Genomic DNA, 229,397 nt, shown 5'->3' on the forward strand with positions numbered 1-229,397 from the left:
GCAGGCCTTCCTTGCGTGCGGTGAGGCTCCAGTTGACCACACGATCGATGCCACCGGCCAGGTCGACACGCGGCGGAAAAATGATCCAGATGAGGATCTGCATCGCGCGCTTGAACGAACTCATCGGTGACTGCAGCAACGCGGCGCCCACCGTGCCGCCAATCACGATCAGCGCCGCCGGGCCGTTGGCCAGGGCGCCCAGGTGACCGCCTTCGAGGTAGTTGCCGCCAATAATGGCGACAAACGCCAGGATGATGCCGATCAGGCTCAATACATCCATCAGAGGCAGGCCTCCACCAGATGCCTGCCGATGTCGTCCAGGCTGTAGACGGCGTCGGCCAGGTCAGCCTTGACGATGGCCATGGGCATGCCATAGATCACGCAGCTGGCTTCGTCCTGGGCCCAGATCGCACTGCCGCCCTGCTTGAGCAGGCGCGCGCCTTCACGGCCGTCGGCGCCCATGCCGGTGAGCACCACCGCCAGAACTTTGTCGCCGTAGGACTTGGCCGCCGAACCGAAGGTGATGTCCACGCACGGCTTGTAGTTGAGGCGCTCATCGCCCGGCAGGATTTTGATCGCGCCACGGCCGTCGACCATCATCTGCTTGCCGCCCGGGGCCAGCAACGCCAGGCCAGGACGCAGGATGTCGCCATCCTCGGCTTCCTTGACGCTGATGCGGCACAGCTTGTCCAGGCGCTCGGCGAAGGCCTTGGTGAACGCGGCGGGCATATGCTGGATCAACACGATCGGCGCCGGGAAGTTGGCCGGCAATTGGGTCAACACGCGCTGCAAGGCGACCGGGCCGCCGGTGGAGGTGCCGATGGCGACCAGCTTATAGGCCTTGCGCTTGGGCGCAGGCGAATGGGCAGCCGCCGGTGCCGACGTCCGCACCGGCGGCGCGGCAGGCCGTGCAACCGGCGCAGGTGCCGGGCGGCCAAACGTGGAACCGGCAGGCGCCGCCGGCGCAGCAACCGGTGCCGGCGCAGGGGCTGGCGCGCTGAACAGGCTGCGGCGGTTGCTGCGGGAAATACTGTGGACTTTCTCGCACAGCAGTTGCTTGACCTTCTCGGGGTTGCGCGAGATGTCTTCGAAATTCTTCGGCAGGAAGTCCACCGCCCCCGCATCCAGCGCGTCGAGGGTCACTCGGGCGCCTTCGTGGGTCAGCGAGGAGAACATCAATACCGGGGTCGGGCAGCGTTGCATGATGTGCCGGACTGCCGTGATGCCATCCATCATCGGCATCTCGTAGTCCATGGTGATCACGTCCGGCTTCAACGCAATGGCTTGATCAATCGCCTCTTTGCCGTTGGTGGCCGTGCCGACCACCTGGATGCTTGGATCGGCGGAAAGAATTTCCGAGACGCGGCGGCGGAAGAAACCCGAATCGTCCACCACCAGGACCTTGACTGCCATAAACACTCCGTTAGGTGGGGCGGGCAATACCGCCCTGCCCCACCAGAATCAAATACGCCGAGCGGCGTAACGCTTGAGCATGCTCGGAACATCGAGAATCAGCGCGATCCGACCGTCACCGGTGATGGTCGCGCCCGACATGCCCGGGGTTCCCTGCAGCATTTTGCCCAAAGGCTTGATGACCACTTCTTCCTGGCCAACCAGTTGATCGACGACAAAGCCGATACGCTGGGTGCCCACGGAGAGGATCACCACATGGCCTTCGCGCTGCTCTTCATGGGCGGCCGATGCAACCAGCCAGCGCTTGAGGTAGAACAGGGGCAACGCCTTGTCCCGCACGATCACCACTTCCTGGCCGTCGACCACGTTGGTGCGCGACAGGTCGAGGTGGAAGATCTCGTTGACGTTGACCAGCGGGAAGGCGAACGCCTGGTTGCCCAGCATCACCATCAGGGTCGGCATGATCGCCAGGGTCAACGGCACCTTGATGACGATCTTGGAGCCCTGGCCCTTGGTCGAGTAGATGTTGATCGAGCCGTTGAGCTGGCTGATCTTGGTCTTCACCACGTCCATGCCCACGCCACGGCCCGACACGTCGGAAATCTCGGTCTTGGTCGAGAAGCCGGGGGCGAAGATCAGGTTGTAGCACTCGGTGTCGGTCAGGCGGTCGGCGGCGTCCTTGTCCATCACGCCACGCTTGACCGCGATATTGCGCAGGATGGTCGGGTCCATGCCCTTGCCGTCATCGGTGATCGACAGCAGGATGTGGTCGCCTTCCTGCTCCGCCGCCAGGATCACCTTGCCGCCACGGGACTTGCCCGAGGCTTCGCGTTCTTCCGGGGTTTCGACACCGTGGTCGACAGCGTTGCGCACCAAGTGGACCAGCGGGTCGGCCAGGGCCTCGACAAGGTTCTTGTCGAGGTCGGTTTCTTCACCCACCAGTTCCAGATTGATCTCTTTCTTCAGCTGGCGCGCGAGGTCGCGGACCAGGCGCGGGAAGCGGCCGAAGACTTTCTTGATCGGCTGCATGCGCGTTTTCATCACGGCGGTCTGCAGGTCGGCGGTGACCACGTCGAGGTTCGACACGGCCTTCTGCATGGCTTCATCGCCACTGCTCAAGCCCAGGCGCACCAGGCGGTTACGCACCAGTACCAGCTCGCCGACCATGTTCATGATGTCGTCCAGCCGTGCGGTATCGACCCGCACGGTGGTTTCGGCTTCACTGGCCGGTTTTTCCGCGACCGGTGCCGCAGCGGCACGCGCTGGCGCCGGGGCAGCAGCCGGCGCAGGCGCAGGCTTGGCGGCGGGCGCGGCGGCTTTGGCGGCAACCGGTGCCGCCGTGGCTGCAGCAGCGGCCGGGGCGACTTCGGTGAACTTGCCCTTGCCGTGCAGATCGTCCAGCAGTGCTTCGAACTCGTGATCGGAGATCAACCCATCGTCCGCAGGCTTGGCGCCTGCAGCGGGTGCTGCCGGGGCCGCGGCCGTAGCGGCGACTGCCGGCAAGGCATCGGCCGCGAAGGTGCCCTTGCCATGCAACTGGTCGAGCAACGCTTCGAATTCATCGTCAGTGATGTCGGTGCTGGCAGAAGCGGCGGGCACCTCCGCAGCACCGGCGGCGGCACCGGCAGGCGCCACGGCGTCGGCAGCGAACTGGCCCTTGCCGTGCAATTGATCGAGCAGGGACTCGAACTCAGCGTCGGTAATGTCCTCGCTGGTCGGCGCGGCAGCCGGGGCAGCCGGGGCAACCGCAGCCGGCGCTTCGGCTTCGGCCTTGACGGCACTGAGGGAACTGAGCAGTTGCTCGAACTCGCTGTCCGTCACATCCGCTTCAGGCTCCGCCACTGGTTCCGGTACGGCTTCGACCACCGGCGCTGCCGTGGTGTCGGCCGGCTCGGCATAGCGCGCCAGGGCGGCCAGCAGTTCCGGAGTGGCTGCGGTGATCGGGGCACGCTCGCGCACTTCGCTGAACATGCCGTTGACCGCATCCAGTGCTTCGAGAATCACGTCCATCAACTCCGAATCAACGTGACGCTCACCCTTGCGCAGGATGTCGAACACGTTCTCGGCGATGTGGCAGCACTCCACCAGCTCATGGAGCTGGAGGAAGCCGGCGCCCCCTTTTACAGTATGAAAACCGCGAAAAATTGCATTGAGCAGGTTCGCATCATCCGGGCGGCTTTCCAGCTCGACCAGTTGTTCGGACAGTTGCTCTAAAATTTCGCCGGCCTCTACAAGGAAATCCTGAAGGATCTCTTCATCGGCGCCGAAGCTCATGTGGGTGCTCCTTAGAAGCCTAAACTGGATAACAGGTCATCTACGTCATCCTGACCTGACACAACGTCTTCACGTTTATCGGCATGAATCTGCGGACCTTCACCCTTGGCGAGATGTTTTTGTGGATCTTTTTCAGAGAGGATCGCTTCGCGGTCATGTTCGATGCCGGCAAAACGGTCGACCTGGCCGGCCATGAGTACCAATTTGAGCAGGTTGCTTTCCACTTCGGTGACCAACTGGGTCACACGCTTGATCACCTGACCGGTCAGGTCCTGGTAATCCTGGGCGAGCAGAATGTCATTGAGGTTGCTGGAAACCATGCGGTTTTCCTGCTCGCTGCGTGACAAAAACCCTTCGACCCGACGGGCCAGCTCACGAAACTCTTCCGCACCGACTTCACGGCGCATGAAGCGGCCCCAGTCAACGCTCAGGGCGTGGGCTTCCGTGGCCATGCCGTTGACCAGGGGCGTGGCGTTTTCCACCAGGTCCATGGTGCGGTTGGCCGCCGCCTCGGTCAGCCTGACCACATAGGACAGGCGTTCGGTGGCGTCGGTGATCTGCGAAATCTCTTCGGCCTGGGGCATGTGCGGGTCAATCTGGAAATTGACGATCGCGCTGTGCAGCTCGCGTGTGAGCTTGCCCACTTCCTGGTACAGGCCTCGGTCACGGGTCTGGTTGAGCTCATGGATCAACTGCACCGCATCGCCGAACTGGCCTTTTTCAAGGCTGTCAACCAACTGGTGAGCATGCTTTTTCAGGGTCGACTCAAAGTCTCCCTGTGACGTTTCTTTATGCTCCATAGCTCCCCCGCGATGGCATCAGCCGTGGATGCGTTCGAAGATCTTTTCGATCTTCTCTTTCAAGGCCTGTGCAGTGAATGGTTTGACCACGTAACCGTTGACCCCGGCCTGGGCGGCTTCGATGATCTGTTCACGCTTGGCTTCGGCGGTCACCATCAACACGGGAAGGCTGCGCAATTTTTCGTCGGCACGCACGTGGCGCAACAAGTCGATACCGGTCATCCCCGGCATGTTCCAGTCCGTTACCAGAAAGTCGATGCTCCCGCTGTTGAGGATCGGAATCGCCGTCAGGCCGTCATCCGCCTCGACCGTGTTTGTGAACCCAAGGTCACGCAACAGGTTTTTTATGATCCGCCGCATCGTTGAGAAGTCATCAACGATGAGGATTTTCATGTTCTTGTCCAATTCGACCTCCAAGCAGTCTTAAACGCGCCCAGCACCTGGACGCGCCATTTCAATCAACAGGCATTACACAAAAAGGACTGCCAAGGGCACCACGGCCCGAGCCCGCGAAGGCCTATCACCTTCGCGGTATCGCTTTGCAATGCTCCCCACACTGCCTGTCAGCGCGCTCGCCACTCTCCCAGACGCCCCCGCAAGCGGGCCGCGCACTGGCTATGCAACTGGCTGACACGGGATTCGCTGACCCCCAGGACCTCACCGATTTCCTTGAGGTTCAGCTCTTCGTCGTAGTACAGCGCCAATACCAACCGCTCACGCTCCGGCAAGTTGGCAATGGCGTCCGCCAACGCACCCTGGAAACGCTCATCTTCCAGGTCACGGGACGGCTCCATATGCGCGCTCGCGCCGTCCTCGTGCAGCCCTTCGTGTTCGCCGTCCTGCAACAGGTCGTCGAAACTGAACAGGCGGCTGCCCAAGGTATCGTTCAAAATCCCGTAATAATCGTCGAGACTCAATTGGAGTTCGGCCGCAACTTCGTGATCTTTAGCGTCGCGACCGGTTTTTGCTTCAATTGCACGAATTGCGTCACTGACCATGCGTGTATTGCGGTGCACCGAACGCGGCGCCCAGTCACCCTTGCGCACTTCGTCGAGCATCGCGCCACGGATGCGGATCCCCGCATACGTCTCGAAGCTCGCGCCCTTGCTCGCGTCGTACTTGGTCGACACTTCGAGCAGGCCGATCATGCCCGCCTGGATCAGGTCTTCGACCTGGACGCTGGCGGGCAGGCGTGCCAGCAGGTGATAGGCGATGCGCTTGACCAGTGGCGCATAGCGCTCGATCAACTCGCCCTGGCTGTCACGGGCAGATTTCTTGTAAGCGTTATAGCCGTTCGCTGTCATAGCACCGGTCCTGCACTCGTCTGATGCACCAATCGCTCGACGAAAAACTCCAGATGCCCCCGAGGGTTGGCAGGCAACGGCCAGGTATCGACCTTCTGGGCAATAGCCTTGAACGCCAATGCGCACTTGGAACGAGGGAATGCTTCGTAGACTGCACGCTGCTTTTGCACAGCCTTGCGCACACACTCGTCGTAGGGAACTGCACCGACGTATTGTAAGGCGACATCGAGAAAGCGATCCGTGACCTTGGTCAACTTGGCGAACAGGTTGCGGCCTTCCTGCGGGCTCTGGGCCATGTTGGCCAGGACGCGGAAGCGGTTCATGCCGTAGTCACGGTTAAGCAGTTTGATCAGGGCGTAGGCGTCGGTGATCGAGGTGGGTTCATCGCAGACCACCAGCAAGACTTCCTGCGCCGCGCGCACGAAGCTGACCACGGACTCGCCGATCCCGGCGGCGGTGTCGATCACCAGCACGTCGAGGTTGTCGCCGATGTCACTGAATGCCTGGATCAGGCCGGCATGCTGCGCCGGGCTCAGGTGCACCATGCTCTGGGTACCGGAGGCGGCCGGCACGATGCGGATCCCGCCAGGGCCCTGGAGCAGCACGTCGCGCAGCTCACAGCGCCCCTCGATCACATCGGCCAGGGTATGTTTGGGCGTCAGTCCCAGCAGAACGTCGACGTTCGCCAGCCCCAGGTCAGCATCCAGCAGCATGACGCGACGGCCAAGCTCTGCCAGGGCCAGGGACAAATTCACTGACACGTTAGTTTTCCCGACGCCACCTTTGCCGCCGGTCACCGCGATCACCTGTACGGGATGCATGCTGCCCATTTTATTTCTTTACCTTGTCTTGCTTAGACGCAGGCTACATGGCTTGGCCGCGTGAGTCGCTTGCAGACCATCGATGTAGGTACATTTCACGGTGTTCATCGCACCTCAACCCACCCGTTTTGCAGGCTTGTGGTAAAGGTCGGCGAACATATCGGCCATCGCTTCCTCGCTAGGCTCTTCTTGCATTTGCACGCTGACGGCGCGGCTGACCAGTTGATGACGGCGCGGCAGATGCAAATCATCCGGGATCCGCGGCCCGTCGGTCAGGTAGGCAACCGGTAGTTCATGGCTGATAGCCAGGCTCAACACTTCGCCCAGGCTGGCGGTTTCATCCAGTTTAGTCAGGATGCAGCCGGCCAGACCGCAACGCTTGTAGCTATGGTACGCAGCGGTAAGAACCTGTTTCTGGCTGGTGGTTGCAAGCACCAGGTAATTTTTCGACTTGATGCCACGCCCCGCCAGGCTTTCCAGTTGCAGGCGCAACGCCGGATCGCTGGCCTGCAGGCCGGCGGTGTCGATCAGCACCACGCGCTTGCGCAGCAATGGATCGAGCGCGTTGGCCAGGGACTGGCCCGGGTCGACGTGGGTGACCGGTACATTGAGGATACGGCCCAGGGTCTTGAGCTGTTCCTGGGCGCCGATGCGATAGCTGTCCATGCTCACCAGCGCGATGTTGTTCGCGCCGTACTTGAGCACATAGCGCGCCGCCAGCTTGGCCAGCGTGGTGGTCTTGCCCATGCCGGCAGGGCCGACCATGGCGATCACACCGCCCTCTTCCAGGGGTTCGATTTCCGGGGTGGCGATCATCCGCGCCAGGTGGGCCAGCAACATGCGCCAGGCCTGGCGAGGCTCTTCGATTTCGGTGGTCAGGGCCAGCAGGTCGCGGGACAACGGGCCGGACAGGCCGATGCGTTGCAGGCGGCGCCACAGGTTGGCCTGGTGCGGTTTGCTGCCTTGCAGTTGGGTCCAGGCCAGCGAACCCAGTTGCACTTCCAGCAATTCGCGCAGGCCGTTGAGTTCAAAACGCATCGAGTCGAAGACGCGCTGGTCGACTGCGGCGGCCGGGGCTGGCGCGGCAGGACGCGGCGGTTCGATGAATGTTGGCTCAACCAGCGGCTCGGCGGCGGTCAGCGGCAGGCCGGCGAACAACTGGCGATTGGTGGAGGCATCGCTGTCGCCACGCATGCTCAGCTCAGCCTGGGCCGAGACGATGCGCGAAGCGGTCTTGCGCAGCTCGTCTTCGAGTTCCATGTTCGGCACACGCGGCGCCAATGCCGAGGGGGTGTAGTCCAGGGCAGCCGTCAGCTCGACACCGCCGGCAATACGACGATTACCGATAATCGCGGCATCGGCGCCCAGCTCATCGCGGACCAGTTTCATGGCCTGACGCATATCGGCGGCGAAAAAACGCTTAACTTGCATAACCCACTACCCTCAGCCGTTGGGCCCTACTGTCGCGACGATAGTCACTTGCTTGTTGTCAGGAATTTCCTGATAAGCCAAAACGTGCAAATTCGGTACTGCCAGACGTCCAAACCGCGACAACATCGCCCGGACCGGACCCGCCACCAGCAGAATCACCGGTTGGCCCTGCATTTCCTGGCGCTGTGCGGCGTCGATCAACGAACGCTGCAGTTTCTCAGCCATGCTTGGCTCCAGCAGAACGCCCTCTTCCTGGCCTTGTCCTGCCTTCTGAATACTATTGAGCAATATCTGTTCCAACCTTGGCTCCAAGGTGATCACAGGCAGCTCGGAGTCAAGCCCTACAATGCTTTGCACGATTGCGCGGGACAATCCGACACGCACCGCCGCCACCAGCGCGGCGGTATCTTGACTCTTGGCGGCATTGTTGGCGATAGCCTCGGCAATGCTGCGAATGTCGCGTACCGGCACCTGTTCGGCCAGCAGCGCCTGCAGCACCTTGAGCAGTTGCGACAACGACAGCACGCCCGGCACCAGCTCTTCTGCCAGTTTTGGCGAGGCCTTGCCCAGCAAGCCCATCAATTGCTGGACTTCTTCGTGGCCGATCAGCTCGTGGGAGTGCTTGTACAGGATCTGGTTGAGGTGGGTGGCGACCACGGTGCTGGCGTCCACCACGGTGTAGCCCAGGGACTGCGCCTGGCTGCGCTGGCTGATTTCGATCCACACCGCCTCCAGGCCAAAAGCCGGATCTTTGGCGGTAATGCCGTTGAGGCTGCCGAATACCTGGCCGGGGTTGATTGCCAGCTCGCGGTCCGGGTAGATCTCGGCTTCAGCCAGAATCACGCCCATCAGGGTCAGGCGGTAGGCACTCGGGGCCAGGTCGAGGTTGTCGCGGATATGCACGGTGGGCATCAGGAAGCCCAGGTCCTGGGACAGCTTCTTGCGCACGCCCTTGATCCGCGCGAGCAACTGGCCGCCCTGGTTGCGGTCCACCAGCGGAATCAAGCGGTAGCCGACTTCCAGGCCGATCATGTCGATCGGGGTCACGTCGTCCCAGCCCAACTCCTTGGTTTCCTGGGCGCGGGCCGGGGACGGCAGCAGTTCCTGCTGGCGGGCGATCTCTTGCTGAGCCTGGACCTTGACCGCATTCTGCTTTTTCCAGAACAGGTAGGCAGCGCCGCCGGCCAGGGCCGCCATGCTCAGGAACGACACATGGGGCATGCCCGGCACGATCCCCATGATCGCCATGATGCCGGCCGCCACAGCCAGGGCCTTGGGCGAGGCAAACATCTGGCGGCTGATCTGCTTGCCCATGTCTTCGGAGCCCGAAGCACGGGTCACCATGATGGCGGCAGCTGTAGATAACAACAGTGATGGCAATTGCGCCACTAAACCGTCACCGATGGTCAGCAGGGCGTACACCTTGCCCGCATCGCCGAAGGTCATGCCGTGCTGGAAGATCCCGACCGCCATGCCGCCGATCAGGTTGATGAACAGGATCAGCAGGCCGGCGATGGCGTCACCGCGCACGAATTTGCTGGCACCGTCCATGGAACCGTAGAACTCGGCTTCCTGGGCGACTTCCAAGCGACGGGTCTTGGCCTGGTTCTGGTCGATCAGGCCGGCGTTGAGGTCGGCGTCGATAGCCATCTGCTTGCCGGGCATGGCGTCGAGGGTAAAGCGTGCGCTCACCTCGGAAATCCGTCCGGCGCCCTTGGTCACCACCACGAAGTTGATGATCATGAGGATCGCGAACACCACGATACCGACCACGTAGTTACCGCCGATCACCACCTCACCGAAGGCCTGGATCACCTTACCGGCAGCGGCGTGGCCGTCCTGGCCGTGGAGCATGACCACACGGGTGGACGCCACGTTCAGCGCCAGGCGCAACAGGGTTGCCACCAGCAGGATCGTCGGGAACACCGCGAAATCCAGCGGCCGCAAGGCGTAGACGCACACCAGCAGGACGACGACGGACAGGGCGATGTTGAAGGTGAAGAACACGTCCAGCAGGAACGGCGGCATCGGCAACATCATCATTGCCAGCATGACCAGCAACAACAACGGCACACCCAGATTGCCCCGCGAGAGGTCAGTCAGGGTGCCACGGGCCGTGCTGAACATTTGAGAGCGATCCACCACCGATATTCCTCGTTTCCTTGAAGCAAACTTTTGACGCCGGGAGGCGTCCTGGAGGCGGTATTGCAAGAAGCCTTCCAACTTTGCTTTTGAGGAGGTGGATCGCTGCAGGCGCCCGAGTTCTATCGGATGTAAACACTCCAACGGTGAGAGAAAGGCTGCTCCCGTCCCACCGTTGGATCCGTTTGCATTTACTGCACGGGACCTTTCTATAACGGTCTCACATTGGCCGCCTGCGGCCCTTTTTGACCCGGAGTCACTTCGTATTCGACTTTTTGCTTTTCATCCAGGCTTTTGAAGCCCGCGCTGTCTATAGCGGAGTAATGGACGAATACATCCGCACTGCCGTCGTCGGGAGAAATAAACCCAAACCCCTTCTCCGCGTTAAACCACTTCACCGTGCCCGTTGCCATTGCCGTTCTCCCTAGATTTCACTCAAGAACCTGCGCCGGTGTCACAAGATAAGCCTGACCCTTGATGCATACACGCCATCGGGTCGATGGATCATCTGAAGCTCGACCTTCAAACCCACTGAAAGCCGAACCCCTTGCGAACCGAGCGAATCCACCAACACCACCTCTGCGCGATCATCCAGCACAATCCCCCCCTTGCGGGACTTCGGGTCATAAGATTTGATCGTTCCCGTCACCACAGCCATCACCACTCCCTGCATCTATTAACAGCGTGCGCGCAGTACCTGATGGTATGGAACCGCGAGAATGGCAGGTTGGCTACTGTCAAACTTGACAGGTAGGCAAGGAGTGACGACGAATGGCAGGCCACTCGCCTGCCTCGGCTTTTACGTCGTTACTCGCTGGAGAAGCACACCCACAGGTCGCCGTTGGACTTCTGGGTTTCCATGCGATGAATGAAGGGTTTGAAAATAGAAATACTGTGATCCAACGTCCAGCCTTGCGCGTCATACACGTCAATCCGTCCGTGCTCTTCATAGGACCCGGTGTATACCCACTTCCCGTCCGGACTCACGGCCAATGACCGCACAGACAAACGCTGATTCTCCTTCTCTCTGCCGGTCTTCGTGTCGATGACACTGATAATGTCACCGCCGTATGCATACAGCCGCTGGCCATTGGCACTCAAGGTCAGCCCCCAGGCCGGGTGCTTGGATATTTTTTCGACGCGCTCACTGACAGGATCGAACCTATAGACCCCAGCCCCTTCGCCCAGCACGCCAAGACAAGCCACATAGACATGGCCGTCGTGCGGATTGCCCACGGTGTCGAACGTGATGGCCCCAACCGGTATTTTCTTGATCACTTCCTGCGACGCCCTGTCGACAATGATCAGCGAAGCTTCAGCGTTCCCAGGGCCACCCCACGCACCAACATAAATCTGGCCGCCATCGCGACCAAGCACCAGCCCCGTGGCGTATTCCTCAATGACAGCGCCTGGCAATAGCTCTTTTTCCTGCACATCAACGATGAACAAATGGCTATACAGCCAATTGCATGCATATAGAAACCGCCCGTCGGGGCTGAACCCTCCCAGCTTTTCAATGAAGACGGGATAGTTATCGACGAGGCTGATTGTCTGAAGATCGATCTTCGCAATGCCATTGACCCATTCGGCATGCAGATACCGGCCATCCGGACTGAACAGAAAACTGCCAATATTGCTCTCGATCATATGAACCACTTCGGCGGCCGCCGTGAGGGTGGCAATGCAGGGTTCGACCCTGATATCGATGTTCACATAGACACGTTCATCGTTCTTCTTCACGGGCACCCCCAAGTACAACAGGCGCTGGGCATGCACGCGGACGATGGCTTGGCGGGTGGCCTGACGCAGGCCCGAGCGACCTTGCTTGACCTGATAGCTCAACACATGCCGGCCATGGGTGAGCCGTTCGGCCGCTACCGAAAACTTGATCCCGGCCTGCAGCGGGTCACCTTCGAGCTTATGGCTGGCAATCACCTCGCCGTCCAATATCAGCTCAACAGCACTGTCGGCTTGGCCAAAGGTCTCACGCACATGCACATCGAGACCTTTGTTCGGATAAAAGCCGTGCTGGGCAGCCTGCTTGTCGACCGCATTGCCGGGACGTCGCCGCTGGCCAGGAAGGTTGATCGCAAGGAGAGGAAGGGGTTTGGTTGAGGAGCCGCTCATGGGGGGAAATCCCTCTGCATGGATGGGAATCCCATGTAACGCTCAGAAGTGCCAGCTCACAACTGTCAAACTTGACAGGTAGGCGGCATTTACCGACAGACTGAAACACCGCAAGCACGACAACCCTGCCTCAGGAATCGCGACGCAACTCCGGCGGGATCGGCAGATCCTTGAGCGGATCCGGGCGCTTGCCCTTGCCCGCGCGGTATTGGCGAATCTGATAGACATACGCCAACACCTGGGCCACGGCCAGGTACAACCCCGCCGGGATTTCCTGGTCAAGGTCGGTGGAGTAGAAGATCGACCGCGCCAGCTCCGGCGACTCCAGCAGCAGGATGTCGTGGGCCACGGCGATTTCGCGGATTTTCAACGCGGTAAAGTCGCTGCCCTTGGCCAGCAGCATCGGTGCGCCGCCCTTCTCCGGGTCGTACTTGAGGGCCACGGCGTAGTGGGTCGGGTTGGTGATGACCACGTCGGCGTCGGGCACCGAGGCCATCATCTTGCGCTGGGACATTTCCCGCTGCAGCTGGCGGATGCGCTGCTTGACCTCGGGGCGGCCTTCCTGGTCCTTGTGCTCGTCGCGCACTTCCTGCTTGGTCATCAGCAGTTTCTTGTGGCTTTCCCACAACTGGATCGGCGCATCCACCGCCGCGATGATGATCAGTCCGGCGGCCATCCACAGCGCACTCCAGCCCACCACCTGCACGCTGTGGATGATCGCCGACTCCAGGGGTTCATGGGCGATGCGCAGCAAGTCGTCGATGTCGGACGACAACACCATCAGCGCCACGAACAGAATCAGGATGAACTTGGCCAGGGCCTTGAGCAGCTCCACCAGGGCCTTGGCGGAAAACATGCGCTTGAGACCGGCCGCAGGGTTCATGCGGCTGAACTTGGGCGCCATGCTGCCGGCGGCGAACAGCCAGCCGCCGAGGGCGACCGGGCCGATCAGCGCGGCCAGCAGCAGGGTGATCAGGATCGGCTGCACCGCCAATATCGCGATCTTGCCCGAGTGCAGCAGGTATTGACCCATGGAGCCAGGGTTGAGCAGCACATCGCGGGGCAAGGTGAAGTTGTGCTTCATCAGCTCCATCAAGTCCAGCGCCAGGCCACCGCCATAGATCAGCAAGGCACCGGCTCCGGCCATCATGGTCGCAACGGTATTGAGTTCCTTGGAACGGGCAATCTCGCCCTTTTCCCTGGAGTCCTTTTTACGTTTCTCCGTGGGGTCTTCTGTCTTGTCCTGACCACTCTCGCTCTCGGCCATGGCTCAGCGCGCCCGTGCCAGATCACGTAGGAACTGCAAGGCGTCGGTCGCCAGCGGTTGATACTGATTGAGAATGTCAGCCAGGCCGACCCAGAAAATCCCCATGCCCAGCACCAGGGTCAAGGGGAAACCAATGGAGAAAATGTTCAGCTGTGGTGCCGCGCGGGTCATGACGCCAAACGCGATGTTGACCACCAGCAGCGCGGTGATCGCCGGCAATACCAGCAACAGCGAGGCGCCAAGCACCCAGCCGAGGCGCCCGACCACTTCCCAGAAGTGATTGACCACCAGCCCGGAGCCCACCGGTAAGGTGGTAAAGCTTTCGGTCAACACCTCGAACGCCACCAGGTGACCGTTCATGGCCAGGAACAGCAGGGTCACCAGCATGGTCAGGAATTGCCCGATCACCGCCGCCGACACGCCGTTGGTAGGGTCGACCATGGAGGCGAAGCCCATCCCCATCTGGATCGAGATGATTTGCCCGGCAATCACAAACGCCTGGAAGAACAGTTGCAGGGAAAAACCCAGCATGGCGCCGATCAGAATCTGTTCGGCGATCAGCATCAGGGCGCTGAGGTCCAGGGCATTCACCGGCGGCATGGGCGGCAAGCCCGGCACCAGCACCACGGTAATAGCCACGGCGAAATACAGGCGCACCCGGCGTGGAACCAGGGTCGTGCCGAACACCGGCATGGCCATCAGCATGGCCGTCACCCGGAACAACGGCAGGATGAACGAGGCCACCCACGTGCTGATCTGGGTGTCGGTCAATGCCAGCAAGGACTGCATCGGGTCAGCCGATCAACTGCGGAATACTGCCGTACAGCTGCAGGATGTATTCCATGAAGGTTTGCACCAGCCACGGGCCGGCGACAATCAGGGTGATCAGCATCACCAGCAGGCGCGGCAGGAAACTCAAGGTCTGTTCGTTGATCTGGGTCGCGGCCTGGAACATCGCCACCAGCAGGCCCACCAACAGGCTCGGCACCACCAGCACGGCAACCATCACGGTGGTCAGCCACAGTGCTTCACGGAACAGGTCGACGGCGACTTCTGGGGTCATGCTGCTTCACCTAACACATCACACCCCTCCGAAACTGCCGGCCAACGTGCCGATAATCAGCGCCCAGCCGTCCACCAGCACAAACAGCATGATCTTGAACGGCAATGAAATAATCAGCGGCGACAGCATCATCATCCCCATGGCCATCAGCACGCTCGCCACCACCAGGTCGATGATCAGGAACGGGATAAAGATCATGAAGCCGATCTGGAACGCGGTCTTCAGTTCCGAGGTGACGAACGCCGGCACCAGGATGGTCAGCGGCGCCTGGTCCGGAGTCGCGATGTCGGTACGCTTGGACAGGCGCATGAACAACTCAAGGTCGCTGGAACGGGTCTGCGACAGCATGAAATCCTTGATCGGGCCCTGGGCCTTGTCGATCGCATCCTGGGCAGTCATTTTTTCGGCCAGGTACGGCTGCAGGGCTTGCTGGTTCACCTTGTCGAACACCGGCGCCATGATGAACATCGTCAAGAACAACGCCATGCCGGTGAGGATCTGGTTCGACGGCGTCTGCTGCAGGCCCAGGGCCTGACGCAGGATCGAGAACACAATGATGATCCGCGTAAAGCTGGTCATCAGCATGACAAACGCCGGGATAAAGCTCAGCGCGGTCATGATCAGCAGGATCTGCAGGCTGACCGAATACTCCTGGGCCCCCGCCGCGTTGGTACCCAGCGTAATCGCCGGGATCGACAACGGGTCGGCGGCCAGCGCCAATGGCGTGGCCAGCAACAGCATGAGCGTCAATAAAACGCGCATTACTTCTTATCCTTCTGATCCTTGCCCAGCAATTCCATCAGGCGCTGGGCGAATTCTGGCGTGGCGGGCTGGGATTGGGTGGTTGGCACCGGGGTCTTGAGCACATGCAGCGGCGTGATTCGGCCGGGGGTAATGCCCAGCAGGATCTGTTCCTCGCCCACTTGCACCAGCACCAGCCGGTCACGCGGGCCGAGGGCGCGCGAGCCGATCATTTCGATGACCTGGGCATTGCCCGGGCCGATGCTCTGCACGCGCCGCATCAGCCAGGCCAACACGAAGATCAAGCCGACCACCAGCAACAGGCCCAGCACCAACTGCGTCAGTTGCCCGCCAACGCTGCCGCCGACGGGCGCAGCGGCAACCTGGGCTACCGGCTCCGCCGCCCACACCGCCAATGGCAGCGCGGCGAACAGTCCCACCATCAGCCGTTTCATATCAGCGCAACTTCTTGATGCGTTCGCTTGGGCTGATCACGTCGGTCAGGCGGATGCCGAACTTTTCGTTGACCACCACCACTTCGCCGTGGGCGATCAGGGTGCCGTTGACCAACACGTCCAGCGGCTCACCGGCCAGGCGATCCAGCTCGATCACCGAGCCCTGGTTGAGTTGCAGCAGGTTACGGATGTTGATGTCGGTGCTGCCCACTTCCATGGAGATCGACACCGGGATGTCGAGGATCACGTCCAGGTTCGGCCCATCGAGGGTCACCGGGTCGTTGTTCTTCGGCACGCTGCCGAACTCTTCCATGGGCAGGCGATTACCCGCTGGTGCTGTGGCGGCATCAGCGGCCAGCAGTGCGTCGATATCGTCCTGGCCGACATCGCCGGTTTCTTCCAGGGCCGCAGCCCACTCGTCAGCCAGGGCCTGGTCTTCGGCGGAAGTGTTTTCGTGTTCGGTAGCCATTACATGTCCTCGGCGGAGCAAACATTCATAAATAGGGATCAGCGACGGTTGATCGGCTCAACCACTTGCAAAGCGAGGTTGCCCTTGTGGGACCCCAGCTTGACCTTGAACGACGGCACGCCGTTGGCGCGCATGATCATTTCGTCCGGCAATTCGACCGGGATAATGTCCCCCGGCTGCATGTGCAAAATATCCCGCAGGCGCAACTGGCGCCGGGCCACGGTGGCGCTCAGCGGCACGTCGACATCCAGCAGGTCTTCGCGCAGGGCCTTGACCCAGCGTTCGTCCTGGTCGTCCAGGTCGGACTGGAAGCCGGCGTCGAGCATTTCGCGCACCGGCTCGATCATCGAGTACGGCATGGTCACGTGCAGGTCGCCGCCGCCGCCATCGAGCTCGATGTGGAACGTGGACACCACAATGGCCTCGCTCGGCCCGACGATGTTGGCCATGGCCGGGTTCACTTCCGAGTTGATGTACTCGAAATTGACTTCCATGATCGCCTGCCAGGCTTCCTTCAAGTCAATGAAGGCCTGCTCCAGCACCATGCGCACCACGCGCAATTCGGTAGGGGTGAATTCACGGCCTTCGATCTTGGCGTGACGGCCGTCACCGCCGAAGAAGTTGTCCACCAGCTTGAACACCAGCTTGGCGTCGAGGATGAACAGCGCGGTACCGCGCAATGGCTTGATCTTGACCAGGTTGAGGCTGGTGGGCACGTACAGCGAGTGCACGTACTCGCCGAACTTCATCACTTGCACGCCGCCCACCGCCACGTCCGCCGAGCGGCGCAGCATGTTGAACATGCTGATCCGGGTGTAACGGGCGAAACGTTCGTTGATCATCTCAAGGGTCGGCATGCGTCCACGGACGATGCGATCCTGGCTGGTCAGGTCATAACTTTTGACGCTGCCGGGCTCGGCAGCCATTTCAGTCTGTACCAGACCGTCGTCGACGCCATGCAACAGCGCGTCGATTTCATCCTGGGACAGTAGGTCCTGCACGGCCATGGGGTGATCCTACTGCAATACGAAATTAGTGAAGAGCGCCTGCTCGATCACGACTTTGCCGAGCTCCTTCTGGGCCACTTCCTGCACGCTGGCAGTGACCTTCTGGCGCAGCATTTCCTGGCCCACCGGGGTGGCCAGGGTGTCGAAACTCTGCCCGGAGAACAGCATCACCAGGTTGTTGCGGATCACCGGCATATGCACCTTGAGGGCATCCAGGTCCGACTGGTTACGCGCCAGCAAAGTGATGCTCACCTGCAGGTAGCGTTGACGACCGTTCTGGTTGAAGTTGGCGACAAAGGCCGGAAGCATCGGCTCGAAGATTGCCGGTTGCTTGGCGTTAGTGGCGGTTTCGGCGGCAGGTGCCGGCTTGCTGGCACTGCTGTGCATGATGTACCAGGTGCCGCCCACCGAGGCGCCGATGGCCAGGAGCAGGCCCACGACAATCATCAGGATAAGCTTGAGCTTGCCTTTGCCTGCGGGTGCGGGTGCTTTTGCTGCGTCGTCGCTCTTCGCCATGCCAATAATCCGTCACTATTCGGGGATTCATAGATCTACGGAAAGGCAAGAGCAAGTGTTATGCCAGAGTTGTCTGGCTGAACGCAGACAAAGGAATGCCACAAAAAATGTGGAAGGGGGGGGGGCTGTGGTGGGGGGCTTGTTCACCGACAATGGGACTGCTGCGCAGTCCAGCGCGGGGCAAGCCCGCTCACCACAGCAAGCCCGCTCACCACAGCAAGCCCGCTCACCACAGCAACCCCACTCACCACAGCAAGCCAGCTCACCACAGCAAGCCTACCCACCACAGCAAGTCCGCTCCCACATTTTGTCCTATGCCAGACTCACATCAGGCGTAGTAGTCGACGGCGCTGGAGCCGATCACCGTCGAAGTCACGGGCGCCACGGCTTCGGCCACTTCAATGTGGCTGCCGCTGTCGCCGCTGTCGCCACTCCGCCCACTGCGACTAACGCCCCCCGTCTGCGCCTGCTGTTGCTGCTGCTCCTGGCCACGGGACTGGTCGGACACGTTCACATCCACCTGGCCCATGCCCTGCTGGGCGAACATCTCGCGCAAGCGACCGGACTGGCTTTCCAGGGCTTCACGCACCACCGGGTGGGCGCTCATGAAGTTGACCTGGGCCTGCTGGTCGGCGGTCATGTTGACCTTGATGTCCAGGCGCCCGAGTTCGGCCGGTTGCAACTGGATCTCCGCCGACTTGAGGTTGGCGCTGGAGAGGTACATCACACGGTTGACGATCTCGTCGGTCCAGCCGCTCTGGTGCATGGCCAGCGGCGCATTCGTCACCGGCGGCAAGGCATTCGCGGTTTTCGGCGTGGCCGCCTGGGTCAATGCGGCCAGGCGGTTGGCGAAGTCATCGACGCGGGTGTCGCTGCTGGCCTCTTTCAAGTCCTTGAGGCCGCCTTCGATCAAGCCGCTGAAGGCCTTGTCGCCACCCTGGTCCGTACTGTCCTTGGTGGCTTGCTGGTCGACCATGGTGGCCAGGCCGGCGGCAAAGTTCTGCGCGGCGGTTGGCTGGTCCTGGGTGGTCGTCGGGGCGGTTTTGGCCGGTGCCTGGCTGCTGGCCGACACGTGCCCGCCCTGCTCCATTGCCAGGCGTACGGCCGGCATGGCGTCCAGGGGATCGGCCTCAGGGTCGAAGGCCGGCGTGGCGTCCTCGGTCGCTGCGATTGGCGCCGCAACCACGGGTGCGGCCTTGTCATCCTTGGCAGCGGCTGCGGGGACCGGGGTTTCCACCGGCACCGGCACCACCACCGGGGTGACCGTCGCAATCAATGCCGGGTCGACCACCGGGTCCACGGGAGGCTGCTGCGCCAGGGCCGGATCCACAGGTGCAGCGTCATCCTTGCCGGCAGTGTCGTCGGACGATGCCGCAGGCTTGGCAGGCAAGGTATTGCCGCTATCGGCAACCGCTGGCGTGGCGGCGGCAGGTTTGTCGTTGCCCGCCGCAGGCTTGGCGCTGGCATCGACAGGCTTGTCCCGCGTGGGCTTGGCCGAGTTGTCATCAGCCTTGACCGTGGGTTTGGAACCCTGGCTGGCGAACACCTGAGCGAAGCCTGGGCCCTTGTCCCGTGGGTCCGCAGCCACTGCCGGTGGATTGACGGCAGGCGCTTGAGGCTTGGCCGCAGGGGCAGCCTGGAGAAGCGAATTCGGGGCGACTGGCATAGGTAAAGGTCTCCACTGCATGGGGATCGGGGATGCAGTATCAGGAGGTAGAGCAAGAGTCGGGCCAGGTTTTCACACGGATGGAATCAAATCTGGAACCGCTGCCGCTCCGACTCATACATCGGCTTCACCAAGGCAAACTCATGATCGATCTGGTCCACCAGCGCCCCCAGGTCCGCCGCGGCCTCAGCGGACTCCGCCTCCAAGCGCTGGCACAGGTGCGCCAACCGCACTGCGCCGAGGTTGCCACTGCTGCCCTTGAAGCTATGGGCGATACGCCCCAGTGCCTTGGCGTCGTCCCGCGCCTTGCGCAGCGCTTCGACGCGTTTCTGGGAGTCATCGAGGAAGGTATCGAGCAACTTGGGATACTCGCCTTCCATGACCTCCTGCAAACCCGACAGCACGTCCGGGTCCATATGAATCTCAGCCACTTGCTCGCTCCTTGATCAAGAATCGGCGGATTATGCCAGAGCCCCCCAGCAAAACTCTACGCAGACACTGCGTCCGCCGTCGGACCAGCGCACCTGGCTGCTGAGTTGACGCACCAGGCTCAGGCCTCGACCTGACAGGCCATCGATGTCCAGCGGCCGGGCCAGCACCTGCTCCACGTCGAACCCTGGCCCACTGTCTTCAAGGCGCAGGGTCATCTTGCCGCCCGCCTCGGTGGGCACCACCTGCACATGCACGCGCACATAGCCACTGCTCAACTGCGCCAGGCGGTCATTGCGCTGGCGATAATACTCGGCAAAGCCCTGGGCATCGCGCTTGAGCCGCGAGTCCAGGCCCAGCACGCCATGTTCCAGCGCATTGGAATACAACTCGGCCATGACGCTGTAGAGCGCCCCGCTCTGCTCGCGCAGCCCCTGGATCTCCAGCAGCAGTTGCAGCAGGTAGGGCAAGGGGTTGTAACGTTTGAGGGTCTCGGCCCGAAATTCGAAACTCACCGACCAATCGAGCGGGCATGTCTGGCCGCTGTCGGCATACAGCAGCCCGGTCGCACGCAGCGGCTGCCCGGGTTGCAGGATGATTTCCACCAGACTGACATCGTCCCGCGCCTCCCCGCGAAAAGCCGCCAGGGCGCGCTCGATGTCGTCGAAGAGCCGGTCGGGCTCACGGTTGGCGGCAAACACCTGCTGCAAACGCTCGACGCCAAACAGCTGGTCATTGGCGTCGGCGGTGTCCAGCACACCATCGGAGAGCAGGAACACGCGGTCACCCAGCGCCATGGGCCAGACCTCGGTGCGATCATCAAACGCCTCAGCCGACAGCACCCCCAACGGCAAATGCCGCGGCTGCAGCGGCGTGCGCCTGCCGCTGGCGACTTCATGCACATAGCCTTCGGGCATGCCGCCGTTCCACACCTCCACCACCCGCCGCTGCGTGCTCAGGCACAGCAGGGTGGCGCAGCAGAACATGTCCACCGGCAGGATGCGCTTGAGCTTGGCATTCATCTCCCGCAGGATCTGCGCCAGGCCGTAGCCCTTGGCAGTCATGCCGTAGAACACTTCCGCCAGGGGCATGGCGCCCACCGCCGCCGGCAGGCCATGGCCGGTGAAATCGCCAAGCAGCACGTGCATGTCGCCCGACGGCGTATACGCCGCCAGCAGCAGGTCGCCGTTGAACAGCGCATAGGGCGATTGCAGGTAGCGGATATTCGGCGCCGCGTTAATGCAGCCGGAATGGGCGACTTTATCGAACACCGCCTTGGCCACCCGCTGCTCATGCAGCAAGTGGTCATGGTGCCTGGCGATCTGGTCGCGCTGCTGCAGCATCGTCGCCTGCAGCCGGCGCAGGCGGTCCATGGCGTTGATCTTGGCCGCCAGGATCAACTGGTTATAGGGCTTGGGCAGGAAATCATCGCCGCCGGCATCCAGGCACTCGGCCAGGGCGGCACTCTCGCGCAGGGACGTGAGGAAGATGATCGGCACCAGCTCCTCCCCCGCCAACTGCTTGATCCACCGCGCGGCGGTCAGGCCATCCATCACGGGCATGATCGCGTCCATCAACACCAGTTGCGGACGCTCGCGCGCGAATAGCTCAACGGCCTCCTCGCCATTGGTTGCAGTGAGCACCTGGTGCCCCTGGCGTCGCACAATGGTCGACAGCAACAGCAGGTCGGCGGCACTGTCTTCGGCGATCAGGATCGTCAGCGGCTCAACCGCGGGGGCCAGGGCGCTCAATTGATGTCGAACAATTTGTCGAAGTTGGAGATGGCGAGGATCTTGCGCACATCGGAGTTGGTGTTGATCACCTGGACCTCCGACTCCTCGCCGCCGGCATGGTCCCTCAACAGCAGGAGCATGCCCAGGGCCGAACTGTCCATGTAAGTGGTTTCCTTCAGGTCGACCACATACGACTCAGGCACCTTGTAGAAACGCTCGTAAGCCTCACGAAACGCCTGGTGGCTGCTGAAATCGAACCGACCCTTGATTGCGATCGTCAACTTCTTCCCGTCCAGGGATACTTCTGACTCAATTGACATGCGACTGCTTCCTTGTCATAGGCATAGACACAAGGTGTAGCAGGCGAATGGGATACCAGCAACACAGCAGATCAAATGTGGCAGGCGGGCAACCGTCAGTATTGTGATTGGCGCGGCAGGCGCTGGGACAATTCGTCGAGCAATTTCTGCTCGCGCTTGTCTTCCAATGCCCGCGCTTCGTCGATGTAGCGCTGCACCAGTTTGCGCAGGCCCTCGACGCGGGCGAAGGCTTGCTGCCAGCTCTCGCGGGCCTTGTCGAGGTTGTTCTGGTGCCAGGCCAGGCTTTGGCGCTGCTGGCCGACGGCCGTCTCGAGCTGATTGAGAAAGCCCTGGTAACCCATCAGCCATTGCCCCGACACACCTTGGGTGCCGCGTTCGATCCATTGCTGCTGGTACTCGCCACGAAAACGCTCCAGGTCGCCCAGCTTGCTTTCCGCCAAGCGCACCTGGCCCTGGAAATACCCCAGGCGCTGGACCGCGGTTTTCTCGGCCTTTTCGGCCATGTCGACCACCGGGGCCAGGCGCGCAGCGCGGCTGTTGGCCATGGCTTAGCCGCCCGGCGCAGGAGCGAAGATCGAACCCAGGTGCGCTTCGCTTTCACCCATGCTGATCTTGTCGTTGAGGCCCTGGCGCAAGTAGGTCACCAACTGCGGTTGCAGGGCGATCGCCAGGTCGGTGTCGCGGTCGCCGCCGGCCACGTAGGCACCGACGCTGATCAAGTCGCGGCTCTGTTGATAACGCGACCACAGCTGCTTGAACTGCTGCGCGCGGGCCATATGCTCCGGCGTGACCACCGCCGGCATGACCCGGCTGATGGACGCTTCGATGTCGATGGCCGGGTAGTGCCCCTCCTCCGCCAGACGCCGCGACAGCACGATGTGGCCGTCGAGCACACCCCGCGCCGAGTCGGCGATGGGATCCTGCTGGTCATCGCCTTCGGACAATACGGTGTAGAACGCGGTGATCGAGCCGCCACCGGCCTCGGCATTACCGGCGCGCTCCACCAGTTTGGGCAGCTTGGCGAACACCGACGGCGGATAGCCCTTGGTGGCCGGGGGCTCGCCGATGGCCAGGGCGATTTCCCGCTGGGCCTGGGCGAAACGGGTGAGCGAGTCCATCAGCAACAGGACGTTCTTGCCCTTGTCGCGAAAATATTCGGCGATGCGTGTGCAGTACATGGCCGCGCGCAGACGCATCAGCGGTGCATCGTCCGCCGGCGACGCAACGACGACCGAACGCTTGAGGCCTTCTTCGCCGAGGCTGTGTTCGATGAACTCCTTCACCTCGCGGCCCCGCTCGCCGATCAGGCCCACCACGATGATGTCGGCCTCGGTAAAGCGCGTCATCATGCCGAGCAACACCGACTTACCCACCCCCGTACCCGCGAACAGGCCCAGACGCTGGCCGCGGCCGACCGTCAATAAACCGTTGATGCTGCGAATCCCCACGTCCAGCGGCACACTGATGGGGTTGCGGTTGAGCGGGTTGATGGTGGGGCCGTCCATCGGCACCCAGTCTTCGGCTTTCATGCCGCCCTTGCCGTCCAGTGCGCGACCGGCGCCGTCCAGCACCCGGCCGAGCATGCTCATGCCCATGGGCAGGCGGCCGGTGTCGGCCAGGGGCACCACACGGGCGCCGGGGGCGATGCCGGCCAGGCTGCCGACGGGCATGAGGAAAATCTTGTTGCCGGAAAAACCCATCACTTCGGCTTCGACCTGCACCGGATGGTAGCTGTCGTCGTTGATCACCATGCAGCGGCTGCCCATGGCGGCCCGCAGGCCCTCGGCTTCGAGGGTCAGGCCGACCATGCGCAACAGGCGCCCTTCGAGGATTGGCTGGCCGGGCAATTCGGTGGCCTCGGCATAGCCGCCCAGGCGCTTGGCGAAGCTGGTGCGATCAAGGCGCATCGGGGGCGTCCAGGTCCACGCTCAGGTCCGGTTCGGCCGGGTTCAGCGCCTGCTCGTGTTGTTGATCAAGCAGCTTGGCCATGATCTGGCTGATGCGGGTTTCCACCGTGGCATCGATGCGGCTGTGCTCGGTCTCGACCCGGCAACCGCCGGGCTGCAGCGCCGCATCTTCGACGATGCGCCAGGTTTCTTCATGGCGCTCGCGCATCGCTTTGACCTGTTCGAAGTCCTGCGGGTTGATGTACAGCCGCACATTGCCGACGCCCAGGGGCAGCAACTTGAGGGCTTCGCGCATCACGCTTTCGATCTGGCTGGAATCCAGCACCAGTTCGCGCTGGATCACCTGGCGGGTGATGTGCTGTACCAGGCCGACCATGGATTTTTCGATCTGCGAATCCTGCTCGGCGATGGGCGCGAACAGGTTGCCCATCAGGCGCTCCAGGCTGGCCAGCTTGACGCTCAGCGCCGCCTCGGCCTCCTGGCGCACCTTGAGGGTAGTGCTGCGAAAACCGTCTTTCTCGCCAGCGGCGAAGCCTTCGTTGTAGGCCTCCTGACGGATGCTTTCCAACTCTTCCAGGGTCAGTGGCTGGACTTCCTCCAGCGGCACTTCTTCCATTTCCACCGGCGGCTCTTCGACCGGTTCCGGCTCGGGCTCGGGCACATGCGGATCGAAGCTGGGCAACGACCAGATGTCGAACCCACCGACGTCCCGTGCGCGAATCAGATCGCTGGGCGCCTCATCTTTGTTCGACATGGGGAGCGCCTTAGATCATTTCTTCGCCGCCCTTCCCACCGAGAACGATTTCTCCGGCTTCGGCCATACGGCGGGCAATGGTGAGGATTTCTTTCTGCGCGGTTTCCACGTCGCTGACGCGCACCGGACCCTTGGCTTCCAGGTCGTCGCGCAACAGCTCGGAGGCACGCTTGGACATGTTCTTGAAGATCTTCTCCTTGACGCCTTCGTCCGAGCCCTTGAGGGCCAGTACCAGCACGTCGGAGGACACTTCGCGCAGCAACGCCTGGATGCCACGGTCGTCGACATCGGAGAGGTTGTTGAACACGAACATGAGGTCTTCGATCTGGCCGGACAGGGTGTCGTCGATCTCGCGGATCGAGTCCATCAACTGGCCTTCGACCGAGCTGTCGAGGAAGTTCATGATGTCGGCCGCGCGCTTGATACCACCCAGGGTGGTGCGCGAGGCGTTCGAGTTGCCCGAGAACTGTTTCTCGAGAATCGTGTTGAGTTCCTTCAGGGCCGCCGGCTGCACGGTGTTCAGCGACGACACGCGCAGGATGATGTCCAGGCGCACCTTATGGTCGAAGTGGCCGAGGACTTCACCGGCCTGGTCCGGGTCGAGGTAGGCCACCACGATTGCCTGGATCTGCGGGTGCTCGTAGCGGATCACGTCGGCGACCGCGCGCGGTTCCATCCACTTGAGGCTGTCCAGGCCACTGGTGTTGCCGCCCAGCAGGATGCGGTCGATCAGGCCGTTGGCCTTGTCTTCGCCCAGGGCCGAGGTGAGCATCTTGCGGATGTAGCTGTCGGAGCCGACGCCCAGGCTGGTCTGGTCGCCGACGATCTCGACGAACTCGCTCATCACCTGTTCGACTTGCTCGCGGTGCACATTGCGCATTTGCGCCATGGCCACGCCCACCCGCTGGACCTCTTTGGGGCCCATGTGGCGCAGCACTTGGGCGGCGTCGGTTTCCCCCAGGGACAGCAGCAGGACTGCGGCTTTGTCGACCCGGGAGAGCTTGGCAACAGCGGCTCGATCACTCATCTGCGTTAATCCACTCTTTCACGACCTGGGCCACACGGCCCGGGTCTTCTGCTACCAGACTTTTGATTGCGTTCAACTGCGCGTCATAGCCTTCGCTCGGGCTCGGCAACAGGATGCTTTGCGGGCCGCCGAGGCTGACGCGGTCGTTGGCCAGTTCGCCGTCCAGGCCGCCCATGCCACCCAACTCGACATCGCTGCCACCGAAGGCCGCCAGTTGTTTCTTGCCGTTGCCGGTGATGTTGTTGAGCACCGGGCGCAGCACGCCGAACACCAGCACCAGGATGAACAACACACCCAGCACTTGCTTGACGATGTCCCAGAACCACGGCTGGGTGTAGAACGCCGCTTCGGCGATCACTTCGCCACGCTCGGCGGAGAACGGCATGTTGATCACGCTGACGCTGTCACCCCGACTGGCGTCAAAACCAACGGCGTCCTGCACCAGGCGTGTGAAGCGCGCCAATTCGTCGGCGCTCCACGGTGCACGCGTTACAGCACCGTCAGCGGCGTTGACCTTGACCTGGTCATCCACCACCACCGACACCGACAGGCGATTGACGCGACCCTGCTGCTGCTTGGTGTGGCTGATGGAACGGTCGAGTTCGAAGTTCTTGGTGGACTGGTTACGCTTGTCCGCCGGGTACGGCGCGAGCATCGGCTGGCCGGTGGCCGGGTCCATGATCTGCTGGCCGTTGGCATCCAACAATGGCTGGCCAGGCTGGATGGCGCCCGCGGTGGCTGCGGCGCCACCGGTGGTTTGCGGCGCCGAAGCCGGGGCCGGCGGCTGGTTGCTCAGGGCACCGGGCACACCTTGCGGACCATTGCTGGCGGTACGTTGTTCGCTGGTCGATTGCTCACTGCGCAGGGCCGGCTGGTCCGGGTTGAACTGCTCGGAGGTCGACTCGACGGCGCTGAAGTCCACGTCGGCAGACACTTCCGCCTTGTAGCGGTCATTGCCCAGCACCGGTTGCAGGATGTTGTGCACACGCTGGGTGAGCATGCTTTCCATGCGGCGGCTGTAGTCGAACTGCTTGCCGGCCTGGGTCAGCGCGGAGTTTTCGGCCATGTCGGAGAGCAGGTTGCCCTTCTGGTCGACCACGGTGATCTGCGACTTGCTCAGTTCGGGAACGCTGGTGGCCACCAGGTTGATGATCGCCATGACCTGGCCAGGCTCCAGGGAGCGGCCGGAAAACAGTTCGACCAATACCGACGCACTTGGCTTGCGCTCATCGCGCACAAACACCGAGCTTTTCGGAATCGCCAGGTGCACGCGGGCACCCTTGACGTTGTTCAGGCTGGAAATGGTGCGCGCCAGCTCGCCTTCAAGGCCACGACGGTAGCGGGTGGCTTCCATGAACTGGCTGGTCCCCAGGCCCTGGTCCTTGTCGAGGATCTCGAAACCGATATTGCTGTCGGACGGGGTCACGCCGGCGGCAGCCAGCTTCATGCGCGCACGGGCCACATCGTCGGCCTTGACCAGCAGGGCGCCGGAGTTGGGCTCCACGGTGTAGGCAATGTCGGCGGCGGCGAGGGTTTCCATGATCTGCTTGGAATCCATGCCCGCCAGGCTGCCGTACAACGGCCGGTAATCGGGTTGCTGCGACCACAACACCACGGCGAAACCAATCGCCACGCTGGCAGCCAGGCCGACCATCAGGCCCACCTGACGCAGCATGGTCATTTCCGAGAGGTTTTCCAGGAACGACAGGCCAAACAGCGGCGGCTTGCCGTCTGTCTTGGCGGGTACGTTGTCGGAGACTGCTTCTGCCATGACTTAAATCTCGCCCTTAAACCGGCATCTGCATGATGTCTTGATAGGCCTGAACCAGCTTGTTACGCACTTGGGTCAGGGCCTGGAAGGAAACGCTGGCCTTTTGCGAGGCGACCATCACATCGGTGAGGTCCACGCCGCTTTTGCCGATCTCGAACGCATTGGCCAACTGGCTGGAAGCTTGCTGGGTATCACTGACTTTGTTGATGGCCTGGCCGAGCATGTCGGCGAAGCTGCTTTGGCCCAATTCCGGCGCTGGCGCGACGGATTTCGGTTGAGCCATGGCATCCATCTGCATGGCGCGCATATCCAACATCAACCGATTGAACTCAATACCCTGGCTCATGACCTTCTCTCTCCAACCTGCAATTTTTTGACACTACGCAGCGATTACTAGGGGAGGTAGCAACAAGGGTGCCAGATCCGCATCAGCTCGTAAGAAAAGGCGACAAACATTGTCGACCTTCTTACCGGTTACGTGGCGAATAGATACGCTTCCACATCCATTCCGGCGTCACGCATCTGCGCCAGCTTGTAGCGCAGGGTGCGCGGGCTGATGCCCAGGCGCTCGGCGGCCTCTTTGCGCCGACCGCGCTCGGCGCGCAGGGTGTCGATGATCATCTGGAATTCGCGGCGACGCAGGTCGTCGCCCAGGGCACCGGCAGACTCAGCCTCTGCAACCACCGGCGCGGGCGCCAACGAGGGCAATGGCGCCGCACCAGTGCCCATGGCCAGGCAGAAATCCTGGGGCTGGATCAGGCCGCCCTGCTGCAGGATCAGCGCGCGCTGGATGGCGTTATCCAATTCCCGCACGTTGCCGGGCCATGGATAACTGATCAGGCAGGCCTGGGCTTGCGCCGACAGCCGCGCCTGGGCGTGCTTCATTTTTTTGACGTGGTTGTTCAGCAGGCGCTCGGCCAGCGGAATGATATCTGCCGGGCGTTCACGCAGCGGGCGCCAGGCCAGGGGGAACACCGAAAGCCGATAGAACAGGTCTTCCCGGAAGCGCCCCGCCGCCACTTCGCCGGCGAGGTCACGATTGGTGGTGGCGACCACACGGATGTCCAACTGGATCGGCTTGCGCGCACCCACCCGCTCCACTTCGCGCTCTTGCAGCACCCGCAGCAACTTGGCTTGCAGGCCCAGGGGCATTTCCGAGATCTCATCCAGCAAAATCGTGCCGCCATCGGCCTGTTCGAACTTGCCCGCCTGGGCCGCGATGGCCCCGGTGAACGAACCTTTTTCATGACCGAACAGGGTGGCTTCAAGCATGTTGTCGGGGATCGCCGCGCAGTTGATGGCGATAAACGGTTGCTGGGCGCGGGTCGACTGCTGGTGGATATAACGCGCCAGCACCTCTTTACCGGTGCCGGACTCGCCGGAGATCAGCACGGTGGAGTCACTGCGCGCCACACGGGCTGCCAACTCGAGCAATTGTGCACTGGCCGGCTCGAAGGCGATCGGGCCCTCGCCTTCGTTGGCCGGGATTACCCCCAGGGCGTGACGGGCCACCAGTTCGATCAGGGCTTTAGGCTCGAAGGGCTTGACCAGATAATCCGCCGCGCCCTGGCGCATCGCGTCCACGGCACGCTCCACCGCACCGTGGGCGGTCATCAGCAGCACCGGCAGTTGCGGCTGGCGCGCACGCAGCAGTCCGAGCAACTGGTGGCCATCCATGCCGGGCATGTTCACGTCGCTGACCACCAGGCTGAAGGCTTCCTGCTCCACCGCGTCCAAGGCGTCCTCGGCAGAACCGACCGCCCGATAGTCATGGCCCGCCAACAACAGCGTGTCAGCCAATGCTTCACGCAGGGCGCGATCGTCTTCCACCAACAGAACCTTGATAGCCATATCCTTACTCCGCGCTTGCCGCGCATGAAAACAGCGGCAAGGTCATCAATGCACAGGTGCCACGCCCAACGCGGGAATGCAGCTGCAATTCTCCCTGATGGGCACGCGCCACCGCCTTGACCACGGTCAGGCCCAGGCCCGTACCGTTGGCCTTGGTGGTGAAAAAGGGTTCACCCAGGCGCTTGAGCACCACCGGGTCGATGCCGCTGCCGCTGTCGCTGATGCACAGGCGCAGGGTTTGTCCGCGGTTGTACAGGTGCACCTTGAGCCGCGCGCCGGGGCCGCTGGCCTGGGTGGCGTTTTCGATCAGGTTGAGCAGCGAGCCCACCAGGGTGTCGCGGTTGCAGAGCAGCTCGCCGAGGTGACTGTCGCACTGCCAGCGCACGTGCACGTCCTGGATATGGGCAGCGGCCGCCGCTTGCAGGGCCTGCATCAGCTGGGCCGGCGTCACGCGGTCGGTCAGCGGCAATTCGCCGCGGGCAAACACCAGCATGTCGCGGACCTGGTGCTCCAATTCATGCAGGCGCTCCTTCAGGCGCCCGGCAAAGCGCTGGTGCGTGGCGGCGGGCAATTGCTCATCAGTCAAATGACTGGCGTAGATCAACGCAGCCGACAACGGCGTACGGATCTGATGCGCCAACGAAGCGACCATCCGCCCCAACGAGGACAAACGCTCATGGCGCGCCAACTGGTCTTGCAGATGACGGGTTTCAGTCAGGTCGTTAAGCAGCACCAACTGGCCCGGCTCCGCATCCAGGGAACGGGTGGCGATGGACAGGCGGCGCCCGTCCTTCAGGGAGATTTCGTGGCCATCGTCCTCACGCGGCGCAAAGCAGCGGGTGATGACATGGCGCCACAGCTCGCCCTCCAGCGGCAGACCGAGCATGTCGCAGGCCGCCGGGTTGGCTTCACGCACGCGGCCTTCTTCATCGATGACGATCACGCCACCGGGCAACAGCGACAACAGGTTTTGCAGACGATTGGCCAGGCGCTCTTTCTCGGCCAACTCTTCCATGCGCTGGGCGCTGACCACGGCCAGTTCGCCTTTCAGCTCGGAGACCCGGGCTTCCAGCAGGCTGTAGGAGTCGGTCAGCTGGCTCGACATCTGGCTGAACTGCGAGAACGCCTGTTCAAGACCCTGGCGGGTCGGCGGCTCGACAGGCGGAACCAGCCCCTGGATGGCAGGGGCCGAAGATAGTTGGGCGGCGTGGGGCATGATGCTCTCTCGCTTGGCTGACCGTCAGTTAAACGGAACGTTGCGAGGGCTGTAGCAATAGTTGTGCCGAAAAAAAACCGCTGAAATATCAGCGGCTTGGAAAACAGGCGTCAATCATCTGCCTGTTCATCACCTTCTTTGCGGCTCATTCCGTACTTGCGCATCTTCTCCACCAGGGTGGTTCGACGGATGCGCAGGCGCTCGGCGGCACGGGCGACGATGCCGTTGGCGTCGTCCAGGGCCTGCTGGATCAACCCCTGCTCGAGGTTGCCGAGGTAGTCTTTCAAGTCCAGGCCTTCGGGCGGCAGCATGGCGGTGGAGCCGAAGTCCGGGGTGTGGCCGTTGATGGCAACCCGTTCTTCCATGTCGCTGCGCAGGCTGTCGACCAGTTGCTCGTCTTCGTCGTCGACGTAGCGGAATTTCTTCGGCAGCTCGACCACGCCGATCACACCGTAGGGATGCATGATCGCCATGCGCTCCACCAGGTTGGCCAGCTCCCGGACGTTGCCCGGCCAGCCATGGCGGCACAGGGACATGATCGCGGCCGAGTTGAAGCGGATCGAACCGCGCTTTTCGTGCTCCATGCGCGAGATCAGTTCGTTCATCAGCAGCGGGATATCTTCCACGCGCTCACGCAGCGGGGCCATCTCGATCGGGAATACGTTGAGGCGGTAGTACAGGTCTTCGCGGAAGCTGCCGACCTCGATCATGCTTTCGAGGTTCTTGTGGGTCGCGGCGATGATGCGCACGTCGACGCTCTGGGTCTTGTTACTGCCCACGCGCTCGAAGGTGCGCTCCTGCAAGACGCGCAGCAGCTTGACCTGCATCGGCAACGGCATGTCGCCGATTTCGTCGAGGAACAGGGTGCCGCCGTTGGCCAGCTCGAAACGCCCGGCGCGGCTGGTGATCGCCCCGGTAAAGGCGCCCTTCTCGTGGCCGAACAGTTCGCTTTCGAGCAGCTCTGCCGGGATCGCGCCGCAGTTGACCGGCACAAAAGGCCCGTCGCGGCGCTTGGAGTGGTAGTGCAGGTTGCGCGCGACCACTTCCTTGCCGGTGCCCGACTCGCCGAGGATCAGCACGCTGGCGTCGGTATCGGCCACCTGCTGCATCATCTGGCGCACGTGCTGGATGGCACGGCTGGTGCCGACCAGACTGCGGAACAGGTTGGGTTCGCGGTGGCGACCGCGCTCGCGGGCCTGGTCGTACATCTCGCGATAGACCTGGGCACGGTGCAGGGAATCGAGCAGTTTGCTGTAGCTGGGGGGCATTTCCAGGGTGGAAAGCACACGACGGCGCTGGTCTTCGGGCAGGTCGACAGAAGAAATATCGCCTATTAGCAACACCGGAAGGAACTCATCCCAGGTTGACAGTGTCTTTAACAAGCCCAAAACAGCGCCAGGAGCGTTTACCGTCCCGATCAGCACACAGATGACTTCACGGCTCGATGACAACGAGCTGACTACCTGCTGCCAGTCATGGCTGCCGCAGGGCAGATTTTCTTCGCCAAGAAAATTCAAAATCACCGCTAAATCGCGGCGGCGGACGCTATCGTCATCGATCAGCAGAATTTTGGTTTCACGCCACATGCAATAGCAACTTCCCTAGTAAAACGCTCTGCCCAGTGTAGGGGCAATCGAGACGGCCGTAAGACTTCTTACTTTATAGACGTCTGAAATCTGAAAACAGCACTAGTTAAGTCAAAAAAGCTGGCACGGTCAAATTTATGACGCGCCGTTCGGATTAACTGCGCCTGTTCAGCCGAACAAATGGTAAACCTTTGACGCGTTCTTCGCTTGGTTGATCTGCGACATCTCTTCAAAAATCGCCTGGCGCTCGCCCGTCGTCACCTCAAGCAACTGCTGGTATACCGCCAACAGGCTCTCAAGCTTTTCACGCAACGCATCCTCATCCACCGGCGCTTCGCTGAGCACCTCGTCGATCACGTTGCGACAGCCCATGTCCAGCTCGCCAATGGCGTCCCAGTTACGGTCTGCCAGCGCGCCGATCAGCGCTTCACGGGTTTCATCAATGCGTTGCAATGCTTGGCTCATGACGTATTCCTCAAGGCCCTCAGGCCCTTCTCTGCTGCGCCTTACTCGGTTGCAGCCTGTGGCACAGCGATGGCATCCCAGCCTTCTTTCACGGTAATCAGCAAACGGGCGACTTCGTCGATCATGTCGGCATCGTTATGCAGGTTCGCTTCCATCAGACGGTTGGTCATGTACGCATACAGACTTTCCAACTGCTGGACGTAAGCCGGGTTGTCACTCTTTTCAGCATTCAGGCCGTCGCGCAGGCCAATCACGATATCGATGGCCTTGCCCAGCATCAGGCCCTTCTGGGCGATGTCGCCACGCGCCAGCGCCCCCTTGGCCTGGGCCATACGGTCCAGCCCGCCTTCCATCAGCATCTGCACCAGGCGATGTGGGCTGGCTTCGGAGATCTGAGCATGGGAATTGACCTTCTGGTATTGGCGAAGGGCTCTCATGGGATTCATGTTTCTACCTCGTGACAGGCGACAGCGAAAAGGATTCTAGTAACCAATATGTCGACTGACCCGCAAAAAGCTTTAGGGCCAGTCGTACCCCGATAAAAAAAGCCAGGCAGTTTGCCTGGCCTTTTTGCATCAGCAGGGGATCAAGAATTGGTTTTGACGTTGTTCAACGCATTGAGTGTGGTCATGACACTGGTGCTTTGCTGACGCAATTGGGCGACCAGGGTGTCCATGGCGTTGTATTTGGCCGACAGGCTGCTGGTGAGCAGGGTCATGCGCTCGTCGAGCGTGGCTTGATCCTTGGTCAGATCCTTCAACGTGTTCGACAAGGAGGTAGAGCGCGTCGCCAGGATCCCGGTGCTTGCCTTGGCAAAGTCATCCGTGGCGCTTTTCATCCGCGCCAGCATGCCGTCTTTGCCACTGAACATACTGTTGATGTCGGCCCCGTTGGTTTTAACCGCCGCGTCCCACTTTTTGTCATCAATCGCCAGCAGACCAGTGGTCGAACTGGTGGTCACGCCGAACTGAGCCAGGGACTTGAAGGCCCCGTTGCCCGACAGCGCGTTGAACTCATTGCGGATCGTGCTCTGCAACGAACGCATGGTCGAGTCACCCGTCAACGCTGCCGCAGTGGTGCTGCCGTCCAGGTTCGTGGTGACCTTGGTTTCGGCGTTCATCGCTGTGATCAGGGCGTTGTAGGTGTCAATGAACCCCTTGACCCCGGACTTGAGCGCGGTGTTGTTGGTGCTGACGGTGATGAGCGTGGCGTTCTTTTCACCCTCACTGCCCGTTTTGTAAGTCGACGTAGCTACCAGCTTGATATCCACGCCACTAAGAGCACCAGTGATGGTGTTGGACTTGGACACAGACGCAACCCCATCAATGCTGTATTGCGCATCCTTGGGAGGATCAACGACCGTGGCGCCCACATCCAGCCCCGAGGTGCCAGACAGCGTGAGGTCCGAGCCCGTCCCCATATTGGTAGAGGTCAGGATCAATCGAGAACCGTTGGAATCGGTCTGGATGTTGGCACTCAGCCCCGACGTGCCAAACTGCGTATTGATCGAGTCACGTACCTGCTGCAGGGTCGCGCCGGCTGGAACGCTGAGGTCGTAAGCCTTGCCGGACTGACTGATGGTCAACGTGGTCGGCTTATCCGTCGCGTTGACAACCGTCGAAGTGCCACCGCTGAAGATCTTGCTCGACAGCTTGGACGCCTGGGCCAACTGGTCGACGATCAACCGGAAGCTGCCGTTCGAGGCCGTATTGCTGGCCGTCATGGTCGCGGTCTTTTCATCCGACGACGAACCGCTCAAACCGGTGAAGCTGCTGTCCTTGGACATGGTGTCCAGGGCGTTACGAAACGCATCCAGCGCTGCCTGAACCTTGCCGATCGAAGACAGCGTGGTGGTCGCTTTCGCGGACGCGGTATTGATCTGCGTCTGCTTGGGCACCTTTTCGGCGTTAACCAAGGATGTCACGATCGCTTGCGTATCGATATTCGAACCGATACCACTTACCGTTGAACCCGCCATCATCTATCTCCTGTTCGGTGGCTGCCGTTATCTTGACTTATTACGCCTCAAGCCACGACAGCAACAAGTTTCATGCCAGCTCAGACTTTGTCGTCAAACAACAGGTTGCTTGCGCTGGAAAGGTTCTGTGCCAGCTTCAATGCCGTTTCCGACGGGATCTGGCGAATCACTTCACCACTGTCGGTGGCGATGACCTTGACCACCACACGGTGGGTGGAGTCATCAATGGAAAAGTCCAGTTTGCGCTGGGCCGCTTGTACGAATTCGCGAATATCAGTGACTGCTTTTTCCAGGTCGGCACGCTCAGGCTCTTTGCCTGTGGCCGGTGTTTCCTGGACTTTGGTGACGCTTTTGTCAGTTGCTGCTATCGGTGCAGGCGCGCTTTTAGGTGCAACCGGCGGATAAGACTGGTTCAGCTTTACACTCATGTCCATGTCCAATCTCCTCTAAACCGAAAAAACGGAAGGGCACGTAGACGCGCCCTTCCGTTAGTTACCAAGCGCTGGAATTACTGAAGCAGCTTCAGTACAGCGGATGGCAGCTGGTTAGCCTGCGACAGGATCGCGGTGGAGGCCGATTGCAGGGTTTGTTGCTTGGTCAGTTCGGCGGTTTCGGAAGCGAAGTCGACGTCCTGAACGGTGGAACGTGCAGCGGTGGAGTTCTTCTGAATGTTCTGCAGGTTGTCTGCAGTGGTAGTCAGACGGTTCTGAGTAGCACCCAGGCCCGAACGAACGCCGTCAATGGTGCCGATGGCCTTGTCGATAACAGCCAGCGCGTTTTGAGCGTTGGTAGCATCGGTCACGTCGGTGTTAGAGATAGTGGTCTTGGTCGACGAAACGGTAGCAGCCGAGAACAAGTCCGATACACCAGTACCAGCGTCGCTCAGGGAGTAGCCTTTAGCCGAATCCAGGGAAACCTGACCGGTCACAACGATTGCAGCAGCACCCAGAGCAGCCGGGGTGGCGAATGCGCCAGCGCCGTCTTTAGCGCCAACCAGGATGTTGGTCTGGGCGTTGGCATCAGCACCCGAGAACGACAGGTTTTCGCCGGAGTCCGACTTAACCGACAGGGTTTTGTTGGATTCGTCGTAGTTAACGCTGATGCCCAGTTTGGCAGCGTTCGATTTCAGCTGGTCAGCCAGGCCGGCCAGGTCCTTCACGCCGACGAAATCAACAGCATTACCGCTACCTACAGCCAGTTTGAAGTTCGACGGAGTGGCAGCGCCTACTTCCAGTTTGACTTCAGTGCTGGCGGTAGCGGTCAGGCCACCGATCGAACCGTTCAGGCCCGCAGCGATGTCTTTAGCCGAAGCGCCTGCAGCGTAAGTTACGGTTTTGGTCTGACCGTTGCCGGTAACAGTGATGTCGCCGCCAGCCAGGCCAGTTGCGCTAGGCACGATGGCCTTGGTTTTGATCTGCTGCGAACCAATGTTGTTGGCTGCAACGTTTTCCAGGCTCAGGTTGATGGTTTCGTTAGCGTTAGCGCCAACCTGGATGGCTTTGGTACCGTACGAACCGTCCAGCAGCTTCTGGCCACCGAAAGTAGTGGTTTGCGAGATACGGGTCAGTTCCGAAGTCAGGGCCTGGTATTCGTCGTTGTTCGACTTACGGTCGTCAGCGCTGAGGGAGCCAGTCGCGGAAGACAGAGCCAGGGTACGCATTTTTTGCAGGATGTCGGTCGAAGCCTGCATCGCGCCTTCAGCGGTCTGAGCGATGGAGATACCGTCGTTCACGTTTTTTACTGCTTGGCCCAGGCCGTTGATTTGGCTGGTCAGGCGGTTAGCGATCTGCAGGCCGGCTGCGTCGTCTTTAGCGCTGTTGATACGCAGGCCGGAAGACAGGCGCTGCATGGAGGTGGCCAGGGCGCCGCCGGCTTTGTTCAGGTTGCCCTGAGTAGTGATCGAAGCAATGTTGGTGTTTACTGTTAAAGCCATGACGAAATCCTCGTTGGATGGATACTGCGGCTTCCGGCCCTGGCAACCGCCGGGTGTGGCCTGAGAACCTACGTAATAGTTATCGTCGTGGTAGCCGGTTGCTTGAGGATTTTTTTTGATTTTTTTAATGGCGCCGTGCCACCCCTTGTAATTCAAGGGCTTACGACGGCCAAAAACCCATATTTCATTGGGTTTTCTGGCGCCAAATAAAAAACGCCGATGCTCTTTCGAGCATCGGCGTTTGCTTTTACGCAGAAAGCAGTCTATCGAAGCGTCACGGACGATAGAGAATCGCCGATCCCCACGACAGGCCCACACCAAAACCGCTGATTGCCACGCGCTTCCAGGTGGCGTCCATCACATGCTTTTCCAGCAGCAACGGAATGCTCGACGACACGGTGTTGCCGGTCTCGACCATGTCCTTGATGAACTTCTCCACCGGCGCGTCTTCGAAACGCCGGGCCACGGCGTCGACAATCGCCGCACTGCCCTGGTGAATGCAGAACGCATCGATGTCATCGGCCGCAAGGTCCGACTCGTCGAGCAGCTCGTGCAAATGCGCCGGCACCTTGAGCAAGGCGAAGTTGAACACCTGGCGGCCATTCATGAAGAACACGCCATCGCTGACCTTGAGATGCGGTGCGCCGGAACCGTCGGTACCGAACTTGGACTTGCCCAGCAACCACGGCGCGTCTTCGCCCATCCAGGTGGCGGTGGCGGCATCGCCGAACAGCATGGTGGTGTTGCGGTCTTCCGGGTCGACGATCTTCGAATACGGGTCGGCGGTGACCAACAGGCCGTTTTTCAGGCCGGTGGCTTCCATGAAGCCCTTCATCGCGTAGATGCCGTAGACGTAGCCGGAGCAGCCCAGGGAAATATCAAACGCCGCCACGTGGGTGGGCAGGCCGAGTTTGTCCTGGACGATCGCGGCCGTGTGGGGCAAACCCTCTTCATCGCCGTTCTGGGTGACGACGATCAGGGCATCGATGGACTCGCGCTTCAAATCCGGGTTGTTGGCAAACAAAGCGTTGACCGCCTCGACACACAGGTCGGAGGTTTCCTGCGCGGCTTCCTTGCGCGGCAGGAACGCCGAACCGATCTTGCCGATGATGAATTCTTCATCCTTGGCGAACTTGGCACCCTGGGCGTAGTTATCGATCCCGTCTGCCGGCACGTAACTGGCGATGCTTTTTATGCCAATCATTGTGGCTTCCCAATACTAAATAGCTGGAGAACACCCCAGACGTGGCCTGGAGTGCTGACAATAAAGGGGATAACCCCATAAAAATCTCGCTGAAAGCCGCCCCGCAAGGACCCTGTGACGACTTATCCTTTTCACACGATACAGTGAAGATGCGCTTTATGACTCACAGGTCACTCAATTGTGTGTGCTTTGTGCAAAACCTTCAAACAATTAAGTCCCAGAAACGGCAGCGGCCCGCCCTGTTTCCAGAGCGGGCCGCTTGACTTGACGCCACTTACATCTTGTTGAACAGGCTCAACTGCGAGACTTTCACGAAAGCCAGCTGCGAGGCCTCCAGCATGGTTTGCTGCAGGGTCAGGTTGATCGCTGCCTCGCCCATGTCAATGTTGGCCAGGTCACTCATCGTGGTCTTGTTGGCCAGGCCGACACTGGTGTTTTCACTGGACTGCACCGTGAGTGCATTCTGTCGCGCACCGATGGAGCCACGCACGTTGTCCACCTGGTCGGCCGAGTTGGTCAGGTTACTGACCGCGGCGTTCAGGGCGTCCTGAAGCTTGACCCGCGCACCGGGAATACCATCCGCCGGCTGTTCCAGGGCCTGGCGCAGCTGGCTCAGGGTGTCGAGGGCATTCTGGGTTTTCTGGGTGGTGTTGCCGACCGAAAACTGATCGCCGGTGTTCGGCGTACCGCTCAACTCGAAGGTGACACCCGCGGCGGTGATCGTGTCCTTGGCTGGCGGCGTACCGCTGACGATCACGCCATTATCGACAATCGGCTTGCTGTCGGGGGTATACGGCTGGGCATACACCTTATAAGCAGTCGGGTCGACATCGTCGAACTTGATCAGTACGCCGCTGTTGGGAAACGTACTGGAGTAGTCGGCTGCACTGCTGACGCGGGCATTGGTCAGTTGCGCCGCCGAAGTGTTGCTTGCGGTGCGAGAGACATTGAACGCGTCCGGCTTGGCGGCCAGGGTGAACTCACGCCCTGCGACCAACGCATCGGCATCCGGCCCGGTGGCCACGCCGGTGAGGTCCGCGGTGATATCGAATTTGACCCCGCGTACATTGATACTGGCACTGCCTTCCTTGGTGGAGTCGAACGTACCATTACCTGGAAGCTGCGAAGTAATGTCGTTGTTGTCCTTGTCGGTCACAACGTACTGCGTGCTACTGGTAAAGGTCACCTTATAGGGCTGGCCGTCGGCAAACTGCTTGGTGTAATCGATGCCCGACGTTACCAGGCCTGCCGAGATCGCGACCTTGTGGTCATCCACCGTTGCGGGCGTCGTGTAGGTGGCTTGGGTGCGGCTGGTGTTGACCGCGCCTTCCAGGATGGTCTTGCCCGTATCGCTGGTGCGCACCTTCAGCGTCTCGGAAACCTGCAGGCTCAGCTCGTTTTCGTCGCCTTGATAGCTATAAGTACCATCATTGTTGCGCGAATACGGCGGCGTATCGGTCTTGGAACCGGAGAACAGATAGTTGCCCGCCGCATCCTTGCTGTTAAGCAAACCCAACAGCTGGTTTTCAAGCGCGCCCACCTCGACCGAGATGGACTTGCGGTCAGCATCACTGGTCACGCCACCCGCACGCAGCGCCAACTGGCTGCCGGCCTGGATCGTTGTATTGATCGCCTCCAGCACGCTTTCTTCGTTCGTCAGGGTATTTTGAATGCTGGTGATATTGCCGCTGTACTGGGCCAGCATGTCTTTTTGCTGTTGCAGCATCAGCAAGCGCTGGGCGGCAACCGGATCATCCGAAGCGGTCTGTACACGCACGCCGGAGCTCGCCTGTTCCTGGGCCTTCACAACGCTGGAATAGTTGTTCTGATACTTGACGGCACTGGTGTCGTAATACTGCTGTGTAGAAATGCGCATCGTCCCAGACTCCCTTAAAGACTATTGATCAGCGTGCTGAAGGTTTCTTGCGCAGCCTTGATGATCTGCGACGACGCCGTGTAGTACTGCTGGAACTTGATCATGTCGCCCGCCTCTTCATCCAGGTTCACCTGGGATACGGAATTGCGCGCGTTCTTGTTGGCGGCCAGCAGCGCACCGGTAGCGGTGTTGTCAGTGCCGGCCGAAGCGGCCTTGGCGCCGACGGTGGAGACCAGCTTGCTGTTGGCGCCCACCAGGCTGGTGCCGCCGCTGCCATCGGCCGCCAGGCCCACGGTTGCCTTGGTCTGCAGGTCGAGCAGTGCCTGGGCGTTGCGATTGTCGGACTTGCCGGTGGCATTGAACGAGAACGAGGTGCCGTCGCCGTTGGCCGGCGAACCGCCCACCGTGGTGTCGAAACTGAAGCTCTTGGCTGGCGACACCAAGGCACCGCTGGCATCACGCATCGGCACGCTGATGCTGATCTTATTGGCCTGTCCCGGAATGATGGTGCCGGAACCGATGGGATCGCCCTGGGCGTTACTCAGCGTATAAGGCTGGGTGCCATCGGCCGCCGGTTTACCGAAAACCATCTTCACCGGCATCGAGTATTCGATGCCGGTACGCAGTTGTGCCGTATCGGCACCACCCTGTATGTCCAGGGGCACGGTGAGCGTCGGCGGCGTGAAGGTGCCGGTGCCCTGGTTGGTCTTGCTGGCCTCGCCCTGCAACGGCGCGGCAAAGGCAATCTTGCTGGGGTCGCTGAGGACCGTGCCGATTTCCTTGGCGCCGTTGGCGGTGGGGCTGACCTTGAAGCTGTCACCGGCCTGCACCGTACCGCTCTTGACCGCCAGGGTGAACCCATCGATGACCGGAGGCGGCGTGGCACTGAGGTCATAGGTGCCCATGGCCTTGCCGTCGGAACGCAGTACCGTTATCTTGTTGAGGTCGGTGCCGTCGTTGAAGCTGACCTTGTAATCGAAGTTGGTCAGCTGAGTGGTGTCCTTGATCGTCACGCCCAGGGCGCCGTCGCCCAGGTTGCCTTGGGCAGCCAGGCTACGCAGGGCAACCGAGGCTGCGTTATTGATGTCGGTGAACATCGAGGCGCCGAACTCGCCATTGAGGTCCAGGCCCTGGCCCAACTGGCTGTTGACCGTATCGGCGGTGGCAATCGCGATGCGCCCCAGGTCATTGATCGCAGGAATCAACGCGTCGCTGCGATAGCGCAACAGGCCGCCGATGCTGCCGCCGCTGATCACGTTGCCCAGATCCATCGTCGTACCGCCGGCCGCATTGAGCTGGATCGTGTACTGGCTGGTGTCGCTCTTGCTCGGTACGGCGGAAATGGTATTGGACTTATCACCCAGCACCAGGGATTGGCCGCTACCGGTGCTGACGCTGAACACACCGTTCTTCTCAGTGGCGGTCACACCGATCAGCTCATTGAGCGAACGCACGGCTTCGGCGCGGGAGTCCAGCAGGTTGGCCGGGGTGGTGTTCGAAGAACCCTGCACCTGGGCGATCTGCTTGTTGAGAGAGGCAATCGACGAAGTCAGTTGGTTGACCTGATCGCTCATCGAGGACAACTGGCTGTTAATGGTCTCTTTCTGCTGGCTCAACTGGCTGGAAATGGAGTTGAACCGGTTGCTCAGCGTCTGGGCGTTCGTGAGCAGGATCTGGCGGGCCGAGGTATCGTTGGGGTTCGCCGAGGCGGTCTGCACAGCAGCGAAGAACGAACTGAGTACCGCCGACATGCCGGTGGTCTTGTCCGACAGGGTCTTGTCGACGGCACTGACTTGATCCAGGTAAGCCTTGGCATCGCTGTTGAGCGAGGTGCTGTTCTGGTAGGCGGTGTCCAGGTATTCGTTGTACACCCGGCGCACGTCGGCCAGGGTGGTACCGCTGCCGATGAACACGCCGCCATACTGGTTCGACGCATTTGCGCTCTGGGTGGTCTGCTGACGCGAATAACCCGCGGTATTGGCGTTGGCGATGTTGTTACTCAAGACCGACAACGATCCTTGAGCGGCGTTAAGCCCCGACATCCCGATATTGAGCAAACTCATGGTTCAGACCTTATAAATGAGTGGTCGCGCCCGCGGCAGCGTAATTCTGGTAACTGTTCATGGTTTTTGCGATCTGCGAAATCTTGCTGGCGTAGGCCGGGTCCGTGGCGTACCCGGCTTTTTGCAACTCGCGTACAAACTGTTCGGGGTTATCGGCCGATTTCACCACTTCTTTATAGCGATCATTGCTTTGCAGCAATGTCACGAGGTCATGGAAGCTGTCCTGGTAAGAATCGTAGGACCGGAACTGCGCCGTTTCCTTGACCATCGCCCCATCACGAAACTCGCTGGTGATTGCACGGGCCTGGCCGCCCTGCCAGCTCTGGCCGGCCTTGATGCCGAACAGGTTGTGGCTGCTGCTGCCATCTTCGGCGCGCATCACCGACTTGCCCCAACCGGTTTCCAGGGCGGCCTGGGCCACCAGGTACTTCGGATCGACGCCGATACGCGCGGCCGCCGCCTTGGCCATCGGCAACATGGTCGCGACAAACTCATCCTGGGAGCTGAACGCCTTCTTCACCGGTGCCAATGGCGGCTGGGCCACGGCGCGGCCGTAGACCTGCATGCGCCCGCTCGGCACGGCAAACGTGCGCGCGGTGCTGTTGACCACATTGTCGGCGGCCGCGCTGTTACGCAGCGGCGCCGCCTGGGCAACGGTGGTGGTGTCGGTGCTCGGCACGATACCGGCGAGCAGGCGATCGGTCAGCTTGCTCGGCAAGGCGATACGGCGCTGGTTCATCAGTGCGATGTCGTTGCTGTGGGCCGCTGCAGCGCCCGCCTGGGGCTCCGCCACGCGATAGGCCCACAGTGGACGCTGGCCATTGGAACGCCCCAGTGGGCCCTCGGCCTGGGTGCCGGCGGCAATTTGCGTCGGCACATCGACTTTCTTGACCGCCTCGGCCGCCGCCGGGCCCTGCAAGGTGGCCGCCTGGGCGTCCACCGGCTTGTTCTTCTGCATCTGGCGCATCAGCACATCGGCCAGGCCGATGCCGCCGCCTTCGCGGGACATGGAAACCGCCAGTTGCTGGTCGTACATTTCCTGGTACTGCTTGGCGGCCGGGGTGTTCATCGGGTTGTCCTTGCCCAGGGCCTCGGTGGCCGAGCGCATGGACTTGAGCATCTCGCTCAAGAACAGCGACTCGAATTCCTGCGCCACCTTGCGCATGTTGCCTTCGCTGTTCTTGTCGCCGACCTTCAGTTGGTTCAGGCGATTCAAGTCGGAATACGAACCCGAATCCGCCGTGCTGGTCAGGCCGCTGTTACGCATGTCCATGGCCATGGCCTTAAATCACGATCAGGTCGGCTTGCAACGCGCCGGCCTGCTTCAACGCTTCGAGGATCGCCATCAAGTCGCCTGGCGCTGCGCCCACCTGGTTCACCGCACGTACAATCTCATCCAGGGTCGTGCCCGGGCCGAACTTGAACATTGGCTTGGCTTCTTGCTGGGCATTCACTCGCGAGCGTGGCACCACCGCCGTCTGGCCATTGGACAACGGCCCAGGCTGGCTGACGATCGGGTCTTCGGTGATGGTCACGGTCAGGCTGCCGTGGGTCACCGCCGCCGGCGAGACCTTGACGTTCTGGCCGATCACGATGGTACCGGTACGCGAATTGATGATGACCTTGGCCACCGCCTGGCCCGGATCGACCTCCAGGTTTTCCAGGATCGACAGGTAGTCCACGCGCTGGCTGGGGTCCAGCGGCGCGGTGACGCGGATCGAGCCGCCGTCGATGGCCTGGGCCACGCCAGGGCCGAGCATGTCGTTGATCTTGTCGACTACACGCTTGGCGGTGGTGAAGTCCGAACGGTTGAGGTTCAAGGTCAGGCTGTTGCCCTGGTTGAAACCGCTCGGCACCGTACGTTCAACCGTAGCGCCACCCGGGATACGCCCGGCCGACGGCACGTTGACGGTGATCTTCGAACCGTCGCGACCTTCAGCATCAAACCCGCCCACCACCAGGTTGCCCTGGGCGATGGCGTAGACGTTGCCGTCGATACCTTTCAGCGGGGTCATCAGCAGGGTGCCGCCCCGCAGGCTTTTGGAGTTACCGATGGACGACACGGTGATGTCGACCACCTGGCCCGGCTTGGAAAACGCCGGCAAGTCGGCACTGATCGACACCGCCGCGACGTTCTTCAACTGCACGTTGCCCGAACCCGCCGGCACCTTGATGCCGAACTGCGACAGCATGTTGTTGAAGGTCTGCAGGGTGAACGGGGTCTGGGTGGTCTGGTCGCCCGTACCGTTGAGCCCCACCACTAGGCCGTAGCCGATCAACTGGTTGGAACGCACGCCAGAGATGCTGGCGATGTCTTTCAGGCGTTCGGCCTGGGCGACTGCGCTCAGACTCAGCAGGAGTGCCGCCGCCATCAGCTGTTTGAGTTTCAAAGTGGCCACCTAGAAAGGGAACAGCGGGCTAAGGAAGAAACGGTCGAACCAGCCCGGCTGACTCGCATCAGCGAACGAACCCGTACCCGAGTAGGTAATGCGTGCATCGGCAATGCGCGTCGAGGGCACAGTGTTGTCAGTCGCAATGTCATCGGCCCGCACCATCCCGGCAATACGCACCAACTCATCACCGGTATTGAGGGTCATCCACTTTTCACCGCGTACGGCGATGATGCCGTTGGGCAACACATCCGCGACGGTCACGGTGATCGAGCCGGTGAGGCTATTGCCCTGCCCTGCGGCGCTCTTGCCGTTGGTGGCACGGTTGCCGCTGTACCCTGCGTTGAGGCTCAAGTCGCCGCTGCCCAGCGGGTTATTGGTATTCGGTACGGCACCAAACAACGAGCTCAGCCCAATGCTGTTGGTGCTGGTCTTGTCCACCTGGGAGTTGGCGTTCTTGCTGGCCGTCGTTCTCTCGTTCAGGGTGATGGTGATGATGTCACCCACGCGGAACGCCTTGCGGTCGCTGTACAGGTTCTGTTCGAAACCGGCCTGGTAGATCGAGCCATTGTTGGCCGCCGCCGGCAACGGCGTGCGCGGCAACACCGGCGCGTAGTACGGGTCATTGGGTTTTGGCGTCGGGGCGACACAGCCCGCGAGCACGGCAATCCCACTCAATGCCAGAACGGAAACATAGCGATTCATGACCCTTACCTCACGGTGTTGCAGGCGCTCTCAGGAGCACCCCATAGACTTGATTACAGATTCTGCGTTACGAACGAAAGCATCTGGTCGGCGGTGGAAATCACCTTGGAGTTCATCTCGTAGGCGCGTTGAGTGGTGATCATGTTGACCATCTCTTCAACGGTGCTGACGTTGGAGGTTTCCAGGGTGCTTTGCAGCGTGGTGCCGAAACCGTTCAGGCCAGGGGTGCCGATTTGCGGCGCGCCGCTGGAAGCGGTTTCCAGGAACAGGTTGTTACCCATCGCCTGCAGGCCGGCCGGGTTGATGAAGTCGGCGGTTTGCAGGTTGCCGATCACTTGCGACGCCGGGTTACCGGCCACGGTGATCGACACGGTGCCGTCGTTGCCGACGGTGAAGGTCTGGGCGTTGTTCGGCACGACGATAGCCGGTTCCAGGGCGAAACCGTTGGCCGTCACGATCTGGCCATTGGAGTCCAGGTGGAAGGTACCGTCACGGGTGTAGGACGTGGTCCCATCCGGCTGCAGGATCTGGAAGAAACCTTTACCGTTGATGGCCATGTCCAGCGGCTGCCCGGTCTGCTGCAGGTTACCGGCGTTGAAGTTCTTCTGGGTGCCGACGATCTTCACACCGGTACCCAGTTGCAGACCCGACGGCAATTCGCTGTCCTGGGTCGACTGGGCGCCTGGCTGGCGCTTGATCTGATAGAGCAAGTCCTGGAACTCGGCGCGATCGCGTTTGAAACCCGTGGTCGACACGTTGGCCAAGTTGTTGGAAATGGTGGTCAGGTTGGTGTCCTGGGCGGACAGGCCTGTTTTGGCAACCCATAGAGCCGGAAGCATGCTGTTCTCCTTCGTGCGCCTGTTTGTTGGCGCTGCGCTGCAAAAATTGGTGGTCGGTCAATAACGGGGCTATCAGCTCATCGCCATTACGCGGGTCATGGCCTGGTCGTCTTCCTTGGCGCTGTTCATCATCTTGATGTGCAACTCGAACTGCTTGGAAAGCGCCAGGACCGCGGTCATTTCTTCCACGGCGTTGACGTTGCTCGCCTGCAGGAAACCCGAGGTCAGCGTGACGTTCGCATCGGCGACGGCCGGCTGGCCATCCTTGGTATGGATGGTGCCATCCAGGCCTTTATTCATATTCTTGAAATCGGGCTGGACCAGCTTGATGCGGTCCACTTCAGCCATCACCCGCGGGCCTTCGCCCATGGCGCGGATGCTGATAGTGCCGTCGGCGCCCACTTCGACTTTCTGCTGCGGCGGTACGGCGATCGGGCCACCGTTGCCCATGATCGGCATGCCGTTGCCGGCGCGCAGCACACCCAGCGCATCGACGTTCATGCTGGCACTGCGCACGTAGGCTTCACCGCCATCGGGGGTTTGCACCGCCATCCAGCCATTGCCGTTCACCGCCACATCCAGGTCGCGACCGGTCTCGATCATGGCGCCAGGGCTGAAGTCGGTCGCGGGACGTTCGGTCATGGCAAACGCACGCGCCGGAAAGCTGTCACCGAACACCGGCATCGAACGCGCCTGTTCCAGGTCGCGTTGGAAACCGTTGGTGGAAATGTTCGCCAAGTTGTTGGCATGGGCCTTCTGCGCCAGTGCATTCTGGCTGGCGCCGGTCATTGCCACATAAAGGTACTTGTCCACGCTCTTTCCTCTTTCTGACGCAGGCTTGCCGCCCACCGCTGTACTGATGAGGCTTAAGCAATTTGCGAACCAACTTTTAAAAACAGGGGAAAGTCCAGGCGGGCTGGGGTTTTCGGGCAGGCAGCAGGATTTGAAGGACTGGAGATAGTCGAAAAAACGGCGGACTTATGCCGCTTACGGCAAGTACCCGTCTTACGGGTGACAGAGAACCAATGCGGGGGGCGCAGTTGGTTATTTGTCCGCCTTGAGGATTTCGTAATCGCGCAACTTATTGGAGATGGTGGTGTGCGACACCCCCAGGCGTTTCCCCAACTGCCGGCTGCTGGGATGCTCGGCATACAGGCTCTCCAGCACCGCCTTCTCGAAGCGCCCGACGATCGCCTCCAAGCCGCCCTCCAGGGAAAAGTCGCCAAGGGGTTGGCGCACGCCGTAGTCCGGCAGGCGGATGTGTTCGACCTTGACCGTCCCGCCGTCACACAGCGATACCGCCTGGAACAGCACGTTTTCCAGCTGCCGCACATTCCCCGGCCAGTGGTAGTGGCTGAGCTTGTCCATGGCGGCAGGCGCCAGCCTGGGCAACGGGCAGCCGATCTGCCGGCTGGCCTGGTCGAGAAAGTGCTCGACCAGGGGCGCAAGGCCGTCGAGGCATTCGCGCAGGGGCGGGATATGCAAGGACAGCACGTTGAGGCGGTGATAGAGGTCCTGGCGGAATTCGCCACGGGCGCAGAGTTCGGAGAGGTCCACCTGGGTGGCGCAGATCACCCGTACATCCAGGTACACCTCTTCGTCACTGCCCACGCGCCGAAAACAGCCGTCCTGCAGGAAGCGCAGCAATTTCACCTGCAAGCGCGCGCTCATTTCCCCAACGCCATCGAGAAATAACGTACCGCCGGCCGTCAGCTCCAGCAGCCCGAGCTTGCCTTCGGCCCGCGCGCCTTCAAACGCGCCGGGACCGTAGCCGAACAATTCGGTCTCGGCCATCGACTCGGGCAACCCGGCGCAGTTCAGCGCCATCAACGGCGATTGCCCGCGCGGGCTGGCCAGGTGGCACGCGCGCGCCAACAACTCTTTGCCGGTGCCGGTTTCGCCTTCTATTAATAGAGGCGCATCCAACGGCGCCATGCGCCGGGCTTCACGCACCACGGCGGCCATGACCTTGGAGCTTTGGAAAATACTGTCGAAACCGCGCAGCTCCTGTTTGCGCACATTGTAGATACGCTCGCCCACGCGGTCGGCACGGTGCAGGGTCAACACGGCACCGGCCATGGCTTCGCTGTCGTCATGCTCGGAGGATTGCAGCGGTGCGATATCCGCCAGGAACACGTCACCCTTGACCTTGACCCGCAGGCCATTGATCCGCGATTTACTCGCGCGCACCAGTTCCGGCAAGTCGAAATCCTCGGCATAGCGCGACAGCGGAATGCCCGGCACCTCGTCCACCCGCACCCCGAGCAACTGCGCGGCCGCACGGTTGGCGGCGACGATGGAGCCGCCCATGTCGATGGACAGCACCGGAAACTCCAGGGCACCGAGCAGCGCATTGAGCTCCATATGCCGACGCTCACTGGGCATCAGCCCTACCCTTTTGACGCCAAACACCCCGGCAATCGCCTCGAACTGCGGGCGCAGCGCCTGGAATTGCATGTTCACCAGGTTCGGGCAGAACAGGTAAATGGCGTTGCCATGCTCGCCGCCCACCTCACCCTTGGCGACGTTGACGCCGTACTCCACCACCAGGTTGAGGATGTCCCGCAGGATGCCGATGCGGTTCTGGCAGTGCACTTTGATACGCATGAAAAGGCTCGAAAAGTGGGTAGGCGCCGCGTCTTTTTGTCGCTGGGCGCAGATAGTCGTCAAGATTATGTGACAGCCTGGGGGCTTTTCCCAGCCCAATACGCCAACCAGTCGCACTTCCGTAACGAATATTTTACGAAAACCAGTAATTTTTCCTACACAGCCGATGCTGAAGCCGATGGAATCTTGCCCCGCACGGCGTATCAATAGGCTCATCCCAGGACATAACAAGAACGAATGCCTAGCAGGAGAGCCGTATGAAGCAGACGCACTACGTGGCCCGCGAGCCCGATGCGCAAGGTTTTATCCACTACCCGGCGGAAGAGCACGCGGTGTGGAACACCCTGATCACCCGCCAATTGAAAGTGATCGAGGGCCGCGCGTGCCAGGAATACCTGGACGGCATCGACAAGCTCGGCCTGCCCCTGGATCGCATCCCGCAACTGGGTGAAATCAACCAGGTGCTGGCCTCGACCACCGGCTGGCAAGTCGCCCGCGTGCCGGCGCTGATCCCCTTCCAGACCTTCTTCGAATTGCTCTCCAACAAGCAGTTTCCGGTGGCGACCTTTATTCGTACCCGCGAAGAACTGGACTACCTGCAAGAGCCGGATATTTTCCACGAGATCTTTGGCCATTGCCCGCTGCTGACCAACCCCTGGTTCGCCGAGTTCACCCACACCTACGGCAAGCTCGGCCTCGCGGCCAGCAAGGAGCAACGGGTATACCTGGCGCGCCTGTACTGGATGACCATCGAGTTCGGCCTGGTGGACACCCCCGACGGTCGGCGTATCTACGGTGGCGGGATTTTGTCGTCGCCCAAGGAAAGTGTTTACTGCCTGTCCGACCAGCCTGAACATCAAGCCTTCGACCCGCTGGAAGCGATGCGCACGCCGTATCGCATCGACATCCTGCAACCGCTGTATTTCGTGCTGCCCAACCTCAAGCGCCTGTTCGAAGTGGCGCAGGAAGACATCATGGGCATGGTCGAGCGCGGCATGCAGCTTGGGTTGCATGCGCCGAAATTCCCGCCAAAACCCAAGGCCGCGTGAACCGTGGCTTTTAAGGCCAGGTGAGTCTGTTCCCCGGCCCCGCGTTGCTTTAGGGTGACGCCACTGACGACCGTTTTTAAACACTCGAATTCAGGACACCATCACATGACCACCTTGAACCAAGCCCACTGCGAAGCCTGCCGCGCCGATGCCCCGCAAGTCAGCGATGAAGAACTGCCGGTGCTGCTCAAGCAGATCCCCGACTGGAACATCGAAGTGCGCGATGGCGTGATGCAGCTGGAAAAGGTTTTCCTGTTCAAGAACTTCAAGTTCGCCCTGGCCTTTACCAACGCCATGGGTGAAATCTCCGAAGCCGAAGGCCATCACCCAGGCCTGCTCACCGAATGGGGCAAGGTCACCGTGACCTGGTGGAGCCACTCCATCAAGGGCCTGCACCGCAACGACTTCATCATGGCCGCGCGCACCGACGAAGTGGCCAAGGACGCCGAGGGCCGCAAGTAATGCATTTCGATGCCATAGGCCGGGTACCCGGCGACCCGATCCTCGGCTTGATGGACCTGTATGCCCAGGACGCCAACCCGAACAAGTTCGACCTTGGCGTGGGCGTCTATAAGGACGACCAGGGCCTGACGCCGATTCCCGCTTCGGTAAAGCGCGCCGAGCAGCGCCTGGTCGACACCCAGGCCACCAAGACCTATATCGGCGGCCACGGCGATGCAGCGTTCGGCAGCCTGATCAGCGAACTGGTGCTGGGCGCCGACTCCGCCCTGCTGCGCGAACACCGTGCCGGCGCCACTCAAACCCCAGGCGGCACCGGCGCCCTGCGCCTGAGCGCCGACTTTATCGCCCACAACCTGCCCGGCCGTGGCGTGTGGTTGAGCGACCCGACCTGGCCGATCCACGAAACCATCTTTGCCAAGGCCGGGCTCAAGGTCAGCCATTACCCCTACGTGGGCGCGGACAACCGCCTGGATGTGGCGGCGATGCTGGCAACCCTCTCCACCGTGCCCAAGGGCGACGTGGTCTTGCTGCACGCCTGCTGCCATAACCCGACCGGCTTCGACCTGTCCCAGGATGACTGGCGCCAGGTGCTGCACATCGTGCGCGAGCGCCAGTTGCTGCCGCTGATCGACTTCGCCTACCAGGGCTTTGGCGACGGCCTGGAGCAGGACGCCTGGGCGGTGCGCTTGTTGGCGGCTGAACTGCCGGAAGTATTGATCACCAGTTCGTGCTCGAAGAACTTCGGCCTGTACCGCGACCGGGTCGGCGCGCTGATCGTGTGTGCGGCGGATGCCGAGAAGCTGATGGATGTACGCAGCCAGCTGGCAAACACTGCGCGCAACCTGTGGTCGACGCCGCCGGACCATGGTGCGGCGGTGGTCGCGACCATCCTGGGGGATGCCGAGCTGAAAAAGCAGTGGAGCGAGGAAGTCGAAGCCATGCGTGCGCGAATCGCGCAGTTGCGTTCCGGACTGGTGGAGGCGTTGGCGCCCCATGGTCTATCGGAACGGTTTGCGCACATTGGGGCGCAACGCGGGATGTTTTCCTACACCGGTTTGAGTGCCGAACAGGTCAAGCAACTGCGCGAGAAGCACAGCGTGTATATGGTCAGTTCGGGACGGGCCAACGTGGCGGGGATCGATGCGACACGCCTGACGCTCCTGGCAGAAGCCATCGCCGACGTCTCCCACTGACGAAACCGGGACTGAAAATGTGGGAGGGGGCTTGCTCCCTCCCACATTTTGACCGAGCACACCCCTCAGCTGGCGACCATCTCGGCTTTCAGCAGCGCTTCTTTCGCCTGGGCATCCGCCAAGCGATACAACTCGATGCTCCCATCCCAGTGCTCGATCAACGCCGTGCACGACTCCACCCAATCCCCGCAGTTGAGGTAATCCACCTCGCCCACCTTGCGAATCTCCGCATGGTGGATATGCCCGCACACCACGCCATGCAACTCGCGCCGGGTCACTTCGTGGGCGATGGCTTCTTCAAAATCGCTGATAAAGCTCACGGCGGTTTTGACCTTGTGTTTCAGGTACGCCGACAAAGACCAGTAGCCATAGCCGTAGCGGGCGCGCCAGTGGTTCAACCAGCGGTTCAAGGTGAGGGTGAACTCGTAGGCCGAGTCGCCCAGGAACGCCAGCCAACGGTGGTAGCGGGTGATCACATCGAACTGGTCGCCGTGGATCACCAGCAGATGGCGACCGTCGGCCGTCACGTGCACCGCCTCATCCACCAACTGGATATTGCCCAGGATCAGCTTGGAGTAGCGGCGCAGGAACTCGTCGTGGTTGCCGGTCACGTAGATCACCTCGGTCCCGCGCTTGGCCATGGTCAGCAGGCGACGGATCACGTTGGTGTGGGCCTGGGGCCAATACATGCCGCCGCGCATTTTCCAGCCGTCGATGATATCGCCCACCAGGTAGACCTTATCGGCGTGGTAGCCCTTGAGGAACTGCGACAGGTGTTCGGCCTGGCAATCCCGGGTGCCCAGGTGCACGTCGGAAATCCACAGGGTACGAACCCGCTGCTTGCGGCTGGGCTTGGTGAACTCGGCACTGGTCATGGGCATCCCTCGACGCTGTTTTCGCGAGCTTGCACCCTGGCGATTAATAGCCCATGACAGTCGTGCGTCAGTCCGATGACAGCGCCCGCCGGCCGCGAAGCGTTGTAGACTGGCGCCCTGCCGCCCAGGAGACCGCGATGAGACCGTCGCTCACGCTACGCCACTACCTCGAAGCGCCCATCGCCCACAGCCATGACCATGCACAGTTGGTGTTCGGCCTGTCCGGCCACCTGGACCTGGAAGTCGACGGCCGTGGCAGCCAGGTGCGCGAAAGCAGCGTGATGGTGCTGCCCTTCTCCGCCCACCACGCCTGTGGCAGTCGCGATGGCAGCCGTTGCCTGGTGCTGGATGTGCCCACGGAGCATTGGCTCCTGCAATCCCTGGGCGAACACGCCGACGCCAGCCGCCGCCTGCTCGATCAACCGGCACGCCTGGCCCTGGATCCCCGGCAACACCAACTGGTGCAATGGCTGGCGCACGGCCCTGTGGATGATCCACTGATCGTCCAACAGGGTGCGGTGCTGTTGCTGGCCAGCCTCAATCATCCGCAGGCCCCGCAGGTGCCGGGCCGCCGCCTGCCGTATGCGGCATTCAATGCGCATATCGAGCGACACGTCGCCCATCCGTTGCAGGTCGCCGACCTGGCGCGTATCGCCGGCCTGTCGGTGGCGCGCCTGCATGCGCGCTTCATCGCCGAATGCGGGCAGACGCCCATGGATTACATCCGCAGCCGGCGCCTGCAACTGGCCCTGAACCTGCTACGCGAGACGCCGCTGCCCATCGGTGAAATCGCCGAGCGGGTGGGCTACACCTCACAAAGTGCCTTTGCCGCCGCTATGCTGCGTGAATTCGGCGCCTCTCCCGGCGCGTTGCGGCGCGCCCCATAGGGCGAGCCTTGCGCTAAAAATCGCGAGTCCCACGACAGACGCACACACCTGCACCCTCTAGACTGCGAACCTGTCACTCCCGTTGGTTCAAGGATCGCAATGACTCCCCGCTCAGCCCTCGGCGCCCTGCATATCGGCGCATTGATGTTTGGCCTCACCGGCGTATTCGGCAAGCTGGCGGCCGCCTCCCCGGCCATCATCGTCTTCGGTCGTGCCGCATTTGCCGTGATTGCCCTGGCAGTGTTTGCGCGCTTCGCCAGCAACGCCCCCTGGAAAACCCTGGCGCCGCAGGACTGGCGTCGCCTGCTGGTCAGCGGCGTGTTGCTGGCGGCGCATTGGGTGACGTTCTTCATTGCCGTCAAGGTCGCCGGCGTGGCCGTCGCCACGCTGGGGTTCACCGCATTCCCGGCGTTTACCGTGATCCTCGAAGGGCTGATCTTCCGCGAGCGTATTCGCGCCAATGAGATCGTGCTGGTGGCCCTGGTCACCGTTGGCCTGGTGCTGGTGACGCCGGACTTCAATCTCGCCAGCGAAGCCACGGGCGGCCTGCTTTGGGGAATTGTCTCGGGCTTGCTGTTCTCATTGTTGTCGCTGAACAACCGCGCCAGCTCCGGACGGATTCCCGCCGTGCAGGCAGCGCTGTGCCAGAACGTGGTGGTCGCGGTGTGCCTGCTGCCCGTGGCCGCGCCGGGGCTGGCGGACGTTCGCGCGCTGGACTGGTTGTGGATCGGCCTGCTTGGGGTGTTCTGCACCGGCCTGGCCCACAGCCTGTTTGTCGCCAGCCTCGCGGTGATCAAGGCACGCACCGCCTCGGTGGTGTTCGCCATGGAGCCGGTCTATGGCATCACGGTAGCCTGGCTGCTGTTTGCCGAAACCCCGACCCTGCGCATGTTGCTGGGCGGCGCGTTGATCATCGTCGCCATCGTGCTTTCCGGGCTGATGGGCAGCGCCAGCCAGGCCAAGCAGCCCGCTGCAACGGCCTGATCTATACTTTAAACATCCGCAACAGTCAGCCGTCGTTCAACGGATACAGACTCCTCGACGACAGCCATGGTGTTTTCTGCAGTTGCTGCACGCGAGTGGTCACTCCATCAACGCGATGCAGGGGTTTCATCATGGAAATGTTCATCAGCTTGTTGGTTCAGATCATCAGCGGTGCCGTCGGTGGCAATTTGGCCGGCATGACCAAACAAAGCCTGGGCACCGGGCTCAATACCATGCTGGGGGGTGTCGGCGGGCTCGTGCTGGGCCAGGTCGTAGCCGCGCTGACCGGCACATCGGGCGGCGAGGCGCTGGATGTGGCAGCAGTCGGCAGCAATATCGTCGGCGGCGGCGTGGGCGGCCTGGTGCTGACCTGGGTCGTGGGCTTCATCAAAAGCAAGATGGCCGCCAAATAGCGGCGCACTGAGGGGTCACCGCCCTGATGTAGCGGTGACCTTCATTGCGTACGGTCGTTGTGGCCCAGGTCGCGGTGTGGGTCGATCTGGTCGCGCACCCGTTGCTTGAGCACCTTGGCTTCAGGGAAGCCACCATCCGCCTTGCGCTCCCAGATCTGCACACCGTCGCAGGTGATCCGAAACGCACCGCCGGTGGCCGGCTCCAGCGCCACCCGGCCGAGGTCATCGGCAAACGTACTCAACAACTCCTGCGCCAGCCACGCGGCGCGCAGCAGCCACTGGCACTGGGTGCAATAGGTGATGACAATCTCGGGTTTGCTCAACGACATAATTTGAGAGGCTCCTGGCGTAACGGGCTCGGTGGATCGGATGGCTATAATACCGGCCTTTATCGCCCAGCCTCGAGATTCATGATGCGCCGCCTGTTGTCCTGCCTGTTCCTGTGCCTGCTCCCGCTTCTTGCCGACGCCGTTGAGACGCCCCGCCCCAAAATCGGCCTGGTGCTGTCCGGCGGTGCCGCCCGAGGCCTGGCCCATATCGGCGTGCTCAAGGCCCTGGAGGAACAGGGTATTCATATCGACGCGATTGCCGGCACCAGCATGGGCGCGGTGATTGGCGGGCTGTATGCGTCGGGCTACAAGATCGATGAGCTGGAAAAACTGGCCCTGGGCATCGACTGGCAACAGGCGCTGTCCGACGCACCGCCACGGGAAGACGTGCCGTTTCGACGCAAGCAGGATGACCGGGATTTCCTGGTCAAGCAGAAACTCAGCTTCCGCGATGACGGCAGCCTCGGCCTGCCCCTTGGCGTGATCCAGGGCCAGAACCTGGCGCTGTTGCTGGAAAGCATGTTCGCCCATACCAGCAACACGCGTAATTTCGACAAGCTGCCGATCCCCTTTCGCGCCGTGGCCACCGACATCACCACCGGCGAGAAAGTGGTATTCAGCAAGGGCCACCTGCCCCAGGTGATCCGCGCCAGCATGTCGATCCCGGCCGTGTTCGCGCCGGTGGAGCTGGATGGCCGCCTGCTGGTGGATGGCGGCATGACCGATAACATCCCACTGGATGTGGCGCGTGAGATGGGCGTGGACATCGCCATCGTGGTCGACATCGGCACCCCGCTGCGTTCACGCAAGCAACTGGCGACGGTGGTGGACGTGCTCAACCAGTCCATAACCCTGATGACCCGGCGCAACTCCGAAGAACAACTCAAGGCCCTGCAGCCCAAGGACGTCCTGATCCAGCCGCCGCTGGCCGCCTATGGCGTGACGGATTTCGGCCGCGCCAAGGACATGATCGATGCCGGCTACCGCGCCACCCGCGCCCTCGACGTTCGCCTGGCCCATTTGCGCCCCGCCGAGCCGATCGACCCGCAACTGGTGGCCGCGCGCACCCCGGGCGAACGCACCCCGGTGATCACCGCGATCAAGGTGGAGAACGACTCGAAGGTCAGCGACGACGTGATCCGCTACTACATCCGCCAACCGTTGGGCCAACCGCTGGAACTTGGCCGCCTGCAGACCGACATGGGCACCCTGTATGGCCTGGATTACTTCGAGCAGGTGCAATACCGCGTGGTGAAAAAGGGCCAGGACAACACCCTGGTGATCAGCGCGCGCGGCAAACGCAGCGGCACCGACTACCTGCGCCTGGGCCTGAACCTGTCGGACGATATGCGCGGCGACAGCGCCTTCAACCTCGGCGCCAGCTACCGCATGAACGGCATCAATCGCCTGGGCGCCGAGTGGCTGACGCGGGTGCAGATCGGTGATCGGCAGGAGCTTTACAGCGAGTTCTACCAGCCGATGGATACCGGTTCGCGCTACTTTGTCGCGCCGTATATCAGCGCCCAGGCACAGAACGTCGAGCTGATCCTGGACAACGACCCCATCTCCGAATACCGCCTGGAACGCTACGGTTTCGGCCTCAACGTGGGGCGGCAGATCGGCAACAGCGGCGAGATCCGCTTCGGTGTCGGCGAGGCCTGGGGCAAGGCGGATGTGCGCATCGGCGACCGCGACCTGCCAAGTGTGAGCTTCAGCGAAGGCTTCTATGAACTGAAGTATTCCTTCGACTCCCTGGATAACGTGTACTTCCCCCACAGCGGCGAGGACATTGGCCTGGCGTTTCGCGAATTCGAACCGGGGCTGGGCTCGGACCAGCGCTATCGACAATGGGAGTTCAAGCTGGACAAGGCCATGAGCCACGGTCCGGACACGCTGGTGCTGGGCGGGCGCTACGGGCGCACCCTGGATGATTCGGACGTGGTGATTTCCAGCTTCCTGCTGGGCGGTGCGCGGCAGTTATCGGGCTTCCGCCAGGATGCGATTTCCGGGCAGAACATCAGCTTGATGCGCGCGGTGTACTACCGCCGGCTGACACCGCGCTCCTATCTGCCGCTGGATTTCCCGCTGTACCTGGGCGCGTCCCTGGAACGGGGCCGGGCGTGGAACAACGACAATGAGTTCGACAGCGGCTATATCAACGCCGCGAGTATTTTCCTCGGGTTTGATACGCCGCTGGGGCCGCTGAATTTCAGCTATGGGTTCAACGATGATAATCAGAAGGCGGTGTACCTGAACCTCGGGCAAACCTTCTAACCCTTGCTACAGGGCTCGGATCAGGATTTTTCCAGGTTTGCCAGGATGTGCCCATGCACCCGCATGCAGACACGCATATCTTCTTCGTCAATGCCCACAAACAGCTCGTGACGCAATGCCGTGGCGATCGTCTCGATCTGCTCGATCAACGGCTTGGCGGTGTCACACAGCAGGATGCGCTTGGCGCGACGGTCCTCCACCACGGCTTGGCGTTGCACCAGGCCCTGGCCTTCGAGGCTGTCGAGCAACCGGGCCAGGGTCGGCCCTTCTACGCCGACGCTTTGCGCCAACTCACGCTGGGTGGGGGCCTCTTCAAAACGGGCCAGGTGCAGCAGCACCAGCCAGCGCGCCTGGGACAGGCCCAACCCGGCCAAACGGCGGTCGAGCTCGGCGCGCCAACCTCGGGACATTTGCGCCAGCTGCATGCCAAAACGGTGTTGATCGGTTAACGGCATAAAAAACTCATGGTTTAGACTGAAAATAAAGTATGGCTAATTATTAGTCAGCTAAGCATGAGCCATGTCACTAGGCAAGAGTTGCTATGTACTGATTCGTTACATTGTCGTAATTGGCACACTAAATTTCGAATTCAGACTGCAAAGCGGCCCGCACGCAGTACAAAACCCCTTCAGGAACACGCCCGGTAAACAGCGGTGCAATCTCCGCAACCGGTGGCAATTCGCCTTCTCCGTCCAGGAATGCATCCTGGATTTCGCCGAGCAAATCTTCCGGCAAATCAAGGGCCTGCTCCAATGACAACTGCTGCTTGCCGATGGCTTCGGCCAGCAAGGTATAGACGTTTTTCTCCGTGCATTGCAGCTGGCCGGCGATCTGGATCGGGGTCATGCCGGCGCGGGCCAGGCTGATCAGCTCATGGCGAATATCGGCGATTTCCTTCGGCGCTTCGGCCTGGCCACCGAGCACTTCGAGGAACGCCTGGCCGTAGCGCTCCAGCTTGCGCGCACCGACGCCGCTGACCCGCGCCATTTCGGCCATGGTGGTGGGCTGCTCGCGCAGCATTTCCAGCAAGGTGGAGTCGGGGAAAATAACGTACGGCGGCACGCTGTGTTCCTGGGCCAGTTTGCGTCGCAGGGTACGCAGGGCTTCCCACTGTTCGCGCTCCTCGCCTCGTACAAGCTGGCTGGCCTGGCTGGTGCTGGTCTTGGCGGTGGTTTGCGGCTTGAGGTCGCGGCGCAGCTCCAGGCTCACCTCGCCCTTGAGCAGCGGCCGGCAGCTGTCGTTCAGGCGCAGGCCGCCGTACCCTTCGATATCGATGTCCACCAGGCCACGCGCGACCATCTGCCGGAACAGCGAACGCCACTCGCCTTCGGCACGGGCCTTGCCGACGCCGTAGACCGAGAGTTTCTCATGGCCGAAGCTGCGCACTTTTTCGTTGTCCTTGCCCAGCAATACATCCACCAGATGACCGACGCCATAACGCTGGCCGGTGCGGTAGATCGTCGACAGTGCCTGGCGCGCGGGCTCGGTGGCGTCCCAGGTCTGCACCCCATCGATGCAGTTATCGCAGTGACCGCACGGTTGCGGCATGTCCTCGTCGAAGTAGGCCAGCAAGGTCTGGCGGCGGCAGCGGGTCTCTTCACACAACGAGAGCATCGCGTCGAGCTTGTGCTGCTCCAGGCGCTTGTGGCGCTCATCGCCTTCGGAGTTCTGCAGCATCTGCTTGAGCATCACCACATCCTGCAGGCCGTAGACCATCCAGGCATCCGCCGGCAGGCCATCACGGCCGGCACGCCCGGTCTCCTGGTAATAGGCCTCGAGGGACTTGGGCAGGTCCATATGGGCGACGAAGCGCACGTTGGATTTGTCGATGCCCATGCCGAACGCGATGGTGGCCACCATGATCAGGCCTTCCTCGTTGAGGAAGCGCTTCTGGTGGGCAGCGCGCGTTTCGTTGGGCAGGCCGGCGTGGTACGGCAGCGCCGGGTAACCCTGTTCGCAGAGGAACGCGGCCACTTCATCGACCTTCTTGCGCGACAGGCAATAGACAATGCCCGCATCGCTGCGCCGCTCGGAGAGAAACGCCAGCAACTGCTTGCGCGGCTGCTCCTTGGGCACGATGCGGTAGAAAATATTCGGCCGGTCGAAGCTCGACAGGAAACGCTCAGCGTTCTGCAGGTGCAGACGCTCGACGATTTCTTCACGGGTGCGCTTGTCGGCCGTGGCGGTCAGGGCGATACGCGGAACGTCCGGGAACAGCTCCGCCAGTTGACCGAGCTGCAAATATTCGCGGCGGAAATCATGCCCCCATTGCGATACGCAGTGGGCTTCGTCGATGGCGAACAGGGCAATTTCCAGGCTCTGCAAAAACGCCAGCATGCGCGGCTGCACCAGGCGCTCAGGTGCCAGGTAAAGCATCTTCACTTCACCGCGCTTGATCCGCGCGGCCAGGTCGCGTTGCTGCTCGGCACTGAGGGTGGAGTTCAAGGCGGCGGCGGCAACGCCGAGTTCTTCCAGGGTCGCAACCTGGTCGTCCATCAACGCGATCAGGGGCGACACCACCACTGCCAGCCCGTTGCGCAACAACGCCGGCACCTGGAAGCACAACGACTTGCCACCACCGGTAGGCATCAGGACCAGGGCATCACCGCCCTTGGCCACGCGCTCAATGATCGCACCCTGGCGGCCACGAAAACTGTCGTAGCCGAAGATGTCCTTGAGGACGCGTTGAGCCTGATCGAGCATGTATAACTCCAACAAAATAGTGCCGAAATCCCTCTGTACAGGCTGGTCGAAAAAATGCGGGCTCACGGAAAATAATCCGTAAGCGAAGTTTTCTCGACCTGGCGCTTGGCCTGCAAGGGCATCACAAAACGCGGCAGTATACCCGAGCGTCATCCGGCAAAGGGTGCCGCTGACGAATTGCAGCCCGTCTCTAAAACCTGGCAAATATGCATGCCGACTGGCTTGGGCGCGCAAGAAAGCCTAGAATTCAGCATCGTTTATTCCCAAGGTAGTCCTTCAATGTCCTTCGCTGAGCAACTAACCCGCCTGCAAGCCTTCCTCGACGCCGATGAGCTGCATGACGAGGCGCTGGACTACGTGGCCGCCCACGGCTACCTGACCGCCCTGTCGATCTGCTCCGAGGTCGTTCCCGACCGTGAATGGATCGACGCACTGTTCGCCGAAGAGCCGCACTACGCCGACGCCGCCCAGCGCGAAGAAATCGAATCCACCCTGCTGGCCCTCAAGGCCCACATCTCTCGCCAACTGGCCTCCGATGAAGAGTTCGAGTTGCCGTGCGAGCTGGACCTGGGCGAGGAGCCGGACGACTCCGACCTGCGCGGCTGGTGCATCGGCTTCATGGAAGGTGTGTTCCTGCGTGAAGCCGCCTGGTTCGAAACCGCCGAGGAAGAAGTCAGTGAAATGCTCTTGCCGATCATGGTCGGTTCGGGGCTGTTCGAGGAAGAAGCTGAATTTTCCGACATCGCCGCCGACGCCAACCTGATGGACGACATGATCGTACAGATCCCGGAAGCCCTGACCGCCCTGTACCTGCTGTGCAATGCGCCTGACGAAAAACCGGCGATCCTCAAGCCACGCCACCACTGAGTCGCTTGCCCGTGACACCCATGGGCAATCGCTCTCTGCTCCTGCGCTACGTGCTGCTGGCCATCGGCTGGCTGAGCGTAGCGTTGGGAGTAATCGGTATTTTCCTGCCGGTATTGCCGACCACCCCCTTCCTCCTGCTCGCCGCCGCCTGCTTCGCTCGCAGCTCCCCGCGCTTCTACCAGTGGCTGGTGGAACACCCGCGCCTGGGCCCCTGGATTCGTGACTACCTGGACGGCAACGGCATCCCGCTCAAGGGCAAGGTCTACGCCATCGGCCTGATGTGGCTGAGTATCGGTTTTTCCTGCTACCTGGTGCCGTTGCCATGGGCACGTGGCTTCATGCTGACCAGCGCCGTGCTGGTGACAATCTACATCCTGCGCCAGAAAACCTTGCCACCGCGCTGAGCGCCCCCTGCGACATTAGATCCCACACGACCTTGGTCGACACTGACTAACCCCAGGCATCATGCGAGACTGTCCAACCGGGCCTGGAATGCCTGGGTGTTCTCATGCTCGGAGTTACCATGACGCTGTCCAGCGGGCTGATCGCCGCCGTTGCCCTGGCCTATATGGCCATTATGTTTGCCATCGCCTTCTACGGTGACCGCCGCCGTGCGCCGCTGCCGCCGCGCATGCGTGCCTGGGTCTATAGCCTGTCGCTGGCCGTCTACTGCACCAGCTGGACCTTCTTCGGCGCCGTAGGCCAGGCCGCCGAACAACTGTGGGCGTTCTTACCGATCTACCTGGGACCGGTGCTGTTGCTGGTGTTGGCACCCTGGGTCCTGCAGAAGATGATCCTGATCAGCAAGCAGGAAAACATCACCTCCATCGCCGACTTCATCGCCGCACGCTATGGCAAATCCCAGTCCCTGGCGGTGGTGGTCGCGCTGATCTGCCTGGTGGGCGTGCTGCCTTATATCGCCCTGCAACTCAAAGGCATCGTGCTGGGGGTCAACCTGCTGATTGGCGCAGGTGCCGACACCACCGGCACCCGCGCGCAAGACACCGCCTTGATCGTGTCCCTGGTGCTGGCGTTGTTCACCATTGTGTTCGGTACCCGCAACCTCGACGCCACCGAACACCACCGCGGCATGGTGCTGGCGATTGCGTTTGAATCGTTGGTGAAGCTGTTCGCCTTTCTCGCGGTCGGGGCGTTCGTGACCTACGGCCTGTACGACGGTTTCGGCGACCTGTTCAGCCAGGCGATGCTCGCGCCACGCCTGGAGGAATACTGGAAGGAAACCATCAACTGGCCGTCGATGGTGGTGCAGACCGGCGTCGCCATGATGGCGATCATCTGCTTGCCCCGGCAGTTCCATGTGACGGTCGTCGAGAACATCGACCCCCAGGATCTGCGCCTGGCCAAGTGGGTGTTTCCGGCCTACCTGATCCTCGCCGCGCTGTTTGTCGTGCCGATCGCCTTGGGCGGCAAAATGATGCTGCCCGGCTCGGTGCTGCCGGATTCCTACGTGATCAGCCTGCCCATGGCCGAAGCCCATCCGGCCCTCGCCGTGCTGGCGTTTATCGGCGGTGCGTCGGCGGCCACCGGCATGGTGATCGTGGCGAGCATCGCCTTGTCGACCATGGTCTCCAACGACATGCTGCTGCCCTGGCTGCTGCGCCGCTCCAGCGCCGAGCGACCGTTCGAAGTGTTCCGCCACTGGATGCTGTCGGTGCGCCGGGTCAGCATCGTGATCATCCTGCTGCTGGCGTATGTCAGCTACCGCCTGCTGGGCTCCACCGCGAGCCTGGCGACCATCGGCCAGATCGCGTTTGCCGCGGTGACTCAACTGGCCCCGGCCATGCTTGGCGCACTGTATTGGAAGCAAGCCAACCGACGCGGTGTATTTGCGGGGCTGGCGGCGGGTACGTTCCTGTGGTTCTACACCTTGGTCCTGCCGGTTACCGCGAAAAGCCTGGGTTGGTCCCTCGCCATTTTCCCGGGGCTGACGTGGATGCATTCGCACCCGCTCGGTTTGTCCGTCACCTCCCTGACCTTGGGCACCGTGTTCTCCCTGGCGGGTAACTTCACGCTGTTCGTATGGGTATCGATGCTGTCGCGCACGCGCGTGTCGGAACACTGGCAAGCCGGGCGTTTTATCGGCCAGGAAATCAGCCCGCGCGCCAACGCTCGCTCGATGCTGTCGGTACAGATCAGCGACCTGCTCAGCCTGGCTGCGCGGTTTGTCGGCGAAGAACGGGCCCAGCAGAGTTTTATCCGCTTCGCCTATCGCCAGGGCAAAGGCTTTAACCCCAACCAGAATGCCGACAACGACTGGATCGCCCACACCGAGCGATTGCTGGCCGGTGTGCTCGGCGCATCCTCGACCCGGGCCGTGGTGAAAGCGGCGATCGAAGGGCGGGAAATGCAGCTCGAGGACGTCGTACGTATCGCCGACGAAGCCTCGGAAGTGCTGCAATTCAATCGCGCCTTGCTGCAGGGCGCCATCGAGAACATCACCCAGGGCATCAGTGTGGTGGACCAGTCCCTCAAGCTGGTGGCCTGGAACCGGCGTTACCTGGAGTTGTTCAATTACCCGGACGGGCTGATCAGCGTAGGCCGACCGATTGCCGACATCATCCGCTACAACGCCGAGCGCGGCCTGTGCGGACCGGGCGAAGCCGAGGTCCACGTGGCACGCCGCCTGCACTGGATGCGCCAGGGCCGCGCGCATACCTCAGAGCGGCTGTTCCCGAATGGGCGGGTGATCGAGCTGATCGGCAACCCGATGCCCGGCGGCGGCTTCGTCATGAGCTTCACCGACATTACCGCGTTCCGCGAGGCCGAGCAGGCACTTACCGAGGCCAACGAAGGCCTCGAGCAACGGGTGACTGAGCGCACCCACGAACTGTCGCAGCTCAATGTGGCGCTCACCGATGCCAAGGGCGTTGCCGAGTCCGCCAGCCAGTCAAAGACCCGCTTCCTCGCGGCCGTCAGCCATGACCTGATGCAACCGCTGAACGCCGCCCGGCTGTTCTCCGCCGCCCTTTCCCACCAGAACGACGGCCTGTCCAGCGAAGCCCGGCAACTGGTACAGCACCTGGACAGCTCGCTGCGTTCGGCCGAAGACCTGATCAGCGACCTGCTGGATATCTCGCGCCTGGAAAACGGCAAGATCAACCCGCAGCGCCAGCCCTTTGTGCTCAACGAACTGTTCGACACCCTCGGCGCGGAATTCAAGGCCCTGGCCCAGGAACAAGGCCTGCGTTTTCGCCTGCGCGGCAGCCGCTTGCGCGTGGACAGTGACATCAAGTTGCTGCGGCGGATCCTGCAGAATTTCCTGACTAACGCTTTCCGGTATGCCGACGGCCCGGTGCTGCTGGGCGTACGTCGGCGCAAGGGCGAGCTGTGCCTGGAAGTCTGGGACCGAGGCCCTGGCATCCCGTTGGATAAACAGAAGGTGATCTTCGAAGAGTTCAAGCGCCTGGACAGCCACCAGACCCGCGCCGAGAAAGGCCTGGGCCTGGGCCTGGCGATTGCCGACGGCCTGTGCCGGGTGCTGGGCCATCGCTTGAGCGTACGCTCCTGGCCGGGCAAGGGCAGCGTGTTCAGCGTGCGTGTGCCGCTGGCACGCAACCAGGCCAGCCCGCAGGCCAAGCCTGCCCAGGAGAACGGCCTGCCGTTAAGCGGCGCGCAAGTGCTCTGCGTGGATAACGAAGAGAGCATCCTGATCGGTATGCGCAGCCTGCTGACACGCTGGGGCTGTGAAGTGTGGACCGCCACCGACCAGGCGCAATGTGCGGCGCTGCTGGAGCAAGGCGTACGCCCGCAACTGGCGCTGGTGGATTACCACCTCGACCACGGCGAGACCGGCACCGAGCTCATGGGCTGGCTGCGGGCGCAAATGGCGGAGCCGATTCCCGGCGTGGTCATCAGTGCCGACGGCCGCCCGGAGATGGTGGCAGAGGTGCACGCGGCAGGGTTGGATTACCTCGCCAAACCGGTGAAACCCGCCGCGCTGCGGGCGTTGCTGAGTCGACACTTACCGCTATAAACCGGATGTACTCAGGGGCTTGCCCGCTTCCACCTTTCGGATTGTGTTTATTCGGGAAGGTGCGCCACGCCGTCGGCGTCGGTCATCGCCCGCTCCAGCAAATCCGCCGGCAGGCTTTTGCTGGCACGCGCACCGAGCAACTTTAATTGCTCGGTGCGACTGACCAGGTTTCCGCGCCCATCTGTCAGCTTGTTCCGCGCCGCGCTGTAAGCCTTGTCCAATTGCTGTAGACGATTGCCCACTTCGTCCAGGTCCTGGATAAACAGCACGAACTTGTCGTACAGCCACCCGGCGCGTTCGGCGATTTCGCGGGCGTTCTGGCTTTGACGCTCTTGCTTCCAGAGACTGTCGATCACCCGCAGGGTGGCGAGCAGCGTCGTTGGGCTGACGATCACGATATGCCGGTCGAAGGCCTCTTGGAACAGATTCGGTTCGGCCTGCAAGGCCGCGGAAAAAGCGGCTTCGATCGGTACGAACAACAACACGAAATCCAGGCTGTGCAGGCCTTCCAGGCGTTTGTAATCCTTGCCGGCCAAGCCTTTGACGTGATTGCGCAGCGACAGTACGTGCTGCTTCAAGGCTGCCTGGCCGATCACCTCGTCATCGGCCGCGACATACTGCTGGTACGCGGTGAGGCTGACCTTGGAATCCACCACCACCTGCTTGTCGCCGGGCAGCATGATCAGCACATCCGGTTGGAAGCGCTCACCGTCCGGGCCCTTCAAGCTGACCTGGGTCTGGTACTCGCGGCCCTTCTCCAGGCCGGCGTGTTCCAGCACGCGTTCGAGGATCAACTCACCCCAGTTGCCCTGGGTTTTCTGGCCCTTGAGGGCGCGGGTCAGGTTGGTGGCTTCGTCTGACAGACGCAGGTTCAGCTGCTGCAGGCGTTCAAGCTCCTTGGCCAGGGAAAAGCGCTCGCGAGCCTCGTTCTGATAGCTCTCTTCCACGCGTTTTTCGAAGGACTGGATGCGTTCCTTCAAGGGATCGAGCAACTGGCCAAGGCGCTCCTGGCTGGTCTCGGCAAAGCGCTGCTCACGCTCATCGAAGATCTTGCCGGCCAGCTCAGCGAATTGCGCACGCAACTCGTCCCGCGAGCCCTGCAGGTCGGCGAGGCGCTGCTGATGGCTTTCCTGCTGCTCGCGCAGTTCGGCGCGCAAGGCGGCCGACAATGCGTCGAGGCGGCGTAATTCGGTTTCCTTGGCGCTGCGGTCAAGGTTCCAGGCGTGGGCGGCGTCGCGGGCGTTGTCGCGGTCGATCTGCAACAGCTCGACCTCGCGGCGCACTGCAGCCAGGTCCGCTTGCTTGGCGGCGTTGGCCTGGCTCAGATCGCTGATTTCATCACGACTGGCATCCAGTTGAGCGGCGAGGCCCTCCTGGGCCAGTTGCGCAGTGGCCAGGCGCTCTTCGAGCAGTTCCCAACCGGTGGTCCGCGCGGTCAACCGCCGCTGAATCTGCCAGCACACCGCCAATAAAGGCACTGCGGCGCCAGCCAGGCCCAGGGCAACACTGGTCCAGTCAAAAACCATAGCCATTTCTGCCATCACCGAAAAGGAGCAAGGTTAACCAAGCGTAGAGCGTGAGGACAGCTCAGTCTTCGACCTGACCCAGTTCCCGTTGGGCACGGCGGTCACCGGCACGGGCGGCCAGGCGCAGCAGATCGTGGCCGATGCGGCGGTCGCGGGCGTTGCCGCACTCGCGGCACATCAATTGGCCCAGACGGCTTTGCGCAGCCACTACGCCCTCACGGGCCGGCTGCTTGAGCAAGCGCCCGGCGAAGTGTTTGACGTTGGTGCTATGCCCCAGGCGTGGGCTGTCGAGCAACCACAGGGCGACTTTCAAGGAAAAACGCTTGGGTGCGGTAACAGTCTGGGGGGTGTCGGTAACAGAAGGTGATACTGAGCGAAACTTCATAAAGCACTGTGGGACAGAACGGAAGGCGCGCCACTCTACTCTTTTTTTCGCACAGGTAAAGCTGAAAAAACCCGGCACGCCCGTTCTAGAGCAAGCGCTCGGGACAATCCACAGAAGCTGTGGATAACTCAGTGGACAACCAGCCTTTAACTCGCGCAAAGGCCCATGGAACGGGGCCCGCAGTCAAACTGACGATTTTTTCACCAATAAAAAAAAGCCAGATTTTTCATTGACTTAAATTTCCATTGCAGGCAAATGGCAGCCCTGTCCAGCGATTGACAGCCTGGTTACACACGCCGCAACTAATGTGCACAAGTACCGACCCGATGGTTATATCCCCGGCTTTTTTTGAAGCGATAGCCCTCAAAAATGTTACCGCCGAGGCAAAACAGGGACTTTTCAAATCTTTGCCAGCTCGCCACACTGCCCGACGGACAACACAACGCTGAGTGGGCCGATGAAAGGAATGCTGTTATTCGCCGTGTTGTTACTCGCCATCTGCGCCATTTCATTAGGGATCAATGTCGCGCTGCCATCCCCGGATGGGGCGTTGTTTGCCATCGCCATCCTGCTATCGGCCGCGTTCACCGCCGTGAGCTTGTGCATCGAGCTGGGTGAAGGGCGTATCGACGACATGGGCGATGTGATGAAGATGGTCGAGACCGGCCAATCCTTGCGCCTGACCCTGGCCGCCTATGGGTTGGGTTGTTCCCTGGCCGCCGCCGTCACGGTGCTGGTGTATCGCGGCCTGCTGGGCGGCTGATTGAAGTTTTTTGATTAACGCGCTTCCATTGCCTGTTTCAATCCGTTACTATCCGCAGCGTTAGTACCAAGCTGAAAGTCAATTCTGGTCGAACAACTCCCCTGAACAACACGGGATCGACCACCTCGATGGTTTCCAGGTATCACTTGCGACGACACTGCCTTTGAACAAGCAAAGGGTGCCGCGAAGTTTTCATACTCTGACCGAACCAACCTGCAAATTGATCAGGATCTTCACCCCGGGCCCAGAACCTTTGCCCTTGTTGTGTTGCCTGCCCTCCTAAGTACCTACCTGCCAGCCCAAGCGCGCCTAACTTAATCAGCGCTTCAAACTGGCTGCTTTGTTCCAGTCGGGTTCTTCGTTTGATCAATGGTGATCAACGTTACTGGAACGTTTTAACGTTGCACGGTTCTTATCCGTGTCATTTGTAGGAACACCAATAATATGTCCGCTATCCACACTCAGGATGCCATTCGCACCCTCACCAACGCTTTTGCCCCAATGAACTGCCTGATCATGGCCGCTCGCAAAGGCTGCTTCAGCTTCACCCTGGTCAACGAACATGGCATCGCCCGTCACAGCGAACGCCTGTACCCCGATCAATACTCCAGCGCTGAACCGCTGCAGGCCGTGATCGAGCGTACCCGTCAGGCACTGGTTGCCTGATCGACCCGAGTCGCTGAAACACAAAAAACCCTGTTTAAAACACAGGGTTTTTTATTGCCCGTCATTCTTGCCTCGAGTATTTGCACTAAGTTCAAATCGATATAAACGTTATAACTGGTTGAAGAAGATGTTTTAAAAACAGTCCTTTACCTCATGAATATGACACTACACTTCAACTCAAGCGGCATGATCCGCTTCCGACGAGCCTGAGAGCCGATCCACTGCTGCCAAGCCCCCTTTCTCAGGGCTCGTCGACCCTTTTCACGGATTGAGGCATGTATGGGTATCGCAGCCAGTGAATTGTGTCGTTATGTGATCCGGCCGACGCTGACGTACCTCGGCCAGCAGAGCCCCACGGCTGAGTCACTGCTGCTGGGTATCGCCGCCAGCCAGTCGGAATTGGGTTCTGCCCTGCATGATCGACGCGGCCACGGCCTGTACAGCATCACCGAACCTCGCCATCGCGCCTTGTGGGATAACTACCTGGCGCTCGACCCCGAGCGTGCCAGCCTGGTACGCGGGCTCGCCAGCCAACACGCCTTTCTCAGTGCGCCCCAACTGGAGCTCACCGTAAACCTGCGTTATGCCACGGCCATCGCCTGGCTCCTGGTCGAACAACACAGCCCCGCCCTGCCACCAGCCGGTGATGTTTTAGCCATGGCGCGTATCTGGAAAGAAATATTTCATCCTCAAGGAAGGCTGCGGGATTTCGCCCAGGCCTGGCAAACCTGTGTTTCGCCCTTGAATCACGCGACCTGCTGACCGGGCAATTTGCAAGATTCGGCAAAAAAGCCGAATTTTGGTCGGATTGTCCTACAAAACCGCTCTATCTCCTGCATTACAGCCTATAGCGCGATGTTAATTTTATTGATACTTTCCGCTGCGGTGATCACCACGGAGTTCTAATAATGAAAAAAGTAATGCTCAAGACCACACTTAGCCTCGCCGTTGCCATGGCATCCTCCCAACTGTTCGCAAGCGGTTTCGCACTGAACGAACAGAGTGTCAGCGGGATGGGTACGGGTTTCGCAGGCCGCTCTTCTTCTGCCGATGATGCAAGCACTGTCTACGGTAACCCTGCCGGTATGTCGCGCCTGAATGGCCAGCAAATCACCGGCGGTGTTGCGGCTATCGATGCCTCTACCGACATCAGCAATACCGGTGGCAACTCTCGCGGCTCCAACAAAGGTGACATGGTTCCGTTCACCGCGGTGCCATTCGGTTTCTACACCAATAAACTCAACGATCAGTGGGCCGTCGGCTTCGGTGTATACGCACCGTTCGGCCTGGTGACCGACTATGAAAACGGCTTCCAGGGCCGTGGTTTCGGCAGCAAGAGCGAAGTGAAGGTCATGACCTTCCAGCCCACTGTCAGCTACGCGTTCAACGACCGTGTATCCATCGGTTTCGGCCCGACCATCAACCGGATTTCCGGTGTGCTCGAGTCGGACAGGACCCTCAGCCCGCTTGCTTCCGATACCAACGTCAAAATCAAGGGTGACGATACCGCCCTGGGTTTCAACGTCGGCGTATTGGTCCAGGCCACCGACACCACTCGCGTGGGCCTGACCTACCACTCGAAGGTCAAATACAAGCTGGAAGGCCACACCACCGTCAGCGGCCCAGCGGCCACTCAGCCGTTCCTGCGTAACAACCGTTACGACGCCTCGCTGAAAATCGACACCCCAGAGTCCTACGACCTGTCGGTCACCCAAGACCTGACCGACGCTTGGAAACTCTATGGCGGTGCAACCTGGACGCGTTGGAGTCGCCTGAAAGAGATCACCGTCAACAACGAAGGCGTAACGGCTGCCGGCGGCGTACTGGCGCCAAGCCAACTCGGTTCCATCACCGAAGAACAAAACTGGCATGACACCTGGGCCTACGCCGTGGGTACCTCGTATCAGTTGACCAAGCAAGTCGTGCTGCGTACCGGCCTGACCTTCGACCAATCCCCGGCCAACAACACCGATCGTTCGCCGCGCATCCCGACGGGCGACCGTACGATCTTCAGCGTGGGCCTGGGCTACAAAGTCATGGATAACATGACCGTCGACCTGGCGTATTCGTACCTGAAAGAAGAAGACGTCAAGATCAACCAGACGGCTAACGCCCCGTCGACAGCCAGTTACCGCGCCAAATACGAAAACAGTGCCAACGGTTTCGGCCTGGGCATGACCTACACCTTCTGATCCGGATGGGTGTAAAAAAGCCCCGCTCTCCCGCAAGGGAGGCGGGGCTTTTCAGTGCCCGATAATCAGGGTTTGGACGCTATGGCCTGCTCCACCGCCTTGATCAGGTCGGGACTGTCCGGCTTGGTCAGGCTGGAGAAATCGGCAATCACCTTGCCCTGGCGGTCGACCACGTACTTGTAGAAATTCCACTTCGGCGCATTGCTCTGCTGCGCCAATACCTTGAACAGGTGCACCGCGTCCGGACCCTTGACCTTCTGCGGCTCGGTCATGGTGAAGGTCACGCCGTAGTTCACGTAGCAGACCTTGGCGGTTTCTTCGCCGGTCTTGGCTTCCTGCTTGAAGTCATCGGATGGCACGCCGATCACCTCCAACCCTTCATCCTTGTAGCGCTGATACAACGCTTCGAGGCCTTTGAATTGCGGCGCGAACCCGCAAAAGCTCGCCGTGTTGACGATCACCAGGGGCTTGCCGGCAAAACGTTGGCACAGGTCGATGGATTCCTTGGCGCGCAACTTGGGCAGTTGCCCCTCCAGCAACGGCGGGCAATCGGCAGCCAACGCCACACCGCCAAAAGCAGCCATCAGCACAGGTACAGCCAGCCAGCGCATCTGCATGTCGAAAAGTCCTTTAAAAAGTTCAGACACCGAACTTAACAGATCGACATACCCAGTTGCATCAACGCCAGGCCACCGCGCTGCCAGCCCCACCAGGCCAGGGCCAGCAACAGCGCGGTCGCGGCTGCCCCGCCGAACCAATACCAGGTCGAACTCATGCCGCCTCCATCTGCGCCTGCAATCGCGCCACCGGCCGCTCACGCACCGGCCAATTCAGGGCTGCGGCGAGCACGCTCAACAGGATCGCCACTTGCCAGATCAGATCGTAGTTACCGGTTCGATCATAGACCACTCCGCCCAACCAGCCGCCAAGGAACGAGCCAAGCTGGTGGAAAAGGAACACGATCCCACCGAGCATGGACAGGTTTCGCACTCCGAACAACGTGGCGACCGTGCCGTTGGTCAGCGGCACCGTGGACAGCCACAAAAAGCCCATGGTCATGCCGAACAGGTAGGCCGTGACTTCGGTCACCGGTGCCCACAGGAACAGGATGATCACCACCGCGCGCAGCAGGTACAACCCGGTCAACAGGCGCGGCTTGGACATGCGCCCGCCAAGCCAGCCGGCGGTATAGGTGCCGAAGATATTGAACAACCCGATCAACGCCAACACCGTGGTACCGACCGTGGCCGGCAAGTGCTGGTCCACCAGGTAGGCCGGCAGGTGCACACCAATAAACACCACCTGGAAACCGCAGACGAAAAAGCCGAAGGCCAGCAGCCAGAACCCGGAGTGGGAGCAGGCTTCCTTCAAGGCTTCACCCAGGGTCTGCTGGCCGGCCATGACCGACAGCGGGCGGTCCTTGAGCATGCTCACCAGCGGCAGGATCAGCGCCACCATCAAGCCCAGCGCCAGCAAGGCGGCCGACCAGCCCAGCCAACTGATCAAGCCCAACGTGCCCGGCACCATGGCGAACTGGCCAAACGAACCGGCGGCGCTGGCAATGCCCATGGCCATGCTGCGCTTTTCCGGCGCCACGGCGCGGCCGACCACACCCAGAATCACCGAAAACGATGTACCCGACAGGCCAATCCCGATCAGCAGGCCGGCACTCAAGGACAATGACCACGCCGAATCCGACAGGCCCATCAACACCAGGCCTGCGGCGTACAACACCCCGCCGACAAACACCGCCCTGGTGGCGCCGAACCGGTCGGCCAGGGCACCGGTAAACGGCTGCGCCAGGCCCCAGATCAGGTTCTGCAAGGCGATGGCAAAGGCAAAGGTCTCACGGCCCCAGCCGAATTCGCTGCTCATCGGCGCCAGGAACAGGCCGAACCCGTGCCGCACGCCCAAGGACAACGCCAGGATCAGCGCACTCCCCACAAGGATCCAACCACTGGTGCGCCACATCGACGTCATTTCTTATTCTCCGTTCGCGGGTATATACCCGCTTGTATTCGAACAAACCCGCGTTCAGGCGAGTTCATCCAGCAAGGCCAACAGGGTTTCGCGTTTTTCCGCGCCGAGTTGATCGATCAATTTCTGTTGCGCCGCCTCCCAGGCGGGTAACGCTGCCGCCAGGCGCTCTTCACCGGCGGCTGTCAACAGCACCAGGCGGTTGCGCAGGTCATCGCCCTCTACCATCCGCACCAGGCCCTCACCTTCCAACACCCGCAGGTTGCGCCCCAAGGTGCTGCGATCCAGGCCCATGGCGTCGGCCAGGCTGGAAATGCTCGGTTGATCGAGGCGCTGCAGGTTGCACAGCAAGGAATACTGGGCGACGTTGATCCCGAAGCCGTCGAGGGCGCCGTCGTAGTGCCTGCTGACGCCACGGGCGGCACGTCGCAGGTTGGTGCATAAACATTGGGAGGCAAGCATGGAACGTGTATATACCCGCGATTAAGGAAATGCAAGAAAGTGTTACAACGCCAAACCGACCAGAACAGCCACTTCCAACAGCTCCAGCAGCGCGCCAGCGGTATCGCCTGTGGTGCCGCCGAGGCGATTGACCATCAGTTGGCGCAGGCCGATAAAACACACGGCCGCGAGCAGCACGGCGAGCCCCCCGCTGAAACCACCGATCAGGATGCAGGCCAGGCCACTGAGGATCAGCACCTGTTGCCCGACGACGCGCGGTAGATGATCCGACAACGCCTGGCCCAAGCCACCCGCTCGCACATAACGGGTGGTGAGAAACAACCCCAGCATCGACGCCCGGCCGATCAACGGCGCGAGAATCAACGCCACACCGTTGCGCTGTTCGATCAAGGCCACCAGTGCGGTGAACTTGAGCAGCAACACCAGGCCCAGGGTGACCACGGCAATCGGTCCGCTGCGCGGGTCTTTCATGATGCTGAGGGTGCGCTCGCGGTCGCCGAAGCCACCCAGCCAGGCGTCGGCGCTGTCCGCCAGGCCATCGAGATGCAGGCCGCCACTGAGCAACACCCAGGCCGTCAGCAGCAGCGCGGCGTGCAACAACAGCGGTGATCCGGTCAACAGCGTATTGAGGCCCCACAGCAGCACGCCGAACAGCAACCCGACCACGGGATAAAACAGCAACGAGCGCCCCAGTTCCTGCGGCTGCGGCATACCCGGCAGGCGAATCGGCAAACTGCTCAGGAACTGCACGGCGATCCAGAACGGCAGCATGCTCAGATTCCTTCCTTCAACACGCCATCGGCGCCGACCTGCAGGTTGAACAACCCACCATGAGCGACTTCGACATTCAGCAACTGCTCACGGGGCAGCCCCCGAGCCTGGGCCAACAGCAAACGCATTACCCCGCCGTGACTGATCAACAGCACACGCTCACCGGCATACGCCTTATGCAGGCGCAGGACGGCGCCCAAAACCCGCTGGGAAAACGCGCTGACCGGTTCGCCCTGGGGCGGCGTGAAGCTATAGGGATCGGCCCAGAACCGGCCCAGGCCTTCGGCGTCGGTCTCCATCAGCGCCGCCGCACTCTGCCCTTCCCAGGCACCGAAGTGCAGTTCCTGCAGGTCCTTTTCCAGGCTCACCGGCACATTCAACCGCGCGCCCAGTTCCTCCGCGAACCGCGCGCAGCGTTGCAGCGGCGAGCTGATCAGCCGATCCCAGGGCCCCTGCGCCAGCACGGCGGCGCGCATCTGTTCCCAGCCCTTGGCGGTCAATGCATCGTCAAGGCTGCCGCGCAGGCCGCCACCCAGTTCGGTTTCGCCATGGCGCAACAGGTCCAGGTGCAAAGTCATGCCGGACGATCTGCCACGGCCGCTTCGGCAAACGTCGCCATCTGCCCGTGCAGCGCACACGCCAGGCGCAGCAACGGTACCGCCAACGCCGCGCCACTGCCCTCGCCCAGGCGCAGGCCGAGTTCCAGCAACGGTTGTGCATCGAGGCTCTGCAAGACATGGCGATGGCCAGGCTCGGCACCGCGATGGCCGAACAGCAGCCAGTCGCGGCACGCCGGGTTCAAGCGCGTGGCGACCAGCGCCGCGACGGTGCAGATAAACCCATCCACCAACACCACGATGCCTTCCTGGGCACAGGCCAGGTAAGCCCCCACCAAGGCAGCGATTTCAAAGCCGCCGAGATTGCACAGGGTGTGCAGCGCATCCCCACGCTGCGCGGCATGCAGCGCCAGCGCGCGCTCGATCACCGCCACCTTGTGACTGACGCCTTGGGCATTCAATCCGGTGCCCGGGCCCGTCAGCTCGGCAACCTGGCAATCGAGCAAGGCGCAGGCCAGCGCACTGGCGGCGGTGGTGTTGCCGATGCCCATCTCACCGCCGACAAACAACTGCGCACCGCTTTCACGGGCGCGCAGCACACTGTCGCGACCCGCCTGCAATGCCAATCGGCCCTGGGCGCCGGTCATTGCCGGGCCCTTGACGAAATTGGCGGTGCCCGCGCCGATATTCAGGTGACGGACGCCGGGCAGGTTCAGCGAAGGGGTCACCGTACCGAGGTCGACCACTTCCAACTGCGCATCCAGTTGCCGCGCCAATACACTGATGGCCGCGCCACCGGTGACAAAGTTATGCAGCATCTGCCCGGTCACTTCCTGGGGAAACGCCGATACACCCTCGGCAACCACACCATGGTCACCGGCAAAGATGGCAATCCACAGCTGATCTACCGACGGCTTGACCTGGCCCTGCAAGCCGGCCAATTGCACGGCCAGCGCTTCCAGCTGGCCCAGGGAACCGGCCGGCTTGGTCAATTGCTGCTGGCGCGCCAGGGCTTGTTCGTACGCCGAGGCGTCAATGGCCTTACAAGGGTTGAGCCACCAGGTGTCAGTCATAACGCAGTACCTTTCAACGTCAGGGGCAGGCCGGCAACCGTCAGGACAACACGCTGACATCGCTCGGCCAAGGCTTGATGCAGCCAACCGGCTTCATCCACATAGCGGCGAGTCAATTCGCCCAGCGGCACGACACCCAGACCGGTCTCGTTGCTGACAAAAATAATTTCACCCGGCAGCACGGCCAGGCTTTCCAGCAATTGATCGCGCTCGAACGCCAGGCGCTGCGCGTCTTCGAGCATCAGCAGGTTGGTCAACCACAGAGTCAGGCAATCCACCAGCAGGCAACGACCGGGCGCGGCGTTTTCGCGTAGCACACGCGCCAGCTCGACAGGTTCTTCGATCAAACCCCAGTGATCAGGGCGACGCTCGCGATGCAAGGCAACGCGGGCATTCATCTCGCCGTCAAGCGGTTGGCTGGTGGCGATATAGATGACGGGCAAAGCGCTGTCGCTGGCGAGCTTTTCGGCCAGGCGGCTTTTACCGGAACGGGCGCCGCCTAAAATCAGTTGAAGCATGAGACCCCCCCTACCCACCCACCCATCCACGATGCGCAGCGAGTCGTTTTTGATCTGGCTTTTGATCTGAGGTCGCCCCGTAAACCACGCTGGCCGAACGCAGGCTTGAATCCGTGGGTAACCCGGCAGGACGCCGGGTTAGCCGCACCGGGCCAGGGATGGCCCATTGCGGCGGCCCACGGATTCAAGCCGGAGTGAGGGCACACCGAGCCCAAGCGAGGTGCCGAGTGGTGGGGCGAAGGCCTTTTGCTTACTTTTGGGCCTTTCCAAAAGTGAGCCGCTGTAAGAGCGGAACCATAAGTGGCCGTTACCGCAGGAATGGATATGTACTCGGTATACCCGAACAATTCAGCACCTGATACACCGCTATCGGGGGCAAGTCGAATCGTCGCACCGCTCCTCCCACATTTGAACCGTGTGTACACCCTTAAACCCCACACAGTTTGCGCAACAAATCGGTATCCAAGTGGTTCTCCACCAGATCCGCCAGGCGCTCGATATCGCGCTCGCGCAGGGCGTGATAATCCACCTCCTGCACATCCTGCAACCCGGCCCAACGCAGCAACGCACCGCAGGCCGCCGGGGTCTCGAACACGCCATGCAGATACGTGCCGAGAATCTGCCCGTCAGCACTGTGCGCGCCGTCACGGCGACCGTCCTCCAGCAGCACGGCGGCGTTCTCCAGGGCAACGCCGCATGTCACGCCGGCATGGATCTCATAGCCACTGACCTCGGCGTCCTCCAGCAACAAACGCCCGCGTACATTACGCAACTGTTTCTCGGCTTCCAGGGTGGTACTGAACGCCAGCAGCCCCAAGCCGTCGCTGGAACCGGCCGGCCCTTCCAGGCCCAATGGGTCGTGCACCTGCTCACCGAGCATCTGCAAACCGCCGCAAATCCCCAGCACCTTGCCGCCGTAGCGCAAGTGACGCGCCACGGCGGTGTCCCAGCCATGGGCACGCAGGTACGCGAGGTCGCTGCGCACGCTTTTCGAGCCCGGCAGGATGACCAGGTCGGCGGCCGGAATCGGCTGGCCCGGCCCGATGAACTGCAAATCCACTTGGGGATGCAGGCGCAGCGGATCGAAATCCGTGTGGTTGCTGATGCGCGGCAACACCGGCACCACCACCTTGAGCACCTGCGCCGCCTTGTCGATCTGACGTTGGTCGATGCCGTCCTCGGCTTCCAGGTGCAGGTCCATCACGTAGGGCAATACGCCGACCACCGGTTTGCCGGTGCGTGCCTCCAACCAGTCCAGGCCCGGTTGCAGCAGTGCGATGTCGCCGCGAAAGCGGTTGATGATGAAGCCCTTGACCCGCGCCTGTTCGCTGGGAGAGAGCAATTCCAGGGTGCCGACCAGATGGGCGAACACCCCGCCGCGATTGATGTCGGCAATCAGCAGCACCGGGCAGTCGACGGCCTCGGCGAAGCCCATGTTGGCGATGTCATTGGCGCGCAGGTTGATCTCCGCCGGGGAGCCTGCGCCTTCCACCATCACCACCGGGTAGGCTTCGCTCAACCGTGCGTGGGAAGCCAGCACCGCCTGCATCGCGATGGCTTTGTAATCGTGATAGGCCACCGCGTTCATGCTGGTCACGGCGCGGCCATGGATGATCACCTGGGAGCCGGTGTCGCTGTTGGGCTTGAGCAGCACCGGGTTCATGTCGGTGTGGGGCGCCAGGTTGGCCGCCTGGGCCTGCACCGCCTGGGCGCGGCCGATCTCGCCGCCTTCGGCTGTCACGGCGCTGTTGAGCGCCATGTTCTGCGGCTTGAACGGCACCACGGCAATGCCCTGGCGTACCAGCCAGCGGCACAACGCAGTCACCAGGGTACTTTTACCGGCATCGGAGGTGGTGCCTTGCACCATCAGCGTCGTCATGAGGCGTCCTTGTAGGCCGCCAGCGCTTCGTCAAGGCGCAGCCAGTCGGCCTCGGTGTCGGGCAGGCCAAACCGTACGCTGCTGTTGTGCACAAACAGGCGCAGCAAGATGCCGCGCTGGGCCATGAATTCGTGCATGCGTTCGGCGTGCGGGGTGATCAGCCATTGGAACAACGCGCAGCCGCCCTGGGGTTGAAAGCCACGGCGTTCGAGCAGTTCAAACAAACGCTGGCCGGCCTCGATGCAGCGTGCCCGCTGCCGCGCATGGCCGGCGGTATCGCGCAGGCACACTTGGCCCAGCACCCGCGTCGGCCCGCTGACGGCCCAGGGCCCGACCTGTTCGGCCAGCAACTTGAGCAGCCTGCGCTCGGCCAGCACAAAGCCCAGGCGCACCCCGGCCAGGCCGAAAAACTTGCCGAACGAACGCAGCACAATCAGGCCGACCTGATGGGCCTGGCTCGCCAGGCTCAACTGCGGGGTGACATCCATGAACGCTTCGTCCACCACCAGCCAGCCGCCGCGCTGGGCCAGCCTTGTGTGCCAATCCAGCAGGCGTTGCGGGGCCAGGCTCAGTCCGGTGGGGTTATTGGGATTGACCACCACCAGCACGTCGAGGACGTCGAGGAAGAAGTCGACTTCCTGCTCCTGCACTTCACGCACCACGTAGCCGGCACGCCGCCAGGCCTCGGCATGTTCGGCGTAGCACGGCGACAGCACGCCGACCTTGCCGGCACGGCGCAGGCGCGGCAGCAACTGAATCGCCGCCTGGGAGCCGGGCACCGGCAGGACATGCGCGGCGCCGTAATACTCGCTGGCCGCCTGTTCCAGGCCGTCGTCCGATTCCGGCAAGCGCGCCCAGGCCCGCAGCGGAATCTCCGGGATCGGCCATGGCCAGGGTGCGAGGCCGCTGGACAGGTCCAGCCAATCGGCCTCGGCAATCCCGTACTGAATCGCTGCCTTGCGCAGCCGGCCACCGTGCTCAAGCATAAAATTGCCCCCCCACGCAGAGAATCAGCAACCACAACCATACGCCGCGCTGCACCAGTTGCCAGCCGCGGTCGATAGAGTCGGCATCCGCCGCCGGACCTTCGCCCAGTGGCGGACGCTGGTGCACCTGGCCGTGGTAAATCGCGGCACCGCCCAGCTCAACGCCCAACGCGCCCGCGCCGGATGCCATCACCGGCCCGGCATTGGGGCTGTCCCAGGTCGGCCCCTGGGTGCGCCAGCATTTGAGGGCCAGGCGGGTTTTGCCCAGCACGGCGTAGGTCAAGGCCACCAGGCGTGCAGGCACATAGTTGAGTACATCGTCGATCTTGGCCGCGGCCCAACCGAAACGCTCGAAGCGTTCGTTGCGATAGCCCCACATGGCGTCGAGCGTATTGCTCAGGCGGTAGAGCACCACGCCCGGCACGCCGGCGACGACAAACCAGAACAGCGCGGCAAACACCGCATCGCTGCCGTTTTCCAGCACCGATTCGGTGGCGGCACGGGCGACTTCGGTACGGTCCAGTTCACTGGTCTGGCGGCTGACCAGGTAGCTCACCCGTGTGCGGGCCGCGTCGAGGTCATCGCTGCGCAGGGCCTGGGCCACCGGGATCACATGCTCGCCGAGGCTGCGCATGCCGAGGGCGCAGTACAACGCGAGGATCTCCAGGACCCAGCCGATATACGGCGCCCACGACAACGCGGTGGCCAGCAGGGTCAACGGCACCACGGCGATAACCCATGCGGTCACGCCATGGCTGCGCCAGCCCCGGCCACCGCTGTTGAAACGCTGCTCGATGCGCCCGGCAAAATTGCCGAACGCCACCAGCGGATGCCAGCGCCTGGGCTCGCCCAGCAGCGCATCCAGCGCCACTGCTGCGACACACAGCAAGGCCACAGTCATTGACTCACTCCCCACGCGTTTTCATACACCATGTCACTCAACGGCCGAGGCTCGGTCCAGCCTTCGAGCTGCAACATCGGTGCCGGGTAAAACTCCGTCACCGGCCCCAGGCACAAGACCGCCAGGGGTTTTGCGCCAGGCGGCAGGCCCAGCAGGTCGGCCAGGGCCTGGGGGTCGAACAGCGAGACCCAGCCCATGCCCAACCCCTCGACCCGCGCCGCCAGCCACAGGTTCTGGATCGCACAGGACAGCGACGCCAGGTCCATCTCCGGCAAGGTGCGCCGCCCGAAGATGTGGCGCTCGCGATCATCCATCAACGCCGCCACCAGCACTTCGGCGCAGTCGTGGATGCCTTCGACCTTGAGCTTCATGAACGCATCGGAGCGCTCGCCCAACGCCTCGGCGGTGCGCACGCGTTCTTCTTCCACCAACTGTTGAATCCGGCTGCGCAATGCGCGGTCGCTGATGCGGATAAACCGCCAAGGCTGCATCAGGCCGACACTGGGGGCCTGGTGCGCGGCCTGGAGCAGGCGATGCAGCAATTCGGGCGCGACACTGCCGCCGCTGAAGTGGCGCATGTCGCGGCGTTCGGCGATGGCGCGGTAGACGGCGTCGCGGTCGGCCTGGGGGAAAGCGTTGTCGGTCATGGCCCTATCGGGGGCAAGCCCCCTCCCACAGTGGATGGGGTTTCAGCTCGGTCCGGGGCAAACAACGCGGCTACCGCCGTCGGATTCGACGGGAAATAAAAGTGCACGTAAGAGGCCGTCATCCGCCCCTGCCGGAACACCGCTTCGGCACCGCGCCCACCGTTCGGGCTCAGGCCACGGGCAATCGGCTGGCACTCGGTGCTGGTCAGGGAATGGTGGTACGTGTGCCCGCGCAGCACGCCTTCCGGCAATTCGACGCTTTGCAGGGCCAGGGCCGCGAGTTTCTTTTGCATCACCGCATCGCCTTGCAGCAGGCCGACCAGTTCGGCGCGGGTGCCGTCGACATCGGTGAGCGAATCCAGCAGGTAGAGCATGCCGCCACACTCGGCGAGCAAGGGTTTTCCGGCGGCATGGTGGTTACGAATGGCGTCAAGCATCGGCGTGTTTTGCGACAGAGCCTGGTGGTGCAATTCCGGGTAACCGCCGGGCAAGTACAGGCTGTCAGCCTCGGGCAGTTGGCAATCATGGATCGGCGAGAAAAACGTCAGTTCGGCCCCCATCGCCCGCAGCAGGTCGAGGCTGGCGCCATAGGTGAAGGCGAAGGCTTCGTCACGGGCCACCGCAATGCGCACACCGGCCAGCAACGGCTCGGCCTCGATCACTTCCGGCGCGGCGAAGGTCACCGGTGGCGGCAATGCGACTTCGCAGCTGCTGCCCAGGGCCTGGGCGGCGGCGTCCAGGCGCATGTCGAGGTCATTCAGCTCGCTGGCCTGCACCAGGCCCAAATGGCGGCTGGGCAGTTCGATCCCGGTTTCGCGGGACAGGGCGCCATACCAGCGCAAGCCTTCGGTGAGGCTGCCTTCCAGCAACTGCGCATGGCGCAGGGTACCGACGCGGTTGGCCAGTACCCCGGCAAACGGCAGGTCCGGCTGATAACGCGCCAGGCCCAGGGCCAGGGCGCCAAAGGTCTGGGCCATGGCGGTGCCGTCGATCACACCGAGCACCGGCACGCCGAAATGCCGCGCCAGGTCGGCGCTGGACGGTGTGCCATCGAACAGGCCCATCACGCCTTCAATCAGGATCAGGTCGGCCTCACCCGCCGCTTCCCACAGCAGCCGACGACTTTCCTGCTCGCCCACCATCCACATGTCCAATTGATACACCGGCGCACCGCTGGCGCGCTCGTGGATCATCGGGTCCAGGAAATCCGGGCCGCATTTGAACACGCGTACCCTGCGCCCCAGGTTGCGGTGCAAACGGGCCAGCGCGGCGGTGACGGTGGTTTTGCCCTGGCCGGACGCCGGTGCGGCGATCAGGACGGCCGGGCAATGACGGGGCTGATTCAAAGTTCGACGCCCTTCTGTGCCTTGATCCCGGCCTGGAACGCGTGCTTGAGCATGCCCATTTCAGTGACGGTGTCGCCCATTTCGATCAGTTCAGGCTTGGCGCCACGGCCGGTGACGACCACGTGCTGCATCGGCGGACGCGCTTGCAGGTCGCTGAGGACCTGGTCCAAGTCGAGGTAACCATGCTTGAGGGCGATGTTCAGCTCATCCAGCACCACCAGGCCGATGGTGGGGTCTTGCAGCAGCTCACGGGACACGGCCCAGGCGGCTTCGGCGGCGGCGATATCGCGCTGGCGGTCCTGGGTCTCCCAGGTGAAGCCTTCGCCCATCACGTGGAAACGCACTTGCTCGGGGAAGCGGCGGAAGAACAACTCCTCACCGGTGCTGTTGCGCCCCTTGATGAACTGCACCACACCGCACTGCATGCCGTGGCCCATGGCGCGCGCGAGCATGCCGAATGCCGAGCTGCTCTTGCCTTTGCCGTTGCCGGTCAGCACCAGCAGCAAGCCGCACTCATTGGGGGAATTGGCGATGCGCTCGTCGATCACGGCTTTTTTGCGCAGCATGCGCGCCAGGTGGCGTTCGTCGCGGTCGGGGGTATCGGTCATGGCAGCTCTCCATTGGGGCTGGACAAAAACGGCAGGCAGGAAAAAACAGACAGCCAAGCATCGCCCACCGTGATGCTGTTGGATGATCCAGGCCGGTCTCCGGGCTCATGAGTGGTGCGCTGGCTCATCGACAGAGCGAACACGCCGACGGCGCGCCTTCCCATATCGCGGGCGATACAGTGGCAAAAGGCACCGTCTTGACTCATTTACCGTTGCGGGGGCAGCGCCGGAATCGCGGCAGCACTGTGTACAAGTGCGCTCGCTCACCGGCTTCCCTGTTTCACTCGGTCGACCCATGGGTCACAGAGCACCTGGAACAAGCCGCGAAGGTTAGTGGGTTGGGGGTGGAGCGTCAATTAAAGCTGGCCTAGCACTTGAACCATCGCACCAGCGCCCTCCTCTACCCTTACAGGTATCAAGGAGAACACCATGCATAAAACCAGACTCGCCCTGCTCATCATGCTCGCCGGCACCCTCGCCGCCTGCGGTGAAAGCTCCACCCTGCAGGTGTCCGACGGCACCGGGCCGTCGCCGCAGCTACCGGAGCCGAACAAAACCCTGATTCCCACCGTGAACATCGCCCCGGCTATCGGCTGGCCGGAGGGCGTGAAGCCAACGGCAGCGGCCGGCACCCAAGTGGCGGCGTTCGCCGAAGGCCTGGATCACCCGCGCTGGCTGTATGTATTGCCCAATGGCGATGTGCTGGTGGCAGAAACCAATGCGCCGCCCAAGCCGGATGATTCCAAGGGCATTCGCGGCTGGGTCATGGAGAAGGTCATGGGCCGCGCCGGTGCCGGTGTACCGAGCCCCAATCGCATTACCCTGCTGCGCGACGCCGATCACGATGGTGTTGCCGAGACCCGTACGGTGTTCCTGGAAAACCTCAACTCGCCCTTCGGTATGACACTGGTCGGCAATGACCTGTACGTCGCCGATTCGGACAAGCTGCTGCGCTTCCCCTATCAAGCGGGCGAAACCGCGATCAAGGCAGCTGGCACCAAGGTGGTCGACCTGCCTGGCGGCCCCCTGAATCATCACTGGACCAAGAACGTGATCGCCAGCAAGGACGGCAGCAAGCTGTACGTGAGCGTCGGCTCCAACAGCAACGTCGGTGAGAACGGTCTTGAGGCGGAACAGGGCCGGGCGGCTATCTGGGAAGTGGATCGCGCCAGCGGCCAGCAGCGCATTTTCGCTTCCGGCCTGCGCAACCCTAACGGCATGGCCTGGGAACCCCAGAGCGGCAAGCTATGGACCGCGGTAAACGAGCGCGACGAGATCGGCAGCGACCTGGTGCCGGACTACATCACCTCGGTCAAGGATGGCGGGTTCTATGGCTGGCCCTTCAGCTATTACGGCCAGCATGTGGATGTGCGCGTCACACCGCAGAACCTGGACCTGGTGGCCAAGGCAATCGTGCCGGACTATGCGGTAGGGCCGCACACCGCGTCTTTGGGCCTGACGTTCGCCGAGGGCAGCAAACTCCCGGCGCCGTTCAGCAACGGCGCGTTCATCGGCCAGCATGGCTCGTGGAACCGCAAGCCCCACAGTGGCTACAAGGTGATCTTCGTGCCGTTCGAGGCAGGCCAGCCTAAAGGGCAGCCCGTGGATGTGCTGACCGGGTTTCTCGATAAAGATGAGAACGCCATGGGCCGGCCGGTGGGCGTGGTGATCGATCAGCAAGGGGATTTGCTGGTGGCGGATGATGTGGGGAATAAGGTGTGGCGGGTGTCGGCCGCTAAATAAACGCCCCAGAAGCATCACAAAACCAATGTGGGAGGGTGCTTGCTCCCGATAGCAGTGGGTCAGGCACAGATACTGTGACTGATACTTCGCTATCGGGGGCAAGCCCCCTCCCACATTTGGTTCAGGGATTACGTGCCAGGTTTGCTGGCAACACACGCTTGGCGCTCAGATAGGCATTCTGCCAATACGCCTTGGACAAGGTGTCCAGCTTGACCGTACCGCCGGTCTGCGGCGCGTGCACAAAGCGGCCTTCGCCCACATAGATGCCGGCGTGGCTGACCTGGGAACCGCCACCGGTGGCAAAGAACAGCAGGTCGCCGGTCTGCAGGTTCTGCTCGCTGACGTCCTGGGCGCGCATCACGATCAGCTCGCGGGTGGTGCGCGGCAGGGAGATGCCGGCGGCATCGCGGAAGACGAAGCCGATCAGGCCACTGCAATCGAAACCCGAGTCCGGCGTGTTGCCGCCCCAACGGTAAGGCGTGCCGACCAGGCCCAGTGCACGAAAGAGTACATCTTCGGCCGCAGGCGAGAAATTCTGGGTGGAATAGTTGAATACCGGCTTGGGCTTGACCGCAACGGGAGCGGGTGGCGGCCGGCTGGCGCAGGCGCTGATAAGCGCGGCGCAGAGGATAAGGAGCAGGCGGGCTGAGGTCGACATGTGCAGAACAATCCTGGTCTGGATGCGGCTATCGCTGCCGAACGCTGAAAACCAGAACGCGCAAGCAAAGCTCGCGCGAACGGATTACAACAATGTCCAGGGATTCTAGCGCTTACACGTCAAACTTCAAGTATCACTTTAAGTTTACTTACTGGCGGTAACCGTAGTCGGGGCCATGGCGAGTGCGCGCTTGGCTTCGATGAAGGTTTTGCTCCAGTAGCTGTCACCCAGGCTGTCGACTCGAACACCACCACTGCGACGGCTGCTGGAGTGGATAAACTGGTTATCGCCCAGGTAGATACCGGCATGGCTTACGCGACCACGGCCCGCAGTACTGAAGAAAAGCAGATCACCGGGCTTGAGGTTGTTGCGCGCGACCAACGGTGCTTTCACGTTGATCATTTCGCGAGTGGAGCGTGGCAGGTTCATGCCAGCTTCTTCACGAAACAGGTAGCCGATGAAACCGCTGCAGTCGAAACCGGCTTCAGAGGTACCGCCGAAACGGTAACGGGTACCGATCAGGGACATGCCGCGTTCGAGGATGCTGTCGGCCAGGACTGGAAGCTGGTAAGGCTTGTTGCCGGAGAAATCGGCCAGTTCCTTTTCGGTTGCCACCTCTTCTTCATAGACAGAAGCAGACTGTGCAGCAACGAATTTTGCCTGGGACTGTTGTTGAGGTTTTTGCTGCTCAACCACCTGTTGAGGGTGGGAGGCGCAACCAAACAACAGGGTAACGAGTGCGAGGGGCACGAGGGGTGCGAAGCGATTTAGCATGGGCACGACCGTGGCTGGTATGTAAAGAAGTCGAGACTATGCCTTCTATCACATCGATTTGCAAATTCAATCGTGATCTATGTGACTTCGCGATTGGACTATGACATCTAAGCCCTAATTCCATTTATCGGTTCACATGCGTAGCCAACGTGGCTTAAACGCAGGATTTCTGGCGCCTGGAAATTGCCGAACCCCGTAGATTCAACCGGTTACCAGCCCAACGTTTCCTTGAGAAAAGGGATCGTCAATTTTCGTTGAGCCTGCAGGGAGGCCTGATCGAGCTGCTCGAGCAAATCGAACAACGCGCTCATGCTGCGGGTGCCACGGGTGAGGATAAAGTGCCCGACCTCATCGGTGAGGTGCAGGCCGCGACGGGATGCGCGCAATTGCAGGGCCCGCAGTTTGTCTTCGTCGGAGAGTGGGCGCATCTGGAAGATCAGCGCCAGGGTCAGGCGCGACTTGAGGTCGGCCAGCTTGACCGGCAACTCCCGTGGCGAGGTGGAGGCCGCAATCAACAAGCGCCGGCCGCTGTCCCGCAGGCGGTTGAACAGATGGAACAGCGCCTCTTCCCAATCCGCCTTGCCGGCCACTGCCTGCAGATCGTCCAGGCACACCAGTTCGTATTGCTCAAGGTTGTCGAAGATCCCGATGCCGCGATCCATCAACTCGGCCAGGGGCAGGTAAACCGCCGGCTCGCCCATCTGCTCGAAACGCAGGCAAGCGGCCTGCAACAGGTGGGTACGCCCTACGCCGTGTTTACCCCACAGATAGATCAGGCTTTCGGTCCACCCGGCGTCGGCTTCGCAGAGCCGCTCGACATAGCCGAGTGCAGCGGCATTGGCGCCTGGGTAGTAATTGATAAAGGTAGCGTCATCACGCAGACGCACACCTAAGGGCAGCTGAATCGGTTTCATGCTGACTGAACGGCTCCCATCGAACCGTTAGTGGCCTCTGTGTAAAGTTTGCAAAGTTTATACCCGTGACGCCGGGCGCACAATGCAGCAGACCACAAGCAAAATCAAAGGTTTGCGTTAACTTGCCGGTTTTGAGCGGATTGTTTGACGCCATACCCCCATAAACAACAAACCCGGCCGAAGCCGGGTTTATGACGCAGCGGTTACAGGTCGGGGTCTTCGACCCCCGTATAGGCGTCGGAATCCTTGTACAGATCGTGCATATGACGCACCAGCACCATGATCACCGCCGCCACCGGCAGTGCCAGCAGAATGCCGGTAAAGCCGAACAGCTCGCCGCCCGCCAGGATCGCAAAGATCACCGCCACCGGGTGCAGGCCAATCCGGTCCCCCACCAGCAACGGTGTGAGCACCATACCTTCCAGGGCCTGGCCGACCATGAACACCGCGACAATCCCCAGCATCGGGTACAGGTCGCCGCCAAACTGGAACAGGCCAGCCACCAACGCCGCGCCGATCCCGATCACAAAGCCCATATACGGCACGATAGCGGCAAGGCCGGCGATCAGGCCGATCAACAGGCCCAGCTCCAGGCCGATGGCCATCAAGCCCGCCGCGTAGATGATCCCCAGTGCCAGCATCACCAGCAGCTGCCCGCGCACAAAGGCACCAAGCACCTCATGGCACTCGCCGGCCAGGGCCACGATGCGCTCTTCACGATTGCGCGGCAACAGGCTGCGGATCTTGGCCATCATGATGTCCCAATCGCGCAGCAGGTAGAACGCCACCACCGGGATCAGCACCAGGTTGGTCAGCCAGCCGATCAGCGCCAGGCTGGACGCGGTCGCCTGGCTGAGGATCACCCCCACAATATCAGTGGTCTGGCCCATGTGCTCGCTGATCGCCGCCTTGACCTTGTCGAACTTCCAGAAGCCATCCGACAGGCCCAACTTGGCCTGGGCCCACGGCATCGCCGTGTGCTGCAGCCAGTCGAGCATCTGCGGCGCCAGCTCATAGAGACGAAACAGTTGCTTGGCCAGCATCGGCACCAGCACCAGCACCAGCGCGGTGATGATCAACGTGAACAGTGCAAACACCGCAACCACGCCCAAGGTCCGCGACAGACCGGCTTTTTCCAGGCGATCCACCACGGGATCGAACAGATAGGCGAGCAGCAACGCAACCAGGAACGGCGTCAGGATCGAATGCAGCAGGAATACAAAAACGCACAGCAGGACGATCCCGCCAAGCCACACCCAACGACGCGTATCCGCCATAAACCACTCCATTATTTGCTTCTATCTATATAGGAAGAACTTTTACCAACGAAAATGCAGTTGCGCCTGGGGCGCAGGTGCCGCCGGCGGTTGTGTGCCATCGACCGCAGGCTGCTGCACCGGGGCCTCACCGGCAGGCACTTCCTGCAACCTGGCCAGGCTCAACTGGGTACGCAACTGATCGGCACTGCCGTTGACCCGATACACAATACGATTGCCATCCACCCATTGCGGCTGACCGCCAAACGGCTCAAGCAGGTGCCCCAGGGCCGCGTACCGCTCCAGGTTCATGCCCTGCACTTCCAGCAGTTGCTCGGTGCTCACACCCGGCTTGACCGCAAAGCGCGGCGCCAGTTTTTGGCTGACCGCCAGCATGACTGCATCGGCCAGCGCGCCCGTGTCGGCGCCTTGCGCGGTGCCCTGCTCGCTCTTGTCACCCAGCCACAGGCGCCATTTGGCCTGCCATTGATTGCCTTCCTGGCGTGCATGCACGGCCAGCAAGGCGTCGGCACCGTAGCGCTCGGACGCGGCGCGCAATGGCGTGGCATCGGCGCTTTCAAGATTCGGCGCGGTGGCGACCACCTGTTCATCCAGATCCCCCAGGGGCAGGCGCAATGGCAAGCCACGGTGCTGTGCCGCACGACGCAGCGCCTGGGCAGCGGCCTGGCCATCGCCGACCAGGCTGCTGCCTTCGGTGGAGTCGTTCAGCCACCAGCCGAGGATCGATGGCCGATTGCTGCCCCAGATCGACAGGCCGGCGTCGCGCAAGGCGCGATCGGTGCTGACCGGGTCGAAGTCCACTTGCAGGCTCTCGGGCGGGCCGGCGTCGTAACCGTATTGAGTGATGATTTGCTGCGGATCCTTGCGAATCGCCGCCAGGCCCGGGCCTTGTGCGGCCTTGGCATCGCCGGTGAGGCGGATCACCAGGGTCTCCACCGCGCGCTGGGTCGCCTGGTCGCGCTCTTGCGGCGATTGGCTGCTGACGGGTTCGAGTACCTGGTACAGGCCATTGAGGGTTTCGGCATGACTCGCCAGGCTGATCAACGACAAGCAGCCTACAAAAAAGACATTACACAGACGCATGGAAGATTCCCGAACGACAAATTTAGCGGCTGGAACAGACCGCGTGAAATCGGTGTAGCCAGGCTGTGACCACAGCGACAACTAAAACATTCACGGGGTCCCGGTAAGTTTTCGCCATGTCATTAACGACAGCGGTTTAAAGGCTATACCTTAATACGTGCCTGAACAGACCCGATCAGCATTTTTTTAACCGGCTTTTTTAAATCTATCTGCCCTGCCCGTCGGCCCGAGGATGGCCGCTGCCCCTCAAGCCTGATAAAATCGCGCGCCTTCGCAGACCGTCAACGGCTGGGCCTTTTACCAAAAGCGCCTGCCCGCTCGGTCGTTACCCCTGAATCCCCCCTAAAGGCCTGGATCATGAGCAAGCAACCCTCCCTGAGCTACAAGGACGCCGGTGTAGACATCGACGCCGGTGAAGCATTGGTCGAACGCATCAAGAGCGTTGCCAAGCGCACTGCGCGCCCCGAAGTCATGGGCGGCCTGGGCGGTTTTGGCGCCCTCTGCGAGATCCCGGCCGGCTACAAGCAGCCCGTATTGGTTTCCGGTACCGACGGTGTGGGCACCAAGCTGCGCCTGGCACTGAACCTGAACAAGCACGACAGCATCGGCATCGACCTGGTCGCCATGTGCGTCAACGACCTGGTGGTATGCGGTGCCGAGCCGTTGTTCTTCCTCGACTACTATGCCACCGGCAAGCTGAACGTCGAGACCGCCACCCAGGTGGTGACCGGCATCGGCGCCGGCTGCGAACTGTCGGGTTGCTCCCTGGTCGGCGGCGAAACCGCTGAAATGCCAGGCATGTACGAAGGCGAAGACTACGACCTGGCCGGCTTCTGCGTCGGCGTGGTGGAAAAAGCCGAGATCATCGACGGCTCCAAAGTGGCTGCCGGCGACGCCCTGCTCGCCCTGCCATCCTCCGGCCCGCACTCCAACGGCTACTCCCTGATCCGCAAGATCATCGAAGTGTCCGGTGCCGACATCGAGAACATCCAGCTCGACGGCAAGCCGCTGACCGACCTGCTGATGGCCCCGACCCGCATCTACGTCAAGCCACTGCTCAAGCTGATCAAGGACACCGGCGCGGTCAAGGCCATGGCCCACATCACCGGCGGCGGCCTGCTGGACAACATCCCGCGCGTACTGCCAAAAGGCGCCCAGGCGATCGTCGACGTGGCCAGCTGGCAGCGTCCTGCGGTATTCGACTGGCTGCAGGAAAAAGGCAACGTCAATGAAACCGAAATGCACCGCGTGCTGAACTGCGGCGTGGGCATGGTGATCTGCGTGGCGCAGGAACACGTTGAAACCGCGCTGAACGTATTGCGTGAAGCCGGCGAGCAGCCTTGGGTCATCGGCCAGATCGCCACCGCTGCCGAAGGCGCGGCTCAGGTTGAACTGAAGAACCTCAAGGCTCACTGATGCCTCGGACCTGTGATGTCGTGGTGCTGCTTTCCGGCACCGGCAGTAACTTGCAGGCCCTGATCGACAGCACGCGCACCGGCGACAGCCCGGTGCGCATCGCTGCGGTGATCTCCAACCGCAGCGACGCCTACGGCCTGCAACGCGCCAGGGACGCGGGTATCGAAACCCGCTCGCTGGATCACAAGGCTTTCGAAGGCCGCGAGGCCTTCGACAGCGCCCTGGTCGAACTGATCGACGCCTTCAACCCCCAACTCGTGGTACTGGCCGGTTTCATGCGCATTCTCAGCGCTGGCTTCGTGCGGCACTACGAAGGGCGCCTGCTGAATATCCACCCTTCCCTGCTGCCCAAATACAAAGGCATGCACACGCACCAGCGCGCGCTGGATGCCGGTGACAACGAGCATGGCTGCAGTGTGCACTTCGTCACCGAGGAACTCGATGGCGGGCCTCTGGTCGTACAGGCAGTGGTTCCGGTAGAGTCTGACGACTCGGCGCAGACCCTTGCGCAACGGGTGCATACCCAGGAACACAGGATTTACCCGCTGGCTGTGCGCTGGTTTGCCGAGGGGCGGTTGATTCTTGGTGACCAGGGTGCATTATTGGACGGTCAGTTACTTGCGGCCAGCGGCCACTTGATTCGAACCTAGGAGATTTTATGCGTCGCGCCTTGCTCTTCGCTTTTGCGCTGTTCGCCTTGCCTGCCGTGCAAGCGGCAGATCTACACCCGTTCTCCGCCAGCTACACCGCCGACTGGAAACAGTTGCCCATGAGTGGTTCGGCAGAACGCAGCCTGACCAAGAACGGCGACGGCACCTGGACCTTGAACTTCAAGGCTTCCATGATGATCGCCAGCCTGACCGAAACCAGCGTGATCCTGTTCGACAAGGACACCCTGCAACCGAAGAGCTACGCCTTCGAACGCGGCGGCCTGGGCAAGACCAAGAAGATCAACCTGGACTTCGACCCGTCGACCAAGAAAGTCACGGGTTTTGAAAACAAAGACCCGGTCAATGTGCCCCTGCAAAGCGGCATGCTCGACAAGTCGACCTACCAGTTGGCCTTGCAGCGCGACGTGGCAGCCGGCAAGAAAAGCATGAGCTACAACGTGGTTGAAGGCACCGACGTCGACACCTACGACTTCCGCGTGATCGGCCCGGAAAAGGTCCAGACCAAGGTCGGCAGCATTGACGCGATCAAGGTCGAGCGCGTACGCGACCCGACTCAAAGCAAGCGCATCACCCAGATGTGGTTCGCCAAGGACCTGGGTGGCATCCTGGTAGCCCTGCGTCAGGTGGAAACCGACGGCAAGGAATACAACATCATGTTGCAAGACGGTACCGTTGACGGCAAAGCCATCAAGGGCAGCTGATTGGATTGATGAGCAGAGAAGAGCCTCGCTGAATGCGGGGCTTTTTTTCGTCTGGGGGTTTTGGGTTCAAGTGTCTGCCGTCATCGGGAGCCCAACATGAAACTTCTGTCATAAACCTCTAAAGCGGTTTACTTAGCAAGCTAACAAACCGTATAAAAAGACCTGCGACGACTTGCCGCATACCCACCAGAAATTGGAGCAAGCAGATGACTGTAAAAGTAACTGAACGCGACGACGAACATATGTCCCACGAAGCGCTGGGCCATGGGATTCACATCTGGGATGTCCACCAACAGGACCTGCTGGTCGGCATGTTTCATAACGAGAGCGACGCTCATAATTATAAAAACGAGCTCGAAGCCCTTGAGATGAAACGCCAGACGCAAAGCGCCTGAAACTTCGAAATCCTGTAGCCCCCCCAGCCCCACGCAGCTGGGGGGCCTATAAAACACAAACCCCGCCTTCTGAGCGGGGTTTGTGTGTTCTGGGGCTGCTTCGCAGCCCAACGCAGGGCACGCCTGCTCACCACAATTCGTTGCTACAGCCTTACCACATCAAATCATCCGGGATCTGGTAAGCGGCGTACGGATCATCCTCATCCGGCACCTGGCTTTCGGTGAGGATATTGAGCTGCACGATACGCTCCGGGGCGCGCTCCTGGATCTTCAGCGCGGCTTCACGGGGGATCACCTCGTAGCCGCCACCGTGATGCACGATGGCCAGGGAGCCGTTGCTCAGCTTGTTGCGCATCAAGGTGTTGACCGACAGGCGCTTGACCTTCTTGTCATCCACGAAGTTGTAGTAGTCCTCGGTCGTGAGCTTAGGCAGGCGCGAGGTCTCGATCAGTTGCTTGACCTGGGCCGTACGGGCCTTGGCCTCGGCTTTTTCCTGCTGCTGGCGGTTCAGCTCCTGGTCACGCTTGACCTTCTCGGCCTGCGCTTCGGCGGCCAGGCGCGCCTGGGTGTCATCGGCCTCGATCTGGCCCTTGTGGACCAGGCGCTGCTGTTTCTGTTTCTCTTTGCCGACCTGCTTGGCCTGCTTTTGGTTGACCAGACCTGCTTTGAGCAACTGGTCGCGAAGGGAAAGGCTCATGGTGCTTACTCACTTAGGCAACTGCTCAACCGCAGCTGGACACGTTCTTTTCCTGACGTTTGGCTTCGCCCCACAGGGCGTCCAACTCTTCGAGGGTGCAATCTTCTATGGGTTGGTGGGTGTCGCGCAATGCCTGTTCGATAAATCGGAAGCGTCGCTCGAACTTGGCATTGGCGCCACGCAGCGCGGTTTCCGGGTCGACCTTGAGGTGACGGGCCAGGTTGACCGCCGCGAACAGCAGGTCACCGACTTCATCGGCGATGGCCTCCGGGTCGTTGTCGGCCATGGCTTCGAGCACTTCGTCCAGCTCTTCGCGCACGTTATCCACCACCGGCAACGCCGATGGCCAGTCGAAGCCGACCTGGCTGGCGCGCTTCTGCAATTTGGCGGCCCGGGACAGGGACGGCAAGGCGCTGGGCACATCGTCCAGCAGGGACAGCTGCTCCGGCGCGTCGGATTTTTCCGCACGCTCCTCGGCCTTGATCTGCTCCCAACGCTCCTTGACCTGTTCTTCACTCAGTTGAGGAATATCCAGCGGCGCATACAGATCGCCGGTCGGGAACACATGGGGATGGCGGCGAATCAGCTTGCGGGTGATGCTGTCGATCACCCCGGCAAATTCGAAACGTCCCTCTTCCCGCGCCAGCTGGCTGTAATACACCACCTGGAACAACAGGTCGCCCAACTCCCCCTGCAGATGATCAAAGTCGCCGCGCTCGATGGCGTCGGCCACTTCGTAGGCCTCTTCCAGGGTGTGCGGGACAATGGTCGCGTAGGTTTGCTTGATGTCCCACGGGCACCCGTATTGCGGGTCCCGCAGGCGACTCATCAGGTGCAGCAGGTCTTCAAGTGAATACATCTTTCTGTGTCCGATCAGTGTGGGAGCAAGCCCCCTCCCACATTTAGCCTGCATTCATTGCGCGAATCATGGGGTACGGTTGCGCCGCGTCTCAATGATATTCGGCAGTTGGGAAATCCGCCCCAGCAACCGCCCCAGTGCGTCCAGCCCCGGAATCTCGATGGTCAGGGACATCAACGCGGTGTTGTCCTCTTTATTCGAGCGGGTGTTGACCGCCAGCACGTTGATGCGCTCATTGAGCAGCACTTGCGAGACGTCGCGCAGCAGGCCGGAACGGTCGTAGGCACGGATGATGATGTCCACCGGGTAGGTGAGCACCGGCACCGGGCCCCAGCTGACCTGGATAATCCGCTCCGGCTCGCGCCCGCCCAGTTGCAGCACCGAGGCGCAGTCCTGGCGGTGAATGCTGACGCCACGGCCCTGGGTGATGTAGCCGACGATGGCATCCCCCGGCAACGGCTGGCAGCAACCGGCGATTTGCGTCAGCAGGTTGCCGACGCCCTGGATCTGGATATCGCCGCGCTTGCCGGGCTTGTAGCCGGTGGCCTTGCGTGGGATCAGCTCCAGTTGTTCGTTGCCGCGCTCCGGCTCGACCAGTTGCTGGGCCAGGTTGACCAGCTGCGCCAGGCGCAGGTCGCCGGCACCGAGGGCGGCGAACATGTCTTCGGCGATCTTCATGTTGGCCTTTTCGGCCAGCTTGTCGAAGTCCACCTGGGGCAGGCCCAGGCGGCCCAGCTCGCGTTCGAGCAGGGTCTTGCCGGCGGCGACGTTCTGGTCGCGGGCCTGCAGCTTGAACCAATGGACGATCTTCGCCCGCGCCCGCGATGTGGTGATGTAGCCCAGGTTCGGGTTCAGCCAGTCGCGGCTCGGCGTGCCGTGCTTGCTGGTGATGATCTCGACCTGTTCGCCGGTTTGCAGGCTGTAGTTGAGCGGCACGATGCGCCCGTTGATCTTGGCGCCCCGGCAGTTATGGCCGATCTCGGTGTGCACGCGGTAGGCGAAGTCCAGCGGCGTCGCGCCCTTGGGCAAGTCGATGGCATGGCCATCGGGGGTGAAGATGTAGACCCGGTCCGGCTCGATATCCACGCGCAACTGTTCGGCCAGGCCGCCGATGTCGCCGAGTTCTTCGTGCCATTCCAGCACTTGGCGCAGCCAGGAGATTTTCTCCTCGTACTGGTTGGACCCGGCCTTGACGTCGGTGCCCTTGTAGCGCCAGTGCGCGCACACGCCCAGTTCTGCCTCTTCGTGCATGGCGTGGGTGCGGATCTGCACTTCCAGCACCTTGCCCTCGGGGCCGATCACCGCGGTGTGCAGTGAGCGATAGCCGTTTTCCTTGGGGTTGGCGATGTAGTCGTCGAACTCCTTGGGAATGTGCCGCCACAGCGTATGGACGATCCCCAGCGCGGTGTAGCAGTCGCGCATTTCCGGCACCAGCACGCGCACCGCACGCACATCGTAGATCTGGCTGAAGGCCAGGCCCTTGCGCTGCATTTTGCGCCAGATCGAGTAGATGTGTTTGGCGCGGCCGCTGATGTCGGCATCGACCCCGGTGGCCTGCAACTCGGCGCGCAACTGGCCCATCACGTCGCTGATAAAGCGCTCACGGTCGAGCCGCCGCTCATGCAGCAGCGTGGCGATCTGTTTGTATTGATCAGGTTCGAGGTAGCGGAAGGACAAGTCCTCCAGCTCCCACTTGATATGGCCGATACCCAGGCGGTGGGCCAGGGGCGCATAGATGTCGAAGACTTCGCGGGCGACGCGGTTGCGCTTTTCGTCGTCGGCGGTCTTCACCGCACGGATTGCGCAGGTGCGTTCGGCCAGCTTGATCAGGGCGACACGTACGTCGTCGACCATCGCCACCAGCATCTTGCGCAGGTTTTCCACCTGGCCCTGGGTGCCCAGCACCATGGACTGGCGCGGGCTGAGGCTGGCGCTGATGGCGGCCATGCGCAGCACACCGTCGATCAGCTTGGCCACCACCGCGCCAAAACGCTGGCTGACGGTCGGCAACTGGATGTGCCCTTCGCGCACGCCGCGATAGAGCACGGCGGCGATCAGCGAGTCCTGGTCCAGCTTGAGATCGGCAAGGATCTCGGCGATTTCCAACCCGGTGCGAAAGCTGGAAGTGCCTTCGGCCCACAGGTTCTTGGCTGCATTGTCTTGTTGCTCAGACTCACGAGCGAACTCGCAGGCTGCTTTCAAGGCTTCACGGTCCAGTGCCGGGTCGACACTGATGGCATGATCCAGCCATGCCTCGAGATTGATACTGCCGTCGGTGTTGATCGGCTGGTGTGCTCTCACCTGTACCATCTTGCTTACCTTCCCTATGACGCACCTTGGATGCGCCAAAATCATCGCCGACCTTTTTACTGCGAACTCCGTGGCAGATCATAGGCCTTGGAGAACGCAGGCCAGTCGGATTAAACGGGCATCCTAGCCCGCTTCAAATAACGCCATGGCCTCGACATGCGCTGTGTGCGGAAACATGTCGAGGATCCCGGCACGTTTTAGCCGGTAGCCTTGCTTGACCAGCTCAACCGTGTCCCGCGCCAGCGTCGCCGGGTTGCAGGACACATACACCAGGCGCCTGGCCCCCAGGGTGGCGAGCTTGCGCACAACCTCTTGGGCACCATCGCGGGGTGGGTCCAAGAGTACCGCAGAAAAGCCCTGTTTGGCCCATTCCGCGTCAGTCAACGGCTGGGACAAATCGGCCTGAAAAAACTGCGCATTATGCAAATTGTTGCTGATGGCGTTCCGTGCAGCCCGGTCCACCATGGCCTGCACACCTTCCACCGCCACCACGTCGCGCACCTGTTTCGCCAGCGGCAAGGCAAAGTTGCCCAGGCCGCAGAACAGGTCCAGCACCCGCTCATCAGGCTGTGGCGCCAGCCAGTCCAGGGCCTGGGCCACCATCGCCTCGTTGACCCCGGCGTTGACCTGGACAAAATCCCCCGGTCGGTACGCCAACTCCAAGTCCCATGGGCCCAATCGGAAACCTAGTGACTGATCAGGCTCAATCGGTTCCGGCTGGCCTTCCCCATGCAGCCACAGCTGGGCGTCATGGAAGCTGCAGAATTCTTTCAGGATCAGCAGGTCCGCCTCCGACAACGGCGCCATATGCCGCAGCAACACGGCGACGGACGAGCCGCTGAACAACTCCACATGCCCCAGGGCCTGAGGTTTGCTCAGGCGGCGCAGCATGTTCGGCAGACGCTGCATGATCGGTTGCAAGGCCTGTACCAGCACCGGGCAATCATCGATGGCGACGATGTCCTGGCTGGCCACGGCGCGGAAACCCACCTCAAGCTTCTTCGCCTTGGCATCCCAACGCACCGCCACCCGGGCGCGGCGCCGGTAAGCGAATTCCGGCCCACTCAATGGTGCGGCCCACTCCTGCGGTTCGACACCGGCCACGCGGGACAGTTGCTCGGCGAGCATGCGCTGTTTCAGGGCAAGTTGTTCGGCATGGGGCAAGTGCTGCACGCTGCAACCGCCACAGCGACCGAAGTGCGCGCACGGTGCCGGGCGACGCAGCTCGCTGGCCGTGAACACGCGCTCGGTGCGGGCCTCGACCACCTTGCCGTGGGTGCCCAACACCCGCGCTTCAACCTCTTCGCCGGCCAGCGCACCGTTGACAAACCAGGTGCGACCTTCAAAGAACACGATGCCGCGGCCGTCGTTGGCCAGGCGCTCGATGGCCAGGCGTTGCTTCTTGCCCACGGGAATCTGTGGGGCCCGGCTGCCGCCCGTCGGTTGGAAGCGCAGGCCTCTCTCGTGCTTGGCCATCAGTTGGGTTCGTCGAAAATGCCGGTCGACAAGTAACGGTCGCCTCGGTCACAGATGATCGCGACGATCACCGCGTTTTCCACTTCCTTGGACAAGCGCAACATACCCGCCACGGCGCCGCCGGACGACACGCCGCAGAAGATGCCTTCTTCACGGGCCAGGCGGCGGGTGGTGTCTTCGGCTTCACGCTGGGCCATGTCGATGATGCGGTCCACGCGGGTCGCGTTGTAGATCTTCGGCAAGTACTCTTCGGGCCAGCGACGAATGCCTGGGATCGCCGCGCCTTCCATCGGTTGCAGGCCGACGATCTGGATCGCCGGGTTCTGCTCCTTGAGGTAGCGCGAGTTGCCCATGATGGTGCCGGTGGTGCCCATGGAACTGACGAAATGGGTGATGGTGCCCTGGGTCTGGCGCCAGATTTCCGGACCGGTGGTGGTGTAGTGCGCTTCGGGGTTGTCCCCATTGGCGAACTGGTCCAGCACCTGGCCACGGCCTTCGGCGGCCATGCGCTCGGCGAGGTCGCGGGCGCCTTCCATGCCTTCTTCCTGGGTGACCAGCACCAACTCGGCGCCATAGGCGGTCATCGCCGCCTTGCGCTCGGCGCTGCCGTTGTCGGGCATGATCAGCACCATCTTGTAGCCCTTGATCGCGGCGGCCATGGCCAGGGCGATCCCGGTATTACCCGAGGTGGCTTCGATCAGGGTGTCGCCGGGCTTGATCTGCCCGCGCAGTTCGGCGCGGGTGATCATCGACAGCGCCGGGCGGTCTTTCACCGAGCCGGCCGGGTTGTTGCCTTCGAGCTTGAGCAACAGGGTATTGCTGGTTTCACCCGCCATGCGTTGCAAGCGGACCAGGGGCGTGTTGCCGACGCAATCGGCGATTGTAGGGTACTGCAAGGTCATGGCGTATTCGCAATCCAGACTGCGGGGGCGAACATCATACCGGGAAAGGTCGGCGGGCCATATCACGCAAAGTGCGGTGCTTATGGCTTAAAGGAATAAGCGAGGCGGTGGTGGCTGAGCGGGCGCCATCGGGAGCAAGCCCCCTCCCACACTGGACCGCATTCTCATGCTGGAACTCGATCGAATGTGGGAGGGGGCTTGCTCCCGATGGCCGCGCCTCGATATCCCGCCTAGCGCAAATGCCCATCGCCATGATTTCTCCGAAAGACCTCCTCCCCCATCGCCGCAATCTGCCCTTCGATCAATGCATCAAACGGCTTGAGCAACGGCTCGAACGACACTGGCGCCTCCAGCACCTGCAACGCCTGCACAATCGCCTCCACCGTCGACAACGCCCCCGGTCCGGGCGCCTTGCGCAGTCGATAGCGAGACACGGCGCCCTCGACCAGCGTGACCCGTGGCAACGCCGCCAACACAGGATTGAGGTGCAGCAGTTTGCGCGCCTTGCGCCAGGTGCCGTCGGGCACTACCAGCAACAGCGGCTGATCGCCGGGTGCATAGGCTTGCAGCGGCTGTGCATCGTCAGCCGGAAACAACAGCCGCGCCTGATAGCCGGGCGGGTTCAACAGGGTCGGCAAGTCATCAAAGACCTCGCCCACCACCAACTGCGCATTGTTCAATCCCAACGCCGCCAGCCGCGCGGTATTGAGCGCATGGTTGACCTCACTCGGGTGCTGCAAAACAAGCACACGTGTGCGGCTGTCGAGGCTGGGAATCAGCGCGCACAGGCAATGGGCGGCGGGCCTGAGGCAGCGGGAACAGTGGGGTCGGGACATGGTTTTCAGGCCTGGTTGAGCTGCGCTTTGAGTAGATCGCGGAAGGTCTGGATCAGCGGTTCGCGGCTGCGGCCCCGGCGCATGATCATCGAGAACGGCGCCTGGTAGCCGAAGGTCGCCGGCAGCAATACGCGCAGGTCGCCCTTGTCGGCCCAGGCCTGGGCGTAGTGCTCGGGCAGGTAGCCGATGTAGGCACCGGAGAGCACCAGGATCAACTGCGCCTCCATACTTTCCACCGTCGCGGCGCTGTGCTTGAAGCCGTGGCGCGCCAGTTCGGCCTGGCTCCAGTAGCCGCGCCCGACCATGCGCTGCTGGGTGATCACCTGCTCGGGGATGCGTCGTTCGCTGAACAACGGATGGCGGGTGCTGCAATACAACCAGTGTTGCTCGCGGTACAGCGGCATGTAGATCAGCCCGCTCATGCGGTTGGAGAAGGCACCGATGGCCAGGTCCAGGCGGTTGTCCTGCACGCCGAGTTGCAGTTCGTAGGGGCTCATCACCGATAGATTCAGGTGCACCGCCGGGTGCTCCAGGCTGTAGGCGCCGATAACCTCGGCGAACGGCAAGGCCTTGTCGCTCACCGTGGAGTCGAGCACGCCGAGCTTGAGCGTCCCGCGCAGCTCGCCCTTGAGCGCGGCGGCATATTGTTCGAAGCCTTCCAGTTCGCCGAGCAGGCGCAAGGTTTCCTGGTGGAACAGCTCGCCTTTGCTGGTCAGGCTGAACCCACCCCGGCCGCGATGACACAGCACCAGGCCCAACGCACTTTCCAACTGGCTCATGTAGGTGCTGATGGCCGAGGTGGACAGGTTGAGTTCGTGCTGGGCATTGGCGAACCCCTGGTGGCGCACGACGCTGACGAAGATGCGCAGGAGTTTCAGGTCGGGCAAGGCGCTGGCCATGGTCGGCTCCGGGTGTAGATGTGGGCAGTCTACCTGCCCGCATTAGTTTAGAAAAACCTGAACTAAGTATTTGCCCCTGCCGATTCTTCCCTTCCTGCGCTTTTCGCAGAATCGGCCCCTGATAAACACAACAACGATGAGGCAATCCCGTGGACAAGATTTTCCACCAACCACTGGGCGGCAACGAAATGCCGCGCTTCGCCGGCATCGCCACCATGATGCGCCTTCCCCACCTGCAATCGGCCAAGGGCCTGGATGCGGCCTTTATCGGCGTGCCCCTGGACATCGGCACCTCGCTGCGCGCCGGTACCCGCTTCGGGCCCCGTGAAATCCGCGCCGAGTCGGTAATGATCCGCCCCTACAACATGGCCACCGGTGCCGCGCCGTTCGACTCGCTGTCGGTGGCGGACATTGGCGACGTGGCGATCAACACCTTCAACCTGCTGGACGCCGTGCGCATCATCGAAGAGGCCTACGATGAGATTCTCGAGCACAACGTGATCCCGATGACGTTGGGCGGCGACCACACCATCACCCTGCCGATCCTGCGGGCGATCCACAAGAAACACGGCAAGGTCGGGCTGGTGCACATCGATGCCCACGCCGACGTCAACGACCATATGTTCGGCGAGAAAATCGCCCACGGCACCACCTTCCGCCGCGCCGTGGAAGAAGGCCTGCTCGATTGCGACCGCGTGGTGCAGATCGGCCTGCGCGCCCAGGGCTATACCGCCGAAGACTTCAACTGGAGCCGCAAACAGGGCTTTCGCGTAGTACAGGCCGAAGAATGCTGGCACCACTCCCTCGCGCCACTGATGGCCGAGGTGCGGGAAAAAGTCGGCGGCGGCCCGGTGTACCTGAGCTTCGACATCGACGGCATCGACCCGGCCTGGGCGCCCGGCACCGGCACCCCGGAAATCGGCGGCCTGACCACCATCCAGGCAATCGAAATCATCCGTGGCTGCCAGGGCCTCGACCTGGTCGGTTGTGATCTGGTAGAAGTTTCGCCGCCCTACGACACCACCGGCAACACCTCGCTGCTGGGCGCCAACCTGCTGTACGAGATGCTCTGCGTACTGCCTGGCGTGGCGCACCGTTGATGAGCGTGCCGCAGGTATTGAAAGCCGCCGCCGACCTGGTGTCGGCCTTTGCACGCAACGACCGCGCCGCCTACTTCGGCGCGTTCACGGCCGATGCCAGCTTTGTGTTCTACACCCTCCCCCAGCCGCTGCTCAGTCGCGATGCCTACCAGGCATTGTGGGACAGCTGGCGCCGGGATGAAGGATTTGAGGTGCTGTCCTGCACCTCAAGTAACGCCGTGGTCAGCCTGCAGGGTGACGTGGCGATATTTATCCATGACGTGGCCACCGAGCTGCGCATGAACGGGGAGGAATTCGTTAGCCAGGAACGCGAGACCATTGTCTTCAAACGCCAAGGATCTCGCACAGAACAACAAGAAGGCCCGTGGCTGGCCTGTCACGAACATTTGTCCGCTATGCCGGAAGGGCTGCCGCCCCCTTAGCCAATGTGATCGGAGCTGATCATGAATAATAAAAACAACGATAAAAGTATTCGCACAATAGAAACCAACGGGGTCGAACAGATCCCGGACAACGAACGTACCGCCACCCCCAAGGATCTGTTCCGCCTGATCTTCGGCGGCGCCAATACCTTTGCCACCGCCGTGCTCGGTTCCTTTCCCGTGTTGTTCGGCCTGTCGTTCCAGGCCGGCGTCTGGGCGATTGTGCTGGGCGTGCTGGTGGGTGCGTTGATCCTCGCCCCCATGGGCCTGTTCGGGCCGATCAATGGCACCAACAACGCAGTGTCTTCCGGTGCGCACTTCGGCGTGCACGGGCGGATTGTCGGCTCGTTTCTGTCATTGCTGACGGCGATTGCCTTCTTCTCACTGTCGGTGTGGAGTTCAGGCGATGCGCTGGTCGGCGGTGCGAAACGGCTGATCGGCCTGCCGGAAACCGACCTGACCCTGGGCCTGGCCTACGGCGTATTCGCCATGCTTGTCCTGACGGTGTGCATCTACGGCTTTCGCTTCATGCTGTGGGTCAACCGCATTGCGGTCTGGGCGGCAAGCCTGCTGTTTCTGTTGGGCATCTTCGCGTTCGCGCCGACCTTCGACAGCCACTTCGCCGGCAGCGTAGCCCTGGGCCAGACCGGCTTCTGGGCGGCCTTTATCGGCGCGGCTCTGGTGGCCATGAGCAACCCGATTTCCTTCGGGGCGTTCCTGGGTGACTGGTCACGCTATATCCCACGTGAGACGCCGAAAATGCGCATCATGCTGGCGGTAGTCCTGGCACAGATCGCCACCTTGATCCCGTTCCTGTTCGGCCTGGCCACCGCCACCATCGTGGCGGTCAAGGCGCCGGACTACATCGCGGCCAACAACTACGTCGGCGGTCTGCTGGCGGTGGCACCGACCTGGTTCTTCCTGCCGGTGTGCCTGATCGCGGTAATTGGCGGCATGTCCACCGGAACCACTTCGCTGTATGGCACCGGGCTGGACATGTCCAGCGTGTTCCCGCGCCTGCTGTCGCGGGTCAAGGCCACGCTGCTGATCGGGGTGATGTCGATTGCCTTCATCTTTATCGGACGTTTCGCCGCCAACCTGGTGCAGAGCGTATCGACCTTCGCCGTGCTGATCATCACCTGCACCACGCCATGGATGGTGATGATGATCATCGGCCTGATCGTGCGTCGCGGCTTCTACTGTCCGGATGACCTGCAGGTGTTTACCCGGGGTGAAACCGGCGGCCGCTACTGGTTCAGCCATGGCTGGAACTGGCGCGGGCTGGGGGCCTGGATTCCGAGTGCGCTGGTGGGCCTGTGCTTCGTCAACTTGCCGGGGCAGTTTGTCGGGCCGCTGGGCAACCTGGCCGATGGCATCGATATCAGCCTGCCGGTGACGCTGGGGTTGGCGTCGGTGGTGTACCTGACGTTGTTGCGTGTGTTTCCGGAGCCGGCTTCGGTGTATGGCCCCAAGGGTCCGCTTCGCAGCCCTGCGGGAGCAGGCTCCGCTCCCACAACAAGTTCGCCTGTTACCTAAAACAATAATCGGAGACCCGCCGTCATGGCTTTGGATTTATTCGTCGTACTCATCTACGCCGCTGGCATGCTCGTGCTCGGCTATTACGGCATGCGCCGCGCCAGGACCCACGAAGACTACCTGGTAGCCGGTCGCAACCTGGGCCCGTCGCTGTACATGGGCACCATGGCCGCCACGGTACTGGGCGGTGCATCCACCGTCGGTACCGTGCGCCTGGGTTATGTGCATGGCATCTCCGGCTTCTGGCTGTGTGCGGCGCTGGGCATGGGGATCATCGCGCTGAACCTGTTCCTGGCCAAGCCGCTGCTCAAGCTGAAAATCTTCACCGTCACCCAGGTACTGGAAAAACGCTACAACCCCATGGCCCGCCAGGCGAGTGCGGTGATCATGCTGGCCTACGCGCTGATGATCGGCGTGACCTCGATCCTGGCCATCGGCACGGTGCTGCAAGTGCTGTTCGGCCTGCCGTTCTGGATTTCGGTGTTGCTGGGCGGTGGTGTGGTGGTGGTCTACTCGACCATCGGCGGCATGTGGTCCCTGACCCTCACCGACATCGTGCAGTTCGTGATCAAGACCGTCGGCCTGATGTTTATCCTGCTGCCGATCTGCCTGTACCGCGTCGGCGGCTGGGATGAGCTGGTCGCCAAGCTGCCGGCATCGAGCTTCAGCTTCACCGCGATCGGCTGGGACACGATCATCACCTACTTCATGATCTACTTCTTCGGCATCCTGATCGGCCAGGACATCTGGCAGCGGGTGTTCACCGCCCGTGACGAAAAGGTCGCCAAGTACGCAGGCACTTTCGCGGGTTTCTACTGCATTCTTTACGGCCTCGCCTGTGCGCTGATCGGCATGGCGGCCCATGTGCTGATTCCGGACCTGGACAACGTCAACAACGCGTTCGCGGCCATCGTCAAAGTCTCGCTGCCGGACGGCATCCGCGGCCTGGTGATCGCGGCGGCACTGGCGGCGATGATGTCCACCGCCAGCGCCGGCTTGCTCGCCGCCTCCACCGTATTGACCGAAGACCTGCTGCCACGCCTGCGCGGCGGCAGACAATCGAGCCTGGCAATCAACCGCCTGTTCACCATGCTGACCGGTATCGTCGTGCTGGGCATCGCACTGGTGGTCAATGACGTGATCAGCGCCCTGACCCTGGCCTACAACCTGCTGGTGGGTGGCATGCTGATCCCGCTGATCGGCGCGATCTTCTGGAAGCGCGCGACCACGTCGGGGGCAATCACCTCCATGAGCCTGGGTTTTGTAACGGCGCTGGTGTTCATGTTCAAGGATGGCCTGGATGCGAACACGCCGATCTACTACAGCCTGGCAGTGGCGCTGGTGAGTTTTGTGCTGGTGAGTGTGTTGTCACGCCGGCCCGAGGCGGGGGTGGTTCGGGCGGTGTAAGCAATAAAGAGGGTTGGAGCGGTTTCTTCAGCGGGTGCGACGTCGGATGTCGCACCCGTTTTTTATCATGAGTACATTGTGGAAACTGCGGGCGCCTTTGCCTGGATGATTTCCTCGACCAAGGAGGCCCACACCAATCCCTGGGTGGTGCCCCCGGCATACGTCCCGCCGGCGGCAATGCGGTTGTAGGCGGAGCAATAAACTATCGACAGTCCATCAGGCTCCTCTCCTTCCATGGCCGTGACGACGAACTGTTCCCTGCTCAGTTCAGCAATGCGGGCCGGACTCAGATGCTGGGACAGGAACCGAACCCCAGCGCGCCGCAAAAGCGCCTCTATCTCATCCATCAAATGCGCAATGCCCAGGTCGTCGCCCGATGCGTCAATCGATGGATTGTCGGCCAGAAACTTTTCAAACAGCTCAATGCCTGCACGGTTGCATTCCACGGCCAGGTACTGGTTTCCAGGCGTCAGATAAGCGTTGTCCAGCGGCTTTGCAGTCGTCTCCGTGGCTGAAAGGTGGCGCATGTTCACCTGCTTATGACTGGCGCCATCGCTTTGCTGATGTCCTCCGTAGACCGAGACCTGATAATTGGCCAGGCGGAACATCACGGCTTGGAGCAGGCCGTTGATGCCTCGACCGATGATCGATACGCGCGGCGCGCGGGCATCTGCCTGTTGCGCGGGGATCATCAATGAGTGGGCAAGTTTGCGCCGGACCAGGCAGCGCAAGGCGGTCAGGCTCAGTTGAATCGAGACGGCATAGTCAAGGTCGCCGTGGCAGGCTTCAGTCATTGCCGCCTGGGTTGTCAGGGTCGCCGGCTTGCGCCACTTGGAGACACTGCAGCCGAGTGCCTGCGCGCGCACCCGAAATGCATCCAGTGTCCCAGGCCCGTAGTCCAATACAAGCTGGATAGCTTCAGCCGTTGCCAGGGCCCGTAAAGCGTCATCGCTGAAGACATCCGGCTTGGCGACGCAGACCAGACGAGCCTGTCTGTGCAGGCACTGAATAAGGGCCCGATCAATGCGATGGGTGGACTCATCATTCAGGGATAAACAGATAGCGACGGCACGGGCCCCCTCCAGCACCTCGAACCAGTCCACGCCAAAGGACACTCGGCTGTCGGAACAGGCTTTGCCGAGAGTGTCCGGCCTCTGACCATGTCGATCCAATACCTTGATCCGAACCTCCGGATCTCGATCAAGCAACAACTTGACCAGCTCCCTGCCCACGTTGCCGTATCCCAGCACACAGATGTCGCGCGGCAGGGAGCCATCGGCCAGTGTCAGCCAGCGCGCCATATAGGCGGCGACATGGGGCGCGTTGACCCCCGGCGTATTGACTACACGGATGTCGTTGGAACCGCAAAGGTCCAGTCGCACCTTATCCAGGCTCGTACCTCTGCGGATCAAATGGAGGTCGCCAAACGGGTGGGATATGCGCCATTGGGCGATAACGTCTGCATCGATCGCCTGGTCCCCGACAATGATCGCCGATGGACTCAGGAGACCGATCTGAATGAGCAGATCGTGTTTGGTCAATGTCGGGGGGAAGAACACTACGTTGCTGGGTGCGTGAGCCTTCCAGGCTCTCGACACCGGTGCGAGATGCAGGATATTTCCGGTTATGGCGATGAGTGACGCGGCGACTGGCGGAATGGAAGAGAGCCTCATAGCTGTTTCTCCAACACTTCTGACGGACTGATGCCTCGCAGAGAGCCATTCAATAAAGGGGGGGCGTTATTGGAAGGCCATTGAGAAACTCAACCTACGCTCATGGTTTGAATTGAATAAGCCAGCCACTTCTGATGAACAAGTAGCCTGATTCCGACACGTGAAGGTCAGAGGCCTGACTGACCTGCATGGATTCGGACTACTCGCCCAAGCTATCGAGGGACGACAGGGGTTCCTGAAAGCAGACGCTCGCATCCGAACGATTGTTCAGATCACTGGGGCGAGTGAGTGTTATGGCGTGAGGGTGCTATCGCGCAGGCCCGGGGCAAGGGTGACTGGGACGGCGAGAGGTATGACTGACGCTGGAAACGCTGTATGGACGCTGAGACGTAGGATGTCACGCCCGCTGGTTTTGCCTGGCGCAAAATAAACGGTGGGAGCGGGCTTACTCGCCCCCACCTTCAATCCTGCTTCAGCCAGAGATTATCTGCGGCGCGGACGACGCTGCTCGTCATCGGTACGAATCGGCACCGGTTGCAGGGGGGGCTCGATCAAGCCCAATGCAACGCCAAGGTCGTGGAGCCAGTTCTGGATTTTCTCTTTCATGGTTTGCCCCCTTTGAGGGAAATGCTGGTCGGCGCAAGTTCTGTCGCCTTTTCCTACATTGATAGTAGCCCTAAGTCCTACGTATTGCTTGAATGAAACCACAACGAACTGTTACTGAATTGATGCAAATCCTGACGGATCGCTCAAGCAATCGCACGTGCGTCTTGCAGGACCTCGGCCCTGCCCTCTTGCTGCAGGTCGATCCATGCGTTGAGGTTAGCGCCGAGCATACCCTTTCGCCACATCAGCCAGGTCGTCGCAGTGGCAAATTGCCCTGTCAGCGGATGAACGGACACGCTGTCCTTGCCCGGCAGGCTGTCGAGCATGGATTCGGACATCAGCGCCACACCTGAACCGGCGATGACACAGGCGAGCATGCCTTGATAAGACTCGATCTCAATCGCCCGCCCCATGGCGACGTGCTCGTGGGAAAACCAGGTTTCCAGGCGCGTGCGGTAGGCGCAACTGCGGCGAAAAGTGAACACCGAACGGCCGGCAACATCCTGCGGCCCGCGCACCGGTGGGTGGTCGGCTTCGCATATCAGCACCAGGCGTTCTTCGCACAGGGCCACACCGTCCAGGGAGGCAATCGTGATGGGCCCGTCCACAAATGCGGCGTCCAGGCGACCGGTGATCAACCCTTCGAGCAGTTCACCGCTGGGCGCCGATAGTACCTGGAGGTTCACCATCGGATACGCCTTGTGATAGCACGCCAGCAGCTTCGGCAAATGCACTGCCGCCGTGCTGTACATGCTGCCCAGCACAAAATTGCCAGCCGGTTGCCCACCTTGCACGGCGCCATGGGCTTCATCATGCAGCGCCAGCAGACGAGTGCTGTAGTCCAGCAACACCTTGCCCGCCGGAGAAAGCTGCAAGCGCTGGCGTTCGCGCACGAACAATTCCACGCCAAGCTGTTCTTCCATCTGCTTGAGCCGGGTCGACAAGTTCGACGGCACTCGATGCAGGCGCTCGGCAGCACGGGTAATGGAGCCCTCTTCCGCCACCGCCTGGAAGATGCGCAATTGACTGAACTCCATGACTTTCTCCAAAACTGAACAAGTTGCTCACTATTATTCATTTTTACAGAAAGTCAATCCGCTCTAGCCTGACGGTATTCGCTTACCCGCAGGACACCCGACCATGTCACCCCTCACCCGCTTACTCGCCAGCTTTATCGCCCTGATGATGGCCATGGGCATTGGCCGCTTCGCCCTTACCCCGCAAATGCCCCACTTGCTCAGTGAAGGCCAGATCGACCTGACCGGCGCCGGACTGATCGCAGCGGCCAATTACCTGGGCTACTTCGTGGGCGCGGTGGATTCGATTTTTGCGCGCAGCCATCACCATGTGCGGGGTCGCCTGTATGGCGGGCTCTGGTTGTGCGTGTTGCTGACCCTGGCGTCGTACTGGGCCCAGGGTTTCTGGCCTCACATGCTGTTGCGCTTCGGTACCGGCGTTGCAAGTGCCTGGGCATTGGTGATGATCACCAGCCTGAGCCAGCCGCTGGCGATTGCCGCCGGGCGTGCACGCCTGGGCGCCCTGGTGTTCGCCGGGCCGGGGCTGGGGATTGTGTTGACCGGGTTGCTGGCGCTGGGCTCCAACCTGTTGGGCCAGAGCTCAGCAACCTTGTGGCTGATCTATGCGGTAGTGGCGCTGGTGATGCTGCTGGCAATCTTGCCCTTCCTGCCACAGCCGTCCGCCGTCACTGCGCCTGTTGCAAGCCACGCCGACACGGCCAGCAACGGCAGCATTACTCACCTGTGCTGGATCTACGTGTTGTTCGGCCTGGGCTACATCATTCCGGCGACCTTCCTGTCACAGATGGCCAGCGCGCAATTCAACGGCGCCTGGCAGGCTGATCTGTTCTGGCCCTGCTTTGGTTTGGCCGCGGCGATTGGGGTAGTGGTCGCAAGCCTGCGTCCCAAGGACCCGGACACCACCCGCCGCTGGCTGATGACCACGTTGTGGCTGCAGGCGGCCGGAGTATTCGCCTGCCTGCTGGGTAACGGTTGGGGCCTGGCGCTGGGGGTGTTGCTGTGCGGCGGGCCGTTCCTGGCCTGTATGCAGTTGGTGATGGCGCGCCTGCGGGACGTTGCGCCCCACGGCTATCAGCGCAACACCGGGCTGCTGACCGCCAGCTTTGCCATCGGCCAATTGAGCGGGCCGTTGCTGGCGTCGGTGAGCAGTCACCTGAGCGGAGGCCTGCAACCGGCGTTGGTGATTGCCGGTGCAGGCCTGTCAGTGGCGGGAGGGGTGTTGGTCAGCCGGCGACCAACGGTGCCGGCGCACGAACCTGCTCACGCCGCGCCAACACCAGGAAAAACAGCCCACCCAGGAAGCAGCCGGTGAACCAGGCAAAGTTAGCCATGCCCTGCAACGCCGGCGTGAAGGTGATCGCAACACCTGCCAGGGTCGCGGGCACCAGCGCCTTGACCGCCGTCCAGTTCACACCGCCGTCGAAGTAATAGCGCCCGCTCGGGCTGTCATCGAACAGCGCGTCCACGTCGATCTTCTGCTTTTTGATCAGGTAGAAGTCCACCAGCAGAATCCCGAACAGCGGGCCGATAAAGGCCGCGAGGATATCCAGGGTGTAGTGGATCATCAGCGGGTTATTGAACAGGTTCCACGGGGTGATGAAGATCGACGCCACCGCAGCGATCATGCCGCCGGCGCGCCAGCTGATCTTGCTCGGCGCGACGTTGGCGAAGTCGAACGCCGGGGACACGAAGTTGGCGACGATGTTGATGCCGATGGTGGCAGTCACAAATGCAAAAGCGCCCAGCAGCACCGCCATGCTGTTATCAATGCGCGAGACGGTCGCGATCGGGTCATGGAGCATTTCGCCAAACACCGGCAAGGTGCCCGAGACGATCACCACGGTCACCAGGGAAAACGCCAGGAAGTTCACCGGCAGGCCCCAGAAGTTGCCGCGCCGCACGTCCTGCATGCTGCGGCAGTAACGGCTGAAATCACCGAAATTCAGGGTCGGCCCGGAAAAATACGACACCACCAGCGCCGTCGCCACGATGACCTGGCCAAACGCCTGCCAGCCCGACAGGGATTTTTCCGCCAGGGTAAAGCTGATATTCGCCCACCCTGCCTTCCACACGATCCAGCCGGCCAGGGCAAACATCACCGCATAGACCACCGGCCCCGCCCAATCGATAAAGCGGCGGATGGACTCCATGCCGGCCCAGAACACGGCCGCCTGCAACACCCATAAACTGAGGAAACCAAACCAGCCCAGGTAAGACAGGCCGGCAAAATGCGGCTCTGCAAACACCGCCATCTGTGGGAAAAAGCGCAATGCCACAATGATCAGGGCACTCGACGCCAGGTAGGTCTGAATCCCGTACCAGGCCACCGCAATCAAGCCGCGAATCACGGCGGGAATGTTCGCACCGAACACGCCAAACGCCAGCCGGCAGATTACTGGATAGGGCACGGCGGCCTGCTGGCTGGGCTTGGCCACCAGGTTGGCAATCAATTGCACAATGCAAATGCCTGCCAGCAAGGCAATCAACACCTGCCAACTGGCCAGCCCCAGGGCAAACAGACTGGCGGCGAACACATAGCCGCCCACGCTGTGCACGTCACTCATCCAGAAGGCAAAGATGTTGTACCAGGTCCACTTTTGCGGCAGCGGCCCCAGGTCCTGGTTGTACAGGCGGGGGCTGTAGCCTTTGGGCAATTGTTCGGTCATCGCGGGCTCCTCGTCATACCGGCCTGCGCTTCCGTCACGGGGGTGCATACGGAAGGCGGCATGGTTTGTATACGAGATAGTCAGCAGAATACGTGCCAATAGCACACAATCCCTCTGAAACCGCGTTCCAAAGGGCTACACAGAGCCTCAGTGACGGGGACTGCGCTCAGCAACGGTGCAGATTAATCCTGTACACAATCACTAGTGCACCCGATGTGCACACAAGTACCCAACCGCGCAGCAGGCCGCTGTGAGGAAGGCGCCCCAGGCCATGTCCATCACTGCCAACCCGCCGGACCAACCCTGTAGCGTGGCCCAATTGCTCAGGTCATAGGTGCCGTAGGCCACCAGGCCCAGCAATGCACCCAGTCGCGCTGCGCGTTGCCAGCTGGCACTGGGCAAGACCACGAACACCACGCAACCGAGGACATACAAGAGATAGAACAGCGCGGCGGGCAACAGGCGAGGCTGATCGAGCATCAGCGGGCCCAGCAGGGATTTGTAGGTCGGGCCCATAAGGACGCCAAGCCAGAGGCCGTCGAGGACCAGGAAGGCAAGCAAGGTGCCGAGGTAGGCAAAGACAGACTTCTTGGACATTGATGCAGCCTCTGTAGGAGCGAGCTTGCTCGCGAAAATATTCCAGGCGCATCACGGTGTCGGATGGACCTTTTTCGCGAGCACGCTCGCTCCTACAGAAGAGCAAACCGCACTCAGCTTAGTTCAATGCGATCCGCGTGAATCACGATCTGGCCCTGCTTGTAGAGTGCACCAATGGCTTTCTTGAAGTTGCCCTTGCTCACGCCAAACAAATTGCTGATCACCGCCGGGTCGCTCTTGTCGCTGACCGGCAAACTGCCGTTGTTTTCACGCAACTTGGCGAGGATCTTCGAGTTGAGGCTGGACGCCGCTTCCTGGCCGACCGGTTGCAGGCTCAGGCTGATGTTGCCATCGGCGCGGATCTCTTTGATAAAGCCTTTTTCTTCCTTGCCCGGGCGCAGGAACTTGAACACTTCGTTCTTGTGGATCAGGCCCCAGTGCTTGTTGTTGATGATCGCCTTGAAGCCCATGTCGGTGGCTTCGGCGACCAGCAGGTCGACTTCCTGGCCCACGACGTAGTTGGCCGGCGTCTTGTCCAGGTAGCGGTCGAGGCGCGCGGTCGCGGTAATACGCTTGGTGTGTTTGTCGAGGTAGACATGCACCACGCAGTATTCACCGGCGGTCAGCTGACGTTTCTCTTCCGAATACGGCAGCAACAGATCCTTTGGCAAGCCCCAGTCGAGGAACACGCCAATACTGTTGACTTCCACGACTTTCAAACTGGCAAATTCGCCGACTTGAACTTTCGGTTTTTCGGTAGTGGCGATAAGTTTGTCATCGCTGTCCAGATAAATGAAAACGTTAAGCCAGTCTTCATCTTCACTGGGAATATCCTTGGGGATATACCGATTAGGCAAGAGGATTTCGCCATCTTGCGCCCCATCGAGGTACAAACCAAAGTTAGTGTGTTTAACCACTTGCAAGCTGTTGTAGCGCCCGACTAAAGCCATTTCCAATACCCTCATTGCGTGGGCGGCATTCTACCCGAGTTGCCCTCGCCGCGCGCGCGCGCCTGAAAAATCGCGGGTTTGCCTGGCGTTCCAGTGGCACCGCCCCGCTCGTCCGATCATTCGGCTGAATTTTGCCACGCCACCGGTGCCGGCTCAGCCCGTGGTTTCGAGTTAAAACAGTAAGTTAGGGGTTTATTTCAAAGATGAACTTTGGCTGTTTTCCGCCGCCGCGCTTATTCCCGGGGGATATTTTTACCAAGCAATTGTCAAGTATTTCCTGTACGATGCCTGGCCAAGTTAATTTTCTACAGGTTAGTGGCCGCCATGCGTGTAAAAGCATCCAACAGCAAAGCAAAGCCAGCTCCCGCCGTTGAAACCAGCGAATCGATCAACAGCCAGATTGCTGCTTTCCTCAAGTCCGGTGGCGAAATCCAGCAAATTGCCAAGGGCGTGAGCGGCCAGACTTTCGGCCCGTCCAAGCAGATCAGCCTGGGTAAAAAGTAATACCGCGCAGCACATCTGGTCCCTAAGCGTCTTGCCTTCAAGGCGCTAGGACTAGAGCCCGAAATACCCTCTCGCGTCATCTTCAGAACGTGCAAATCGACGAACGGGCCTCACCTCCTGGCATTCGCCGGTATGCTTGCACACGTCTAGCACGGGCATCTGCCCTATTTTTCCGTTACTGCTCCTCGCTTTTCATGGAGTGAAGCATGCTTAAACGCTGCATTTTCGTGGCCAGTATCCTGGCGGCCAGCCCTCTCGCCGAAGCGCAGATTTTCCAGCGTGAACTGGGCGACTTCGACCTGAAATTGGGCACCACCCCCAGCCGTAGCATGGCCCAGGGCCTGGTCAAGCCGACCTCGCCGGGCAGTGACTCGTTCCATGGCGGGCTGGACCTGAGCCATGACAGCGGCCTGTACTTCGGCCAGTTTTCGCCGAACATGGGCCTGTCCTCGGCCAGCACCCTCGAAGTCGACTCCTACATGGGGTTCAAACACCCCTTCGACCAGACCCTGGGCTACGAAGTCGGCCTGATCCACTACAGTTACCCCAAGCTCAGCCCCCTCGACAGCCAGGAGTTCTACGGCGGTCTGAATCTACTCGGCAATCGTTTCGGCGCTTCCTTCAGCAACGACCCGGACCGCCAGGACAGCACGCTGTTCGCCGACCTCGGCGGTACCCAGCCCTTCGGCATCGGCGTCAGCATGAAATACACCACCCATCAGCTGGGCACGCCGGCTTCGGTAGAGGGCGGCACCATCAGCAGCTTCAGCGACTGGTCGGTGCAGTTCTCCCGCGCCTGGAAAGGCATCGACCTGGACCTGATCTACAGCGACTCCAGCCTCAGCGGTGGCGATTGTTCGGCCTACTCCGGACACAATTCGCAATGCGATGGCCTGTTGACCCTGAAGGCGGTGCGGTCGTTTTATTGATGGGCTGAACTGTCGCGTGCGCCGCGGGTTCACATGCATTGACTCCCTCTGCGCAAGGACACGCCCATGTTGCATCGGCTCAAACTGCTGGTGGTATTCCTGACCCTGAGCCTGGTGCTCGCCGGCTGCAACCGCGTGGGCCTGGCCTACCGCAACCTGGACGTGATCATCCCCTGGACCCTCAACGACTACCTGGACATGAACGCCGGGCAGAAGAGCTGGTTCAACGACAAGCTCAAGGACCACCTGGCCTGGCACTGCACCACCCAATTGCCGGGTTACCTCGACTGGCTCGACCGCCTGCAAGCAATGGTCGAGAGCAACCAGGTCACCGATGCAGCGCTGCAAACCCGCACGGTTGAGGCCAAGCAGGCGATTGCCGAGGTGGCGCGGGAAATCACCCCGTCGGCGATTGAATTGTTACAAGGGCTGGATGACCAGCAGGTCAACGACATGAACGATGCCCTGGCCAAGGACCTGCGCAAACGCCAGGACGAATACCTCAAGCCGCCGCTGGCCAAGCAGATCCAGGACCGCGCCGAGCGTATGAGCAAGCGTCTGGATGCGTGGATGGGGCCACTGAGCGATAGCCAGAAGAACCGGGTAATGGCCTGGTCCATCAGCCTGGGCGAGCAGAACGAGCAGTGGATCGGCAACCGTGCCCACTGGCAGGCACAATTCATCGACGCCGTGCAGCAACGCCACAGCGCCGATTTCCCGCAGAAAATCCAGCAACTGCTGGTGGACCGCGAAAGCCTGTGGACACCGGAGTATCGCGCGGCGTATGCCCAGACCGAAGCCGCTGCGCGTAGCCTGATCATCGACATCATGGCCGACAGCAGCGTGCCGCAACGGCTGAAACTCACCCAGAAAATCGACAAGGTCCGCAGTGACTTCCAGGCGCTCAAATGCCTGAAAAGCGCGCAGTCCTAATTGGGCGCCAGGGTGCCCAACCAGGCCACCAGCGCGAGGACCAGGACCCCGGCCCCCATCTCCAGCACCATGCTGCGCCGTAGCGCAGCCATGGCAGCGACATAATCACCGGCCGCCACGGAGCGTTGCAGAAGCGGCGTCAGGTGGAAACGATTGAGCGCCGCCAGCCCCAGCATCAGGCCAAACAGTCCCAGTTTCAGGCACAACAGGATCGCGTAGACACCGCCGGTAAGGCCGTCCAGATTCAGCCCGACCACCAACAGATAGTTGGCCACCCCGGTGCCGATCAGCACCGCTACAAATCCCGCCCCCACATGCTCGAACCCCTTCAGCGCCCTTGCCAGCACCCGAACGTGATAAGCGTCGTGCATAGACGTGCGCCTCGACAACAACCCGAACGCCGCCAACGCCCCGACCCAGCCACCCGCTGCCAACAGATGCGCGCCGTCGCTGAGGATGTGCCACACACCCTGCGTGCCTTCATGCATCACGCCGTGCCCGGTCCACGCCAGCGTCACCAACGCGGCGGCACCCGACAAAGTGGCCAATGGCAGGCGGGGGCCAAGCGCAGCCACCACCAGCGCCCCCATCCGTAGCCACCACGTCACGCCCAGGTCGGTCTGCCAGAGCATCATGTGCAGATGCGGCCACAGCGTCTGCCAATCCGTTGCGCCACTCATGGCCTGGGTCAGCGCCAACAGCGACGCTATCGACAGCACTATCCCGACGCCAGCCGTCAGCCGCAGCAGGCCCCTCAAATTCAGCAGCACGCGCTCCGGCGCCTTGAGTCCGTAAAGACCAAAGAGCCCCAGGCCAAACAACAGCATCAGGTCAAGATAGAGCGCAAAGCGCAGTGTGACTTGGGTCAATTCGCTCATGGCTGGACGCTGAACACCACGTTACCGGTAATCGGGTGCGTGTCGGATGACACTGCGCGCCAATCGACCCGGTAGGTGCCGGTAGCCAGTGCAGAAGCCGGCTTGATCAGCATCACCCTGGGGTCGGTGCTCGCCGCGACACTGGCCTTGATGGGCATCGGCGAATTGGGCATGCCGGGCATATCGGTCATGGTCAGCCGGGCCCCGGAAAACTGCGTCAGCAGGTTCTCCGAAAAGCGCAGTTCAATGACGGCCGGCGCGGCACCTTGGGCCCCGGCTGGAGGGAGGGATGACAGCAGTTTCGGATGGGCCGAGGCCGGCAGGCTGATCATCAATCCGACCCACAGTGCTCCCCCCGTTAACGCGGTTTTCAACATTGACATGCAAGGCTCCAGGCCGCTCAAGGCGGCGAGTTATAGGAATAAAAAACCGGTTAAAACCAAAGGCGCACACCGACCACCCAGCGCAGCTGGCTGATGTCTTCGTCTTCATCGCGAGCGTACTGCGCCGTCCGCCCATAGCTGCGGTTCCAACTCACCCCCACGTAAGGCGCCAACTCCCGGCGCACCTCGTAGCGCAAGCGCAGGCCCAGCTCGCTTTCCGACAGGCCTGCGCCCACCCGGCGTTGCGGATCGTTCTGCGCATAAAAATTGAGTTCGGCCGTCGGCTGAAGGATCAGGCGATTGCTCAGCAGGATGTCGTAGTCACCTTCCAGGCGTGCCGCGGTGTGGCCCGACTCGCCCACAAACAGCGTCGCCTCGGCCTCGAAGTTGTAGAGCGCCATGCCCTGCAGGCCGAACGCCGCCCAGGTTTGGCTGTCCCCGGGCTTGAAGTCCTGGCGCACGCCGCCAACCAGGTCCCACCAAGGGCTGATGGCGTGCCCCCACAACGCCTGGGCTTCGGCGCTGTCAGTGCGACCGGCGCTGCGCTCGCCTTCGCTGCGCAGCCACAGACGGTCGATGTCACCACCGACCCAACCCTTGATGTCCCAGTTCAGCGCACCACCGCCACCGCCGCCTTGCCATTCCAGCTGGTTGACCAGCAGCATTGAGTTGATGCCGCTGTCATGCACCACATGCCCGCCCGGCGCGTTATACACAGCGGCGCGATCAGCGTCGGTGAGCAGCGGGATCGGCGTACGGCTTTCGCTCAGCGCCGGAACCGCCGGGCTCATGCCTTGAAACTCCTCGGCCTGCGCCAGCGAGCCGAATGTCCACCCGGCCAGCGCGATACACACCGATAAAACCCGACGGCTCATGCTCGCGTCCTCATTCATGTACGCGCACTTCACGGAACATGCCCATTTCCATGTGGTACAGCAGGTGGCAGTGATAGGCCCAACGCCCCAGGGCATCGGCGGTCACGCGGTAACTGCGGCGCGAGCCCGGCGGCATGTCGATGGTGTGCTTGCGGACCTGGAACTGGCCGTTTTCATCCTCCAGGTCGCTCCACAGGCCGTGCAGGTGAATCGGGTGGCTCATCATCGTGTCGTTGACCAGCACCAGCCGGACGCGCTCGCCATAGGTCAGTTGCAAGGGCTCGGCATCGGAGAACTTCACGCCATTGAATGACCAGGCGAACTTCTCCATATGCCCGGTGAGGTGCAATTCAAGGGTGCGCGCGGGGTCGCGGCCATCGGGGTCCTCAAAGGTGCTGTGCAGGTCGGCGTAGGTCAGCACTCGCCGACCGTTGTTGCGCAGGCCGATACCGGGATCGTCGAGCTTGGGCACCGGGCTCATCGCCTGCATGTCCACCAAAGGGTTGTTCTGCTCGCTGGCCGGGTGGCTCTGCATCGACATCGCGCCCATCCCACTGTGATCCATGCCCGCCATATCCGGCATGTCCGCCATGGCGCCGTGATCCATCCCACCCATGCCCATGTCGTCCATGGTGAGCCAGGGGCGCGGCTCAAGTGCCGGTACGGGGGCCGTCGCCCCCGCCTGGCGGGCAAGCGTGCCACGGGCATAACCCGTGCGGTCCATGGACTGGGCAAACAGCGTGTAGGCCGCTGCCGTGGGCTCCACCAGCACATCGAAGGTTTCGGCGACCGCAATGCGGAACTCATCGACGCTGACCGGCTTGACCGGCTGGCCATCGGCGGCGATGACGGTCATCTTCAGCCCCGGAATGCGCACATCGAAATAGGTCATCGCCGAACCGTTGATAAAGCGCAGGCGTATTTTCTCCCCGGCTTCAAACACCCCGGTCCAGTTGAGGCCGGGGGGCTGGCCGTTGAGCAGGTAGGTGTAGGTCTGGCCGCTGACGTCCGCGAGGTCGGTAGGGTTCATCTTCATCTGCGCCCACATCAGCCGGTCGCTGACAGTGGCCGACCAGCCCTGCTTGCCCACATCCCGTGCGAAATCGCCCACGGTGGGCTTATGCAGGTTGTAGTAATCGGACTGCTTCTTGAGGGTCTTCATCAGGGCGACGGGGTCTTCGTCGGTCCAGTCCGAGAGCATCACCACGTAGTCGCGCTGGCAGGTGAAGGGCTCGGGCTCCAACGGCTCGATGACCAGCGGGCCGTACACCCCCTGCTGCTCCTGGAACCCGGAGTGGCTGTGGTACCAGTAAGTGCCGTGCTGTCTGACCTTGAACTGATAGACAAACACGCCACCCGGCTCGATGCCCTTGAAACTCAGGCCGGGCACGCCGTCCATGGTCGACGGCAACAAGATGCCGTGCCAGTGGATCGACGTCGGCTCGCTGAGGCGGTTGTGCACGCGCAGGGTCACGGTGTCGCCCTCACGCCAGCGCAGCAACGGGCCGGGCAGGCTGCCATTGATGGTCAACGCGGTGCGCTGTTGACCCGTGAGATTGACCGGCGTCTGCTCGATAAACAGAGCGAATTCGCTGCCCGCCAGCACCGTGGGCTCGCCCGCACTTGTCAGCGCCCATACCGGCGTGCGCCATAGCCCGAGCCCGCCCAGCAGGCCGCCGGCGGCCAGGCCTTTGACGAAGGTTCGTCTGGAGGTAGTAGAGTGCATGCCGATTCAAGTCCGTCAGTTGAATGGCAGCAGATTAGGGGTCGCCGGCTGTCAGCAACCTTAGCGGCAGATTACCGATCCGACAGTTTCGGCGTGCCCGGCACCGCCTGGGTGCCGGGGCATGGAGGGGTCAGGCAATCTGTGCCTTGGACGCCACCTCAGCGAAGGTCGCCGGATCCAACGCATCGGCCTGCTCATCCAGCACCTGGCGCGGGTGATCGTTGCCCGGGATGGAGCTGTCGATCAGCGCCAACAGCTGCGCGCCCAGGGCGGTCAGAATGAAATTCTCTCCGTTACCGCCTTCTTCCTCAGGCCGCGACTCGATAAACCCACGCTTGAACAACAGCGCTTCATAGTCCGCGGCGGTCTTTTTAAGCGCATCCAGGTTACCGGTGGACTCGCCCGCAGTGGCCTTCTCGGCCGCTTCCTGCTCGGCGTATTTGCGTGGGGCAAAGCTGCCCTCGCCGTTCTGCACTTCATGCAGCAGACGTTCGATCAGATCCCAGTTGTAAGTCGTCATCCTGATTCCTCCTGCAGGCCTAAGGAAAGTAGCCCGTCTGTAGGAGTGACCCTGTGGGTCTATGGCCGTTCATACCAACCGACGGGCGTCATTTCTCTGAACTTTCCAGACGTTCGCCCCCTCAACTGAGCATCACCGCCAAGGAGGTCCGACCATGAAAACCCTGATGAACCTGGCCATCGCCGCCACGTTGCTCACCGCCCTGCCTGCCTGGGCCTGCACTCCGGAGGAGGCCACGGCCAAGCGCGAGCAACTGGCCCAGGAAGTGGCCAAACTCACCGAGCAGAACCCGACCAAGGCCAAGGAGATGAACGACGAGCTGCAGAAGATGGACCTGGATACTGAAAGCGCGGAGTTCCCCGACAAGTGCCAGTTGATCGACGCCCGGCTCAAGGAATTGAAAGAAGCGGCGGCCAAGGCGAACAACTGAGGTTAAAAAAAACCGGACAACGTCCGGTTTTTTCACATCCCCCACGCCTTACTCGGCAGCGGGTGCTTCTGGCTTGCGACGCTTGAGCGGCGCCATGCCATCCTTGCTGACGAGCGACAGGTTGTCGGTCTTCGGCCGGTTGGCGATCTTGCGCTTGGTCGGCGACTTGGCACCGGCCTTTTTCTTCTCGCCCTTGGCGTCGGTTTTTTTCTTCTTCACGCCAACGGCCTTGCCCGACGCCTTGACCTTCTTCGGCCCGGTGTAGGTGCCTTTGACTTCCTTGATGGTGCGGCGCTCGAACGACTGCTTGAGGTAGCGCTCGATGCTCGACATCAGGTTCCAGTCGCCGTGGCAGATCAGCGAGATCGCCAGGCCATCGTTGCCCGCACGCCCGGTACGGCCGATACGGTGCACGTATTCGTCGCCGCTGCGGGGCATGTCGAAGTTGATGACCATGTCCAGGCCGTCCACGTCCAGGCCGCGCGCGGCGACGTCGGTGGCGACCAGGATCTTCACGCCGCCGGCCTTGAGGCGGTCGATCGCCAGTTTGCGGTCCTTCTGGTCTTTCTCGCCGTGCAGCACAAACGCCTTGTAGTCCTGGGCCACCAGGCGGCCGTAGATGCGGTCGGCGGCAGCGCGGGTGTTGGTGAACACGATGGCCTTCTGATAGGTCTCGTTGGCCAGCAACCAGTTGAGGATCTGTTCCTTGTGCACGTTGTGGTCAGCGGTGACGATCTGCTGGCGCGTGGTGGCGTTCAGGTCGCTGACGTTGTTGACCTGCAGGTGCTCAGGGTTGTTCAGGACCTTGGCGACCATCTCGCGCAGGGTCGAACCACCGGTGGTGGCGGAGAACAGCATGGTCTGCTGGCGGTTCACGCATTCAGCCACCAGGCGCTGCACGTCGTCGGCAAAGCCCATGTCGAGCATGCGGTCGGCTTCGTCGAGCACCAGCACCTCGACTTCCTTGAGGTCAAGGTTACCGGCGTTGAGTTGCTCGATCATGCGCCCAGGCGTGCCGATCAGGATGTCCGGCACCTTGCGCAGCATGGCGGCCTGGACCTTGAAGTCTTCGCCACCGGTGATCAGGCCGGACTTGATGAAGGTGAACTGCGAGAAGCGCTCGACTTCCTTCAAGGTCTGCTGGGCCAGCTCGCGGGTCGGCAGCAGGATCAGGGTCTTGATGCTGACGCGGACCTTGGCCGGGCCGATCAGGCGGTTAAGAATCGGCAGCACGAAAGCGGCGGTCTTGCCACTCCCGGTTTGAGCCGTCACCCGCAGGTCACGCCCTTCGAGCGCGAGCGGGATGGCCGCTGCCTGCACAGGCGTAGGCTCGACAAATTTAAGCTCGGCCACGGCTTTGAGCAGGCGTTCGTGCAGGGCGAATTGGGAAAACACGGGTGCTACCTCGAAGAAATACAAAAAATCAGCTGCATAGGGTACCGGTTTCGGGCGTCCAAACCGAGTGTCTTTACGCGAACGGCGCTAATCAGTTGCTTTTTTGTCAGAGCATTTGTCCACGGCATCAACTTTGTTGCACTTAAATGCTCTAATCGCGCCGTCTTGTCTTACAGAAGAATCGGTTTCATCCATGGATATCAAACAGCTCTGGCTCAACGTCCAAAACCTCTGGGGCACCCTCGACGAACACCCGCTGCTGCATGCCAGCCTCGGTTTCCTGGTGTTGCTGGTGGTGGCCCTGCTGCTCGGACGGGTGGCCCGTTACCTCATCCTCCACGCCGTCAAATTGCTCGGCCGGCAACCGGCGCTGCACTGGCTCAACGACCTGCGGCACAACAAAGTCTTCCACCGCCTGGCGCAGATGACGCCTTCGCTGGTGATCCAGTTCGGCCTGTACCTGGTGCCGGACCTGAGCAAGACCGCCATCCTGTTTATCGGCAACGTGGCCCTGGCCCTGACCATCCTGTTCCTGATGCTGGCCATGAGCGCCCTGCTCAACGCCCTGCTGGACATCTATGCGCGCACCGAACACGCGCGTACCCGCTCGATCAAGGGCTACGTGCAGTTGGCGAAGATGGTGCTGTACGTGTTTGGCGCGATCATCATCGTCGCGACCCTGATTGACCGTTCGCCACTGTTACTGCTGTCGGGCCTGGGTGCGATGTCGGCGGTGATCCTGTTGGTCTACAAGGACACGCTGTTGTCGTTCGTCGCCAGCGTGCAATTGACCAGCAACGACATGCTGCGCGTCGGCGACTGGATCGAAATGCCCCAGGTCGGCGCCGACGGCGATGTGGTGGACATCACCCTGCACACGGTCAAGGTGCAGAACTTCGACAAGACCATCGTCTCCATCCCGACCTGGCGCCTGATGTCCGAATCGTTCAAGAACTGGCGCGGCATGCAGGCCTCGGGTGGGCGACGCATCAAGCGCAGCCTGTTTATCGATGCCAGCGGCGTGCGCTTTTTGCGTGACGATGAAGAAGTACGCATGACCCAGGTGCACCTGCTCACCGACTACATCGGGCGCAAGCAGGCCGAACTCAAGGCCTGGAACGAAGCCCAGGGCCACAGCGCGCAACTGTCGGCCAACCGCCGGCGCATGACCAACCTCGGCACCTTCCGCGCGTATGCCCTGGCCTACCTCAAAAGCCATCCGGACATCCAGCCGAACATGACCTGCATGGTGCGCCAGATGCAAACCACCGCCGAGGGCGTGCCGCTGGAGATCTACTGCTTTACCCGCACCACCGCGTGGGCCGATTACGAGCGGATCCAGGGGGATATTTTCGACTACCTGCTGGCCGTGTTGCCGGAGTTCGGATTGAACCTGTACCAGCAACCCAGTGGCACCGACTTGCGCACCGGGATACTGGCCCTGGCAGGCACTGCCCGAACCTTGGAAACCCCGGAGTAGTGACAACGATATCGACGAGGGGCTGGGAAGCGCCTCGTCGCTATCTATATAGGACGATGGGCGCAACCGTATTCATCTAAACACGACCGATAAAAGCCAGCATCTATGTATAGCCGCTGCTGCCGATTATTCAACGGGCCCACCCCATAAAGAAAATTTCTCCTACGCCTTTAGTGAATTTCACTACTTGCGCGCACTATTTCTAATCTGTTTTAAAAAAAATCCACGCCTTAGCATCTGGCCATCAAACAACGCCAGCAAAAGGCCTCCCTCATGTTATGGACAACTCAGCTTTCCGATAATGCAGCAGACTTTGTATTAAGTTCGAATGCCGAAGCATTGACCCACTATTGTGGTGCTGGCGCCTTTGCTCAACCCCACGATTTTTATACCCAAAACCCCTACCAGCGCCCTTCGCGGCCGCAGGACGTCACCGATTCAATCATCACCACCTGCCTGACCAGCGACCAGCTTTCAAACAGCCAGCATCTATTGGCACAGCGGTTGTTATTGAATATCTACGAACAAGACCTGGTCTTCTTGCCCAAGCCGCCATTGGAACTCGACTTCAAGGCGTTCAAGCGTTTCTATGATCCCCAGCACGCGGCCAGTGGCAAAAAGATCCGCCCGTTGCTGGAACACTACTTGTACAACTGGCTCAAGGAAGAAGTACATATCAATGGCCCTTGGTGCCTGGACTCTTTTATCGCCCACACCGATAAAGTATTGGATGACGTCGCCCGATCCGAGTCCAAACTCCATGAAGTACTGACCACCAGCCGCCACCCCGAGCGAGCCGCCAGGTTTTTCATGACGCAGTGTGCGGGAGACTTCCTCAGTGAAGCATCGGCCATGGCCCGCAACGTACTGGGTAACAGCGGTGTGTACACCAGCGAATTGTTCAAGATCCTGATCGACGAGTACGGCTACGGCGTCGACAAAAAGAAGCACAGCACCATTTTTGAAGACATGCTCCAGGACATGGGCATGTCCCATCACGTGCACCACTACTGGCAGTTCTATACGCCGGCGTCGCTGTCGCTCACCAACTACTTCCACTACGTATCGGCCAACCATGGCGAGCTGTTCCGCTATATCGGCGCCATGTACTACACCGAAGCTACATTGGCGCTGACCACCAAGCACCAGTCACGCGCGATCAAGACCATCTTCAACGGCAACGTTTCCACGGACTATTTCGATGAGCATGCCCACATCGATGTGCACCACGGAAGAATGGCCCTCCAGCGCCTGATCATTCCCATGATCAAGCAGTTCGGCACCCAGATCATCCCCGACCTTATTCGCGGCTTTGAAGAGTTCAGGCTGCTTCAGGACATCGCCGACGAAGAGTTGTATGCCCATATCAACTGGCATGACGCGTTCGATGAGCATCGCGCACAGGCAGCGGCGCTCCAGGGCCACAAACCCGTGGACCTGAGGATTACCGAGACCGAACACGAGCTGTCGGTGCTGCATACCCACCCGAATGACGAACTGTTCTGGGTCGAATCAGGCGAGCTGGAGTTCGTCGCCAGCCCCGAACTGACGGTGCGCCTCAAGGCCGGCGAAGGCGTGGTAATTCCCAAGGGAATGCTGCACGGCACCCGCATCACCAGCCCGTCCTGCACGTACACCGTCACCGCCATCTGAGTAGGCAACCCAATGAAAGCCATCAGCCTGAATCTCGACCACGCCAACTTTGTGGCCGTGGGGGAAAGAACCTACTTTCTCAAGCGTCACGCCTATTCGACGCAATTGCTGCCCACCTCGTGCCCCCACCGTGGCGGCCCGCTGCACATGGGCGAAGTGACAGGCGACGGCCAAAGCGTGATCTGTCCCTGGCACGACAATGCCTACAAGGTCTGCAACCTGGAAAAAAAGGCGCTGCCCACCGTGCGCGTCATGAACCAGATCAGCACCGTCGTCGGCGACACCGAGCGCTGTGTGCCGCTGCTTAAAATCTCCCGTTACGACTGATGAAGCCCATGAATACTAAATCGACATTGACCGCGTTCTATTCAATCGTGACCCTCTTCACCGGCCTCGACATGGCGATTGTCATCGCGATGGTCTGGTTCGGCCTGGAGACTACCGGTTCGACATTCCTGGTCGGCGCCACCTTGTGCGTGGCCACCGTGGTGCCCTATTTGTGCGAACAGTACATCGGCAAGTTCTTTACCATTGAACTCAGCCTGAAACGGCTGCTGTACATTCGCCTGGCGGCCTTCGCCGCAGTACTGGGGCTGTCGTTTACCCAGGCCGCCTTGCTGCCCATCGGCTTCCTGGCCATCGCGTTCGTGGTGGGCGTCACCGACTACTTCACCATCAGCACCCTGGAATCGAAAAATACCAAGCTGGTGCTGGCCGGCCTCACCGACAGCGATACCTGCGCGCGGTTGATGCAAACCTCCATCCAGATCGGTGCCTTCGGCGGTGCGCTGCTGGGCGGGTTGATCGTGGATGTGTTCTCGGTCAACCAGACACTGCAGATCATCAGCCTGGCGGCGATCCTCTCGCTCGCGGCCATCCTCCTGGTGGCCGACAACCCCAACGAACATACCGCCGAACAGGCCACAGGGCCCTCCACTGCGCGGCCGCTGGACCTGCCGCGCAACCTCTACATCCTGATCATCGTGTTGAGCATGATCGGGTTCCATATCGGCGCGTTCAACAGCCTGGTGCCCATCGTTTTTCAAAAGCTCAATGAGTGGAATGCCACCCTGTTCGGCGTCGCCAGTGGCCTGGCCGGCCTGGGCGCCTTCAGCGCCGCGGTATTGCCGCGCATCAAGCTCAACAGCTACGGGGCCATCTCGCTGGTGATACTGGCGGACGTGGCAATCGTCTACTTCCAGAACCTCTACGTGATGATGGCCGCGGCCTTCCTGCTGGGTTTTTGCATCAACAGCCTGCGGATCCAATTGCGTAAAACCCTGATCGAGTCGGCGCCCAACGCCCGGGTAGCCGATGTGATCGCGGCCAAGAGTTCGCTCTACTACCTGCTGGTCAGTGGCTCGGCACCGATGATCCTGACGTTCTTCACCACCTCGGGATTTCTCGGACTCGAAGGCGCCCGCCTGTTGATGATCGTCTCCGCCGGCCTGTTGGCCACCGCCGTACTGGCATGGAAACTGACCCCGGCCGCCGCGCCCACGGCCACCACGGAATAAGGAATGCACGACGTGAAAACCGTACTCATCGTTGACCCGTTCTCCACGGGCAAACTCTACGCGCCCTTGCTCAACGCACAGGGCATACGGTGCATCGCCGTGATCTCCACGCGCGCCTTGCCTGAACACTTCACCAACGACTTGATCACAGAGAACTTCCATGAGGTGTATGCCTGGGAAGAGAGCCTGTTGATTACCCTGGAAGCCTTGTCACCGAGCGCCGTGATCGCCGGTTGCGAAACCGCGATCTACCTCACGGACTACCTGACGGAGCTGCTCGACATCCCGGGCAACAGCCGTATCACCAGCGACCTGCGACGCAACAAATTCTCCATGCAGCAGGCGCTGAAAAAATACCAGTTGGCCCACATCGATTCGCACTTGCTGAGCTCACCGAGCCGCATCGGCGAAGTGCTGGCCAAACTCGACGACTCCGCCACCTATGTGGTCAAGCCGCTGAACTCGGCCGCCACCGAAGGCGTGGTGTTTGCCCAGGGCAAGCGCGAAGTGGAGACCGCCTTGAAAAACGCGGCCTGGCAGCAGAAAAACGACCTGGGCGAAGTCAATCTCGGTTTTATCGTGCAGTCGTTCATAGCGGGACCGGAGTACGTGGTAGACATGGTCGCCTTTGACGGCACCTACGTCGTTGCCAGCGTCTGCAAGTACACCAAGATCCAGAAGAACGGCAGCATGTTTGTCTACGAAAGCCTCGACACCCTCGACCCGCGGGCTGAAGAACTGCAACCGCTGACCGATTACGCGCGCCAGGCGGCAGCGGCCCTGGGCGTGCGGGTCGGGCCGATTCATATGGAAATCATCTGGTCTGAGGCCGGGCCGGTGATGATCGAGGCCGGCGGTCGCTTGCACGGCGGCATCGCGCCCCTGCTGTTCCAGCAGGTGTATCACCCCGACTTGCTGTCACTGTCGATCGACAGCTACCTCGGCCACCCACGCCCCCAGGCCGATGCGGTCAGCCAGATCAGCCATGGCCGGATCGGTTTCTTCTGTTCCGATGAACGCCATGCCTTCGCTCCGCCCTCACCCCAGGCCATACAAAGCGCCCAGGCGGACGAGGCCTATTGCGGGCACCGCTATTTCATCGGCGCCGGCGATACCACGCCGGTCACGATCGACTTCGCCACCTGTCCAGGGCTGTTCTGGCTGCAAAGCCCTTCGGCGCAGCAACTGGACACCAGTACCGCCAACCTGCGAAAAAAACTGTGGGGCTAAGGTTATGAAAAGTCGCTTGATCATCAGAAAGTCAGCCTGTGAGCTGGGCATCAATAATGCGTGCGCCGCCGTGATCGAAGACATCACCGTCTCGGATGACCAGAGCTTCGTCGGGGTACTGCAAAGTAACCTGAACCACGTGGCCTCGCGCCTTAACGAGCTGGACTCGAACGTCGTATACGAGGGGTTTGCCAAACAGCTCAAGAAACTCGGCTACGAAAATACCGTGAGCGCCAACGAAAAGCTGCTGCGCCGCTTCATCGCCAAAGGCGTGTACCCCATCAACAACATCGTCGACGCCTATAACGCGGTCGCGATCCGGCATGGGGTCAGCATCGGCGTGCACACCTATCATCAGAAGGATGACATCTACGTGATGCGGTCGGAAAAGCCGAGGGTGCTACGCCCCCTGTTCGCCAAGAAGGCCATCACGATTCCCGTCGGCGATATCGTCTATACCTGCGGTGATGTGCCGTTGGCGAGCATCGGCAAGGTGGATGCCGATGCCCATGACTTCCGGCTGACAAAAGACTCGTCGAGGTTGTTGGTGGTGATCCTGGGGCACGACGACACATCGTTCCAGTTCAACCAGGCGGTCATCGAAGAACTCGTGGACACCCTGCGCCAGAAAATGCCGAACCTGAGCCATCATTTTCTTGAAACCGTGCGCGACCACGCCTGAAGCCAGCACATCAAGGGGTGGCCGGCGCCTAGCGCCAGGCCTTCAGCACCGGGTTGACCACCACTTCCTTCACATGCTCGATCTTCAGCAGGCTGTCCTTGAAGACCATCAGTTCTTCAAAGCTCCTGTACCGAACGTCGAGCATCATGTCCACGTCGCCAAACAGGGAATAGGCATGCACCACCTGGCTGAACTGCTGGATCTTCGGAAACACCAGATGGCAGTTGCTGCCATTGAGCGTCAGCATCAAGAACGCCGCTTGCAGGGTCTCATCGCCCTCGGCGACGTTGATGGTGAAGCCCAGGATGATGCCTTTTTCAATCAGCTTTTGAACGCGCGACTCCACTGCGGTTCGAGACTTGTGAACTTGCCGCGCCAATTGCGCCAGGCTGACTCGGGAGTCATCCTTCAAGGCTGCAATGATCAGTTCATCAATCTTGTCCACTCTGCCGCCCCCACACCGTTCTTTTCGATAGCAGACTTTCATTGCCGCTCACGCTCGCCTTCGACCGATCACGTCGCAGACTGTACGCCAGGCGCGGGCTTTACGCCCAATCGACTTATCCACACCGCCCCCAGGATCACCAGGCCACCCAAGGCCAGGCGACCCAGCGGCTCGTGCTGGTTCCAGATCAGCAGGTTCAGCAACAATCCTACCGGCACATGCAGGTTGTTCATCACCGCCAGGGTTCCGCCATGCACCAGGCAGGCGCCTTTGTTCCACCAATAAATGCCAAGGGCAGTGCTGACCAGCCCGAGGAACAGCAAGACACCCCATTGCAGCGGCGCTTGCGGCAGGAAATCGGCCTTGCCGAACAACAGGAACGCCGGCAACACCACCAGCAACGCACCGAGGTAGAAGTAACCGAAGCGCCGGTAGTGCGGCAGGTCACTCGGGTAGCGTGCCACCAGGTGCTTGTACATCACTTGCCCGGCGGCGTAGGTGAAGTTAGCCAGTTGCAGCAGCAGGAAGCCCATCAGGAAGTGCGGGGTGATCTGGTCGAAGCGAATCACCGCCGCCCCCGCCACTGCCACCAGGGCAGCAACCAGTGCCCACGGGTTGAAGCGCCGGTTGAGCGCATCTTCGATCAGGGTCACGTGCAACGGCGTGAGGATGGTGAACAGCAGCACCTCCGGCACCGTAAGCACACGAAAGCTCAGGTACAGGCACACATAGGTCACGCCGAACTGCAGCGCGCCGATCACCAGCAGGCCGCGCATAAAGGCAGGTTCGACCGAACGCCAGCGAGTCAGCGGGATAAAGACCAGCCCGGCCAGTACCACACGCACCAGCACCGCGAAGTAGCTGTCGACGTGACCGGCGAGGTATTCGCCGATCAAGCTGAAGGAAAATGCCTGAATCAGGGTGACAACCAGTAGATAGCCCATGTGCGCCTCGCATCGAATGGGCGGGACATTAAAGGTTTTCGGCGATTGAAGAAACTCGGGGCAAAAAAAACCCGACCTCGCTAAAGCGGCAGTCGGGCAGGAGCACTCAGGAGCAACAAGTGCAAAGGGAGGTTCGTACGCGTACTTGAAGGGTTTGCGTGGAGCGATATAAACACCGCGCGATTATCTGACGATTAAAGGATCAACCACCTCACGCCACGAGCTGTACCAGCTGGGCCTTGGCGTGGTTGATGCCCTTTTCCTGGAAGTCCCCGCTCAGGTTCACCCCTTCGGCGTGAATGAAAGTGACGTCGTGGATGCCGATAAAGGCCATGACCTGGCGCAGGTACGGTTCCTGGTGATCGGAACTGGCGCCGGTGTGGATGCCACCCCGGGCGGTCAACACAATGGCACGCTTGCCGGTCAACAAACCTTGCGGCCCGGTGGGGGTGTACTTGAAGGTCACACCCGCCCGCAACACGTGATCCAGCCAGGCCTTGAGGGTGCTGGGGATGGCGAAGTTGTACATCGGTGCAGCCATCACCAGCACGTCGGCGGCCAGCAGTTCGTCGGTCAACTCGTTGGAGCGGTCGAGGGAAGCCTGTTCGCTACCGTTGCGCTGATCCGCCGGTTTCATCCAGCCGCCGAGCAGGTTGGCGTCCAGGTGCGGAACCGGGTTGAGCGCCACGTCACGCACCGTGATCCGGTCCATCGGGTGGGCGGCCTGCCATTGGCTGATGAACTGCTGGGTCAGTTGACGGGAGATCGAATCCTGCTGGCGGGCGCTGCTTTCGATGATCAGGACATTGGACATGGCTTCGTAGGCTCCATCTGTAATTGCTGTAAGTCGATGGAGTGGAGATTAGACAGAGCCAATTCGATAAAAAAGCGCAAAAAACTGCTATAACCAATCTATAAATTTGTTTATAAGCGGAGTATCGCGAGGGGCATGCTCCGCTGCTGTGTTATTTCGGCGCGCAGGCCAACGCGATACGCATCTTGATAATGGCGCGGTTGAACTTGACCGTGGTGTTGGTGCTTTTCCCCGCCGGCACCGTAACCGTGCGACGACGCGGCGATTCCGGACCATTGGTGAACGTTACCGAACACACGGCGTCCTGGGTGCCGTAGTTATTCAGCTGGATCGAGCTGATATCGCCGTCCACGTCGGAGGCGGTGTAATCGATGCTCACGCCGTCGATCTTTTTCGTCACGTCGATGGGGTAGGCAAACGCGCTCATCGGCAGCAGCGTCAGCAACACACAACAGAATTTTCTCATTCGGCAGTCTCCAATAGGGACCGCCAGCTTAGGACAAGAGGAACACATCTTGAAAGCGCCCCGCGTTACCCTCGATCAATGGCGCACGCTGCAAGCCGTCGTCGACCACGGCGGCTTCGCCCAGGCAGCGGAAGCGCTGCACCGTTCGCAGTCCTCGGTGAGCTACACCGTGGCCCGTATGCAAGACCAACTCGGCGTGCCGCTGCTGCGCATCGACGGGCGCAAGGCGGTACTCACCGACGCCGGTGAAGTGCTGCTGCGCCGCTCCCGGCAACTGGTGAAAAACGCCAGCCAGCTGGAAGACCTCGCCCACCATATGGAACAGGGCTGGGAAGCCGAAGTGCGGCTGGTCGTCGATGCGGCCTATCCCAACGCGCGCCTGGTACGCGCACTCACCGCGTTCATGCCGCAGAGCCGTGGTTGCCGGGTGCGTTTGCGGGAAGAGGTGCTGTCCGGCGTCGAAGAGCTGTTGATCGAAGGCGTGGCCGACCTGGCGATTTGCGGCTTCAGCATCCCCGGCTACCTGGGCACCGAAATGAGCGACGTGGAGTTCGTCGCCGTGGCCCACCCCGAGCACGCCTTGCACCGCATGAACCGCGAGTTGAGCTTCCAGGACCTGGAAAGCCAGATGCAGGTGGTGATCCGCGACTCCGGCCGCCAGCAACCCCGGGATGTGGGCTGGCTTGGCGCTGAACAACGCTGGACCGTCGGCAGCCTGGCCACCGCCGCCGCCTTTGTCGGCAGCGGCCTGGGCTTTGCCTGGCTGCCACGGCACATGATCGAGCGTGAACTCGCCGAAGGCGTGCTCAAGCAGCTACCCTTGGAACAGGGCGGCAGCCGCCACCCCACGTTCTACCTGTATTCAAACAAGGACAAACCCTTGGGGCCGGCAACGCAGATCCTCGTGGAGCTGCTGCGCACCTTTGACACAGCCCCTCTGGACGCGCCTTTCGCCGCCCCCCAGCAAGCCTGAAACGGAGTTCATGCATGGCCTGGTTCGACCATGAAGGCTGCAGCCTGCACTATGAGGAATACGGCCACGGCACGCCGCTGATCCTGATCCACGGCCTGGGCTCCAGCAGCCAGGATTGGGAACTGCAGGTGCCGGCGCTGGCCCGCCACTACCGCCTGATCGTGGTGGATGTGCGCGGCCATGGGCGCTCCGACAAGCCTCGGGAGCGCTACAGCATCGAAGGGTTCACCTACGACCTGATCGCCCTGATCGAGCACCTGGACCTGCCGCCCGCCCATGTGGTGGGCTTGTCCATGGGCGGCATGATCGCCTTCCAACTGGCGGTGGACGAACCCGGCCGGGTCAAGAGCCTGTGCATCGTCAACAGCGCGCCGCAGGTCAAGGTACGCAGTGCCCGGGAGTACGGGTGGTGGGTCAAGCGCTGGACGCTCGCCCGTGTGCTCAGCCTCGCCACCATCGGCAAGGCACTGGGCGAGCGCCTCTTCCCCAAGCCGGGTCAGGCCGACCTTCGCCGCAAGATGGCCGAACGCTGGGCAAAAAACGACAAACGTGCTTATCTCGCCAGCTTCGATGCGATTGTGGGCTGGGGCGTACAGGAACGACTTTCGAGGATTACCTGTCCAACCCTGGTCATCAGCGCCGACCACGACTACACCCCCGTGGCCCAGAAAGAAAACTATGTAAAACTGCTGCCCGATGCGCGACTGGTGGTGATCGAGGATTCCCGCCATGCCACGCCCTTGGATCAACCCGAAGTCTTTAATACCACCCTGCTCGATTTTCTAGAGACAGTCGAAACCACTACCCAGGATCACTGACCCATGCTGAAAAAAATCGCCTTTTTTGCCGGTTCCGTTCTGTTCGCTGCCAACCTGATGGCCGCCGAGCCTTCCAAGGCGCCACACGTATTGATCTCCACCACCAACGGCGACATTGAAATCGAACTGGACCCGGTCAAGGCGCCGATCAGTACCAAGAATTTCCTCGCCTATGTCGACAAAGGCTTCTACACCAACACGATCTTCCACCGCGTGATCCCGGGTTTCATGGTCCAGGGTGGCGGGTTCACCCAGCAGATGTCGCAAAAGCCGACCGAAGCGCCGATCAAGAACGAAGCCAGCAATGGCCTGCATAACGTGCGTGGCACGCTGTCGATGGCCCGCACCTCGAACCCGGATTCGGCCACCAGCCAGTTCTTCATCAACGTGGCTGACAACGCCTTCCTCGACCCGGGTCGCGATGCCGGTTATGCCGTGTTCGCCAAAGTGGTCAAGGGCATGGATGTGGTCGACATCATCGTCAACTCCCAGACCACCACCAAGCAAGGCATGCAGAACGTGCCAATCGATCCTGTCCTGATCAAGTCGGCCAAGCGCATCGACTGAGGTCTGCAGGAAACTCCGCGCACGGCCCACAAGGCCGCGCGCGCATTTGAAAGGAGAGCCCGCCAGGCGGGCGTCAACCCTAATGCTCTATCGTCGTTTTGAACAACTGATCGATATTTTCCGCGACGCACCCAGCGCCGCCCCTCCCGACAAAGTCCTGCCCTTCTACCTCTACTACCTGCGCCAGGTGTGGCCGCACTTCGCCGCCTTGCTGGTGGTGGGCCTGATCGGCGCGCTGATCGAAGTCGCGCTGTTCAGCTACCTGAGCCGTATCATCGACCTGGCCCAGGGCACGCCACCCGCCAACTTCTTCCAGCTCCACAGCACCGAGCTGATCTGGATGGCCGTGGTCGCCCTGCTGCTGCGCCCGATCTTCGGCGCCTTGCACGACCTGCTGGTGCACCAGACCATCAGCCCCGGCATGACCAGCCTGATCCGCTGGCAGAACCACAGCTACGTGCTCAAGCAGAGCCTCAACTTCTTCCAGAATGACTTCGCCGGGCGTATCGCCCAGCGCATCATGCAAACCGGCAACTCCCTGCGCGACTCCGCCGTGGCGGCAGTGGACGCTATCTGGCACGTGGCGATCTACGCCATCAGCTCCCTGGTGCTGTTTGCCGAGGCCGACTGGCGCCTGATGATCCCACTCGTGACCTGGATCGTTTGCTACAGCCTGGCGCTGCGCTACTTCGTGCCGCGCGTGAAAGAACGCTCGGTGATCTCGTCGGAGGCACGCTCCAAACTGATGGGCCGCATCGTCGACGGCTACACCAACATCACCACCTTGAAGCTGTTCGCACACACCCAATACGAGCAGCAGTACGCCAAGGAAGCGATCATCGAGCAGACCGAAAAAACCCAGCTGGCCAGCCGCGTGGTGACCAGCATGGACATCGCAATCACCAGCATGAACGGCCTGCTGATCGTCACCACCACCGGCCTGGCCCTGTGGCTGTGGACACAGTCGCTGATCTCGGTGGGCGCGATTGCCCTGGCTACCGGCCTGGTGATTCGTATCGTCAACATGTCCGGCTGGATCATGTGGGTGGTCAACGGCATCTTCGAAAATATCGGCATGGTGCAGGACGGCCTGAAAACCATCGCCCAACCCCTGGCCGTGATTGATCGCGACAACGCCCCGCGTTTAAGCGTGCCCCGTGGCGAAGTCCGCTTCGAGCACGTGGATTTCCACTACGGCAAGCAGAGCGGGATCATTGGCGGCCTGAACCTTGAGATCAAGGCCGGTGAAAAGATCGGCCTGATCGGCCCGTCCGGCGCGGGCAAGTCGACCCTGGTCAACCTGCTGCTGCGCCTCTACGACCTGCAAGGCGGGCGGATCCTGATCGACGGCCAGGACATCGCTGAAGTGGCCCAGGAAACCCTGCGCGAACAGATCGGCATGATCACCCAGGACACCTCGCTGCTGCACCGTTCGATCCGCGACAACCTGCTGTACGGCAAGCCGGACGCCACCGACGAAGAACTCTGGGCCGCCGTGCACAAGGCGCGTGCCGACGAGTTCATCCCGCTGCTGTCGGACTCGGAAGGGCGTACCGGGCTGGATGCCCACGTGGGCGAACGCGGGGTGAAACTCTCCGGTGGGCAGCGTCAACGTATCGCTATCGCCCGTGTACTGCTCAAGGATGCGCCGATCCTGATCATGGACGAAGCCACCTCGGCGCTGGATTCGGAAGTGGAAGCGGCGATCCAGGAAAGCCTGGAAACCCTGATGCAAGGCAAGACGGTGATTGCGATTGCGCACCGGTTGTCGACCATCGCGCGGATGGACCGCCTGGTGGTGCTGGAGAAAGGCCAGATTGCCGAGACGGGCAGCCATGCCGAGCTGCTGGCCCATGGCGGCTTGTATGCACGCTTGTGGCAGCACCAGACCGGGGGGTTTGTCGGCATCGACTGAAGCAAGCCCCCTCCCACATGGGTGGCCTGGATTTGTGTAAAAACCGTGCTGTACTCAGTGCAGTGCCCAGACGGGCGCTGAAGTAAATCTGCAGGGAGCATCACTGATTTACTGATTGGGTAGAGCGATCTATCAAGGACGTGCTGCATGTCTTTGTTCAAGCGTTCAGTCACAGAGGGGTTGGGAACGTTTTGGCTGGTGTTGGGCGGTTGCGGGAGTGCGGTGTTGGCCGCCGCTTTTCCCGCCGTCGGGATCGGGTTGCTGGGTGTGGCCCTGGCGTTCGGGCTCACGGTGCTGACCATGGCGGTGGCCATCGGGCATATCAGCGGTTGTCACCTCAACCCGGCGGTATCGGTGGGGCTGGTAGTGGGCGGGAGGTTTCCGGCCAGGGAGTTACCGGCGTACATCGTGGCCCAAGTCATTGGCGGGGTGGTCGCCGCCGCATTGTTGTACTTCATCGCCAGCGGCAGGCCGGGCTTTGAACTGGCCGGCGGACTGGCCTCCAACGGCTATGGCGAGCATTCGCCGGGCGGCTATTCAATGGCAGCGGGGTTTGTCTGCGAGCTGGTGATGACAGCGATGTTCGTGCTGATCATCCTCGGCGCCACCGACCACCGTGCCCCGAAGGGCCTCGCGCCCATCGCCATTGGCCTGGCCCTCACCTTGATCCACCTGATCTCCATCCCCGTGACCAACACCTCGGTCAACCCGGCCCGCAGTACCGGCCCGGCCTTGATCGTCGGCGGGTGGGCGATCCAGCAGTTGTGGATGTTCTGGCTCGCGCCGATCCTGGGTGCGGTGGCGGGCGGTGTTGTCTATCGATGGCTGGGCAAGGAGGAGCCGGCCTGAGGCAAAGGGTCAGCCCTGCCGGTAAGGCAGGGCTGCCCTCGCCTCTTCGGCATACGCCACAATCCCCACCCGTTCGCGCTCGAGGAAATCCTCGACGGCATTCTTCAACCCGGGATGGCGCAGGTAGTGCCATGACCGGGTGATCACCGGTTCAAACCCGCGAATCAATTTGTGCTCACCCTGGGCGCCGGCGTCGAAGCGTTGCAGGCCGTGGGCGATGGCGTAATCCATGCCCTGGTAGAAGCAGGTTTCGAAATGCAGCCGGTCAAACTCCGCCAGGCAACCCCAGTAGCGGCCGTAGAAGCTGTCGCCACCGATCAGGCTGAAGGCCATGGCCACTGGGCGTGTGCCTTGCTTGGCCAGCACCACACGGATCGCCTCGGGCATGCGTTCGGCGAGCAGGCTGAAAAATTCGCGGGTCAGGTAGGGTGTCTGGCGGCGGACCGCGTAGGTATTGGCGTAGCAGGCGTAGACAAAATCCCATTGCGCCTCGCTCAACTCGTGGCCTTGCAACCACTGGAAGTCGATGCCCTGCCCCGCCACTTGTTCGCGCTCCTTGCGCATCTGTTTGCGCTTGCGGGAACTGAGGGCATCGAGAAAATCCTGGAAGTCACGGTAACCACGGTTCTGCCAGTGAAACTGACAACCCAGGCGCTGCAACCAACCCGGTTGTTGGGCTAACGCCTCATCGGCCAAGCCGTCGGTGAAGTTGATATGGGCACTGGAGAGCCCTTCGATTTCCAGGTAGCCCGGCAGGCTCTTCAGCAGTTCGAAACCATCGTCGACGCTGGCCGCCAACAAGCGGGGGCCGCTGACCGGGCTGAATGGTACGGCCGTCAGCAGCTTGGGGTAGTAATCAATGCCCGCACGCTCGCAGGCATCGGCCCAACCATGGTCGAACACGTACTCGCCATAGGAATGCCATTTGCGATAACTGGGCAATGCCGCCACCAGGCGGTCGCCTTCCCAGTGCAACAAATGTTCCGGTTGCCAGCCCGATTGAGGGCCCAGGCTGGCACTGTCTTCCAGCGCGCTGAGGAAGGCGTGCCGCACAAAGGGCTGGGCGTCCGGCACCAGTGCGTCCCAGGCCTGCGGAGCGATTTCGGACAGGTTGTCCAGGCGTTGCAGCGGCATCGGCATCCTCACTACGTCATGGCATGAAAGCCTGGCGAGTATCGCTTATCGCAGGTCCGGGCACACCCCCAAATCGCCCGACAAGGCTCTAAATCAATAGTTCCATTCTTAAATAATTTGTCATCTACATGACATCACTTCGCCACTGCGCCGTCATAAACGATCGTGATACTGACGCCTGTTTTTAGAGCGCCTGGTTCTATCAGGTGGTTACTTTTCCGTCCGTCATCGGTCGGTTGTGTCCTGGATGGTTTGCCATCCCTCCTCACTTTCGGAGATTGATATGCGTCTTGCTTCCACTAAAACTGCAGCGGCCCTGTGCGGGGGCCTGTTACTGGCCCTGAGCGTTCCGGCCAGCGCTGCAGTCGACGCTAAATTGCTCGACATGCTCAAGGCCAACGGCCAGATCACCGCTTCGCAGTACACCGAACTGCAAAACGAGTTGGCCAAAGACCAGAAAGAACAGCAGATCGCACGGCAAGCTCAACAAGAGACCAACGAACAGATCGCGGCCACCGCGAAGAAAACCAACGAGCTGAGCAGCTTCGACCAGAAGCTGGCCTGGGCCGCCAAGACTCAGTTCAAGGGTGATGTGCGCATGCGCCACGAGACCATCAAGGTCGAAGGCGAAAATGGTGTCACCCGCGCCGGCGTCACCGGTCGTGACAAGGACCGCGAACGGATCCGCGCGCGCCTCGGCGCCTACACCGAAATCAACCCGCAGGTGGACACCGGTATTCGTATCGCCACCGGCGGCGGCAGCGATGCGCGCTCCACCAACCAGGACCTGGACGGCTACTTCGATAAAAAATCGATCTGGCTGGACCTCGGCTATATCGACTACCACCCCGACCAGATCAAAAACCTGCACATCATTGGCGGCAAAATGCTGCAGCCCTGGGTCAACATGGGCGATGTGATCTGGGATAGCGACATCAACCCGGAAGGCCTGGCACTCACCTACAAGTACCCACTGGGCGGCAGCGCCGAGCTGTTCGGCAGCCTGGGTAACTACAACCTCAAGGACAACGTGGACGGTGACGGCGTGCAGTACCGCCATGACCTGCGCCTGACCACCGGCCAGTTGGGGACCCGCTTCTCGGTGACCGACAACCTGAAAATGACCCTGGGCGGCAGCGTCTACGCCTACCAGAACGATGAAGACAGCCGCGCCTCAGGCACCAGTACCCCGAACGTGCTGGCCACCAACGGTAACACCCCCAACGGCGAGTTCCGCCTGTATGAAGGCTTCGGTCAAGTCGATATCGGCGGCCTGGCGGTCCCCCTGTCGTTCTACGGTCAGTACGTGAAAAACAACGACGCAATCGACGATGCGGACACGGCCTGGTTGCTGGGTGCCAAGTCCAAGGTGTTCGGTTTCAACCTGGACTACAACTATCGCGACGTGCAGAAAAACGCCGTGGTGGGTGCCTTCACCGATTCGGACTTCGGCGGCGGCTTCACGGGTTCCCGTGGTCACAAGTTCAAAGTCGGCTATGACATCGACAAGAACTTCGCCGTCGGCGCGACCTACTTCCTGACCAAGACTGACACCTACAGCCGCACGCTGGTGGACGGTAGCGCCAAAGCCAACACCTTCCAGCTGGATGCAGAAGCCAAGTTCTAAAGATAAGTGTTCAAGACCTCGGGCCAGGACGGCCCGAGGTGGCTGTACCAGACTTGCGTGGGTGGATCGGTCCCCATCATCCGTCCGATCGCCCCACGCGAGCCTGCTTATTCCCCGTCTTTCTGATCCTTGAGCCGCTCGGCAGCCAGCCGTTGCGCCAGGGTATCCACGTCTTTCACCGGTTCCTGCGGCAGCATCCGCAACGTCGCCTGCAGCAGGCGCATCTGGCGGATAAACCGTCGGCAGTTGGGGCAGAACATCAAGTGATGACGCACCAGCAGACGTTCGCGAAAGGTCAATTGCCCATCGAGATAGTCACTGGAACGTGCCACTTGTTCTTTACAGGTCAACATTCGCCCGTTTCCTCAAAATGCTCCACCGTGGCGAAGACTTTAAGCCGTGCTCGATGCAACAGCACGCGGACATTGGAGAGTGAGAGCGTCAGAAGATTACAGATCTCCTCCAGCTCCAGACCCTGGCGTTCACGCAGCACCAGCACACTGCTTTGCAGTTCAGACAGACTCAGCAGCGTATGTTCCAGGCAGTTGCGCAGCTCATCCTCGGTCAGCAGGGCTTCCGGGGTGTCCTGATGCCAGGCATACGGGGCGACGGCCCAGTGGCCATCATCGGCGGTAAAGCGGTCATCGCCGATGGTGCCATGGGGCGAAGGCAAGTCGTCGAGCAGCACTTCCCGACGATTCTGTTTGTAGCGCCCCTTGGCGGCGTTGGCAGTGATGGTCAGCAGCCAGGTCTTGAGGCTGGAACGCCCTTCGAATTTGGCCAGGTTGCGCACCACCGACAGCCAGGCGTCCTGCACCACTTCGTCGGCATGGCGCTGGCCAGCGATGGCATACGCCACCGCCCGCATTGCGCTTTGATACGTGGTGACCAGTTCCTTGTAGGCCCGTTGCTCGCCCTTGAGCAGTCGCTCAAGCAGGTGCGCGTCGTCCGCTGCTGCCATTCAAGACCTCGATTGTCTTAACGCTTGCGCAGGATCACGCTACCGATCGAATAGCCTGCGCCAAACGAACTGAGTACCGCGACGGCGCCCTTGGGCAGGTCGTCCTGGTAGGTGTGGAACGCAATCACCGAACCTGCCGAGCTGGTGTTGGCGTAAGTATCGAGGATCACCGGTGCTTCTTCTACCGTGGCTTCGCGGCCCAGCAGCTTCTTCACAATCAGGTGGTTCATGCTCAGGTTGGCCTGGTGCAGCCAGAAACGCTTCACATCGGCCACGTTCAACTGGTTCTCTTCCAGGTGCACGCCGATCAGCTCGGCGACCATCGGGCACACGTCGCGAAAGACCTTGCGGCCTTCCTGCACGAACAGCTTGTCGGGCGCACCGATGCCCTCTTCCGCCGCGCGGTTGAGAAAGCCGAAGTTGTTGCGGATGTTATTGGAGAACTTGGTCAGCAGCTTGGTGCTCACCACGTCGAACTGATGCTCGGACGTTGCCAGGTCGGCGCGCTCGAGGACCACCGCCGTGGCGGCGTCGCCGAAGATAAAGTGGCTGTCGCGGTCACGGAAGTTCAAGTGGCCGGTGCAGACTTCCGGGTTGACCATCAGGATCGCCCGGGCCTGGCCCAGCTGGATGCTGTTGGCGGCGTTCTGGATGCCGAAGGTCGCCGAGGAGCACGCCACGTTCATGTCGAAACCGAAGCCTGCGATGCCCAGGGCTTCCTGGACTTCGATGGCGATGGCCGGGTAGGCACGTTGCAGGTTGGAACAGGCGACGATCACACCATCGATGTCGGCGGCAGTCTTGCCGGCGCGCTGCAGGGCCTGCTCGGCGGCACCGATGGCCATCTGGCAAAGCACCGACCACTCGTCATTGCTGCGTTCGGGCAGGCGCGGCGCCATGCGCTGCGGGTCAAGGATGCCGTCCTTGTCCATCACGAAGCGGCTCTTGATGCCCGAGGCTTTTTCGATGAACGCAGCGCTCGACTCCGTCAGCGCCTGGACTTCACCGCGCTCGATGGCAGCGGCGTTGTCCGAGTTGAACTGGTGCACGTACGCATTGAAAGACTGCACCAGTTCTTCGTTGCTGATGCTGTTGGCAGGGGTGTAAAGGCCAGTGCCGCTGATGACGACGTTATGCACGATCGTTCCTCTAAATCTGTCAGGCAGATGATATTGGTACCGACGTACCAAACCGTAAGTAGTTCTATTCCGCCCAGCGGACATCAAACTGGCATCGCTTTATTCCATCGCGCCGTGGCTACACACCAGCCCATCACGACGATCCCGGCATTTATAACCGCGAAGTTTGCCACAAACCCTGGGGTTTGGCGCCATATGCCGGATAAACACCCCGATCAAAACGCCATCAAGTTTCAATGTGGGAGGGGGCTTGCCCTGATAGCGGTGTACCAGACACAGGTTCTGCCACTGACACATCGCTATCGGGGGCAAGCCCCCTCCCACATTTGGACCTGTCTGGTCTGGATAACCGAGAAAGGGATCAGGCCTCGACCAGGCTCCACTGCTTGCTCAAGCGCTTGTCGGAAATCGGCACCTTGGTCCCCAACTGCTGGGCAAACAACGACACCCGGTATTCCTCCAACCACCAGCGATAAAGCTCCAGTTGCGGGTCGCGCTTGCCTTCCTGGGCGTGCTTGTTCAAGCGGGTCTGGTACTGCGCCCACAGGCCGCCCAATTCGCTGCTCCACACTCGATCCTTTTGCACCTGGCTCGGCAGCTTCTCCAGGCGCAATTCGATGGCCTTGAGAAAACGCGGCAATTCCTTGAACCACTGCGCCGGGGTTTCGCGCACAAAGCCGGGATACACCAGGTTGCTCAATTGCTGCTTGATGTCGTTCAGGGCCACGGCCTGGGCCAGGTCGATCTTGCCCTTGAAGCGCTTTTGCAGTCCATGCCAGAGCTTCAGCACGTCCAGGGTCAGGCGCGCCAGGCGTTCGGCGTGTTCGGTCCAACTGCCACGCTTGCGTTCAGCCAGCGCCGCCAAGCCGGCACCGTCACGGGGCAGGCTGGCTTCGCCTTCCAGCACACAGGTGTCGAGGCTGGCCAGCAGGATGTCTTCCACCAGGGCGTCGATACGCCCCAGTTCGCGGTACATCAGGCCCAGTTCAGTGAGGCCGGGCAATTTGCCGCGCAGGAATTTCGCCGGTTCCGCCAATTGCTGCATCAGCAGGCGCTGCAACGCACGGCGGTGCTGGAACTCAGCCTCGGCGGCGGTGGAGAAACGCCCCTCTTTCACGGTGCCGTTTTCTTCCACCAGTGCCGGGTAGACCGTCATCGACAGCCCGGCGATCTTCTGCTGGGTTTTCTCAGCCACCGCCGCGAACACCTTGGCCTCCACCGGCTGCTGGCTTTTCGCGGTGTGCGGCACGGCCAGCGCGGCCTGGCTGGCTTCGGCAAACCGCGCAGTCAACTCGGCCAGGTCGCGGCCTTCGCCGAGGAACTTGCCCTGGCCGTCGACCACTTCCAGGTTCATCTTCAGATGGTTTTCCACCTGCTGCGCCGCTTCGGCCCAGGCCTCATCGCTGACCCGCGCCCCGGTCATGCGCAGCAATTCGCGCCCCAATGCCTGGGGCAGCGAACCCTGGCCAAACTCGATGCGCTGCAGCGCCGCCTTGACGAAATCCGGCACCGGCACGAAGTTCTTGCGCAGGGCCTTGGGCAGGTTGCGCACCAGGGCGATGCACTTGGCTTCGATCAGCCCCGGCACCAGCCATTCCAGGCGCTCCGGCGGCAAGGCTGGCAGCAGCGGTGCCGGTACGCGCAGGGTCACGCCGTCGCGGGGGTGGTTGGGTTCAAAGTGGTAACTCAGGGCCAGTTCCAGGTCGCCCAGGTGCAGGGTGTCCGGGTAATGGGCGGCAGTGACTTCACTGGCCTCGCGGGCCAGCACGTCTTCCTCGCGCATGATCAGCAACTGCGGGTCTTTCTGGCTGTTGACCTTGTACCAGCTGTCAAAGGTGGCGGTCTGGTGGATCTCCGCCGGCAGCCGTGCGTCGTAGAACGCGTACAAGGTCTCTTCGTCGGCCAGGATATCGCGGCGGCGCGCCTTGGCTTCCAGTTCGTCGAGCTGCTCCAGCAGTTGCTGGTTGGCCGTGAGGCACTTGGCGCGGGACTGGATCTCGCCACGCACCAAGCCTTCGCGAATAAACAACTCCCGCGACACCACCGGGTCAATCGGCCCGTAATGCACCGGCCGACGCCCGACCACGATCAGCCCGAACAGGGTGATCTGCTCGAACGCCACCACCTGGCCGCGCTTCTTCTCCCAGTGGGGCTCGAAGTGGTTTTTCTTGATCAAGTGCCCGGCCAGCGGTTCAATCCAGTCGGCATCGATCTTCGCCACCATGCGCGCATACAGCTTGGTGGTTTCCACCAGTTCGGCGGTCATCAGCCATTGCGGGCGTTTCTTGCCGATACCCGAGGACGGGTGGATCCAGAAGCGTCGCTGACGGGCGCCGAGGTAATCGCCGTCTTCGGTCTTCTGGCCGATCTGGCTGAGCAGGCCGGACAGCACCGCCTTGTGCAGCTTGGGGAAATCCGCCGGTTCTTTGTTGACGGTCAACTGCATGTCGCGGCAGATCAGGCTCAACTGGCGATGGGAGTCGCGCCACTCGCGCAGACGCAGGTAGTTGAGGAAGTTCTTGCGACACCAGTTACGCAGCGGGCTGGCGGTGAGTGCCTGGCGCTGCTCTTCAAAGCCACGCCACAGATTGACCAGCCCGGCGAAGTCCGAGTCCGCATCTTTCCACTGTGCATGGGCCTGGTCGGCGGCCTGCTGGCGCTCCGGTGGGCGCTCGCGCGGGTCCTGGATCGACATGGCGCTGGCCACGATCAACACTTCCTGCAAGCTGCCGAGCTTGGCGGCTTCAAGCAGCATGCGGCCCATGCGCGGGTCCACCGGCAGGCGCGCCAACTGGCGACCCAATGGCGTGAGCTGGCTGTTGCGGTCGACGGCCGAGAGTTCCTGCAACAGGTTGAAACCGTCGCTGATGGCCTTGCCGTCCGGCGGTTCGATAAACGGGAAATCGGTGATTTCGCCCAGGCGCAGGTGCAGCATCTGCAGGATCACCGCCGCGAGGTTGGTGCGCAAAATCTCGGGATCGGTAAATTCCGGACGGCCGATAAAATCCTCTTCGCTGTACAAGCGAATGCAGATCCCCGGCTCCACCCGGCCGCAACGGCCTTTACGCTGGTTGGCACTGGCCTGGGAAATCGCCTCGATCGGCAGGCGTTGCACCTTGGCGCGGTAGCTGTAGCGGCTGATGCGTGCGGTGCCGCTGTCGATTACGTAACGAATGCCCGGCACGGTCAGCGAGGTTTCCGCGACGTTGGTCGCCAGTACCACGCGGCGCCCTGGATGGGACTGGAAAATGCGCTGCTGTTCGGCCGGCGACAGCCGCGCGTACAACGGCAGGATCTCGGTGTGCTTGAGCTGGGCCTTGCGCAGCATCTCGGCTGCATCGCGAATCTCGCGCTCGCCGGGCAAAAATACCAGCACGTCGCCAGGGCTGCGGCGTTCGCTGCGCTCATAGGCGGCGATTTCATCAAGGGTGGCGAGGATCGCCTGGTCGACGGTCAGGTCGTCTTCGACGCGGTTGCCCTCCTCGTCCTGTTCCAGGGTCAATGGGCGGTACCAGGTGTCCACGGGGAAGGTGCGGCCCGAGACCTCGACAATCGGTGCGTCGTCGAAGTGCTTGGAAAAACGCTCCAGGTCGATGGTCGCCGAAGTGATGATGACTTTCAGGTCGGGACGACGCGGCAGCAGGGTCTTGAGGTAACCCAGCAGGAAGTCGATGTTCAGGCTGCGTTCGTGGGCTTCGTCGACGATGATCGTGTCGTAGCGTTCCAGGTAACGGTCGTTCTGGGTCTCCGCCAACAGGATGCCGTCGGTCATCAGCTTGATCAGGGTGTTGGCATCGCTCTGGTCTTCGAAGCGCACCTGATAGCCGACCAACGCGCCCAGCGGCGTGGCCAACTCTTCGGCGACGCGGCTGGCGACGCTGCGCGCAGCGATCCGGCGTGGCTGGGTATGGCCGATCAGGCCATATTGGCCGCGGCCGATCTCCAGGCAGATCTTCGGCAACTGGGTGGTCTTGCCCGAGCCGGTCTCGCCGGCAATGATCAGCACCTGATGCTTTTGCAGCGCGTCCTTGATCTCATCGCGCTTGGCGGCGATCGGCAAACTGTCGTCGTAACGAATCACCGGCAGGCTGGCCCGCCGCGCCGTGACCTGGGAGCAAGACGCCTGCATGCGCGTGACCCACTGCGCCAGCTTCTCCTCGTCGGGCTTCTTGCGCAGCTCGAGCAACTGGCGCCGCAAGCGGTGGCGGTCGGCGAGCATGGCGTGGTCGAGGTTTTTCAGCAGTTGGTCGATAGCGGGCGCTTGGTCAGTCATCAGGTACGCAAAGGTCGTCTATTTATGCCGGGTGCGGATTGTCGCAGAAAAGCAGCTGCGAGCGGCAAGCTTCAAGCGGCAAGTCAGGGCGGATCTGCTTTTACTTGCCGCTTTGAGCTTATGGCTGCTCTTTTCTTTTATAAGGGAAGACATCGATCACCTTGCCTGCACGAATCGCCTCCTGCAGGCCTTTCCAATAATCAGCGTTATACAGCTCGCCGTGCAGTTCATCGAACAGCTTGCGCTGGCCGGCGTCGGCGAACAGGAACGGCGGGAACTCTTCCGGGAACACGTCCAGCGGGCCGATGGAGTACCAGGGCTCCGAGGCCATTTCATCCTCGGGCGTGCGCGGCGCGGGGATGTGGCGGAAGTTGGCTTCGGTGAGAAAGCAGATTTCGTCGTAGTCGTAGAACACCACGCGGCCGTGACGGGTGACGCCGAAGTTCTTCAGCAGCATGTCGCCGGGAAAGATGTTCGCTGCCGCCAGTTGCTTGATCGCCAGGCCGTAGTCTTCCAGGGCTTCGCGCACCTGGGCGGGGTTGGCGTTTTCCAGGTAGAGGTTGAGCGGGGTCATGCGCCGTTCGGTCCAGCAGTGGCGGATCAGTACCGTATCGCCTTCCACTTCGACGGTGCCGGCAGCGACGTCCAGCAGTTCAGCCAGGCACTCGGGCTCGAACTTGCCCAGGGGAAAGCGGAAGTCGGCAAACTCCTGGGTATCGGCCATGCGCCCGACGCGGTCGACGCTTTTGACCAGGCGGTACTTCTCGATCACCGTGGCGCGGTTGACGTTTTTCGACGGTGAAAAACGGTCCTTGATGATCTTGAACACGGTGTTGAAGCCCGGCAGGGTGAACACGCTCATGACCATGCCACGCACGCCAGGGGCCATGATGAATCGATCGTCGGTGGTCGCCAGGTGGTTGATCAGCGCGCGGTAGAACTCCGACTTGCCGTGTTTATAGAAACCAATCGAGGTGTACAGCTCGGCAATGTGCTTGCCCGGCAGGATGCGCTTGAGAAAGCCGATGAATTCCGCCGGCACCGGCACGTCGACCATGAAGTAGGAGCGGGTGAACGAAAAGATGATCGACACCTCCGCCTCGTCGGTGATCAGCGCATCGATCTGGATGCCCTGGCCTTCGCGGTGCAGCAGCGGGATCACCAGGGGCCATTGTTCGTCGCGGGTGTAGATGCGCCCGACGAGGTAGGCGCCTTTGTTGCGGTAGAGCACCGAGGAAAACAGCTCGACCTTGAGGTCCGGGTCCTTGCACACCCAGTCCGGCAGGTTTTCCCGCAGTTGGGCTTCGAGGCGATGCAGGTCGGCTGCCAGGTCGGCGTAGGGCTCGCTGAAACGATAGTCGGCAAAAATCTGCGCGAGCATCTCGGGAATCTGGCCGGCGGGCGCGTAGGTACGGGTTTGTGCCGCCCGTGCCCGGCGCAGGCTCGGCCGCGTGGTGTGGATGAACATGCAGCCGTCGCTGATCAGGTCATGGCTGAACAGCCCGCAGAAGATCGAGTTGTACCAGGTCTCGGACAGCTCATCGTCAAAGCGCAGGTCGATCAGGCCGATATAGGCGCTTTTCACCAGGGGCCACAGGTCAATGTCGAGCAATGCGCTGCCCTCGAAGTTCGCACGCAGGCGCGCGCTGACTTCACCGACCTTGTCTTCGTACAGGTTGATCCGCGCCGCCGACGCCGCCTGCCCCTGTTGCCACTGGGCCTTTTCGAAACGCTCGCGGGCGCCATCGGTGATCTGGCGAAAGTGTTCGCGGTAATCGTCGAAGCCTTCGAGGATGGTGCGGGCGATAGCGAGGGCAGGCGTGGATGGCGACATGCGGGAAACCTCGAGCGGGCATCGGGAAGCCCTGAGCTTAGCCAGTGTACGCAGGCAGGAGAAGGGTCATTTTTTGCACTGACCTGTACAAGTCTGTTCATTTCGTACATTTATTTTCAATTTTTTTAATTCGACCATCCGGTCAATAAACGCACCTTATAGTCGATCCGCGTTTGATCCACAGGCCTTGAGCGCCGTGGCCTGGCAGGTAGAAGCCGGAAAACCGCCAACCAGAACGGCCGCGGGTCCTCCATAAGGCTTTGGATCCAACTAAGGGAAACCCCGATTACCACCTTGATGGCACTTTGATATATAGCGCGCCCTCTCCCACCCTAACAAGGTCCGAAGACCGATCCGGGAGCAGGTTCTAATCGCCCAAGGAGCATTGAGATGTCATTGAGGAACATGAGGATCGGTCTGCGTGCCAGTCTGAGTTTTGGGGTTTTGGCCAGCTTGCTGGTGATTGTGGGAATGTTTGGCCTGGGCCAGATGGCCAAGCTGCGGGAAAGTGCGCTGGTCATTGAGCAAACCTGGATGCCGAGCATCGAGAATATCCATGACAGCGCAGCCTTGGTGGCCACCATCCGCCTGGAGTCCCTGCGCCTGGTGAGCACCGACGAATCTCGCGTGCGTGACACCAGCAGAGGCCTGATCAGCCGCACCAGCAGCGAACTGCAAGCCCTGCTCGATCGTCATGAAACCTTGCTGAGCAATGACGAAGAGCGCGAACTGCTGAAAACCCTCAAGGGCAATGTCGCGACGTACCTGGCCATCGTCGGACAGATGGTTGCGTTGGTGGACAAGGATCAACAGCAAGACGCCCTCGACCTGCTCGTCAGCCGCCTCGCCCCCCAGGGCACGATCCTGAGCCAGAGCCTGGAAAACCTGATCGTCTTTAACCAGAACGGCGTCGAAGCGGCGGCCGATTCGGCCGCACAGATGTATTCGAGCGCACAGTGGATTGTCGGCCTGATTATCGCAGTCGCATTGATCGCCACCTTGCTGCTGGCCTGGCTGCTGACCCGCAGTATCACCGCGCCGATCGGCCAGGCCCTGAACGTGGCGCGCACCATCGCCGCCGGCGACTTGAGCCAGCCGATCGTGGTGCGCGGCCATGACGAACCCGCGCAATTGCTGAGCGCCCTGGCGACCATGCAAGCGCAGCTGCAGACCACCATCCGAGGCATCAGCGAATCGGCGCAGCAACTGGCTTCCGCCGCGGAAGAAATGAGCGCGGTGATGGAACAAAGCACGCGCGGCCTGCAGGCGCAGAACGATGAAATCGAGCAGGCGGCCACCGCCGTGACCGAGATGAGCACGGCGGTGGACGAGGTCGCGGGTAATGCGGTGTCCAGCGCCGAGGCGTCCCAGGCTTCCGATGAGGACAGCAAGCACGGCCACTACCAGATCAGCGAAACCATCAGCTCGATCCAGAACCTGGTGGACGAAGTGCTCGGCGCCTCGAACAAGGCCGAAGGCCTGGCGCTGCAAGCCCAGGACATCAGCAAGGTGCTGGAAGTGATCCGTGGCATTGCCGGGCAAACCAACCTGCTGGCGCTCAACGCCGCGATTGAAGCGGCGCGTGCCGGTGAAGCCGGGCGTGGGTTCGCGGTCGTCGCCGACGAGGTGCGTTCGCTGGCACAGCGCACCCAGGACTCCACCGAAGAAATCGAACAGATGATCACCGGTATCCAGCAAGGCACCCAGGCCACCGTCGAGGCGCTGAACAGCAGCGCCGAGCATGCCGGCCAGACCTTGCAGCGAGCCAACAGCGCCGGCAGCGCCCTGGAAAAAATCACCGCCGCCATCTCGCAGATCAGCCAGCGCAACCTGGTGATCGCCAGCGCCGCCGAGCAACAGGCGCTGGTAGCGCGCGATGTGGACCGCAGCCTGGTGAACATCCGCGACCTGTCCACCCAGACCGCCGCCGGCGCCACCCAGACCTCGGCCGCCAGCCAGGAACTGTCGCGGCTGGCGGTGGACCTGAATGGGCTGGTGACGCGGTTTGTCCTGTAATCAATGAAGGCGGCGTGCAACACTCGCGGCCTTATTGATGTAGGAGTGTTCCGTGAGGCCCGTTGACACCCTTTACCTGCTGGGGCTCGCCGCCATCTGGGGCGCGAGCTTTCTGTTCATGCGCATTATCGCGCCGGAAATCGGCACGGTGCCGACCGCATTTTTCCGCGTATCGATTGCCGCCGCCGGGCTATTGGTGATCCTGGCGATGGCGCGGGTGAACTGGGATTTCCAGGGCAAGTTCAAGACAGTCCTGTTGCTGGGGGTGATCAACTCGGGGATCCCGGCGACCATGTATTCGGTGGCCGCCCAGGTGCTGCCGGCGGGTTACTCGGCGATCTTCAATGCCACCACGCCGTTGATGGGCGTGTTGATTGGCGGGCTGTTTTTCAGCGAACGCCTCACCCCGTCGAAAATCGCCGGCGTGTGCCTGGGTCTGTTCGGTGTAGGCGTGCTGACCCGTGCAGGACCGGTGGCGTTTGACCTGGAATTGTTGATGGGCGCACTGGCTTGCCTGTTGGCCACCACCTGTTATGGCTTTGCCGGGTTCCTCGCCAGGCGCTGGCTGGACCAGCGCGGCGGCCTGGACAGTCGTCTCGCGGCCCTGGGCAGCATGCTGGGCGCGACGCTGTTTCTGCTGCCGTTGTTTGCCTACAGCGCGATCAGCCATCCGCCGGCGAGTTGGGGGGGGTGGCAAGTGTGGCTGTCGTTGCTGGGGTTGGGGCTGGTGTGTACGGCGTTTGCGTACGTGTTGTACTTCCGGCTGCTCACCGCGATTGGGCCGGTGAGGTCGATGACCACCACCTTCCTGATCCCGCCGTTCGGCGTGTTGTGGGGGGCGTTGTTGCTCGACGAGCCGTTATCGATGGCGCATTTATATGGCGGCGTGTTGATTGCCGGGGCGTTGTGGCTGGTATTGCGGCCTCGAAAACCGTAGGCGCCGGCTGGCCGGCACCTACGGGGGGCATCAGTTTTTGCGGAACACGAAGACCAGCCCAATGATGATCAAGCCCATCCCCAACAGGCTCAGCATCGCGAGCCGATTGCCGAAGATCAGGTAATCCATCACCGCCGTCACCGCCGGCACCAGGTAGAACAGGCTGGTGACGTTCACCAGGTTGCCCCGGGCGATCAGGCGGTACAGCAACAGCGTTGCCAGCAACGACACCACCAGGCCCATCCACAGCACCGGCAGGTAAAAGCCGGCGTTGTGTTCAACATGGAACGGCTGGAACGGCACGAACACCGAACACAACAGCAGCCCCGCCAGGTACTGCACCGGCAGGGTACCAAGGGGGTTGTCGGTGATGCGCTTTTGCATGATCGAGCCGAAGGTCATGCTTGCCAGGGCCAGCAGCCCGAACAGCATCCCGGCCAGGGACATGCCCGCCAGCCCGATGCCTTGGTAGACCACCATGATCAGCCCGGCCAAGCCCAGACTCAGGCCGAACATCCGGCGCCAGGATCGCTGGCGCTCCATCAGCACCACGGTGAGGATCGGCTGCACCCCCATGATGGTCGCCATGACGCCGGGGGTGACGCTGAGGTCCAGGGCCAGCAGATAGAAAATCTGATAGGCCCCCAGCAACACCAACCCGGTTGCCGCCGCGTACAACAGGGGCTTGCCGGGACGCGGCAGTTTCAGCGTGAGGATCGGCACCAGCACCACCAAGCCTGCAAGGGCGACGGCAAAGCGGATCAGCAGGAAGGCGAAGGGTGACGCATGGGCCAGGCCCAGCTTGGAGAAGATCGCCCCGCTGCTCCACAGCAGGACAAACAGGCTCGTCGAGGCCGCCGCGGCCACGGAGTGTTTCGAAAGAACGGACATGGTTACCACCTGTAATCAGGCAAAAAAAGCCGATTCAGCCGCAGAGGCTGAAATTCAGTAGTTTTTTTCAGGCAGGCAGAGCGGGCACAGCAACGTGCCGATCAGCCCGAAATGCCAACACCCGGCGGTGATACGACTGCGTACACCGGCGTGCTACTGACAGGTGGGGGGTAGTGACTGATCTGCGCAGGCTGCTTGTTCGCGCACGGCACGCGCACAGCGTTGACCGCTGAATCGACTACCGCTATGCGCAGGGAAGCTGGCATGTGCTGATCTTTTTGAAGGGATAAGGACGCGAGGACTATAACCAGCCGATGACATGTTTTGCAATCACTTGCCCAAGCCCTTTTGCGGGGAGGCGTTTTCACGTTTCGGGGCGCGGGCCGTCGCTATAATGCCAACCGGTTTTTTCCAAGGATTCCCCCATGCTCCCATTGCCCTGGCTGTACCTGGCGCTTCTTTCCATCGGCTATGCGCTGGCCTTGGCCTACGGGCAACTGGGCGTACTGGCGCTGGTGTCCGTCGCCCTGCTGTTGATCGCCGGCTATGCCGTACGCCAGCAGCGCACGCCGTGGGCGCGTTACCTGGGTCACGGGCTGTTTGTCGTGTTGGCGCTAGGCCTGGCGATGCACTGGCTGCCGGGGTTCCATAACGGTCGCGGCATTGCCCCGCAGCGCTTCACCCCCGATGCCGTGCCGTTCTCGATGTACCTGAACCAGGACAAACCGCTGATTGGTTTCTGGTTGCTGCTGGCCTGCCCGTGGATTGTGGCGCGGCGTCCGTTGCGCCTGTCGATCTGCGTCACCGCGTTGGTGCTGCCCCTTACCGCCATCGTCGCGCTGGGTGGCGCAGCCTTGCTGGGCGTGATCAGTTGGGCGCCGAAATGGCCGGACCAGGCCTGGCTATGGGTGCTCAATAACCTGTTGCTGGTGACCCTGGTGGAAGAAGCCCTGTTCCGTGGCTACATTCAAGGCGGCTTGAGCCGGCGCTTCAGACAGTTGCCCTACGGCGAAAACCTCGCGCTGCTGCTGGCATCGCTGCTGTTCGGCCTGGTGCACGTGGGTGCAGGGTGGCAATGGGTGCTGCTGGCGGGCATCGCCGGGGTCGGTTATGGCCTGGCGTATCGGTTTGGCGGGCTGGGTGCGGCGATTGCCACGCACGTTGGCTTGAATCTGCTTCACTTCGGGTTGTTTACCTATCCGATGCTGGCAGGCTGATGACTGCCTTCGGCGCTGCCCGGGTACTTTTACGACATTGGTAACACCTCGTAACCAGCCGAACGGTCAGTAGTCGGCTCCGCGCCCTTTGGGCAGAATCCCCCTTCGTTACCGACCCACTCCGCACAACCCGGTCCCTACGCGCTGACACGCCTGGCACTGCGTTGAAGGCAGCTGTGCACCCGCGTTTCAGGCCCAGCTTTTACTCACCCTCCATACAAGAAGCCATCCCCATGCCTCTCAAGACACTGTCTATCTTCGGCACGCGCCCGGAAGCCATCAAAATGGCGCCGATGGTGATCAATCTCGCCAATGACGACCGTTTCCACTCGAGAGTGTGTGTCACGGCGCAGCACCGAGAGATGCTGGACCAAGTGCTTGAGCTGTTTGGATTGGTACCTGACTACGACTTGAACATCATGAAGCCGGATCAGAACCTGACGGATGTGACGACGGCAATCATCCAGGGGCTGCAAGCTGTCCTGGAAGACTTCAAACCCGATGTGATCCTCGTCCACGGGGATACGGCGACCACTTTTGCAGCCAGTCTGGCGGCCTATTACCAACAGATACCCGTTGCCCATATCGAAGCCGGGCTGCGTACCCACAACCTCTATTCCCCCTGGCCCGAGGAGGGCAACCGACGCCTGACCGGCAGCCTTGCCTCGATGCATTTCGCCCCCACCCAAACCTCGCGGCAGAACCTGATCAATGAGGGGGTGGCCGCCGAATGCATTCATGTCACGGGCAATACAGTGATCGATGCACTGCTCAGCGTTGTAGAGAAACTTCACGCCCCGACATCCCCTCTGCGCGGCCGCCTTGACCGGCAATTTGCCTTTCTGCCCCAAGACCAGCGGATGATCCTGGTGACAGGCCATCGCCGGGAAAACTTTGGTGACGGTCTTGAACGTATCTGCCAGGCCCTGGCTGAAACCGCCGCGCGTTTCCCGGCGGTGACCTTTGTCTACGCCGTGCACCTGAATCCCAATGTGCAGGAACCCGTGCGACGGCGACTGGCGAGCATCAGCAATGTACATCTGATCGAGCCGCTGGATTACCTGCCGTTTGTCTACCTGATGACCCGGGCGTACCTGATTCTCACGGATTCGGGCGGTATCCAGGAGGAAGCACCTGCACTGGGCAAGCCGGTGCTGGTGATGCGTGACACGACTGAACGCCCCGAGGCAGTCGATGCCGGGACGGCGCGGCTGGTGGGCACGGAGATCGCAAGCATTACCCACCACCTCAGGGAGCTGCTCAGCGATGACGCGGCCTACCGGGAGATGAGTAATGCCCACAACCCCTACGGTGACGGCAGAGCGTGCACACGCATTCGCGAAGTTCTGATCACAACCTGGCGAAAAAACGAGGCCGCGGCATGAGCGTGCCGACGCTCTGCGTCCTGGGCCTGGGTTATATCGGCTTGCCCACCGCCGCGCTGTTTGCCTCGCCGCAACGAACAGTCATTGGCGTCGATATAAACCCGCATGTCGTGGACCTCATCAATCTCGGCCAAGTGCATATCATAGAGCCCGACCTGGACCGGTTGGTCCGCTCGGCGGTCAGCCACGGCTACCTGCGGGCGACAACCCGGCCGGAGCCGGCGGATGCCTTCCTGATCGCCGTGCCCACCCCATTCCTGGAAAACCGCGAGCCAGACCTGAGCTATATAGAAGCGGCCTGCCGTGCCATCGCCCCGGTGCTGAAAAAGCACGACCTCGTGATCCTGGAGTCGACTTCTCCGGTCGGTACCACCGAACTGCTGGTGAAATGGCTGGCCAGTGTGCGTCCGGACCTGACCTTTCCCACCACCCATCAGCAAGCCAGTGACATCCGCATCGCCCACTGCCCCGAACGGGTACTGCCAGGGCATGTCTTGAGGGAATTGGTCAGCAATGACCGCATCATCGGGGGCATGACCGATGCCTGCTCAGCCGCAGCAGTACGGCTTTACCAGCAGTTTGTCGAAGGCCAGTGCATTGTCACTGACACACGCACCGCGGAAATGTGCAAGCTGACCGAAAACAGTTTCCGCGACGTCAATATCGCCTTCGCCAACGAACTCTCGATGATCTGCGCACAGTTGAAGATCGACCCATGGGAGCTGATCCGCCTGGCCAACCATCATCCGCGTGTGAATATCCTGCAGCCCGGGCCTGGCGTCGGTGGGCACTGTATAGCGGTGGACCCGTGGTTCATCGTCAGTAAAACACCGGACCTGGCGCTGTTGATCCGCACCGCACGCCTGGTCAACGACAGCAAACCCCAGTGGGTCATCCAGCAAGTCAAGGTGGCGGTGGCCAACCTTTTGTTCAAGCACCCCGGGCTGCGCGCGCGCAACGTGCGAATTGCCTGCTATGGCCTGGCGTTCAAGGCAGACATCGACGACCTGCGTGAAAGCCCGGCACTTGGCATTGCCCGCCAGTTGGCCAACGAACTGGGGATAACGCTGCTGCTGGTCGAGCCCAATATCGATGCACTGCCCGACGACCTGACTGGCCATTCCCTGACCGACGTGGCCTGTGCCTGGGACAGCGCCCATATCCATGTGTTGCTGGTCGGGCATCGCGAATTCAGATCCATGTCAGCGCGACATAGCAACGGCGTGGTGATTGATGCTGCCGGCGTACTGGCGAACTGACGATGAATAATCCACAGCCACTCGCCGATACCCATGATCGCGTCATGGAAGCCTATTACGGCAAGCTGGGCGAACACTTCATGCAGGAAACCCGTGCGCGGATCCATTGGATCTGCGCACAGGTCACCGGCAGGACAGTACTCGACGTAGGTTGCTCCCAGGGCATTATCCCCGTGTTGCTGGCCCGTGAAGGCCACAGGGTCACGGGCGTGGATAACGACCCCAGGGCGTTCGAGCAGGCCAAAGATTACCTGAGGGCCGAACCCGATCACGTGCAGCGCAACGTCCGCTACTTGAATGCAGACTTTATGTCGCTGGACACCCAGGGCATGGAACCTGACAGCATCGTGATCAGTGAAGTGCTTGAGCACCTCATCCACCCGGCAGCCTTCGTCGAAAAAGCCGCATCGATGCTCAAGCCGCGTGGCCGGCTGATCATCACCGTGCCGTTCGGAGTGAATGACTTCCTTGACCACAAGCACACGTTCTACCTGCTGGAACCCTTTCGGCTGTTGAGTGCGTACCTGCAGGTCATCCAGGTCGAAATGCTGGGCAAGTGGGTGGGAATGGTCGCCATCAAAACAGAACCCGAGGGCTGTTCGCTGGGTGTCGAGCATCTACGTCAACTGGAAGCGGCGTTCGAGTCCGTCGAGCGTAACCTGCTTGGCCAGGTAGCCGGCGGTCGCCAACAGCGGGAACAGGTCAATCAGAAATACCGTGAAGCGACTGAGCGCATTCAGCAACTCAAGAACGAACTGGCGTACTCAACCGAGTGCAATACCCGGCAGCAAGGGCAAATAGAAGTCCTGACCGCCAATCTGCAGCGCGCAAACGCCAGGTGCCACCTGCTGGAAAATCGCTTGATCAAGACGCGGGCCAGCACCACTTATCAGTTGGGGTATCAACTGCGTGTGGGGGTGGGCTCGCTACGTGAATGCCTGCTTTTGCCTGGCGCCTTGTTCAAGCTGTATCAACAAGCCCGCGCACGTCGCAAAGGCAACGCACCTACGGCCCCCCCTGGCGATGATGCGATCCCACCGGCGCTGCCTGGCACCGCCGCTTTCCTTGTCACGCCGGCCCCCACTCCGCTGGCGGATGCAGAGCATGTGCGCAGCCAGCTGTTGCTTGCCCCCCATGACACGGCCAAGCCCTTCAGAATGGCCTGTGTGATGGACACCTTTACCCATGAGGCCTACCGGTATGAATGCGAGCTGTTGCAACTGACACCGGACCAGGGCCTGGCCGAACTGCAATCGTTCCAACCCGACCTGCTGTTTATCGAATCCGCGTGGCGCGGCCAGGATGGCCGCTGGCATAACAAGATCGCCCAGAACAGCACAGAGCTGCGCCAGGTCTTGCAGTGGTGCCGGGAACACAAGGTGCCAACGGTGTTCTGGAACAAGGAAGATCCGGTGCACTTCGAGACGTTCCTGGGTACCGCCACACAGTTCGACCTGGTGTTCACCACGGATATCGACTGCATTCATCGCTATAAAAGCGCGCTGGGGCATGAGCGTGTCTACCTGCTGCCCTTTGCCTGCCAACCGGCGATGCACAACCCGATCGAGTTGTACGAGCGCAAGGATGCGTTCTGTTTCGCCGGTGCCTACTACTGCCGATACCCCGAACGGACGCGGGACCTGGAACACTTCGTCAATGCCCTGCCGGGCTTTCGTCCGCTGGAAATCTACGATCGCAACTTCGGCCAGCCAGAAGCCAACTATCAGTTTCCGGCCCGATATCGGGGCTACATTGCCGGTACGCTTGAGGCGACACAGATAGACCTGGCCTACAAGGGCTACCGGTATGCGATCAATCTCAATTCGGTCAAACAGTCGCAATCCATGTTCGCCCGTCGTGCCTTTGAATTGCTGGGTTCCAACACCCTGACCGTCAGCAATTTTTCTCGCGGCCTGCGTGTGCTGATGGGCGACCTGGTCATCTGCAGCGACAACGGCCAGGAGGTCTTGCGTCGCCTCGACACGCCCGCCGGACACGCCAGGCTGCGGTTGGCAGGGCTGCGAAAGGTGATGCTGGAACACACCTATGCCCACCGGTTGATGTATGTGATGAGCAAGGTGACCCATCGCGTGCATGACCTGCCACTGCCGACGATTTGCCTGGTCGCTGAGGCGGCCGACGAGGCTCAATTGCAGGCGCTCATTGAGCATCTGCGGCGTCAGCGCTACCCCCGCGTCAAGCTGTATGTCGTGGTAAGCGACGCGCCGGCAAGGCAGCCCGCCACCGTTGACCCGCGCTTGCAGCTGATTGAGCGCAAACAGCTGGACAAGCTCACCCTCGGCGAGCTGGCAGGCGGCGCCGACTGGTTCGGCGCCATGCTTGCCGTGGACTACTACGGCCCTCACTACTTGCTCGACCTGGCCTTGGCCACGCGCTACAGCAAGGCCCGGGTGATCGGCAAGATGGCGCACCATGCCGCGGACCAACAGGATATACGCCTGATCAACCCAGGCCAGGAATACCGCTGTGCCACCGGGATAGCGGCACGTCGGGCCTTGATCAAGACAGAAGCGCTGGCACAACAGCCCGCCCGTGCCTGGCTGGAAAGCCTCCCGGCGCTCACCTACACCCACCCTCCATCCCTCGCGATCGATGCGTTCAACTACTGCGAAAACGCCGCGGGCACTGATCGACAGCACGTCGTTGCGGTGGTGGATGACCTCGAGCTGAACAGCGGAATCAGCCTCCAGCATCTCCAGCGCAGCAGTGAAACGATCCCGCCACTGAGCGCAGATACTAATGGCCCGCTGAGCAACGGCCGGGACCTGTCAGAACTGTTCGGCCCGCTGCGCAGCAAGTATCTGCGCGCGCAGGTCGAAGGCGGCACCTGGCATATCGACTCCTCCCTCGCGGACGGAAAACATGAATATCACTACGCCAGGCACGAGTTGAACGTTGCCCAGCTGAAACAGGCCGACGACACCTTGAGATTGCTGCTCGATGCCACGCCGGGCCTGAACCTGCAACTGGTCGTGCTGTATCTGGATGCGCAGAAACAACGGATCAGCCATGTCATGCAGCAGGCCAATCGCAATCAGGCCTGGGATATACCGCCCGAAACAGCGTACCTGCGCCTGGGCCTGCGGGCCCACGGCAGCGGCAGCACGACGATCAAGGCATTGGTTCAAGGACACCGGGAAATCCAACCCTCCCACCTCCTCGCCAAGGCCGCGCACCTGCTGCTGACCAACCACTACCCGGCCTATGACGACCTGTACCGTAATGGCTTTATTCATACCCGTGTCATGGCCTATCAGGAACAGGGCCTGGCGGTAGATGTCTTTCGTCTGCGCCCCGACGAGTCGATCAGTTATCACGAATTTGAAAATGTCGACGTGGTGACCGGCCCGGGCAGCGCCCTGGCAAGCATGCTGGACAGCGGACAGTACACGACACTGCTGGTGCACTTCCTGGATCCGCAGATGTGGGAAATAGTGCGCCCCTACTTGCCCCGCCTCCGGGTGATTGCCTGGGTGCACGGCGCGGAGATCCAACCTTGGTGGCGCCGGGCTTACAACTATGGCGACGAAACACTGTTGCAACTGGCCAAGCTCGACAGTGAGCGACGCATGGGCTTCTGGCTCAGCCTTTTGCAACCCATGCCGCCCAATCTGCAACTGGTATTCGTCTCCCGACAGTTTGCCGAAGACGTCATGGAAGACCTGGGGTTCAGGTTGCCGAGGAGTCAATACCGAGTGATCCACAACCCCATCAATACGCGGCTGTTTGCCTATCAGGAAAAACCGCCTGAGCAGCGCAAGAAAATCCTCTCGATCCGCCCCTATGTGTCACGCACCTACGCCAACGACCTGAGCGTCAAAACCATTCAACTGCTGGCGACCAAGCCATGGTTCAACGAACTTGAGTTCCTGATGGTCGGTGACGGACCCTTGTTTGAAGAAACCCTCGCACCGCTGCGTCAGTACCCGAACGTCACCCTCGAAAAACGCTATTTGAAACAATCCGAGATCGCCGACCTGCACAAACACTATGGCGTGTTTCTGTGCCCCAGCCGCATGGACACACAAGGGGTATCGCGTGACGAAGCCATGGCGTCGGGCCTGGTCCCTTTGACTAATCGGGTCGGGGCCATCCCTGAGTTTGTTGACGACGACTGCGGTTTTCTATCGGCCCCCGAGAGTTTCACCGGGCTCGCCGAAGGAATAGGAACACTGTTTTTCAACCCGGAAATATTCAGGGCGAAATCATTCAACGCCAGGCAACGCGTGCTTGCGCAGAGCGCTATGCATTTGATCACCGCGTCCGAACTAAGCCTGATACGGGAACCCCACGGTGAGCCGAGACGTTAAGGCATTGCAATACCGTATCCTGTCGGCACTTCTCTGGTGCGTATGCCTGGGCCAGCACCTCATGAGCATCGCTCCACGTGCGGTGTTGATGGCCCATACCGCACATTTCTGCGCACAAGTGTTGTTGATAACGACGTACTTCCTGCCGATCAAGATTGTCATCCTGCTCGGTTCAGAGACGGTCCCCGCCTATTTGCCAGCCCCGTTGAAAGGCCTCGATCAAACCGCCCTGATCATCGGGCTCGGTCTGTTGACGGTGATCCTTTACGCTTTTTACCTGGGCGCCGGGTTCATGGCCTCCCGTTACTCAAGGGCGGGGGCACGCGCCCTGATAGACGGCGGTGCCGAACCTGCGCGGCTAAAAACCCAATTGGCCCTGGCAGCCAGGACATTTTCCAGGTTTGCGCGGGGTTTATCCGACGCCATGTTTACCCTGATCGTCTTCTGCGTGCTGCTCTACCTCTACCCGTCCCTCCTGGCGATCGGCCTGGCTTATTCCGTGCTCGCTGCGGCTGTGCTGATTGGCTTGAACAACCGTAGCCAACGTGTGCAGGCGGTACTCTCCCGTCACCCACTCACGGTGGCCGATGCGTTTTACTCAATGGGCTTTCTGGCGGCATTCGCCTTCATCATTGTCGACTTTCTCTGCCTGACGCCTCCCCACCTGTACATCGCGTTGATAGCGCTGATCCTGATACGTCAAAGCCTCAGCAGACTGAAGGTCCTGACCCAGGACATTCTTTACCTGAACACCCACGCCCCGAGCATCAACCGGATGTTTCTCGCCCTCCACCCGACCCGCTGAACCCCGTCCACATCAACAGGAGTCTCCCGTGCCCCGCATCGCCATGATCGTCTGGAATGAGTTCCGCAACGACGCCCGCGTATTGAAGCAAGCCCGGACACTCCAGGCAGCCGGTTATCAAGTCACCGTGTTCGCCCTGCATGCGCCCGGCGTGACGCATCGCAAGGAGGTGCTGGCCGAAGGCATCCGCGTGGTACGCGTAGCGCGCAGCGTGCGCTGGGGTGCGGCCAACGCCGGATCGCCCCCATCGCCAGGCCCGTTCGCAGCCGAACAATCGATGCCCCTGCGACGCATTCTTTCGCGGCTTTGGGTACATGCAGGGCTGCTGCTACGCATCGCCCTGCATCGCGCTGCGGTGGTGCATGCCCACGACGTCAATACCCTGCCCACCGCCTGGCTGGCGGCCCGGCTCAGCGGCGCCAGGCTGGTGTATGACGCCCACGAAATCAGCACCAGCCGCGAGGGGTATGCGCGCTTTCGCAGCTGGGTGGGTTGTGTCGAAAAAACCTTGATGCCCAGGGCCGAAGGCATCATTACCACCACGCAAAGCCGGGCCAGGTTTTTTGCCAGGGCCTATGGAATCGCCCGCCCGCTGGTACTGCAAAACCGCCCCTGCCTGAGCGCCACCTCACCCGGCCAGAGGATTCGCCTTGAGTTGGGCTTGCGACACCCCTGGCCTATCGTTGTCTATCAGGGCGGCCTTCAACAGGGACGCGGGCTGGAACGCTTGCTACGCGTGGCGGCGTCGTTGCAAGGCGCTTACCTTGTATTGATCGGGAGCGGCAGGCTTACCCCTGCCTTGATGGCATTGCGCACGGAACTTGGCCTGACAGACCGAGTGCACTTTATCCCGACCGTTGCACTGGCGGATTTGCCCAGCTACACCGCATCAGCCGATATCGGTGTGCAGCCGATCGAAAATACCTGCCTGAACCACTTCACCACCGACTCGAACAAATTATTTGAATATGTCATCGCCGGGCTGCCCGTGGTGGCCACGGACTTTCCGGAGATTCGCAAGATTGTCCGGGCCTACTCCATAGGACTTTTGGTACCGGCAGGCTCGGAGCAATCACTGCGCACCGCACTGCAGTGCCTGATCGATGAACCGTTATTGCGTCAGGCACTGGCGCAAAACGCAAAAAATGCCGCGCTGCATTTAAATTGGGAACGGCAGGAAAGCACGCTGGTGGCGCTGTACGAGCGTGTACTGCGGCGTAAAACCGAGGTGCGCGTATGACCAAGCGCATTCTCATATTGAGCTATTACTTTCCGCCCGATCTGTCGGCATTTCGCGTCGAGGCGTTGGTCAAGGCCTTGTTCACCCACGGTAACGGTGAGATAGAGATCGAGGTACTGACCACCCAGCCCAACCGCTACCCGTCCTATGAGGCTGACCCTGCCCACACCGCGCATCAGCCGAAGCTGTCCGTCACCCGCATCGGCCTCCCCGCGCACAGATTCAGCGCATGGGGCCAGGCCTGGGGGTTTGCCCACTATGCCTGCGGCGTCCTTCAGGCCGTGAAGGGTAAGCCGTATGACGTGATCGTGGCCACCTCTTCGCGACTGATGACGGCCGCACTGGGCGCCGCCATCGCGCGCAGAAAACACGCGCCTCTCTACCTGGATATTCGCGATATCTTTGTCGACGTCCTGCCCGAGCTTTTCCCCGGTGTTGTCGGCAAGCTCCTGGCACGGGTGTTTTCCCGCCTGGAAAAAGTCACCCTTGGGTATGCGACGCGGGTCAACCTGGTATCCCCCGGCTTCCTGAATTACTTCGCGCCTCGTTATCCACACAAGACCTTCTCAACCTACACCAACGGTGTGGATGATCTGTTTCTTGAAACCCCCTTCCCTACCGAACCGCCTGACGACCCGACACGCCTGCTGAAGATCGTCTACGCTGGCAATGTCGGCGCCGGCCAAGGCCTGGAAAAAATCCTGCCCGCCCTGGCCGAACGGCTGGCAAACAGGGCCTGTTTCTATGTCATTGGCGATGGCAGCACGATGAAAAAACTGAGCGAGGCGCTGATCAAAAGAAACGTAAGGAATGTCGAGCTTATTCCTCCCATGCCTCGCCATAGACTGATTCACTACTATCAGCAAGCGGATGTGCTTTTTTTGCACCTTAATAGCTTTAAGGCATTCTTGAAGGTCATCCCTTCCAAGCTGTTTGAATATGCAGCCACTGGAAAACCAATCCTGGCGGGGCTGGAAGGCTATTCAAAAGCGTTCACTCTTAACCATATTCCCAATGCTTGCGTGTTTGCCCCCGCAAACCCGGACGCTGCCGTTGCCGCACTCGCCCGTCTTGATCTGGGTACCACCGACCGAGCGGCATTTCTACAGGAGTATTCCCGCAGCAGGATCCAGCAACGCATGGCTCTGGACATTCTCGACACCACAACACCCGAAGAGCCGTGACCCTGGAAACTGCCAAGCCGATTGTTGCAAAAATAAGTTAAATAAACCCCCGTTACCGCCGATACCCAATGAAAGCCTTGCGGATTGAACAATCATGCGTAATAACCAGCCCGTTACCCAGCGCGAACGTACCTTCCCCGCTCAGCAACGGTTGATCTCCACCACAGATGCCAAAGGCGTGATCACCTACTGCAACGACGCATTCGTCGAAATCAGTGGGTTCTCTCGCGACGAACTGGTGCGTGCCCCGCACAACCTGGTCCGTCACCCGGACGTGCCAGCGGCCGTGTTCGGGCATATGTGGACCACGCTCAAACAAGGCTTGCCATGGATGGGCATCGTTAAGAACCGTTGCAAGACGGGCGATCACTACTGGGTCAACGCCTATGTGACGCCGGTCTTCGAAGGCAACCAGGTGGTCGGCTACGAATCGGTGCGCATCAAGCCCACCGCCGAGCAGATCCGCCGTGCCGAGGCGCTCTACCAACGCATCAACCAGGGCAAGTCAGCCGTTCCCCAGCGGGACAAGTGGCTGCCGGTGTTGCAGGACTGGCTGCCGTTTATCCTGATCAGCCAGTTGAGCTTCATGATCGGTGCGTCGCTCAACTCCCACTGGGGCTTTGCCCTGGCGGCGGGTTTGTCGGTGCCATTGGGCCTGCTGGGCCTGAGCTGGCAACAGCGCGGCCTCAAGCGCCTGCTGCGCCTGGCCGAGCAGACCACCTCCGACCCGTTGATCGCGCAGATGTACACCGACAGCCGTGGTGCCCAGGCGCGCCTGGAGATGTCGATCCTCAGCCAGGAGGCACGCCTGAAGACCTGCCTGACGCGCCTGCAGGATACTGCCGAGCACCTCAACGACCAGGCGGCGCAGTCCAATACCCTGGCGCATAACAGCTCCAGCGGCCTGGAACGCCAGCGCGTGGAAACCGAGCAGGTGGCCACGGCGGTCAACCAGATGGCGGCAACCACCCAGGAAGTGGCCAGCCATGTGCAGCGCACGGCCGATGCGACCCAGGAAGCCAATCGCCTGACCGGTCGCGGTCGCGATATTGCCGGGGAAACCCGCGAGGCGATTCAGCGTCTGTCGGTGGCCGTGGGGGAAACGGGCGTGACCGTCACCCAACTGGCCAAGGACAGCGACGAGATCGGCGGCGTAGTCGACGTGATCAAAGGCATTGCCGACCAGACCAACCTGCTGGCGCTCAACGCCGCCATTGAAGCGGCGCGGGCCGGTGAGATGGGCCGTGGGTTTGCGGTGGTCGCCGATGAAGTGCGCCAACTGGCGCAGCGCACGGCTGAGTCGACCGGGCAGATCCATGCCCTGATCGCCAAGCTGCAGCAAACCGCTGCCGCTGCCGTGCAAACCATGGACACCGGGCATCGCCAGGCCGAAGAAGGCGTGGCGCGGGTGATGGAGGCGGACCAGGCATTGGTGGGCATCAGTGAAGCGGTGGCGCATATCACCGACATGACCACCCAGATCGCGGCCGCCACCGAAGAGCAAAGCTCGGTGGCCGAAGAGATCAGCCGCAATATCAGCACCATTGCGCTGTTGGCGGACCAGACCTCGGAGCAGGCAATGAACTCGGCGCAGCTGAGTGAAGAGCTGACGCATACGGCGAATACCCAGTATTCGTTGGTCGAGCGTTTCAACCGGTAGACCGCTATCGGGAGCAAGCCCACTCCAACAGTTAACCGCGTACATCCCTTGGAATGCGGTCGAATGTGGGAGGGGGCTTGCTCCCGATTGGCCCTAGCAGGCGCTGAGAAACTCAGCCACCTGCACGGCCGCAGCCTCCAAATGCTGCTCATGCGTAAACCCCGAAGCCTTCAACGGCTTCAAGTCGTGATCCCCCGCCACCAGCCACATCACCTCGATGCTCGGCGACAAATCATAGCCCTCCACTGCTCCCCGATTGCCCAGGGCATCCCGTTCGCCCTGCACGATCAGCGTCAGCGTGCTCAGCCCGGACAAATGCTCGACCCGTGGTTTCTCCGGTTTCCCCACCGCATAGAACGGATACCCCAGGCACACCAGCCCGTCGGCGGCCAATTCGTCCGCCAACAGACTCGCCATGCGCCCGCCCATGGACTTGCCGCCAATGGCCAGTTTCCCAGCGACATGACGTCGCACCTCGGCATACACCCCGCGCCAGGCTTCCAGCAGTCTTGGCGCCGGGTTGGGCGGGCGTTTGCCGCCGTCCAGTCGGCGCTGGGCCATGTAGGGAAACTCGAAGCGCAACACGTTGACGCCATGCCCGGCAAGGCGTGCAGCCATGTCGTTCATGAAGGATGAGTCCATCGGTGCGCCGGCACCATGGGCCAGGATCAACGTCACGCAATCACCCGAAGCAACGCCCGACGCGACATCCCAAAGCCAACCGTGTTCCCGCACACACTGCGCCCATTGATCCCCGTCAATACTGGCCTTGTGCTCTTTGCCCATGCTTGCCTCGCTATTCAGTCTGCCTATAACTCCAGCCCAAGTGCCGCATTTGCTTGGGTTGAACCGTGGATGGGGAACCATGAACACTACTTTAAGTACCGCCTATAACTACAAGGTGGTCCGCCAATTCGCCATTATGACGGTGGTGTGGGGCATCGTCGGCATGGGGCTCGGGGTTTTTCTCGCCGCCCAATTGGTTTGGCCCGCGCTCAACTTCGACTTGCCCTGGACCAGCTTCGGCCGCCTGCGCCCACTGCACACCAACGCGGTGATCTTCGCGTTCGGTGGCTGTGCGCTGTTCGCCAGCTCCTTCTACTCGGTGCAGCGTACCTGCCAAACCCAGCTGTTCGCGCCGAAAATCGCCGCGTTCTGCTTCTGGGGCTGGCAACTTGTCATCCTTCTGGCCGCGATCAGCTTGCCCTTGGGCTACACCAGTTCCAAGGAATACGCCGAGCTGGAATGGCCGATCGACATCCTGATCACCATCGTCTGGGTGGCCTACGCCATCGTGTTCTTCGGCACGGTGATGAAGCGCAACACCAAGCACATCTACGTCGGTAACTGGTTCTTCGGTGCGTTCATCATCACCGTGGCGATCCTGCACATCGTCAACAACCTGGAAATCCCGGTCAGCCTGACCAAGTCCTACTCGCTGTATGGCGGTGCGACGGATGCCATGGTGCAGTGGTGGTACGGGCATAACGCGGTAGGCTTTTTCCTCACCGCCGGCTTCCTCGGGATGATGTACTACTTCGTGCCGAAACAGGCCGAGCGCCCGGTGTACTCCTATCGCCTGTCCATCGTGCACTTCTGGGCGCTGATCACCCTGTACATCTGGGCCGGTCCTCACCACCTGCACTACACCGCGCTGCCGGACTGGGCACAGTCCCTGGGCATGGTGATGTCGCTGGTACTGCTGGCGCCGAGCTGGGGCGGCATGATCAACGGCATGATGACCCTGTCGGGCGCCTGGCATAAGTTGCGCAGCGACCCGATCCTGCGCTTTTTGGTGGTGTCCCTGGCGTTCTACGGCATGTCGACCTTCGAAGGGCCGATGATGGCGATCAAGACCGTCAACTCGCTGTCCCACTACACCGACTGGACCATCGGCCACGTACACGCCGGCGCCCTCGGCTGGGTAGCGATGATCTCCATCGGCGCGCTGTACCACATGATCCCGAAAGTCTTCGGTCGCGAGCAGATGTACAGCCTCGGCCTGATCAACGCGCACTTCTGGCTGGCCACCATCGGCACCGTGCTCTACATCGCCTCGATGTGGGTCAACGGCATCGCCCAGGGCCTGATGTGGCGTGCGATCAACGAAGACGGCACCTTGACCTACTCCTTCGTCGAAACCCTGGTGGCCAGCCACCCAGGCTTCATCGTGCGGCTGGTGGGCGGTGCGGTGTTCCTCAGCGGCATGTTCCTGATGGCTTACAACACATGGCGCACCGTGCGCTCGGCACAACCTGTCGAAGCCGCCCCTGTCGCGCAGATGGCCTGAGGAGTCTGTGATGAAACACGAAACGATTGAAAAGAACGTCGGCCTGCTGATGCTGCTCATGGTGCTCGCCGTGAGCATCGGTGGCCTGACCCAGATCGTCCCGCTGTTCTTCCAGGACGTGACCAACAAGCCGGTGGAAGGCATGAAGCCCTACACCGCGCTGCAACTGGAAGGCCGCGACATCTACATCCGCGAAGGCTGCGTACAGTGCCACTCGCAGATGATCCGCCCGTTCCGCGCCGAGACCGAGCGCTACGGCCACTACTCGGTGGCCGGTGAAAGCGTGTGGGACCACCCGTTCCTGTGGGGTTCCAAGCGCACCGGGCCTGACCTGGCGCGCGTCGGCGCACGCTACTCGGACGACTGGCACCGCGCGCACTTGTACAACCCGCGCAACGTCGTGCCCGAGTCGAAAATGCCGGCCTACCCGTGGTTGGTCACGGCGGCGGTCGACAGCAGCCACACCGAGACCAAGTTGAAAGTGATGCGCACCCTCGGCGTGCCGTACACCGACGACGACATCAGTGGCGCTGTGGCCAGCCTCAAGGGCAAGACCGAAATGGACGCGCTGGTTTCGTACCTGCAAGTACTCGGCACTGCCATCAAGAGCAAGAGGTGAGCCATGGGATTTGAATTCGATGCGGGCACCATCCGCGGCCTTGGCACGCTGGTGGTCGCCATCGCCTTTATCGGCCTGTCGCTGTGGGTGTTCAACAACCGGCGCAATGCGGAATTCGAGCAGGCGCGCCTGCTGCCCTTCGCCGATGAACCCTCTCCAACCGACGCTCAAGAAGAGCCTGTAACAAGGAGCAACCGGCCATGACTACCTTTTGGAGTACATGGATCTGCGTACTGACCCTCGGCAGCCTGATCGGCCTGACCTGGCTGTTGTTCGCCACCCGCAAGGGCGAGACCAAGGGCAGCGTCGACCAGACCATGGGCCATGCCTTCGACGGTATCGAGGAATACGACAACCCCCTGCCCCAGTGGTGGTTCATGCTGTTCGCCGGCACCCTGGTGTTTGCCGTCGGCTACCTGATCCTCTACCCGGGCCTGGGCAACTGGAAAGGCGTGTTGCCGGGCTATGAAGACGGCTGGACCTCGGCCAAGGAGTGGGACAAGGAGATGGCCAAGGCCGACACCAAGTTCGGACCGATCTTCGCCAAATTCTCGGCCATGCCCGTGGAACAAGTCGCCAAAGACCCGCAGGCACTGAAAATGGGCGGCCGCCTGTTCGCCTCCAACTGCGCGGTGTGCCACGGCTCGGATGCCAAGGGCGCATTCGGCTTTCCCAACCTGGCTGACAACATCTGGCGTTGGGGCGGTTCGGCCGAAGCGATCAAGACCACCATCATGAACGGTCGCCACGCGGCGATGCCGGCCTGGGGCGACATGCTCGGCGACGACGGCGTGAAAAACGTCGCCGCCTATGTGCGCCACGACCTGGCCAAGTTGCCATTGCCGGCCGACAGCACCGCCGACCTGGCCGCAGGGCAAGCCGCATTCAACACCACCTGCGTGGCCTGCCATGGTCCGCAGGGCCATGGCATGGAAGCCATGGGCGCGCCGAACCTGACCCTGCCCGCCGGCTACATCTACGGCACCAGCCTCGCGCAGTTGCAGCAGACCATTCGCCACGGCCGCCAAGGCCAGATGCCCGCCCAGGAAGTGCTGCAGGGCAACGACAAAGTGCACCTGCTCGCCGCCTACGTTTACAGCCTGTCCCATAACGCTGATGGCGCAACGCCAGAAAGCCCAGCCCAGTAACACCTGACTGCCGCCCCAGTCTGGGGCGGCAGCTCTACCGCGCTACGCGACCAAGTGTCGCACCCTTCCAAAGCACACCTTTCCCCTCCTGCCATTCGGGTCTACGCTTGCTTGCACAGCGGACCGATCCTGGCGTACGCGACGACAGTCGTTGCGACCCCCGAAATTTCCTGTCCACTCGATCAGCTTTCGATTTCGGATTTTATCCTTACGCCAAACATGGAAAGGGCGCAGAATCTGGCGTGGAACGCATTGACACAGGTCAGCCTTGCGTTGCAATGGCCCCTTGCTTTCTACATACTTGCGGCCGAATTTTACCTATAAAAAAACCTAAACCGTGGAACCTTAGAATGAGCACAGCAATCAGTCCGACTGCTTATAACTATAAGGTAGTCCGCCAGTTCGCCATCATGACGGTGGTCTGGGGGATCCTTGGCATGGGGCTCGGGGTGTTCATCGCCTCGCAACTGGTTTGGCCGGAATTGAATTTCGGTCTGCCATGGACAACCTTCGGCCGCCTGCGCCCGCTGCACACCAACCTGGTGATCTTCGCCTTCGGCGGATGTGCATTGTTTGCCACCTCCTACTATGTCGTGCAGCGAACCTGCCAGACACGACTCATCTCCGACAGCCTCGCGGCCTTCACCTTCTGGGGTTGGCAAGCGGTCATCGTCGGCGCCATCGTCACCTTGCCGCTGGGCTACACCACGACCAAGGAATACGCCGAGCTGGAATGGCCGATCGCGATTCTGCTGGCCATCGTCTGGGTGACCTACGCAGTGGTGTTCTTCGGCACCATCGTCAAGCGCAAGACCAAGCACATCTATGTGGGCAACTGGTTCTACGGGGCCTTCATCCTGGTGACGGCGATGCTGCATATCGTCAACCACGCCTCGTTGCCGGTCAGCCTGTTCAAGTCCTACTCGGCCTACGCCGGGGCGACGGATGCGATGATCCAGTGGTGGTACGGCCACAACGCCGTGGGTTTCTTCCTCACCACCGGTTTCCTGGGGATGATGTACTACTTCGTGCCCAAACAGGCCGAACGGCCTATTTACTCGTATCGCCTGTCCATCGTGCACTTCTGGGCGCTGATCACCCTGTACATCTGGGCCGGCCCGCACCACCTGCACTACACCGCGCTGCCGGACTGGGCCCAGTCCCTGGGCATGGCGATGTCGATCATCCTGCTGGCCCCGAGCTGGGGCGGCATGATCAACGGCATGATGACCCTGTCGGGCGCCTGGCATAAGCTGCGCACCGACCCGATCCTGCGCTTTTTGGTGGTGTCCCTGGCGTTCTACGGCATGTCGACCTTCGAAGGGCCGATGATGGCGATCAAGACCGTCAACTCGCTGTCCCACTACACCGACTGGACCATCGGCCACGTACACGCCGGTGCCCTCGGCTGGGTAGCGATGATCTCCATCGGCGCCCTGTACCACATGATCCCCAAACTGTTCGGCCGTGTGCAGATGCACAGCGTCGGGCTGATCAACGCGCACTTCTGGCTGGCCACCATCGGCACCGTGCTCTACATCGCCTCGATGTGGGTCAACGGCATCACCCAGGGCCTGATGTGGCGTGCGATCAACGATGACGGCACCCTCACCTACTCCTTCGTCGAAGCGCTGCAAGCCAGCCACCCTGGTTTCATCGTCCGCGCCCTGGGGGGTGCGTTCTTTGCCAGCGGCATGCTGTTGATGGCCTACAACGTCTGGCGCACCGTGCGTGCCTCGGACCCGGCAGAAGCCGAAGCCGCCGCCAAGATCGCCGTTGTGGGAGCCCACTGATGAAGCATGAAGTCGTCGAGAAGAATATCGGCCTGCTGGCCTTCTTCATGGTCATCGCCGTGAGCATCGGTGGCCTGACCCAGATCGTTCCGCTGTTTTTCCAGGACGTGACCAACAAGCCGGTCGAAGGCATGAAGCCGCGCACCGCCCTTGAACTGGAAGGCCGCGACGTCTACATCGCCAACGGCTGTGTCGGCTGCCACTCGCAGATGATCCGCCCGTTCCGCGCCGAAACCGAACGCTACGGCCACTACTCGGTCGCCGGTGAAAGCGTGTGGGACCACCCGTTCCTGTGGGGCTCCAAGCGCACCGGCCCGGACCTGGCCCGTGTCGGCGGGCGCTACTCCGATGACTGGCAACGCGCGCACTTGTACAACCCGCGCAACGTGGTGCCTGAGTCGAAAATGCCGGCGTATCCGTTCCTCGTGGAAAACAAGCTCGACGGCAAGGACACCGCGAAGAAGATGGAAGTCCTGCGCACCCTGGGCGTGCCCTACACCGACGAAGACATCGCCGGTGCAGCCGCAGCCGTGAAGGGCAAGACCGAAATGGACGCATTGGTGGCCTACCTGCAAGGCCTGGGCACCATCATCAAAAGCAAACGGTGATTCTTCATGGATATCGGGATGATTCGAGGCCTGGGCACCGTCGTGGTGATGGTGGCCTTTATCGGCCTGGCGCTGTGGGTGTTCAGTCCCCGGCGCAAGTCGGAGTTTGACGACGCGACCATGTTGCCCTTTGCGGATGATCCCGAAGCCATCAAGCACGTCGAGCAAGCTTCTAGGAGTAACAAAGAATGACTACGTTCTGGAGTCTGTATGTCACAGTCCTCAGCCTGGGTACCATCTTCGCCTTGACCTGGCTGCTGCTGTCGACCCGCAAGGGCCAGCGCGCCGAGCAGACCGACGAGACCGTCGGCCACTCGTTCGACGGCATCGAGGAGTACGACAACCCGCTGCCCAAGTGGTGGTTCATGCTGTTCGTCGGCACCATCGTCTTCGCCCTTGGCTACCTGGTGCTCTACCCCGGCCTGGGCAATTGGAAAGGCCTGCTGCCGGGCTACAACTACCTCGACAACGACAAGCAAACCCCGTTCGCCAACGGCCAGACCGGCTGGACCGGCGTGCACGAATGGGAAAAGGAAATGGCCAGGTCGGACGCCAAGTTCGGGCCGATCTTCGCCAAATTCGCGTCGATGCCGATTGAAGATGTCGCCAAGGACCCGCAAGCCCTGAAGATGGGCGGTCGCCTGTTCGCCTCCAACTGTTCGGTGTGCCACGGCTCCGACGCCAAGGGCGCCTATGGCTTCCCCAACCTGACCGACGCCGATTGGCGCTGGGGTGGCGAACCGGCGACCATCAAGGAAACCATCATGAAGGGCCGCCATGCCGTCATGCCGGCCTGGCTGGACATCCTCAAGGAGCAAGGCGTCAGCGACGTCGCCGCGTTCGTCGTCACCAACCTCGACGGCCGCAAGCTGCCGGAAGGCGTGAAAGCCGATGTGGCCAACGGCGAGAAACTCTTCGCCGCCAACTGCGTGGCCTGCCACGGCCCCGCCGGCAAGGGCACTCCCGCCATGGGCGCGCCGGACCTGACCCACCCGGGTGCATTCATCTACGGTTCGAGCTTCGCCCAACTGCAGCAGACCATCCGTTGGGGCCGCCAGGGCCAGATGCCTGCGCAGGAGCAACTGCAAGGCAACGACAAGGTGCACTTGCTCGCGGCGTATGTTTACAGCTTGTCCCATGGGGATAAGAAGGCCGAAGAGCAGTAAGGCTCTCGGAAACAAAAGAGCCCCGCCCAGCGAAAGCTGGCGGGGCTTTTTCATTTCCAAGGCCGTGCCCCCCATGGGAAAAGCACGTTGACCGCTTGTAGCTTTAGGCTTGTGGCTTGCCAAGGCCAAGTAGTAACGTAACTACATTCAACCCGCTCCAGGGGAGGCGCACCATGACTTTCACCACCATTTCCAGTCGCGAATTCAATCAAGACACAAGCGGTGCCAAAAAAGCCGCTCGCCAAGGCCCGGTTTTTATCACCGATCGCGGCAAGCCTGCCCATGTACTGCTAAGCATTGAGGACTACCAAAAGCTGACAGGTCGCAATGCCAACATCGTTGACCTGCTGGTGATGCCGGAAGCGGCCGATATCGACTTTGAAACCGAACGTGCCGTGATCACTCATCGACCCGTGGACCTCTCTTGATGTATCTACTCGACACCAACGTCATCTCTGAACTGCGTAAACCCCAGGCTGATGCAAACGTGGTCGCCTGGGCCAAAAGTGTCAGCGCACCGCGTATGTTTATTTCGGCAATCACCCTGAAAGAATTGGAAACCGGGGTCTTGCGCATTGAGCGGCGCGACCCGGCTCAGGGGAAGGTGTTGCGAACCTGGCTCAAGCGTCATGTGATGCCGGCCTTTGATGCCAGAATCCTGCCCGTCGATGCTGCAGTCGCGTTGCGTTGCGCACACTTGCATATGCCGGACCGCGCCAATGAAAGTGACGCATTGATTGCCGCGACCGCGCTGGTGCATGGGCTCACGGTTGTCACGCGCAACGTCAGCGATTTCAAATCCAGCGGCGTTCCACTGATCAATCCTTGGGACGAATGACCGCTTCCTCCACGAAAACCGTCCATACTTCCCAAGTCAATTGATCCAGGTCACGTACACCATCAATTGATTTCCCCCAACGCGACCAAAGGTCGCACCCTTTGAGCACCATCGGGGGCGTATCATTACGCCACTGCAAGACCCTTAATTTGACCCCGGTTGGCACGTACTGGCCGAGGCAAATCTCCACCGCCGTGGGATGCAATGATGAGCAACCAGATACCGGTACATGACGTTACCCCGCCTGCCAAAAACGCCAGCAGTGCTGACACCAAGACTGTCGACCTGTACGCCTCGCGCGAAAAAATCTACACCCGCGCCTTCACCGGCCTGTTCCGCAACCTGCGCATGCTCGGCGGTGCCGGCCTGTTCCTGCTCTACTTCGGCACGGTGTGGCTGAACTGGGGCGGCCACCAGGCGGTGTGGTGGAACCTGCCGGAACGTAAGTTCTTTATTTTCGGCGCGACCTTCTGGCCCCAGGACTTCATCCTGCTGTCGGGCATCCTGATCGTCGCCGCGTTTGGCCTGTTCTTCATCACGGTGTACGCCGGCCGCGTGTGGTGCGGGTATACCTGCCCGCAAAGCGTGTGGACATGGATCTTCATGTGGTGCGAAAAGGTCACCGAAGGCGACCGCAACCAGCGTATCAAGCTGGACAAGGCACCCATGGGGGCCAACAAGTTCCTGCGCAAATTCAGCAAGCACACGCTGTGGCTGTTGATCGGTTTTGTCACCGGCATGACCTTTGTCGGCTACTTCTCGCCGATCCGCGAGCTGGTGTTCGACTTCTTCACCGGCCAGGCCGACGGCTGGTCGTATTTCTGGGTCGGCTTCTTCACCCTCGCCACCTATGGCAACGCCGGCTGGCTGCGCGAACAGGTGTGCATCTACATGTGCCCGTATGCACGCTTCCAGAGCGTGATGTTCGACAAGGACACCCTGATCGTTTCCTACGATCCACGCCGTGGCGAAGTGCGTGGCCCGCGTAAAAAAGGCACCGACTATAAGGCCCAGGGCCTGGGGGACTGCATCGACTGTACGATGTGCGTCCAGGTATGCCCTACCGGTATCGACATCCGCGACGGCCTGCAAATCGAGTGCATCGGTTGCGCCGCCTGTATCGACGCCTGCGACACCATCATGGACAAGATGGAGTACCCGCGCGGCCTGATCAGCTACACCACCGAGCACAACCTGTCGGGGCAGAAAACCCACAAGTTGCGCCCACGCCTGATCGGTTATGCCCTGGTGTTGCTGGCGATGATCAGCCTGTTGGCCGGGGCGTTCTTCATGCGTTCGCTGGTGGGCTTCGACGTGAGCAAGGACCGCGTGCTGTACCGCGAAAACGCCGAAGGGCGCATCGAAAACGTCTACAGCCTGAAGATCATGAACAAGGACCAGCGCGATCACACCTACGTGCTCGACGCCGCCGGCCTGCCGGACCTCAAGCTGCAAGGCCGACGTGAAATCAGAGTGGCGGCGGGCGATATCGTCAGCATGCCGGTGGAGCTGTCGAGTGCGCCGGAGCAACTGCCGTCGAGTACCAACGAGGTGAAATTCATCCTCACCGATGCCGATGACGCCAGCGTCCATGTTGAAGCCAAGAGCCGATTCATCGGCCCACAAGTTCGATAACGAGAGAACTGAACAATGCCCGTAGCCACTGCCGCAAGCCCCTGGTACAAGCACCTCTGGCCCTGGATCATCATTGGGATCCTGGCCTGCTCGGTGACCTTGACCTTGTCCATGGTGACCATCGCGGTGAACAACCCGGACAACCTGGTCAACGACAACTACTACGAGGCCGGCAAAGGCATCAACCGCTCCCTGGACCGCGAACGGTTGGCCCAGACCCTGCAACTGCGCGCCAAGCTGCACCTGGATGAGCTGACCGGCGAAGTCGAACTGCAACTCACCGGCTACAGCAACCCGAACAACCTGGAACTGAACCTCATCTCCCCGACCCAGCCGGAGAAGGATCGCAAGATCAACCTGACCCGCAGCGACAGCGAACCGGGCCGCTACATCGGCCAGGTCACCGACAAGGTCGAAGGCCGCCGCTTCGTGGAATTGCTGGGCGTGGAAGGCGACAGGACCTGGCGCCTGTTCGAGGAAGAAGAAGTCAGCCACGACAAGGACTTGCTGCTGGGTGATGAACCGTTGCAGGGTGCTGAAGACCTGAAAAAATAGCAGCGCCCATGACCAGCCCAACCCCCTGCTACCACTGCGCCCTGCCCGTCCCGTCCGGCAGTCGCTTCACCGCCGTGATCCTCGGCGAGCGCCGCGAGCTGTGCTGCCCCGGCTGCCAGGCCGTGGCCGAAGCGATTGTGGCCGGTGGGTTGGAAAGCTATTACCAGCACCGCAGCGAAGCCTCGGCCAATCCCGAGACGCTGCCGGTGCAACTGGTGGACGAACTGGCGCTGTATGACCGCGCCGACGTGCAAAAACCCTTCGTGCACCATGAAGGCGAGCTCGCCGAAACCACCTTGTTGATGGAAGGCATCAGTTGCGCCGCCTGTGGCTGGTTGATCGAGAAACACCTGCGCAGCCTGCCCGCCGTGGCCGAGGCGCGGCTGAACCTGTCCAACCATCGCCTGCAGGTGCGCTGGGCCGACGGGCAATTGCCGTTGAGCCAGTTGCTCAGTGAACTGCGCCATATCGGCTATGCCGCCCACCCGTATCAAGCGGACCGTGCGGCCGAGCAACTGGCCAGCGAGAACCGCCTGGCCCTGCGCCAGCTGGGGGTCGCCGGGCTGCTGTGGTTCCAGGCGATGATGGCGACCATGGCCACCTGGCCGGAATTCAATATCGACCTGAGCCCCGAGCTGCATGTGATCCTGCGCTGGGTGGCGATGTTTCTGACCACCCCCATCGTGTTCTACAGCTGTGCGCCGTTCTTCAAGGGCGCCATGCGCGACGTGCGTACGCGTCACCTGACCATGGACGTGTCGGTGTCCCTGGCCATTGGCGGGGCTTACCTGGCCGGGATCTGGACCGCAATCACCGGCGTGGGCGAGTTGTATTTCGATGCGGTGGGCATGTTTGCGCTGTTCCTGCTGGCAGGTCGCTACCTGGAGCGCCGTGCCCGGGAGCGCACGGCCGCCGCCACCGCGCAGTTGGTCAACCTGCTGCCCGCCTCATGCCTGCGCCTCAAAGGTGACGGCCAGAGCGAACGTATTCTCTTGAGCGAACTGGCGCTGGGCGACCGCGTGCTGGTGCATCCGGGCGCGGTTCTGCCGGCAGATGGGGTGATCCTCGACGGCCGCTCCAGCATCGATGAGTCGCTGCTCACCGGGGAGTACCTGCCGCTGCCGCGCCAAACCGGGGATGCGGTCACTGCCGGCACGCTGAACGTCGAAGGCGCGTTGACCGTCGAAGTGCGCGCCCTGGGCCATGAGACCCGCCTGTCCGCCATCGTGCGCCTGCTGGAGCGGGCCCAGGCCGAGAAGCCGCGCCTGGCGCAGATCGCCGACCGCGCCGCGCAGTGGTTCCTGTTGTGTTCGCTGATTGCCGCGGCGGTGATCGGCCTGTTGTGGTGGGAGCTGGATTCATCGCGGGCGTTCTGGATCGTGCTGGCGATGCTGGTCGCCACCTGCCCCTGCGCGTTGTCCCTGGCCACGCCGACCGCCCTCACCGCCGCCACCGGCACCCTGCACAAGCTCGGGCTATTGCTGACCCGTGGCCATGTGCTCGAAGGCCTGAACCAGATCGACACGGTGATCTTCGACAAGACAGGCACCCTCACCGAAGGCCGCCTGGCGTTGAAAGCGATCCGGCCCCTGGCCACTCTGAACAGTGACGAATGCCTGGGCCTCGCCGCCGCCCTGGAAAACCGCTCCGAACACCCGATTGCCCGCGCCTTCGGGCGTGCGCCGCTGGCCGCCGACGAGGTGCTCAGTTCCCCGGGCCTTGGCCTGGAGGGCCGTGTCGGCACACGCCAGTTACGCATCGGCCAGCCGGGGTTTGTTTGTGCACTCAGTGGGTGCCCGATTCCCGCCGCTCCGGAGGATGACGGCCAATGGCTGCTGCTGGGCGACGGCGACGGTGCCCTTGCCTGGTTCGTCCTCGACGACCGCCTGCGCAGCGATGCCCCTGCCCTGCTGGCCGCCTGCAAGGCGCGTGGTTGGCGCACGCTGCTGCTGTCGGGGGACAGTTCGCCGATGGTCGCCAGCGTCGCCGCTGAACTGGGCATCGATGAAGCCCACGGCGGCCTGCGCCCAGACGACAAGCTCCACGTGCTGCAACAACTGCACAAGGAAGGCCGCAAGGTGCTGATGCTCGGCGATGGCGTCAACGATGTGCCGGTGCTGGCCGCCGCCGACATCAGCGTGGCCATGGGCTCGGCCACCGACCTGGCCAAGACCAGCGCCGATGCGGTGCTGCTGTCCAACCGCCTGGATGCCCTGGTGCAGGCCTTTACCCTGGCACGACGCACCCGTCGGGTGATCATTGAAAACCTGCTGTGGGCGGGACTGTACAATGGCCTTATGCTGCCGTTTGCCGCCCTCGGTTGGATCACCCCGATCTGGGCGGCGATCGGCATGTCCCTCAGTTCGTTGACCGTGGTGCTCAACGCCCTGCGCCTGACTCGCCTGCCGAGTGCGCAGGCCACAAGCGCCCCTTTGGTAACCCGCCCGCTGCCGGCTTGAGCCGCGCGGGCATGGAGTGCAGATGCCAGCTCTATACGTGATGATTCCGGCGGCGCTGCTGTTAGTGGGCGTGGCCATCTACATCTTCTTCTGGGCGGTGGACAGCGGCCAGTACGACGACCTCGACGGCCCGGCCCACAGCGTGCTGTTCGACGACCAGGACCCCAACCACCTGGCGGCCGTGGACGAAGCCAACGGCCCCGAGCAACCGCCCGTGCCCAAAGACCCGCCCCATGCTTGAGCTGGCGCCGCTGCTGGTCTCTGCGCTGATCCTCGGCCTGCTGGGCGGCGGCCATTGCCTGGGCATGTGCGGCGGGCTGATGGGCGCGCTGACCCTGGCGATTCCCAAGGAACAACGCAGCCGTCGATTCCGCCTGCTGCTGGCGTACAACCTGGGGCGCATCCTCAGCTATGCCAGCGCCGGGTTATTGATCGGCCTCGCCGGCTGGGCGGTGGCCAACAGCCCGGCGGCCCTGTTCATGCGTGTGCTCGCCGGGTTGCTGTTGATCTGCATGGGGCTGTACCTGGCCGGTTGGTGGAGCGGCCTCACCCGCATCGAAAGCCTCGGGCGCGGCCTGTGGCGCTGCATACAGCCCGTCGCCAACCGTTTGCTGCCGGTGTCCAGCCTGCCCCGCGCGCTGCTGCTGGGCGCGCTGTGGGGCTGGTTGCCGTGCGGGCTGGTCTACAGCACCCTGCTGTGGGCCGCCAGCCAGGGTAATGCGCTGGACAGTGCGCTGCTGATGCTGGCTTTTGGCTTAGGCACATGGCCAGTACTGCTGGCGACCGGGTTGGCGGCCGAACGCGTGACCGCGTTATTGCGCAAGCGCAGCGTGCGTATGGCCGGGGGCCTGCTGGTGATTATTTTCGGTATCTGGACCCTGCCAGGTCCGCACCAGCACTGGCTGATGGGCCATTAAAAGGCTATGTGGCATAGCGCCGCTCCCCGTTGATGCAAATCAAGATGCCCTACCGGCCACGCCCCTAGACTCGGCTCACTAGCCTATCCGGGGAATGCCCGCATGCTCGACGCCATTCGTTGGGACCCACATCTGATTCAACGCTACGACCTGGCGGGACCGCGCTACACGTCCTACCCCACCGCCGTACAATTCGACAGCCAGGTCGGCACCTTCGACCTGCTCCACGCCCTGCGCGAAAGCCGCAAGGCCACGCGACCGTTGTCGCTGTATGTGCATGTGCCGTTCTGCGCGAACATTTGCTACTACTGCGCGTGCAACAAGGTGATCACCAAGGACCGCGGCCGCGCCCAGGCCTACCTGCAACGCCTGGAGCAGGAGATTCAGCTGGTGGCCTGCCACCTCGACCCGAAACAATCAGTCGAGCAATTGCACTTCGGCGGCGGCACCCCGACCTTTCTCAGCCACGACGAACTGCGCCAGGTCATGGGCAGCCTGCGCCAGCACTTCAATCTGCTCGACGACGACTCCGGCGACTACAGCATCGAGATCGACCCGCGCGAAGCCGACTGGGCGACCATGGGCCTGCTGCGTGAACTCGGCTTCAACCGGGTGAGCATCGGCCTGCAAGACCTCGACCCCGACGTGCAGCGCGCGGTCAACCGCCTGCAAAGCCTGGAAGAAACCCGCGCGGTGATCGACGCCGCCCGCACCCTGCAGTTTCGCTCGATCAATATCGACCTGATCTACGGCCTGCCCAAGCAGACGCCGATCAACTTCGCGCGCACCGTGGAGGAAGTGATCAAGCTGCAGCCGGACCGCCTGTCGGTGTTCAACTACGCGCATCTGCCGGAACGCTTCATGCCCCAACGCCGGATCAACAGCGAGGAGTTGCCGTCGCCGGAATCCAAACTGCTGATGCTGCAAACCACCATCGAGCAACTGACCCAGGCCGGCTACCGCTATATCGGCATGGACCACTTCGCCCTGCCGGACGACGAACTCGCCATTGCCCAGGAAGAAGGCACGCTGCAACGTAACTTCCAGGGCTACACCACCCACGGCCATTGCGACCTGATCGGGCTCGGCGTGTCAGCCATCAGCCAGATCGGCGACCTGTATTGCCAGAACAGCAGTGACCTGAACGGCTATCAGAACGCCCTGGCCAGCGCCCAACTGGCCACCAGCCGTGGCTTGCTGTGCACCACGGATGATCGGTTACGTCGGGAAGTGATCCAGCAGTTGATCTGCACGTTCAGCCTGGCCTTCGAGCAGATCGAACAGGCGTTCAACATCGATTTTCGCGGGTATTTCGACGAGGTCTGGCCGCAACTTGAGGCGATGGCGCAAGACGGCCTGATCGAACTGGATGCCCAAGGCATTCGCGTGCTGCCCGCCGGACGGCTGCTGGTGCGTTCAGTCTGCATGGTGTTCGATGCGTACCTGGAGCACCAGAACCGGCAGCGGTTTTCGCGGGTGATCTAGTTACATCGACAACGACGCGGCTTTGAGCGCGTCATCGGCGCTCATGGTCTTCATCGCTTTGGCCAGAGAGGTCTGGGCCGTCATCAAACCTGCCTGCAACGAACTGATCGCGCCTTGCACATTGGCGGTCTTGGCCCGGGCCTGCTCCGGGGTCAAGCTTTTGTCTGCCGCGATCGCCTGAAGCTCAGCCATTTTCTCGGCGATCTGCTGTTTCAGCTTGCGGATCATTTTCAGCACCTCCTTGACGTTATCGTCCAGGCCGCTGTCGTCGATATCGGCATTCGCGCTTTTGGGCGCCCCGGCCGCCTTGAACGCTGCGGCGGAAATAGTCACCGTCACCCCTTCAATCACCTTGGTTTCAGGCGCCGGCGCGGTCACGGGCAGCTTTTCCTCGGCCTCGGCAGCGGGCTTCAAGTCCTGCACGCTGGGTACACGGATGGCAGGGTTGTAAGCCGCGATAACAGACATGATCCGAGCTCCGAAGGGTAGATATGCAACTGTATCGGCAACGGTACAAAAAGCTTTATACCGTTGCCTGTTTTTTGTACAGGCTGGCTTCACTGCCCACCAGTGCGGTACCCTTACGTCTTATGTGTGTTTTCCCACAAGGATTTAAGAAATGTCCGAGCCAGTCAAACTGCGCGCTCACAGCCAGGCTCACTGCAAGGATTGCAGCCTGGCCCCCCTCTGCTTGCCACTTTCGTTGAATCTGGAAGACATGGATGCGCTGGACGAAATCGTTAAACGCGGTCGCCCGCTCAAGAAAGGCGAGTTTCTGTTTCGCCAGGGGGACAAGTTCGATTCCGTCTATGCAGTACGTTCGGGCGCGCTGAAGACCTTCAGCCTGAGCGACAGCGGCGAAGAGCAGATCACCGGTTTCCACCTGCCCAGCGAGCTGGTCGGGTTGTCGGGCATGGACACCGAGATTCACCCGGTGTCGGCCCAGGCCCTGGAAACCACCTCAGTGTGCGAAATCCCCTTCGAGCGCCTGGACGAACTGGCCCTGCAATTGCCACAACTGCGCCGTCAATTGATGCGCGTGATGAGCCGCGAGATTCGTGACGACCAACAGATGATGCTGCTGTTGTCGAAGAAAACCGCCGACGAGCGCATCGCCACCTTCCTGGTCAACCTGTCGGCGCGGTTCCGTGCCCGTGGGTTCTCGGCCAACCAGTTCCGCCTGAGCATGTCGCGCAACGAAATCGGCAATTACCTGGGCCTGGCGGTGGAAACCGTATCCCGTGTGTTTACCCGCTTCCAGCAGAGCGAACTGCTGGCCGCCGAAGGCAAGGAAGTGCATATCCTTGACCCGATCCAGCTGTGCGCACTCGCCGGTGGTTCCTTGGAAGGCTGATGCAGACGCTTGCGGCCGCGCCAATCGGTGAGGCCGCAGGTATACTTCGAGTCCGTTTTCCGCCCAGGACTCTTCGACGATGACTTTCGATTCGTTCGACATCAAATCCCTGATCCGCCCCGTCATCGACTTCCCCAAGCCTGGGGTGATCTTTCGTGACATCACACCGCTGTTCCAATCGCCCAAGGCCCTGCGCCTGGTGGCTGACACCTTTGCCCATCGCTATGTCGAGGCCGATTTCAGCCATATCGGCGCGATGGATGCGCGCGGCTTCCTGATCGGCTCGATCATCGCCTACCAACTGAACAAGCCGCTGATCCTGTTCCGCAAGCAGGGCAAGCTGCCGGCTGACGTGCTGTCCGAGGGTTACCAGACCGAATACGGCGAGGCCTTCCTCGAAGTGCATGCCGACAGCCTGTGCGAAGGTGATTCGGTGCTGATGTTCGATGACCTGATCGCCACGGGCGGTACCCTGATCGCGGCGGCCAACCTGGTGCGACGCATGGGGGCGAAGATCTTTGAAGCGGCGGCGATCATTGACCTGCCGGAACTGGGCGGCTCGCAACGCCTGGAAGACATGGGCATCCCGACGTTTTGCCTGACCCGCTTTGCCCTCACCGAGCGGTAACGGCTGCGCGGACTGACGTTATCAGGGGCAAGTGGATTCGCCGCACTGCCCCTCCCACATTTGATCCTGCGCTGATCGTCAGAGCGCGATCGGTTTACGACCGGCGAACGAATGCGCCAACGTGCCGCCGTCCACCAACTCCAATTCGCCACCCAGCGGCACGCCATGGGCGATTCGCGAAGTGACCAGGCCTTTGTTGCTCAGCAGTTGGGCGATGTAATGCGCGGTGGCTTCACCTTCCACGGTCGGGTTGGTGGCCAGGATCACCTCGGTAAAGGTGCCCTGCTCCTCGATACGCGCCACCAGCTGCGGAATGCCGATGGCCTCCGGACCCAGGCCATCGAGCGGCGAGAGATGGCCCTTGAGCACGAAGTAGCGCCCGCGATAACCGGTCTGCTCCACCGCGTACACATCCATCGGCCCTTCCACCACGCACAGCAGCGTGTCGTCGCGGCGCGGGTCGGCACATTGCGGGCAGAGTTCTTCTTCGGTAAGGGTACGGCACTGGCGGCAGTGGCCCACCCCGGTCATGGCCTGGCTCAGGGCCTGGGCCAACCGGGTACCGCCGCTGCGATCACGCTCCAGCAGTTGCAGCGCCATGCGTTGGGCGGTTTTCTGGCCGACACCCGGCAACGTGCGCAGGGCGTCGATCAGTTGGCGAATCAGGGGGCTGAAGCTCATGGGCGAGTGGTCCGACAAAACAACGAGACGCGGTTTATACCCGCGCCTCGGATTAGCGTCAAATGCTCAATCCTGCGCGACCCGTACCACCAACTTGCCGAAGTTGCGCCCTTCCAGCAAACCGATAAAGGCTTCGGGCGCCTGCTCCAGGCCCTCGACCACGTCTTCGCGGAACTTGATCTTGCCGTCGCGTACCCACGGCGCCATGGCGCTGAGGAACTCCGGCTGGCGATCACCATAGTCGTCAAACACGATAAAGCCCTGGATCCGTACACGCTTGGTCAACAACGTGCGTTGCAGCGCCGGCAAGCGGTCAGGCCCGCTGGGCGCTTCATGGGCGTTATAGCCGGCGATCAGCCCGCACAGGGGGATGCGCGCCTTGGGGTTGAGCAACGGCAGCACGGCGTCGAACACCTTGCCACCGACGTTTTCGAAATAAATGTCCACGCCCTTGAAGCAGGCCTGGGCCAAGTCGTCGGCAAACGTTGCGCTCTTGTGGTCGATGCAGGCATCAAAACCCAATTCGTCCACCACGTAGCGGCACTTCTCGGCACCGCCCGCAATCCCGACCACACGCAGGCCCTTGAGCTTGGCCACCTGGCCGACCACCGAACCCACCGCGCCGGAGGCAGCCGCCACCACCAGGGTTTCTCCGGCTTTCGGCTGGCCGATGTCCATCAGGCCCATGTAGGCGGTCATGCCTGGCATGCCCAGCACCCCCAGGGCCATGGACGGGCTGGCCAGGCCATTGGGCACCGGGATCAGGTTGCGGCCGTCGGAAATGCTGTGGCTCTGCCAACCGGTGGCGCCGACGACCAGATCACCCACCTCGAATTTCGGATTACGCGATTGCTCGACACGGCTGACAGCCCCGCCGGTCATCACCTCGTCGATTTCCACCGGTGCGGCGTAGGACGGTGCGTCGCTCATGCGCCCGCGCATATAAGGGTCGAGGGAGAGGTAGAGCGTCTTCAGCAGGACCTGGCCGTCTGCCAATTCCGGCAAGGTCACCCGTTCCAGGCGGAAGTTTTCCGGCGTGGGTGCGCCTTGAGGGCGTGAGACCAGGACAATGCGCTGGTTCAATGTCGGTTCGTGAGGCATGAAGGGGCTCCTTGATCGAATCTATCGGTATAGGGTGCAGACCATGGGTGCCGCGCCAGGGTTCGATTGGATTGGCACAAACAAAAATGCCAGGCACAAGGCCTGGCATTGGAGTCTAGCTAAAGCCTGGCGATCAGAACGGCAGCTTCATGCCCGGTGGCAGTTGCATGCCGGCAGTCACGCCGGACATTTTGTCCTGGCTGTTGGCTTCGATCTTGCGCACGGCGTCGTTGACGGCCGCGGCGAACAACGCCTCGAGCATTTCCAGGTCATCTTCGCCCACGCCTGGCAATACGCTTGGGTCGATGCTCACGCGCTTGATGTCGTGACGACCGGTCATCACCACGCTGACCATATCGCCACCGGCTTTACCGGTGACTTCGGCGTTGGCCAGCTCTTCCTGCATCTTGGCCATCTTTTCCTGCATCTGCTGCGCCTGCTTCATCAGGCCGGCCATGCCACCTTTCATCATGGGAATCACCTCAAAAGTACGTGGATCAATGAATAGCCCGGTGTCAGGACGCCTGGGGCACCGGGGCTTCGACAGGTTCAATTGTATCTTGGCGAACGACCGCACCGAACTGCTGCATCATTTGCTGGATGAGCGGATCGCCGTGGATCGAGTCCTCAGCCTCGCGCTGGCGGTTGATACGCCGGCGGGTCGCGGCCTGGGCAGGGGTTTCCTGCTCGGGCTTGATCAACTCGATGGCGATGGTCAGCGTGCGCCCATGGTACTGGTTCAGGGCGTCATTGAGGCGCCGCTGCTGGGTCGCGTTGAACAGGGCGCTGTGGGCGGGGTCCAGGTGCAACAGCCAGTGGTCGCCATCGATGGCGATCAGGGTGCAGTTGGCGGCGATGCTGCCGGTCATGCCGGAAATCGGCAGTTTCGGGAACAGCTCCAGCCATTGCAGGGCCAGGCCGGTGGCCGGTGCCGCAGCAGGCTCCGCCTCGGGTTCCGGGGCCGGCTCGGCGGTGTGCTCGCTGGCCAGGTCGTCCAGGTAGCTGTAGGCCGAATCCATGTCCGGCTCGATGTAATCTTCGTCCAGCGGCGGTTCGTCGTCGAGGTCGATGCCCGGGGTTGCGGCTTCGACCTGGGCCACGGTCGGCTCGGGCACCGGGGCCGACACCCACTCGGGGGCGGCCGGTACCACGCTGTCCGGCGTCGGCGCAGGCATCGGCGTCAGCTCAGGCTGCTCGCCAGCGGTTTCCAGTACCGGCTCGACATAGGGCTGCTGTTCGACCTCGGCCTCAGCGTCTACCGGGTCATTCCAGGGCAGGTCGACCACAGGCTCGGGCTCTACAACCAGTTCCGGCTCCACCACCGCTGCCACCACCACCGGTGCCGGCTCAGGCGCCGGTGCAACAGGGGCAGCAACCACTGGCGCGACCACCGCCGCGCCAGCCACTGGTTTGGCGGAATCAACTGTGGCCTGGCTGATCCCCACTGGCTTTAGCGGCTGTCTCGGTGCGTCGGCCGAATCCGCCGGCCGGAAGGCCAGCATCCGCAGCAGGACCATCTCGAAGCCTCCGCGCGGATCGGGCGCCAAAGGCAGGTCGCGACGACCGATCAGGCCCATCTGGTAGTAGAACTGCACGTCTTCGGCCGGCAACGCCTGGGCCAGGGCCAACACGCGGTCGCGGTCGCCATGGCCGTTGTCGACACCTTCCGGCAATGCCTGGGCGATGGCAACGCGGTGCAGCACATTGAGGATTTCCGAGAGCACGCCGTTCCAGTCCGGGCCTTGCTCCGAGAGGTGGCGCACGGCTTCGAGCAACGCCTTGGCATCGCCCTCGATCAGCGCGTGCAGCACGTCGAACACCTGGCCGTGGTCCAGGGTGCCGAGCATGGCGCGCACATCGGCGGCCATGACCTTGCCTTCACCAAAGGCAATGGCCTGGTCGGTGAGGCTCATGGCATCGCGCATCGAGCCATCGGCGGCGCGGCCCAGCAGCCACAGTGCGTCGTCTTCGAACGGTACGTTCTCGACACCCAGCACGTGGGTCAAATGCTCCACCACGCGCTCGGGGGTCATGTTCTTCAGGGAGAACTGCAGGCACCGCGACAGGATCGTTGCAGGCAGTTTCTGCGGGTCGGTGGTGGCCAGGATGAATTTGACGTAGGGCGGCGGCTCTTCCAGGGTTTTCAACAAGGCGTTGAAGGAATGGCTGGAAAGCATGTGCACTTCGTCGATCAGGTAGACCTTGAAGCGGCCACGGCTGGGCGCGTACTGCACATTGTCGAGCAGCTCGCGGGTGTCTTCGACCTTGGTGCGGCTCGCGGCGTCGATCTCGATCAGGTCGACGAAACGCCCTTCGTCGATCTCGCGGCACACCGAGCAGGTGCCGCAGGGCGTCGAAGTGATACCGGTTTCACAGTTCAGGCATTTGGCGATGATGCGCGCAATGGTGGTCTTGCCCACTCCACGGGTACCGGTGAACAGATAGGCGTGGTGCAGCCGCTGGCTGTCCAAGGCATTGATCAGAGCCTTGAGCACATGGGTCTGGCCGACCATTTCGCGGAACGAGCGCGGACGCCATTTACGTGCAAGAACCTGATAACTCATCGAAAACCGTCGCAACTGGGAAGCGGAAGCGGGTAATGCTAGCGGAGCAAGGGGGAAATTGCATCCGGCACGCTCGCCTAATCTGACTAAGCTCTGCTGACTGGCCCCGAAAAGGCCTGAACCCGGAGAGTGTATGCGCGTAGTCCTGGGCGCTTTATGGATGATGACCACGGCTTGCCTGGCGGCGCCTGCACCGCTGCGTTTCTCGGTTTCCGACAGTTGGGCGATGCCCATGGTGCAGGTGGAGAACGGCCGGCCTACACAGGGGATTTTGTATGATTTGATGTTGAGCCTGGCCACCCAGGTTGGCCAGCCGGCGGAATTCCACGTGCTGGCCCGCGCCCGTATCGCCACAGCCATGGGTCACGGGGATATTGATGTGCGCTGTTATGTCACCCAGGCGTGGGTCGACAACCTGTCCGGCGACTACATCTGGAGCTTGCCTTTAATGGTGCAGCGCAATGTGCTGGTCAGTGTGCGCAACCAGCCGGTGCAGGTGCTCAAGCTGACACCCCAGCCGATCGGCACGGTGCTCAACTATCGCTATGGCGCCCTCGACCCACTGTTTGCCAACGGCCAACTCACCCGCGACGACGCCCGCAGCGAAGAACAGGTGCTGCACAAGCTGGTGGCGGGGCGATTCAACTACGCAGTGAGCAATGAATGGATCGTCGACCGTTTCAACCAGAAAATGCCAATCAGCCAGCGCTTGCACAAAGTTGCGCTGATTGAGGAGCAAAACCTCGGCTGCATCGTGCGCAACGATCCCGACGTGCCGGCCCAAAAGATCCTGCGCACTTTGCTGCGGATGAAAATGTCCGGCGAAATCGACGACATCATCAAGCTATACACTGGTGAAGACCCGGTCCCCCTGCACGCTCCTGACAAAAACTGACAGGCACTCCTTATAGACTCGGCGCCACACCACGCCCGTTCTCAAGGAGCCCACATGAACACCCTCGCCCATTACTTCCTGCTGTACGTCGACAGCCCGGCCACCAGTGCCCATTTCTATAGCCGCCTGCTGGGCAAGCCGCCGGTCGAATTGAACCCGACCTTTGCCCTGTTCATTCTGGACAACGGGGTAAAGCTCGGGCTGTGGTCGCGTCATACCGTCGAGCCGGCAGCCCGGTTCACAGGCGGTGGCGGTGAAGTGGGCTTCTCGCTGCCCGACATGGCCGCCGTGGACGCGTTGCACGACCAATGGGCAGAACGGGGCGCCATCATTGTCCAGTCACCGACGCCCATGGACTTCGGCTACACCTTCGTCGCCCAGGACCTCGACGGCCACCGCTTGCGCGCGTTTAGCCTGAACGACTGACCACCAGCGCCCCTCCAGGCTGATGGCCGCCACGCTGGCCAGCACGATCACAGCGCCCAGCATCACCTGCACGGCAATGTGCTCGCCCAGCAACGTCGCGGCCATCACCATCGCCACCGGCGGGATCAGGTACATCGCCACCGACGCGCGGCTGACCTCCACATGCTTCAACACATACCCCCAGGCCAGATACGCCAAGGCGCTGGGGAAAATCCCGAGCACCAGCACCGCCACGTTCTCTGCCAACGGCGCCTGCACCACTGCAGCCGGCAGGCCCGGCAGGTTCACACACAGCATCAGGGTGCCCGCCCACACCATGTAGCACGCCATGGTCAGCGGACTGTAGCGGTGGGCATAGTGTTTCTGCAGGGCGAAGTACACGCTCCACGACACCGCCGCCAGCAGGATCAACAAGCCACGCGGGTCGATCTCACCCAGCCCCTGATCCCCCCAGATCACCACCAGCACGCCGAGCAGCCCCAGCAAGACGCAGCCCCAGCGCCAGGCACTGACCCGTTCCTTCAGACAGAAAAACGCGATCAGCACACTGAACAACGGCGCCGACTGCGCCAGGACGCTGGACGCCGCTGCCGTTACCCATTGCTGCCCATAGTTGAGGCTGGTGTGATGCAGGAACACGCCGAAGAACCCCAGCACCAGCAACCACGGAACATCCCGCAGGCGCGGCCGGCCGATGCCCATCACCAGTGCCACACCACCCATGAACAGCGAGGCAATCAAAAACCTTAGCAATGCCAATTGGCCGGGACTGTAGCTGTGCAGCCCGACGTGCACGCCAATCGGCGAATAGGCCCAACACAGGATGACGCTGGCGATGACTAGCGTAAGCTTTACAGGTGAAGGGGTATTCATCGATGGCGTCCAGAAACCGGGAAGGAGTGCCGTCAGTCTTGGCCCGGGCAAGGCGCAGGACAATTAACCGTTTCTGACTTCTGCAATCACTGGAACTGAGCAATGGAACTGGCCCAACTGAAAATGGTGCGAGCGGTGGCACAAACCGGCAGCGTGGCCCAGGCGGCCGTGCTGCTGCATTGCGTGCCGTCCAACATCACCACGCGCATCAAGCAGCTGGAAGGCGAGCTGGGCACACCGCTATTCATCCGCGCCGGACGTGGACTGGCCATCAGTGCCGCCGGTGAGATCTTCCTGGATTACTGCGAGCGCATCCTGGCGCTGGTGGATGAGTCCAAACGCGCCGTGGACGCCAATGCGATTCCCCGTGGCACCTTGCGTATCGGCGCGGTGGAGTCCAGCGCCAGCGGGCGCTTGCCGCCCCTGCTGGCGGAGTATCATCGGCGCTACCCCGATGTCAGCCTGGAACTGGTGACCGGCGCCTGGGGCCCGTTGCTCGACGACCTGCAACACCACCGCCTGGACGTGGCGCTGGTGGCCGCCGGCAACAAACGCACCAAGCTCGAACACAGCGTGGTCTACAGCGAACGCCTGGTGCTGATCGCCAGCGCGTCCAGCGCCCCCATCAGTGGCGCCGAGGACCTCGCCGGCCGCACCCTGCTGGTATGGCCACCCGGCTGCCCGTATCGCGCAGCCCTGGAAAACTGGGTCAAGCCCCATGACTTCAAGCCGACCATCGCCAGTTATGCAAGCTGGGGCACGATTATCGGCTGCGTCAGCGCGGGGATTGGCGTGGCGTTGGCGCCGGAGGGGATCCTGGCCCGCTATGAGCAGGCCAACCAGCTGGCGTCTTATCGATTTGAAGAGTTGGCGGCGGTGGATAACCTGCTGTTCTGGCACAAGGACACCCAGCGGCATCTGGCCAGGGACGCATTTGCCGAGCTGTTGCGGGAGACTTTTGACTAACTCGCAACATGTTGTTTCGGTTATCCTCCAGCGAAATTAATTCAAAATGTAAGGGACTACCATGAATTACTTCCGCCTGTTGTTGGCGGCGGCCGCTCTGAGCCTGCCTGCCGCGCCTGCCGTTGCTGCTGCCTCGCCTGCCCCCATTGAAACCAGTGCCCCCGCCGAAACAGCCGAGCACTTTCTGGCGTCACTCAACCAAAAGACCGGCACGGTCACCCTGCCCAGCGGCATCGCCACCCTCAAGCTCACCGACGAGTTCTACTACCTCGACCCCGCCGATACCGAGCGCTTGCTCACCGATGGCTGGGGCAACCCGCCGGGCTTCAAGACCCTGGGCATGATCGTGCCCAAAGCCGTCAGCCCATTGTCGGAACGCGGTTGGGGCGTGATCGTCAGCTACAAGGCAGATGGGCACATCTCCGACGAAGATGCGGCAAAAATCGACTACGCCGACCTGCTCAAGCAAATGCAGGAAGAAGACGAAGCAGAGAACAAGGAACGCCAGAAACAAGGCTACGCCGGCCTGCACCTGCTGGGCTGGGCCGAGCCACCGCGCTACGACGACACCACCCACAAGATGTATTGGGCCCGCGAACTGAAGGCTGACGACGCCGACCAGAACACCCTCAACTACAGCATCCGCGTGTTGGGCCGTGAAGGCGTACTGGAACTCAACGCTGTGGCCGCCATGGCCGACCTGGCCACCATCCAACAGGAATTGCCTAAGGTGCTGGCCTTTACCAACTTCACCGACGGCAACCTCTATACCGACTTCAACCCGAAAACCGACAAGCTTGCCACTTACGGCCTCGCCGCGCTGGTTGCCGGTGGGATCGCCGCCAAGGCCGGGCTATTTGCCAAGATCGGTATCTTCCTGCTGGCTGCGAAGAAGTTCCTGGTGATCGGCGTAGTGGCGCTGCTCGCAGTGATTCGCAAGCTGTTCAACCGCAGCAAGGCCTGAACCCCAGGCACAAAAACGCCGCAGCGTGCCCGGCACACTGCGGCGATTGGGATGACTCAGTTGGGCGCGACCAGTCGACTGTATTGATCCTGGCTGATCCAGCCACTGAACGAGCGGTCGTCGTCATTGATGAACTCGACCTGGGCCCAACCGTCCTTGAAGGCCAGCACACCGACCACATCGCGCTTGACGATATACGGACGCTTGGCGGCCTTGGCGCCTGGGGTTTTCAGCAGGTAAGCCTTGTCGGCGGATACCGTCACCAGGCCGATCCATTGTTTGCTGGCGGTCTGGGTCAGGTCCAGGCCGGTGGCAATCTCCGGCATCAGTACGTTCAGGCAGCCGGGGTGCTGGCGGCCCTCTTCCACCGTCAGGGTCACGCCATCGGTCGAAGGCGCCAGGCTGCCGGGATGAGCCTCGTCAAGCCACGTGGTGAGCGCCTCAGGCTTGCCTTGCAGGTAAAACGCGCAACGGCGGGTGACGCCCTCGCCCATGGCTTCCGAATAGAACCCTTCGACCTGATGCTCCGGCGTCACTGCCAGCATCAGCCCTTCGTACTTGCCCGAATGCAACGCGGCCGAACCGGCCAAGGCAGGGCCCACGGCGCACAACGACAACACACCTATCGCTAGAAAACGGATCATCCTATTTTTTCCCTTCAAGTTTTTCGTAGGCTTTTTGCATAAGGACGTCGTAGTTGCCGTAGTCCTCGCCGTTATAGTTACGTGCCATGCCGGTAAAATCCTTGGCTTTCATGGCCTTCATCAATGCCGGGCTCTTGCTGCAAAAACCGAGGAAGGCTTTTAGTTGGTTACCGGCATTCACCTTTAGTGCTGCCGAAAACTCAAACACCGTCTTGTAGCCGCACGAGGCAAAGTTAAAGCCCATGATCTGGAACATGCCCCACGACGCCGACATGAGGGCCGCTTCCTGGTCCAGGCCAAAAGCGGTGGCCATGGTTTCCCAAGCCTTGGCCTGGTCCTTGTTATTGGCCTGCCACTGCGGCCCGGCCTTTTTCTTGTAGGGGTAGGACAGCAGCGGGTGCGCCTGGTCGTAGATGTGCTTGGTGTACTTGCGAAACAAGTGCCCTTCAAACGCGATCACCGGCAACTTGGCCGGCCCGAACCCGGAACGCCCACCTGATTCCACGGTGGCGAAGGCCTTGATGATATTCACCGAAATACCGCTGCCCAATTGCGTGGCAGCATTCTGGAAATCCGTTTCACTGAGGGTCATGCCCCCGTCGCACGTGGCCTGGAGCATCAATTGCCGGTTACGCCGCTCGGCCTCGATCATCGCGCGCATGCGGTCCAGGTACACATTGACCGTGGCCTGCACCGCATCGCCCTGGTTGTTGCCGAATGCATTGAGAAAACTCGGGATGCGCATCGTCGGAAAGGCCTTCACCGGCACCTTCACCGCTTCTTCGATCAGGCTGTTGAACGTACGACCGGTGGGGTCGACCACACCATCGGGATGGGCATACTTGAGGTGGCGAAACTGGTATTGGCTGATGCACTGCACCAACTGGCCATCGCACTTGCCGTTTTCGGCCAGCGGGAAACCCATCTTGGGAATGATCAGATTGAATAAATACTGGATGCACTGCACATCGGCGGGCAAGTTGCGGGCTTTACCCGGCGCACCTACCGAAGCACTGATAAGACGGGGTAACCCTTGCAGGCTTTTCATCAAAGACATCCTTGTTAGTTAAAGAAGTGATAGCACTTCAATATCAAGTCGGCGCCCTCGTCATACTCTGTAACAAGTGGCCGGCGGAAACTAACAAGGCAGTTTGGGGTTGTCCAGAGGGGTGTTGGAAAGTTGTGAAACAACCATCATCGACCGCGCAATAAAACATCGGCAGTTGACTGAAAACAGGTCATTTGGATTTGAATCGAAGGGGGACTGCAAGGAAGAGCGCTATGGAGGCAACCCCACCAGCCACACCCCGGCACACAATGTTCCCGCTGTGGCTGCTGCCTTCCGGCTCTGACCAGGTTCACGGGTAATCGTTGCGGGGGGACCGATGGGGTCACCATAACGACGCTGGCCTCTCGGCAAGCGGGGCCATTGTACCGATCTCATCGGAAGTTACAACCGTTGGCGACGGATTAAAAATATGAAGGGGTTCAAGCACTTGCCATGGCCGTCAGCATCCCCTCCCACAGGGGTTCATCATTGTGCCTGCAACACCTCGTCCGCCCGGCCACCCTCTTCCTGGATCACCAGGTGGATGAAGTGCAGCTTGGCGATCACCGCCGGTGGCAGCACGAATGGGTAGAAGTCCGGCTGGCCCATGGCGCGGGACAGTTCATTGAGCATGCCCGCCAGTTCGATCCAGGCGTTGACGAAGGACAGGAATGCCACGCCGCCGGGATGTTCGGGGTCGTAGAGAGTGGTGAGTGGGAATGGCTGGTAATCCAGGTCCATCTCACGGGCGCTCATGCCAAAGCCCAGGGCGGTGTCGACGGCGTCCATCATGTGCAGGTAGTGGGCCCAGGTTTCGGCCCAGTCTTCCCAGGGGTGCATGGTGGCGTAGGCACTGACGCAGGTTTGCTGCCAGTCGGGGCGCGGGCCGTTCTGGTAGTGCTGATCGAGGGCGTCGGCGTAACTGGCGCGTTCGTCGCCGAACAGGTTGCGAAAAGGCTCCAGCCAGTGGCTGTTGGCGATCAGGCGATCCCAGTAATAGTGACCGACCTCATGGCGAAAGTGGCCCAGCAAGGTGCGATAGGGTTCGCGCATCTGCACGCGGATTTTTTCGCGGTGGGCGTCGTCGGCTTCCTTGATGTCGAGGGTGATCAGGCCGTTGGCATGCCCGGTCATGGGCGCGTTGCCTTCCAGGTCGATGCCGACGAAGTCGAACGCCAGGCCGCTGTCCTCGTCGACGCTCTTGGGCACCACTTGCAGGCCCAGGCTGATCAACTGCGCCACCAGCCGACGCTTGGCGGTCTCCACCTTGCGCCAGCGCTCAGGGTTCTCCGGGATCGACAGGTCGGGGATGGTGCGGTTGAGGCTGCACGCCACGCACAGCGGTGCGGTGCTGTGGGCGGGAATCAGCCAGTTGCAGGCCGCCGCGGTGTCAAGGTTGGCGCAGCGGCGGAAGGCGCCGGCATCGAGGTTGTCGTCCTGTAGCCAAGTGCCATCCACCGGCCCCGGCTGCAGGGAGGACAAGCGGCTTTGCTGCGGCTGATAACCCAGCAGGGCCTGACAGGCCAGGCATTGGCTGTTGCGAAAGAACAGCGCTTGCCCGCACCGGCACTGCCACACCTTGCTGTTACGCGAGGTTTCGGCCATGAACGGTGCGGCGATGCGCGAACTGAGTTGCTCGAAGTAGCGGAACATGGCGATCTCTCCCTGGGTGACTGAGACTAGATCATCTGGGACTCAGGATCGTTCCACTTTCTTCAAGGGCGGCTTCGCAGCCTGGCGCGGGCGGTGCGACGATTCGACAAGCCCGCTCACCACCGGCGCTGCGTCAGACCGAAATGTTGTGTTTGGCAAGGAACGCGACAAAGGCCTCTTCGTCCAGCACCTTCAACCCCAGTTCGCTGGCCTTGGCCAACTTGGAGCCGGCACCCGGCCCGGCCACGACGCAATGGGTCTTTGCCGACACGGAACCGGCCACCTTGGCGCCGAGGCTTTCGAGCTTGTCCTTGGCCACGTCGCGACTCATCAGCTCCAGGGAGCCGGTGAGCACCCAGGTATGCCCTGCTTCGGGCAGGCCTTCGACCACCTTCTTCTCGCTCTGCCAGTGCATGCCGAAGTCCTTGAGCTGCTGCTCGATGGCCAGGGCATGGCTGGCGTTGTCCGGGTTATCGAAAAACTCGCGCACGGCCTTGGCCTGCTTCTCCGGCAGCGCCTGGCGCATGTCGAGCCAGTCCGCCTTGATCACACCTTCCAGGCTGCCGAACTTGTCCGCAAGTTTCTGCGCGGCGCCGGGGCCGACGGAGGGTACGTGCAGCTTGTCGAGGAAGCCGCCCAAGGTGGTACTGGCGGCGAACTCGGCGCTCAGCTCGCCCTGATCCTGCAATTGCAGGCCGCATTCATCAGGCGACAGCAACGCGCCGATCACGTCCTGGTTGTGGCTGTCTTCGAAGAAGCTGTGGATCTCATGGGCCACTTCCAGGCCCACATCCGGCAGGTACGTCAACACTTCCGGCAAGGCCTTCTGCACGCGCTCAAGGGACGCCAGGGAGCGCGCCAACACCTTGGCCGTCTCTTCGCCCACATCGGGAATGCCCAGGGCGTAGATAAAGCGCGCCAGGGTCGGGGTCTTGCTGTTTTCGATGGCGGTGATCAGCTTCTTGCTGGAAATATCGGCAAAGCCTTCCAGGTCGATGATCTGCTCGTATTTAAGCTTGTAGAGGTCGGCCGGCGAACCGATGAGTTTTTCATCCACCAGTTGCTCGATGGTTTTGTCACCGAGCCCGTCGATGTCCATGGCCCGGCGCGAGACGAAATGGATAATCGCCTGCTTGAGCTGGGCACCACAGGCCAGGCGCCCGACGCAGCGGTACACCGCGCCTTCGCTGACGGTTTCCTTGCCCTTGCTGCGCTTGACCAGCTGGGTGCGCTCCACATGGGAGCCGCACACCGGGCAGCTTTCGGGGATCTGCACCGCGCGGGCGTGTTCCGGGCGGCGCTCGGTGACCACGGAGACGACCTGCGGGATCACATCCCCGGCACGGCGGATAATCACGGTATCGCCGATCATCAAGCCCAGACGCGCGACTTCATCCATGTTGTGCAGGGTGGCGTTGGACACGGTGACGCCCGCGACCTTGACCGGTTTCAAGCGCGCCACTGGGGTTACGGCGCCGGTGCGGCCGACCTGGAACTCAACGTCGAGCAACTCGGTGAGTTCTTCCATGGCCGGGAACTTGTGCGCGATGGCCCAGCGCGGCTCGCGGGCGCGAAAGCCCAGTTCACGTTGGGAGGCGATGCTGTTGACCTTGAACACCACGCCGTCGATTTCATAGGGCAGGCTGTTACGTCGCTCGCCGATATCGCGGTAATAGTCCAAGCACTCCTGGATGCCCTTGGCCAGTTTCAGCTCATGGCTGATGGGCATGCCCCACTTCTGCAGTTGCTTCAAGTTACCGATATGGGTGTCGCTGATATCCCCGGTTACCTGGCCGATGCCGTAGCAGCAGAACTCCAGCGGGCGACTGGCGGTGATCTTCGAATCCAGCTGACGCAAGCTGCCCGCCGCCGCATTACGCGGGTTGGCGAAGGTTTTGCCGCCGACTTCCAGTTGCGAGGCGTTGAGCCGCTCGAAACCGGCCTTGGACATGAACACTTCGCCGCGCACTTCCAGGGTCGCCGGCCAGCCGCTGCCGTGCAGTTTCAACGGGATATTGCGCACGGTGCGCACGTTGACGCTGATGTCCTCGCCGGTGGTGCCGTCGCCACGGGTGGCGCCGCGTACCAATTCGCCATCCTGGTAAAGCAGGCTGACCGCCAGGCCATCCAGCTTCGGCTCACAGCTGTATTCCACCGCCGCGCCACCGCCGAACAGATCACCCACGGGCAGGTCGAGCCCCTCGGTGACCCGGCGATCAAATTCCAGCATGGTGGTTTCATCAAACGCATTGCCCAGGCTGAGCATGGGGATCTCGTGACGCACCTGGGTAAAGGCTGACAACGCCGCACTGCCGACCCGCTGCGTCGGCGAATCCCGCGTCACCAGCTCCGGATGCTCGGCCTCCAGGGCCTTGAGCTCGTGGAACAGGCGGTCGTACTCGGCGTCCGGAATGCTCGGTTCATCAAGCACGTGGTAACGGTAGTTGTGCTGATCCAGTTCAGCGCGCAGTTCGAGGATGCGGGTGTGGGCGGCGGTCATGGGTGTTCTCTCATAAAGCAAAAGAGCAGCCGAAGCTGCTCAAATGTTGGTGCGCTTATTCTAATGACAACGCTGGAAACCAATCCTCAGCGTTTCTGTGTCAGGGCGCGACGCTCGAACTCGACGATGCGCTGACGGTAGTGTTCGATGGTCTGGGCGGTCAGGACGCTGCGTTGGTCGTCCTTGAGCTCGCCGTTGAGTTCCTGGGACAGCTTGCGGGCAGCGGCCACCATTACGTCGAAGGCTTGTTTCGGGTGACGCGGGCCCGGCAGGCCGAGGAAGAAGCTCACCGCAGGGGTGCTGAACAGGTCGATGTCGTCCAGGTCGAAAGTGCCTGGCTTGACCGCGTTGGCCATGGAGAACAGCACTTCGCCGTTGCCGGCCATGCTTTCGTGGCGGTGGAAAATATCCATCTCGCCAAAGCGCAGGCCGCTTTCGAGGATGTTCTGCAACAGAGCCGGGCCCTTGAAGCCGGCGGCGTCGCGGCAGATCACGCTGATCACCAGCACTTCTTCGGCGGCAGGCTGATCGTTGACGGATTGACGCGGCGCATTCTTGCCGGCGTTTTCATCCGGGAAATCGTCATCACGGCTGCTGAAGCTCGGGCCTTCATCGACATCGAGGTTCAGGTCACCCTGATGGGGTTCGGCAACAGCTGCACTGGCGCGCTTGCCACGCTTGGAAGAGGGCTCGCGGGCTTCACGCACCGGTGCACTCATCGACGGCAGGTCATGCTCGTCCAGTTGCGGTTCCTTATGGGTATCCAGCACACGGGGCGGCCCCAGCAGCTCGGCGCTGCCGTCGTCGTCGGGCAAGTTGGACAGGTTGCGGTCCAGGCGGAATTTGAGCTTGCCCTTGCCACCGCGCATGCGGCGCCAGCCATCAAAAAGAATACCGGCAATGACAATAATGCCGATGACGATCAGCCACTCGCGCAGACCGATTTCCATGTAATCCCGTGCCTCTAATAAAAAATGCTGAAAAATAAGGGGTTTAGCACCGTGCAAACCGCTTTAAAACGTGGCGCCAACTCTATGTTCTGACTGACGTTTTGCCCACGCACACGAAAAATTGACATTAAACTAGCACGACCAAAGATAACTTTACACCGTCTGTCAAAATGCCTTGAACAAATATGTCCATTTGCCACTTTCACCAGGCCGGTAAATCACCTGACATCGCGCTGAAAACTTTCGCTCATGGCGCAGCTCAGGATTCCACCATCGCCATCGCTTCTTCGACATCCACCGCGACCAAACGTGAACAACCCGGTTCATGCATTGTCACCCCCATCAACTGATCAGCCATTTCCATGGCGATCTTGTTGTGGGTGATATAGATGAACTGCACCGTCTGGGACATCTCCTTGACCAGTCGCGCATAGCGTCCAACGTTAGCGTCATCCAATGGGGCGTCAACTTCATCGAGCATGCAGAACGGCGCCGGGTTCAACTTGAAGATGGCAAACACCAGGGCCAACGCGGTCAGGGCTTTTTCGCCGCCGGACAACAAATGGATGGTGCTGTTCTTCTTGCCCGGAGGCCGCGCCATGATCGTTACCCCTGTATCGAGTAGATCTTCGCCCGTCAGTTCCAAGTAAGCGCTGCCACCACCGAAAACTTTCGGGAATAACGCCTGTAAACCGCCATTAATCTGATCAAAGGTATCTTTGAAGCGGTTGCGGGTTTCCTTGTCGATCTTGCGGATCACGTTTTCCAGGGTGTCCAGGGCTTCCACCAGGTCGGCGTCCTGGGCATCCAGATAACGTTTGCGCTCGGACTGCTGCTGGTATTCATCGATGGCCGCGAGGTTGATCGCGCCCAGTCGCTGGATACGTGCGGCAATCCGTTCAAGTTCTTCCTCGGCTTCTTTCTCGTTGGCCTGGGCGGTCAAGGTATTGAGCACGCCATGCAAGTCGTAGCCGTCTTCGAGCAATTGGTCTTGCAGGGCCTTGCGGCGCACGGTCAGGGCTTGCCATTCCATGCGCTGTTGTTCGAGCTGGCCGCGAATCAGCTGGGATTGCTGCTCGGCCTGGGTCCGGCGTTTTTCTGCGTCGCGCAGTTCGCGGTCGGCGTCTTCCAGGGCGATCTGCGCGGTCTTGAGTTCTTCGTCGACGGTCATGCGCTTGTCGAGCAACTCTTCAAGCTTGAGGCGCAGCTCTTCCAGCGGTGCTTCGCCCTCCTCCAGGTTGAGGCTCAGTTGCTCGCGCTTTTCGGTCAGGCGTTCGGACTGCATCTCCAGGCGCTCAAGGGCCTGGGCCGTGGACGCGTGCTGGGCCTTGAGCGAACCCAGGCGCACGGCCAACTGATGGGCGTGGTCCTTGTGCTGGCGGGCTTCCTGGCGCACACGATCAAGGCGCTCGCGCAGGCTGTCACGCTGAGCCAGCAGCAATTCGCGCTGCTCGGTGTCCAGGGCCATGCTGTCGAGGGCTTCCTGCAATTGCAGGCGCGCTTCGCCGATCTGTTCGTGTTCGAGGGCGCGCTGTTCGCCCATCTCCGCCACTTCTTCGTCGAGGCGGGTGCGGCGCAGGGTCAGTTGCTCGGCCTTGGCCTTGCTCGCGGAAAGCTGGGCTTTCAATTCGCCTTGCTGGCGCGCTTCGTCCTGCAACAGGCGCCGCAGGTGTTCGCGGCCGGTCTCTTGCTGGCGCTGGGTGGCGCGCAGGGTTTGCAGTTCGGTTTCGAGGCTTTCCAGGGTGGCTTCGCGTTCTTCGCGCTCGGCAATCAGGTTGACGATTTCCTGGCCTCGGGCCAGAACGCCGCTTTCCGCTTCACTGGCGCGGCGCACCCGCAGGAAGTGGCGGCCGACCCAGTAACCGTCGCGGCTGATCAGGCTTTCGCCGCCCGCCAGTTGACCGCGCTGGGCCAGGGCCTGTTCCAGGGACTCCACCGGCTTGACCTGGCCCAGCCACGGCGACAGGTCAATCGCCGCTTCGACCTTGTCCAGCAGGCTGCCCGGCACTCGCGTGCCATCAGCGGCGGGGCTGAGCAAACGCAGATCGCCCTGGGCGAAGCCGGCCAGGTCGAAGCCGCCAAAATCATCCACCAGTACGGCTTGCAGGTCGGCGCCTAGAACGGTCTCTACCGCCAGCTCCCAACCGGCTTCAACTTTCAATCCTTCGGCCAAGCGCGGACGCTCGGCCAGGTGCTGGTCACGCAGCCATTCGGCGGTGCCGGTGCCTGGGTCCAATGCCGCTTGCTGCAAGGCTTCAAGGGACGCCAGGCGGCCGTTAAGCCGCTGCAAATCACCCTGGGCCTGCTGCTGGGCCTGGGTCGCCTGTTGCAGTTGCTGACGCAATTGCTCCAGGCGCTCCACTTGTTGTTCTTCGCTGGCTTCCAGCTCTTCCAGCGTCATCTCGCTTTCGGCCAGTTGCTCGCTGAGCTCCATGATCGCCGCGTCTTCCGGGTCGGCGGCAAGCAGCACGCGCTCTTCCTGCAGGCGACGCTGGCGCTCGGCCAGGCGTTCCATGCTGGTTTCCAGTTGCTGGATGCGCGACTGCTGCACCTCGGCCTGGCGCCGCGGTTCGGCGGATTGCAGGTTGAAGGCGTCCCACTGCTCCTGCCAGCCGTGCATGGTGGTTTCGGATTCTTCCAGCGCAGCGGCGGCCTCTTCGGCGGCGGCGTTGGTGATGTCCTGCTCGGGGGTGAGCATGTCCAGCTCTTCGCCCAACGTCAGCAGCAAGGTGCGGTCGTGGCCCAAATGGGATTCGGTTTCCAGGCGCGCGCGTTCCGCTTCCTTCAAGTCATCCTGCAACTGACGCAGGCGCTGCTGGCCGTGCTGGATGCTTTGCTCGACGCGGGCAATATCACCGCCCACCGAATAGAAGCGGCCCTGCACCAGATTGAAGCGTTCGGACAGGTCATGGTGCCCGTCGCGCAGGCGCTCGATGGCGGCGTCGGCATTGCGCTGCTCGGCCACCAGCGCTTCAAAGCTGATTTCCTGGGTGCCGATGATCGCTTCGCGCTGGCCCACCTGATCGTTCAACGCCTGCCAGCGCAGGGCCGACAGTTGCGCCTTGAGCTGGCGCTCTTCGCCCTTGTATTCCTGGTACTTCTCGGCCGCCTGGGCCTGGCGGTGCAGGCGCTCCAACTGGCGCTCCAGCTCTTCGCGCAGGTCGGTGAGGCGGGCGAGGTTTTCATGGGTGCGGCGGATACGGTTTTCGGTCTCGCGGCGGCGCTCCTTGTACTTGGAGATGCCGGCCGCTTCCTCGATAAAGTTGCGCAGGTCTTCGGGCTTGGCTTCGATCAGCTTGGAGATCATGCCCTGTTCGATGATCGAATAGCTGCGCGGGCCCAGGCCGGTACCGAGGAAGATGTCGGTAATGTCCCGGCGCCGGCACTTGGTGCCGTTGAGGAAGTAACTGTTCTGGCTGTCGCGCGTCACTTTGCGGCGGATCGAGATTTCCGCGTAGGCCGCGTACTCGCCGACCAGGGTGCCATCGGAGTTGTCGAACACCAGTTCGATGCTCGCCTGGCTCACCGGCTTGCGGCTGGTGGAGCCGTTGAAGATGACGTCGGTCATCGACTCGCCACGCAGGTTTTTTGCCGAGCTCTCGCCCATCACCCAGCGTACGGCGTCGATGATGTTCGACTTGCCGCAGCCATTGGGCCCGACCACTGCCGCCATGTTACTGGGGAAGTTCACCGTGGTCGGGTCGACGAAGGATTTGAACCCCGCCAGTTTGATGCACTTGAGCCGCACGTTTAGGCGTCCGCCAACGCAGCGATGACCAGCGAGCTGCTGCGCTGGCAGTAGGCCGACAGCACCTGGCGGATCTGCTCCAGGTCACGGGCGAGTACGGCGGCGAGCAGTTGCTCGAACAGCGCCAGGTACTCGCTCATGGACGCCTTGCGCTGATCCAGGGCCAGGTAATAGGCACGGTTCATCGCCGGCTGCAGGTTCTCGACGGTTTCCTGCAAATACGGGTTGTTGGCGAAGGGGTACGCGGCGCGCATCACATTGAAGCATTCTTCGACAAAGGCGCGGATGTCCTGGCGCTCGAAATTGCTCACCAGGCGCTGCTGGATCTGGACGAACGGCGCCATGTCGGCCTGGGTCTGCCAGCCCTGGGCGACCGCATTGCCAAGCAGGATATACAGCTCACTCATCAGCGTGCACAGGCTCTGCACCTTGTGCGCCGTGAGCTCGGTCACATGGGCGCCACGGCGCGGCAGGATCGCGATCAGGTGGCGGCGTTCGAGGATCAGTAAAGCTTCACGCACGGAGCCACGGCTGACATTGAGCGCCAGCGTGACTTTCTGTTCCTGGATCCGCTCTCCAGGCTTGAGATCGCCGCGAATGATACGTTCGGCGAGGTGGTGAGCGATTTGCTCGGCGAGACTGTCCGGCGCCTTGAACGTCATGTTTTCCCTTCAAAATCGTCTATCGGTACAAGCGCGGCAGTGTAGCGCATTGGCCCGCTGATGGCGCTACGCCCACCGTGGCGAATTTGGCATGAAATAAGCAACGCTGAACACCCACACGCCCCCAAAAACGCCGGTTTCAGAAGACTGAACCATAATTGAAAGTGTTGCGATCGCATTTTCCTGACCTTCTGGTCAGAAAATCATTGACCGAAAAGTCAGACATGACTAGATTCGGCGCAAAGCGGTTAACAACAATAATGAGTCTGCGAGGCCTTCCGTGATCCAGTTTTTACTTAACCAGGAACTCCGTAGCGAGCACGCCCTGGACCCCAACCTGACCGTGCTCAACTATCTGCGCGAGCATGTGGGCAAACCCGGTACCAAGGAAGGCTGCGCCAGCGGCGACTGCGGTGCGTGCACGGTGGTGGTCGGCGAGTTGCACACCGACCCTCAGGGCGTTGAGCAGATCCGTTATCGCAGCCTCAATTCCTGCCTGACATTTGTATCGTCGCTGCACGGCAAGCAGTTGATCAGCGTCGAAGACCTCAAGCACCAGGGCCAACTGCACAGCGTGCAACAGGCGATGGTGGAGTGCCACGGTTCGCAATGCGGCTTTTGCACCCCCGGGTTTGTGATGTCGTTGTTCGCCCTGCAAAAGAACAGCGACGCCCCCGACAGCCAGAAGGCCCACGAAGCCCTGGCCGGCAACCTGTGCCGCTGCACCGGCTATCGGCCGATCCTGGCCGCCGCCGAACAGGCCTGCTGCAACAAACCGGTGGACCAGTTCGACAGCCGCCAGGCCGAAACCATCGCCCGCCTCAAAGCCATCGCGCCGACCCAAACCGGTGAACTCAACAGCGGCGACAAACGCTGCCTGGTGCCCCTCACCGTCGCCGACCTGGCCGACCTCTACGACGCCTACCCGCAAGCCCGCCTGCTGGCCGGCGGCACCGACCTGGCGCTGGAAGTCACTCAGTTCCACCGCACCCTGCCGGTGATGATCTATGTCGGCAATATTGAAGAGATGAAGCGCATCGAGGACTTCGACGACCGCCTGGAAATCGGCGCCGCCACTGCCCTCTCCGACTGCTACACCGCGCTGCACCACGAATACCCGGATTTCGGCGACCTGCTGCACCGCTTCGCCTCCCTGCAAATCCGTAACCAGGGTACCCTCGGCGGCAATATCGGCAACGCCTCGCCGATTGGCGATTCGCCGCCGCTGTTGATCGCCCTGGGGGCGCAGATCGTGCTGTGCAAAGGCAACACGCGCCGTACGCTGGCCCTGGAAGACTACTTCATCGACTACCGCGTGACGGCGCGCCAGGACAGCGAGTTCATCGAAAAAATCATCGTCCCCAAGGGCCACGCGCTGTTCCGTGCCTACAAGGTTTCCAAGCGCCTGGACGACGATATTTCCGCCGTGTGTGCGGCCTTCAACCTGAAGATCGACAACGGTGTGATCAGTGATGCCCGCGTCGCGTTCGGCGGCATGGCCGCCACGCCAAAACGCGCGAAAAACTGCGAAGCCATGTTGGTCGGCGCCACCTGGAACGCCGCCACCGTCGAGAAAGCCTGCGCTGCCCTCGCCGAGGATTTCACCCCGCTGTCGGACTTCCGCGCCAGCAAGGAATACCGCCTGCTCAGCGCCCGGAACCTGCTGCGCAAATACTTCATCGAACTGCAAACGCCGCACATCGAGACTCGGGTGACCGCTTATGTCTAACCATCACGCCGTGGAAAAAACCCAGGCCGAACTGGCCGCGCTGTTTGCCCAGGACCTGACCTCCGGAGTCGGCCGCAGCGTCAAGCATGACAGCGCCGCCAAGCACGTGTCCGGTGAAGCGCAGTACATCGATGACCGCCTGGAATTCCCCAACCAGTTGCACCTGTATGCACGCATGTCCGACCGCGCCCACGCCCGGATCATCCGCATCGACACCACGCCCTGCTACGCCTTCGACGGTGTGCGTATCGTCATCACCCACGAAGACGTGCCGGGCCTGAAAGACATCGGCCCGCTGCTGCCCGGCGACCCCTTGCTGGCCATCGACACGGTGCAGTTCGTCGGCCAGGTGGTTTTGGCCGTGGCCGCCCGCGACCTCGACACCGCACGCAAGGCCGCGATGGCGGCCGTGATCGAATACGAAGACCTGGAGCCCGTGCTGGATGTGGTCGAGGCCTTTCGCAACAAGCACTTCGTGCTCGACAGCCACACCCACCAACGGGGTGATTCGGCCGGCGCACTGGCGACCGCCAAGCACCGCCTCCAGGGCACCCTGCATATCGGCGGCCAGGAACACTTCTACCTGGAAACCCAGATTTCCTCGGTAATGCCCACCGAAGACGGCGGCATGATCGTCTATTGCTCCACGCAGAACCCCACCGAAGTGCAGAAGCTGGTGGCCGAAGTGCTGGACGTGTCGATGAACAAGATCGTCGTCGATATGCGCCGCATGGGTGGCGGTTTCGGCGGCAAGGAAACCCAGGCGGCGAGCCCGGCGTGCCTATGCGCGGTGGTGGCGCGCCTCACCGGCCAGCCGACCAAGATGCGCCTGCCGCGCGTCGAAGACATGCTGATGACCGGCAAGCGCCACCCCTTCTATATCGAATACGACGTGGGCTTCGACGACAGCGGTCGCCTGCACGGGATCAACCTGGAACTGGCCGGTAACTGCGGCTGCTCGCCGGACCTGTCCAACTCGATCGTCGACCGCGCCATGTTCCACGCCGACAACGCGTATTACCTGGGCGATGCCACGGTGAACGGCCATCGCTGCAAGACCAACACCGCGTCCAACACCGCCTATCGCGGCTTCGGCGGCCCACAAGGCATGGTCGCCATCGAGGAAGTGATGGACGCCATCGCCCGCCATCTGGCGCTGGACCCGTTGGCGGTGCGCAAGGCCAATTACTACGGCAAGACCGAGCGCAACGTCACCCACTACTACCAGACCGTCGAGCACAACATGCTCGAGGAAATGACCGCCGAACTTGAAGCCAGCAGCCAATACGCCGAGCGCCGCGAAGCGATCCGCCTGTACAACGCCCACAGCCCGATCCTGAAAAAAGGCCTGGCGCTGACCCCGGTGAAATTCGGGATCTCATTCACGGCGAGCTTCCTGAACCAGGCGGGCGCGCTGATCCATATCTACACCGACGGCAGCATCCACCTGAACCATGGCGGCACCGAGATGGGCCAGGGCTTGAACACCAAGGTCGCGCAAGTGGTGGCCGAAGTGTTCCAGGTGGACATCGACCGCGTGCAGATCACCGCCACCAACACCGACAAGGTGCCCAACACCTCGCCGACCGCCGCGTCCAGCGGTGCGGACCTGAACGGCAAGGCCGCACAGAACGCCGCCGAAACCATCAAGCAACGCCTGGTGGAATTCGCCGCGCGCAAGTACGACGTGAGCGAAGCGGATGTGGAATTTCATAACGGCCATGTGCGCGTGCGCGAGCAGATCCTGAGCTTTGAAGCGCTGATTCAACAGGCGTATTTCGCCCAGGTCTCGCTGTCGAGCACCGGCTTCTACAAGACCCCGAAAATCTTCTACGACCGCAGCCAGGCCCGCGGTCGGCCGTTCTACTACTTCGCCTTCGGCGCGGCGTGCTGCGAAGTGATCGTCGACACCCTGACCGGCGAATACAAGATGCTGCGCACCGACATCCTCCACGATGTGGGCGCCTCACTGAACCCGGCCATCGACATCGGCCAGGTAGAAGGAGGCTTTATCCAGGGCATGGGCTGGCTGACCATGGAAGAGCTGGTGTGGAACAACAAGGGCAAGCTAGAGACCTGCGGCCCGGCCAGCTACAAGATCCCGGCGGTAGCCGACATGCCTTTGGATTTGCGTGTGAAGCTGGTGGAAAACCGCAAGAACCCGGAAGACACGGTGTTCCATTCCAAGGCCGTGGGTGAGCCACCGTTCATGCTCGGGATTGCCTCGTGGTGCGCGATCAAGGATGCGGTGGCGAGCCTGGCTGATTATCGCCATCAGCCGAAGATCGATGCGCCGGCGACACCGGAGCGGGTGTTGTGGGGGTGTGAGCAGATGCGCAAGTTGCAGGCGGCGACAGCTGTCGAGACTGAAACTGAAATGGCTTCGCTCTAGACCGATGACGGCCTGACAGACACCACAAGAGGTGACTATGAACAACTGGATCAGCGCCCTCGCCGACCTGCAGAACCAGGGTGAACCCTGCGTACTGGTGACCATCATCGAAGAGCTCGGCTCCACGCCGCGCAATGCCGGTTCGAAGATGGTGATCAGTGCCGCGCAGACCTTCGACACCATCGGCGGTGGGCACCTGGAATACAAGGCCATGCAGATCGCCCGCGACATGCTTGTGCGTGGCCAGCAGAACACCCATCTGGAGCGCTTCAGCCTCGGCGCCAGCCTGGGCCAGTGCTGTGGGGGCGTCACCGTGCTGCTGTTCGAACCCATGGGCCAGGTGCAGGCGCAGATCGCGGTGTTCGGCGCCGGCCATGTTGGCCGCGCGCTGGTGCCGTTGCTGGCGAGCCTGCCGTGCCGGGTGCGCTGGATCGATTCCCGCGAGCAGGAGTTTCCGGAACATATCCCCCAGGGCGTGCGTAAAATCATCAGCGAAGAGCCGGTGGACGAAATTGCCGACCTGCCGGTGGGCAGTTACTGCATCGTCATGACCCACAATCACGCGCTGGATCTGGAACTCACCGCCGCCCTGCTCAAGCGCAATGACTTCGCCTACTTCGGCCTGATCGGCTCCAAGACCAAACGCGTCAAGTTCGAACACCGCCTGCGCGATCGCGGCTTCGACGCCGCGCAGTTGCAACGCATGCGTTGCCCCATGGGCCTCAGCGAGGTGAAGGGCAAGTTGCCGGTGGAGATTGCCATCTCCATCGCCGGCGAAATCATCGCCACTTATAACGCCAATTTCGGCCAGCACACCGCGAGCGCCGAACCCATTGCCAAATTGCTGCCGGCCTCGCGCCGCAGCCAAGCTATCAATTGAGACGACCATGCCTTTGACTCGCAAAGCCTACCGTGCCGCCCTCCTGCACAGCATCGCCGACCCCGCTGAAGTTGGGATCGAAGCCTCCTACGAGTATTTCGAAGACGGCCTGCTGGTGATCGAAAACGGCCGGATCAGCGCCGTGGGCCATGCCGGCGACCTGCTGCCGAGCTTGCCTGCCGACATCGACATCACCCATTACCAGGATGCGCTGATCATCCCCGGCCTGATCGACACCCATATCCACCTGCCGCAGACCGGCATGGTCGGCGCGTATGGCGAGCAGTTGCTGGACTGGCTCAACACCTACACCTTCCCGTGCGAAAGCCAGTTCGCCGACAAGGCCCACGCCGAAGAAGTCGCAGGCATTTTTATCAAGGAACTGCTGCGCAACGGCACCACCACCGCACTGGTGTTCGGCAGTGTGCATCCGCAGTCGGTGAACGCATTCTTTGAGGCGGCGGAAAAACTCGACCTGCGCATGATCGCCGGCAAGGTGATGATGGATCGCAACGCCCCGGACTACCTCACCGACACCGCCGAATCCGGCTACCAGCAAAGCAAGGCACTGATCGAACGCTGGCACGGCAAAGGCCGCCTGCACTACGCGGTCACCCCGCGTTTTGCGCCGACCAGCACGCCGGAGCAATTGGCGTTGGCCGGGCAACTGCTGGGCGAGTACCCGGACCTGTACATGCAGACGCACATCAGTGAGAACAAGCAGGAAGTCGAGTGGGTGAAGGCGCTGTTTCCGGAGCGCAACGGCTATCTGGATGTGTACGACCACTACAAGCTGCTGGGCGAGCGCTCGGTGTTTGCCCACGGCGTGCACCTGTGTGATGACGAGTGCGCACGGTTGGCGGAGACGGGGTCGGCGGTGGCGTTCTGTCCGACCTCGAACCTCTTCCTCGGCAGCGGCCTGTTCAACCTGCCGATGGCCGAGAAACACAAGCTGAATGTCGGCCTGGGCACCGATGTGGGTGGCGGCACCAGTTTCTCGCTGCTGCAAACCTTGAACGAAGCCTACAAGGTCATGCAACTGCAGGGCGCGCGGTTGAGCCCCTTCAAGTCACTGTACCTGGCTACCCTGGGCGGTGCGCGGGCGCTGCGCCTGGAAGACAAGATCGGCACGCTGCAGCCGGGCACCGATGCCGACTTCCTGGTGCTGGACTACAACGCCACGCCGCTGCTGAGCTATCGCTTGAAGCAAGCCAATAACATTGCCGAGACGTTGTTCGTGTTGATGACCCTGGGGGATGATCGGACGGTGTTGCAGACTTACGCTGCCGGCCAACTCGTGCACCAACGCTGATCTGCGCCACGACACAAAACAAATGTGGGAGGGGGCTTGCTCCCGATAGCGGCGGATCAGGCACTTAATTCAGTGACTGACACTCTGCCATCGGGGGCAAGCCCCCTCCCACATTTTTTAATCGGGTTTACAGCTTGACCGAAGAACGACCCGGCTTCTTGGTCTGCAACAGATGCGAGAACACCGCATGCAAATCATCCGACGCACTTTCCTCGTCGAGGTTGAGCTTGCTGTCGATATGATCCATGTGATGCATCATCAAGTTCACCGCCAACGCCGCGTCCCGTGCTTCGATCGCATCGATCAGTTGGGTGTGCTCATCGTAGGAACAGTGCGAGCGGTTGCCGCTTTCGTACTGAGCGATGATCAACGAGGTCTGGGACACCAGGCTGCGCTGGAAGCTGATCAGCGGCGCGTTTTTCGCGGCTTCGGCCAGCTTGAGGTGGAATTCGCCGGAGAGGCGGATGCCCGCTCCGCGATCACCGCGGGAGAAGCTGTCGCGCTCGTCGTTGACCATCTGGCGCAGTTCGGCCAGTTGCTCGGCGGTGGCGTGCTGCACTGCCAGCTCGGTGATCGCTCGCTCTACCAGGCGCCGGGCCAGGAACACCTGGCGTGCTTCTTCCACGCTTGGGCTCGCCACCACCGCGCCACGATTGGGCCGCAGCAACACCACGCCTTCATGGGCCAGGCGCGACAGCGCGCGGCGAATGATAGTGCGGCTGACGCCGAAGATTTCGCCCAGTGCCTCTTCGCTCAATTTGGTACCGGGTGCCAGGCGCTGCTCGAGGATCGCCTCGAAGATATGCGCGTAGACGATATCGTCCTGGGTTCCGCTGCGACCGGCCTTGCCGGCTCGCGGTTGTTTCTTGAGAGGTTGCAACTGTTCGTTCATGGGCACTCGGGTAGGGAGAACGGCGGCGAATTAACGGTAATACGGCAACTTTAAGGTAATACGGCAACACGGGGTCGCTGGCAAGTATCACCTAAAAACAGCGCACATTGTACACAACCCACTGCGCCAACACACTGTACGGCTGTTTGCGGTGCCGTCTGTATTGCAATGAGTCGTTACGTTTGAGTTTAGGCTTGAATCTGCGCCGTCACCGGCAAACACCCAGGTAAAAGGAACACCTCTCCATGACCGACGCCACCCAAGCGCCCTTGCGCCCGCTGGCCGACACTTCTGCCTCCGCCGTTGTCGCCGGCTTTATCGCCATGATGACCGGCTATACCAGCTCCCTGGTGCTGATGTTCCAGGCCGGCCAGGCGGCCGGCTTGACCACGGCGCAGATTTCTTCGTGGATCTGGGCGATTTCCATCGGCATGGCGGTCTGCAGCATCGGCCTGTCCCTGCGCTACCGCACGCCGATCACCATTGCCTGGTCCACCCCCGGCGCGGCGCTGTTGATCACCAGCCTGGGCGGTGTGAGTTACGGCGAGGCCATCGGCGCCTACATCACCTGCGCGGTGCTGGTGACGCTCTGCGGGCTCACCGGCAGCTTTGAAAAACTGGTCAAGCGTATCCCTGCGTCGTTGGCGGCCGCGTTGCTGGCGGGGATCCTGTTCAAGATCGGCAGCGAGATTTTCGTCGCTGCGCAGCATCGCACCGGCCTGGTCCTGGGGATGTTTTTCACCTACCTGATCATCAAGCGTCTGTCGCCACGCTACGCGGTACTGGCCGCCCTGATGATCGGTACCCTGCTGTCGGCGCTGATGGGCTTGCTGGACTTCAGCGGTTTCCACCTGGAAGTGGCGACGCCGGTATGGACGACGCCGCACTTCTCGTTGGCGGCAACCATCAGTATCGGGATTCCGTTGTTCGTGGTGGCGATGACCTCGCAGAACATGCCCGGCGTCGCCGTACTGCGGGCCGATGGCTATAACGTGCCGGCCTCGCCGCTGATCACCGCCACCGGCCTGGCCTCGCTGGTGCTGGCGCCCTTTGGCTCCCACGGCATCAACCTGGCGGCGATCAGCGCAGCGATCTGCACCGGCCCCCATGCCCATGAAGACCGTAATAAACGCTACACTGCCGCCGTATGGTGCGGGGTGTTCTACGGGATAGCCGGGGTGTTCGGCGCAACACTGGCGGCACTGTTCGCAGCCTTGCCCAAGGAACTGGTGCTGTCGATTGCGGCCTTGGCCTTGTTTGGCTCGATCATCAATGGCTTGAGTATCGCCATGAATGAGCCGAAGGAACGGGAAGCGGCGCTGATCACCTTTATGGTCACCGCGTCAGGCTTGACGTTGTTTTCCATCGGCTCGGCGTTCTGGGGGATTGTGGCGGGGGTGTTGACGCTGCTGATTCTGAATTGGCGCAAGGCATAAAAAAACGGCGACCCTCAGGTCGCCGTTTTTTTCAGTATCACTTAGCCGCGTTGATCGGCTTTTCCGGATACCACACGTCCAGCAGCGGGCTGACTTCAGCCTTGGTCAGCTCGGAACGGGTTTTCAGCCAGGCTTCGACGGCAGCACGCTGCTCTTCGGAGACCGAGCCACGCTTCTGCAGGCAAACCAGACCGTAGTCGTCGCCGCCGACATAGCCCAGGCCGTTGGCTTCCATGGCTTCTTTGATGAATGCTTCGAGGAAAGCGTCGATAGCTTCTTCACTCAGGCCTTCTTTGAAGTCCAGGTTCAGTTCGAAACCCAGCTCTTGAAATTCATCAACGCACAGTTTTTTGCGCAGACGCTGGGAACGGTTAGTCGCCATTGGAACAATCCTCATAAGTAATAACGGGCGGCACTTTAGCAGTTTAAGACGACGATTGCCCGACTCTCTGGGACAGGCGGCCGTTTGCTGTTAAAAAAACGCCAATTACCAGCTATCGTTCAGCTACAAGTGCCTTCACCTTGGGGCATAATGCCGACACTTTCATGACCATTGAGGGAATTTTCCTATCTACCCCTCGCCTTTTTCACCCTCCTCAGCAGTAGGGTTTTACTTCTTATGATCAAATCTTTGCGTCCATTGCTACTCGCCAGTTTTCTCCTGCCACTGGCCTTTTCCACCTCCGCTGCCCCGATCAATAACACCCTGCCCCCGAACGTCCAGCAGGCACTCGCCAAAGCCAAGCTGCAAAACACTGCGCTGTCCCTGGTGATGATCCCGCTGAACGGCCCCGGCACCCCCACGGTATTCAACGCCGACGTCTCGGTAAACCCGGCTTCCACCATGAAACTGGTCACCACCTATGCGGCCCTGGAAATGCTCGGCCCCAACCACCAGTGGAAAACCGAGTTCTACACCGACGGCACCCTCAGCGGTGGCGTGTTGCACGGCAACCTGTACCTCAAGGGCGGCGGCGACCCCAAGCTGAACATGGAAAAACTCTGGCTGCTGATGCGCGACCTGCGGGCCAATGGCGTGCAGCAAGTCACCGGTGACCTGGTGCTGGACCGCAGTTTCTTCAACCAGCCGCAGTTGCCGGAATTCAATGATGACGGCAACGACGAGAACAAACCGTTCCTGGTCAAGCCCGACGCCCTGCTGGTCAACCTCAAGGCCCTGCGCTTTGTGACCCGTAACGATTCGGGCCGCGTGCTCGTCTCGGTCGAGCCGCCGATTGCCAGCATCCGCATCGACAACCAGGTCAAGGCCTCCAACGCCAAGCAGTGCACCGGCGACGTACGCTACAACCCGGTCACAGGCGCCGATGGCAGTATGACGGTCACCGTCAGCGGCCAATTGGCCGATGGCTGCAGCTCGCAGACTTATCTGTCGTTGCTGGACCACGCCACCTACACCGCCGGTGCGGTGCGGGCGATCTGGCAGGAACTGGGCGGCACCATCCAGGGCCGCGATATCCAGGCGCCGGTGCCCAAGGATGCCAAGGTCCTGGCCCGCGCCTTTTCGCCGGACCTGGCGGAAATCATCCGTGACATCAACAAATACAGTAACAACACCATGGCCCAGCAGTTGTTCCTGAGCCTGGGCGCGCAGTTTCGCAACGATGCCGACGGCGACGATGCCAAGGCCGCGCAACGTGTGGTGCGCCAGTGGCTGGCGAAAAAAGGCATCACCGCGCCACACCTGGTGATGGAGAACGGTTCGGGCCTGTCCCGTGCCGAGCGGGTCAGCGCCCGCGAAATGGCCGCCATGCTCCAAGCCGCCTGGAAAAGCCCCTACGCTGCGGAATACATCAGCTCGATGCCGATCGCCGGCACCGACGGCACCATGCGTAAACGCCTGAAGACCACGGCCATGCGCGGCGAGGCCCACGTCAAGACCGGTACCTTGAACACCGTGCGCGCCATTGCCGGGTTCAGCCGCGACAACAATGGCAACACCTGGGCGGTGGTGGCGATCCTCAACGATCCGAAGCCGTGGGGCGCGTCGTCGGTGCTGGACCAGGTGCTGCTGGATCTGTACCGCCAGCCAAAACTGGCGGCGGCAGCTCCCGTCCTATAGGAGCGAGCGTCAGGCCCGCGCCCTCTCGGCCTCCACCCGGTCCCTGCCCGCCTGCTTGGCCACGTACACCGCCGAGTCGGCACGCAACAACAGGCCATCAATGCCTTCATCCACCCGCCAGCTGGCCACACCAAAGCTGGCGGTGACGATGCCCACAGGCTCCATCGGCAGGTTACGCAGGGATTGCCACAACTCCATGGCCAGGCCATAAGCCTGCTCGCCATCGGTATTGGGGCACAGCACCATGAATTCCTCGCCCCCCAGGCGGCAGAACACGTCGGTGCGGCGCAGACGCTGACTGATGCGCCTGCACAACTCCTGCAACACCCCGTCGCCAACCGCATGCCCGTGCTGGTCGTTGATACGCTTGAAATGATCGATATCGAGCATGATCACCGACAGCGCCCCACTGGTCCGGTTGAGCCTCGCCATCTCGGCCCTGAGGCGGTCCTGGAAATAGCGACGGTTGTGAATCCCGGTCAGGGAATCTGTGATGGACAGCGCGCGCAGTTCCTCTTCAACCCGCTTCAAGTCGGAAATGTCCGACACATAGCCATGCCACAGCGTACCGCCCCCCGGTAACTCTTCCGGGGTGGCCTCGCCGCGAATCCAGCGCAACCCCCGTTGCGGCAACTGCACCCGGTACTCTTCGCGCCAGTGGCTCAACTGCAGTGCCGACAGGCGAATCGAGGCCCGCACCCGCTCCGCGTCCAGCGGGTGGATTCGATCGAAGACCTTCGTTGCATCCCGCTGCAACGCGCTGACCTCGATTTCATAGATATCGCGCATGCCGTCGCTGGCGTAGATAAAGCGCCAGTTATCCTGGGGTTCCAGGGTGAATTGGAAGATCCCCCCGGGTACGTGGGCACTGAGTTTCTTGAGCAGGCGGTCCCGCGCCGCCAGGGCCTCGTAGGCGCGTTTCTGCTCGGTGACGTCCAGGTAAATCGCGAGGTGACCGATCCACAGACCATGGTCATCCAGCAAGACGGTGGCCAACATATTCACAATCAGCTGACTGCCATCCTGGCGGACCAAGGTCCACTCCCGGGCTTCGTGCAGGTTGTCGGGGCTTTCCACCAGCATCGCCTGGCTCGCCGGGATACGCTTGCCCAAGGTCACGCTCAGGCTCGCGGAACGTGCCTCCAGCTCCAACGCCAAGTGCAGGCTTTCCAGGGTCAGCTTGCCCACCACCTGCTCGGCCTCGTACCCCAGCATCTGCTCGGCACCGGCGTTGAAGGTGTTGATCACGCCGCGCAAGTCAGTGGCAATGATCGCCACTTGTGTAGCGGCGTTGAGTACGCTGCGCAACTGGCCATGGGCACCCCGTAGTTCCTGCTCACGCAAGCGCAACTGCACAGTGCGTTGCTCCACCAGTTTCAACGCACGCTGGCGCTGGCTCACCAGCACATAGAGCAAGGCGCTGAGCAGCAGGCTGAGTAGGCTACCCATGGTCAGGATCGTGGACAGCGAGGAATAGTTGGCCTGCTCGAACACCTTGCTCGGGCGCAGGCTCAGGGCGTACACATGATCGCCCAGGGTCAGGCGACGTGCGCCAGCAAGGTCACTGTTGGCCACGGTATTGCCGGACTCGAAGAGCACGCGCTTTTGCAGGTCTGAGGTGTCGACGATCTGCATCACCAGGTTGTCCCGCTCCGCTTTGGGCAAACCGTCGGCGACCAACTGGCGCATGCTGATCACCGCCATCACGTAACCATATGGCTCATTTGGGGACGGCTCGGACGTGGGCAGGTGACTCACCGGCGCGACCAGTAATACACCCGTGGCATAAGCCGGCTCGACCCCCACCAACTGCATCGGTTGGGACACCGCCAGCTTGCCGCTCTTTTGCGCCCGCTCAAGGGTAGAGCGCCGCAGGGGCTGGGCCAACAGATCAAAACCCAAGGGCGACCCCAGCAGGCTTTGAGTCTGGCTGTAGAGCACCGGAACGTATTCATCACGCTCGGGCGCCGGGGCCAGTTCGCCGGCGCTATTAAGTTCACGGATAACAAAGGGTACCCCACGCAGGCGGGACACCTCTTGTTCAAACTGGCTGCGCTGTTCGCGAAACACACGGGGTGCCCAGGCGTAGGCGCGGGCGCGCAACAGTAACGGCTGGGCAAAGCCGTCGAACTCCTCGCGGGACACAACATCGGAATTGACGAAGAACCGCCGCAGGCTGTTCAGGCGTTGTTCCTGATCCTCGAAGCGTTCCTGCAAGCGGGTGTAACGCTCGTTGACCAGCAACTGAAAGCGCTGGCGAACCTGTTGCTGATAGAGGTCGGAGGCCGCCCAGGCGACGATGGCCGTCAGCGCAAAACCTGCCAATAACACCACCAACGCCACCAGCCAAGCCGACGCCTGTTCACTGATAAAGCCTAGGATTTTCGGGCGAACGGCTTGCAACGGCATAGGCAACACTCACAACGCCAGCGTGCGGGGGGTGTCACTTTGGCTAGGCCTTAAGTTATAGCCATCGGCCCAGGGTTTGACCAGCGTAAAAAAGCCGCAAGCCCGGAATAGTCCAGGCTTGCGGCTTTTTCGTGGCGGCGATCAGCGAGCAGTGATTTTCCACGCCCGGTGGATCTTCGCATTACGCGCAAAATCCGGATCGAGGGTCTTGTCGCTGATTTCCTCGACCGCATAGCGTTCGCTGAGATTGTCCTCCAGCTGGAACTTGCGGAAGTTGTTCGAGAAGTACAGCACGCCACCCGGTGCCAGGCGCGCCATGGCCAGGTCGAGCAACTGCACGTGGTCGCGCTGGACGTCGAAGATACCTTCCATGCGCTTGGAGTTGGAGAAGGTCGGCGGGTCGATGAAGATCATGTCGAACTCATCGCGGCTGGCCTCCAGCCAGGCCATCACATCGCCCTGCTCCAGGCGGTTCTTGTCGGAAAAACCGTTGAGCGAGAAGTTGCGACGTGCCCAGTCCAGGTAGGTCTTGGACAGGTCGACACTGGTGGTGCTACGCGCGCCACCCTTGGCTGCGTGCACACTGGCGGTGGCGGTGTAGCAATACAGGTTGAGGAAACGCTTGCCGGCCGCTTCCTTTTGGATACGCATGCGCATCGGACGGTGGTCGAGGAACAGACCGGTGTCCAGGTAGTCGGTGAGGTTGACCAGCAGCTTCACGCCGCCTTCGCTGACCTCGGTGAACTTGCCCTGGGCACTCTGGCGCTCGTATTGCTTGGTACCGCTCTGGCGCTCGCGACGCTTGACCACCACGCGGCTCTTGTCGATGTTCAGCGCCTGGGGAATGGCCGCCAGGGCGTCGAACATGCGGGCCGAGGCTTTTTCCGGGTCGATGGATTTTGGCGCAGCGTATTCCTGGACGTGGACCCAGTCGTGGTACAGGTCGATGGCCATGGAGTATTCAGGCATATCGGCGTCGTAGACGCGGTAGCAATCCACCCCTTCACGCTTGGCCCACTTGCCCAGCAGCTTGAGGTTCTTTTGCAGGCGGTTGGCGAACATCTGCCCGCCTTCGCTCAGGCGCGCCTGCTCGACCACGGGGGCCGGGGCGGGCTTGATCGGGTTGCCGTTCTTGTTGTACTGGCGTTCCTGCGGCTCGACCGGAGCCTGGTCGTAAACGGCCTGCTCACGTTCGGCCTGGCGCTGTTCCGGGGTACGGCGCTCGCCGGTGACGAACTGATCCGGGTTGACCTTGATCAGCAGCAACTTGCACGGCAATGCGCCGTTCCAGAACGAATACTGCTTGTGGCTGCGGATCCCCATGCGCTTGCCCAGGTCCGGCGCGCCAGTGAACACCGCCGCTTCCCAGCCCATGCAGGCCTGGCGCAGGCGCTCGCCGAGGTTCTGGTAGAGGTACAACAGGCTGGCTTCGTCACCCAAGCGCTCGCCGTAGGGCGGGTTGCAGATCACCAGGCCTTTCTGGTTCTGGTCCGGGCGCGGCTCGAAGGTGCCGACTTCGCCCTGGTACACCTTGATCCAGTGGCTCAGGCCGGCGCGCTCGATGTTGTTGCGGGCGGGCTGGATCAGGCGCGGGTCGGCTTCGTAGCCCCGCACCCACAACGGCGGCTTGTTCATGCCGATCGCCGCGCGTTCAGTGGCTTCGGCGTGGAGTTTTTTCCACAGCGCCGGGACGTGGCCGAGCCAGGTGGTGAAGCCCCACAATTCGCGATTCAGGTTAGGTGCCATGTCGGCGGCGATCATCGCCCCTTCCACCAGGAAGGTGCCCACGCCGCACATCGGGTCAGTCAGCGCGCCGCCTTCGGCAGCAATGCGCGGCCAGCCGGCACGAATCAGGATCGCCGCCGCGAGGTTTTCCTTCAACGGCGCGGCGCCCTGCTGCAGGCGGTAGCCGCGCTGGTGCAGGCTGTGGCCGGACAGGTCGAGGGACAGGATCGCTTCGCCACGGTCCAGGCGCAGGTGGATGCGCAGGTCGGGGTTGATCTTGTCGACGGACGGGCGTTCGCCGGTCGGGGTGCGCAGCTTGTCGACGATCGCATCCTTGACCTTCAGCGCGCCGAAGTGGGTGTTGTCGATGCCTGAGCCGTGACCGCTGAATTCCACCGCCAGGGTACCGTCAGAAACCATGTGATCGGCCCATTCAATATCCAGCACGCCGTGGTAGAGGTCTTCGGCGTCCTTCATTGGGAAGCGCTTGAGCACCAGCAACACACGGTTGGCCAGGCGCGACCAGAGGCACAGGCGGTAGGCGGTTTCCATGTCGGCCATGCCGCGCACGGCCGAGGTGTGCTCGCGGGCTTCCTCAAGGCCAAGCCCGACGGCTTCCTCGATCAGCAGGCCTTCGAGGCCCTTGGGGCAGGTGAGGAAGAGTTCAAAACGGTCCGACATGGGGCATTCCAGGCTTTTCAGCAATAAGTGAACGGGCGACGCATCGCCGGCTCGGTTTTCAATCAAGCACTTTTCTTAAGAGTGCTCGCGTGGCACGAATGTGCCGTTCCACCCCGTCTGACGGGCCTTGGAGCCTTTATTGACGGGGCAGAGAGAGAATTTGACGCAACAAAAAGAAATATTCCGACCCTTCGTCGAATAATAACCGACAGCAACAGAAGGATATTCTCACTAAAGGATTAAACCCATCCTCTTTGCAGGGTGCATCATAGCTGGCTTTGCCCAACAAATGGGGCGAAAAGCCATCCCAGCTTATGGCTATAGCATCGTTATCGTTACGTGCTTATGACAAAACGATCATTGAATCCATGTGACCTATTGGTTAGAACTCAACACAGGTTGGCGCCGCAACGACGCCGACACATAGGCTCGCCACGCCGGCAGCGAGCCCACCAACGGCAGAAAAACTCTGCCCGGCCTCAGACGAGGCCGAAGGATATCAAGACAGTCAACAAGTGAGGGAAACACCCTATGAGAAGACTTAAGCGTGATCCGTTGGAAAGAGCATTTTTACGCGGATATCAATATGGCGTTCATGGCAAATCCCGTGAGCTTTGCCCATTTACTCTACCGTCGGTACGCCAAGCCTGGATCAACGGCTGGCGAGAAGGACGCGGCGACAACTGGGACGGTATGACTGGCACTGCGGGAATCCACAGACTCAACGAACTTCACGCCGTCGGCTAATCAAGGGCATTTAATTCCGACACCACCTCGAATATGTAGCGACTTAACCACGCACGCCCTATCCAGGCGGCGGGCTTCGGCCCAGGGGCTCCTCTTAAGGAGCCCTTTTTATTGGCGGTGTTTTTAATGACCATTCCCCGCCCAGCGTGCATCTACTATCAGCGCAAGGCCGCAATCGCATCCACTGACTGGCGGATCAACGCCGGGCCCTTATAAATAAAACCAGAGTACAACTGCACCAGGCTGGCGCCCGCAGCGATCTTCTCGGCGGCATGCTTGCCTTCGGTAATGCCGCCCACCGCGATGATCGGCAAACGCCCGGCCAGCTCAGCGGCCAGCACCTTGACGATATGGGTGCTCTTGTCACGCACTGGCGCACCCGACAGGCCGCCCGCTTCATCGCCATGGGCCAACCCTTCGACGCCGACACGGCTGAGGGTGGTGTTGGTCGCGATGACCGCATCCATGCCCGCATCCATCAGTGCCTGGGCCACCAGCACGGTTTCTTCGTCACTCATGTCCGGGGCGATCTTGATTGCCAGCGGCACGCGCTTGCCATGGCGCACGGCCAGGTCTTCCTGGCGTTGGCGCAGGGCTTCGAGCAGTTGCTTGAGCGAATCGCCGAACTGCAGGCTGCGCAGGCCCGGGGTGTTGGGCGAGCTGACGTTGACGGTGACATAGCTGGCGTGGGCGTAGACCTTGTCCAGGCAGATCAGGTAGTCATCCACTGCGCGCTCGACCGGCGTGTCGAAGTTCTTGCCGATATTGATGCCGAGGATGCCCTTGTACTTTGCGGCCTCGACACGCGACAGCAGATGATCGACGCCCAGGTTGTTGAACCCCATGCGATTGATGATCGCCTCGGCTTCCGGCAGGCGAAAGATACGCGGCTTTGGGTTACCCGGTTGCGGTCGTGGCGTCACGGTGCCGATCTCCACAAAACCGAAACCCAACTGCGCGAAGCCATCGATGGCCGCACCGTTCTTGTCCAGGCCGGCGGCCAGTCCGACCGGGTTGGGGAAGTCGAGCCCCATCACCGACACCGGCATTTTCGCCGGTGCCTTGCATACCAGGCCATTGAGCCCCAGGCGGCCACCGGCGCCGATCAGGTCCAGGGACAGATCGTGGGAGGTTTCCGGGGAGAGTTTGAACAACAGCTGGCGGGCCAGGGTATACATGGGCGGGCTAGACTCGGATGGCGGCGAAAGGTGGCGGCGATTATAGCGGGGTGGCGGGGTGCACGCGAGGCGCGCCGCCCAAACGTCAGTAGCGTTGCTGTACCAGGGCCTCATAACGTGCCCAGATTTTTTCTGCATAGCGCATGCGCAACGCGTCGCGCTCAGGGCCGGAGCCGGGCCCGACATTGTAGGACCCCACCGCCGTCCAGTTGTAGCCAAAACGCTGGATAAACTCGGCCAGTATGGACGCCCCGACTTCCACCGACAGGCAGGGCTCACTCAACAGCCTTTCCTCGGTGATACCCAGCTTGAGCAGGCGAGGCAAATGGATACTGTTGATCTGCATCAGGCCGATATCCCGTGTGCCGTTACCGTTGGCGTAGTTCATCGCATCCGGGCGAAAATCCGACTCCACGGCGGCGATAGCCTGTAGCAACTCCGGCTCGATATCGTAGCGATGGGCGGTTTCCTCCCAGCAATAGGCCAGTGCCTGATTGCCGCTCGTCACCAGGCCAAGCCACAGCAGCCGGCGCCAGAACTCAGCCATGACTGACTTGGCCACAGGCCGAACACACATGCGGCACGGTATCCATAGGCCCGGGCCCCTGCCGCGCAGCCTTCACAGGGCATGTAAAGCGATACCCGCGACCATAAATGGTCTTGATAAAGCCTTTGTCAGCGCCAAGATGCTTGCGCAGCGAATAAATGCAACGGGTCAGCGACTCCTCGGCGACCTCCCCCTGGGGCCAGGCCAACTCCAGCAAACGATCCTTGGTCATCAGTGCACCGCCAGAGACCAACAACAGCCGCAAAACATGCAGCTCCTTGGGTGGCAACTGGACGTCGCTGCCGTCGCCGGTCAGGCGACCATCGCCATGCAGCGTCCACTGGGAAAAGAGCAGGGACGTCGTCGTCAACTCATCATTCACGACGGCCATATCTACCTCGACATCCGACTACTGACATTGAAGTCCTTATTTTCCAGTACTGGCTCTTGTGCCCACATCACGACTATAAAAAACCACCTTGCAGCCCACGCTAGGAAAAAACCCATACAGCCGACGCTTTTTAGCAACACCCTGTAAGACACTTCACCCACATACGTCAGGCGCTCCCCCATTTATAGACCTCGTGCAACTCAACACCCAACCGATCCTCCAGTTGCACCAACTCGCCCAATGCGAGCAACCGGCCATTAACCCGAACTTCCACGCAGTGGATGATGCCCGGCGACAATGGCAGCACCTTTCCAGCAGCAAAAGCTGCCAGGCGCCTGCGGCTGATCAGTTGTTCCTGTAGAAGAATTTCCAAATGCATGGGTCAACACCTTATTCACGGAGAGCTATCGCGACCCGGGCGTACAAACGCACGTTGCACGCGCTCGTATTGCGCCGCACTCAACGGTGTTGCGCCCACGCCTGTGGCCAACGCCTTCAACTCGCTACCCGCGGCCCGGGCCTGAATCACAAACAGGCGAACCTTGGCCGGGCCGGCTGGAGCGGTGCTGCGTCCCGGCTCATGCGCCTCACGGCTGAACGCTCCCAGCCACAGGCGCTTGCCCTGCGCGACCCTCACCACACTGCTGGCACTCACCCGTCCGACCGCGGTCGGTTTGCCGCGCCGCCCCGCCTGGCTCAATTGTCGACCATCCTCGACATGGAGCAGCATCTCGATCTGGTTCGCTTCGGCAAAACGCGGCAGTACGCTGACCTGGGAGCCGTATTGCACGGGCTTCCAATCAGCATGGTCGGCTCCGGGAGCAGGCAGGTAGAAGGTGTGGTTATCCTGGAACACGGCCGGCACATTCTCCTGGGTGAGAATCACCGGCAACGTCATCACCCTTGCTCGCCGCCGGCGCTCCAGCGTGGCGATTTGCGCCATCACGCGGTTATCGTCCATCGGCTCCAGAATGCGCGTGGCCTGGGCCTTCCCATCCTTGTCCCAGTCAAAACCCAGCTTTTTCAGCTCGTTACGGTCCACATCCACCATCCAGAGCGAGACTTCGATAGAACGCTTGGGCGTGTCCAACTCCGCCACCAGGCGCTCGATGAACCCCAACTGCGCAGGTTTACCCTTGATCAGCAGGCTATTGGTATCCGGGTATGCGATCACCACCAGGTTCTTGTCGGCCAGCGGTCCCTTCTGTTCGGAACCCAACAGGGTTTCGATCGTCGACGCGATTCCCGGCACCGTGACCTTTTCGTCACCCATGGCATAGCCGCGGTCTGCCACGTGGGTGTTGAGTACCTGAACGACAGCAAACGCCTGGTTACCTACTTGTAACTCAGCACGCTCGCGATCCATCAATTGGGCAAGGCGCAAAACGTGGTCGACATAATGAGGTGGGCCGGACACATCGAATGTGCGTGCCCCGCTCACGCGCAGGGGGTAGCGCGTCTCATCAAGCCCCCAACGGCGCATGAGGCCACGAAACCGCTCGACAGATATATGCCTCAGCACCACTGCCGAACGTTTTGCCTCGCTGGCGTTGTAGAGATAGAGCGCCTGGCCATCGCTGTACCAGATCAAGCCGTACTGCAACGCAAGCGTCTCCAGGGCGTGCAGCGGCATAGCGAGGTCAATGACCTCGCTGATGCGTATGCGCGCCACTTCACCGCTCACGACGATGGGCAGGCCCATGGGCACGGACAAGGCGGTAAAGACGGTATGCAGGCTCTCGTCCTGCGCCTGGTAGATTTCGCCCCGGGCACCGGCACTTCCCAGCATCAGCGCGGCAAGCAGCAGCCAGAGACAGGGAGTGGTTACGGAAAAGTGAGCGTACACCTGGGATTTCCTGGGCGGCCTGGCAGTAAGAAGCGGCCATACTGAGAGGCAGCCGAGTTTCAATCTTGATGAAAAGTTGACGGCTGGCGGCGCCCATCGGCCCGTGGCATGTGCCTTGCTACGGACTCTGTATCAAGGCGCGCACCAACGGCGGAGCGGGCTTACGGACAAAGGCGTCGTTACCCGCAATGGCCTTGCATCGCCATCTGAGGGAACGACGCTTTTTTGTGAAAGAAAAGGTAGGTGTTGATGAACGATTCGGTTGGCAACAGCCCGACGAACGACCCGCTGGCCTGGGTCAACGGCAGTGATGCCCCGGAAAAGAGCAGCCTTGACCTGGGCTTCATGGCCTTGAGCGATTGCGCATCCCTGGTGGTGGCGGCGACCCAGGGTTTCGCACAGCCTTATGGCTTGACCCTCAACCTCAAGCGCCAATCTTCATGGGCCAACCTGCGGGACAAACTGGTCAGCGGCGAGCTGGACGCCGCCCACAGCCTGTACGGGCTGGTCTATGCCGTGCACCTGGGCATCGGCGGCGTCGCACCTACCGACATGGCAGTCTTGATGGGGCTGAACCAGAACGGCCAAAGCATCAACCTGTCCCGCAGCCTGCAACAGCAGGGCGTGGTCACTCCTGAGGCGCTGGACCGTCATGTGCACCAAAGCCGAACAAAACTGACTTTCGCCCAGACCTTTCCCACAGGCACTCACGCCATGTGGTTGTACTACTGGCTGGCGAGCCAAGGCATTCATCCGCTACAGGATGTGGACAGCGTCGTGGTACCACCCCCGCAAATGCTCGCGCACCTGCAGGCCGGGCGTATCGATGGCTTTTGCGTCGGCGAGCCCTGGTGCGCCAGTGCCGTCAAGCAAAACCAGGGCTTTACCCTGGCGACCAGCCAGGCGATCTGGCCGAACCATCCGGAAAAGGTGCTCGGCTGCACCCAGGCATTTGTCGACCAGTACCCCAACACCGCCCGCGTGCTGGTGATGGCGATCCTGGAGGCCAGCCGCTTTATCGAGCAAAACACCGAAAACCGTCGCTCCACCGCACAACTGCTCAGTGGCCGCGAGTACCTCGATGCCCCGCTCGACTGCATCGAGCCGCGCTTGCTGGGCGCCTATGACGACGGCCTGGGCAACCAATGGCAGGACCCCCACGCCCTGCGTTTTTTTGCCGATGGCGAGGTCAACCTGCCCTACCTCTGCGATGGCATGTGGTTCATGACCCAGTTTCGACGCTGGGGCCTGCTGCGCGAAGACCCTGACTACCTGGGCGTGGCGCGCCAAGTGCAACAGCTGGCGCTGTATCGTCAGGCCGCCGAGGCACTGGGCCTCGGCGACAACGGCCAGGACATGCGCAGCAGTCAACTGATCGACGGCAAGATCTGGGACGGCTCGGATCCCGCCGGCTACGCGCGCAGCTTCCGCCTGCATGCCATGGCGGACCCTACCAGCCGCCAAGCCTTGCGCTGACAGGAGGATTTCCATGCTGCGAATCCTGTTGATCAACGACACGCCACGCAAAGTCGGCCGCCTGAGGACAGCGCTGATCGAGGCTGGTTTTGAAGTGATCGATGAATCCGGCCTGACCATCGACCTGCCTGCGCGCGTCGAAACGGTGCGCCCGGACGTCATCCTGATCGATACCGAGTCACCGGGCCGCGATGTGATGGAGCAAGTGGTGCTGGTCAGCCGCGACCAGCCCCGGCCCATCGTGATGTTTACCGACGAGCACGACCCCGACGTGATGCGCCAGGCGATCAAGTCGGGGGTCAGCGCCTACATCGTCGAAGGCATTCAGGCGCAGCGCCTGCAACCGATCCTCGACGTGGCCATGGCTCGCTTCGAGAGCGACCAAGCCTTGCGCGCCCAGCTCCAGGCCCGTGACCAGCAGTTGGCCGAGCGCAAGCGCATCGAGTTGGCCAAGGGCATGCTGATGAAAATGAAGGCCTGCAATGAGGAAGAGGCCTACACCCTGATGCGCCGCCAGGCCATGAGCCGCCAGCAGAAACTGATCCAGGTGGCGGAGCAGATCATCGCCATGAGTGAACTGCTCGGCTGAGCACACTACGGCCAGCATGTTGGCGCAGGACTTGCTAAGTAATCACCACAGGTAACCAACGGCGGTTGCCCCTTCACGACAAAGACGTCGCACACCCGGTTTGCCCTTGCGAACCCGGTGGCGGCGTTTTTTTGTTTTGGCCCCGGTAGCACGGGGCCGGTGGGGCGGCCTCAGCCGGCAGCTCCATCACCAGGCCTTCTTACAAGACTCCCAACCGTTGAGGTGCGTGATGAAATCAAGCTTCTGGAAATCCGGGCACACCCCGACCCTGTTTGCCGCGTTCCTGTATTTCGACCTGAGTTTCATGGTCTGGTATTTATTGGGCCCCCTGGCGGTGCAGATTGCCGCCGACCTGCACCTGACCACCCAACAACGCGGCCTGATGGTGGCGACGCCGATCCTGGCCGGCGCGGTGCTGCGTTTCCTGATGGGCATGCTGGCGGACAAGCTGTCGCCCAAGACCGCCGGGCTGATTGGCCAGGTGATTGTGATCGTCGCCTTGTTCAGCGCCTGGAAACTGGGGATTCACAGCTACGAACAAGCCTTGTTGCTGGGACTGTTCCTCGGCATGGCCGGCGCGTCCTTTGCGGTGGCACTGCCGCTGGCGTCCCAATGGTACCCGGCCGAACACCAGGGCAAGGCCATGGGCATCGCCGGTGCGGGTAACTCGGGCACGGTGTTCGCGGCGTTGCTAGCCCCTGTGCTGGCGGCGGCGTTTGGCTGGAGCAATGTGTTCGGCTTTGCGCTGATTCCGCTGATCCTGACGCTGATCGTCTTCGCCTGGCTGGCACGCAATGCACCCGAGCGGCCGAAAGCCAAGTCCATGGCCGATTACTTCAAGGCCCTGGGCGACCGCGACAGCTGGTGGTTCATGTTTTTCTACAGCGTGACCTTCGGCGGTTTTATCGGCCTGGCCAGCGCCCTGCCCGGCTATTTCAACGACCAATACGGCCTGAGCCCCATGACTGCCGGCTACTACACCGCCGCCTGCGTGTTCGGTGGCAGCCTGATGCGCCCACTGGGCGGCGCCCTGGCCGACCGTTTCGGCGGAATCCGCACCCTGCTCGGCATGTACAGTGTCGCGGCAATCTGCATTGCGGCAGTGGGTTTCAACCTGCCCAGCTCCTACGCGGCACTGGCGCTCTTCGTCTGCACCATGCTCGGCCTGGGTGCGGGCAATGGCGCGGTGTTCCAGTTGGTGCCACAGCGTTTCCGGCGTGAGATCGGTGTGATGACCGGCTTGATCGGCATGGCCGGCGGCATCGGCGGTTTCGCCCTGGCCGCGGGCATGGGCGCAATCAAGCAGAGCACCGGCAGCTATCAACTGGCCTTGTGGCTGTTCGCCAGCCTGGGCGTACTGGCCTGGTTCGGCCTGCATGGCGTCAAGCGTCGCTGGAGAACCACCTGGGGTTCGGCCGCAGTGACCGCTGCGCGCGTCTGATGAGCCTGCAACTGAGCGTCGCCCACGCCAGCGCCATCGGCCCACGGGCGGAAAACCAGGATGCGCTGCGGGTCGTCACCCCCGCAGCGGAACTGGCGGCGAGCAAAGGCTACCTGTGCGCCATGGCCGACGGTGTGAGCCAGTGCGCCGACGGCGGCCTGGCCGCACGCTCGACTTTGCAAGCCCTGGCCCTGGATTACTACGCCACGCCGCAAACCTGGGGTGTGGCACAGGCATTGGAGCGCTTGCTGCTGGCGCAAAACCGCTGGTTGCAGGCCAATGGCGGCGGCCAGCCGTTGCTGACCACCCTCAGTGCCCTGGTCTTTCGCGGCCAGCGTTTCACCCTGGCCCATGTCGGTGATTGCCGGGCGTATCGCTGGCTGGACGGTGAGTTGCAGCGCATCAGCGAAGACCATGTGTGGGAGCAACCGGGCATGCAGCACGTGCTCAAGCGTGCCCTCGGCCTGGATCAGCACCTGGTGCTGGATTTTCTCGACGGTCAATTGCGTGAAGGTGAGTGCTTCCTGCTGCTCAGCGACGGCGTCTGGGCCACCCTGGGCGATCACAGCATCAGCGCGATCCTGCGCGAACAAACCGACCTGGACCTGGCGGTCACCACGCTGGTCAATGCCGCACACCTGGCGGGCAGCCAGGACAATGCCAGCGCCTTGCTGGTGCGCGTCGACACACTCGGCGCTGCCACCCTCGGTGACGCCCTGGTGCAATTGCAGCAATGGCCCTTGCCACCGCTGCTGAAATCCGGGCAACGCTTTGAAGGCTGGCAGGTGGACAGCGTGCTGGCGCAAAGCAGGCAGTCGTTGCTGTACCGGGTGCGCGATGCCCAACAGCAACCCTGGCTGCTGAAAACCCTGCCACTGAGCCGCGACGACGACAGCGACGCCGGCCAGGCATTACTGTCGGAAGAGTGGTTTTTGCGACGGGTAGCCGGGCGTGCCTTTCCTGAGGTGCACGCCGCCAGCGGGCGCCAGCATTTGTACTACGTCATGCGGGAATACCCGGGGCAGACCCTGGCCGAGCTGTTCCAGCACCAGGGCCCATTGCCCCTGGCGCAATGGCAGTCCGTCGCCGAGCGTTTGCTGCGCGCAGTCGGCATGCTGCACCGACGGCAGATCCTGCACCGCGACATCAAGCCGGAAAACCTGCTGCTGGGGGATGACGGTGAATTGCGCGTGCTGGATTTCGGCCTGGCCTACTGCCCGGGTCTTTCCGAGGACCGGGCCCACGTACTGCCCGGCACCCCGAGCTTTATCGCGCCCGAAGCGTTCAATGGCGACCGTCCGACAGCCCAGCAGGATTTGTACAGCGTAGGCGTCACCTTGTATTACCTGTTGACCGGGCATTACCCCTACGGGGAAATCGAAGCCTTCCAACGGCCTCGATTTGCCCAGGCTGTCAGCGCCAGCCGCTATCGCCCGGATCTCCCCGATTGGCTCCCCCTGAGCCTGGAGCGCGCCGTGGCTGCCCAGCCGGCGCATCGCTATGAAACCGCCGAGGAATGGCTGCTGGTGCTGGAACAGGCGGACCGCCATGAACTGAGCATCCGCCCCAGGCCCCTGCTGGAGCGCGAGCCGTTGAAGGTCTGGCGCACCTTGGGCCTGGTCTCGATGCTGATCAATCTGATTCTTCTGTATTCACTCTTTCACAACTGACGTCAGCTCTAGACGAGGAAAAACCCATGAACGCAAAAGTCTGGCTGGTGGGCGCGGGCCCTGGCGATCCGGAGCTGTTGACCCTCAAGGCTGTACGGGCCCTGCACGAAGCCGATGTGGTACTGATCGATGACCTGGTCAACCCCGCAGTGCTGGAGCACTGCGCCGAAGCGCGGGTGATCACGGTCGGCAAACGCGGCGGCTGCCGCTCGACCCCGCAGGACTTTATCCACCGCCTGATGCTGCGTTACGCCCGCCAAGGCAAGTGCGTAGTGCGGCTGAAAGGGGGTGACCCGTGCATTTTCGGCCGCGGTGGCGAAGAAGCCGTATGGCTGCGCGAACGCGGCGTCGAGGTAGAGTTGGTCAACGGGATCACCGCCGGGCTGGCGGGGGCAACGAATTGCGCGATTCCACTGACGTTGCGTGGCGTCAGCCGCGGTGTGACCCTGGTCACGGCCCATACCCAGGACGACAGCAGCCTTAATTGGCGCGCGTTGGCCGAGGGCGGGACGACATTGGTGGTGTATATGGGAGTGGCCAAGCTGGAGGAGATTCGCCAGCAATTGCTCGAAGGCGGGATGGCGGCAGATATGCCGGTGGCGATGATCGAAAACGCCTCACTGCCCCAACAGCGCGAATGCCGCAGTGAGCTGTCGCGGATGCATGAAGACGCACAGGCATTTGCCTTGAAGAGCCCGGCGATTCTGGTGATCGGCCATGTTGCGGCCGCCGAGCAGACGGCTTATGTCGCAGCCGCAGTCAGCGCCTGAGGCAAATTCCAGGCGAAAAAAAACCCGGCCGAAGCCGGGTTTTTTCTACATCTCAGTAATTACTGAGCGGTAGCTTCAACCGACGCTTCTACGCGACGGTTAACAGCACGACCAGCTTCAGTTGCGTTGTCAGCAACTGGGCGGGATTCGCCGTAACCTACCGCGGTGATGCGGCTAGGCTGAACGCCATCTTTAACCAGGACTTGCTTAACAGCGTCAGCACGACGCTGGGACAGCTTCTGGTTGTAGGCGTCTGGACCTACGGAGTCAGTGTGACCAGCAACTTCTACGTTGGTAGCTGGGTACTGAGCCATGAAGTCGGCCAGGTTTTTCACGTCGCCGTAGCTGTTAGGCTTAACAACGGCCTTGTCGAAGTCGAACTTAACGTCCAGCTCAACACGAACAACCTGGGCAACTGGAGCTTCTGGCTCTGGAGTTGGCTCTGGAGCTGGTGCTGGGGTAGGAGCTGGAGCAGCTGCGCCAGCGTTACCGCCGAAGTTCACGCCCAGGCCAACCAGTGCGGAGTAGTCCCACTTGCCGTTGTCCAGACCGTAGTCAGCTTCAACACCGGCACGAGCGTACAGGTTGTTGGTGAAGTAGTACTTCACGCCGGTACCAACGGTAGCGAAGGTAGTCTGGTCGCGACCGCTGTGGCCGTCAGCCTGGACGTTGGTACGGCTCTGGTGACCGAAGCCGCCTTCTACGTATGGACGCAGGCTGTCTACGCCAGCTTGACCGAAGTGATACTGGGCAACCAGGCTGCCGGTATCGCCTTTGATCTTCTGGTTACCAGTACCGTCGTTCGAACGGGTGTGGTTGGTCTTGTCGTAGGACAGGTTCAAGGACAGGTCGTCGGTCAGGAAGTAACCGATGCGAGCGCCAGGATTGAAGCCGTCTTCGATGTGCTTGACGCTATCGTTGTACTGCTTCTTGTAGAACAGCTCGCCTTCAACTGCGCCTTGGCCTTGTGCCAGAACGCCGAAAGAAGTAGCGGCAATAAGAGAACCAATGGCCAAGCCCAAGGTGTTTTTCAGTTTCATCCGTTAAATCCCCATCTGGTGATTGTAAAGCAGTCCCACAAACCGGGGGACAACTCGGCGACAAGTCTAACAGAACTTGCCTACACGTAAGAGATATTTGCCACGCACTAAGTTTCAGTCTCGCCCGCAAATTTCTCACGTAATTTATCTAGAGCACGCTTGTAACGCATTTTTGTAGCACTCAAACCCATGTGCATGATGTCAGCGATTTCCTGGAACTCCAGCTCTGCGACAAATCGTAGCACCAGAATTTCCCGGTCAATCGGGTTCACATACACCAGCCAGCGATCGAGTCCGCCCTTTTCCTCGGGTGCCGGCGCCTTTTCTTCAGACGCCTCCTCAAGGGGGTCCAGACTCAAGGCGTCCATCAAGCGACGCTTTCGCCGTTCCTTCCGATACTGCGTGATGCACTCGTTGTAGGTGATGCTGTACAGCCACGTCTTGAACTTCGATTTGCCCTCGAAGTTCTTCAGGCCGTACAGCACCTTGAGCATCACTTCCTGACAGACATCATCCGCATCTCTATCGTTCCCTAAATACCTTGAACAAACGTTGAACAGAGTGCGTTGATATCTGCGCATCAATTCTTCATACGCGCGAGTTACGTGAAACAGCTCCGTGTGCGAGCGCGCGACCAACTCCTCATCAGAGAGCTCACGGGGGTCATAGCGCGTGGACAGCGTTTGGGCTTTATTCAAAACAAGTCGTGCCGACAGTCAGGTCAATGTCCGCTACAGCCCGGTCAGCCGGGCTTGCGGCGGCGTACATTAGCAGGGTTTACCGGGTTAGCGGCTACTGACCTGCTGCTCGAGGAGAATCCGATTGGACAGCGACACCAGGTCGCCGTCATCGGTCAGCACCGTCGTCTTGACTGTGCCGATCTCCTCGATTTGCCCTTCGACCTCGCCCACACGCACCTGTTGCCCAACCTGATACAACTCACGCACATAGATTCCCGCGAGAATCTGGCCGGCAATTTCCCGGCTTCCCAAGCCCATGGCCAGCGCAACGGCCAGACCAACGGTAATCAAAACGATGACGATCACGTGGTTGAGCAGGTCAGTCTTGACCTCCAACTGGCTGATCGCGACCGAAATACTGATGATGATCACCAACCCCTGGGCGATGCGCCCCAGGCCAGCGGCATAATCCAACCCCACCCCTTCAGCGGCGCCGCGCACCAGCCCATTGGCCAGTTGAGCAAGCAAAACGCCTACGAGAAGCACCAGCGCGCCGCCGAAAACCTTCGGTAAATACAGCGCCAGCATGTCGAGCGTAGCTGAAACTCGCTCAAGTCCAAGGGATTGCGCCGCAGAAACCAGAAAAATCAGCAAAACAAACCAATAGACGATCTTGCCGATCAACGTGGAGATCGGCACCTGCAACCCGGCGCGGCCCAGCAGCTTGGTCAGGCCGGTGCCGGCCATCAGGCGGTCAAGGCCCAGTTTCGCGAGCAATTTGGACAGCAGGGTGTCGAGCAGCTTGGCCACGACAAAGCCCAGCAACACCAGGACCAGGGCACCAAACAGGTTGGGGATGAAATTCGCCACCTTGGTCCACAATGCGGTCATCGCGGTGACCAGGCTCTGGGTCCAGAGATCAAGTTCCATATTCAATCAGCCTTATCAGCAGTGCGAGCAAGAGGTTTACGACGGGAAACCGGAGACACGTGGGCCGAACCGTTGTTCAGGGCCATCATCAACGCCGGCATCCAGCGGCCGAGCAGACCGAACAGGTCACCCGCGCCCACCTGACGGTTAGCGGTTTTCAATACGCGGCCCAGGCAGGCATCGTCGTCACGGTTGGACGGCGAGGCATTGAGCATGTCACGCAAAGACTGTTCGAACGGATCGTGCATAAAGACCTCTCGCAAGTGTTTTAAAAGACGAGGGTAAAATTCCTGGGGTCACATAGGCCCCTTCCTACGTTCAGGTCATATTCAGCTCAAACCCAGCGCAATCGTCGAAACAGCCACCATTGTCCGAGTGCCACCGAGACCATCAACAGGCATGCAATCACGAATCCGTAGGGGCTGGCAGAGAACGGTATGCCCCCCACATTTATACCCAGCAAACCGGTCAGGAAACTCATCGGCAGGAAGATTCCCGTGATGATCCCGAAGCGGTACATGGTGCGGTTCATGCGTACGCTCAAGCGTCGGTCTTCGGCCTCAAGCACAAGCCCCACGCGCTCCCGGGTCAATTCGAGTTCTTCCAGGTAGCGGGTCAGGCTGTTGTTCAATTCGTTCCAATAGTCGGCATCGTCGTCACAGAACCACGGCAATTTTATCCGCGTGAGCTGGGCAAAAATATCCCGCTGCGGCGACAGGAAACGCTTTAGCCCGGCCGCTCGGCGACGGATCTGCAAAACACTGCCATGTTCAGGTGTATACCGTTCGTCGGTATCGAGTTTTTCTTCCTCCGCATCGACGATTTCCGACAAATCCGTGACCAGATCCTGGACCTTGTTGGTCAGGTACTGCGCCATATAAAGGATGAGCTCCGAAGCGGTTTTCGGCCCCTTGCCATCCGCCAACTGCACCAGCAGTTCATCGGTGGCGCGCAACGGGCGCAGACGCAGGGAGATCACACGGCTGGCGGCAGCGAAGATACGTACCGAGACCATGTCTTCCGGCTCGGCCCCCGGGTTGAGGTTGACCCCGCGCAGGAACAGCAGCAACTCGGCATCCGGCAGCGGCAACAGGCGTGGGCGGGTGTTCTCCTCCAGCAGCAGGTCACAGGCGAATTCGCTCAAGCCACTGGATTTGCGCAGCCAGGTCTGGGTCTGGGGATGGCTGCGATCCCAGTGCAGCCACAGGCTTTCCTGGGGCTGCAGTTGCAAGTCGTCGAGCTCAGTCCGGGCAATCGAACGCGCACCGCCTTTACCGTCCAGCACCAGGGCATGCACCAGCCCCCACTGCGCGTTTTCTTCCTCGAACATCCTCACCCCTGTCGGTTATTGCGGTTTATTCAGGCATCTGCAGCGGGCTTGGCGAGACGATCACGCCATTATTGTCGGCGTAGATGTACTCACCCGGGCGGAACGTCACACCCGCGAATGTCACCACGACGTTCAGGTCGCCGATCCCGCGCTTATCGGTTTTCATCGGATGACTGGCCAGCGCCTGTACCCCAA

General features: G+C 61.5%; 215 protein-coding genes, 1 other RNA gene and 1 riboswitch (2 of these 217 running past the window's edge). Of the genes, 84 read left to right on the forward strand and 132 right to left on the reverse strand.

Annotation, left to right across the window (positions count from 1 at the left end; genetic code table 11):
• The 47 genes from FX984_RS10585 to FX984_RS10815 form a co-directional block, all read right to left on the reverse strand.
• Positions 1-280, reverse strand: the 5' end (the start) of a protein-coding gene (locus FX984_RS10585) for a flagellar motor protein (protein WP_027603872.1). It extends 461 nt beyond the left edge of the window; 280 of the gene's 741 nt are visible here — the first part of the coding sequence; it begins with the start codon at positions 278-280; its stop codon lies off the left edge, out of view.
• Complete coding sequence (locus FX984_RS10590) at positions 280-1,413, reverse strand: protein-glutamate methylesterase/protein-glutamine glutaminase (protein ID WP_074847404.1); 1,134 nt, start codon at positions 1,411-1,413, stop codon at positions 280-282. Before FX984_RS10590 ends, FX984_RS10585 begins: the two co-directional genes overlap by 1 nt.
• Before the next feature lie 48 nt (positions 1,414-1,461).
• Positions 1,462-3,687: a chemotaxis protein CheA gene (locus FX984_RS10595; protein ID WP_108573779.1), complete on the reverse strand. Its 2,226-nt coding sequence runs from the start codon at positions 3,685-3,687 to the stop codon at positions 1,462-1,464.
• 11 nt (positions 3,688-3,698) lie between these two features.
• Positions 3,699-4,487 carry a protein phosphatase CheZ gene (locus FX984_RS10600; RefSeq protein ID WP_027603869.1) on the reverse strand — a complete coding sequence of 263 codons (789 nt, stop codon included), beginning with the start codon at positions 4,485-4,487 and terminating at the stop codon, positions 3,699-3,701.
• 18 nt (positions 4,488-4,505) lie between these two features.
• Positions 4,506-4,880, reverse strand: coding sequence for a chemotaxis response regulator CheY (locus FX984_RS10605; protein ID WP_160385018.1), 375 nt, complete (start codon positions 4,878-4,880; stop codon positions 4,506-4,508).
• Positions 4,881-5,050: 170 nt separating this feature from the next.
• Positions 5,051-5,791: an RNA polymerase sigma factor FliA gene (fliA, locus tag FX984_RS10610; RefSeq protein WP_015885174.1), complete on the reverse strand. Its 741-nt coding sequence runs from the start codon at positions 5,789-5,791 to the stop codon at positions 5,051-5,053.
• A complete protein-coding gene (gene fleN / locus FX984_RS10615) occupies positions 5,788-6,621 on the reverse strand; it encodes a flagellar synthesis regulator FleN (protein WP_003192912.1) in 834 nt (277 codons plus the stop codon). The genes fliA and fleN overlap by 4 nt, the downstream gene beginning before the upstream one ends.
• 105 nt (positions 6,622-6,726) lie before the next feature.
• Positions 6,727-8,043, reverse strand: coding sequence for a flagellar biosynthesis GTPase FlhF (flhF, locus tag FX984_RS10620; RefSeq protein ID WP_027603868.1), 1,317 nt, complete (start codon positions 8,041-8,043; stop codon positions 6,727-6,729).
• A gap of 12 nt (positions 8,044-8,055) precedes the next feature.
• Positions 8,056-10,170, reverse strand: coding sequence for a flagellar biosynthesis protein FlhA (flhA, locus tag FX984_RS10625; RefSeq protein ID WP_222935394.1), 2,115 nt, complete (start codon positions 10,168-10,170; stop codon positions 8,056-8,058).
• 224 nt (positions 10,171-10,394) lie between these two features.
• A complete protein-coding gene (gene cspE, locus FX984_RS10630) occupies positions 10,395-10,598 on the reverse strand; it encodes a transcription antiterminator/RNA stability regulator CspE (RefSeq protein WP_098478959.1) in 204 nt (67 codons plus the stop codon).
• A gap of 41 nt (positions 10,599-10,639) precedes the next feature.
• Entirely contained in the window at positions 10,640-10,843 is a 204-nt protein-coding gene (locus FX984_RS10635) for a S1 domain-containing protein (protein ID WP_223841621.1), read from the reverse strand.
• Between the two features lie 149 nt (positions 10,844-10,992).
• Positions 10,993-12,312, reverse strand: coding sequence for a YncE family protein (locus FX984_RS32465; RefSeq protein ID WP_186511875.1), 1,320 nt, complete (start codon positions 12,310-12,312; stop codon positions 10,993-10,995).
• A gap of 130 nt (positions 12,313-12,442) precedes the next feature.
• Positions 12,443-13,579 (reverse strand): flagellar biosynthesis protein FlhB, encoded by a 1,137-nt coding sequence (gene flhB / locus FX984_RS10645; RefSeq protein WP_027603865.1) that lies wholly within the window; start codon positions 13,577-13,579, stop codon positions 12,443-12,445.
• Positions 13,580-13,582: 3 nt separating this feature from the next.
• Positions 13,583-14,368: a flagellar biosynthetic protein FliR gene (gene fliR, locus FX984_RS10650; protein ID WP_092355178.1), complete on the reverse strand. Its 786-nt coding sequence runs from the start codon at positions 14,366-14,368 to the stop codon at positions 13,583-13,585.
• 4 nt (positions 14,369-14,372) lie between these two features.
• On the reverse strand, positions 14,373-14,642 hold the full coding sequence (gene fliQ, locus FX984_RS10655; protein ID WP_027603863.1) for a flagellar biosynthesis protein FliQ: 270 nt from the start codon (positions 14,640-14,642) through the stop codon (positions 14,373-14,375).
• Between the two features lie 18 nt (positions 14,643-14,660).
• Positions 14,661-15,404, reverse strand: coding sequence for a flagellar type III secretion system pore protein FliP (gene fliP / locus FX984_RS10660; protein ID WP_027603862.1), 744 nt, complete (start codon positions 15,402-15,404; stop codon positions 14,661-14,663).
• Positions 15,404-15,838: a flagellar biosynthetic protein FliO gene (gene fliO, locus FX984_RS10665; RefSeq protein WP_108573773.1), complete on the reverse strand. Its 435-nt coding sequence runs from the start codon at positions 15,836-15,838 to the stop codon at positions 15,404-15,406. Before fliO ends, fliP begins: the two co-directional genes overlap by 1 nt.
• A 1-nt stretch (position 15,839) precedes the next feature.
• Positions 15,840-16,307 carry a flagellar motor switch protein FliN gene (fliN, locus tag FX984_RS10670; RefSeq protein WP_027603860.1) on the reverse strand — a complete coding sequence of 156 codons (468 nt, stop codon included), beginning with the start codon at positions 16,305-16,307 and terminating at the stop codon, positions 15,840-15,842.
• Positions 16,308-16,345: 38 nt separating this feature from the next.
• On the reverse strand, positions 16,346-17,314 hold the full coding sequence (gene fliM / locus FX984_RS10675; RefSeq protein WP_027603859.1) for a flagellar motor switch protein FliM: 969 nt from the start codon (positions 17,312-17,314) through the stop codon (positions 16,346-16,348).
• A 9-nt stretch (positions 17,315-17,323) separates the two neighbouring features.
• Positions 17,324-17,830, reverse strand: a complete 507-nt coding sequence (gene fliL, locus FX984_RS10680) for a flagellar basal body-associated protein FliL (RefSeq protein WP_065924962.1) — start codon at positions 17,828-17,830, stop codon at positions 17,324-17,326.
• A gap of 328 nt (positions 17,831-18,158) precedes the next feature.
• A complete protein-coding gene (locus tag FX984_RS10685; RefSeq protein ID WP_146476714.1) occupies positions 18,159-19,496 on the reverse strand; it encodes a flagellar hook-length control protein FliK in 1,338 nt (445 codons plus the stop codon).
• Positions 19,497-19,582: 86 nt separating this feature from the next.
• Positions 19,583-19,927 (reverse strand): Hpt domain-containing protein, encoded by a 345-nt coding sequence (locus tag FX984_RS10690; protein WP_065940558.1) that lies wholly within the window; start codon positions 19,925-19,927, stop codon positions 19,583-19,585.
• Positions 19,928-19,957: 30 nt separating this feature from the next.
• Positions 19,958-21,676, reverse strand: coding sequence for an ATP-binding SpoIIE family protein phosphatase (locus FX984_RS10695; protein ID WP_092355184.1), 1,719 nt, complete (start codon positions 21,674-21,676; stop codon positions 19,958-19,960).
• Positions 21,673-21,978 (reverse strand): STAS domain-containing protein, encoded by a 306-nt coding sequence (locus tag FX984_RS10700; RefSeq protein WP_027603854.1) that lies wholly within the window; start codon positions 21,976-21,978, stop codon positions 21,673-21,675. Before FX984_RS10700 ends, FX984_RS10695 begins: the two co-directional genes overlap by 4 nt.
• A 95-nt stretch (positions 21,979-22,073) precedes the next feature.
• Entirely contained in the window at positions 22,074-22,523 is a 450-nt protein-coding gene (gene fliJ, locus FX984_RS10705; RefSeq protein ID WP_027603853.1) for a flagellar export protein FliJ, read from the reverse strand.
• Positions 22,524-22,526: 3 nt separating this feature from the next.
• Complete coding sequence (gene fliI / locus FX984_RS10710) at positions 22,527-23,885, reverse strand: flagellar protein export ATPase FliI (RefSeq protein WP_027603852.1); 1,359 nt, start codon at positions 23,883-23,885, stop codon at positions 22,527-22,529.
• On the reverse strand, positions 23,875-24,639 hold the full coding sequence (gene fliH, locus FX984_RS10715) for a flagellar assembly protein FliH (protein ID WP_027603851.1): 765 nt from the start codon (positions 24,637-24,639) through the stop codon (positions 23,875-23,877). Before fliH ends, fliI begins: the two co-directional genes overlap by 11 nt.
• A gap of 10 nt (positions 24,640-24,649) precedes the next feature.
• A complete protein-coding gene (gene fliG / locus FX984_RS10720; RefSeq protein ID WP_017527617.1) occupies positions 24,650-25,666 on the reverse strand; it encodes a flagellar motor switch protein FliG in 1,017 nt (338 codons plus the stop codon).
• Positions 25,659-27,437 carry a flagellar basal-body MS-ring/collar protein FliF gene (fliF, locus tag FX984_RS10725; protein WP_027603850.1) on the reverse strand — a complete coding sequence of 593 codons (1,779 nt, stop codon included), beginning with the start codon at positions 27,435-27,437 and terminating at the stop codon, positions 25,659-25,661. The genes fliG and fliF overlap by 8 nt, the downstream gene beginning before the upstream one ends.
• A gap of 16 nt (positions 27,438-27,453) precedes the next feature.
• The gene (fliE, locus tag FX984_RS10730; protein ID WP_010208741.1) at positions 27,454-27,783 is read right to left on the reverse strand and encodes a flagellar hook-basal body complex protein FliE; all 330 of its coding nucleotides are present in this window, start codon (positions 27,781-27,783) and stop codon (positions 27,454-27,456) included.
• 128 nt (positions 27,784-27,911) lie between these two features.
• The gene (locus FX984_RS10735) at positions 27,912-29,288 is read right to left on the reverse strand and encodes a sigma-54-dependent transcriptional regulator (RefSeq protein ID WP_027603849.1); all 1,377 of its coding nucleotides are present in this window, start codon (positions 29,286-29,288) and stop codon (positions 27,912-27,914) included.
• A gap of 4 nt (positions 29,289-29,292) precedes the next feature.
• Positions 29,293-30,504: a sensor histidine kinase gene (locus FX984_RS10740; RefSeq protein WP_092486530.1), complete on the reverse strand. Its 1,212-nt coding sequence runs from the start codon at positions 30,502-30,504 to the stop codon at positions 29,293-29,295.
• Positions 30,505-30,614: 110 nt separating this feature from the next.
• Positions 30,615-32,090: a sigma-54 dependent transcriptional regulator gene (locus FX984_RS10745; RefSeq protein ID WP_027603847.1), complete on the reverse strand. Its 1,476-nt coding sequence runs from the start codon at positions 32,088-32,090 to the stop codon at positions 30,615-30,617.
• Positions 32,091-32,258: 168 nt separating this feature from the next.
• Complete coding sequence (gene fliT / locus FX984_RS10750; protein ID WP_027603846.1) at positions 32,259-32,555, reverse strand: flagellar protein FliT; 297 nt, start codon at positions 32,553-32,555, stop codon at positions 32,259-32,261.
• Between the two features lie 41 nt (positions 32,556-32,596).
• Positions 32,597-33,001: a flagellar export chaperone FliS gene (fliS, locus tag FX984_RS10755; protein WP_027603845.1), complete on the reverse strand. Its 405-nt coding sequence runs from the start codon at positions 32,999-33,001 to the stop codon at positions 32,597-32,599.
• 140 nt (positions 33,002-33,141) lie between these two features.
• On the reverse strand, positions 33,142-34,533 hold the full coding sequence (gene fliD, locus FX984_RS10760; RefSeq protein ID WP_027603844.1) for a flagellar filament capping protein FliD: 1,392 nt from the start codon (positions 34,531-34,533) through the stop codon (positions 33,142-33,144).
• A gap of 80 nt (positions 34,534-34,613) precedes the next feature.
• Positions 34,614-34,967 (reverse strand): flagellar protein FlaG, encoded by a 354-nt coding sequence (locus tag FX984_RS10765; RefSeq protein WP_027603843.1) that lies wholly within the window; start codon positions 34,965-34,967, stop codon positions 34,614-34,616.
• 74 nt (positions 34,968-35,041) lie between these two features.
• The gene (locus tag FX984_RS10770; protein WP_027603842.1) at positions 35,042-36,466 is read right to left on the reverse strand and encodes a flagellin N-terminal helical domain-containing protein; all 1,425 of its coding nucleotides are present in this window, start codon (positions 36,464-36,466) and stop codon (positions 35,042-35,044) included.
• A gap of 274 nt (positions 36,467-36,740) precedes the next feature.
• The gene (locus FX984_RS10775) at positions 36,741-37,670 is read right to left on the reverse strand and encodes a ketoacyl-ACP synthase III (RefSeq protein ID WP_065924951.1); all 930 of its coding nucleotides are present in this window, start codon (positions 37,668-37,670) and stop codon (positions 36,741-36,743) included.
• Between the two features lie 274 nt (positions 37,671-37,944).
• A complete protein-coding gene (locus tag FX984_RS10780) occupies positions 37,945-39,546 on the reverse strand; it encodes a flagellar hook-associated protein 3 (protein WP_027603840.1) in 1,602 nt (533 codons plus the stop codon).
• Positions 39,547-39,560: 14 nt separating this feature from the next.
• Positions 39,561-41,609: a flagellar hook-associated protein FlgK gene (gene flgK / locus FX984_RS10785; RefSeq protein ID WP_027603839.1), complete on the reverse strand. Its 2,049-nt coding sequence runs from the start codon at positions 41,607-41,609 to the stop codon at positions 39,561-39,563.
• 10 nt (positions 41,610-41,619) lie between these two features.
• On the reverse strand, positions 41,620-42,888 hold the full coding sequence (gene flgJ, locus FX984_RS10790; RefSeq protein ID WP_146476715.1) for a flagellar assembly peptidoglycan hydrolase FlgJ: 1,269 nt from the start codon (positions 42,886-42,888) through the stop codon (positions 41,620-41,622).
• A 4-nt stretch (positions 42,889-42,892) separates the two neighbouring features.
• Positions 42,893-43,981 carry a flagellar basal body P-ring protein FlgI gene (locus FX984_RS10795; protein WP_033901075.1) on the reverse strand — a complete coding sequence of 363 codons (1,089 nt, stop codon included), beginning with the start codon at positions 43,979-43,981 and terminating at the stop codon, positions 42,893-42,895.
• A 27-nt stretch (positions 43,982-44,008) separates the two neighbouring features.
• The gene (flgH, locus tag FX984_RS10800) at positions 44,009-44,704 is read right to left on the reverse strand and encodes a flagellar basal body L-ring protein FlgH (RefSeq protein ID WP_027603836.1); all 696 of its coding nucleotides are present in this window, start codon (positions 44,702-44,704) and stop codon (positions 44,009-44,011) included.
• Positions 44,705-44,757: 53 nt separating this feature from the next.
• The gene (gene flgG, locus FX984_RS10805; protein ID WP_027603835.1) at positions 44,758-45,543 is read right to left on the reverse strand and encodes a flagellar basal-body rod protein FlgG; all 786 of its coding nucleotides are present in this window, start codon (positions 45,541-45,543) and stop codon (positions 44,758-44,760) included.
• 72 nt (positions 45,544-45,615) lie between these two features.
• Complete coding sequence (locus tag FX984_RS10810; RefSeq protein ID WP_027603834.1) at positions 45,616-46,356, reverse strand: flagellar basal body rod protein FlgF; 741 nt, start codon at positions 46,354-46,356, stop codon at positions 45,616-45,618.
• A 231-nt stretch (positions 46,357-46,587) separates the two neighbouring features.
• Positions 46,588-48,150 (reverse strand): sigma-54-dependent transcriptional regulator, encoded by a 1,563-nt coding sequence (locus tag FX984_RS10815; protein ID WP_146476716.1) that lies wholly within the window; start codon positions 48,148-48,150, stop codon positions 46,588-46,590.
• A gap of 257 nt (positions 48,151-48,407) precedes the next feature.
• Between FX984_RS10815 and phhA the strand changes: the two genes are divergently transcribed.
• From phhA to FX984_RS10830, 3 genes are all read left to right on the forward strand, one after another.
• Positions 48,408-49,199 (forward strand): phenylalanine 4-monooxygenase, encoded by a 792-nt coding sequence (phhA, locus tag FX984_RS10820; RefSeq protein WP_108573767.1) that lies wholly within the window; start codon positions 48,408-48,410, stop codon positions 49,197-49,199.
• 105 nt (positions 49,200-49,304) lie between these two features.
• A complete protein-coding gene (locus FX984_RS10825) occupies positions 49,305-49,661 on the forward strand; it encodes a 4a-hydroxytetrahydrobiopterin dehydratase (RefSeq protein WP_010208721.1) in 357 nt (118 codons plus the stop codon).
• Positions 49,661-50,854, forward strand: coding sequence for an amino acid aminotransferase (locus FX984_RS10830; protein ID WP_146476717.1), 1,194 nt, complete (start codon positions 49,661-49,663; stop codon positions 50,852-50,854). Before FX984_RS10825 ends, FX984_RS10830 begins: the two co-directional genes overlap by 1 nt.
• A 65-nt stretch (positions 50,855-50,919) precedes the next feature.
• Here FX984_RS10830 and FX984_RS10835 read toward each other — a convergent pair whose 3' ends face one another.
• Complete coding sequence (locus FX984_RS10835; RefSeq protein WP_027603830.1) at positions 50,920-51,729, reverse strand: UDP-2,3-diacylglucosamine diphosphatase; 810 nt, start codon at positions 51,727-51,729, stop codon at positions 50,920-50,922.
• A gap of 137 nt (positions 51,730-51,866) precedes the next feature.
• Between FX984_RS10835 and FX984_RS10840 the strand changes: the two genes are divergently transcribed.
• From FX984_RS10840 to FX984_RS10850, 3 genes are all read left to right on the forward strand, one after another.
• Positions 51,867-52,616: a helix-turn-helix transcriptional regulator gene (locus FX984_RS10840; RefSeq protein WP_027603829.1), complete on the forward strand. Its 750-nt coding sequence runs from the start codon at positions 51,867-51,869 to the stop codon at positions 52,614-52,616.
• Between the two features lie 99 nt (positions 52,617-52,715).
• Entirely contained in the window at positions 52,716-53,600 is an 885-nt protein-coding gene (locus tag FX984_RS10845) for a DMT family transporter (protein ID WP_027603828.1), read from the forward strand.
• Between the two features lie 131 nt (positions 53,601-53,731).
• The gene (locus FX984_RS10850) at positions 53,732-54,013 is read left to right on the forward strand and encodes a hypothetical protein (protein WP_027603827.1); all 282 of its coding nucleotides are present in this window, start codon (positions 53,732-53,734) and stop codon (positions 54,011-54,013) included.
• A gap of 41 nt (positions 54,014-54,054) precedes the next feature.
• On the opposite strand, the gene FX984_RS10855 is transcribed toward FX984_RS10850, so the two are convergent.
• Complete coding sequence (locus FX984_RS10855; protein ID WP_092355209.1) at positions 54,055-54,342, reverse strand: Rdx family protein; 288 nt, start codon at positions 54,340-54,342, stop codon at positions 54,055-54,057.
• A gap of 84 nt (positions 54,343-54,426) precedes the next feature.
• Between FX984_RS10855 and FX984_RS10860 the strand changes: the two genes are divergently transcribed.
• On the forward strand, positions 54,427-56,616 hold the full coding sequence (locus FX984_RS10860; protein WP_115486747.1) for a patatin-like phospholipase family protein: 2,190 nt from the start codon (positions 54,427-54,429) through the stop codon (positions 56,614-56,616).
• Positions 56,617-56,636: 20 nt separating this feature from the next.
• Here the strand turns inward: FX984_RS10860 and FX984_RS10865 are convergent, their stop codons facing one another.
• Both FX984_RS10865 and recQ read right to left on the reverse strand, forming a co-directional pair.
• Entirely contained in the window at positions 56,637-57,071 is a 435-nt protein-coding gene (locus FX984_RS10865) for a MarR family transcriptional regulator (protein ID WP_027603824.1), read from the reverse strand.
• A 121-nt stretch (positions 57,072-57,192) separates the two neighbouring features.
• On the reverse strand, positions 57,193-59,319 hold the full coding sequence (gene recQ / locus FX984_RS10870) for a DNA helicase RecQ (protein ID WP_065946836.1): 2,127 nt from the start codon (positions 59,317-59,319) through the stop codon (positions 57,193-57,195).
• A 279-nt stretch (positions 59,320-59,598) separates the two neighbouring features.
• Here recQ and FX984_RS10875 point away from each other — a divergent pair, with 279 nt between their 5' ends.
• The 3 genes from FX984_RS10875 to FX984_RS10885 all read left to right on the forward strand — a co-directional run bounded on the left by FX984_RS10875 (position 59,599) and on the right by FX984_RS10885 (position 64,180).
• On the forward strand, positions 59,599-60,186 hold the full coding sequence (locus FX984_RS10875; RefSeq protein ID WP_027603822.1) for a UPF0149 family protein: 588 nt from the start codon (positions 59,599-59,601) through the stop codon (positions 60,184-60,186).
• A gap of 20 nt (positions 60,187-60,206) precedes the next feature.
• Positions 60,207-60,590, forward strand: coding sequence for a YbaN family protein (locus FX984_RS10880; RefSeq protein ID WP_027603821.1), 384 nt, complete (start codon positions 60,207-60,209; stop codon positions 60,588-60,590).
• A 119-nt stretch (positions 60,591-60,709) separates the two neighbouring features.
• The gene (locus tag FX984_RS10885; protein ID WP_146476718.1) at positions 60,710-64,180 is read left to right on the forward strand and encodes a hybrid sensor histidine kinase/response regulator; all 3,471 of its coding nucleotides are present in this window, start codon (positions 60,710-60,712) and stop codon (positions 64,178-64,180) included.
• Positions 64,181-64,227: 47 nt separating this feature from the next.
• Here the strand turns inward: FX984_RS10885 and FX984_RS10890 are convergent, their stop codons facing one another.
• The gene (locus FX984_RS10890; RefSeq protein WP_174557006.1) at positions 64,228-65,592 is read right to left on the reverse strand and encodes a DNA recombination protein RmuC; all 1,365 of its coding nucleotides are present in this window, start codon (positions 65,590-65,592) and stop codon (positions 64,228-64,230) included.
• 175 nt (positions 65,593-65,767) lie between these two features.
• Entirely contained in the window at positions 65,768-66,091 is a 324-nt protein-coding gene (locus FX984_RS10895) for an SEL1-like repeat protein (RefSeq protein WP_043293316.1), read from the reverse strand.
• A gap of 457 nt (positions 66,092-66,548) precedes the next feature.
• On the opposite strand from FX984_RS10895, the gene FX984_RS10900 reads away from it, so the two are divergent.
• The 4 genes from FX984_RS10900 to FX984_RS10920 all read left to right on the forward strand — a co-directional run bounded on the left by FX984_RS10900 (position 66,549) and on the right by FX984_RS10920 (position 69,712).
• Positions 66,549-66,854, forward strand: a complete 306-nt coding sequence (locus FX984_RS10900) for a hypothetical protein (RefSeq protein WP_065940586.1) — start codon at positions 66,549-66,551, stop codon at positions 66,852-66,854.
• Between the two features lie 444 nt (positions 66,855-67,298).
• On the forward strand, positions 67,299-67,520 hold the full coding sequence (locus tag FX984_RS10910) for a hypothetical protein (protein WP_010563939.1): 222 nt from the start codon (positions 67,299-67,301) through the stop codon (positions 67,518-67,520).
• A gap of 279 nt (positions 67,521-67,799) precedes the next feature.
• Positions 67,800-68,282, forward strand: coding sequence for a hypothetical protein (locus FX984_RS10915; protein ID WP_027603816.1), 483 nt, complete (start codon positions 67,800-67,802; stop codon positions 68,280-68,282).
• A gap of 146 nt (positions 68,283-68,428) precedes the next feature.
• Positions 68,429-69,712 carry an OmpP1/FadL family transporter gene (locus FX984_RS10920; protein ID WP_146476719.1) on the forward strand — a complete coding sequence of 428 codons (1,284 nt, stop codon included), beginning with the start codon at positions 68,429-68,431 and terminating at the stop codon, positions 69,710-69,712.
• 65 nt (positions 69,713-69,777) lie between these two features.
• Here the strand turns inward: FX984_RS10920 and FX984_RS10925 are convergent, their stop codons facing one another.
• The 14 genes from FX984_RS10925 to cobO form a co-directional block, all read right to left on the reverse strand.
• Entirely contained in the window at positions 69,778-70,329 is a 552-nt protein-coding gene (locus FX984_RS10925) for a glutathione peroxidase (RefSeq protein ID WP_027603814.1), read from the reverse strand.
• Positions 70,330-70,364: 35 nt separating this feature from the next.
• Positions 70,365-70,487 carry a hypothetical protein gene (locus FX984_RS32945; protein ID WP_260845652.1) on the reverse strand — a complete coding sequence of 41 codons (123 nt, stop codon included), beginning with the start codon at positions 70,485-70,487 and terminating at the stop codon, positions 70,365-70,367.
• Positions 70,484-71,683 carry an MFS transporter gene (locus FX984_RS10930; RefSeq protein ID WP_186511879.1) on the reverse strand — a complete coding sequence of 400 codons (1,200 nt, stop codon included), beginning with the start codon at positions 71,681-71,683 and terminating at the stop codon, positions 70,484-70,486. Before FX984_RS10930 ends, FX984_RS32945 begins: the two co-directional genes overlap by 4 nt.
• A 63-nt stretch (positions 71,684-71,746) precedes the next feature.
• A complete protein-coding gene (locus FX984_RS10935) occupies positions 71,747-72,151 on the reverse strand; it encodes a MarR family winged helix-turn-helix transcriptional regulator (protein ID WP_027603812.1) in 405 nt (134 codons plus the stop codon).
• Between the two features lie 42 nt (positions 72,152-72,193).
• Entirely contained in the window at positions 72,194-72,922 is a 729-nt protein-coding gene (locus FX984_RS10940; protein ID WP_027603811.1) for an adenosylcobinamide-GDP ribazoletransferase, read from the reverse strand.
• A gap of 2 nt (positions 72,923-72,924) precedes the next feature.
• Positions 72,925-73,500: an alpha-ribazole phosphatase family protein gene (gene cobC, locus FX984_RS10945; RefSeq protein ID WP_027603810.1), complete on the reverse strand. Its 576-nt coding sequence runs from the start codon at positions 73,498-73,500 to the stop codon at positions 72,925-72,927.
• Complete coding sequence (cobT, locus tag FX984_RS10950) at positions 73,497-74,552, reverse strand: nicotinate-nucleotide--dimethylbenzimidazole phosphoribosyltransferase (RefSeq protein WP_092355235.1); 1,056 nt, start codon at positions 74,550-74,552, stop codon at positions 73,497-73,499. The genes cobC and cobT overlap by 4 nt, the downstream gene beginning before the upstream one ends.
• Complete coding sequence (gene cobU, locus FX984_RS10955; RefSeq protein WP_092355238.1) at positions 74,549-75,070, reverse strand: bifunctional adenosylcobinamide kinase/adenosylcobinamide-phosphate guanylyltransferase; 522 nt, start codon at positions 75,068-75,070, stop codon at positions 74,549-74,551. Before cobU ends, cobT begins: the two co-directional genes overlap by 4 nt.
• Before the next feature lie 427 nt (positions 75,071-75,497).
• Positions 75,498-76,949 (reverse strand): cobyric acid synthase, encoded by a 1,452-nt coding sequence (locus tag FX984_RS10965; RefSeq protein ID WP_146476721.1) that lies wholly within the window; start codon positions 76,947-76,949, stop codon positions 75,498-75,500.
• The gene (gene cobD / locus FX984_RS10970) at positions 76,946-77,935 is read right to left on the reverse strand and encodes a threonine-phosphate decarboxylase CobD (protein ID WP_092355243.1); all 990 of its coding nucleotides are present in this window, start codon (positions 77,933-77,935) and stop codon (positions 76,946-76,948) included. The genes FX984_RS10965 and cobD overlap by 4 nt, the downstream gene beginning before the upstream one ends.
• Positions 77,928-78,836: an adenosylcobinamide-phosphate synthase CbiB gene (gene cbiB / locus FX984_RS10975; RefSeq protein ID WP_146476722.1), complete on the reverse strand. Its 909-nt coding sequence runs from the start codon at positions 78,834-78,836 to the stop codon at positions 77,928-77,930. The genes cobD and cbiB overlap by 8 nt, the downstream gene beginning before the upstream one ends.
• Positions 78,833-79,483, reverse strand: a complete 651-nt coding sequence (bluB, locus tag FX984_RS10980) for a 5,6-dimethylbenzimidazole synthase (RefSeq protein WP_092355249.1) — start codon at positions 79,481-79,483, stop codon at positions 78,833-78,835. Before bluB ends, cbiB begins: the two co-directional genes overlap by 4 nt.
• Positions 79,480-80,829, reverse strand: coding sequence for a cobyrinic acid a,c-diamide synthase CobB (locus tag FX984_RS10985; protein ID WP_146476723.1), 1,350 nt, complete (start codon positions 80,827-80,829; stop codon positions 79,480-79,482). Before FX984_RS10985 ends, bluB begins: the two co-directional genes overlap by 4 nt.
• The gene (gene cobO, locus FX984_RS10990; RefSeq protein ID WP_027603802.1) at positions 80,826-81,437 is read right to left on the reverse strand and encodes a cob(I)yrinic acid a,c-diamide adenosyltransferase; all 612 of its coding nucleotides are present in this window, start codon (positions 81,435-81,437) and stop codon (positions 80,826-80,828) included. The genes FX984_RS10985 and cobO overlap by 4 nt, the downstream gene beginning before the upstream one ends.
• A 73-nt stretch (positions 81,438-81,510) precedes the next feature.
• A riboswitch (cobalamin riboswitch) is annotated at positions 81,511-81,767 on the reverse strand.
• Between the two features lie 99 nt (positions 81,768-81,866).
• On the opposite strand from cobO, the gene FX984_RS10995 reads away from it, so the two are divergent.
• On the forward strand, positions 81,867-83,180 hold the full coding sequence (locus FX984_RS10995; RefSeq protein WP_027603801.1) for a PQQ-dependent sugar dehydrogenase: 1,314 nt from the start codon (positions 81,867-81,869) through the stop codon (positions 83,178-83,180).
• Between the two features lie 121 nt (positions 83,181-83,301).
• On the opposite strand, the gene FX984_RS11000 is transcribed toward FX984_RS10995, so the two are convergent.
• From FX984_RS11000 to FX984_RS11020, 5 genes are all read right to left on the reverse strand, one after another.
• Positions 83,302-83,838 (reverse strand): C40 family peptidase, encoded by a 537-nt coding sequence (locus FX984_RS11000; protein WP_027603800.1) that lies wholly within the window; start codon positions 83,836-83,838, stop codon positions 83,302-83,304.
• A 144-nt stretch (positions 83,839-83,982) separates the two neighbouring features.
• Entirely contained in the window at positions 83,983-84,612 is a 630-nt protein-coding gene (locus FX984_RS11005; RefSeq protein WP_027603799.1) for a C40 family peptidase, read from the reverse strand.
• Between the two features lie 209 nt (positions 84,613-84,821).
• Entirely contained in the window at positions 84,822-85,526 is a 705-nt protein-coding gene (gene hda, locus FX984_RS11010; protein WP_027603798.1) for a DnaA regulatory inactivator Hda, read from the reverse strand.
• Positions 85,527-85,729: 203 nt separating this feature from the next.
• Positions 85,730-86,803, reverse strand: coding sequence for an AI-2E family transporter (locus tag FX984_RS11015; RefSeq protein ID WP_027603797.1), 1,074 nt, complete (start codon positions 86,801-86,803; stop codon positions 85,730-85,732).
• 42 nt (positions 86,804-86,845) lie between these two features.
• Positions 86,846-87,886, reverse strand: coding sequence for a DUF2066 domain-containing protein (locus FX984_RS11020; protein WP_146476724.1), 1,041 nt, complete (start codon positions 87,884-87,886; stop codon positions 86,846-86,848).
• Between the two features lie 357 nt (positions 87,887-88,243).
• On the opposite strand from FX984_RS11020, the gene purM reads away from it, so the two are divergent.
• The 4 genes from purM (at position 88,244) to FX984_RS11040 (ending at position 91,069) form a co-directional block, all read left to right on the forward strand.
• The gene (purM, locus tag FX984_RS11025; RefSeq protein WP_014719398.1) at positions 88,244-89,302 is read left to right on the forward strand and encodes a phosphoribosylformylglycinamidine cyclo-ligase; all 1,059 of its coding nucleotides are present in this window, start codon (positions 88,244-88,246) and stop codon (positions 89,300-89,302) included.
• On the forward strand, positions 89,302-89,952 hold the full coding sequence (gene purN / locus FX984_RS11030) for a phosphoribosylglycinamide formyltransferase (RefSeq protein WP_027603795.1): 651 nt from the start codon (positions 89,302-89,304) through the stop codon (positions 89,950-89,952). The genes purM and purN overlap by 1 nt, the downstream gene beginning before the upstream one ends.
• A gap of 8 nt (positions 89,953-89,960) precedes the next feature.
• The gene (locus FX984_RS11035; RefSeq protein WP_027603794.1) at positions 89,961-90,674 is read left to right on the forward strand and encodes a DUF3108 domain-containing protein; all 714 of its coding nucleotides are present in this window, start codon (positions 89,961-89,963) and stop codon (positions 90,672-90,674) included.
• Between the two features lie 206 nt (positions 90,675-90,880).
• Complete coding sequence (locus tag FX984_RS11040) at positions 90,881-91,069, forward strand: hypothetical protein (protein ID WP_027603793.1); 189 nt, start codon at positions 90,881-90,883, stop codon at positions 91,067-91,069.
• Positions 91,070-91,220: 151 nt separating this feature from the next.
• On the opposite strand, the gene FX984_RS11045 is transcribed toward FX984_RS11040, so the two are convergent.
• From FX984_RS11045 to FX984_RS11075, 7 genes are all read right to left on the reverse strand, one after another.
• A complete protein-coding gene (locus FX984_RS11045) occupies positions 91,221-91,766 on the reverse strand; it encodes a DUF2058 domain-containing protein (protein ID WP_010208656.1) in 546 nt (181 codons plus the stop codon).
• A 25-nt stretch (positions 91,767-91,791) separates the two neighbouring features.
• A complete protein-coding gene (mazG, locus tag FX984_RS11050; RefSeq protein ID WP_108573761.1) occupies positions 91,792-92,625 on the reverse strand; it encodes a nucleoside triphosphate pyrophosphohydrolase in 834 nt (277 codons plus the stop codon).
• 66 nt (positions 92,626-92,691) lie between these two features.
• A complete protein-coding gene (gene relA, locus FX984_RS11055; protein WP_027603791.1) occupies positions 92,692-94,935 on the reverse strand; it encodes a GTP diphosphokinase in 2,244 nt (747 codons plus the stop codon).
• Between the two features lie 123 nt (positions 94,936-95,058).
• Positions 95,059-96,411 carry a 23S rRNA (uracil(1939)-C(5))-methyltransferase RlmD gene (rlmD, locus tag FX984_RS11060; protein WP_146476725.1) on the reverse strand — a complete coding sequence of 451 codons (1,353 nt, stop codon included), beginning with the start codon at positions 96,409-96,411 and terminating at the stop codon, positions 95,059-95,061.
• Positions 96,411-97,313, reverse strand: coding sequence for a cysteine synthase CysM (cysM, locus tag FX984_RS11065; protein WP_015885254.1), 903 nt, complete (start codon positions 97,311-97,313; stop codon positions 96,411-96,413). The genes rlmD and cysM overlap by 1 nt, the downstream gene beginning before the upstream one ends.
• 230 nt (positions 97,314-97,543) lie before the next feature.
• Positions 97,544-98,149, reverse strand: coding sequence for a tRNA-uridine aminocarboxypropyltransferase (locus tag FX984_RS11070; RefSeq protein ID WP_092355263.1), 606 nt, complete (start codon positions 98,147-98,149; stop codon positions 97,544-97,546).
• A gap of 5 nt (positions 98,150-98,154) precedes the next feature.
• Positions 98,155-99,048, reverse strand: coding sequence for a LysR family transcriptional regulator (locus tag FX984_RS11075; RefSeq protein ID WP_065924693.1), 894 nt, complete (start codon positions 99,046-99,048; stop codon positions 98,155-98,157).
• Positions 99,049-99,197: 149 nt separating this feature from the next.
• On the opposite strand from FX984_RS11075, the gene speB reads away from it, so the two are divergent.
• The 4 genes from speB to FX984_RS11095 are packed head-to-tail and all read left to right on the forward strand — an operon-like array spanning position 99,198 to position 103,513.
• On the forward strand, positions 99,198-100,148 hold the full coding sequence (gene speB / locus FX984_RS11080; protein WP_027603787.1) for an agmatinase: 951 nt from the start codon (positions 99,198-99,200) through the stop codon (positions 100,146-100,148).
• Positions 100,148-100,570, forward strand: coding sequence for a YybH family protein (locus FX984_RS11085; RefSeq protein WP_146476726.1), 423 nt, complete (start codon positions 100,148-100,150; stop codon positions 100,568-100,570). Before speB ends, FX984_RS11085 begins: the two co-directional genes overlap by 1 nt.
• Positions 100,571-100,591: 21 nt before the next feature.
• Entirely contained in the window at positions 100,592-102,106 is a 1,515-nt protein-coding gene (locus FX984_RS11090) for a purine-cytosine permease family protein (RefSeq protein WP_146476727.1), read from the forward strand.
• A 24-nt stretch (positions 102,107-102,130) separates the two neighbouring features.
• Entirely contained in the window at positions 102,131-103,513 is a 1,383-nt protein-coding gene (locus tag FX984_RS11095) for a sodium:solute symporter family protein (RefSeq protein WP_098478939.1), read from the forward strand.
• Positions 103,514-103,578: 65 nt separating this feature from the next.
• Here FX984_RS11095 and FX984_RS11100 read toward each other — a convergent pair whose 3' ends face one another.
• The 3 genes from FX984_RS11100 to ptrR form a co-directional block, all read right to left on the reverse strand.
• On the reverse strand, positions 103,579-105,186 hold the full coding sequence (locus tag FX984_RS11100) for an NAD(P)-dependent oxidoreductase (protein WP_146476728.1): 1,608 nt from the start codon (positions 105,184-105,186) through the stop codon (positions 103,579-103,581).
• Between the two features lie 483 nt (positions 105,187-105,669).
• Positions 105,670-105,792, reverse strand: coding sequence for a PA1414 family protein (locus FX984_RS32950; protein WP_003193089.1), 123 nt, complete (start codon positions 105,790-105,792; stop codon positions 105,670-105,672).
• 143 nt (positions 105,793-105,935) lie between these two features.
• Complete coding sequence (gene ptrR, locus FX984_RS11105; protein WP_065924698.1) at positions 105,936-106,829, reverse strand: putrescine utilization regulator PtrR; 894 nt, start codon at positions 106,827-106,829, stop codon at positions 105,936-105,938.
• Between the two features lie 103 nt (positions 106,830-106,932).
• On the opposite strand from ptrR, the gene FX984_RS11110 reads away from it, so the two are divergent.
• Positions 106,933-108,141 (forward strand): MFS transporter, encoded by a 1,209-nt coding sequence (locus tag FX984_RS11110; RefSeq protein WP_027603781.1) that lies wholly within the window; start codon positions 106,933-106,935, stop codon positions 108,139-108,141.
• On the opposite strand, the gene FX984_RS11115 is transcribed toward FX984_RS11110, so the two are convergent.
• From FX984_RS11115 to FX984_RS11125, 3 genes are all read right to left on the reverse strand, one after another.
• Entirely contained in the window at positions 108,053-109,495 is a 1,443-nt protein-coding gene (locus FX984_RS11115) for an NCS1 family nucleobase:cation symporter-1 (protein WP_146476729.1), read from the reverse strand. The two genes, FX984_RS11110 and FX984_RS11115, sit on opposite strands and share 89 nt — an antisense overlap.
• A 201-nt stretch (positions 109,496-109,696) precedes the next feature.
• Positions 109,697-110,092, reverse strand: a complete 396-nt coding sequence (locus FX984_RS11120; RefSeq protein WP_146476730.1) for a DUF2177 family protein — start codon at positions 110,090-110,092, stop codon at positions 109,697-109,699.
• Positions 110,093-110,205: 113 nt separating this feature from the next.
• Entirely contained in the window at positions 110,206-111,042 is an 837-nt protein-coding gene (locus tag FX984_RS11125) for a CvfB family protein (RefSeq protein WP_027603778.1), read from the reverse strand.
• Positions 111,043-111,366: 324 nt separating this feature from the next.
• Between FX984_RS11125 and FX984_RS11130 the strand changes: the two genes are divergently transcribed.
• The 3 genes from FX984_RS11130 to FX984_RS11140 all read left to right on the forward strand — a co-directional run bounded on the left by FX984_RS11130 (position 111,367) and on the right by FX984_RS11140 (position 113,408).
• Positions 111,367-111,546 carry a hypothetical protein gene (locus FX984_RS11130; protein ID WP_003193095.1) on the forward strand — a complete coding sequence of 60 codons (180 nt, stop codon included), beginning with the start codon at positions 111,367-111,369 and terminating at the stop codon, positions 111,544-111,546.
• Between the two features lie 206 nt (positions 111,547-111,752).
• A complete protein-coding gene (locus FX984_RS11135; RefSeq protein WP_027603777.1) occupies positions 111,753-112,475 on the forward strand; it encodes a TorF family putative porin in 723 nt (240 codons plus the stop codon).
• Positions 112,476-112,541: 66 nt separating this feature from the next.
• Entirely contained in the window at positions 112,542-113,408 is an 867-nt protein-coding gene (locus FX984_RS11140; protein WP_146476731.1) for a DUF6279 family lipoprotein, read from the forward strand.
• On the opposite strand, the gene copD is transcribed toward FX984_RS11140, so the two are convergent.
• The 5 genes from copD to FX984_RS11165 form a co-directional block, all read right to left on the reverse strand.
• Complete coding sequence (gene copD / locus FX984_RS11145) at positions 113,405-114,286, reverse strand: copper homeostasis membrane protein CopD (protein ID WP_092355278.1); 882 nt, start codon at positions 114,284-114,286, stop codon at positions 113,405-113,407. The genes FX984_RS11140 and copD overlap by 4 nt on opposite strands.
• On the reverse strand, positions 114,283-114,669 hold the full coding sequence (copC, locus tag FX984_RS11150; protein ID WP_027603774.1) for a copper homeostasis periplasmic binding protein CopC: 387 nt from the start codon (positions 114,667-114,669) through the stop codon (positions 114,283-114,285). The genes copD and copC overlap by 4 nt, the downstream gene beginning before the upstream one ends.
• A gap of 50 nt (positions 114,670-114,719) precedes the next feature.
• Positions 114,720-115,544, reverse strand: coding sequence for a copper resistance protein B (locus FX984_RS11155; protein ID WP_146476732.1), 825 nt, complete (start codon positions 115,542-115,544; stop codon positions 114,720-114,722).
• Positions 115,545-115,554: 10 nt separating this feature from the next.
• On the reverse strand, positions 115,555-117,270 hold the full coding sequence (locus tag FX984_RS11160; protein WP_146476733.1) for a copper resistance system multicopper oxidase: 1,716 nt from the start codon (positions 117,268-117,270) through the stop codon (positions 115,555-115,557).
• Positions 117,271-117,400: 130 nt separating this feature from the next.
• Positions 117,401-117,790, reverse strand: coding sequence for a hypothetical protein (locus tag FX984_RS11165; RefSeq protein ID WP_017134854.1), 390 nt, complete (start codon positions 117,788-117,790; stop codon positions 117,401-117,403).
• Positions 117,791-117,944: 154 nt separating this feature from the next.
• Between FX984_RS11165 and FX984_RS11170 the strand changes: the two genes are divergently transcribed.
• Entirely contained in the window at positions 117,945-118,220 is a 276-nt protein-coding gene (locus FX984_RS11170; RefSeq protein ID WP_027603771.1) for a hypothetical protein, read from the forward strand.
• 48 nt (positions 118,221-118,268) lie between these two features.
• Here the strand turns inward: FX984_RS11170 and FX984_RS11175 are convergent, their stop codons facing one another.
• The gene (locus FX984_RS11175; protein ID WP_027603770.1) at positions 118,269-119,615 is read right to left on the reverse strand and encodes a DEAD/DEAH box helicase; all 1,347 of its coding nucleotides are present in this window, start codon (positions 119,613-119,615) and stop codon (positions 118,269-118,271) included.
• Between the two features lie 193 nt (positions 119,616-119,808).
• On the opposite strand from FX984_RS11175, the gene FX984_RS11180 reads away from it, so the two are divergent.
• The 6 genes from FX984_RS11180 to FX984_RS11205 all read left to right on the forward strand — a co-directional run bounded on the left by FX984_RS11180 (position 119,809) and on the right by FX984_RS11205 (position 126,177).
• Positions 119,809-121,095: a mechanosensitive ion channel family protein gene (locus FX984_RS11180; protein ID WP_098478932.1), complete on the forward strand. Its 1,287-nt coding sequence runs from the start codon at positions 119,809-119,811 to the stop codon at positions 121,093-121,095.
• Positions 121,096-121,368: 273 nt separating this feature from the next.
• Positions 121,369-122,748: an iron-containing redox enzyme family protein gene (locus FX984_RS11185; protein WP_223841622.1), complete on the forward strand. Its 1,380-nt coding sequence runs from the start codon at positions 121,369-121,371 to the stop codon at positions 122,746-122,748.
• 12 nt (positions 122,749-122,760) lie between these two features.
• Positions 122,761-123,075, forward strand: a complete 315-nt coding sequence (locus FX984_RS11190; protein WP_146476734.1) for a Rieske 2Fe-2S domain-containing protein — start codon at positions 122,761-122,763, stop codon at positions 123,073-123,075.
• Positions 123,076-123,083: 8 nt separating this feature from the next.
• A complete protein-coding gene (locus FX984_RS11195; protein ID WP_027603766.1) occupies positions 123,084-124,265 on the forward strand; it encodes an MFS transporter in 1,182 nt (393 codons plus the stop codon).
• Positions 124,266-124,268: 3 nt separating this feature from the next.
• Entirely contained in the window at positions 124,269-125,495 is a 1,227-nt protein-coding gene (locus FX984_RS11200) for an ATP-grasp domain-containing protein (RefSeq protein WP_223841623.1), read from the forward strand.
• A gap of 4 nt (positions 125,496-125,499) precedes the next feature.
• Positions 125,500-126,177: a phenylalanine--tRNA ligase beta subunit-related protein gene (locus FX984_RS11205; protein WP_027603764.1), complete on the forward strand. Its 678-nt coding sequence runs from the start codon at positions 125,500-125,502 to the stop codon at positions 126,175-126,177.
• A gap of 28 nt (positions 126,178-126,205) precedes the next feature.
• On the opposite strand, the gene FX984_RS11210 is transcribed toward FX984_RS11205, so the two are convergent.
• From FX984_RS11210 to FX984_RS11225, 4 genes are all read right to left on the reverse strand, one after another.
• On the reverse strand, positions 126,206-126,622 hold the full coding sequence (locus FX984_RS11210) for an Lrp/AsnC family transcriptional regulator (protein WP_027603763.1): 417 nt from the start codon (positions 126,620-126,622) through the stop codon (positions 126,206-126,208).
• A 68-nt stretch (positions 126,623-126,690) separates the two neighbouring features.
• On the reverse strand, positions 126,691-127,566 hold the full coding sequence (locus tag FX984_RS11215; RefSeq protein WP_027603762.1) for a carboxylate/amino acid/amine transporter: 876 nt from the start codon (positions 127,564-127,566) through the stop codon (positions 126,691-126,693).
• A 211-nt stretch (positions 127,567-127,777) separates the two neighbouring features.
• Entirely contained in the window at positions 127,778-128,380 is a 603-nt protein-coding gene (locus FX984_RS11220) for an FMN-dependent NADH-azoreductase (RefSeq protein WP_065940625.1), read from the reverse strand.
• Between the two features lie 151 nt (positions 128,381-128,531).
• Positions 128,532-128,846, reverse strand: a complete 315-nt coding sequence (locus FX984_RS11225) for a hypothetical protein (RefSeq protein WP_027603760.1) — start codon at positions 128,844-128,846, stop codon at positions 128,532-128,534.
• Positions 128,847-128,895: 49 nt separating this feature from the next.
• Between FX984_RS11225 and FX984_RS11230 the strand changes: the two genes are divergently transcribed.
• From FX984_RS11230 to aqpZ, 5 genes are all read left to right on the forward strand, one after another.
• Positions 128,896-129,819: a PA3225 family LysR-type transcriptional regulator gene (locus FX984_RS11230; RefSeq protein ID WP_027603759.1), complete on the forward strand. Its 924-nt coding sequence runs from the start codon at positions 128,896-128,898 to the stop codon at positions 129,817-129,819.
• Between the two features lie 14 nt (positions 129,820-129,833).
• Positions 129,834-130,637 (forward strand): alpha/beta fold hydrolase, encoded by an 804-nt coding sequence (locus FX984_RS11235; RefSeq protein ID WP_027603758.1) that lies wholly within the window; start codon positions 129,834-129,836, stop codon positions 130,635-130,637.
• 3 nt (positions 130,638-130,640) lie between these two features.
• Entirely contained in the window at positions 130,641-131,204 is a 564-nt protein-coding gene (locus FX984_RS11240; RefSeq protein ID WP_027603757.1) for a peptidylprolyl isomerase, read from the forward strand.
• Between the two features lie 82 nt (positions 131,205-131,286).
• Positions 131,287-133,119, forward strand: coding sequence for an ABC transporter ATP-binding protein (locus tag FX984_RS11245; protein ID WP_092355301.1), 1,833 nt, complete (start codon positions 131,287-131,289; stop codon positions 133,117-133,119).
• A gap of 147 nt (positions 133,120-133,266) precedes the next feature.
• A complete protein-coding gene (gene aqpZ, locus FX984_RS11250) occupies positions 133,267-133,968 on the forward strand; it encodes an aquaporin Z (protein ID WP_092355304.1) in 702 nt (233 codons plus the stop codon).
• Between the two features lie 9 nt (positions 133,969-133,977).
• Here aqpZ and FX984_RS11255 read toward each other — a convergent pair whose 3' ends face one another.
• Entirely contained in the window at positions 133,978-135,102 is a 1,125-nt protein-coding gene (locus FX984_RS11255; RefSeq protein WP_092355484.1) for a GNAT family N-acetyltransferase, read from the reverse strand.
• 283 nt (positions 135,103-135,385) lie between these two features.
• On the opposite strand from FX984_RS11255, the gene FX984_RS11260 reads away from it, so the two are divergent.
• On the forward strand, positions 135,386-136,729 hold the full coding sequence (locus tag FX984_RS11260) for a putative porin (protein WP_027603753.1): 1,344 nt from the start codon (positions 135,386-135,388) through the stop codon (positions 136,727-136,729).
• A gap of 107 nt (positions 136,730-136,836) precedes the next feature.
• On the opposite strand, the gene FX984_RS11265 is transcribed toward FX984_RS11260, so the two are convergent.
• From FX984_RS11265 to aceK, 5 genes are all read right to left on the reverse strand, one after another.
• A complete protein-coding gene (locus tag FX984_RS11265) occupies positions 136,837-137,082 on the reverse strand; it encodes an anti-sigma factor family protein (protein WP_098478930.1) in 246 nt (81 codons plus the stop codon).
• Positions 137,076-137,690 (reverse strand): RNA polymerase sigma factor, encoded by a 615-nt coding sequence (locus FX984_RS11270; RefSeq protein ID WP_098478929.1) that lies wholly within the window; start codon positions 137,688-137,690, stop codon positions 137,076-137,078. Before FX984_RS11270 ends, FX984_RS11265 begins: the two co-directional genes overlap by 7 nt.
• A 17-nt stretch (positions 137,691-137,707) precedes the next feature.
• Positions 137,708-138,829, reverse strand: a complete 1,122-nt coding sequence (locus FX984_RS11275; protein WP_131698652.1) for a beta-ketoacyl-ACP synthase III — start codon at positions 138,827-138,829, stop codon at positions 137,708-137,710.
• 361 nt (positions 138,830-139,190) lie between these two features.
• Entirely contained in the window at positions 139,191-143,102 is a 3,912-nt protein-coding gene (gene hrpA, locus FX984_RS11280) for an ATP-dependent RNA helicase HrpA (protein WP_154905346.1), read from the reverse strand.
• Positions 143,103-143,220: 118 nt separating this feature from the next.
• On the reverse strand, positions 143,221-144,936 hold the full coding sequence (gene aceK, locus FX984_RS11285; RefSeq protein WP_146476737.1) for a bifunctional isocitrate dehydrogenase kinase/phosphatase: 1,716 nt from the start codon (positions 144,934-144,936) through the stop codon (positions 143,221-143,223).
• A gap of 405 nt (positions 144,937-145,341) precedes the next feature.
• On the opposite strand from aceK, the gene FX984_RS11290 reads away from it, so the two are divergent.
• Together FX984_RS11290 and FX984_RS11295 are read left to right on the forward strand one after the other, a co-directional pair.
• Positions 145,342-146,952 carry a methyl-accepting chemotaxis protein gene (locus FX984_RS11290; RefSeq protein WP_371914486.1) on the forward strand — a complete coding sequence of 537 codons (1,611 nt, stop codon included), beginning with the start codon at positions 145,342-145,344 and terminating at the stop codon, positions 146,950-146,952.
• Positions 146,953-147,004: 52 nt separating this feature from the next.
• Positions 147,005-147,889: a DMT family transporter gene (locus FX984_RS11295; protein WP_027603746.1), complete on the forward strand. Its 885-nt coding sequence runs from the start codon at positions 147,005-147,007 to the stop codon at positions 147,887-147,889.
• Positions 147,890-147,919: 30 nt separating this feature from the next.
• Here the strand turns inward: FX984_RS11295 and FX984_RS11300 are convergent, their stop codons facing one another.
• Positions 147,920-148,780: a DMT family transporter gene (locus FX984_RS11300; RefSeq protein ID WP_027603745.1), complete on the reverse strand. Its 861-nt coding sequence runs from the start codon at positions 148,778-148,780 to the stop codon at positions 147,920-147,922.
• A gap of 425 nt (positions 148,781-149,205) precedes the next feature.
• Between FX984_RS11300 and FX984_RS11305 the strand changes: the two genes are divergently transcribed.
• The 8 genes from FX984_RS11305 (at position 149,206) to FX984_RS11340 (ending at position 161,861) form a co-directional block, all read left to right on the forward strand.
• Positions 149,206-149,997 (forward strand): CPBP family intramembrane glutamic endopeptidase, encoded by a 792-nt coding sequence (locus tag FX984_RS11305; protein ID WP_027603744.1) that lies wholly within the window; start codon positions 149,206-149,208, stop codon positions 149,995-149,997.
• A gap of 233 nt (positions 149,998-150,230) precedes the next feature.
• Positions 150,231-151,382: a non-hydrolyzing UDP-N-acetylglucosamine 2-epimerase gene (gene wecB, locus FX984_RS11310; protein WP_027603743.1), complete on the forward strand. Its 1,152-nt coding sequence runs from the start codon at positions 150,231-150,233 to the stop codon at positions 151,380-151,382.
• Entirely contained in the window at positions 151,379-152,641 is a 1,263-nt protein-coding gene (wecC, locus tag FX984_RS11315; RefSeq protein WP_146476738.1) for a UDP-N-acetyl-D-mannosamine dehydrogenase, read from the forward strand. Before wecB ends, wecC begins: the two co-directional genes overlap by 4 nt.
• A gap of 2 nt (positions 152,642-152,643) precedes the next feature.
• The gene (locus tag FX984_RS11320; RefSeq protein WP_092355316.1) at positions 152,644-156,972 is read left to right on the forward strand and encodes a methyltransferase domain-containing protein; all 4,329 of its coding nucleotides are present in this window, start codon (positions 152,644-152,646) and stop codon (positions 156,970-156,972) included.
• Positions 156,956-157,777: a hypothetical protein gene (locus tag FX984_RS11325; RefSeq protein ID WP_027603741.1), complete on the forward strand. Its 822-nt coding sequence runs from the start codon at positions 156,956-156,958 to the stop codon at positions 157,775-157,777. The genes FX984_RS11320 and FX984_RS11325 overlap by 17 nt, the downstream gene beginning before the upstream one ends.
• A gap of 28 nt (positions 157,778-157,805) precedes the next feature.
• On the forward strand, positions 157,806-159,017 hold the full coding sequence (locus FX984_RS11330) for a glycosyltransferase (protein ID WP_027603740.1): 1,212 nt from the start codon (positions 157,806-157,808) through the stop codon (positions 159,015-159,017).
• The gene (locus FX984_RS11335) at positions 159,014-160,201 is read left to right on the forward strand and encodes a glycosyltransferase family 4 protein (RefSeq protein ID WP_027603739.1); all 1,188 of its coding nucleotides are present in this window, start codon (positions 159,014-159,016) and stop codon (positions 160,199-160,201) included. The genes FX984_RS11330 and FX984_RS11335 overlap by 4 nt, the downstream gene beginning before the upstream one ends.
• A 94-nt stretch (positions 160,202-160,295) precedes the next feature.
• Positions 160,296-161,861: a methyl-accepting chemotaxis protein gene (locus FX984_RS11340; protein ID WP_092355325.1), complete on the forward strand. Its 1,566-nt coding sequence runs from the start codon at positions 160,296-160,298 to the stop codon at positions 161,859-161,861.
• A 93-nt stretch (positions 161,862-161,954) separates the two neighbouring features.
• Here the strand turns inward: FX984_RS11340 and FX984_RS11345 are convergent, their stop codons facing one another.
• A complete protein-coding gene (locus FX984_RS11345; protein WP_146476739.1) occupies positions 161,955-162,647 on the reverse strand; it encodes an alpha/beta family hydrolase in 693 nt (230 codons plus the stop codon).
• A gap of 79 nt (positions 162,648-162,726) precedes the next feature.
• Between FX984_RS11345 and ccoN (FX984_RS11350) the strand changes: the two genes are divergently transcribed.
• From ccoN (FX984_RS11350) to hemN, 16 genes are all read left to right on the forward strand, one after another.
• Positions 162,727-164,151, forward strand: coding sequence for a cytochrome-c oxidase, cbb3-type subunit I (ccoN, locus tag FX984_RS11350; protein ID WP_085205420.1), 1,425 nt, complete (start codon positions 162,727-162,729; stop codon positions 164,149-164,151).
• A gap of 10 nt (positions 164,152-164,161) precedes the next feature.
• On the forward strand, positions 164,162-164,770 hold the full coding sequence (gene ccoO, locus FX984_RS11355; RefSeq protein ID WP_017735321.1) for a cytochrome-c oxidase, cbb3-type subunit II: 609 nt from the start codon (positions 164,162-164,164) through the stop codon (positions 164,768-164,770).
• A gap of 3 nt (positions 164,771-164,773) precedes the next feature.
• Positions 164,774-164,974, forward strand: a complete 201-nt coding sequence (locus tag FX984_RS11360) for a cbb3-type cytochrome oxidase subunit 3 (RefSeq protein ID WP_027603735.1) — start codon at positions 164,774-164,776, stop codon at positions 164,972-164,974.
• Positions 164,971-165,918, forward strand: a complete 948-nt coding sequence (ccoP, locus tag FX984_RS11365; RefSeq protein ID WP_092355331.1) for a cytochrome-c oxidase, cbb3-type subunit III — start codon at positions 164,971-164,973, stop codon at positions 165,916-165,918. The genes FX984_RS11360 and ccoP (FX984_RS11365) overlap by 4 nt, the downstream gene beginning before the upstream one ends.
• A gap of 350 nt (positions 165,919-166,268) precedes the next feature.
• Entirely contained in the window at positions 166,269-167,711 is a 1,443-nt protein-coding gene (ccoN, locus tag FX984_RS11370) for a cytochrome-c oxidase, cbb3-type subunit I (protein ID WP_027603733.1), read from the forward strand.
• Positions 167,711-168,319 (forward strand): cytochrome-c oxidase, cbb3-type subunit II, encoded by a 609-nt coding sequence (gene ccoO, locus FX984_RS11375; protein WP_003193167.1) that lies wholly within the window; start codon positions 167,711-167,713, stop codon positions 168,317-168,319. Before ccoN (FX984_RS11370) ends, ccoO (FX984_RS11375) begins: the two co-directional genes overlap by 1 nt.
• A 6-nt stretch (positions 168,320-168,325) precedes the next feature.
• Positions 168,326-168,511 (forward strand): CcoQ/FixQ family Cbb3-type cytochrome c oxidase assembly chaperone, encoded by a 186-nt coding sequence (locus FX984_RS11380; protein WP_003193169.1) that lies wholly within the window; start codon positions 168,326-168,328, stop codon positions 168,509-168,511.
• A complete protein-coding gene (ccoP, locus tag FX984_RS11385; RefSeq protein WP_027603732.1) occupies positions 168,508-169,485 on the forward strand; it encodes a cytochrome-c oxidase, cbb3-type subunit III in 978 nt (325 codons plus the stop codon). Before FX984_RS11380 ends, ccoP (FX984_RS11385) begins: the two co-directional genes overlap by 4 nt.
• Before the next feature lie 173 nt (positions 169,486-169,658).
• On the forward strand, positions 169,659-169,913 hold the full coding sequence (locus tag FX984_RS11390; protein ID WP_108573743.1) for a type II toxin-antitoxin system Phd/YefM family antitoxin: 255 nt from the start codon (positions 169,659-169,661) through the stop codon (positions 169,911-169,913).
• Entirely contained in the window at positions 169,913-170,323 is a 411-nt protein-coding gene (locus FX984_RS11395) for a type II toxin-antitoxin system VapC family toxin (protein WP_027603730.1), read from the forward strand. The genes FX984_RS11390 and FX984_RS11395 overlap by 1 nt, the downstream gene beginning before the upstream one ends.
• A 207-nt stretch (positions 170,324-170,530) precedes the next feature.
• Positions 170,531-171,958, forward strand: a complete 1,428-nt coding sequence (gene ccoG, locus FX984_RS11400) for a cytochrome c oxidase accessory protein CcoG (protein WP_027603729.1) — start codon at positions 170,531-170,533, stop codon at positions 171,956-171,958.
• A gap of 15 nt (positions 171,959-171,973) precedes the next feature.
• Complete coding sequence (locus FX984_RS11405; protein ID WP_146476740.1) at positions 171,974-172,513, forward strand: FixH family protein; 540 nt, start codon at positions 171,974-171,976, stop codon at positions 172,511-172,513.
• 8 nt (positions 172,514-172,521) lie between these two features.
• Entirely contained in the window at positions 172,522-174,972 is a 2,451-nt protein-coding gene (locus tag FX984_RS11410) for a heavy metal translocating P-type ATPase (protein ID WP_146476741.1), read from the forward strand.
• A gap of 22 nt (positions 174,973-174,994) precedes the next feature.
• On the forward strand, positions 174,995-175,213 hold the full coding sequence (gene ccoS, locus FX984_RS11415; protein ID WP_027603726.1) for a cbb3-type cytochrome oxidase assembly protein CcoS: 219 nt from the start codon (positions 174,995-174,997) through the stop codon (positions 175,211-175,213).
• Complete coding sequence (locus FX984_RS11420; RefSeq protein ID WP_027603725.1) at positions 175,206-175,889, forward strand: sulfite exporter TauE/SafE family protein; 684 nt, start codon at positions 175,206-175,208, stop codon at positions 175,887-175,889. Before ccoS ends, FX984_RS11420 begins: the two co-directional genes overlap by 8 nt.
• Positions 175,890-175,991: 102 nt before the next feature.
• Positions 175,992-177,374: an oxygen-independent coproporphyrinogen III oxidase gene (gene hemN, locus FX984_RS11425; protein ID WP_027603724.1), complete on the forward strand. Its 1,383-nt coding sequence runs from the start codon at positions 175,992-175,994 to the stop codon at positions 177,372-177,374.
• Here the strand turns inward: hemN and FX984_RS11430 are convergent, their stop codons facing one another.
• Complete coding sequence (locus tag FX984_RS11430; RefSeq protein WP_092355340.1) at positions 177,375-177,842, reverse strand: hypothetical protein; 468 nt, start codon at positions 177,840-177,842, stop codon at positions 177,375-177,377.
• 151 nt (positions 177,843-177,993) lie between these two features.
• Here FX984_RS11430 and fnr point away from each other — a divergent pair, with 151 nt between their 5' ends.
• Both fnr and FX984_RS11440 read left to right on the forward strand, forming a co-directional pair.
• The gene (gene fnr, locus FX984_RS11435) at positions 177,994-178,728 is read left to right on the forward strand and encodes a fumarate/nitrate reduction transcriptional regulator Fnr (protein WP_027603722.1); all 735 of its coding nucleotides are present in this window, start codon (positions 177,994-177,996) and stop codon (positions 178,726-178,728) included.
• Between the two features lie 79 nt (positions 178,729-178,807).
• Complete coding sequence (locus FX984_RS11440; protein WP_027603721.1) at positions 178,808-179,356, forward strand: adenine phosphoribosyltransferase; 549 nt, start codon at positions 178,808-178,810, stop codon at positions 179,354-179,356.
• 78 nt (positions 179,357-179,434) lie between these two features.
• Here the strand turns inward: FX984_RS11440 and recR are convergent, their stop codons facing one another.
• From recR to dnaX, 4 genes are all read right to left on the reverse strand, one after another.
• Complete coding sequence (recR, locus tag FX984_RS11445; protein WP_027603720.1) at positions 179,435-180,037, reverse strand: recombination mediator RecR; 603 nt, start codon at positions 180,035-180,037, stop codon at positions 179,435-179,437.
• A gap of 66 nt (positions 180,038-180,103) precedes the next feature.
• Positions 180,104-181,138, reverse strand: coding sequence for an NADP-dependent oxidoreductase (locus FX984_RS11450; protein WP_065924748.1), 1,035 nt, complete (start codon positions 181,136-181,138; stop codon positions 180,104-180,106).
• Positions 181,139-181,271: 133 nt separating this feature from the next.
• The gene (locus tag FX984_RS11455) at positions 181,272-181,610 is read right to left on the reverse strand and encodes a YbaB/EbfC family nucleoid-associated protein (RefSeq protein WP_003193199.1); all 339 of its coding nucleotides are present in this window, start codon (positions 181,608-181,610) and stop codon (positions 181,272-181,274) included.
• Between the two features lie 43 nt (positions 181,611-181,653).
• The gene (gene dnaX, locus FX984_RS11460; RefSeq protein WP_146476742.1) at positions 181,654-183,702 is read right to left on the reverse strand and encodes a DNA polymerase III subunit gamma/tau; all 2,049 of its coding nucleotides are present in this window, start codon (positions 183,700-183,702) and stop codon (positions 181,654-181,656) included.
• A 133-nt stretch (positions 183,703-183,835) separates the two neighbouring features.
• Here dnaX and FX984_RS11465 point away from each other — a divergent pair, with 133 nt between their 5' ends.
• Entirely contained in the window at positions 183,836-184,597 is a 762-nt protein-coding gene (locus tag FX984_RS11465) for a substrate-binding periplasmic protein (protein ID WP_027603717.1), read from the forward strand.
• Positions 184,598-184,651: 54 nt separating this feature from the next.
• A complete protein-coding gene (locus FX984_RS11470) occupies positions 184,652-185,023 on the forward strand; it encodes a VOC family protein (protein ID WP_027603716.1) in 372 nt (123 codons plus the stop codon).
• Here the strand turns inward: FX984_RS11470 and FX984_RS11475 are convergent.
• Positions 184,937-185,896, reverse strand: coding sequence for a DMT family transporter (locus FX984_RS11475; protein ID WP_146476743.1), 960 nt, complete (start codon positions 185,894-185,896; stop codon positions 184,937-184,939). The genes FX984_RS11470 and FX984_RS11475 overlap by 87 nt on opposite strands.
• Before the next feature lie 102 nt (positions 185,897-185,998).
• Here FX984_RS11475 and FX984_RS11480 point away from each other — a divergent pair, with 102 nt between their 5' ends.
• Together FX984_RS11480 and FX984_RS11485 are read left to right on the forward strand one after the other, a co-directional pair.
• Positions 185,999-186,862, forward strand: coding sequence for a LysR family transcriptional regulator (locus FX984_RS11480; protein WP_027603714.1), 864 nt, complete (start codon positions 185,999-186,001; stop codon positions 186,860-186,862).
• A gap of 61 nt (positions 186,863-186,923) precedes the next feature.
• Positions 186,924-187,826 (forward strand): DUF2167 domain-containing protein, encoded by a 903-nt coding sequence (locus tag FX984_RS11485; RefSeq protein ID WP_027603713.1) that lies wholly within the window; start codon positions 186,924-186,926, stop codon positions 187,824-187,826.
• Between the two features lie 56 nt (positions 187,827-187,882).
• On the opposite strand, the gene FX984_RS11490 is transcribed toward FX984_RS11485, so the two are convergent.
• The 8 genes from FX984_RS11490 to FX984_RS11525 all read right to left on the reverse strand — a co-directional run bounded on the left by FX984_RS11490 (position 187,883) and on the right by FX984_RS11525 (position 199,031).
• Entirely contained in the window at positions 187,883-188,470 is a 588-nt protein-coding gene (locus FX984_RS11490) for a hypothetical protein (protein ID WP_027603712.1), read from the reverse strand.
• A gap of 1 nt (position 188,471) precedes the next feature.
• Positions 188,472-189,518: an N-acetylmuramidase family protein gene (locus tag FX984_RS11495; RefSeq protein ID WP_027603711.1), complete on the reverse strand. Its 1,047-nt coding sequence runs from the start codon at positions 189,516-189,518 to the stop codon at positions 188,472-188,474.
• 243 nt (positions 189,519-189,761) lie between these two features.
• An RNA gene (gene ffs / locus FX984_RS11500) (signal recognition particle sRNA small type) lies at positions 189,762-189,858 on the reverse strand.
• Positions 189,859-190,004: 146 nt separating this feature from the next.
• Positions 190,005-191,171, reverse strand: coding sequence for a zinc-binding metallopeptidase family protein (locus tag FX984_RS11505; RefSeq protein WP_146476744.1), 1,167 nt, complete (start codon positions 191,169-191,171; stop codon positions 190,005-190,007).
• Positions 191,172-191,304: 133 nt separating this feature from the next.
• The gene (gene ligA, locus FX984_RS11510) at positions 191,305-193,671 is read right to left on the reverse strand and encodes an NAD-dependent DNA ligase LigA (RefSeq protein WP_027603709.1); all 2,367 of its coding nucleotides are present in this window, start codon (positions 193,669-193,671) and stop codon (positions 191,305-191,307) included.
• A gap of 86 nt (positions 193,672-193,757) precedes the next feature.
• A complete protein-coding gene (gene zipA / locus FX984_RS11515; RefSeq protein ID WP_027603708.1) occupies positions 193,758-194,621 on the reverse strand; it encodes a cell division protein ZipA in 864 nt (287 codons plus the stop codon).
• A 259-nt stretch (positions 194,622-194,880) separates the two neighbouring features.
• On the reverse strand, positions 194,881-198,369 hold the full coding sequence (gene smc, locus FX984_RS11520; protein WP_098478919.1) for a chromosome segregation protein SMC: 3,489 nt from the start codon (positions 198,367-198,369) through the stop codon (positions 194,881-194,883).
• A 2-nt stretch (positions 198,370-198,371) separates the two neighbouring features.
• Positions 198,372-199,031 (reverse strand): GntR family transcriptional regulator, encoded by a 660-nt coding sequence (locus FX984_RS11525; protein WP_027603706.1) that lies wholly within the window; start codon positions 199,029-199,031, stop codon positions 198,372-198,374.
• A gap of 280 nt (positions 199,032-199,311) precedes the next feature.
• On the opposite strand from FX984_RS11525, the gene xdhA reads away from it, so the two are divergent.
• The 4 genes from xdhA to guaD are packed head-to-tail and all read left to right on the forward strand — an operon-like array spanning position 199,312 to position 205,344.
• Positions 199,312-200,760, forward strand: a complete 1,449-nt coding sequence (gene xdhA / locus FX984_RS11530; protein WP_146476745.1) for a xanthine dehydrogenase small subunit — start codon at positions 199,312-199,314, stop codon at positions 200,758-200,760.
• Positions 200,753-203,152 carry a xanthine dehydrogenase molybdopterin binding subunit gene (xdhB, locus tag FX984_RS11535; RefSeq protein WP_098478917.1) on the forward strand — a complete coding sequence of 800 codons (2,400 nt, stop codon included), beginning with the start codon at positions 200,753-200,755 and terminating at the stop codon, positions 203,150-203,152. The genes xdhA and xdhB overlap by 8 nt, the downstream gene beginning before the upstream one ends.
• A 37-nt stretch (positions 203,153-203,189) precedes the next feature.
• Positions 203,190-204,032 (forward strand): xanthine dehydrogenase accessory protein XdhC, encoded by an 843-nt coding sequence (gene xdhC, locus FX984_RS11540; protein ID WP_027603703.1) that lies wholly within the window; start codon positions 203,190-203,192, stop codon positions 204,030-204,032.
• Positions 204,033-204,039: 7 nt separating this feature from the next.
• Positions 204,040-205,344, forward strand: a complete 1,305-nt coding sequence (guaD, locus tag FX984_RS11545) for a guanine deaminase (protein WP_027603702.1) — start codon at positions 204,040-204,042, stop codon at positions 205,342-205,344.
• 127 nt (positions 205,345-205,471) lie between these two features.
• Here the strand turns inward: guaD and FX984_RS11550 are convergent, their stop codons facing one another.
• Complete coding sequence (locus FX984_RS11550) at positions 205,472-206,236, reverse strand: GntR family transcriptional regulator (RefSeq protein ID WP_003175499.1); 765 nt, start codon at positions 206,234-206,236, stop codon at positions 205,472-205,474.
• Between the two features lie 245 nt (positions 206,237-206,481).
• On the opposite strand from FX984_RS11550, the gene FX984_RS11555 reads away from it, so the two are divergent.
• Positions 206,482-207,672 carry a benzoate/H(+) symporter BenE family transporter gene (locus FX984_RS11555; RefSeq protein WP_146476746.1) on the forward strand — a complete coding sequence of 397 codons (1,191 nt, stop codon included), beginning with the start codon at positions 206,482-206,484 and terminating at the stop codon, positions 207,670-207,672.
• 37 nt (positions 207,673-207,709) lie between these two features.
• On the opposite strand, the gene FX984_RS11560 is transcribed toward FX984_RS11555, so the two are convergent.
• Complete coding sequence (locus tag FX984_RS11560) at positions 207,710-208,054, reverse strand: YggL family protein (RefSeq protein ID WP_010208515.1); 345 nt, start codon at positions 208,052-208,054, stop codon at positions 207,710-207,712.
• 237 nt (positions 208,055-208,291) lie between these two features.
• Between FX984_RS11560 and dacB the strand changes: the two genes are divergently transcribed.
• Positions 208,292-209,752, forward strand: a complete 1,461-nt coding sequence (gene dacB / locus FX984_RS11565; RefSeq protein ID WP_098478915.1) for a D-alanyl-D-alanine carboxypeptidase/D-alanyl-D-alanine endopeptidase — start codon at positions 208,292-208,294, stop codon at positions 209,750-209,752.
• A gap of 9 nt (positions 209,753-209,761) precedes the next feature.
• Here dacB and FX984_RS11570 read toward each other — a convergent pair whose 3' ends face one another.
• Positions 209,762-212,161: a sensor domain-containing diguanylate cyclase gene (locus FX984_RS11570; protein ID WP_027603699.1), complete on the reverse strand. Its 2,400-nt coding sequence runs from the start codon at positions 212,159-212,161 to the stop codon at positions 209,762-209,764.
• Between the two features lie 141 nt (positions 212,162-212,302).
• Entirely contained in the window at positions 212,303-214,567 is a 2,265-nt protein-coding gene (gene rlmKL / locus FX984_RS11575; protein WP_146476747.1) for a bifunctional 23S rRNA (guanine(2069)-N(7))-methyltransferase RlmK/23S rRNA (guanine(2445)-N(2))-methyltransferase RlmL, read from the reverse strand.
• Positions 214,568-215,098: 531 nt separating this feature from the next.
• Here rlmKL and rmf point away from each other — a divergent pair.
• Positions 215,099-215,314 (forward strand): ribosome modulation factor, encoded by a 216-nt coding sequence (rmf, locus tag FX984_RS11580; protein ID WP_002553055.1) that lies wholly within the window; start codon positions 215,099-215,101, stop codon positions 215,312-215,314.
• Between the two features lie 158 nt (positions 215,315-215,472).
• On the opposite strand, the gene FX984_RS11585 is transcribed toward rmf, so the two are convergent.
• The 5 genes from FX984_RS11585 to sctC all read right to left on the reverse strand — a co-directional run bounded on the left by FX984_RS11585 (position 215,473) and on the right by sctC (position 219,219).
• Positions 215,473-216,492 carry a quinone-dependent dihydroorotate dehydrogenase gene (locus FX984_RS11585; protein WP_146476748.1) on the reverse strand — a complete coding sequence of 340 codons (1,020 nt, stop codon included), beginning with the start codon at positions 216,490-216,492 and terminating at the stop codon, positions 215,473-215,475.
• A gap of 85 nt (positions 216,493-216,577) precedes the next feature.
• Positions 216,578-217,039, reverse strand: coding sequence for a transglycosylase SLT domain-containing protein (locus tag FX984_RS11590; RefSeq protein WP_027603696.1), 462 nt, complete (start codon positions 217,037-217,039; stop codon positions 216,578-216,580).
• Positions 217,032-217,430 (reverse strand): winged helix-turn-helix domain-containing protein, encoded by a 399-nt coding sequence (locus FX984_RS11595; protein ID WP_027603695.1) that lies wholly within the window; start codon positions 217,428-217,430, stop codon positions 217,032-217,034. Before FX984_RS11595 ends, FX984_RS11590 begins: the two co-directional genes overlap by 8 nt.
• 166 nt (positions 217,431-217,596) lie before the next feature.
• Positions 217,597-217,809 carry a FliM/FliN family flagellar motor switch protein gene (locus tag FX984_RS11600; protein WP_027603693.1) on the reverse strand — a complete coding sequence of 71 codons (213 nt, stop codon included), beginning with the start codon at positions 217,807-217,809 and terminating at the stop codon, positions 217,597-217,599.
• 15 nt (positions 217,810-217,824) lie between these two features.
• Entirely contained in the window at positions 217,825-219,219 is a 1,395-nt protein-coding gene (sctC, locus tag FX984_RS11605) for a type III secretion system outer membrane ring subunit SctC (RefSeq protein ID WP_146476770.1), read from the reverse strand.
• 306 nt (positions 219,220-219,525) lie between these two features.
• On the opposite strand from sctC, the gene FX984_RS11610 reads away from it, so the two are divergent.
• The 5 genes from FX984_RS11610 to cobA all read left to right on the forward strand — a co-directional run bounded on the left by FX984_RS11610 (position 219,526) and on the right by cobA (position 225,222).
• The gene (locus FX984_RS11610; RefSeq protein ID WP_027603691.1) at positions 219,526-220,752 is read left to right on the forward strand and encodes a CmpA/NrtA family ABC transporter substrate-binding protein; all 1,227 of its coding nucleotides are present in this window, start codon (positions 219,526-219,528) and stop codon (positions 220,750-220,752) included.
• A 13-nt stretch (positions 220,753-220,765) separates the two neighbouring features.
• Positions 220,766-221,341: an ANTAR domain-containing response regulator gene (locus FX984_RS11615; RefSeq protein ID WP_027603690.1), complete on the forward strand. Its 576-nt coding sequence runs from the start codon at positions 220,766-220,768 to the stop codon at positions 221,339-221,341.
• Positions 221,342-221,570: 229 nt separating this feature from the next.
• Complete coding sequence (locus tag FX984_RS11620; RefSeq protein WP_027603689.1) at positions 221,571-222,782, forward strand: nitrate/nitrite transporter; 1,212 nt, start codon at positions 221,571-221,573, stop codon at positions 222,780-222,782.
• Positions 222,782-224,452 (forward strand): bifunctional protein-serine/threonine kinase/phosphatase, encoded by a 1,671-nt coding sequence (locus tag FX984_RS11625; protein WP_027603688.1) that lies wholly within the window; start codon positions 222,782-222,784, stop codon positions 224,450-224,452. Before FX984_RS11620 ends, FX984_RS11625 begins: the two co-directional genes overlap by 1 nt.
• A 26-nt stretch (positions 224,453-224,478) precedes the next feature.
• Positions 224,479-225,222, forward strand: coding sequence for a uroporphyrinogen-III C-methyltransferase (gene cobA / locus FX984_RS11630; RefSeq protein WP_065924776.1), 744 nt, complete (start codon positions 224,479-224,481; stop codon positions 225,220-225,222).
• A 59-nt stretch (positions 225,223-225,281) separates the two neighbouring features.
• Here cobA and FX984_RS11635 read toward each other — a convergent pair whose 3' ends face one another.
• From FX984_RS11635 to rraA, 6 genes are all read right to left on the reverse strand, one after another.
• Positions 225,282-226,262, reverse strand: a complete 981-nt coding sequence (locus FX984_RS11635) for an OmpA family protein (protein ID WP_027603686.1) — start codon at positions 226,260-226,262, stop codon at positions 225,282-225,284.
• A 107-nt stretch (positions 226,263-226,369) separates the two neighbouring features.
• Entirely contained in the window at positions 226,370-226,960 is a 591-nt protein-coding gene (sigX, locus tag FX984_RS11640; protein WP_010208495.1) for an RNA polymerase sigma factor SigX, read from the reverse strand.
• An 87-nt stretch (positions 226,961-227,047) separates the two neighbouring features.
• Entirely contained in the window at positions 227,048-227,872 is an 825-nt protein-coding gene (locus FX984_RS11645; RefSeq protein WP_003175519.1) for a mechanosensitive ion channel family protein, read from the reverse strand.
• Positions 227,873-227,874: 2 nt separating this feature from the next.
• Entirely contained in the window at positions 227,875-228,120 is a 246-nt protein-coding gene (locus FX984_RS11650) for a hypothetical protein (RefSeq protein ID WP_015885347.1), read from the reverse strand.
• A gap of 86 nt (positions 228,121-228,206) precedes the next feature.
• Positions 228,207-229,202 (reverse strand): zinc transporter ZntB, encoded by a 996-nt coding sequence (locus FX984_RS11655; protein ID WP_027603685.1) that lies wholly within the window; start codon positions 229,200-229,202, stop codon positions 228,207-228,209.
• Positions 229,203-229,227: 25 nt separating this feature from the next.
• Positions 229,228-229,397, reverse strand: the 3' end of a protein-coding gene (gene rraA, locus FX984_RS11660) for a ribonuclease E activity regulator RraA (protein ID WP_027603684.1). 322 nt of this gene lie beyond the right edge of the window; the window shows 170 of its 492 coding nt (coding positions 323-492); its start codon lies off the right edge, out of view — the gene reads right to left on this strand; its stop codon occupies positions 229,228-229,230.

The organism is Pseudomonas marginalis (assembly GCF_008692035.1).
Taxonomy (GTDB): Bacteria; Pseudomonadota; Gammaproteobacteria; order Pseudomonadales; family Pseudomonadaceae; genus Aquipseudomonas; species Aquipseudomonas marginalis.

Coding starts and splice junctions, on each gene's coding strand:
- FX984_RS11020 (WP_146476724.1), bottom strand. CDS start 87,886: ATGCGTCTGTGTAATGTCTTTTTTGTAGGCTGCTTGTCGTTGATCAGC.
- FX984_RS10840 (WP_027603829.1), top strand. CDS start 51,867: ATGAGACCGTCGCTCACGCTACGCCACTACCTCGAAGCGCCCATCGCC.
- fliA (WP_015885174.1), bottom strand. CDS start 5,791: ATGACAGCGAACGGCTATAACGCTTACAAGAAATCTGCCCGTGACAGC.
- FX984_RS10745 (WP_027603847.1), bottom strand. CDS start 32,090: ATGTGGCGTGAAACCAAAATTCTGCTGATCGATGACGATAGCGTCCGC.
- purN (WP_027603795.1), top strand. CDS start 89,302: ATGCCTCGGACCTGTGATGTCGTGGTGCTGCTTTCCGGCACCGGCAGT.
- fliD (WP_027603844.1), bottom strand. CDS start 34,533: ATGGCGGGTTCAACGGTAAGTGGTATCGGTTCGAATATCGATACGCAA.
- fliM (WP_027603859.1), bottom strand. CDS start 17,314: ATGGCCGTGCAGGACCTACTGTCCCAGGATGAAATCGACGCGCTGTTG.
- rmf (WP_002553055.1), top strand. CDS start 215,099: ATGAGAAGACTTAAGCGTGATCCGTTGGAAAGAGCATTTTTACGCGGA.
- FX984_RS10935 (WP_027603812.1), bottom strand. CDS start 72,151: ATGCTTGCCTCCCAATGTTTATGCACCAACCTGCGACGTGCCGCCCGT.
- FX984_RS10940 (WP_027603811.1), bottom strand. CDS start 72,922: ATGCTGCCGTTCTGGATCGCCGTGCAGTTCCTGAGCAGTTTGCCGATT.
- FX984_RS11180 (WP_098478932.1), top strand. CDS start 119,809: ATGGATATCAAACAGCTCTGGCTCAACGTCCAAAACCTCTGGGGCACC.
- aqpZ (WP_092355304.1), top strand. CDS start 133,267: ATGTCTTTGTTCAAGCGTTCAGTCACAGAGGGGTTGGGAACGTTTTGG.
- FX984_RS11085 (WP_146476726.1), top strand. CDS start 100,148: ATGAGCGTGCCGCAGGTATTGAAAGCCGCCGCCGACCTGGTGTCGGCC.
- FX984_RS10600 (WP_027603869.1), bottom strand. CDS start 4,487: ATGGAGCATAAAGAAACGTCACAGGGAGACTTTGAGTCGACCCTGAAA.
- FX984_RS11135 (WP_027603777.1), top strand. CDS start 111,753: ATGCTTAAACGCTGCATTTTCGTGGCCAGTATCCTGGCGGCCAGCCCT.
- FX984_RS11570 (WP_027603699.1), bottom strand. CDS start 212,161: ATGCCGTTGCAAGCCGTTCGCCCGAAAATCCTAGGCTTTATCAGTGAA.
- FX984_RS11245 (WP_092355301.1), top strand. CDS start 131,287: ATGCTCTATCGTCGTTTTGAACAACTGATCGATATTTTCCGCGACGCA.
- dacB (WP_098478915.1), top strand. CDS start 208,292: ATGATCAAATCTTTGCGTCCATTGCTACTCGCCAGTTTTCTCCTGCCA.
- FX984_RS11555 (WP_146476746.1), top strand. CDS start 206,482: ATGACCGACGCCACCCAAGCGCCCTTGCGCCCGCTGGCCGACACTTCT.
- FX984_RS11635 (WP_027603686.1), bottom strand. CDS start 226,262: ATGAAACTGAAAAACACCTTGGGCTTGGCCATTGGTTCTCTTATTGCC.
- flgH (WP_027603836.1), bottom strand. CDS start 44,704: ATGAATCGCTATGTTTCCGTTCTGGCATTGAGTGGGATTGCCGTGCTC.
- FX984_RS11595 (WP_027603695.1), bottom strand. CDS start 217,430: ATGGCCGTCGTGAATGATGAGTTGACGACGACGTCCCTGCTCTTTTCC.
- FX984_RS10965 (WP_146476721.1), bottom strand. CDS start 76,949: ATGACGACGCTGATGGTGCAAGGCACCACCTCCGATGCCGGTAAAAGT.
- fliI (WP_027603852.1), bottom strand. CDS start 23,885: ATGCGCCTTGATCGCACCAGCTTCGCCAAGCGCCTGGGCGGCTATGCC.
- phhA (WP_108573767.1), top strand. CDS start 48,408: ATGAAGCAGACGCACTACGTGGCCCGCGAGCCCGATGCGCAAGGTTTT.
- FX984_RS11615 (WP_027603690.1), top strand. CDS start 220,766: ATGCTGCGAATCCTGTTGATCAACGACACGCCACGCAAAGTCGGCCGC.
- FX984_RS10590 (WP_074847404.1), bottom strand. CDS start 1,413: ATGGCAGTCAAGGTCCTGGTGGTGGACGATTCGGGTTTCTTCCGCCGC.
- fliH (WP_027603851.1), bottom strand. CDS start 24,639: ATGTCGAACAAAGATGAGGCGCCCAGCGATCTGATTCGCGCACGGGAC.
- FX984_RS11270 (WP_098478929.1), bottom strand. CDS start 137,690: ATGGCAGCAGCGGACGACGCGCACCTGCTTGAGCGACTGCTCAAGGGC.
- FX984_RS10595 (WP_108573779.1), bottom strand. CDS start 3,687: ATGAGCTTCGGCGCCGATGAAGAGATCCTTCAGGATTTCCTTGTAGAG.
- ptrR (WP_065924698.1), bottom strand. CDS start 106,829: ATGGAGTTCAGTCAATTGCGCATCTTCCAGGCGGTGGCGGAAGAGGGC.
- FX984_RS11170 (WP_027603771.1), top strand. CDS start 117,945: ATGAAAACCCTGATGAACCTGGCCATCGCCGCCACGTTGCTCACCGCC.
- FX984_RS11585 (WP_146476748.1), bottom strand. CDS start 216,492: ATGTATACCCTGGCCCGCCAGCTGTTGTTCAAACTCTCCCCGGAAACC.
- fliF (WP_027603850.1), bottom strand. CDS start 27,437: ATGGCAGAAGCAGTCTCCGACAACGTACCCGCCAAGACAGACGGCAAG.
- FX984_RS11600 (WP_027603693.1), bottom strand. CDS start 217,809: ATGCATTTGGAAATTCTTCTACAGGAACAACTGATCAGCCGCAGGCGC.
- fliQ (WP_027603863.1), bottom strand. CDS start 14,642: ATGACCCCAGAAGTCGCCGTCGACCTGTTCCGTGAAGCACTGTGGCTG.
- FX984_RS11345 (WP_146476739.1), bottom strand. CDS start 162,647: ATGGGCAAAGAGCACAAGGCCAGTATTGACGGGGATCAATGGGCGCAG.
- FX984_RS11610 (WP_027603691.1), top strand. CDS start 219,526: ATGAACGATTCGGTTGGCAACAGCCCGACGAACGACCCGCTGGCCTGG.
- FX984_RS10700 (WP_027603854.1), bottom strand. CDS start 21,978: ATGTCAATTGAGTCAGAAGTATCCCTGGACGGGAAGAAGTTGACGATC.
- FX984_RS11335 (WP_027603739.1), top strand. CDS start 159,014: ATGACCAAGCGCATTCTCATATTGAGCTATTACTTTCCGCCCGATCTG.
- FX984_RS11550 (WP_003175499.1), bottom strand. CDS start 206,236: ATGAACGAACAGTTGCAACCTCTCAAGAAACAACCGCGAGCCGGCAAG.
- cspE (WP_098478959.1), bottom strand. CDS start 10,598: ATGGCAACGGGCACGGTGAAGTGGTTTAACGCGGAGAAGGGGTTTGGG.
- FX984_RS10880 (WP_027603821.1), top strand. CDS start 60,207: ATGGGCAATCGCTCTCTGCTCCTGCGCTACGTGCTGCTGGCCATCGGC.
- hrpA (WP_154905346.1), bottom strand. CDS start 143,102: ATGACTGACCAAGCGCCCGCTATCGACCAACTGCTGAAAAACCTCGAC.
- fleN (WP_003192912.1), bottom strand. CDS start 6,621: ATGGGCAGCATGCATCCCGTACAGGTGATCGCGGTGACCGGCGGCAAA.
- FX984_RS11235 (WP_027603758.1), top strand. CDS start 129,834: ATGGCCTGGTTCGACCATGAAGGCTGCAGCCTGCACTATGAGGAATAC.
- FX984_RS11035 (WP_027603794.1), top strand. CDS start 89,961: ATGCGTCGCGCCTTGCTCTTCGCTTTTGCGCTGTTCGCCTTGCCTGCC.
- FX984_RS11005 (WP_027603799.1), bottom strand. CDS start 84,612: ATGCTAAATCGCTTCGCACCCCTCGTGCCCCTCGCACTCGTTACCCTG.
- FX984_RS10835 (WP_027603830.1), bottom strand. CDS start 51,729: ATGACCAGTGCCGAGTTCACCAAGCCCAGCCGCAAGCAGCGGGTTCGT.
- FX984_RS11225 (WP_027603760.1), bottom strand. CDS start 128,846: ATGAGAAAATTCTGTTGTGTGTTGCTGACGCTGCTGCCGATGAGCGCG.
- FX984_RS10865 (WP_027603824.1), bottom strand. CDS start 57,071: ATGCCGTTAACCGATCAACACCGTTTTGGCATGCAGCTGGCGCAAATG.
- FX984_RS11000 (WP_027603800.1), bottom strand. CDS start 83,838: ATGTCGACCTCAGCCCGCCTGCTCCTTATCCTCTGCGCCGCGCTTATC.
- FX984_RS11130 (WP_003193095.1), top strand. CDS start 111,367: ATGCGTGTAAAAGCATCCAACAGCAAAGCAAAGCCAGCTCCCGCCGTT.
- FX984_RS11090 (WP_146476727.1), top strand. CDS start 100,592: ATGAATAATAAAAACAACGATAAAAGTATTCGCACAATAGAAACCAAC.
- FX984_RS11300 (WP_027603745.1), bottom strand. CDS start 148,780: ATGTCCGTTCTTTCGAAACACTCCGTGGCCGCGGCGGCCTCGACGAGC.
- flgJ (WP_146476715.1), bottom strand. CDS start 42,888: ATGGCCATGGACATGCGTAACAGCGGCCTGACCAGCACGGCGGATTCG.
- FX984_RS11450 (WP_065924748.1), bottom strand. CDS start 181,138: ATGCCTCACGAACCGACATTGAACCAGCGCATTGTCCTGGTCTCACGC.
- recQ (WP_065946836.1), bottom strand. CDS start 59,319: ATGCTCGATCAGGCTCAACGCGTCCTCAAGGACATCTTCGGCTACGAC.
- FX984_RS11320 (WP_092355316.1), top strand. CDS start 152,644: ATGAATAATCCACAGCCACTCGCCGATACCCATGATCGCGTCATGGAA.
- fliO (WP_108573773.1), bottom strand. CDS start 15,838: ATGAAACGGCTGATGGTGGGACTGTTCGCCGCGCTGCCATTGGCGGTG.
- FX984_RS11155 (WP_146476732.1), bottom strand. CDS start 115,544: ATGAGCCGTCGGGTTTTATCGGTGTGTATCGCGCTGGCCGGGTGGACA.
- FX984_RS11405 (WP_146476740.1), top strand. CDS start 171,974: ATGCCCGTAGCCACTGCCGCAAGCCCCTGGTACAAGCACCTCTGGCCC.
- FX984_RS11265 (WP_098478930.1), bottom strand. CDS start 137,082: ATGTTGACCTGTAAAGAACAAGTGGCACGTTCCAGTGACTATCTCGAT.
- FX984_RS10815 (WP_146476716.1), bottom strand. CDS start 48,150: ATGCGTATCAAAGTGCACTGCCAGAACCGCATCGGCATCCTGCGGGAC.
- FX984_RS11205 (WP_027603764.1), top strand. CDS start 125,500: ATGAAAAGTCGCTTGATCATCAGAAAGTCAGCCTGTGAGCTGGGCATC.
- FX984_RS11115 (WP_146476729.1), bottom strand. CDS start 109,495: ATGACCGAACAATTGCCCAAAGGCTACAGCCCCCGCCTGTACAACCAG.
- flgK (WP_027603839.1), bottom strand. CDS start 41,609: ATGAGTTTGCTCAATATCGGGATGTCGGGGCTTAACGCCGCTCAAGGA.
- FX984_RS10635 (WP_223841621.1), bottom strand. CDS start 10,843: ATGGCTGTGGTGACGGGAACGATCAAATCTTATGACCCGAAGTCCCGC.
- FX984_RS11485 (WP_027603713.1), top strand. CDS start 186,924: ATGAATTACTTCCGCCTGTTGTTGGCGGCGGCCGCTCTGAGCCTGCCT.
- relA (WP_027603791.1), bottom strand. CDS start 94,935: ATGGTACAGGTGAGAGCACACCAGCCGATCAACACCGACGGCAGTATC.
- FX984_RS11260 (WP_027603753.1), top strand. CDS start 135,386: ATGCGTCTTGCTTCCACTAAAACTGCAGCGGCCCTGTGCGGGGGCCTG.
- cobD (WP_092355243.1), bottom strand. CDS start 77,935: ATGCTTGAGCACGGTGGCCGGCTGCGCAAGGCAGCGATTCAGTACGGG.
- FX984_RS11475 (WP_146476743.1), bottom strand. CDS start 185,896: ATGAATACCCCTTCACCTGTAAAGCTTACGCTAGTCATCGCCAGCGTC.
- cobU (WP_092355238.1), bottom strand. CDS start 75,070: ATGCTTCAACTGATTTTAGGCGGCGCCCGTTCCGGTAAAAGCCGCCTG.
- ccoS (WP_027603726.1), top strand. CDS start 174,995: ATGCCAGCTCTATACGTGATGATTCCGGCGGCGCTGCTGTTAGTGGGC.
- cobC (WP_027603810.1), bottom strand. CDS start 73,500: ATGACTTTGCACCTGGACCTGTTGCGCCATGGCGAAACCGAACTGGGT.
- recR (WP_027603720.1), bottom strand. CDS start 180,037: ATGAGCTTCAGCCCCCTGATTCGCCAACTGATCGACGCCCTGCGCACG.
- FX984_RS11625 (WP_027603688.1), top strand. CDS start 222,782: ATGAGCCTGCAACTGAGCGTCGCCCACGCCAGCGCCATCGGCCCACGG.
- fliJ (WP_027603853.1), bottom strand. CDS start 22,523: ATGGCCAACAGCCGCGCTGCGCGCCTGGCCCCGGTGGTCGACATGGCC.
- rlmD (WP_146476725.1), bottom strand. CDS start 96,411: ATGGCCAAGCACGAGAGAGGCCTGCGCTTCCAACCGACGGGCGGCAGC.
- FX984_RS11410 (WP_146476741.1), top strand. CDS start 172,522: ATGACCAGCCCAACCCCCTGCTACCACTGCGCCCTGCCCGTCCCGTCC.
- flgG (WP_027603835.1), bottom strand. CDS start 45,543: ATGCTTCCGGCTCTATGGGTTGCCAAAACAGGCCTGTCCGCCCAGGAC.
- hda (WP_027603798.1), bottom strand. CDS start 85,526: ATGAAACCGATTCAGCTGCCCTTAGGTGTGCGTCTGCGTGATGACGCT.
- FX984_RS11015 (WP_027603797.1), bottom strand. CDS start 86,803: ATGGCGGATACGCGTCGTTGGGTGTGGCTTGGCGGGATCGTCCTGCTG.
- FX984_RS10855 (WP_092355209.1), bottom strand. CDS start 54,342: ATGTCGTTGAGCAAACCCGAGATTGTCATCACCTATTGCACCCAGTGC.
- cobO (WP_027603802.1), bottom strand. CDS start 81,437: ATGACCGATACCCCCGACCGCGACGAACGCCACCTGGCGCGCATGCTG.
- flhA (WP_222935394.1), bottom strand. CDS start 10,170: ATGTTCAGCACGGCCCGTGGCACCCTGACTGACCTCTCGCGGGGCAAT.
- FX984_RS11045 (WP_010208656.1), bottom strand. CDS start 91,766: ATGAGCCTTTCCCTTCGCGACCAGTTGCTCAAAGCAGGTCTGGTCAAC.
- FX984_RS11040 (WP_027603793.1), top strand. CDS start 90,881: ATGACTGTAAAAGTAACTGAACGCGACGACGAACATATGTCCCACGAA.
- FX984_RS11160 (WP_146476733.1), bottom strand. CDS start 117,270: ATGCACTCTACTACCTCCAGACGAACCTTCGTCAAAGGCCTGGCCGCC.
- FX984_RS11490 (WP_027603712.1), bottom strand. CDS start 188,470: ATGATCCGTTTTCTAGCGATAGGTGTGTTGTCGTTGTGCGCCGTGGGC.
- FX984_RS11070 (WP_092355263.1), bottom strand. CDS start 98,149: ATGTCCCGACCCCACTGTTCCCGCTGCCTCAGGCCCGCCGCCCATTGC.
- FX984_RS32945 (WP_260845652.1), bottom strand. CDS start 70,487: ATGAGTTCGACCTGGTATTGGTTCGGCGGGGCAGCCGCGACCGCGCTG.
- copC (WP_027603774.1), bottom strand. CDS start 114,669: ATGTCAATGTTGAAAACCGCGTTAACGGGGGGAGCACTGTGGGTCGGA.
- flhB (WP_027603865.1), bottom strand. CDS start 13,579: ATGGCCGAGAGCGAGAGTGGTCAGGACAAGACAGAAGACCCCACGGAG.
- FX984_RS11190 (WP_146476734.1), top strand. CDS start 122,761: ATGAAAGCCATCAGCCTGAATCTCGACCACGCCAACTTTGTGGCCGTG.
- FX984_RS10930 (WP_186511879.1), bottom strand. CDS start 71,683: ATGTGGCGCACCAGTGGTTGGATCCTTGTGGGGAGTGCGCTGATCCTG.
- cbiB (WP_146476722.1), bottom strand. CDS start 78,836: ATGACTGTGGCCTTGCTGTGTGTCGCAGCAGTGGCGCTGGATGCGCTG.
- FX984_RS10910 (WP_010563939.1), top strand. CDS start 67,299: ATGTCCGCTATCCACACTCAGGATGCCATTCGCACCCTCACCAACGCT.
- FX984_RS10885 (WP_146476718.1), top strand. CDS start 60,710: ATGACGCTGTCCAGCGGGCTGATCGCCGCCGTTGCCCTGGCCTATATG.
- FX984_RS11390 (WP_108573743.1), top strand. CDS start 169,659: ATGACTTTCACCACCATTTCCAGTCGCGAATTCAATCAAGACACAAGC.
- FX984_RS10780 (WP_027603840.1), bottom strand. CDS start 39,546: ATGCGCATTTCTACACAGCAGTATTACGACACCAGTGCCGTCAAGTAT.
- ccoG (WP_027603729.1), top strand. CDS start 170,531: ATGAGCAACCAGATACCGGTACATGACGTTACCCCGCCTGCCAAAAAC.
- FX984_RS11655 (WP_027603685.1), bottom strand. CDS start 229,202: ATGTTCGAGGAAGAAAACGCGCAGTGGGGGCTGGTGCATGCCCTGGTG.
- FX984_RS10770 (WP_027603842.1), bottom strand. CDS start 36,466: ATGGCTTTAACAGTAAACACCAACATTGCTTCGATCACTACTCAGGGC.
- FX984_RS11420 (WP_027603725.1), top strand. CDS start 175,206: ATGCTTGAGCTGGCGCCGCTGCTGGTCTCTGCGCTGATCCTCGGCCTG.
- FX984_RS32465 (WP_186511875.1), bottom strand. CDS start 12,312: ATGAGCGGCTCCTCAACCAAACCCCTTCCTCTCCTTGCGATCAACCTT.
- FX984_RS11125 (WP_027603778.1), bottom strand. CDS start 111,042: ATGGCTTTAGTCGGGCGCTACAACAGCTTGCAAGTGGTTAAACACACT.
- xdhB (WP_098478917.1), top strand. CDS start 200,753: ATGTCTAACCATCACGCCGTGGAAAAAACCCAGGCCGAACTGGCCGCG.
- FX984_RS10925 (WP_027603814.1), bottom strand. CDS start 70,329: ATGCAGATGCGCTGGCTGGCTGTACCTGTGCTGATGGCTGCTTTTGGC.
- FX984_RS11140 (WP_146476731.1), top strand. CDS start 112,542: ATGTTGCATCGGCTCAAACTGCTGGTGGTATTCCTGACCCTGAGCCTG.
- FX984_RS11380 (WP_003193169.1), top strand. CDS start 168,326: ATGGATATCGGGATGATTCGAGGCCTGGGCACCGTCGTGGTGATGGTG.
- FX984_RS11645 (WP_003175519.1), bottom strand. CDS start 227,872: ATGGAACTTGATCTCTGGACCCAGAGCCTGGTCACCGCGATGACCGCA.
- ccoN (WP_027603733.1), top strand. CDS start 166,269: ATGAGCACAGCAATCAGTCCGACTGCTTATAACTATAAGGTAGTCCGC.
- FX984_RS10685 (WP_146476714.1), bottom strand. CDS start 19,496: ATGCCAGTCGCCCCGAATTCGCTTCTCCAGGCTGCCCCTGCGGCCAAG.
- ccoP (WP_027603732.1), top strand. CDS start 168,508: ATGACTACGTTCTGGAGTCTGTATGTCACAGTCCTCAGCCTGGGTACC.
- wecC (WP_146476738.1), top strand. CDS start 151,379: ATGAGCGTGCCGACGCTCTGCGTCCTGGGCCTGGGTTATATCGGCTTG.
- FX984_RS11255 (WP_092355484.1), bottom strand. CDS start 135,102: ATGCCGCTGCAACGCCTGGACAACCTGTCCGAAATCGCTCCGCAGGCC.
- fliG (WP_017527617.1), bottom strand. CDS start 25,666: ATGAGTGATCGAGCCGCTGTTGCCAAGCTCTCCCGGGTCGACAAAGCC.
- aceK (WP_146476737.1), bottom strand. CDS start 144,936: ATGTCGCCATCCACGCCTGCCCTCGCTATCGCCCGCACCATCCTCGAA.
- fliP (WP_027603862.1), bottom strand. CDS start 15,404: ATGCGCGTTTTATTGACGCTCATGCTGTTGCTGGCCACGCCATTGGCG.
- FX984_RS10860 (WP_115486747.1), top strand. CDS start 54,427: ATGCGCCGCCTGTTGTCCTGCCTGTTCCTGTGCCTGCTCCCGCTTCTT.
- copD (WP_092355278.1), bottom strand. CDS start 114,286: ATGAGCGAATTGACCCAAGTCACACTGCGCTTTGCGCTCTATCTTGAC.
- FX984_RS11185 (WP_223841622.1), top strand. CDS start 121,369: ATGTTATGGACAACTCAGCTTTCCGATAATGCAGCAGACTTTGTATTA.
- bluB (WP_092355249.1), bottom strand. CDS start 79,483: ATGACCGACAACGCTTTCCCCCAGGCCGACCGCGACGCCGTCTACCGC.
- FX984_RS10830 (WP_146476717.1), top strand. CDS start 49,661: ATGCATTTCGATGCCATAGGCCGGGTACCCGGCGACCCGATCCTCGGC.
- FX984_RS11195 (WP_027603766.1), top strand. CDS start 123,084: ATGAATACTAAATCGACATTGACCGCGTTCTATTCAATCGTGACCCTC.
- fliL (WP_065924962.1), bottom strand. CDS start 17,830: ATGGCGAAGAGCGACGACGCAGCAAAAGCACCCGCACCCGCAGGCAAA.
- FX984_RS11465 (WP_027603717.1), top strand. CDS start 183,836: ATGCGCGTAGTCCTGGGCGCTTTATGGATGATGACCACGGCTTGCCTG.
- FX984_RS11560 (WP_010208515.1), bottom strand. CDS start 208,054: ATGGCGACTAACCGTTCCCAGCGTCTGCGCAAAAAACTGTGCGTTGAT.
- dnaX (WP_146476742.1), bottom strand. CDS start 183,702: ATGAGTTATCAGGTTCTTGCACGTAAATGGCGTCCGCGCTCGTTCCGC.
- FX984_RS11305 (WP_027603744.1), top strand. CDS start 149,206: ATGCTCCCATTGCCCTGGCTGTACCTGGCGCTTCTTTCCATCGGCTAT.
- FX984_RS11100 (WP_146476728.1), bottom strand. CDS start 105,186: ATGAGGCTCTCTTCCATTCCGCCAGTCGCCGCGTCACTCATCGCCATA.
- FX984_RS10920 (WP_146476719.1), top strand. CDS start 68,429: ATGAAAAAAGTAATGCTCAAGACCACACTTAGCCTCGCCGTTGCCATG.
- guaD (WP_027603702.1), top strand. CDS start 204,040: ATGCCTTTGACTCGCAAAGCCTACCGTGCCGCCCTCCTGCACAGCATC.
- ccoN (WP_085205420.1), top strand. CDS start 162,727: ATGAACACTACTTTAAGTACCGCCTATAACTACAAGGTGGTCCGCCAA.
- FX984_RS11200 (WP_223841623.1), top strand. CDS start 124,269: ATGCACGACGTGAAAACCGTACTCATCGTTGACCCGTTCTCCACGGGC.
- FX984_RS11440 (WP_027603721.1), top strand. CDS start 178,808: ATGACTTTCGATTCGTTCGACATCAAATCCCTGATCCGCCCCGTCATC.
- cobT (WP_092355235.1), bottom strand. CDS start 74,552: ATGACTGACACCTGGTGGCTCAACCCTTGTAAGGCCATTGACGCCTCG.
- fliN (WP_027603860.1), bottom strand. CDS start 16,307: ATGGCTACCGAACACGAAAACACTTCCGCCGAAGACCAGGCCCTGGCT.
- FX984_RS11430 (WP_092355340.1), bottom strand. CDS start 177,842: ATGTCTGTTATCGCGGCTTACAACCCTGCCATCCGTGTACCCAGCGTG.
- cysM (WP_015885254.1), bottom strand. CDS start 97,313: ATGACCTTGCAGTACCCTACAATCGCCGATTGCGTCGGCAACACGCCC.
- FX984_RS11095 (WP_098478939.1), top strand. CDS start 102,131: ATGGCTTTGGATTTATTCGTCGTACTCATCTACGCCGCTGGCATGCTC.
- ccoO (WP_003193167.1), top strand. CDS start 167,711: ATGAAGCATGAAGTCGTCGAGAAGAATATCGGCCTGCTGGCCTTCTTC.
- FX984_RS11290 (WP_371914486.1), top strand. CDS start 145,342: ATGAGGATCGGTCTGCGTGCCAGTCTGAGTTTTGGGGTTTTGGCCAGC.
- ccoO (WP_017735321.1), top strand. CDS start 164,162: ATGAAACACGAAACGATTGAAAAGAACGTCGGCCTGCTGATGCTGCTC.
- FX984_RS11470 (WP_027603716.1), top strand. CDS start 184,652: ATGAACACCCTCGCCCATTACTTCCTGCTGTACGTCGACAGCCCGGCC.
- sctC (WP_146476770.1), bottom strand. CDS start 219,219: ATGCTGGGAAGTGCCGGTGCCCGGGGCGAAATCTACCAGGCGCAGGAC.
- FX984_RS11495 (WP_027603711.1), bottom strand. CDS start 189,518: ATGAAAAGCCTGCAAGGGTTACCCCGTCTTATCAGTGCTTCGGTAGGT.
- FX984_RS10795 (WP_033901075.1), bottom strand. CDS start 43,981: ATGGCGGCGGCACTCCTGCTGAGTCTGAGCGCAGTCGCCCAGGCCGAA.
- FX984_RS10850 (WP_027603827.1), top strand. CDS start 53,732: ATGGAAATGTTCATCAGCTTGTTGGTTCAGATCATCAGCGGTGCCGTC.
- FX984_RS11340 (WP_092355325.1), top strand. CDS start 160,296: ATGCGTAATAACCAGCCCGTTACCCAGCGCGAACGTACCTTCCCCGCT.
- ligA (WP_027603709.1), bottom strand. CDS start 193,671: ATGACCGCCGCCCACACCCGCATCCTCGAACTGCGCGCTGAACTGGAT.
- FX984_RS10895 (WP_043293316.1), bottom strand. CDS start 66,091: ATGAAGTTTCGCTCAGTATCACCTTCTGTTACCGACACCCCCCAGACT.
- mazG (WP_108573761.1), bottom strand. CDS start 92,625: ATGTATTCACTTGAAGACCTGCTGCACCTGATGAGTCGCCTGCGGGAC.
- FX984_RS11395 (WP_027603730.1), top strand. CDS start 169,913: ATGTATCTACTCGACACCAACGTCATCTCTGAACTGCGTAAACCCCAG.
- FX984_RS11240 (WP_027603757.1), top strand. CDS start 130,641: ATGCTGAAAAAAATCGCCTTTTTTGCCGGTTCCGTTCTGTTCGCTGCC.
- fliE (WP_010208741.1), bottom strand. CDS start 27,783: ATGAGCCAGGGTATTGAGTTCAATCGGTTGATGTTGGATATGCGCGCC.
- xdhC (WP_027603703.1), top strand. CDS start 203,190: ATGAACAACTGGATCAGCGCCCTCGCCGACCTGCAGAACCAGGGTGAA.
- FX984_RS10845 (WP_027603828.1), top strand. CDS start 52,716: ATGACTCCCCGCTCAGCCCTCGGCGCCCTGCATATCGGCGCATTGATG.
- FX984_RS11505 (WP_146476744.1), bottom strand. CDS start 191,171: ATGTTCCGCTACTTCGAGCAACTCAGTTCGCGCATCGCCGCACCGTTC.
- purM (WP_014719398.1), top strand. CDS start 88,244: ATGAGCAAGCAACCCTCCCTGAGCTACAAGGACGCCGGTGTAGACATC.
- FX984_RS11590 (WP_027603696.1), bottom strand. CDS start 217,039: ATGGCTGAGTTCTGGCGCCGGCTGCTGTGGCTTGGCCTGGTGACGAGC.
- FX984_RS10765 (WP_027603843.1), bottom strand. CDS start 34,967: ATGGACATGAGTGTAAAGCTGAACCAGTCTTATCCGCCGGTTGCACCT.
- FX984_RS10915 (WP_027603816.1), top strand. CDS start 67,800: ATGGGTATCGCAGCCAGTGAATTGTGTCGTTATGTGATCCGGCCGACG.
- flhF (WP_027603868.1), bottom strand. CDS start 8,043: ATGCAAGTTAAGCGTTTTTTCGCCGCCGATATGCGTCAGGCCATGAAA.
- FX984_RS10740 (WP_092486530.1), bottom strand. CDS start 30,504: ATGCCCCACGCCGCCCAACTATCTTCGGCCCCTGCCATCCAGGGGCTG.
- FX984_RS11360 (WP_027603735.1), top strand. CDS start 164,774: ATGGGATTTGAATTCGATGCGGGCACCATCCGCGGCCTTGGCACGCTG.
- fliS (WP_027603845.1), bottom strand. CDS start 33,001: ATGAATCCCATGAGAGCCCTTCGCCAATACCAGAAGGTCAATTCCCAT.
- FX984_RS11455 (WP_003193199.1), bottom strand. CDS start 181,610: ATGATGAAAGGTGGCATGGCCGGCCTGATGAAGCAGGCGCAGCAGATG.
- FX984_RS10605 (WP_160385018.1), bottom strand. CDS start 4,880: ATGAAAATCCTCATCGTTGATGACTTCTCAACGATGCGGCGGATCATA.
- FX984_RS11110 (WP_027603781.1), top strand. CDS start 106,933: ATGTCACCCCTCACCCGCTTACTCGCCAGCTTTATCGCCCTGATGATG.
- FX984_RS11525 (WP_027603706.1), bottom strand. CDS start 199,031: ATGACGTTCAAGGCGCCGGACAGTCTCGCCGAGCAAATCGCTCACCAC.
- FX984_RS10900 (WP_065940586.1), top strand. CDS start 66,549: ATGAAAGGAATGCTGTTATTCGCCGTGTTGTTACTCGCCATCTGCGCC.
- FX984_RS10825 (WP_010208721.1), top strand. CDS start 49,305: ATGACCACCTTGAACCAAGCCCACTGCGAAGCCTGCCGCGCCGATGCC.
- cobA (WP_065924776.1), top strand. CDS start 224,479: ATGAACGCAAAAGTCTGGCTGGTGGGCGCGGGCCCTGGCGATCCGGAG.
- FX984_RS11650 (WP_015885347.1), bottom strand. CDS start 228,120: ATGCACGATCCGTTCGAACAGTCTTTGCGTGACATGCTCAATGCCTCG.
- FX984_RS11215 (WP_027603762.1), bottom strand. CDS start 127,566: ATGGGCTATCTACTGGTTGTCACCCTGATTCAGGCATTTTCCTTCAGC.
- FX984_RS32950 (WP_003193089.1), bottom strand. CDS start 105,792: ATGAAAGAGAAAATCCAGAACTGGCTCCACGACCTTGGCGTTGCATTG.
- fliR (WP_092355178.1), bottom strand. CDS start 14,368: ATGCAGTCCTTGCTGGCATTGACCGACACCCAGATCAGCACGTGGGTG.
- FX984_RS10735 (WP_027603849.1), bottom strand. CDS start 29,288: ATGGCTATCAAGGTTCTGTTGGTGGAAGACGATCGCGCCCTGCGTGAA.
- FX984_RS11220 (WP_065940625.1), bottom strand. CDS start 128,380: ATGTCCAATGTCCTGATCATCGAAAGCAGCGCCCGCCAGCAGGATTCG.
- FX984_RS10995 (WP_027603801.1), top strand. CDS start 81,867: ATGCATAAAACCAGACTCGCCCTGCTCATCATGCTCGCCGGCACCCTC.
- FX984_RS10875 (WP_027603822.1), top strand. CDS start 59,599: ATGTCCTTCGCTGAGCAACTAACCCGCCTGCAAGCCTTCCTCGACGCC.
- FX984_RS11480 (WP_027603714.1), top strand. CDS start 185,999: ATGGAACTGGCCCAACTGAAAATGGTGCGAGCGGTGGCACAAACCGGC.
- hemN (WP_027603724.1), top strand. CDS start 175,992: ATGCTCGACGCCATTCGTTGGGACCCACATCTGATTCAACGCTACGAC.
- FX984_RS11620 (WP_027603689.1), top strand. CDS start 221,571: ATGAAATCAAGCTTCTGGAAATCCGGGCACACCCCGACCCTGTTTGCC.
- zipA (WP_027603708.1), bottom strand. CDS start 194,621: ATGGAAATCGGTCTGCGCGAGTGGCTGATCGTCATCGGCATTATTGTC.
- FX984_RS11165 (WP_017134854.1), bottom strand. CDS start 117,790: ATGACGACTTACAACTGGGATCTGATCGAACGTCTGCTGCATGAAGTG.
- wecB (WP_027603743.1), top strand. CDS start 150,231: ATGCCTCTCAAGACACTGTCTATCTTCGGCACGCGCCCGGAAGCCATC.
- fliT (WP_027603846.1), bottom strand. CDS start 32,555: ATGAGCCAAGCATTGCAACGCATTGATGAAACCCGTGAAGCGCTGATC.
- ccoP (WP_092355331.1), top strand. CDS start 164,971: ATGACTACCTTTTGGAGTACATGGATCTGCGTACTGACCCTCGGCAGC.
- fnr (WP_027603722.1), top strand. CDS start 177,994: ATGTCCGAGCCAGTCAAACTGCGCGCTCACAGCCAGGCTCACTGCAAG.
- FX984_RS10775 (WP_065924951.1), bottom strand. CDS start 37,670: ATGATTGGCATAAAAAGCATCGCCAGTTACGTGCCGGCAGACGGGATC.
- FX984_RS11075 (WP_065924693.1), bottom strand. CDS start 99,048: ATGGCCAGCGCCTTGCCCGACCTGAAACTCCTGCGCATCTTCGTCAGC.
- rlmKL (WP_146476747.1), bottom strand. CDS start 214,567: ATGTCGGACCGTTTTGAACTCTTCCTCACCTGCCCCAAGGGCCTCGAA.
- FX984_RS11120 (WP_146476730.1), bottom strand. CDS start 110,092: ATGTCCAAGAAGTCTGTCTTTGCCTACCTCGGCACCTTGCTTGCCTTC.